The organism is Kribbella sp. CWNU-51 (genome assembly GCF_054073265.1).
Genome location: NZ_JBSXMZ010000007.1, coordinates 400,430 through 622,802, shown reverse-complemented (window position 1 = coordinate 622,802; position 222,373 = coordinate 400,430). Strand labels below are relative to the sequence as shown.

At 68.6% G+C, this 222,373-nt stretch carries 220 protein-coding genes, 6 tRNA genes and 2 pseudogenes (2 of these 228 cut by a window edge); 136 read left to right on the top strand and 92 right to left on the bottom strand.

The window, feature by feature from the left end:
* Window positions 1-173, bottom strand: the 5' portion of a protein-coding gene (locus ACXC9Q_RS11385; RefSeq protein WP_457056433.1) for a TIGR03118 family protein. Its footprint begins 931 nt before the window's first position; the window shows 173 of its 1,104 coding nt (coding positions 1-173); the start codon lies at window positions 171-173; its stop codon lies beyond the left edge, outside the window.
* A 112-nt stretch (window positions 174-285) separates the two neighbouring features.
* On the opposite strand from ACXC9Q_RS11385, the gene ACXC9Q_RS11380 reads away from it, so the two are divergent.
* A complete protein-coding gene (locus ACXC9Q_RS11380) occupies window positions 286-702 on the top strand; it encodes a RidA family protein (RefSeq protein ID WP_457056432.1) in 417 nt (138 codons plus the stop codon).
* A gap of 62 nt (window positions 703-764) precedes the next feature.
* Window positions 765-1,574, top strand: a complete 810-nt coding sequence (locus ACXC9Q_RS11375; protein WP_457056431.1) for a PhzF family phenazine biosynthesis protein — start codon at window positions 765-767, stop codon at window positions 1,572-1,574.
* On the opposite strand, the gene ACXC9Q_RS11370 is transcribed toward ACXC9Q_RS11375, so the two are convergent.
* Window positions 1,571-2,182: a hypothetical protein gene (locus ACXC9Q_RS11370; RefSeq protein ID WP_457056769.1), complete on the bottom strand. Its 612-nt coding sequence runs from the start codon at window positions 2,180-2,182 to the stop codon at window positions 1,571-1,573. The genes ACXC9Q_RS11375 and ACXC9Q_RS11370 overlap by 4 nt on opposite strands.
* Before the next feature lie 303 nt (window positions 2,183-2,485).
* On the opposite strand from ACXC9Q_RS11370, the gene kdpF reads away from it, so the two are divergent.
* The 6 genes from kdpF to ACXC9Q_RS11340 all read left to right on the top strand — a co-directional run bounded on the left by kdpF (window position 2,486) and on the right by ACXC9Q_RS11340 (window position 10,472).
* Complete coding sequence (kdpF, locus tag ACXC9Q_RS11365) at window positions 2,486-2,575, top strand: K(+)-transporting ATPase subunit F (protein ID WP_328524526.1); 90 nt, start codon at window positions 2,486-2,488, stop codon at window positions 2,573-2,575.
* Entirely contained in the window at window positions 2,575-4,236 is a 1,662-nt protein-coding gene (gene kdpA / locus ACXC9Q_RS11360; protein WP_457056430.1) for a potassium-transporting ATPase subunit KdpA, read from the top strand. Before kdpF ends, kdpA begins: the two co-directional genes overlap by 1 nt.
* A 50-nt stretch (window positions 4,237-4,286) precedes the next feature.
* Window positions 4,287-6,323 (top strand): potassium-transporting ATPase subunit KdpB, encoded by a 2,037-nt coding sequence (gene kdpB / locus ACXC9Q_RS11355; RefSeq protein WP_457056768.1) that lies wholly within the window; start codon window positions 4,287-4,289, stop codon window positions 6,321-6,323.
* Between the two features lie 13 nt (window positions 6,324-6,336).
* Window positions 6,337-6,969 carry a K(+)-transporting ATPase subunit C gene (gene kdpC / locus ACXC9Q_RS11350; protein WP_457056429.1) on the top strand — a complete coding sequence of 211 codons (633 nt, stop codon included), beginning with the start codon at window positions 6,337-6,339 and terminating at the stop codon, window positions 6,967-6,969.
* A gap of 97 nt (window positions 6,970-7,066) precedes the next feature.
* A complete protein-coding gene (locus tag ACXC9Q_RS11345; RefSeq protein WP_457056428.1) occupies window positions 7,067-9,679 on the top strand; it encodes a DUF4118 domain-containing protein in 2,613 nt (870 codons plus the stop codon).
* 115 nt (window positions 9,680-9,794) lie between these two features.
* Window positions 9,795-10,472: a response regulator gene (locus ACXC9Q_RS11340; protein WP_457056427.1), complete on the top strand. Its 678-nt coding sequence runs from the start codon at window positions 9,795-9,797 to the stop codon at window positions 10,470-10,472.
* Between the two features lie 117 nt (window positions 10,473-10,589).
* On the opposite strand, the gene ACXC9Q_RS11335 is transcribed toward ACXC9Q_RS11340, so the two are convergent.
* The gene (locus ACXC9Q_RS11335) at window positions 10,590-12,422 is read right to left on the bottom strand and encodes an APC family permease (RefSeq protein WP_457056426.1); all 1,833 of its coding nucleotides are present in this window, start codon (window positions 12,420-12,422) and stop codon (window positions 10,590-10,592) included.
* Between the two features lie 144 nt (window positions 12,423-12,566).
* On the opposite strand from ACXC9Q_RS11335, the gene ACXC9Q_RS11330 reads away from it, so the two are divergent.
* Window positions 12,567-13,409 (top strand): hypothetical protein, encoded by an 843-nt coding sequence (locus tag ACXC9Q_RS11330; RefSeq protein ID WP_457056425.1) that lies wholly within the window; start codon window positions 12,567-12,569, stop codon window positions 13,407-13,409.
* Here ACXC9Q_RS11330 and ACXC9Q_RS11325 read toward each other — a convergent pair.
* The 3 genes from ACXC9Q_RS11325 to ACXC9Q_RS11315 form a co-directional block, all read right to left on the bottom strand.
* The gene (locus tag ACXC9Q_RS11325; protein WP_457056424.1) at window positions 13,406-14,827 is read right to left on the bottom strand and encodes an aromatic amino acid ammonia-lyase; all 1,422 of its coding nucleotides are present in this window, start codon (window positions 14,825-14,827) and stop codon (window positions 13,406-13,408) included. The two genes, ACXC9Q_RS11330 and ACXC9Q_RS11325, sit on opposite strands and share 4 nt — an antisense overlap.
* Window positions 14,828-15,070: 243 nt before the next feature.
* Window positions 15,071-15,316 carry a type B 50S ribosomal protein L31 gene (locus tag ACXC9Q_RS11320; RefSeq protein ID WP_328524519.1) on the bottom strand — a complete coding sequence of 82 codons (246 nt, stop codon included), beginning with the start codon at window positions 15,314-15,316 and terminating at the stop codon, window positions 15,071-15,073.
* On the bottom strand, window positions 15,313-16,407 hold the full coding sequence (locus ACXC9Q_RS11315; protein WP_457056423.1) for a CobW family GTP-binding protein: 1,095 nt from the start codon (window positions 16,405-16,407) through the stop codon (window positions 15,313-15,315). Before ACXC9Q_RS11315 ends, ACXC9Q_RS11320 begins: the two co-directional genes overlap by 4 nt.
* A gap of 124 nt (window positions 16,408-16,531) precedes the next feature.
* Between ACXC9Q_RS11315 and rpmG the strand changes: the two genes are divergently transcribed.
* Window positions 16,532-16,699, top strand: coding sequence for a 50S ribosomal protein L33 (gene rpmG / locus ACXC9Q_RS11310; RefSeq protein WP_328524517.1), 168 nt, complete (start codon window positions 16,532-16,534; stop codon window positions 16,697-16,699).
* Window positions 16,700-16,705: 6 nt separating this feature from the next.
* Window positions 16,706-17,011 (top strand): 30S ribosomal protein S14, encoded by a 306-nt coding sequence (rpsN, locus tag ACXC9Q_RS11305; RefSeq protein ID WP_457056422.1) that lies wholly within the window; start codon window positions 16,706-16,708, stop codon window positions 17,009-17,011.
* A gap of 55 nt (window positions 17,012-17,066) precedes the next feature.
* Here rpsN and ACXC9Q_RS11300 read toward each other — a convergent pair whose 3' ends face one another.
* From ACXC9Q_RS11300 to ACXC9Q_RS11290, 3 genes are read right to left on the bottom strand one after another with little or no spacing between them, the layout of a single operon-like run.
* A complete protein-coding gene (locus ACXC9Q_RS11300) occupies window positions 17,067-17,825 on the bottom strand; it encodes an IclR family transcriptional regulator (RefSeq protein ID WP_457056421.1) in 759 nt (252 codons plus the stop codon).
* Window positions 17,826-17,849: 24 nt separating this feature from the next.
* The gene (locus tag ACXC9Q_RS11295; RefSeq protein ID WP_329482789.1) at window positions 17,850-18,041 is read right to left on the bottom strand and encodes a hypothetical protein; all 192 of its coding nucleotides are present in this window, start codon (window positions 18,039-18,041) and stop codon (window positions 17,850-17,852) included.
* Window positions 18,038-18,934 carry an N-acetyltransferase family protein gene (locus ACXC9Q_RS11290; protein ID WP_457056420.1) on the bottom strand — a complete coding sequence of 299 codons (897 nt, stop codon included), beginning with the start codon at window positions 18,932-18,934 and terminating at the stop codon, window positions 18,038-18,040. Before ACXC9Q_RS11290 ends, ACXC9Q_RS11295 begins: the two co-directional genes overlap by 4 nt.
* 104 nt (window positions 18,935-19,038) lie before the next feature.
* On the opposite strand from ACXC9Q_RS11290, the gene hutH reads away from it, so the two are divergent.
* From hutH to hutI, 9 genes are all read left to right on the top strand, one after another.
* Window positions 19,039-20,586, top strand: a complete 1,548-nt coding sequence (hutH, locus tag ACXC9Q_RS11285) for a histidine ammonia-lyase (RefSeq protein ID WP_457056419.1) — start codon at window positions 19,039-19,041, stop codon at window positions 20,584-20,586.
* 16 nt (window positions 20,587-20,602) lie between these two features.
* A complete protein-coding gene (gene hutU, locus ACXC9Q_RS11280; protein ID WP_457056418.1) occupies window positions 20,603-22,258 on the top strand; it encodes a urocanate hydratase in 1,656 nt (551 codons plus the stop codon).
* Between the two features lie 173 nt (window positions 22,259-22,431).
* Entirely contained in the window at window positions 22,432-23,433 is a 1,002-nt protein-coding gene (locus ACXC9Q_RS11275; RefSeq protein WP_457056417.1) for an ABC transporter ATP-binding protein, read from the top strand.
* Window positions 23,430-24,086: an ABC transporter permease gene (locus ACXC9Q_RS11270; RefSeq protein ID WP_457056416.1), complete on the top strand. Its 657-nt coding sequence runs from the start codon at window positions 23,430-23,432 to the stop codon at window positions 24,084-24,086. Before ACXC9Q_RS11275 ends, ACXC9Q_RS11270 begins: the two co-directional genes overlap by 4 nt.
* Window position 24,087: 1 nt before the next feature.
* Entirely contained in the window at window positions 24,088-24,738 is a 651-nt protein-coding gene (locus ACXC9Q_RS11265) for an ABC transporter permease (protein ID WP_457056415.1), read from the top strand.
* 115 nt (window positions 24,739-24,853) lie between these two features.
* A complete protein-coding gene (locus tag ACXC9Q_RS11260) occupies window positions 24,854-25,783 on the top strand; it encodes an ABC transporter substrate-binding protein (RefSeq protein WP_457056767.1) in 930 nt (309 codons plus the stop codon).
* Window positions 25,780-27,000 carry an allantoate amidohydrolase gene (locus ACXC9Q_RS11255; RefSeq protein ID WP_457056414.1) on the top strand — a complete coding sequence of 407 codons (1,221 nt, stop codon included), beginning with the start codon at window positions 25,780-25,782 and terminating at the stop codon, window positions 26,998-27,000. Before ACXC9Q_RS11260 ends, ACXC9Q_RS11255 begins: the two co-directional genes overlap by 4 nt.
* On the top strand, window positions 26,997-28,307 hold the full coding sequence (locus ACXC9Q_RS11250) for a formimidoylglutamate deiminase (RefSeq protein ID WP_457056413.1): 1,311 nt from the start codon (window positions 26,997-26,999) through the stop codon (window positions 28,305-28,307). Before ACXC9Q_RS11255 ends, ACXC9Q_RS11250 begins: the two co-directional genes overlap by 4 nt.
* Window positions 28,304-29,467 carry an imidazolonepropionase gene (gene hutI / locus ACXC9Q_RS11245; RefSeq protein WP_457056412.1) on the top strand — a complete coding sequence of 388 codons (1,164 nt, stop codon included), beginning with the start codon at window positions 28,304-28,306 and terminating at the stop codon, window positions 29,465-29,467. The genes ACXC9Q_RS11250 and hutI overlap by 4 nt, the downstream gene beginning before the upstream one ends.
* Here hutI and ACXC9Q_RS11240 read toward each other — a convergent pair.
* Both ACXC9Q_RS11240 and ACXC9Q_RS11235 read right to left on the bottom strand, forming a co-directional pair.
* Window positions 29,410-30,042, bottom strand: a complete 633-nt coding sequence (locus tag ACXC9Q_RS11240; RefSeq protein ID WP_457056411.1) for an endonuclease domain-containing protein — start codon at window positions 30,040-30,042, stop codon at window positions 29,410-29,412. The genes hutI and ACXC9Q_RS11240 overlap by 58 nt on opposite strands.
* Before the next feature lie 367 nt (window positions 30,043-30,409).
* A complete protein-coding gene (locus tag ACXC9Q_RS11235) occupies window positions 30,410-30,877 on the bottom strand; it encodes a GNAT family N-acetyltransferase (RefSeq protein ID WP_457056410.1) in 468 nt (155 codons plus the stop codon).
* A 242-nt stretch (window positions 30,878-31,119) separates the two neighbouring features.
* Between ACXC9Q_RS11235 and dnaK the strand changes: the two genes are divergently transcribed.
* The 5 genes from dnaK (at window position 31,120) to ACXC9Q_RS11210 (ending at window position 36,149) form a co-directional block, all read left to right on the top strand.
* Window positions 31,120-32,985 carry a molecular chaperone DnaK gene (gene dnaK / locus ACXC9Q_RS11230; RefSeq protein WP_457056409.1) on the top strand — a complete coding sequence of 622 codons (1,866 nt, stop codon included), beginning with the start codon at window positions 31,120-31,122 and terminating at the stop codon, window positions 32,983-32,985.
* Entirely contained in the window at window positions 32,982-33,683 is a 702-nt protein-coding gene (grpE, locus tag ACXC9Q_RS11225; RefSeq protein WP_457056408.1) for a nucleotide exchange factor GrpE, read from the top strand. Before dnaK ends, grpE begins: the two co-directional genes overlap by 4 nt.
* Before the next feature lie 27 nt (window positions 33,684-33,710).
* Complete coding sequence (dnaJ, locus tag ACXC9Q_RS11220) at window positions 33,711-34,886, top strand: molecular chaperone DnaJ (RefSeq protein WP_328524501.1); 1,176 nt, start codon at window positions 33,711-33,713, stop codon at window positions 34,884-34,886.
* On the top strand, window positions 34,886-35,341 hold the full coding sequence (locus ACXC9Q_RS11215; RefSeq protein WP_328524500.1) for a heat shock protein transcriptional repressor HspR: 456 nt from the start codon (window positions 34,886-34,888) through the stop codon (window positions 35,339-35,341). The genes dnaJ and ACXC9Q_RS11215 overlap by 1 nt, the downstream gene beginning before the upstream one ends.
* Window positions 35,342-35,612: 271 nt before the next feature.
* Window positions 35,613-36,149 carry a GNAT family N-acetyltransferase gene (locus ACXC9Q_RS11210; RefSeq protein ID WP_457056407.1) on the top strand — a complete coding sequence of 179 codons (537 nt, stop codon included), beginning with the start codon at window positions 35,613-35,615 and terminating at the stop codon, window positions 36,147-36,149.
* Between the two features lie 31 nt (window positions 36,150-36,180).
* Here ACXC9Q_RS11210 and ACXC9Q_RS11205 read toward each other — a convergent pair whose 3' ends face one another.
* Window positions 36,181-36,807 (bottom strand): TetR/AcrR family transcriptional regulator, encoded by a 627-nt coding sequence (locus ACXC9Q_RS11205; RefSeq protein WP_457056406.1) that lies wholly within the window; start codon window positions 36,805-36,807, stop codon window positions 36,181-36,183.
* Window positions 36,808-36,884: 77 nt separating this feature from the next.
* Here ACXC9Q_RS11205 and ACXC9Q_RS11200 point away from each other — a divergent pair, with 77 nt between their 5' ends.
* A complete protein-coding gene (locus tag ACXC9Q_RS11200; protein WP_457056405.1) occupies window positions 36,885-37,076 on the top strand; it encodes a hypothetical protein in 192 nt (63 codons plus the stop codon).
* 198 nt (window positions 37,077-37,274) lie between these two features.
* Here ACXC9Q_RS11200 and ACXC9Q_RS11195 read toward each other — a convergent pair whose 3' ends face one another.
* A complete protein-coding gene (locus ACXC9Q_RS11195) occupies window positions 37,275-37,502 on the bottom strand; it encodes a hypothetical protein (protein ID WP_457056404.1) in 228 nt (75 codons plus the stop codon).
* A gap of 100 nt (window positions 37,503-37,602) precedes the next feature.
* On the opposite strand from ACXC9Q_RS11195, the gene ACXC9Q_RS11190 reads away from it, so the two are divergent.
* The 5 genes from ACXC9Q_RS11190 (at window position 37,603) to ACXC9Q_RS11170 (ending at window position 42,964) form a co-directional block, all read left to right on the top strand.
* A complete protein-coding gene (locus tag ACXC9Q_RS11190; protein WP_457056403.1) occupies window positions 37,603-38,154 on the top strand; it encodes a carbonic anhydrase in 552 nt (183 codons plus the stop codon).
* Between the two features lie 160 nt (window positions 38,155-38,314).
* Entirely contained in the window at window positions 38,315-40,897 is a 2,583-nt protein-coding gene (gene clpB / locus ACXC9Q_RS11185) for an ATP-dependent chaperone ClpB (RefSeq protein ID WP_457056766.1), read from the top strand.
* A gap of 116 nt (window positions 40,898-41,013) precedes the next feature.
* Window positions 41,014-41,631, top strand: coding sequence for a hypothetical protein (locus ACXC9Q_RS11180; RefSeq protein WP_457056402.1), 618 nt, complete (start codon window positions 41,014-41,016; stop codon window positions 41,629-41,631).
* 70 nt (window positions 41,632-41,701) lie between these two features.
* Complete coding sequence (locus ACXC9Q_RS11175) at window positions 41,702-42,256, top strand: hypothetical protein (RefSeq protein ID WP_457056401.1); 555 nt, start codon at window positions 41,702-41,704, stop codon at window positions 42,254-42,256.
* 108 nt (window positions 42,257-42,364) lie between these two features.
* On the top strand, window positions 42,365-42,964 hold the full coding sequence (locus ACXC9Q_RS11170) for a hypothetical protein (RefSeq protein WP_457056400.1): 600 nt from the start codon (window positions 42,365-42,367) through the stop codon (window positions 42,962-42,964).
* 154 nt (window positions 42,965-43,118) lie between these two features.
* On the opposite strand, the gene ACXC9Q_RS11165 is transcribed toward ACXC9Q_RS11170, so the two are convergent.
* Window positions 43,119-44,270, bottom strand: a complete 1,152-nt coding sequence (locus ACXC9Q_RS11165; RefSeq protein ID WP_457056399.1) for a pyridoxal phosphate-dependent aminotransferase — start codon at window positions 44,268-44,270, stop codon at window positions 43,119-43,121.
* A 10-nt stretch (window positions 44,271-44,280) separates the two neighbouring features.
* Window positions 44,281-44,712, bottom strand: coding sequence for a MarR family winged helix-turn-helix transcriptional regulator (locus ACXC9Q_RS11160; protein WP_457056398.1), 432 nt, complete (start codon window positions 44,710-44,712; stop codon window positions 44,281-44,283).
* A 117-nt stretch (window positions 44,713-44,829) separates the two neighbouring features.
* On the opposite strand from ACXC9Q_RS11160, the gene ACXC9Q_RS11155 reads away from it, so the two are divergent.
* Window positions 44,830-46,377 (top strand): MFS transporter, encoded by a 1,548-nt coding sequence (locus tag ACXC9Q_RS11155; RefSeq protein WP_457056397.1) that lies wholly within the window; start codon window positions 44,830-44,832, stop codon window positions 46,375-46,377.
* Window positions 46,378-46,425: 48 nt separating this feature from the next.
* Here the strand turns inward: ACXC9Q_RS11155 and ACXC9Q_RS11150 are convergent, their stop codons facing one another.
* The 4 genes from ACXC9Q_RS11150 to ACXC9Q_RS11135 all read right to left on the bottom strand — a co-directional run bounded on the left by ACXC9Q_RS11150 (window position 46,426) and on the right by ACXC9Q_RS11135 (window position 50,767).
* A complete protein-coding gene (locus tag ACXC9Q_RS11150; RefSeq protein ID WP_457056396.1) occupies window positions 46,426-48,384 on the bottom strand; it encodes a glycosyl hydrolase family 28-related protein in 1,959 nt (652 codons plus the stop codon).
* 87 nt (window positions 48,385-48,471) lie between these two features.
* The gene (locus ACXC9Q_RS11145) at window positions 48,472-48,942 is read right to left on the bottom strand and encodes a GNAT family N-acetyltransferase (RefSeq protein ID WP_457056395.1); all 471 of its coding nucleotides are present in this window, start codon (window positions 48,940-48,942) and stop codon (window positions 48,472-48,474) included.
* 2 nt (window positions 48,943-48,944) lie between these two features.
* Entirely contained in the window at window positions 48,945-49,664 is a 720-nt protein-coding gene (locus ACXC9Q_RS11140) for a FadR/GntR family transcriptional regulator (RefSeq protein WP_457056394.1), read from the bottom strand.
* Window positions 49,665-49,780: 116 nt separating this feature from the next.
* Window positions 49,781-50,767, bottom strand: a complete 987-nt coding sequence (locus ACXC9Q_RS11135) for a helix-turn-helix domain-containing protein (protein ID WP_457056393.1) — start codon at window positions 50,765-50,767, stop codon at window positions 49,781-49,783.
* A 169-nt stretch (window positions 50,768-50,936) separates the two neighbouring features.
* Between ACXC9Q_RS11135 and ACXC9Q_RS11130 the strand changes: the two genes are divergently transcribed.
* Entirely contained in the window at window positions 50,937-55,133 is a 4,197-nt protein-coding gene (locus ACXC9Q_RS11130) for a S8 family serine peptidase (protein ID WP_457056392.1), read from the top strand.
* Between the two features lie 57 nt (window positions 55,134-55,190).
* On the opposite strand, the gene ACXC9Q_RS11125 is transcribed toward ACXC9Q_RS11130, so the two are convergent.
* Window positions 55,191-55,844 (bottom strand): pyrimidine 5'-nucleotidase, encoded by a 654-nt coding sequence (locus tag ACXC9Q_RS11125; RefSeq protein ID WP_457056391.1) that lies wholly within the window; start codon window positions 55,842-55,844, stop codon window positions 55,191-55,193.
* Window positions 55,845-55,895: 51 nt separating this feature from the next.
* Between ACXC9Q_RS11125 and ACXC9Q_RS11120 the strand changes: the two genes are divergently transcribed.
* Entirely contained in the window at window positions 55,896-56,663 is a 768-nt protein-coding gene (locus ACXC9Q_RS11120) for an SDR family NAD(P)-dependent oxidoreductase (protein WP_457056390.1), read from the top strand.
* 206 nt (window positions 56,664-56,869) lie between these two features.
* On the top strand, window positions 56,870-59,173 hold the full coding sequence (locus tag ACXC9Q_RS11115; protein ID WP_457056389.1) for a N,N-dimethylformamidase beta subunit family domain-containing protein: 2,304 nt from the start codon (window positions 56,870-56,872) through the stop codon (window positions 59,171-59,173).
* A 7-nt stretch (window positions 59,174-59,180) separates the two neighbouring features.
* On the opposite strand, the gene ACXC9Q_RS11110 is transcribed toward ACXC9Q_RS11115, so the two are convergent.
* Both ACXC9Q_RS11110 and ACXC9Q_RS11105 read right to left on the bottom strand, forming a co-directional pair.
* Entirely contained in the window at window positions 59,181-60,080 is a 900-nt protein-coding gene (locus tag ACXC9Q_RS11110; RefSeq protein WP_457056388.1) for a LysR family transcriptional regulator, read from the bottom strand.
* Window positions 60,037-60,315 carry a hypothetical protein gene (locus ACXC9Q_RS11105; RefSeq protein WP_457056387.1) on the bottom strand — a complete coding sequence of 93 codons (279 nt, stop codon included), beginning with the start codon at window positions 60,313-60,315 and terminating at the stop codon, window positions 60,037-60,039. Before ACXC9Q_RS11105 ends, ACXC9Q_RS11110 begins: the two co-directional genes overlap by 44 nt.
* Before the next feature lie 98 nt (window positions 60,316-60,413).
* Between ACXC9Q_RS11105 and ACXC9Q_RS11100 the strand changes: the two genes are divergently transcribed.
* Window positions 60,414-61,373 (top strand): LysR substrate-binding domain-containing protein, encoded by a 960-nt coding sequence (locus ACXC9Q_RS11100; RefSeq protein WP_457056386.1) that lies wholly within the window; start codon window positions 60,414-60,416, stop codon window positions 61,371-61,373.
* Between the two features lie 142 nt (window positions 61,374-61,515).
* On the opposite strand, the gene ACXC9Q_RS11095 is transcribed toward ACXC9Q_RS11100, so the two are convergent.
* From ACXC9Q_RS11095 to ACXC9Q_RS11085, 3 genes are all read right to left on the bottom strand, one after another.
* Window positions 61,516-62,340 (bottom strand): aldo/keto reductase, encoded by an 825-nt coding sequence (locus tag ACXC9Q_RS11095; RefSeq protein ID WP_457056385.1) that lies wholly within the window; start codon window positions 62,338-62,340, stop codon window positions 61,516-61,518.
* 62 nt (window positions 62,341-62,402) lie between these two features.
* Entirely contained in the window at window positions 62,403-63,488 is a 1,086-nt protein-coding gene (locus tag ACXC9Q_RS11090; RefSeq protein ID WP_457056384.1) for a winged helix DNA-binding domain-containing protein, read from the bottom strand.
* 137 nt (window positions 63,489-63,625) lie between these two features.
* Window positions 63,626-64,459, bottom strand: a complete 834-nt coding sequence (locus tag ACXC9Q_RS11085) for an SAM-dependent methyltransferase (protein ID WP_457056383.1) — start codon at window positions 64,457-64,459, stop codon at window positions 63,626-63,628.
* Window positions 64,460-64,669: 210 nt separating this feature from the next.
* On the opposite strand from ACXC9Q_RS11085, the gene ACXC9Q_RS11080 reads away from it, so the two are divergent.
* On the top strand, window positions 64,670-64,960 hold the full coding sequence (locus ACXC9Q_RS11080; protein WP_457056382.1) for a hypothetical protein: 291 nt from the start codon (window positions 64,670-64,672) through the stop codon (window positions 64,958-64,960).
* A 412-nt stretch (window positions 64,961-65,372) separates the two neighbouring features.
* Here ACXC9Q_RS11080 and ACXC9Q_RS11075 read toward each other — a convergent pair whose 3' ends face one another.
* Complete coding sequence (locus ACXC9Q_RS11075; protein WP_457056381.1) at window positions 65,373-65,813, bottom strand: hypothetical protein; 441 nt, start codon at window positions 65,811-65,813, stop codon at window positions 65,373-65,375.
* A gap of 602 nt (window positions 65,814-66,415) precedes the next feature.
* On the opposite strand from ACXC9Q_RS11075, the gene ACXC9Q_RS11070 reads away from it, so the two are divergent.
* The gene (locus ACXC9Q_RS11070; protein ID WP_457056380.1) at window positions 66,416-66,826 is read left to right on the top strand and encodes a hypothetical protein; all 411 of its coding nucleotides are present in this window, start codon (window positions 66,416-66,418) and stop codon (window positions 66,824-66,826) included.
* 22 nt (window positions 66,827-66,848) lie between these two features.
* Here the strand turns inward: ACXC9Q_RS11070 and ACXC9Q_RS11065 are convergent, their stop codons facing one another.
* Window positions 66,849-68,033, bottom strand: a complete 1,185-nt coding sequence (locus ACXC9Q_RS11065; RefSeq protein WP_457056379.1) for a glycine C-acetyltransferase — start codon at window positions 68,031-68,033, stop codon at window positions 66,849-66,851.
* Entirely contained in the window at window positions 68,033-69,082 is a 1,050-nt protein-coding gene (gene tdh / locus ACXC9Q_RS11060) for an L-threonine 3-dehydrogenase (RefSeq protein ID WP_457056378.1), read from the bottom strand. The genes ACXC9Q_RS11065 and tdh overlap by 1 nt, the downstream gene beginning before the upstream one ends.
* Before the next feature lie 134 nt (window positions 69,083-69,216).
* Here tdh and pyrE point away from each other — a divergent pair, with 134 nt between their 5' ends.
* From pyrE to ACXC9Q_RS11035, 5 genes are all read left to right on the top strand, one after another.
* Window positions 69,217-69,762, top strand: coding sequence for an orotate phosphoribosyltransferase (gene pyrE, locus ACXC9Q_RS11055; protein ID WP_457056377.1), 546 nt, complete (start codon window positions 69,217-69,219; stop codon window positions 69,760-69,762).
* On the top strand, window positions 69,762-70,490 hold the full coding sequence (locus ACXC9Q_RS11050) for a DUF3137 domain-containing protein (protein ID WP_457056376.1): 729 nt from the start codon (window positions 69,762-69,764) through the stop codon (window positions 70,488-70,490). The genes pyrE and ACXC9Q_RS11050 overlap by 1 nt, the downstream gene beginning before the upstream one ends.
* A 37-nt stretch (window positions 70,491-70,527) precedes the next feature.
* Entirely contained in the window at window positions 70,528-71,367 is an 840-nt protein-coding gene (locus ACXC9Q_RS11045; protein ID WP_457056375.1) for a LemA family protein, read from the top strand.
* A gap of 219 nt (window positions 71,368-71,586) precedes the next feature.
* Entirely contained in the window at window positions 71,587-74,571 is a 2,985-nt protein-coding gene (locus ACXC9Q_RS11040) for an AfsR/SARP family transcriptional regulator (RefSeq protein ID WP_457056374.1), read from the top strand.
* Window positions 74,572-74,684: 113 nt separating this feature from the next.
* Window positions 74,685-75,095, top strand: coding sequence for a hypothetical protein (locus tag ACXC9Q_RS11035; RefSeq protein WP_457056373.1), 411 nt, complete (start codon window positions 74,685-74,687; stop codon window positions 75,093-75,095).
* A 3-nt stretch (window positions 75,096-75,098) separates the two neighbouring features.
* Here the strand turns inward: ACXC9Q_RS11035 and ACXC9Q_RS11030 are convergent, their stop codons facing one another.
* Window positions 75,099-75,806 carry a DedA family protein gene (locus tag ACXC9Q_RS11030; protein WP_457056372.1) on the bottom strand — a complete coding sequence of 236 codons (708 nt, stop codon included), beginning with the start codon at window positions 75,804-75,806 and terminating at the stop codon, window positions 75,099-75,101.
* Window positions 75,807-75,830: 24 nt separating this feature from the next.
* Here ACXC9Q_RS11030 and ACXC9Q_RS11025 point away from each other — a divergent pair, with 24 nt between their 5' ends.
* From ACXC9Q_RS11025 to ACXC9Q_RS11015, 3 genes are all read left to right on the top strand, one after another.
* Entirely contained in the window at window positions 75,831-76,496 is a 666-nt protein-coding gene (locus tag ACXC9Q_RS11025; RefSeq protein WP_457056371.1) for a TrmH family RNA methyltransferase, read from the top strand.
* A 12-nt stretch (window positions 76,497-76,508) separates the two neighbouring features.
* Window positions 76,509-77,735: an alpha-amylase family glycosyl hydrolase gene (locus ACXC9Q_RS11020; protein ID WP_457056370.1), complete on the top strand. Its 1,227-nt coding sequence runs from the start codon at window positions 76,509-76,511 to the stop codon at window positions 77,733-77,735.
* Between the two features lie 134 nt (window positions 77,736-77,869).
* Window positions 77,870-78,058 (top strand): hypothetical protein, encoded by a 189-nt coding sequence (locus ACXC9Q_RS11015; protein WP_457056369.1) that lies wholly within the window; start codon window positions 77,870-77,872, stop codon window positions 78,056-78,058.
* Here the strand turns inward: ACXC9Q_RS11015 and ACXC9Q_RS11010 are convergent.
* Genes ACXC9Q_RS11010 through ACXC9Q_RS11000 form a run of 3 tightly spaced genes read right to left on the bottom strand, consistent with a single transcriptional unit; the run spans window position 78,047 to window position 81,875 of the window.
* Window positions 78,047-79,777 (bottom strand): FAD-dependent oxidoreductase, encoded by a 1,731-nt coding sequence (locus tag ACXC9Q_RS11010; RefSeq protein ID WP_457056368.1) that lies wholly within the window; start codon window positions 79,775-79,777, stop codon window positions 78,047-78,049. The genes ACXC9Q_RS11015 and ACXC9Q_RS11010 overlap by 12 nt on opposite strands.
* Window positions 79,774-80,646, bottom strand: coding sequence for an intradiol ring-cleavage dioxygenase (locus ACXC9Q_RS11005; protein ID WP_457056367.1), 873 nt, complete (start codon window positions 80,644-80,646; stop codon window positions 79,774-79,776). Before ACXC9Q_RS11005 ends, ACXC9Q_RS11010 begins: the two co-directional genes overlap by 4 nt.
* Window positions 80,647-80,657: 11 nt before the next feature.
* Complete coding sequence (locus ACXC9Q_RS11000; RefSeq protein WP_457056366.1) at window positions 80,658-81,875, bottom strand: maleylacetate reductase; 1,218 nt, start codon at window positions 81,873-81,875, stop codon at window positions 80,658-80,660.
* Between the two features lie 140 nt (window positions 81,876-82,015).
* On the opposite strand from ACXC9Q_RS11000, the gene ACXC9Q_RS10995 reads away from it, so the two are divergent.
* A complete protein-coding gene (locus ACXC9Q_RS10995) occupies window positions 82,016-82,798 on the top strand; it encodes an IclR family transcriptional regulator domain-containing protein (protein ID WP_457056365.1) in 783 nt (260 codons plus the stop codon).
* A 469-nt stretch (window positions 82,799-83,267) separates the two neighbouring features.
* On the opposite strand, the gene ACXC9Q_RS10990 is transcribed toward ACXC9Q_RS10995, so the two are convergent.
* The 3 genes from ACXC9Q_RS10990 to ACXC9Q_RS10980 form a co-directional block, all read right to left on the bottom strand.
* Window positions 83,268-83,708: a MerR family transcriptional regulator gene (locus tag ACXC9Q_RS10990; RefSeq protein WP_457056364.1), complete on the bottom strand. Its 441-nt coding sequence runs from the start codon at window positions 83,706-83,708 to the stop codon at window positions 83,268-83,270.
* Between the two features lie 51 nt (window positions 83,709-83,759).
* Window positions 83,760-84,179 (bottom strand): VOC family protein, encoded by a 420-nt coding sequence (locus ACXC9Q_RS10985; protein WP_457056363.1) that lies wholly within the window; start codon window positions 84,177-84,179, stop codon window positions 83,760-83,762.
* 100 nt (window positions 84,180-84,279) lie between these two features.
* Complete coding sequence (locus ACXC9Q_RS10980) at window positions 84,280-85,299, bottom strand: SIS domain-containing protein (RefSeq protein WP_457056362.1); 1,020 nt, start codon at window positions 85,297-85,299, stop codon at window positions 84,280-84,282.
* A gap of 139 nt (window positions 85,300-85,438) precedes the next feature.
* Between ACXC9Q_RS10980 and ACXC9Q_RS10975 the strand changes: the two genes are divergently transcribed.
* Both ACXC9Q_RS10975 and fbaA read left to right on the top strand, forming a co-directional pair.
* Window positions 85,439-86,158 carry a GntR family transcriptional regulator gene (locus ACXC9Q_RS10975; protein ID WP_131363764.1) on the top strand — a complete coding sequence of 240 codons (720 nt, stop codon included), beginning with the start codon at window positions 85,439-85,441 and terminating at the stop codon, window positions 86,156-86,158.
* Between the two features lie 246 nt (window positions 86,159-86,404).
* Window positions 86,405-87,430, top strand: coding sequence for a class II fructose-bisphosphate aldolase (gene fbaA, locus ACXC9Q_RS10970; RefSeq protein ID WP_457056361.1), 1,026 nt, complete (start codon window positions 86,405-86,407; stop codon window positions 87,428-87,430).
* Window positions 87,431-87,489: 59 nt separating this feature from the next.
* Here the strand turns inward: fbaA and ACXC9Q_RS10965 are convergent, their stop codons facing one another.
* A complete protein-coding gene (locus tag ACXC9Q_RS10965; protein WP_457056360.1) occupies window positions 87,490-88,437 on the bottom strand; it encodes a type IV toxin-antitoxin system AbiEi family antitoxin domain-containing protein in 948 nt (315 codons plus the stop codon).
* A 144-nt stretch (window positions 88,438-88,581) separates the two neighbouring features.
* A complete protein-coding gene (locus tag ACXC9Q_RS10960) occupies window positions 88,582-89,031 on the bottom strand; it encodes an HNH endonuclease (RefSeq protein WP_328524452.1) in 450 nt (149 codons plus the stop codon).
* Window positions 89,032-89,176: 145 nt separating this feature from the next.
* Here ACXC9Q_RS10960 and ACXC9Q_RS10955 point away from each other — a divergent pair, with 145 nt between their 5' ends.
* The 4 genes from ACXC9Q_RS10955 to ACXC9Q_RS10940 all read left to right on the top strand — a co-directional run bounded on the left by ACXC9Q_RS10955 (window position 89,177) and on the right by ACXC9Q_RS10940 (window position 92,531).
* Entirely contained in the window at window positions 89,177-89,584 is a 408-nt protein-coding gene (locus ACXC9Q_RS10955; RefSeq protein WP_328524451.1) for a DUF3151 domain-containing protein, read from the top strand.
* 31 nt (window positions 89,585-89,615) lie between these two features.
* Window positions 89,616-90,374 (top strand): 2-phosphosulfolactate phosphatase, encoded by a 759-nt coding sequence (locus ACXC9Q_RS10950; RefSeq protein WP_457056359.1) that lies wholly within the window; start codon window positions 89,616-89,618, stop codon window positions 90,372-90,374.
* Window positions 90,375-90,526: 152 nt separating this feature from the next.
* A complete protein-coding gene (locus ACXC9Q_RS10945) occupies window positions 90,527-91,774 on the top strand; it encodes an MFS transporter (protein ID WP_457056358.1) in 1,248 nt (415 codons plus the stop codon).
* Window positions 91,775-91,889: 115 nt separating this feature from the next.
* Entirely contained in the window at window positions 91,890-92,531 is a 642-nt protein-coding gene (locus ACXC9Q_RS10940) for a DUF433 domain-containing protein (protein WP_457056357.1), read from the top strand.
* Window positions 92,532-92,766: 235 nt separating this feature from the next.
* Here the strand turns inward: ACXC9Q_RS10940 and ACXC9Q_RS10935 are convergent, their stop codons facing one another.
* Complete coding sequence (locus ACXC9Q_RS10935; protein WP_457056356.1) at window positions 92,767-93,588, bottom strand: AraC family transcriptional regulator; 822 nt, start codon at window positions 93,586-93,588, stop codon at window positions 92,767-92,769.
* 57 nt (window positions 93,589-93,645) lie between these two features.
* Here ACXC9Q_RS10935 and ACXC9Q_RS10930 point away from each other — a divergent pair, with 57 nt between their 5' ends.
* The 4 genes from ACXC9Q_RS10930 (at window position 93,646) to ACXC9Q_RS10915 (ending at window position 96,522) form a co-directional block, all read left to right on the top strand.
* Window positions 93,646-94,131 (top strand): VOC family protein, encoded by a 486-nt coding sequence (locus ACXC9Q_RS10930; RefSeq protein WP_328524447.1) that lies wholly within the window; start codon window positions 93,646-93,648, stop codon window positions 94,129-94,131.
* A 343-nt stretch (window positions 94,132-94,474) separates the two neighbouring features.
* Window positions 94,475-95,755: an adenylosuccinate synthase gene (locus ACXC9Q_RS10925; protein WP_457056355.1), complete on the top strand. Its 1,281-nt coding sequence runs from the start codon at window positions 94,475-94,477 to the stop codon at window positions 95,753-95,755.
* Window positions 95,756-95,836: 81 nt separating this feature from the next.
* The gene (locus ACXC9Q_RS10920; RefSeq protein WP_457056354.1) at window positions 95,837-96,118 is read left to right on the top strand and encodes a hypothetical protein; all 282 of its coding nucleotides are present in this window, start codon (window positions 95,837-95,839) and stop codon (window positions 96,116-96,118) included.
* Window positions 96,115-96,522 (top strand): PIN domain-containing protein, encoded by a 408-nt coding sequence (locus tag ACXC9Q_RS10915; protein ID WP_457056353.1) that lies wholly within the window; start codon window positions 96,115-96,117, stop codon window positions 96,520-96,522. Before ACXC9Q_RS10920 ends, ACXC9Q_RS10915 begins: the two co-directional genes overlap by 4 nt.
* Window positions 96,523-96,535: 13 nt before the next feature.
* Here ACXC9Q_RS10915 and ACXC9Q_RS10910 read toward each other — a convergent pair whose 3' ends face one another.
* On the bottom strand, window positions 96,536-98,494 hold the full coding sequence (locus ACXC9Q_RS10910; RefSeq protein ID WP_457056352.1) for a serine/threonine protein kinase: 1,959 nt from the start codon (window positions 98,492-98,494) through the stop codon (window positions 96,536-96,538).
* A 111-nt stretch (window positions 98,495-98,605) separates the two neighbouring features.
* Here ACXC9Q_RS10910 and ACXC9Q_RS10905 point away from each other — a divergent pair, with 111 nt between their 5' ends.
* On the top strand, window positions 98,606-98,926 hold the full coding sequence (locus ACXC9Q_RS10905) for a DUF1330 domain-containing protein (RefSeq protein WP_457056351.1): 321 nt from the start codon (window positions 98,606-98,608) through the stop codon (window positions 98,924-98,926).
* A 12-nt stretch (window positions 98,927-98,938) separates the two neighbouring features.
* Here the strand turns inward: ACXC9Q_RS10905 and ACXC9Q_RS10900 are convergent, their stop codons facing one another.
* Window positions 98,939-99,640 carry an SDR family oxidoreductase gene (locus ACXC9Q_RS10900; RefSeq protein ID WP_457056350.1) on the bottom strand — a complete coding sequence of 234 codons (702 nt, stop codon included), beginning with the start codon at window positions 99,638-99,640 and terminating at the stop codon, window positions 98,939-98,941.
* 88 nt (window positions 99,641-99,728) lie between these two features.
* On the opposite strand from ACXC9Q_RS10900, the gene ACXC9Q_RS10895 reads away from it, so the two are divergent.
* From ACXC9Q_RS10895 to ACXC9Q_RS10885, 3 genes are all read left to right on the top strand, one after another.
* Entirely contained in the window at window positions 99,729-100,319 is a 591-nt protein-coding gene (locus ACXC9Q_RS10895) for a TetR/AcrR family transcriptional regulator (protein WP_457056349.1), read from the top strand.
* A 49-nt stretch (window positions 100,320-100,368) separates the two neighbouring features.
* On the top strand, window positions 100,369-100,767 hold the full coding sequence (locus ACXC9Q_RS10890) for a PPOX class F420-dependent oxidoreductase (RefSeq protein WP_457056348.1): 399 nt from the start codon (window positions 100,369-100,371) through the stop codon (window positions 100,765-100,767).
* A 312-nt stretch (window positions 100,768-101,079) separates the two neighbouring features.
* Window positions 101,080-102,297, top strand: coding sequence for an alginate lyase family protein (locus tag ACXC9Q_RS10885; RefSeq protein ID WP_457056347.1), 1,218 nt, complete (start codon window positions 101,080-101,082; stop codon window positions 102,295-102,297).
* A gap of 52 nt (window positions 102,298-102,349) precedes the next feature.
* On the opposite strand, the gene ACXC9Q_RS10880 is transcribed toward ACXC9Q_RS10885, so the two are convergent.
* On the bottom strand, window positions 102,350-103,171 hold the full coding sequence (locus ACXC9Q_RS10880; protein ID WP_457056346.1) for a siderophore-interacting protein: 822 nt from the start codon (window positions 103,169-103,171) through the stop codon (window positions 102,350-102,352).
* Between the two features lie 103 nt (window positions 103,172-103,274).
* On the opposite strand from ACXC9Q_RS10880, the gene ACXC9Q_RS10875 reads away from it, so the two are divergent.
* From ACXC9Q_RS10875 to ACXC9Q_RS10865, 3 genes are read left to right on the top strand one after another with little or no spacing between them, the layout of a single operon-like run.
* Window positions 103,275-104,342 (top strand): FecCD family ABC transporter permease, encoded by a 1,068-nt coding sequence (locus ACXC9Q_RS10875; RefSeq protein ID WP_457056345.1) that lies wholly within the window; start codon window positions 103,275-103,277, stop codon window positions 104,340-104,342.
* On the top strand, window positions 104,339-105,379 hold the full coding sequence (locus ACXC9Q_RS10870) for a FecCD family ABC transporter permease (protein ID WP_457056344.1): 1,041 nt from the start codon (window positions 104,339-104,341) through the stop codon (window positions 105,377-105,379). The genes ACXC9Q_RS10875 and ACXC9Q_RS10870 overlap by 4 nt, the downstream gene beginning before the upstream one ends.
* Window positions 105,380-105,382: 3 nt before the next feature.
* Entirely contained in the window at window positions 105,383-106,288 is a 906-nt protein-coding gene (locus ACXC9Q_RS10865; protein WP_457056343.1) for an ABC transporter ATP-binding protein, read from the top strand.
* Window positions 106,289-106,539: 251 nt separating this feature from the next.
* Here the strand turns inward: ACXC9Q_RS10865 and ACXC9Q_RS10860 are convergent, their stop codons facing one another.
* The 3 genes from ACXC9Q_RS10860 to ACXC9Q_RS10850 all read right to left on the bottom strand — a co-directional run bounded on the left by ACXC9Q_RS10860 (window position 106,540) and on the right by ACXC9Q_RS10850 (window position 108,352).
* Entirely contained in the window at window positions 106,540-107,235 is a 696-nt protein-coding gene (locus tag ACXC9Q_RS10860; protein ID WP_457056342.1) for an MBL fold metallo-hydrolase, read from the bottom strand.
* Between the two features lie 21 nt (window positions 107,236-107,256).
* Window positions 107,257-107,874 (bottom strand): hypothetical protein, encoded by a 618-nt coding sequence (locus ACXC9Q_RS10855; RefSeq protein WP_457056341.1) that lies wholly within the window; start codon window positions 107,872-107,874, stop codon window positions 107,257-107,259.
* 106 nt (window positions 107,875-107,980) lie between these two features.
* Window positions 107,981-108,352 carry an FKBP-type peptidyl-prolyl cis-trans isomerase gene (locus tag ACXC9Q_RS10850; RefSeq protein WP_410786399.1) on the bottom strand — a complete coding sequence of 124 codons (372 nt, stop codon included), beginning with the start codon at window positions 108,350-108,352 and terminating at the stop codon, window positions 107,981-107,983.
* 159 nt (window positions 108,353-108,511) lie between these two features.
* On the opposite strand from ACXC9Q_RS10850, the gene ACXC9Q_RS10845 reads away from it, so the two are divergent.
* Both ACXC9Q_RS10845 and ACXC9Q_RS10840 read left to right on the top strand, forming a co-directional pair.
* Entirely contained in the window at window positions 108,512-109,375 is an 864-nt protein-coding gene (locus ACXC9Q_RS10845) for an alpha/beta fold hydrolase (RefSeq protein ID WP_457056340.1), read from the top strand.
* A 26-nt stretch (window positions 109,376-109,401) separates the two neighbouring features.
* Window positions 109,402-110,133 carry a hypothetical protein gene (locus tag ACXC9Q_RS10840; protein ID WP_457056339.1) on the top strand — a complete coding sequence of 244 codons (732 nt, stop codon included), beginning with the start codon at window positions 109,402-109,404 and terminating at the stop codon, window positions 110,131-110,133.
* Between the two features lie 109 nt (window positions 110,134-110,242).
* On the opposite strand, the gene ACXC9Q_RS10835 is transcribed toward ACXC9Q_RS10840, so the two are convergent.
* Window positions 110,243-111,094 carry an SMP-30/gluconolactonase/LRE family protein gene (locus ACXC9Q_RS10835; RefSeq protein ID WP_457056338.1) on the bottom strand — a complete coding sequence of 284 codons (852 nt, stop codon included), beginning with the start codon at window positions 111,092-111,094 and terminating at the stop codon, window positions 110,243-110,245.
* An 82-nt stretch (window positions 111,095-111,176) separates the two neighbouring features.
* Here ACXC9Q_RS10835 and ACXC9Q_RS10830 point away from each other — a divergent pair, with 82 nt between their 5' ends.
* Entirely contained in the window at window positions 111,177-111,875 is a 699-nt protein-coding gene (locus ACXC9Q_RS10830) for a hypothetical protein (protein ID WP_457056337.1), read from the top strand.
* Between the two features lie 33 nt (window positions 111,876-111,908).
* On the opposite strand, the gene ACXC9Q_RS10825 is transcribed toward ACXC9Q_RS10830, so the two are convergent.
* Window positions 111,909-112,052 (bottom strand): hypothetical protein, encoded by a 144-nt coding sequence (locus tag ACXC9Q_RS10825; RefSeq protein ID WP_457056336.1) that lies wholly within the window; start codon window positions 112,050-112,052, stop codon window positions 111,909-111,911.
* Between the two features lie 160 nt (window positions 112,053-112,212).
* On the opposite strand from ACXC9Q_RS10825, the gene ACXC9Q_RS10820 reads away from it, so the two are divergent.
* The 3 genes from ACXC9Q_RS10820 to purD all read left to right on the top strand — a co-directional run bounded on the left by ACXC9Q_RS10820 (window position 112,213) and on the right by purD (window position 115,049).
* Complete coding sequence (locus ACXC9Q_RS10820) at window positions 112,213-112,692, top strand: DUF3237 family protein (RefSeq protein WP_457056335.1); 480 nt, start codon at window positions 112,213-112,215, stop codon at window positions 112,690-112,692.
* A gap of 55 nt (window positions 112,693-112,747) precedes the next feature.
* A complete protein-coding gene (locus tag ACXC9Q_RS10815) occupies window positions 112,748-113,647 on the top strand; it encodes an alpha/beta fold hydrolase (protein WP_457056334.1) in 900 nt (299 codons plus the stop codon).
* A gap of 124 nt (window positions 113,648-113,771) precedes the next feature.
* On the top strand, window positions 113,772-115,049 hold the full coding sequence (purD, locus tag ACXC9Q_RS10810) for a phosphoribosylamine--glycine ligase (protein WP_457056333.1): 1,278 nt from the start codon (window positions 113,772-113,774) through the stop codon (window positions 115,047-115,049).
* A 67-nt stretch (window positions 115,050-115,116) separates the two neighbouring features.
* Here purD and ACXC9Q_RS10805 read toward each other — a convergent pair whose 3' ends face one another.
* Window positions 115,117-115,701, bottom strand: a complete 585-nt coding sequence (locus ACXC9Q_RS10805) for a hypothetical protein (RefSeq protein WP_457056332.1) — start codon at window positions 115,699-115,701, stop codon at window positions 115,117-115,119.
* 256 nt (window positions 115,702-115,957) lie between these two features.
* Between ACXC9Q_RS10805 and ACXC9Q_RS10800 the strand changes: the two genes are divergently transcribed.
* From ACXC9Q_RS10800 to ACXC9Q_RS10755, 10 genes are all read left to right on the top strand, one after another.
* Window positions 115,958-116,530, top strand: coding sequence for an RNA polymerase sigma factor (locus tag ACXC9Q_RS10800; protein ID WP_457056331.1), 573 nt, complete (start codon window positions 115,958-115,960; stop codon window positions 116,528-116,530).
* Window positions 116,527-117,447, top strand: coding sequence for a hypothetical protein (locus ACXC9Q_RS10795; RefSeq protein ID WP_457056330.1), 921 nt, complete (start codon window positions 116,527-116,529; stop codon window positions 117,445-117,447). The genes ACXC9Q_RS10800 and ACXC9Q_RS10795 overlap by 4 nt, the downstream gene beginning before the upstream one ends.
* A gap of 81 nt (window positions 117,448-117,528) precedes the next feature.
* Entirely contained in the window at window positions 117,529-117,963 is a 435-nt protein-coding gene (locus ACXC9Q_RS10790) for a glutaredoxin domain-containing protein (protein ID WP_457056329.1), read from the top strand.
* Window positions 117,964-117,989: 26 nt separating this feature from the next.
* Complete coding sequence (gene purB / locus ACXC9Q_RS10785) at window positions 117,990-119,426, top strand: adenylosuccinate lyase (RefSeq protein ID WP_457056328.1); 1,437 nt, start codon at window positions 117,990-117,992, stop codon at window positions 119,424-119,426.
* Between the two features lie 3 nt (window positions 119,427-119,429).
* Window positions 119,430-119,786: a hypothetical protein gene (locus ACXC9Q_RS10780; RefSeq protein ID WP_457056327.1), complete on the top strand. Its 357-nt coding sequence runs from the start codon at window positions 119,430-119,432 to the stop codon at window positions 119,784-119,786.
* Window position 119,787: 1 nt separating this feature from the next.
* Window positions 119,788-120,180, top strand: a complete 393-nt coding sequence (locus tag ACXC9Q_RS10775) for a hypothetical protein (RefSeq protein WP_329482684.1) — start codon at window positions 119,788-119,790, stop codon at window positions 120,178-120,180.
* 69 nt (window positions 120,181-120,249) lie between these two features.
* Window positions 120,250-121,482 (top strand): glycosyltransferase, encoded by a 1,233-nt coding sequence (locus ACXC9Q_RS10770; RefSeq protein ID WP_457056326.1) that lies wholly within the window; start codon window positions 120,250-120,252, stop codon window positions 121,480-121,482.
* 1 nt (window position 121,483) lies between these two features.
* The gene (locus ACXC9Q_RS10765; RefSeq protein WP_457056325.1) at window positions 121,484-123,577 is read left to right on the top strand and encodes an ArnT family glycosyltransferase; all 2,094 of its coding nucleotides are present in this window, start codon (window positions 121,484-121,486) and stop codon (window positions 123,575-123,577) included.
* 16 nt (window positions 123,578-123,593) lie between these two features.
* Window positions 123,594-124,295 carry a hypothetical protein gene (locus ACXC9Q_RS10760; RefSeq protein ID WP_457056324.1) on the top strand — a complete coding sequence of 234 codons (702 nt, stop codon included), beginning with the start codon at window positions 123,594-123,596 and terminating at the stop codon, window positions 124,293-124,295.
* Window positions 124,296-124,525: 230 nt separating this feature from the next.
* On the top strand, window positions 124,526-124,948 hold the full coding sequence (locus tag ACXC9Q_RS10755; protein ID WP_457056323.1) for a hypothetical protein: 423 nt from the start codon (window positions 124,526-124,528) through the stop codon (window positions 124,946-124,948).
* Here the strand turns inward: ACXC9Q_RS10755 and ACXC9Q_RS10750 are convergent.
* A complete protein-coding gene (locus ACXC9Q_RS10750; protein ID WP_457056322.1) occupies window positions 124,932-125,534 on the bottom strand; it encodes a TetR/AcrR family transcriptional regulator in 603 nt (200 codons plus the stop codon). The two genes, ACXC9Q_RS10755 and ACXC9Q_RS10750, sit on opposite strands and share 17 nt — an antisense overlap.
* A gap of 53 nt (window positions 125,535-125,587) precedes the next feature.
* Here ACXC9Q_RS10750 and ACXC9Q_RS10745 point away from each other — a divergent pair, with 53 nt between their 5' ends.
* Complete coding sequence (locus ACXC9Q_RS10745; protein WP_457056321.1) at window positions 125,588-126,673, top strand: FAD-dependent monooxygenase; 1,086 nt, start codon at window positions 125,588-125,590, stop codon at window positions 126,671-126,673.
* Entirely contained in the window at window positions 126,670-127,545 is an 876-nt protein-coding gene (locus tag ACXC9Q_RS10740) for a phosphoribosylaminoimidazolesuccinocarboxamide synthase (RefSeq protein WP_457056320.1), read from the top strand. The genes ACXC9Q_RS10745 and ACXC9Q_RS10740 overlap by 4 nt, the downstream gene beginning before the upstream one ends.
* Before the next feature lie 11 nt (window positions 127,546-127,556).
* Here the strand turns inward: ACXC9Q_RS10740 and ACXC9Q_RS10735 are convergent, their stop codons facing one another.
* From ACXC9Q_RS10735 to ACXC9Q_RS10715, 5 genes are all read right to left on the bottom strand, one after another.
* Window positions 127,557-128,045, bottom strand: a complete 489-nt coding sequence (locus ACXC9Q_RS10735) for a hypothetical protein (protein WP_329482676.1) — start codon at window positions 128,043-128,045, stop codon at window positions 127,557-127,559.
* A 103-nt stretch (window positions 128,046-128,148) separates the two neighbouring features.
* Window positions 128,149-128,766: a CDP-alcohol phosphatidyltransferase family protein gene (locus tag ACXC9Q_RS10730; RefSeq protein ID WP_457056319.1), complete on the bottom strand. Its 618-nt coding sequence runs from the start codon at window positions 128,764-128,766 to the stop codon at window positions 128,149-128,151.
* A complete protein-coding gene (locus tag ACXC9Q_RS10725) occupies window positions 128,766-130,082 on the bottom strand; it encodes a hypothetical protein (protein ID WP_457056318.1) in 1,317 nt (438 codons plus the stop codon). Before ACXC9Q_RS10725 ends, ACXC9Q_RS10730 begins: the two co-directional genes overlap by 1 nt.
* Window positions 130,082-130,765 carry an ABC transporter ATP-binding protein gene (locus ACXC9Q_RS10720; RefSeq protein ID WP_457056317.1) on the bottom strand — a complete coding sequence of 228 codons (684 nt, stop codon included), beginning with the start codon at window positions 130,763-130,765 and terminating at the stop codon, window positions 130,082-130,084. Before ACXC9Q_RS10720 ends, ACXC9Q_RS10725 begins: the two co-directional genes overlap by 1 nt.
* Window positions 130,762-131,283: a helix-turn-helix transcriptional regulator gene (locus ACXC9Q_RS10715; protein WP_457056316.1), complete on the bottom strand. Its 522-nt coding sequence runs from the start codon at window positions 131,281-131,283 to the stop codon at window positions 130,762-130,764. The genes ACXC9Q_RS10720 and ACXC9Q_RS10715 overlap by 4 nt, the downstream gene beginning before the upstream one ends.
* Window positions 131,284-131,397: 114 nt before the next feature.
* Between ACXC9Q_RS10715 and purS the strand changes: the two genes are divergently transcribed.
* The 4 genes from purS to purL are packed head-to-tail and all read left to right on the top strand — an operon-like array spanning window position 131,398 to window position 136,661.
* Window positions 131,398-131,661 carry a phosphoribosylformylglycinamidine synthase subunit PurS gene (purS, locus tag ACXC9Q_RS10710; protein WP_329482674.1) on the top strand — a complete coding sequence of 88 codons (264 nt, stop codon included), beginning with the start codon at window positions 131,398-131,400 and terminating at the stop codon, window positions 131,659-131,661.
* The gene (gene purQ, locus ACXC9Q_RS10705; protein ID WP_329482673.1) at window positions 131,658-132,329 is read left to right on the top strand and encodes a phosphoribosylformylglycinamidine synthase subunit PurQ; all 672 of its coding nucleotides are present in this window, start codon (window positions 131,658-131,660) and stop codon (window positions 132,327-132,329) included. Before purS ends, purQ begins: the two co-directional genes overlap by 4 nt.
* Window positions 132,329-134,386, top strand: coding sequence for a hypothetical protein (locus tag ACXC9Q_RS10700; protein WP_457056315.1), 2,058 nt, complete (start codon window positions 132,329-132,331; stop codon window positions 134,384-134,386). The genes purQ and ACXC9Q_RS10700 overlap by 1 nt, the downstream gene beginning before the upstream one ends.
* A gap of 1 nt (window position 134,387) precedes the next feature.
* Window positions 134,388-136,661 (top strand): phosphoribosylformylglycinamidine synthase subunit PurL, encoded by a 2,274-nt coding sequence (purL, locus tag ACXC9Q_RS10695; protein WP_457056314.1) that lies wholly within the window; start codon window positions 134,388-134,390, stop codon window positions 136,659-136,661.
* A 49-nt stretch (window positions 136,662-136,710) separates the two neighbouring features.
* On the opposite strand, the gene ACXC9Q_RS10690 is transcribed toward purL, so the two are convergent.
* Window positions 136,711-137,337 (bottom strand): hypothetical protein, encoded by a 627-nt coding sequence (locus ACXC9Q_RS10690; RefSeq protein WP_457056313.1) that lies wholly within the window; start codon window positions 137,335-137,337, stop codon window positions 136,711-136,713.
* A 185-nt stretch (window positions 137,338-137,522) separates the two neighbouring features.
* Here ACXC9Q_RS10690 and ACXC9Q_RS10685 point away from each other — a divergent pair, with 185 nt between their 5' ends.
* Together ACXC9Q_RS10685 and ACXC9Q_RS10680 are read left to right on the top strand one after the other, a co-directional pair.
* Complete coding sequence (locus ACXC9Q_RS10685; RefSeq protein WP_457056312.1) at window positions 137,523-138,017, top strand: DUF1707 domain-containing protein; 495 nt, start codon at window positions 137,523-137,525, stop codon at window positions 138,015-138,017.
* Window positions 138,018-138,216: 199 nt separating this feature from the next.
* On the top strand, window positions 138,217-140,571 hold the full coding sequence (locus ACXC9Q_RS10680) for a beta-L-arabinofuranosidase domain-containing protein (protein ID WP_457056311.1): 2,355 nt from the start codon (window positions 138,217-138,219) through the stop codon (window positions 140,569-140,571).
* 48 nt (window positions 140,572-140,619) lie between these two features.
* Here the strand turns inward: ACXC9Q_RS10680 and ACXC9Q_RS10675 are convergent, their stop codons facing one another.
* Window positions 140,620-141,054 carry a hypothetical protein gene (locus tag ACXC9Q_RS10675; protein ID WP_457056776.1) on the bottom strand — a complete coding sequence of 145 codons (435 nt, stop codon included), beginning with the start codon at window positions 141,052-141,054 and terminating at the stop codon, window positions 140,620-140,622.
* 256 nt (window positions 141,055-141,310) lie between these two features.
* Window positions 141,311-141,550, bottom strand: a pseudogene (locus tag ACXC9Q_RS10670) (RNA polymerase sigma factor); the annotation flags it as partial.
* 133 nt (window positions 141,551-141,683) lie between these two features.
* On the opposite strand from ACXC9Q_RS10670, the gene ACXC9Q_RS10665 reads away from it, so the two are divergent.
* On the top strand, window positions 141,684-142,232 hold the full coding sequence (locus tag ACXC9Q_RS10665; RefSeq protein WP_457056310.1) for a GNAT family N-acetyltransferase: 549 nt from the start codon (window positions 141,684-141,686) through the stop codon (window positions 142,230-142,232).
* A complete protein-coding gene (locus tag ACXC9Q_RS10660) occupies window positions 142,229-142,885 on the top strand; it encodes a hypothetical protein (RefSeq protein WP_457056309.1) in 657 nt (218 codons plus the stop codon). Before ACXC9Q_RS10665 ends, ACXC9Q_RS10660 begins: the two co-directional genes overlap by 4 nt.
* Here ACXC9Q_RS10660 and ACXC9Q_RS10655 read toward each other — a convergent pair.
* The 5 genes and pseudogenes from ACXC9Q_RS10655 to ACXC9Q_RS10635 form a co-directional block, all read right to left on the bottom strand.
* Window positions 142,864-144,777: an HPr family phosphocarrier protein gene (locus ACXC9Q_RS10655; protein WP_457056765.1), complete on the bottom strand. Its 1,914-nt coding sequence runs from the start codon at window positions 144,775-144,777 to the stop codon at window positions 142,864-142,866. The two genes, ACXC9Q_RS10660 and ACXC9Q_RS10655, sit on opposite strands and share 22 nt — an antisense overlap.
* A gap of 54 nt (window positions 144,778-144,831) precedes the next feature.
* Window positions 144,832-145,242 (bottom strand): annotated as a pseudogene (dhaM, locus tag ACXC9Q_RS10650) (dihydroxyacetone kinase phosphoryl donor subunit DhaM); the annotation flags it as partial.
* The gene (dhaL, locus tag ACXC9Q_RS10645) at window positions 145,239-145,859 is read right to left on the bottom strand and encodes a dihydroxyacetone kinase subunit DhaL (protein WP_457056308.1); all 621 of its coding nucleotides are present in this window, start codon (window positions 145,857-145,859) and stop codon (window positions 145,239-145,241) included. The gene dhaL and the pseudogene dhaM, both read right to left, overlap by 4 nt.
* 2 nt (window positions 145,860-145,861) lie before the next feature.
* Complete coding sequence (gene dhaK / locus ACXC9Q_RS10640; protein ID WP_457056307.1) at window positions 145,862-146,866, bottom strand: dihydroxyacetone kinase subunit DhaK; 1,005 nt, start codon at window positions 146,864-146,866, stop codon at window positions 145,862-145,864.
* A gap of 1,011 nt (window positions 146,867-147,877) precedes the next feature.
* Window positions 147,878-148,438, bottom strand: coding sequence for an RNA polymerase sigma factor (locus ACXC9Q_RS10635; RefSeq protein WP_457056306.1), 561 nt, complete (start codon window positions 148,436-148,438; stop codon window positions 147,878-147,880).
* 52 nt (window positions 148,439-148,490) lie between these two features.
* Here ACXC9Q_RS10635 and ACXC9Q_RS10630 point away from each other — a divergent pair, with 52 nt between their 5' ends.
* A complete protein-coding gene (locus tag ACXC9Q_RS10630; protein ID WP_457056305.1) occupies window positions 148,491-150,116 on the top strand; it encodes a serine/threonine-protein kinase in 1,626 nt (541 codons plus the stop codon).
* Window positions 150,117-150,279: 163 nt separating this feature from the next.
* On the opposite strand, the gene ACXC9Q_RS10625 is transcribed toward ACXC9Q_RS10630, so the two are convergent.
* The 3 genes from ACXC9Q_RS10625 to ACXC9Q_RS10615 form a co-directional block, all read right to left on the bottom strand.
* Entirely contained in the window at window positions 150,280-150,996 is a 717-nt protein-coding gene (locus tag ACXC9Q_RS10625) for a hypothetical protein (protein WP_457056304.1), read from the bottom strand.
* A 92-nt stretch (window positions 150,997-151,088) separates the two neighbouring features.
* On the bottom strand, window positions 151,089-151,790 hold the full coding sequence (locus ACXC9Q_RS10620) for a hypothetical protein (RefSeq protein WP_457056303.1): 702 nt from the start codon (window positions 151,788-151,790) through the stop codon (window positions 151,089-151,091).
* A 173-nt stretch (window positions 151,791-151,963) separates the two neighbouring features.
* Complete coding sequence (locus ACXC9Q_RS10615; protein WP_457056302.1) at window positions 151,964-153,289, bottom strand: glycoside hydrolase family 43 protein; 1,326 nt, start codon at window positions 153,287-153,289, stop codon at window positions 151,964-151,966.
* 194 nt (window positions 153,290-153,483) lie between these two features.
* Here ACXC9Q_RS10615 and ACXC9Q_RS10610 point away from each other — a divergent pair, with 194 nt between their 5' ends.
* The 19 genes from ACXC9Q_RS10610 to ACXC9Q_RS10520 all read left to right on the top strand — a co-directional run bounded on the left by ACXC9Q_RS10610 (window position 153,484) and on the right by ACXC9Q_RS10520 (window position 171,678).
* Window positions 153,484-153,732: a hypothetical protein gene (locus ACXC9Q_RS10610; protein ID WP_457056301.1), complete on the top strand. Its 249-nt coding sequence runs from the start codon at window positions 153,484-153,486 to the stop codon at window positions 153,730-153,732.
* A 49-nt stretch (window positions 153,733-153,781) separates the two neighbouring features.
* On the top strand, window positions 153,782-154,312 hold the full coding sequence (locus tag ACXC9Q_RS10605) for a hypothetical protein (protein ID WP_457056300.1): 531 nt from the start codon (window positions 153,782-153,784) through the stop codon (window positions 154,310-154,312).
* A gap of 70 nt (window positions 154,313-154,382) precedes the next feature.
* Window positions 154,383-155,039, top strand: coding sequence for a hypothetical protein (locus ACXC9Q_RS10600; RefSeq protein WP_457056299.1), 657 nt, complete (start codon window positions 154,383-154,385; stop codon window positions 155,037-155,039).
* Between the two features lie 46 nt (window positions 155,040-155,085).
* Window positions 155,086-155,700, top strand: a complete 615-nt coding sequence (locus tag ACXC9Q_RS10595) for an excalibur calcium-binding domain-containing protein (protein WP_457056298.1) — start codon at window positions 155,086-155,088, stop codon at window positions 155,698-155,700.
* A 289-nt stretch (window positions 155,701-155,989) separates the two neighbouring features.
* Window positions 155,990-156,223, top strand: coding sequence for a hypothetical protein (locus ACXC9Q_RS10590; RefSeq protein ID WP_328524385.1), 234 nt, complete (start codon window positions 155,990-155,992; stop codon window positions 156,221-156,223).
* Window positions 156,224-157,678: 1,455 nt separating this feature from the next.
* Window positions 157,679-159,052, top strand: coding sequence for an FGGY-family carbohydrate kinase (locus ACXC9Q_RS10585; RefSeq protein ID WP_457056297.1), 1,374 nt, complete (start codon window positions 157,679-157,681; stop codon window positions 159,050-159,052).
* Window positions 159,049-159,666, top strand: a complete 618-nt coding sequence (locus ACXC9Q_RS10580; RefSeq protein WP_457056296.1) for a histidine phosphatase family protein — start codon at window positions 159,049-159,051, stop codon at window positions 159,664-159,666. The genes ACXC9Q_RS10585 and ACXC9Q_RS10580 overlap by 4 nt, the downstream gene beginning before the upstream one ends.
* Window positions 159,663-160,463, top strand: coding sequence for a DeoR/GlpR family DNA-binding transcription regulator (locus ACXC9Q_RS10575; RefSeq protein WP_328524382.1), 801 nt, complete (start codon window positions 159,663-159,665; stop codon window positions 160,461-160,463). Before ACXC9Q_RS10580 ends, ACXC9Q_RS10575 begins: the two co-directional genes overlap by 4 nt.
* A 74-nt stretch (window positions 160,464-160,537) precedes the next feature.
* Window positions 160,538-161,998, top strand: a complete 1,461-nt coding sequence (locus ACXC9Q_RS10570; protein WP_457056295.1) for an FGGY family carbohydrate kinase — start codon at window positions 160,538-160,540, stop codon at window positions 161,996-161,998.
* A 28-nt stretch (window positions 161,999-162,026) separates the two neighbouring features.
* Window positions 162,027-163,046 carry a 2-hydroxyacid dehydrogenase gene (locus ACXC9Q_RS10565; RefSeq protein WP_457056294.1) on the top strand — a complete coding sequence of 340 codons (1,020 nt, stop codon included), beginning with the start codon at window positions 162,027-162,029 and terminating at the stop codon, window positions 163,044-163,046.
* Window positions 163,047-163,067: 21 nt separating this feature from the next.
* On the top strand, window positions 163,068-163,766 hold the full coding sequence (locus ACXC9Q_RS10560) for an MgtC/SapB family protein (RefSeq protein ID WP_457056293.1): 699 nt from the start codon (window positions 163,068-163,070) through the stop codon (window positions 163,764-163,766).
* 22 nt (window positions 163,767-163,788) lie between these two features.
* On the top strand, window positions 163,789-164,220 hold the full coding sequence (locus ACXC9Q_RS10555; RefSeq protein WP_457056292.1) for a MarR family winged helix-turn-helix transcriptional regulator: 432 nt from the start codon (window positions 163,789-163,791) through the stop codon (window positions 164,218-164,220).
* Window positions 164,217-165,617: an MFS transporter gene (locus ACXC9Q_RS10550; RefSeq protein WP_457056291.1), complete on the top strand. Its 1,401-nt coding sequence runs from the start codon at window positions 164,217-164,219 to the stop codon at window positions 165,615-165,617. Before ACXC9Q_RS10555 ends, ACXC9Q_RS10550 begins: the two co-directional genes overlap by 4 nt.
* Window positions 165,618-165,657: 40 nt before the next feature.
* Entirely contained in the window at window positions 165,658-166,470 is an 813-nt protein-coding gene (locus tag ACXC9Q_RS10545; protein ID WP_457056290.1) for an inositol monophosphatase family protein, read from the top strand.
* A complete protein-coding gene (locus ACXC9Q_RS10540; RefSeq protein ID WP_457056289.1) occupies window positions 166,467-167,417 on the top strand; it encodes a carbohydrate ABC transporter permease in 951 nt (316 codons plus the stop codon). Before ACXC9Q_RS10545 ends, ACXC9Q_RS10540 begins: the two co-directional genes overlap by 4 nt.
* Window positions 167,414-168,226 carry a carbohydrate ABC transporter permease gene (locus tag ACXC9Q_RS10535; protein ID WP_457056288.1) on the top strand — a complete coding sequence of 271 codons (813 nt, stop codon included), beginning with the start codon at window positions 167,414-167,416 and terminating at the stop codon, window positions 168,224-168,226. Before ACXC9Q_RS10540 ends, ACXC9Q_RS10535 begins: the two co-directional genes overlap by 4 nt.
* Window positions 168,227-168,228: 2 nt before the next feature.
* Window positions 168,229-169,545, top strand: coding sequence for an ABC transporter substrate-binding protein (locus ACXC9Q_RS10530; protein WP_457056287.1), 1,317 nt, complete (start codon window positions 168,229-168,231; stop codon window positions 169,543-169,545).
* Window positions 169,542-170,225, top strand: a complete 684-nt coding sequence (locus ACXC9Q_RS10525; protein WP_457056286.1) for a glycerophosphodiester phosphodiesterase — start codon at window positions 169,542-169,544, stop codon at window positions 170,223-170,225. Before ACXC9Q_RS10530 ends, ACXC9Q_RS10525 begins: the two co-directional genes overlap by 4 nt.
* A 256-nt stretch (window positions 170,226-170,481) precedes the next feature.
* Window positions 170,482-171,678, top strand: coding sequence for a Gfo/Idh/MocA family protein (locus ACXC9Q_RS10520; protein ID WP_457056285.1), 1,197 nt, complete (start codon window positions 170,482-170,484; stop codon window positions 171,676-171,678).
* Here ACXC9Q_RS10520 and ACXC9Q_RS10515 read toward each other — a convergent pair.
* Complete coding sequence (locus ACXC9Q_RS10515) at window positions 171,675-172,055, bottom strand: VOC family protein (RefSeq protein WP_457056284.1); 381 nt, start codon at window positions 172,053-172,055, stop codon at window positions 171,675-171,677. The genes ACXC9Q_RS10520 and ACXC9Q_RS10515 overlap by 4 nt on opposite strands.
* A 17-nt stretch (window positions 172,056-172,072) precedes the next feature.
* On the opposite strand from ACXC9Q_RS10515, the gene ACXC9Q_RS10510 reads away from it, so the two are divergent.
* Entirely contained in the window at window positions 172,073-172,417 is a 345-nt protein-coding gene (locus tag ACXC9Q_RS10510; RefSeq protein ID WP_457056283.1) for a VOC family protein, read from the top strand.
* A gap of 463 nt (window positions 172,418-172,880) precedes the next feature.
* Here the strand turns inward: ACXC9Q_RS10510 and ACXC9Q_RS10505 are convergent, their stop codons facing one another.
* The 3 genes from ACXC9Q_RS10505 to ACXC9Q_RS10495 are packed head-to-tail and all read right to left on the bottom strand — an operon-like array spanning window position 172,881 to window position 174,745.
* On the bottom strand, window positions 172,881-173,522 hold the full coding sequence (locus ACXC9Q_RS10505) for a hypothetical protein (RefSeq protein WP_457056282.1): 642 nt from the start codon (window positions 173,520-173,522) through the stop codon (window positions 172,881-172,883).
* A 39-nt stretch (window positions 173,523-173,561) separates the two neighbouring features.
* Entirely contained in the window at window positions 173,562-173,978 is a 417-nt protein-coding gene (locus tag ACXC9Q_RS10500) for a hypothetical protein (RefSeq protein ID WP_457056281.1), read from the bottom strand.
* Window positions 173,975-174,745 carry a GntR family transcriptional regulator gene (locus ACXC9Q_RS10495; RefSeq protein ID WP_457056280.1) on the bottom strand — a complete coding sequence of 257 codons (771 nt, stop codon included), beginning with the start codon at window positions 174,743-174,745 and terminating at the stop codon, window positions 173,975-173,977. Before ACXC9Q_RS10495 ends, ACXC9Q_RS10500 begins: the two co-directional genes overlap by 4 nt.
* A 48-nt stretch (window positions 174,746-174,793) precedes the next feature.
* Here ACXC9Q_RS10495 and ACXC9Q_RS10490 point away from each other — a divergent pair, with 48 nt between their 5' ends.
* Genes ACXC9Q_RS10490 through ACXC9Q_RS10460 form a run of 7 tightly spaced genes read left to right on the top strand, consistent with a single transcriptional unit; the run spans window position 174,794 to window position 185,268 of the window.
* On the top strand, window positions 174,794-177,508 hold the full coding sequence (locus tag ACXC9Q_RS10490; RefSeq protein ID WP_457056279.1) for a UxaA family hydrolase: 2,715 nt from the start codon (window positions 174,794-174,796) through the stop codon (window positions 177,506-177,508).
* A gap of 28 nt (window positions 177,509-177,536) precedes the next feature.
* Window positions 177,537-178,427 carry a fumarylacetoacetate hydrolase family protein gene (locus ACXC9Q_RS10485; RefSeq protein ID WP_328524365.1) on the top strand — a complete coding sequence of 297 codons (891 nt, stop codon included), beginning with the start codon at window positions 177,537-177,539 and terminating at the stop codon, window positions 178,425-178,427.
* Window positions 178,424-179,875, top strand: a complete 1,452-nt coding sequence (locus ACXC9Q_RS10480) for an aldehyde dehydrogenase (NADP(+)) (protein WP_457056278.1) — start codon at window positions 178,424-178,426, stop codon at window positions 179,873-179,875. The genes ACXC9Q_RS10485 and ACXC9Q_RS10480 overlap by 4 nt, the downstream gene beginning before the upstream one ends.
* Complete coding sequence (locus ACXC9Q_RS10475; RefSeq protein ID WP_457056277.1) at window positions 179,872-181,731, top strand: IlvD/Edd family dehydratase; 1,860 nt, start codon at window positions 179,872-179,874, stop codon at window positions 181,729-181,731. The genes ACXC9Q_RS10480 and ACXC9Q_RS10475 overlap by 4 nt, the downstream gene beginning before the upstream one ends.
* Entirely contained in the window at window positions 181,731-183,035 is a 1,305-nt protein-coding gene (locus ACXC9Q_RS10470) for a nickel pincer cofactor-dependent isomerase, group 22 (RefSeq protein WP_457056276.1), read from the top strand. The genes ACXC9Q_RS10475 and ACXC9Q_RS10470 overlap by 1 nt, the downstream gene beginning before the upstream one ends.
* The gene (locus tag ACXC9Q_RS10465; protein ID WP_457056275.1) at window positions 183,032-183,898 is read left to right on the top strand and encodes a hypothetical protein; all 867 of its coding nucleotides are present in this window, start codon (window positions 183,032-183,034) and stop codon (window positions 183,896-183,898) included. The genes ACXC9Q_RS10470 and ACXC9Q_RS10465 overlap by 4 nt, the downstream gene beginning before the upstream one ends.
* The gene (locus ACXC9Q_RS10460) at window positions 183,895-185,268 is read left to right on the top strand and encodes an FAD-binding oxidoreductase (RefSeq protein WP_457056274.1); all 1,374 of its coding nucleotides are present in this window, start codon (window positions 183,895-183,897) and stop codon (window positions 185,266-185,268) included. Before ACXC9Q_RS10465 ends, ACXC9Q_RS10460 begins: the two co-directional genes overlap by 4 nt.
* Window positions 185,269-185,650: 382 nt before the next feature.
* Here the strand turns inward: ACXC9Q_RS10460 and ACXC9Q_RS10455 are convergent, their stop codons facing one another.
* The 6 genes from ACXC9Q_RS10455 to ACXC9Q_RS10430 form a co-directional block, all read right to left on the bottom strand.
* A complete protein-coding gene (locus ACXC9Q_RS10455; protein WP_457056273.1) occupies window positions 185,651-186,082 on the bottom strand; it encodes a methyltransferase family protein in 432 nt (143 codons plus the stop codon).
* A 5-nt stretch (window positions 186,083-186,087) separates the two neighbouring features.
* Window positions 186,088-186,927 carry an alpha/beta fold hydrolase gene (locus ACXC9Q_RS10450; RefSeq protein WP_457056272.1) on the bottom strand — a complete coding sequence of 280 codons (840 nt, stop codon included), beginning with the start codon at window positions 186,925-186,927 and terminating at the stop codon, window positions 186,088-186,090.
* Window positions 186,928-187,048: 121 nt separating this feature from the next.
* On the bottom strand, window positions 187,049-188,998 hold the full coding sequence (locus tag ACXC9Q_RS10445; RefSeq protein WP_457056271.1) for a heparinase II/III domain-containing protein: 1,950 nt from the start codon (window positions 188,996-188,998) through the stop codon (window positions 187,049-187,051).
* Between the two features lie 205 nt (window positions 188,999-189,203).
* Window positions 189,204-189,292: transfer RNA gene (locus tag ACXC9Q_RS10440), tRNA-Ser, on the bottom strand.
* Between the two features lie 221 nt (window positions 189,293-189,513).
* Entirely contained in the window at window positions 189,514-190,710 is a 1,197-nt protein-coding gene (locus ACXC9Q_RS10435) for an RtcB family protein (protein ID WP_457056270.1), read from the bottom strand.
* 28 nt (window positions 190,711-190,738) lie between these two features.
* Window positions 190,739-190,829 (bottom strand) — tRNA-Ser (locus ACXC9Q_RS10430).
* 269 nt (window positions 190,830-191,098) lie between these two features.
* Between ACXC9Q_RS10430 and ACXC9Q_RS10425 the strand changes: the two genes are divergently transcribed.
* Window positions 191,099-191,776, top strand: a complete 678-nt coding sequence (locus ACXC9Q_RS10425; protein ID WP_457056269.1) for an LAGLIDADG family homing endonuclease — start codon at window positions 191,099-191,101, stop codon at window positions 191,774-191,776.
* Window positions 191,777-191,903: 127 nt separating this feature from the next.
* Here the strand turns inward: ACXC9Q_RS10425 and ACXC9Q_RS10420 are convergent, their stop codons facing one another.
* The 4 genes from ACXC9Q_RS10420 to ACXC9Q_RS10405 all read right to left on the bottom strand — a co-directional run bounded on the left by ACXC9Q_RS10420 (window position 191,904) and on the right by ACXC9Q_RS10405 (window position 192,743).
* Window positions 191,904-192,350 (bottom strand): HNH endonuclease, encoded by a 447-nt coding sequence (locus ACXC9Q_RS10420; RefSeq protein ID WP_457056268.1) that lies wholly within the window; start codon window positions 192,348-192,350, stop codon window positions 191,904-191,906.
* Window positions 192,351-192,422: 72 nt separating this feature from the next.
* Window positions 192,423-192,496 (bottom strand) — tRNA-Leu (locus ACXC9Q_RS10415).
* Window positions 192,497-192,593: 97 nt separating this feature from the next.
* Window positions 192,594-192,667, bottom strand: a tRNA-His gene (locus ACXC9Q_RS10410).
* Window positions 192,668-192,669: 2 nt separating this feature from the next.
* A tRNA-Arg gene (locus ACXC9Q_RS10405) sits at window positions 192,670-192,743 on the bottom strand.
* 1,222 nt (window positions 192,744-193,965) lie between these two features.
* Between ACXC9Q_RS10405 and ACXC9Q_RS10400 the strand changes: the two genes are divergently transcribed.
* Window positions 193,966-194,041 (top strand) — tRNA-Thr (locus ACXC9Q_RS10400).
* A gap of 261 nt (window positions 194,042-194,302) precedes the next feature.
* On the opposite strand, the gene ACXC9Q_RS10395 is transcribed toward ACXC9Q_RS10400, so the two are convergent.
* On the bottom strand, window positions 194,303-198,067 hold the full coding sequence (locus ACXC9Q_RS10395) for a PKD domain-containing protein (RefSeq protein ID WP_457056267.1): 3,765 nt from the start codon (window positions 198,065-198,067) through the stop codon (window positions 194,303-194,305).
* Window positions 198,068-198,444: 377 nt separating this feature from the next.
* On the opposite strand from ACXC9Q_RS10395, the gene ACXC9Q_RS10390 reads away from it, so the two are divergent.
* Window positions 198,445-198,585 carry a hypothetical protein gene (locus tag ACXC9Q_RS10390; protein ID WP_457056266.1) on the top strand — a complete coding sequence of 47 codons (141 nt, stop codon included), beginning with the start codon at window positions 198,445-198,447 and terminating at the stop codon, window positions 198,583-198,585.
* A 425-nt stretch (window positions 198,586-199,010) separates the two neighbouring features.
* Here the strand turns inward: ACXC9Q_RS10390 and ACXC9Q_RS10385 are convergent, their stop codons facing one another.
* From ACXC9Q_RS10385 to ACXC9Q_RS10375, 3 genes are all read right to left on the bottom strand, one after another.
* On the bottom strand, window positions 199,011-199,370 hold the full coding sequence (locus ACXC9Q_RS10385; RefSeq protein ID WP_457056265.1) for a YciI family protein: 360 nt from the start codon (window positions 199,368-199,370) through the stop codon (window positions 199,011-199,013).
* Window positions 199,371-199,530: 160 nt separating this feature from the next.
* On the bottom strand, window positions 199,531-200,289 hold the full coding sequence (locus tag ACXC9Q_RS10380; protein WP_457056264.1) for an MBL fold metallo-hydrolase: 759 nt from the start codon (window positions 200,287-200,289) through the stop codon (window positions 199,531-199,533).
* A 330-nt stretch (window positions 200,290-200,619) separates the two neighbouring features.
* Window positions 200,620-201,042, bottom strand: a complete 423-nt coding sequence (locus ACXC9Q_RS10375; protein ID WP_457056263.1) for an NUDIX domain-containing protein — start codon at window positions 201,040-201,042, stop codon at window positions 200,620-200,622.
* Window positions 201,043-201,667: 625 nt separating this feature from the next.
* On the opposite strand from ACXC9Q_RS10375, the gene ACXC9Q_RS10370 reads away from it, so the two are divergent.
* On the top strand, window positions 201,668-202,399 hold the full coding sequence (locus tag ACXC9Q_RS10370; protein ID WP_457056262.1) for a VOC family protein: 732 nt from the start codon (window positions 201,668-201,670) through the stop codon (window positions 202,397-202,399).
* 152 nt (window positions 202,400-202,551) lie between these two features.
* On the top strand, window positions 202,552-202,986 hold the full coding sequence (locus tag ACXC9Q_RS10365) for a HEAT repeat domain-containing protein (protein ID WP_457056261.1): 435 nt from the start codon (window positions 202,552-202,554) through the stop codon (window positions 202,984-202,986).
* A gap of 64 nt (window positions 202,987-203,050) precedes the next feature.
* Here the strand turns inward: ACXC9Q_RS10365 and ACXC9Q_RS10360 are convergent, their stop codons facing one another.
* Window positions 203,051-203,857 (bottom strand): alpha/beta hydrolase, encoded by an 807-nt coding sequence (locus ACXC9Q_RS10360; RefSeq protein ID WP_457056260.1) that lies wholly within the window; start codon window positions 203,855-203,857, stop codon window positions 203,051-203,053.
* A gap of 180 nt (window positions 203,858-204,037) precedes the next feature.
* On the opposite strand from ACXC9Q_RS10360, the gene ACXC9Q_RS10355 reads away from it, so the two are divergent.
* A complete protein-coding gene (locus ACXC9Q_RS10355) occupies window positions 204,038-204,268 on the top strand; it encodes a hypothetical protein (protein ID WP_457056259.1) in 231 nt (76 codons plus the stop codon).
* A 71-nt stretch (window positions 204,269-204,339) separates the two neighbouring features.
* On the top strand, window positions 204,340-204,969 hold the full coding sequence (locus ACXC9Q_RS10350; RefSeq protein WP_457056258.1) for a uridine kinase: 630 nt from the start codon (window positions 204,340-204,342) through the stop codon (window positions 204,967-204,969).
* Here the strand turns inward: ACXC9Q_RS10350 and ACXC9Q_RS10345 are convergent.
* Both ACXC9Q_RS10345 and ACXC9Q_RS10340 read right to left on the bottom strand, forming a co-directional pair.
* On the bottom strand, window positions 204,947-205,780 hold the full coding sequence (locus ACXC9Q_RS10345; RefSeq protein WP_457056257.1) for a hypothetical protein: 834 nt from the start codon (window positions 205,778-205,780) through the stop codon (window positions 204,947-204,949). The genes ACXC9Q_RS10350 and ACXC9Q_RS10345 overlap by 23 nt on opposite strands.
* Before the next feature lie 20 nt (window positions 205,781-205,800).
* Window positions 205,801-206,400: a DNA-3-methyladenine glycosylase gene (locus ACXC9Q_RS10340; protein ID WP_457056256.1), complete on the bottom strand. Its 600-nt coding sequence runs from the start codon at window positions 206,398-206,400 to the stop codon at window positions 205,801-205,803.
* Between the two features lie 47 nt (window positions 206,401-206,447).
* On the opposite strand from ACXC9Q_RS10340, the gene ACXC9Q_RS10335 reads away from it, so the two are divergent.
* Together ACXC9Q_RS10335 and ACXC9Q_RS10330 are read left to right on the top strand one after the other, a co-directional pair.
* The gene (locus ACXC9Q_RS10335; protein WP_457056255.1) at window positions 206,448-206,684 is read left to right on the top strand and encodes a hypothetical protein; all 237 of its coding nucleotides are present in this window, start codon (window positions 206,448-206,450) and stop codon (window positions 206,682-206,684) included.
* Window positions 206,685-206,726: 42 nt separating this feature from the next.
* Complete coding sequence (locus tag ACXC9Q_RS10330; RefSeq protein ID WP_457056254.1) at window positions 206,727-207,305, top strand: mycothiol transferase; 579 nt, start codon at window positions 206,727-206,729, stop codon at window positions 207,303-207,305.
* Window positions 207,306-207,427: 122 nt separating this feature from the next.
* Here ACXC9Q_RS10330 and ACXC9Q_RS10325 read toward each other — a convergent pair whose 3' ends face one another.
* From ACXC9Q_RS10325 to ACXC9Q_RS10315, 3 genes are all read right to left on the bottom strand, one after another.
* Window positions 207,428-209,320 carry a heparinase II/III domain-containing protein gene (locus ACXC9Q_RS10325; RefSeq protein ID WP_457056253.1) on the bottom strand — a complete coding sequence of 631 codons (1,893 nt, stop codon included), beginning with the start codon at window positions 209,318-209,320 and terminating at the stop codon, window positions 207,428-207,430.
* Window positions 209,321-209,618: 298 nt separating this feature from the next.
* Window positions 209,619-210,395 (bottom strand): hypothetical protein, encoded by a 777-nt coding sequence (locus tag ACXC9Q_RS10320; RefSeq protein ID WP_457056252.1) that lies wholly within the window; start codon window positions 210,393-210,395, stop codon window positions 209,619-209,621.
* Window positions 210,396-210,462: 67 nt separating this feature from the next.
* The gene (locus ACXC9Q_RS10315; protein WP_457056251.1) at window positions 210,463-211,272 is read right to left on the bottom strand and encodes a hypothetical protein; all 810 of its coding nucleotides are present in this window, start codon (window positions 211,270-211,272) and stop codon (window positions 210,463-210,465) included.
* A 354-nt stretch (window positions 211,273-211,626) separates the two neighbouring features.
* Here ACXC9Q_RS10315 and ACXC9Q_RS10310 point away from each other — a divergent pair, with 354 nt between their 5' ends.
* The 3 genes from ACXC9Q_RS10310 to ACXC9Q_RS10300 are packed head-to-tail and all read left to right on the top strand — an operon-like array spanning window position 211,627 to window position 213,516.
* Window positions 211,627-212,037, top strand: a complete 411-nt coding sequence (locus ACXC9Q_RS10310; protein ID WP_457056250.1) for a VOC family protein — start codon at window positions 211,627-211,629, stop codon at window positions 212,035-212,037.
* A gap of 16 nt (window positions 212,038-212,053) precedes the next feature.
* Window positions 212,054-212,986 (top strand): alpha/beta fold hydrolase, encoded by a 933-nt coding sequence (locus tag ACXC9Q_RS10305; RefSeq protein WP_457056249.1) that lies wholly within the window; start codon window positions 212,054-212,056, stop codon window positions 212,984-212,986.
* Between the two features lie 5 nt (window positions 212,987-212,991).
* Window positions 212,992-213,516 carry a DinB family protein gene (locus ACXC9Q_RS10300; RefSeq protein ID WP_457056248.1) on the top strand — a complete coding sequence of 175 codons (525 nt, stop codon included), beginning with the start codon at window positions 212,992-212,994 and terminating at the stop codon, window positions 213,514-213,516.
* Between the two features lie 120 nt (window positions 213,517-213,636).
* Here the strand turns inward: ACXC9Q_RS10300 and ACXC9Q_RS10295 are convergent, their stop codons facing one another.
* Window positions 213,637-214,122 (bottom strand): carboxymuconolactone decarboxylase family protein, encoded by a 486-nt coding sequence (locus ACXC9Q_RS10295; RefSeq protein WP_457056247.1) that lies wholly within the window; start codon window positions 214,120-214,122, stop codon window positions 213,637-213,639.
* A 151-nt stretch (window positions 214,123-214,273) separates the two neighbouring features.
* Here ACXC9Q_RS10295 and ACXC9Q_RS10290 point away from each other — a divergent pair, with 151 nt between their 5' ends.
* Window positions 214,274-215,158, top strand: coding sequence for an RNA polymerase sigma-70 factor (locus ACXC9Q_RS10290; protein ID WP_328525687.1), 885 nt, complete (start codon window positions 214,274-214,276; stop codon window positions 215,156-215,158).
* Here the strand turns inward: ACXC9Q_RS10290 and ACXC9Q_RS10285 are convergent.
* On the bottom strand, window positions 215,142-216,119 hold the full coding sequence (locus ACXC9Q_RS10285) for a 2-hydroxyacid dehydrogenase (protein ID WP_457056246.1): 978 nt from the start codon (window positions 216,117-216,119) through the stop codon (window positions 215,142-215,144). The genes ACXC9Q_RS10290 and ACXC9Q_RS10285 overlap by 17 nt on opposite strands.
* Window positions 216,120-216,209: 90 nt before the next feature.
* Here ACXC9Q_RS10285 and ACXC9Q_RS10280 point away from each other — a divergent pair, with 90 nt between their 5' ends.
* Complete coding sequence (locus ACXC9Q_RS10280) at window positions 216,210-217,211, top strand: magnesium and cobalt transport protein CorA (protein ID WP_457056245.1); 1,002 nt, start codon at window positions 216,210-216,212, stop codon at window positions 217,209-217,211.
* A gap of 79 nt (window positions 217,212-217,290) precedes the next feature.
* Here the strand turns inward: ACXC9Q_RS10280 and ACXC9Q_RS10275 are convergent, their stop codons facing one another.
* Window positions 217,291-218,607 (bottom strand): Gfo/Idh/MocA family protein, encoded by a 1,317-nt coding sequence (locus tag ACXC9Q_RS10275; protein WP_457056244.1) that lies wholly within the window; start codon window positions 218,605-218,607, stop codon window positions 217,291-217,293.
* 77 nt (window positions 218,608-218,684) lie between these two features.
* Between ACXC9Q_RS10275 and ACXC9Q_RS10270 the strand changes: the two genes are divergently transcribed.
* Entirely contained in the window at window positions 218,685-219,653 is a 969-nt protein-coding gene (locus ACXC9Q_RS10270; protein WP_457056243.1) for a LacI family DNA-binding transcriptional regulator, read from the top strand.
* On the opposite strand, the gene ACXC9Q_RS10265 is transcribed toward ACXC9Q_RS10270, so the two are convergent.
* Window positions 219,650-220,138, bottom strand: coding sequence for an Lrp/AsnC family transcriptional regulator (locus ACXC9Q_RS10265; RefSeq protein ID WP_329482556.1), 489 nt, complete (start codon window positions 220,136-220,138; stop codon window positions 219,650-219,652). The genes ACXC9Q_RS10270 and ACXC9Q_RS10265 overlap by 4 nt on opposite strands.
* A gap of 118 nt (window positions 220,139-220,256) precedes the next feature.
* On the opposite strand from ACXC9Q_RS10265, the gene ACXC9Q_RS10260 reads away from it, so the two are divergent.
* The 3 genes in view from ACXC9Q_RS10260 to ACXC9Q_RS10250 are tightly spaced (at most 4 nt apart) and all read left to right on the top strand, a layout consistent with a single transcriptional unit that may run on beyond the window.
* Window positions 220,257-221,345 carry a thiamine pyrophosphate-dependent dehydrogenase E1 component subunit alpha gene (locus tag ACXC9Q_RS10260; RefSeq protein ID WP_457056242.1) on the top strand — a complete coding sequence of 363 codons (1,089 nt, stop codon included), beginning with the start codon at window positions 220,257-220,259 and terminating at the stop codon, window positions 221,343-221,345.
* A 4-nt stretch (window positions 221,346-221,349) separates the two neighbouring features.
* Entirely contained in the window at window positions 221,350-222,336 is a 987-nt protein-coding gene (locus ACXC9Q_RS10255) for an alpha-ketoacid dehydrogenase subunit beta (RefSeq protein WP_328525694.1), read from the top strand.
* Window positions 222,333-222,373, top strand: the 5' end (the start) of a protein-coding gene (locus ACXC9Q_RS10250) for a dihydrolipoamide acetyltransferase family protein (RefSeq protein ID WP_457056241.1). Its footprint extends 1,288 nt past the window's final position; only the first 41 of its 1,329 coding nucleotides appear in the window; its start codon is at window positions 222,333-222,335; its stop codon lies beyond the right edge, outside the window. The genes ACXC9Q_RS10255 and ACXC9Q_RS10250 overlap by 4 nt, the downstream gene beginning before the upstream one ends.

The following is a 222,373-nucleotide window of genomic DNA, read 5'->3' as shown; positions in this document are numbered from 1 at the left end:
GGGTCTTGCAGCGAGGCCTTGCCCTTCTGGTCCGAGACCAGGTTGACCTGCTGTACGGCGAGTGCGTGGTGGTGGGATTGGTGGGCGCTGGCCGTGGACGGCGCGATCAGCGCGAGACCGCCGATGAGCGCGGTCGTGATGGCGAGTGGGCGGCCCTTCGCGAGAAGCGGCATGACACTTTCCCCTCCATTGGATGTGGAACACCATGGATACGGCCCGGCGGGCTAGGCGGTTCAATCGCCGCAAGGTAAACATGGCGGAGAACTCGGGGTGGGGAATGCACTGATGAGTAGGGAGGGGGAGTACATGTCAGGACTTGCGATCGAGCCGTTGAATCCGGAGATCCTGCCGCCGGCGACCGGCAACTACGCGCACGGCGTCCAGGTGGACGGAGCCCAGCGGATGGTGTTCGTCAGCGGTCAGGTGCCGTGGGGCAACGAGCACGGCCGGGTGCCGGAGACGTTCGAGGCACAGTGCCGGATGGTCTGGCGGAACGTGCTGTCGGTGCTGGCCGAGGCCGGCATGGGGATCCGGAACCTGGTGAAGGTGACGACGTACCTGTCCGACCGGCAGTACCGGGCGCTGAACTCGAAGATCCGCGAGGAGGTGCTCGGCCAGCACGTGCCGGCCCTCACCGTCATCATCTGCGACATCTACGCGGAGAACTGGCTACTCGAGATCGACGCCGTCGCCATGGCCTGACCGGTCCACCGCGCGCCGAGTGGCTATGGAAAGCGTGCGTACGCCGTCTTAGCGTGAAGAGCATGAGAATCCGGGTAGTCGACGCGTTCGCCGATCGTCCCTTCACCGGGAACCCAGCGGGTGTCTGTGTACTGCCCGCCGGGGCCTGGCCCGAGGCCGCCTGGATGCAGTCGGTCGCGGCGGAGCTGCAGCACGCCGAGACTGCGTTCGTGAAGCCGTCGCCGGGTGGTGACGCGGAGTGGGAGCTTCGCTGGTTCACGCCGACGATCGAGGTCGACCTGTGTGGTCACGCGACCCTGGCGACGACACACGCGCTGCTGTCGGACGGGCTGGTCTGCGGCAAGGTGGGCTTCTCCACCCGGAGCGGTGTGCTGACGGCTTCGGTCGACGACGGCTGGATCACCCTCGACTTCCCGGTCAACCGAACGGTCGAGTCGGAGGCGCCCGCGGGTCTGATCGCGGCGCTCGGGGCCGAGCCGGTCAGTGTGCACAGCACGGGCGCGCTGACCGACGTGTTCGTGGTCCTGCCCGACGAGTCGGCGCTCCGCGCGCTGGCGCCGGACCTGGGTCAGGTGAAGGCGATCAATCAGCGCGAGCGGAACCGGGGGACGATCGTGACCGCCCCCGCGGACTCCGGCTTCGACTTCGTGTCGCGGTTCTTCGCTCCGGCCGCCGGGATCCCGGAGGACCCGGTCTGTGGCAGCGCGCACACCGCGTTGGCGCCGTACTGGGCCGAGCGCCTCGGACGGAACGAACTGGTCGGATTCCAGGCGTCCGCCCGAGGCGGTGTCGTCCGCGTCGCCACCGTCGGCGATCGCGTCCACCTGAGCGGCCAGGCGATCACCACACTCGACGGTCAGTTACTGGTCTAGGCCCAAGTCTCGGCGTGGGTGGCCACGCCGTTCGGGGCGATGAGTTCGGTGACGACGTCCTCGGCGTCCGCGTCCAGCGGCTCGAACGGGTGCTCCGGTACGACGTACGCGCGGGCGCCGGCCACCATCTCGATGCCGGGGAGCTCGAACCACGCCTCCCCGACCTCGCGGCTGATCTCGTAGATAGCCTGCTCGGCGGAGTCGACCGGCTCCTGCTCGACGGTCTCGTCCAGCTCGGCCGGGTGCCGTTCCTGCGCGGCCCGGCCGGCCTCGAGCAGCGCGTCCAGGTCGATCACGCGCAGGTCGAACCGCGACACGACGCTGATCACCTGGTCCTGCTCGGTGTCCTCGTCGTCCTCCTCGTCGACCGCGTCGTCCAGCAGGAGTGGCGCCGTACCGGTGTGCTCGAAGACGGCGTCGTTCCAGTCCTCGACGAGTTCCTCGAGCGCGGCGTTCTGCTCGTAGAGCGCGGCCTGCTCCTCGTCGCCGGTCATCGCGAGCAGGGCCTCGGTGTGGGCCTGGAGGCGCTCGGCGAGCTTGCGGCTCGCGTCGGCGAGCGCATCCCGGGTCTCCGTGGAGAAGAACTGCTCGGCGGGGGCGATGTCCATGTCGGTCACTAGGTGTTCTTCCCTTGTCCGTGAGCTGTGATTGCCACGCGTAAGTATGCGGACTGGTGGCGCTCTCGCGAAGTTCTGTCCGCAGTGAGCTACCTGTGAGAAGCCTGTGAGAGGTCTGTCAGCGGGTGTGAGAGGCCTGTGAGAACACTCCTGAGCAGGCAGCGAGCGGTGTGCAGTGAACTCATGAGCACTTTTGCCGTGAGGTGGTGGCGTCATGACTGACGTCATCTATCTGGTCGTCACCGTCGTCGTGTTCGCGGCCATCTGGTTCGCGCTGCGTGGAGTGGAGAAGCTGTGAGCGCCGAGAACATCGCCGGCCTGGTGGTCGCCGCGGCCCTGATCCTCTACTTGGTCGCCGCCCTGATCTTCCCCGAGAGGTTCTGATGTCCGACACCGCAGCCGGCCTCTTGCAGGTCGCCCTCTTGCTTGTGCTGCTGGCCGCCGTCTACCGGCCGCTGGGCGGGTACATGGCCCGGGTCTACACGTCCGAGAAGGACATGGCGGTCGAGCGCGTCACGTACAAGCTCTTCGGCGTCGACGCGAAGGCCGATCAGACCTGGGGCGTCTACGCCCGGTCGCTGATCGCCTTCTCCGCGGTCAGCCTGGTCCTGCTCTACCTGCTCCAGCGACTGCAGCACTGGCTGCCGTTGTCGCTCGGGCTGCCGAACGTGGAGTCGGGCCTGGCCTGGAACACCGCCGCGTCCTTCGTGACGAACACCAACTGGCAGGCGTACTCGCCCGAGGTGACGATGGGCCACCTGGTCCAGTTCGCCGGCCTCGCGGTGCAGAACTTCGTGTCCGCGGCCGTCGGTATCGTCGTCGCGATCGCCCTGATCCGCGGGTTCTCCCGGGCCAAGACCGACCGGCTCGGCAACTTCTGGGTCGACCTGACCCGGACGTCGCTGCGGATCCTGCTGCCGATCGCCATCATCGGCACGCTCGTGCTGGTCGCGATGGGCGTCGTGCAGAACTTCTCCGGTGGGCACGAGGTCACCTCGGTGGTGGGCTCGACCCAGACCATCCCCGGCGGCCCGGTGGCCAGCCAGGAGGTCATCAAGGAGCTCGGCACCAACGGTGGCGGTTTCTACAACGCCAACTCGGGCCACCCGTTCGAGAACCCGAACCCACTGTCGAACCTGTTCGAGATCTTCCTGCTGCTGCTCATCCCGGTCAGCCTGACCCGGACCTTCGGCCTGATGGTCAAGGACAAGAAGCAGGGCTACGCGATCCTCGGCGTGATGGGCGTCCTCTGGGGCGCCTTCACCTTCGCCGCCACGCTCTTCGAGAACCAGGGTGCCGGTACGGCGTCGCACGCCGCCGGGGCCGCGATGGAAGGCAAGGAAACCCGCTTCGGTGAATGGGCCTCCGCACTCTTCGGGGCGTCCACCACGGGTACGTCGACCGGCGCGGTCAACGCGGCGCACGACTCGTTCACGCCCTTGGGCGGTGGCACAGTCCTGTTCCACATGATGCTGGGAGAAGTGTCACCCGGCGGTACCGGAACCGGTCTGTACGGCATGCTCATCCTCGCCGTCCTGGCGGTGTTCGTCGCCGGCCTGATGGTCGGCCGGACGCCGGAGTACCTGAAGAAGAAGATCACCGCTCGCGAGATGAAGCTGGTCTCGCTCTACATCCTCACGACGCCGGCCGTCGTACTGGTCGGTGCGTCGCTGGCGATGGGGCTGGCCGTGGCGCGGGCCTCGATCTTCAACACCGACAGCCCGCACGGGTTCTCGGAAGTGCTGTACGCGTTCACGTCGGCCGGTAACAACAACGGCAGTGCATTCGGCGGTCTCAGTGCGAACATCCCGTTCTACAACACCGCTCTCGGGCTGGTGATGCTGTTCGGCCGGTTCGTCCCGATCGTGCTCGCGCTGGCCCTGGCCGGCTCGCTCGCCCAGCAGCAGCCGGTGCCGGTGACGCAGGGCACGCTGCCCACCCACAAGGCCCTGTTCGTGACGATGCTCGTCGGCGTCGTCCTGATCGTGACCGGCCTGACCTATTTCCCCGCTCTTACTCTCGGACCTCTTGCGGAGGGACTGTGACCACGCTCGTGAAGACCCCCTCGCCCGGTGCCAAGAAGGACCCGGGGACGGTGGCGAAGAAAGCTCCGTCGGGCCTGTTCGACCCACGGATGCTCTGGACCTCCCTGCCGGACGCGCTGCGCAAGCTCGACCCGCGGGTGATGGTGAAGAACCCGGTCATGTTCGTGGTCGAGGTGGGCGCGGTCGCATCGACGATCTTCGGCTTCACCGACTCGAGCGTGTTCGTCTGGTGGATCGTGGTCTGGCTCTGGCTGACCGTCATCTTCGCCAACCTGGCGGAGGCGGTCGCCGAGGGCCGGGGCAAGGCCCAGGCCGAGACCCTGCGCCGGGCCAAGACCGAGACCACCGCGCGGCGGCTGGTCGGCGACCGCGAGGAGCAGGTCCCCGCGGCCCAGCTCCAGCTGGGCGACCTGGTGGTCGTCGAGGCCGGCCAGGTCATCCCCGGCGACGGTGACGTCGTCGAGGGCGTGGCGAGTGTCGACGAGTCGGCCATCACCGGCGAGTCGGCCCCGGTCATCCGGGAATCCGGTGGCGACCGCAGTGCGGTCACCGGCGGCACCAAGGTGCTGTCGGACCGGATCGTCGTGAAGATCACCACCAAGCCCGGTGAGAGCTTCATCGACCGGATGATCGCCCTGGTCGAGGGCGCGTCGCGGCAGAAGACGCCGAACGAGATCGCGCTGAACATCCTGCTGGCCAGCCTGACCATCGTGTTCCTGATCGCCACGGTGACGCTGCCGACGTTCGCGAACTACGCGCACACGAACCTGAACATCGTGATCTTGGTGGCCCTGCTGGTCTGCCTGATCCCGACCACGATCGGTGCGCTGCTGTCCGCGATCGGCATCGCCGGTATGGACCGGCTGGTGCAGCGCAACGTGCTGGCGATGTCCGGCCGCGCGGTCGAGGCCGCGGGTGACGTGAACACCCTGCTGCTGGACAAGACCGGCACCATCACGCTGGGCAACCGGCAGGCGTCGGAGTTCATCCCGGTCCAGGGCGTGTCCGACACCGAGCTCGCCGACGCGGCCCAGCTGTCCAGCCTGGCCGACGAGACGCCGGAGGGCCGGTCGATCGTCGTACTGGCGAAGACCGGCTACGGACTGCGCGAGCGGCACACCGGAGAGTTGCCGCACGCAACCTTCGTGCAGTTCACCGCGCAGACCCGGATGAGCGGCGTGGACCTCGACAACCGGCAGGTCCGCAAGGGTGCGGCCGGTGCGGTGAACGCCTGGATCCAGAACCACGGCGGCACCACCGACCCGCAGCTCGGCGACATCGTCGACGGCATCTCGGCCTCCGGCGGTACGCCGCTGGTCGTTGCCGAGAGCATCGACGGGAAGGCGCGCCCGCTCGGCGTGATCCACCTCAAGGACGTCGTGAAGGAAGGCATGCGGGAGCGGTTCGACCAGATGCGCGCGATGGGCATCCGGACCGTGATGATCACCGGTGACAACCAGCTGACCGCGAAGGCGATCGCCGAGGAGGCCGGGGTCGACGACTTCCTGGCCGAGGCGACGCCCGAGGACAAGATGGCGCTGATCAAGAAGGAGCAGGAGGGCGGCCGGCTGGTCGCGATGACCGGTGACGGGACGAACGACGCCCCGGCGCTGGCGCAGGCCGACGTCGGCGTGGCGATGAACTCCGGTACGTCGGCCGCCAAGGAGGCCGGCAACATGGTCGACCTCGACTCCAACCCGACCAAGCTGATCGAGATCGTCGAGATCGGCAAGCAGTTGCTGATCACCCGCGGTTCGCTGACCACGTTCTCGATCGCCAACGACGTGGCGAAGTACTTCGCCATCCTGCCCGCCCTGTTCGCGGCGGCGTACCCGGGACTGGACAAGCTGAACATCATGGGGCTGCACTCGCCGGAGTCGGCGATCGTGTCCGCCATCGTGTTCAACGCGCTCGTCATCGTGGCCCTGGTGCCGCTGGCGCTGCGGGGTGTCCGGTACAAGCCGTCGTCGGCGTCGGCGATGCTGCGCCGCAACCTGCTGATCTACGGCGTCGGTGGCCTGATCAGCCCGTTCATCGGCATCAAGCTCCTCGACCTGGTGATCTCCCTGATCCCCGGTCTTCGGTGAAAGGTAGTTGTTCATGGCAAGCAATCTCCCCGGCTCGGTCCGCCAGTTCGGGGTGGCGATCCGGGCAGTGCTCGTGCTCACCGTCATCCTCGGCATCGCGTACCCGCTGGTGATGACCGGTGTTTCCCAAGTGCTGTTCCACGGCAACGCGAACGGCTCGATCGTCCAGGTCAACGGCAAGGACACGTCCTCCGACCTGATCGGCCAGGCGTACACCCAGGACAGCGGCAAGAAGGACTCCGACGGCAACGCGATCATGGTCGCCGACCCGAAGTGGTTCCAGACCCGGCCGTCCGCGGTCGACTACGACGCGATGGGCAGCGCGGCCTCGCAGTACGGGCCGAACAACGCCGACCTGGTCGCACTGATCGACGAGCGGCGCAAGGCTGTCGCGGCGCTCGAGGGTGTCGACCCGTCGCAGGTCCCGCCGGACGCGGTGACGGCCAGCGGCAGCGGTCTGGACCCGCACGTCAGCCCGGCGTACGCCGCTCTGCAGGTCAACCGGGTGGCGCGGGAGCGTGGCCTGGACGTGGCCAAGGTCCAGCAACTGGTGAAGGAGAACACGGAGGGTCGCACCCTGGGCTTCCTGGGTGAACCCCGCGTCAACGTGGTCAAGCTCAACAACGCTCTCGCGGCGCTGGGCTGAACTGAGAGCATGGGGGTATGAACGAGCGAAGCGAGTTCATCAGAAAGCACAGGGCAACTCGAGCCTCATCCGCGCCCGGAGCGAAGCGAGGACGTGGATGAGTAGGAGCGGCCGTGGGCATCTACGGATCTACCTCGGTGCCGCGCCCGGCGTGGGAAAGACCTACAAGATGCTGGGCGAGGGTCAGCGACGGCTGACCCGGGGCACCGATGTGGTGGTCGGATTCGTGGAGACCCACGGCCGTGAGCACACCGCCGAGATGCTCCAGGGCCTCGAGGTGATACCCCGCCGGATCCTGGACTACCGCGGCGCGAGCTTCACCGAGATGGACATCGACGCCGTGCTGGCCCGGCGGCCGGAGGTGGCGCTGGTCGACGAACTGGCGCACACCAACGTGCCGGGCAGCCGGAACGAGAAGCGCTGGCAGGACATCGAGGAGCTGCTGTCCGCCGGGATCGACGTGATCTCGGCGGTCAACATCCAGCACCTAGAGTCGATCAACGACGTGGTCGAGAAGATCACCGGCGTACCGCAGCAGGAGACCGTCCCGGACCGCGTGGTCCGGGCCGCCGACCAGATCGAGCTGGTCGACATGACCCCGGAGGCGCTGCGTCGCCGGATGGCCCATGGCAACGTCTACGCGGCGGACAAGATCGATGCTGCCCTGGGCAACTACTTCCGTGTCGGCAACCTGTCCGCCCTGCGCGAACTGGCGTTGCTCTGGCTTGCCGACCGGGTGGACGCCGGCCTGCAGCAGTACCGCGCCCAACATGACATCGACTCGACCTGGGAAGCCAGGGAACGAGTGGTGGTCGCACTCACCGGCGGCCCCGAAGGCGAGACACTGATCCGGCGTGCCGCCCGCATCGCCGCCCGCTCTTCCGGCGGGGACCTGCTCGCCGTCCACGTCGCCCGCTCCGACGGTCTGACCGGCGCCGACCCGAAACGCCTCGCCGAGCAGCGCCTGCTGGTCGAGAGCCTCGGTGGGACCTATCACCAGGTGGTAGGTGACGACATCCCGGCCGCGTTGCTGACGTTCGCCCGCGCCGAGAACGCCACCCAGTTGGTCCTCGGTGGCTCGCGAAGGTCCCGGCTGTCGTCGCTGATCACCGGCCCCGGGATCGGGTCGAGCACGATCCGCGATTCTGGTGATATCGACGTTCACATCGTCACCCACGCGCTGATGGGTCGCGGCCGTTTGCCGCGGTTGCGGGGCAGCCTGTCCAGGCGCCGCAAGGTCCAGGGGTTCATCCTGGCCGTCGTACTGCCGCCGGTGCTCGCGCTGCTCCTCGGTCTGGGCGGGGACAACCTCAACCTGACCAGCAACGTGCTCGCGTTCCTGCTGGCGGTCGTCGTGGTCGCTTTGGTCGGTGGCCTCTGGCCCGCGTTGCTGACCGCGATCGGTGGCACCGTCGTACTGAACTACTTCTTCACACCGCCGACCCGGACGTTCACCATCGCCGAGCTGAACAACGCGCTCGCGCTGGCGATCTTCGTGCTGGTCGCGGCGATGGTGAGTTCGGTCGTCGACCGGGCGGCCCGTCGGACCAGACAGGCGGCCCGTGCGGCCGCGGAATCCGAGACGCTGGCGACGCTGGCAGGCTCCGTACTGCGTGGCGAGACCGCCCTGCCCGCCCTGCTCGAACGGGTCCGCGAGGCCTTCGGGATGACCGGGGCCTGCCTGATGGAGCGGGTCGACGACGACGAGCTGACCGAGGTCTGGCGGCCGGTGGCCTCGGCCGGCACGCTGACGTGCAGCCGACCGGAGGAAGCCGACGCCGAGGTCCCGGCCCGCGACGACCTGGTCCTCGTTCTGCAAGGCCATCAGCTGGCCGCGGACGAGCGGCGGCTGGTCGGGGCGTTCGCCGCGCACGCGGCCGCGCTGGTGGACCGGGCCCGGCTGAGCGAGGCCGCCGCCGAGGCGAAGCCGCTGGCCGAAGCCGACAAGCTGCGGACGGCGCTTCTTCGCGCGGTCAGCCACGATCTCCGGTCCCCGCTGGCGTCGGCCAAGGCGTCGGTGACCAGCCTGCGCAGTGACGATGTGGAGTGGAGCGATTCCGAGCGCGAGGAGCTGCTGGAGACGGCAGACGAGTCGCTGGACCGGTTGTCGCGACTCGTGGACAACCTGCTCGACCTCAGTCGCCTGCAGGCCGGGGTCCTGCCCGTATTCACCCGGCCGATGGCTCTGGACGAGATCCTGCCCGGTGTGCTGGCAGAGCTGGGTGACGACAGTGACAAAGTCACGGTAGACATCCCGCACACGCTGCCGCTGGTCGAGGCGGACCCCGCGCTGCTGGAGCGCGTGATCGCGAACCTGCTGGCCAACGCCCTTCGCTACTCGCCGCCCGGACGGCCGCCGCTGATTACTGGCAGCGCGCTCGGCGACACCGTCGAGATCCGGGTGATCGACCGTGGACCGGGGATCCCGCGCGAGGACCGGGATCGCGTGTTCGCGCCGTTCCAGCGGCTCGGCGACACCGACAACACCGTCGGCGTCGGCCTCGGACTGGCGCTGGCTCGTGGTCTGGCCGAGGCGATGCACGGCACGCTGCTGCCCGAGGACACCCCGGGCGGCGGGTTGACCATGGTGGTGGCGATACCGACCGCAACCCTGCGACCGGCCGACGCGCCGGTGCCCGGCGCCCGCGAACGGTCCGAAGTACCCCAGCCCGAGATACCCGAAATGACCCAGTCGGAGGTGCAAGAGTGACCGTATTGATGCCACGCCTCCGGCGCGGCGGGTCGTGCGGCTTCGACTCCCGCCCTTCCCTCGTCCCTCCAGTCGCTTCGCTCCCTACGCTCCTCAGTCCAGGCCGGGAGGCCGCATGACCAGGGTCCTGGTGATCGACGACGAACCGCAGATCGTCCGGGCTTTGCAGATCAACCTGAAGGCGCGCGGCTACGAGGTGCATCTGGCCGGCACCGGTACGTCGGCCCTGAAGGTGGCGGCGCAGCACCCGCCGGAGCTGGTGATCCTCGATCTGGGGTTGCCGGACTTCGACGGTGTCGACGTGATCCGCGGCCTGCGCGGCTGGACCGAGGCGCCGATCCTGGTGCTGTCCGGGCGCACCGACAGCACCGACAAGGTCGAGGCGCTGGACGCCGGCGCGGACGACTACGTGACCAAGCCGTTCGGGATCGACGAGTTGCTGGCGCGGATGCGCGCCGTACTGCGGCGCAGCAACATCGCGCAGGACCAGCCGGTGGTGACGGTCGGCGGCGCCACCGTCGACCTGTCGGCGAAGCGGGTCACTCTCGAGACCGGCGAGGACATCCGCCTCACCCCGACCGAGTGGCACCTGCTCGAGGTCCTGATCCGCCACCCCGGCAAGCTGATGTCGCAACGCCAGCTCCTGACCGAGGTCTGGGGTCCCGGCTACGAAACCGCCAGCGGCAACCTGCGCTTCTACATGGGCCAGCTCCGCCGCAAACTCGAAGAAGACCCGGCCCGCCCCAAGCACCTCCTCACCGAACCAGGCATGGGTTACCGCTTCGAGCCCTGATCCGTACCTAACGACAGGACGTAGTGGGATCAGCGACCCCTGCGCCAGGTGCGCCCAGGCGCGCGGTGCGATCTACGGAGACGACTACGTCCTGTTCTTCGGTACGGCGCCGGCCCGTCAGCCCTGGCTGATGGTGACCAGGGTCGGGGTGGGGTCGGCCAGGGCCGGCTCGTTGGCGCGGATGCGGAAGCGGAGGCGGCAGACGATCGCGTTGGTGTCGCGGCGGAGGGCGTGGGCGAGCAGGGCGCCGCGGTGGTTCTGCAGCAGGCGCTGCCACAGGTGCTCGGGTTCGACCTCGGGGATGAGCACGAAGACGGTCTCGATCTCGGTGTGCTTGATGTACCGGACGATCGGGTCGGTCAGCCGGCGGCGGTCGTCGGCCAGCGCGACCAGCGGTACGGCGGGATTCCAGCGCTCCCAGTCCGTGAGCAGCCGGTTGAAGGCGCGCACGTCGTCCGGGTCACTCGCGTTCACCGCGTGAACGGCGACCACGTCGTGCCCGAGCCCGGACGCCACCGAGAGCGCGTCCCGGGTCAGCTTGCTCACGCCGTTCACCGGTACGACGACACGCGACCGGCGGGCCTCGGGACGATCCGGAACACGACCGAGCTCGAGCCGGTCACCGATCCGCCGGTAGTTCCGCTGCACGGCCTGCATCACCACCACCAGGACCGGTAGCGCGATGGCGATCAGCCACGCCCCGTCGGTGAACTTCGACGCCGTGACCACGATCGCGGCCACTCCGGTGAGGATCGCGCCGAAGCCGTTGAGGGCCAGCTTGAACCGCCACCCGGCCGGGCGCGCGTGCCACCAGTGCCGGACCATGCCGGCCTGCGACAACGTGAACCCGACGAACACCCCGATCGCGAACAGCGGCACCAGCGTGTTCATGTCGCCGCGCGCCCCGATCAGTAGCACCGCCGAGACAAGCGTCAGGAACCCGATCCCGTAGCGGTACACCTGCCGCTGACCTCGCAGCTTGAAGACGTGCGGTACGTAGTGGTCCTTCGCCAGCAACTGCGCGAGCACCGGGAGTCCGCCGTACGACGTGTTGGCCGCCAGGGCCAGCAGGATCACGGTCGAGAACTGCACAACGTAGTACCCGAAACCGTGCCCGAGGGACGCGTCGGCGAGCTGCGAGAGCACGGTCACCCCCTCGACCGGCTTGATCTCGAACTTCTTGATCAGCACCGCAAGCCCGATCAGCATCGTCGCCAGGAGAACGCCCAGCGCCGCTTCGGCTCGTTGGGCCCGGATCACGCGCGGCTTGCGGAAGCTCGGTACGGCGTTCGCGATCGCCTCGACCCCGGTCAGTGCCGCGCACCCGTTCGCGAAGGCCTTCAGCAGCAGGAGAATCCCGAGGGCGTGAATCTGACCGGCCTGCTCCGCGCTCGTGGTGGTGACCGCGGCTTCGCCGCGGAGCAGACCGGCCAGAATCACCGTCAGGATGGCCGCGACGAACACGGCCGTGGGCACGATGAACATCCGCGCGCTGTGCGCCACGCCCTTCAAGTTCACCGCGGTCACGAGGGCGAGCACCGCGAGGGCGATCCACACCCGGTAGCCATACAGCCCTGGTACGGCGGACGTCAGCGCGGCGACCCCGGCTGCGACCGACACGGCGACGTTGAGCACGTAGTCGATCACCAGCGACGCGCCGGCCACGAGGCTGGCGCGCCGACCGAGGTACTTCTTCGCGACGCCGTACGAACCACCGCCGTCCGGGAAGGCCGCGATCACCTGCCGATAGGAGAGCACCAGCACGAGCAGCAGGCCCGAGATCGCGAGTGTCACCGGCAGCGTCAGCCCGATCGCGCTCGCCCCGCCGAGGGCGAGGACCAGAACGATCGCCTCCGGCCCGTAGGCCACCGAGGCCATCGCGTCCAGCGACAGTGCCGCCAGGCCGCCGATCACACCGAGCCGATGCCGTTCGTCCGCGGAGACACTCACGCCCCCCACTCTCGGGTCCGGGGCCGGCTTCGACACCCGATCCTCACAGCATCCTCATGCCGCCCGCGCGAACTTCAACACGCGCCTCACGCCGGTGTCCGATTCGTTCAAGACGTGCGGTGCGATCTGCGCCAAGGTGGACCCATGGACATCTTCACCGCAGGTCGTGATTTCGTACGGCGGGACGCCCGGCTGCTCGAGAGCCGGCTGTTCGCCACACTCTTCGAGGACGCCGACCCGCAGGGCGTGGTCGACGCGCTCCGCGGCTATCAGAACGCCGACGGCGGCTTCGGTCACGGCCTGGAGCCGGACAAGCGGTGCCCGGACAGCCTCGCGCTCGACGTGGAGGTCGCGTTCGACACCTTGCTCGCGGCGGGAGCCCGAGACGACCTGATGATCCGCCGGGCCGTCGACTGGCTGGGCCTGACGGCGAATCAGGACGGCGCGGTGTCGCTGTGCGCACCGGCCGTCGAGGACTATCCCCGCGCCGAGCACATCAGCGAATGGACGTACCAGCCCGGCCTCAACCCGACCGCGGGCCTGGTCGGCCGCCTGCACAAACTCGGCTTCGAGCACCCGTGGCGCGAGAAGGCGGGCGCCTGGTGCAGCGCCGAAGTGGCCAAGGGCTTCCCCGAGGACGCCCACGGGATGCACGAGGTTCTCGAGTTCCTGGAGCACACCGACGACGTCGACCTCGATCGCGTCCGCGACTGGCTCCCCAAGCTGCAGTGGTTCCGGGCCGACGCCGCGGACCCGACGTACGGCGTCACCCCGCTGTCCTTCGCCCCCACCCCGGACAGCTTCTGGCGCCCGCTCTTCAGCGACGCCCAACTGGAAGCCCACCTGGACCGCCTGCTCGCCGACCAGCAACCCGACGGCGGCTGGGCCATCACCTGGGAGCCGCCGGGCCCCGCGTCCACCCTCGCGTACCGAGGCATCGTCACCCTCGGCGCACTCCGCACCCTCAAGGCCTACAACCGCATCTAACCGGATTCGGCGGGATGCTCGACCTGGCGGTCGCCCCACTGCGTCATCAGACCGCGGGCGATCTCCAGGTCCTCCCGCAACGAACGGTCGGCGAGATCACCCGGCAGCGAGGTGAACGCATCCGCCAGCCACGGCCCGACGGCGGACGGCGCGAGATCCTCAGGCGTCAGCCCGGCCAGCCGGATCGCCCGCACCGCTGTGACCAGCTCGCACGCCAGGACTTCACGCAGGTCGTCCAGGAGCTTGGCAGTCAGTACGGCGGCTTGTGGCGCGAAGCTGGCGTGGTGCTCGGCTCCTCGGGACAGGGTCGCCGTACCAAGGGTGGCCGGCTGCGCGGCCGATCGGACCGCGGACAGCGCGTCGTGTGCGACGTACTCAATCATCATCACGCCGGAGCTCGCCGCGGCCCCGCTGGCCAGGAACTGGCTGAGCCCTGTGTACTCCGAGTCGACCAGGTTCGCCACCCGGGACGTCGACAGGGTCGCGACGCTGTGCAGGCTGAGCCGGAGCGAGTCGAGGGCGAGCGCGATCGGCATCGCGTGCCAGTTGCCGTTGTGCAGCACGGTGTTGCCGGCCACGAGCGGGTTCTCCGCCGAGGCGTTGATGTCGATCCGGATGCTGTTGCCCAGGGCATCCACATGGTCGACGGCCGGGCCGAGCACCTGCGCGAAAGCCCTGAGTCCGAAGGGATCCTGGATCCGGGCCGGTGGCAGCTGCAGGTCGTCGAGAAGTCCGCGCATCCGGCGTGCGACCCGGACCTGCCCCGGCTGCGGACGAGCCTCGTGCACTCGGACGTCGTACACCTCGGCGTTGCCGCGGAGGGCGACGTGCGAGAGGGCGCCGACGAGCGGTACGACGTTGATCAGCGTCCAGGCTTCGACGTACGCGAGACAGCATTCGGCCAGCGTGATGGCGTTGCTGGACAGCAGTGGGAGAGCGCTGGTCCCGTCGATGACGTCGCCGAGGGCGAGCCCGAGCTCGGCCAGCGCACCGAGGTCGCCGGTCCCGATCGCGCCACCGCGGTGCAGGTCTGGCAGCTCGTCATCGTTGAGTAAGGCAACGATCGCGTCGGCGACCGCGGGCTCGAGTCCGGATCCGCCGGCCGCGAGCTGGTTCACCCGGATCAGCAGCCCGAGCCGGACCACGTCCTTCGGGTACGACGTCGTACCGGTGGTGGAATGCGATCTGAGCAACCGGGCGCCGTGCTCGGGGTCGGACGTGAGTACGTCGCGGTTGGCGCCGACCCCGGTGGTCCGCCCGTACACCGGTCGATGCCGCGCGACCTCGGCCACGGCGACGGCAGACTCATGCATCCGCTTCCGGGCGTCGTCACTCAACCGCACAGCCGTCCGCCGCTGCCCGAGCGCGACCGCTTCCAGCGGCGTCAACCCACCACCCGTGAGCTCCACCGGTTCCATGCGCACAGTGTGATCCCCGCCACGGCCCCCACCTAGCACCCCCGCCCGCCCACCGTCTCGGATCCGAGATCTTCGGCCACGGTGTGCAGGTCGACAGGACGTCATCGCCCCGCCGGCACCCAGCCACGCTCAGGCCGCCGCTCGGCAGGCGCTTTCCGAGGGACACGTCCTGTCGCGCTGCACACATCGCCCAACAGAAAGCCCGCCGCCTCGGTCGAGGCGACGGGCTGGAAAGGCCAAGGGTTACTTCTGGCCGTAGCGCTTCTTGAACTTCTCCACGCGGCCCTGGGTGTCCATCACGCGCTGCTGGCCCGTGTAGAACGGGTGGCTGGCGGACGAGATCTCGACGTCGACGACCGGGTAGGTGTTCCCGTCGTGCCACTCGATGGTCTCGTTGCTCTCGCGCGTCGACCCGGTGAGGAAGCTGAAGTTGCCGGACTTGTCCCGGAAGACGACCCGGCGGTAGTCGGGGTGAATGGCGTTCTTCATGCTGCGGTACTTCCTTCCAAGTAGGGGGCGAACGGATCGGTCAGGGGGTGGACCGGTTCATCCGCACGAAGGACACAACCATCGAGGCGCTCCCGTAATTCCCGGACATCCAGGCCGACCCCGGTGATGGACAGGTACGACGCGCGATCGCCGTACTCGGGGTGCCACTCGAGGGCCGAGCGGGCCTGATGCTGCTGCCCGACCGTGGACCAGCGGTCGGCCGGCAGATCGGCCAGCCACGGACCGAGGACGCCGAGCGCGATGTTGGTGCCGAAGCTGTCCCAGCTGAGCCGATTGCGGTGCTGGGTCGCGATCCACAGCGTCCCCCGCCCGCGCGCCGTACCCGCGACCAGATCCTCCAACGCGTCGTACAGCCGCTCGGGGTGGAACGGCCGGTCTGACTGCCAGACGAGCGTCCGCACCGGCCCGTCGTCCTGCGGAGCCGTGATCGACCCCGGCTCGGTCGCGTCCGGAGCTTGCAGGCGTACGCCGATGAGCCCGGCCGGCGTGGTCCGGACGAGCAGCTGCGGATTGATCGCCCGCGCGAGTGCGCGGACGGTGTCGTCGTCGCTGCTGAGGACTGCCGCGTTCGCGTACTCCAGTTGGCGCGCGACCACCTCGGCGATGGCCCGGCCGTCCTCGGCGGCGGTCGGAACACCGCGATCCTGGATCAACTGGTCGCCGGTCAGGTCGTCGATGACGCTGCCCGTGTCGACCGTCGCGACAACTGCATCCACCCGGAGCTCGCCGGCGCCGTCCTGGGCGATCTCCTCGGCCAGGGCCTGGGTGTCGCCGGCGGACGGCAGGTCCACGATCGCGACGTCGTACTGCTCGACGGCTGCGATGCTCAGCAGCAACTCGACCAGAGAGCCGCGCATCGCGCAGGAGGCGCACGGGTGGGCCATCCGGATCACCTCGCGGTCGATCACGCCGGTGGCGGTGCGGGCGATCCGTACGACGGAGCCCTCGGTCAGCCCGCTGACGTCGTACTCGATCAGGACGCCGGCCGGCCCGGCGGCGGCCAGAGTGTTCCCGGCGACCGCGCCACGGAACCCATCGTCGACACCCGTCAGCAAGGTCACCGGCAGCATCCGCACTCCTGTCTTATTGAAAACGATAGCCAATACAAGGTACCCTCCGAACCGGAATAGCCGCCACCCCACCGGTGTTCTCCTGAGCGAGGGTCACCCGCCAGGTGATCCAGGAAAGGACAGTATGGCCAAGCGCAACGACCTCCGCCCGATCGTGAAGCTCCGCAGCACGGCGGGCACCGGCTTCACCTATGTAACGCGCAAGAACCGGCGGAACAATCCCGACCGGCTCGTGATGCGCAAGTACGACCCGTCGGTCCGCCAGCACGTCGACTTCCGCGAAGAGCGGTAAGCCTGCGTGGCGAAGACCAGCAAGATCGCCAAGAACGACCAGCGCAAGCGGATTGTCGCTCTGTACGCCGGCCGCCGCGCGGAGCTGAAGCGGATCATCGCGGACCCGCAGTCGACCTTCGAGGCCCGCGGTGACGCGCAGCTGAAGCTGCAGAAGCTGCCGCGCGACGCCAGTCCGATCCGGATCTGCAACCGCGACGCCGCCGACGGCCGCCCCCGCGGCTACCTCCGCAAGGCCGGCATCTCCCGCATCCGGTTCCGCGCCATGGCCCACCGAGGCGAGCTCCCCGGCATCACCAAGTCTTCCTGGTAACACCCCCACAACTCCCCCGAAGCCCACCAGGCCTCGGGGGAGTCGTGCGCGCGGTTCAGCCGTGGAGGCGGCGGGTCAGGGCCGTGGCGGCTTGGCGGATGCGGTGGGCCAGGAGGTGGCGGTCGGGTGGGGGTACGGCGTCGGTGCGGAAAGTGACGCTGATGGCGGCGGCCGGGTGGCCGGCGTGGTCGAGGGCAGCGCTGGCGACGGACGCGACGCCGGGGGTGATGAAGGAGTCCTCGACCGCGAAGCCCTGGCGTTTCTCGTCCGCCAGGAGGCGGCGGAGTTGGGTGAGGGTCTGCGGTCCGTAGTCGGTGCGTCGTACGAAGCTCTCCGGGGTGGGGAAGAGCGCACGGACCTGGGCCGCTGGGAGCTCGGCCAGGAGCGCACGGCCGGACGCGGTGAGGGTGGCGGGGAGCCGTACGCCGACGTCGGTGACCAGCGTGACCGGGCGAGGCGGCTGCTCTTTCAGCAGATAGACGAGCTCACGACCATGCAGTACGCCGAGATGCGCGGTCTGCCCGACCTCCGCGACCAGCTGGACGAGCAACGGCCGCGCCAGCCGCTCGAGCGGGTCGTGCCGCAGATAGGCGGAGCCGATCTCGAACGCGGCCACCCCCAACCCGTACCGCTTCTCCTCGGGCAGGTGGACGACGAAGCCCTCGTCGATCATTGCCCGCAGCAAGTGGTACGTCGACGAGCGCGGCAGGCCGACCGCGGACGCGATGCGCTCCATCGGTACCGGTCCGGGCTGCGTGGCCAGGAACGTCAGCACCCGCAGAGTGCGGGTCGAGGCGGGAACGTTGCCGCTCACAACGGCAGGGTAACCGCCCAGGTCTCAGATTCCGGACGATTGCCGCTTCTTGGCGCGGCCCCGCTTCAACCACAGGCGCAGACACTCGCCCGCCGCGGCCAGTGCGAACAGCCCGCCCGCGACGCCCCAGTCGAAATAGTCGTCGCCGGACACCAGCGATCCGACGACCAGGGACAGGACGCCGAAGAACACCAGCGTCAGCGCGAACCGGATCACAGCGCCTTCTCCGCCGTCCAGGCGCCCGACGACACGCGGTACCCGAGCCACTCGTTCACCGCGAGCATCGGCGCGTTCCCAGCGTCGTTCCCGGTGGATGCGATGCGGAACCCGGCATCCCGGGCCCGCGCCAGCGCGTGCGACTTCACCACCTTCGCCAGCCCACGTCCACGGGCCGACGGGATCGTCCCCGTCAGGTTCGACCAGATCATGCTTCGCTCCGGGTCTGCAGTCGTCGTCACAAAGGACAACACGGTCTCGCCGTCGAGCACCGCGATACTGAGATCGCGCCGCAGGTCCGGATGGTTCCAAGAACTTTCCAGCCACTCGTCGTACGCCGGACCGCCCGACAGACCACTGGGGTCGTCGTCGCGCACGGCGGCCTCGGCCAGGTAGAGCTGCCGCGGATCCACCTGCTCGTAGTCGGCAATGCGAAGCCCGGACGGTGCCGCGACCGGCTCGCGGGCCGCGCTCAGCTCCGCCTTCGAATGGCTCATCCGGCGGCCGATGGTGAAGCCACGCCGGGTCGCGAATCCCTTCGACTCGTCGTCATCGCCGACCACGACCAGCAATCGTGCTGCGCCGGCTTCGGCGGCGCGCGCAGTGACCTGCTCGAGCAGCGCGCTCCCGATCCCGAGCCGCCGCAACGCGGGCGCCACGTGGACGGTGATCCGTACCCGCGGTGCCTGCTCCGCCGGGTCGGGCAGATAGATGTTCGCGTAGCCGACCACCTCCGGGCCGTCGACCGCGACCAGGACGACGCGGCTCTTCGCACGGCGAAGTCCGGCTTCGACACCGCGGGCCGTCATCACCAGTTGCGGCATCGTGACAGCCCAGAGCCGGGCGATTCCGGCCGCATCCTCCGGGGCCGCCGTCCGGATCTCGAACACCATTCCTGAACTCTAAGGCGGCTGAGGGTTCACAGATGTCTCAGATCCGAGACAGAAAGTGCACGGCGCTGCTGTCGGTTGCGGGTGCCGCGCGGTGCAATGTTCGAGTGGAAGAGACCAGCAAGGTAACCGTCGGCGTCGGGCCGTTGACACCGGCCGACGTGGTCGCGGTGGCACGGCACGGAGCCCGGGTGGAGATCGACGACCTGGCCCTCGAGGAGATCGCGAAGTCACGCGCCGCGATCGAGGCCCTGGCCCACGCGGACACCCCGCACTACGGTGTCTCGACCGGCTTCGGCGCGCTCGCGACCCGGCACATCGCGCCCGAGTTGCGTGCCCAGTTGCAGCGCAGCCTGGTCCGGTCGCACGCGGCCGGCTCCGGCCCCGAGGTGGAGACAGAAGTGGTACGGGCGCTCGCCCTGCTGCGACTGTCGACCCTCGCCACCGGCCGCACCGGCGTGAAGGTCGAGACGGCCCAGGCGTACGCCGGTCTGCTCAATGCGCACCTGACTCCGGTGGTCCACGAGTACGGCAGCCTCGGCTGCTCCGGTGACCTCGCACCGCTGGCCCACGTCGCGCTCGCCGTGATGGGCGAAGGTCCCGTGAGAGATGCCGAGGGCAACCTTCTCGACGCCCGCGACGCGCTGCCCACCCACGGACTGACCCCGGTCGTGCTGGCCGAGAAGGAAGGCCTCGCGCTGATCAACGGCACCGACGGCATGCTCGGCATGCTGGTGCTCGCGCTCGCCGACCTCGATCGCCTCTTCAAGACCGCCGACATCGCCGCCGCGATGAGCGTCGAAGGGCAGCTCGCCACCGACCGCGTCTTCGCCGCGGACCTGCAGGCCCTTCGTCCGCAGCCCGGCCAGGCTCGCGCCGCCAGCAACCTTCGCACGATCCTCGCCGACAGTGGGATCGTCGCCAGCCATCGCGGGCCGGACTGCAACCGCGTCCAGGACGCCTACTCCTTGCGCTGCTCACCGCAGGTGCACGGCGCCGCGCGCGACACCGCCGCCCACGCGGCCACCGTCGCGGGATATGAGTTGGCCGCCGCGATCGACAACCCGGTCGTCCTCCCCGACGGACGGGTCGAGTCCAACGGCAACTTCCACGGCGCTCCGATCGGCTACGTGCTCGACTTCCTCGCGATCGCCGTTGCGGATGTCGCCAGCATCAGCGAACGCCGTACCGACCGCTTCCTCGACGTCGCGCGCAACCACGGGCTGAACGCCTTCCTGGCCGACGATCCCGGTGTCGACAGCGGTCACATGATCGCGCAGTACACGCAGGCCGCGATCGTGTCCGAGCTGAAGCGGCTCGCCGTACCGGCCAGTGTGGACTCGATCCCGAGCAGCGCGATGCAGGAGGACCACGTCTCGATGGGCTGGTCGGCCGCCCGGAAGCTGCGCAAGTCGATCGACGGGCTCCAGCGGGTGCTCGCGATCGAGATCCTGACCGCCGCGCGGGCGCTGGACCTGCGCGCGCCACTGACCCCGGCGCCGGCCACCGCCGCCGTCCGGGCCGCCCTCCGGGAGTACGTCGAGGGGCCGGGCACCGACCGGCATCTCGCCCCCGAGCTCGAGCACTCCGTCCGGCTTGTTGCCGACGGCACCTACCTGTCCGCAGCCGAGGCCGTCACCGGCCCACTGTCCTAGAAAGGCTGGATCACCCATGTCCGGACCCCGTCCTGTCCGCGCGCCCCGCGGTACCACCCTGACCGCCCGCGGCTGGCAGCAGGAGGCCGCACTGCGGATGCTGCAGAACAACCTCGACCCCGAGGTCGCCGAGCACCCCGACGAACTGGTCGTGTACGGCGGTTCCGGCAAGGCGGCGCGAGACTGGAACTCGTTCGACGCGATGGTCCGGACGCTGACCACGCTGAAGGACGACGAGACCATGCTGGTGCAGTCCGGCAAGCCGGTCGGCGTCATGCAGACCCACGAGTGGGCGCCGCGCGTACTGATCGCGAACTCGAACCTGGTCGGCGACTGGGCCACCTGGGAGGAGTTCCGCAAGCTCGAGGCGATGGGTCTGACCATGTACGGCCAGATGACGGCCGGCTCGTGGATCTACATCGGCACGCAGGGCATCCTGCAGGGCACCTACGAGACGTTCGGCGCGGTCGCGGAGAAGAAGTTCGGCGGATCGCTGGCGGGCACCGTCACGCTGACCGCGGGCCTCGGTGGCATGGGCGGCGCGCAGCCGCTGGCCGTCACGATGAACGACGGCGTCGCGATCTGCATCGACGTCGACTCCAGCCGGATCGACCGCCGGATCGAGCACCGGTATCTCGATGTCCGCGCCAAGTCACTGGACGACGCGCTGCGGCTGGCCGACGAGGCCAAGAAGGCGCGGCGGCCGCTGTCGATCGGTGTCCTGGGCAACGCCGCGGTGGTCGTGCCGGAGCTGCTGCAGCTGGGTGCGCCGATCGATATCGTCACCGACCAGACCTCCGCGCACGACCCGCTGATGTATCTGCCGGTGGGCATCGACTTCGACGACTGGACCACCGCCCGCGAGAAGGACCCGGCCGGCTTCACCGAGCGCGCGCAGGCCTCGATGGCCAGGCACGTCGCCGCGATGGTCGGCTTCCAGGACGCGGGCGCCGAGGTGTTCGACTACGGCAACTCGATCCGCGACGAGGCCCGCAAGGCCGGGTACTCCCGTGCGTTCGAGTTCCCCGGCTTCGTGCCGGCGTACATCAGGCCCTTGTTCTGTGAGGGAAAGGGCCCGTTCCGGTGGGCCGCGCTGTCCGGCAACCCGGCTGACATCGCGAAGACCGACCAGGCGATCCTGGACCTGTTCGGAGACAACGAGCACCTGCGGCGCTGGATCACGCTGGCCGGCGAGCGGGTCGCGTTCCAGGGGCTGCCGGCAAGGATCTGCTGGCTGGGCCAGGGCGAGCGGGACAAGGCCGGGGTGCGGTTCAACGACATGGTCGCCTCCGGTGAGCTCGAGGCGCCGATCGTGATCGGCCGGGACCACCTGGACACCGGCAGCGTCGCGTCGCCGTACCGGGAGACCGAAGGCATGCTGGACGGCTCGGACGCGATCGCGGACTGGCCGTTGCTGAACGCAATGGTGAACGTGGCCAGCGGCGCGTCCTGGGTGTCGATCCACCACGGCGGCGGCGTCGGCATCGGCCGGTCCATCCACGCCGGTCAGGTATCGGTTGCCGATGGCACCGATCTGGCCCGGCGGAAGCTGGAGCGGGTCCTCACCAACGACCCGGCGATGGGTGTCATCCGGCACGTCGACGCCGGCTACGACAAGGCAGTAGAGGTCGCCGACGAACGAGGGGTCCGGATCCCGATGCGGGAGAGCTGACTCCCCTGACCGGGGCGGTGCGGCGGGGCTGGAGATAGCACAGTGCGACCGTAGCAATGCCTACCGCTATGGTGCACTTTCTCGGGGATCGAGAAACCGTGCGATCACGTGGCATCGGTCTCGCGGTCCGCTAGGGTCGATCGGGCGACCGACGACGAGCGCGAAGGGGCGCAATGATCGAGTTCGAGGACGTCACCAAGCGGTATCCGGACGGCACCGTCGCCGTCGACACCCTGTCCCTGCGGATCCCGAGCAACCAGATCACCGTGTTCGTCGGGCCGTCCGGCTGCGGCAAGACCACGTCGCTGCGGATGATCAACCGCACGATCGAACGCACCAGCGGCCGCATCTCGATCGACGGCGAGGACATCAACAGCAAAGATCCGGTGACGCTGCGACGCGGCATCGGGTACGTGATCCAGCACGCCGGCCTCTTCCCGCACAAAACCGTGGTCGACAACGTCGCGACCGTGCCGAAGCTGCTCGGCTGGGACAAGCGCCGGACCCGCAACACCGCGATGGAGTTGCTCGAGCGCGTCGGCCTGGATCCCAAGCTGGCCGAGCGGTATCCGGCCCAGCTGTCCGGTGGCCAACAGCAACGAGTCGGTGTCGCCCGTGCCCTGGCGGCCGATCCGGCCATCATGCTGATGGACGAGCCGTTCAGTGCGGTCGACCCGATCGTCCGGCACCAGTTGCAGGAAGAGCTGCTCCGGCTGCAGCGCGACATCGGCAAGACGATCGTGTTCGTCACCCACGACATCGACGAGGCGATCAAGCTCGGCGACAACGTCGCCGTACTGAAGGTCGGCGGCAAGCTGGCCCAGTTCGCCCCGCCCGCGGAGCTGCTGGCCAACCCGGTCGACGACTTCGTCCGTGGGTTCGTCGGACAGGATCGTGGTTACCGGGCTCTCACATTCGTGCATCCCGACGAGTTGCCGGTCAAGCCGTTGCCACCTGAGCTCGCGCTGAAGGACGGCGTACCGGTCGGCTGGCGTAACGGCAGCGCGGAGACGTTGCTGCCGGTCGGGGCGGTCTTCAAGCGAGGTGACTCGCTTCGCGCCGCCCTCGACTCCGTGCTGACCTCCCCGAGCGGGTTGGGCGTCTGCGTCGACGACGAAGGCCGTGCCGTCGGCGTAGTCGACCAGGGCACCGTCGCAGAGGCGCTACGGTCATGACCTGGATAGGCGACAACTCTGGGCTGATTTGGGAGCAGTTGCGCGAACACATCTACCTGTCGATCGTCCCGGTGATCCTCGGGCTGCTGATCGCGGTACCGCTCGGGTACATCGCCACGCGGTACGGGTGGCTGGCCAATCCGTTGGTGGCGTTCGGCGGCGTGTTGTACTCGCTGCCGTCGATCGCGCTGTTCATCGTGATCCCGGCGGTCCTCGGCACCAAGGTGCTGTCCACGGTCAACATCATCGTCGCGCTGACCCTCTATACGGTCTCCCTGCTGATCCGCAACGTGATCGACGGACTCCGCTCCGTACCGGCCGAGGTGCGGCAGTCGGCGATCGCGGTCGGGTACAGCCCGTTGCATCGGCTGATCGCGGTCGACCTGCCGATCGCCGTACCGGTGATCTTCGCCGGGCTGCGGGTGGTCACGGTGGCGAACATCTCGATGGTCAGCGTCGGCGCGGTGATCGGCATCGGCGGCCTGGGGGAGCTGTTCACCCTCGGCTTCCAGAAGGACTTCCTCACCCCGGTGGTGGTCGGCGTGGTGCTGTCGCTGCTACTGGCGCTGTGTGCCGACCTGATCATCGTCACGACGCAGCGGATCCTGACTCCGTGGGCGCGCGTCGCGACTCCTGTGGCGGGGGTGGCCTGAGATGTGGCAGTACCTCACCGACTCCTACAACTGGTCCGGCAACGAGGGGATCTGGGCGCGGATCATCCAGCACCTCTGGTACACGTTCGCCGCCCTCGGGCTGTCCGCTGTGATCGCGCTGCCGATCGGCCTGCGGATCGGCCACACCCGGCGCGGTGCGTTCCTGGCGATCAACCTCGGCAACGCCGCCCGCGCCCTGCCGAGCCTCGGCCTGCTGATGATCGCCGTCCTGCTGACCAACCAGATCGGCTTCCTGCCGGTGCTGATCGCGCTGGTCGCTCTCGGTATCCCGCCGATCCTGGCCTCGACGTACGCCGGTGTGTCCGGTGTCGATCCGGCCACGATCGACGCGGCCCGGGGGATGGGGATGACCGGCCGGGAGATCCTGACCAAGGTGGAGATTCCGATCGGGCTGCCGCTGATCATCTCCGGCCTGCGCAGCGCCACCCTGCAGATCGTCTCGACGGCGACGATCGCCGCACTGGTGTCGCTCGGCGGCCTCGGCCGCTATGTGGTCGACGGGCTGAAGCTCCGCGACTTCCCGCAGATGTTCACCGGCGCCCTGCTGGTGGCCCTGCTCGCCATCGGGCTCGACGCGATCTTCGCGGCGATCGCCCGGCTCACGGTGTCGGAGGGCCTGAAGGCCAGGTGACACCGGTTTTGTCCGACGTATCTGATGAACTTGACGATCTGATGAATCTGCTGAACCGCCCCATCGAAACATCCATCGGCACCGGCCGGTGGCTGACGAGACTCTGGAGGCTCTCGTGTTGAGATCCACACTCATCCGTACTGCGATCGCCGGGGTGGCGGTGCTCGGCCTGGCTGGTTGTGGGGGTGGGGGCGACCAGCTCGGCAGCGACAACGCGGGCTCCTCGCCCGCGCCGTCCAAGGTGTCGAGCATCACCGTCGGGTCCGCCGACTTCTCCGAGAGCCAGCTGCTGGCGGAGATCTACGGGCAGGCGATCGCTGCCAAGGGCATCGAGGTGAAGAAGAAGCCGAACATCGGCAACCGCGAGACCTACATGGCCGCGATCAAGGACGGCTCGGTCGACCTGGTCCCGGAGTACACCGGCGCCTCGCTGGCCTACTTCGACAAGAACTCCACCGAGACCGACCCGGAGAAGGCGTACGACGCCCTGAAGAAGGCGCTCACGCCCGGGCTCGAGGTGCTGGACAAGTCGCCGGCCGCCGACGAGGACACCATCGTGGTGACCAAGGCGACCGCGGACAAGTACAGCCTGAAGTCGCTGGCCGACCTGAAGCCGGTCGGCAAGGAGATGGTCGCGGGCGGTAGCTCGGAGTTCAAGGTCCGGTCCGCCGGCCTCAAGGGCCTGAAGGAGAAGTACGGCGTCGAGTTCAAGGAGTACAAGACGCTGGACGCCGGTGGCCCGCTGAGCATCAAGGCGCTGCTGGACAACCAGATCCAGCTGACGAACCTGTTCACCACCCAGTCGGTCATCAAGGAGCAGGGCCTGGTCCAGCTGGACGACCCGGAGCACATCCTGCCGCCGAACAACATCGTTCCGTTGATCCGGACCGACCACAAGTCGGACGACATCGCCGCGACACTGAACGCGGTCGACGCCAAGCTGACCACCGACACCCTGACCGACCTGGTCAAGCGCATCGACGTCGGCAAGGAGAGCGCGGACGCGGTCGCCAAGGACTGGCTGTCGAAGAACCCGCTGTCTTGAGTTTCGAATCCCTGTGGGAGGCCCTGTCCGCCATCGGCCGTGACCTCGACACCGGCGGTTACCACCGAGGCGGCTGGACCCCCACCGAACGCGACGCGACGCACTGGTTCCACGACCAGTGCGTCGCCCGCGGGCTGCAAGTCGAGTCAGACGGTATCGGCAACCTCGTCGCCTGGTGGGACCCGCTGGACCGGCGTGGCGAGCCGGCCCACCGGCCGGCTCCCCGCCCGGGCATCGTGACCGGGAGCCACCTGGACTCGGTGATCGATGGTGGGGCGTTTGATGGGCCGTTGGGGGTGGTGTCCGCGCTGGCCGCGGTCGATCAGTTGCGGGCGGAGGGGTTCGTGCCGTCGGTGCCGATCGGAGTCGGGGCTTTTGTCGAGGAGGAGGGGTCGCGGTTCGGGATGCCTTGCTTGGGGTCCCGGGTGGCGGCGGGAGTGTTGCCGGCCTCGAGGGCTCTTGCTTTGGAGGACCGCACGGGGGTGACGCTGGCGGCGGCACTCGAGGCGGCGGGGACGGATCCCGCCGGAGTCGGGCCGTCGCCGTTGCTCAGCCGGATGGGGACCTTTGTCGAGTTGCATGTGGAGCAGGGGCGGGGGCTGACAGCTCCGGTGGGGGTGGCCAGTTCGATCTGGCCGCATGGCAGGTATCGGTTCACGTTCGGCGGGGAGGCCAACCACGCCGGTACGACGCTGATGGAAGACCGGCACGACCCGATGCTCACCTACGCGATGACCGCGCTGGCCGCGAACAAGCAGGCCCGCCTGGCCGGTGCCCGCGCGACGTTCGGCCGGCTGTCCGTGGAGCCCAACGGCACCAACGCCGTACCGTCGCAGGTCACCGCCTGGCTGGACGCCCGCGCCGCCACCGACGACATCCTGCAGTCGTTGCTCGCAGCAATCACCAAGCAGGCCACCGAGCGCGCCGAGCGGGACGGTACGACGCTCGAGGTGGTCGCCGAATCGGTGTCGCCGATCGTCGACTTCCCGACCGGACTACGGGACAGGCTGGTCGGCGTACTGAATGGTGCGCCCGTGCTCCCGACCGGTGCCGGCCACGACGCCGGGGTGTTCTCCGCGGCCGGCATCCCGACCGCGATGCTGTTCGTCCGGAATCCGACCGGCGTGTCCCATTCACCCGCCGAGTACGCCGAGCTGGACGACTGTCTCGCCGGCGTCGACGCGCTGGCCGCCGTACTGAAGGATCTCGCCACGTGACGTCGTACTGGTGCTCGACCGCCCTGCTACCAACCGGCATCACTCAGGGCGTGCTGGTGACGGTCGCCGACGGGCGGTTCGCTTCCATCTCAGTTGGCGCAGATCCCGGCGATGCTGTCCGGCTCGACGGCCTCGTGCTCCCAGGGCTGGCCAACTGTCACAGTCACGCGTTCCACCGGGCGCTGCGCGGGCGGACGCAGACCGAGCGCGGCACCTTCTGGACCTGGCGCGAGCAGATGTACGCCGTCGCCGCGGCACTCACCCCGGACACGTACTACGACCTCGCCCGCGCCGTCTACGGCGAGATGCTCCTCGCCGGGATCACCGCGGTCGGCGAGTTCCACTACCTGCACCACGCCCCGGGTGGCCGCCACTACGACGACCCGAACGCGATGGGTACGGCGCTGATCGCGGCGGCTCGCGACGTCGGGATCCGGATCGCCTTGCTGGACACGTGTTACATCGCCGGCGGCATCGACCAACCGCTCAGCGAGGTGCAGCAACGCTTCAGCGACGGCGACGCCGCGAGCTGGGCCGCGCGGGTCTCGTCGCTGTCCGGATCCGATGGCGTCGTGATCGGCGCGGCGGCCCACTCGGTTCGCGGGGTGCCGCCGGAGCAGATCGGTGCGGTCGCTTCGGCGTTCCCCGACGTACCACTCCATGTGCACCTGTCCGAGCAGGTCGCGGAGAACGCTGCCTGCCTCGAGGCGTACGGCCGGACCCCCGCGCAGGTGCTCGACGAGGCCGGGTTCCTCAGCGGCAGGACGAGCGCCGTCCACGCGACGCATCTCACCGATGTCGACATCAGGCTGCTCGGCAGCTCGGCGACGTACTCGTGCTTCTGCCCGACCACCGAGCGGGACCTCGCCGACGGGATCGGCCCGTCGGTGGCGCTGCGCGACGCCGGCTCACCGTTGACGCTCGGGTCCGACAGCCACGCGGTGATCGATCTGTTCGAGGAGATGCGGGCGGTCGAACTGGACGAGCGGCTCGCCTCACACGAGCGCGGCCACTGGTCGGCATCGGAGCTGTTGCGAGCGGCAACGGCCGACGGACACCGGTCGATCGGGTTCGACGACGCCGGCGTGATCGCGGTAGGCGCTCGGGCCGATCTGGTCACAGTCCGGCTCGACAGCGTGCGTGCGGCGGGGACGGGCGGGACTGTGGAGACGGCAGTGTTCGCGGCATCGGCTGCTGACGTGAGCGACGTGATTGTTTCCGGCAAGCACATAGTTGCTGATGGCAAGCATACGAACCTTGATGTGGCTGCCGAGCTGGCGGCCTCGATCGCGGCGGTGACACGGTGACTTCTCTACTGTTGACGGGTATCGGTTCGCTGGTGACCAACGACCCAGCGCGTGGCGACCTACTCGGTGAGCTGCACGACGCGGCCCTGGTGATCGAGGGCAGCAAGGTCGCGTGGGTCGGCTCCCGACGCGAGGCGCCCGCAGCTGATGAAGTCTTGGAGTTGGGTGGGCGGGCGGTGATCCCCGGGTTCGTGGATTCGCACTCGCATCTGGTGTTCGCCGGCGACCGGGCCGAGGAGTTCGCGGCGCGCATGACGGGTACGCCGTACTCCGCCGGTGGGATCCGGACCACGGTGGCGGCGACCCGGCAGGCCACGGACGAGCAGCTGACCGCGAACGTCGCCCGGCTGGTGGCGGAGATGCGGCGCCAGGGGACGACGACGGTCGAGATCAAGTCCGGGTACGGGCTGACGGTCGGCGACGAGGCGCGGGCGCTGGAGATCGCGGGGCACTTCACCGACGAGACGACGTACCTCGGGGCGCACGTCGTCCCCGCCGAGTACGCCGACGACCCGGCGGGCTACGTGTCGCTGGTGACCGGGCCGATGCTCGAGGCCGCCGCGGGGCACGCCAAGTGGATCGATGTGTTCGTGGAGCGCGGCGCCTTCGACGAGGACCAGGGACGCGCGATCCTCGAGGCCGGCCTGGCGCGCGGTCTGCAGGCCCGCGTGCACGCGAACCAGCTCGGCGAGGGTCCCGGGGTCCAGCTGGCGTGCTCGGTCGGCGCCGCAGCGGCCGACCACTGTACCTATCTCACCGACGCCGACGTCGACGCCTTGGCTTCCACGGGCGTGGTCGCCGGACTTCTTCCGGCGATCGAGTTCTCCACGCGTTCGCCGTACCCAAACGCCCGACGCCTCCTCGATGCCGGCGTCACCGTAGCCCTGGCCACCGACTGCAACCCGGGCTCCGGCTACTCCTCCTCGATGCCGTTCTGCATCGCCCTGGCCGTCCGCGAGATGCACATGACCCCCGCCGAGGCCCTCTGGTCCGCCACCGCAGGCGGCGCCGCGTCCCTCCGCCGAAGTGACATTGGTCACCTAACCCCCGGCGCCCAAGCAGACCTGACCATCCTCAACGCCCCCACCCACATACACCTCTCCTACCGCCCAGGAGTCCCCCTCGTCTCCCAGGTGTTCATCGCCGGCCGTCCGATGTGAGGCGCGGACGTCCCCCACTCACCAACACCGATCCAGCTCGTGGCGGCACGCTCAGTTTCCTGGTCAGGCCGCGCGGAAAGCCTCACTGTGAGTGGCGCAAGTCCGGTCGCCTGTTCGACTGCGCTCACGACCCACTCCCCGTCGAACATCACGTCCTCCCAGCTGAACCGGAGGATCGACCAGCCCCGGATGGTCAGGTTGACCTGCCTGCGACAGTCCCTGACGAGGGCGCGGCGGGTGCTGTGATGTTCGAACCCCTCCGCCTCCAAGCCGACCCGCAGACCGGGATTCGCCAGGTCCAGTCGTGCGGAGAACCGGCTGTCCCGGACGACCACCTGGGGAACGAATCCTTCGAATCCTCGTTCGATCAACAGAGCGCGGAGCGCTGACTCCAGCACGGACTCCGAGCGGCCGTCGGCCAGCCCGGCGATCCGCAGAATGCGCCGCCGATGCGGTCCGCGGAGTTCTGCCGCGGCGTCGACGAGCTCGTCCTGATCGAGGCAGCCCGCACGCAGGGCAGTGTCGGCGACCGCGAGCGCCTCGGGCAGCGTCAAGGTGCGAATACAGTCGAGCACGGTGCGGAGTGGGGTGGTTACGCCGTCCAGGACAGGTACAGATGCCCAGTGCAAGGTGCACGGCAGCCCGGTTCGGCGTCGAACGCGGCCCGGACCCAAGGTGACGTGTGGGAGAACAGGCGGGTTGATAACTCCGAGTCCCCAGTGTTGTGCGGCGCTGAGATGGGACACCACGCCGCCGTGGCTGCGAGCGGCTGTCAGCGCGGATGGCGCCTCCGGGAGGGCGTAGACACCTTGCGGGGTGTCCGGCCAATTCGGATGCGCGCAGAGGACTCACCGACCGTCAGCTCTGCCACACCCTCCCGCTCCGGGCGCTGTTGAGCGCCCGGGCGCACTGATCAGGCGAGGCCGGGTGGGGGCGCCCGGGCTAGGTCAGGTCTTTGGTGAGGAGGGTTGTGGTGGTGCCGTTGGCCAGGCGTTGTTTGGCTACCTCGACGTAGCCGCGGTTGGTGTGGAAGGCGAGGCCGGCGAGGTCGGGTGGGTCGGTGCGGACCCGGGTGGCGGCGCGGTCGAAGGGTTTGGCGGCGCGTTCGATCGCGCCGTACACCTGCGAGGCGAGGCCCTCGCGGCGGTGCTCGGGGGCGATCACGATCCGTTCGATGAACAGGAAGCGGCTCGCGTACGTGGCCGCGAACCACTGGAACTCGAGGCCGTCGTACGCCGACCCCGGGGTGAAGGTGAGCAGGAAGCCGGCCGGACGGCCGTCGAGGTCGACCACAGCGGCGTGCGCGGCGATCAGGCGGAGCCAGTCAAGGCGGTCCGGGCCGAGTGGTTCGACCAGACCCTCCGCGGTGGCGTTGAGCGCAAGTACCGCGGCGAGGTCAGCGGCGGTCATAGGGCGGAGTCTCACGGTGACACCCTCCCACGGAAAACCTTTTCTGCGGCAGGGGTCAGTTCGGGTGCTCCCTGGGCCGACCCTGGCCGGGACCCGGAAAATCGGGAGCTGCCTTGGGAATGACCTGGGCGGTGTGCCATGTTGAGTCTAGTGAACTCAAGTTTGTTCCCTCGCGGATTTGAAACCGAGGCGGACGAACGGCAACATTGAGTCTGCATCACTCAACTCTGTGGAGGTAAAGCATGGCCCGCGCGGTCGGTATCGATCTGGGTACGACGAACTCCGTCATCGCCGTACTCGAGGGTGGCGAGCCCACCGTCATCCCCAACGCCGAGGGAGCGCGTACGACGCCCTCGGTGGTGGCCTTCGCCAAGAACGGCGAGGTCCTGGTCGGCGAGGTGGCGAAGCGCCAGGCCACCACGAACGTCGACCGCACCATCCGCTCCGTGAAGCGCCACATGGGCGAAGCGTGGAGCGTGGACATCGACGGCAAGAAGTTCACGCCGCAGCAGATCAGCGCGTTCGTGCTGCAGAAGCTGAAGCGCGACGCCGAGGCGTACCTCGGGGAGCAGGTCACTGACGCGGTCATCACCGTGCCGGCCTACTTCTCCGACGCGCAGCGCCAGGCGACCAAGGAGGCCGGCGAGATCGCGGGCCTGAAGGTGCACCGGATCGTCAACGAGCCGACCGCGGCCGCGCTCGCCTACGGCCTGGACAAGGGCACCGAGCAGACCATCCTGGTCTTCGACCTCGGTGGTGGCACGTTCGACGTGTCGCTGCTGGAGATCGGCGACGGTGTCTTCGAGGTGAAGGCGACCAGCGGTGACAACCACCTCGGTGGCGACGACTGGGACAACCGGATCGTGCAGTGGCTGGTGACCCAGTTCAAGAACAAGAACGGCACCGACCTGTCCAGCGACAAGATGGCCATGCAGCGGCTCACCGAGGCTGCCGAGAAGGCCAAGATCGAGCTGTCGGCCGCGGCCGAGACCACGATCCACCTGCCGTACCTGAGCCTGACCGAGTCCGGCCCGCTGCACCTGGAGGAGAAGCTCTCCCGGGCCGAGTTCCAGAAGATGACCAACGACCTGCTGGAGCGCGCCCGCGCCCCGTTCAAGGCCGTCATCAAGGACGCCGGCATCGACGTGGCGAAGATCGACCACGTGATCCTGGTCGGCGGCTCCACCCGGATGCCCGCGGTGGCCGAGCTGGTCAAGGAGCTGACCGGTGGCAAGGACCCGAACAAGGGCGTGAACCCGGACGAGGTCGTCGCGGTCGGCGCCTCCCTGCAGGCCGGTGTGCTGAAGGGTGAGGTCAAGGACGTCCTGCTGCTCGACGTGACCCCGCTGAGCCTGGGCATCGAGACCAAGGGTGGCGTGTTCACCAAGATCATCGAGCGCAACACCACGATCCCGACCAAGGGCTCGGAGATCTTCACCACGGCCGAGGACAACCAGCCGTCGGTGATGATCCAGGTCTACCAGGGCGAGCGGGAGATGGCGCGCGACAACAAGTCGCTCGGCAACTTCGAGCTGACCGGCCTGCCGCCGGCGCCGCGGAACGTGCCGCAGATCGAGGTCACCTTCGACATCGACGCGAACGGCATCGTGCACGTGAACGCCAAGGACCTCGCCACCGGCAAGGAGCAGCGGATGACGGTCACCGGCGGCTCAGCGCTGCCGAAGAACGACATCGACCAGATGGTCCGCGACGCCGAGCAGTACGCCGAGGAGGACCGCCAGCGCCGCGAAGCGGTGGAGTCCCGCAACCAGGCGGAGAGCTTGGTCTACCAGACCGAGAAGTTCCTGCAGGAGAACGAGGACAAGATCCCCGACGACGTCAAGACCGAGGTCAAGGACGGCGTCGCGGAGCTGAAGAAGGCGCTCGAGGGTGACGACGCCGACGCGATCAAGGCCGCGTCGGAGAAGCTCGCCCAGTCCAGCCAGAAGATGGGTGCCGCGATGTACGCGAACGCCCAGGCCGCCGGCGGTTCCGCCGACGACAGCGGCGCCGCATCCGACGAGAGCAGCTCGAGCAGCGACGACGACGTCGTCGACGCCGAGATCGTGGACGAGGACCGGCCGCAGGACAAGACGGAGGACAAGTGACGGATCGACCGACTGGCAGCGAGTTCGGCGACGGCGAGCCCGTCGTCCGGGACAAGCGCCGGATCGACCCGGACACCGGCGCGGCGCGGGAGCCTTCCGAGGCTCCCGCGGCCGGCGCCGCACCGGGCATGCCGGGCACCCCGGGCGCGCAGCCGCCGCGGGACCCGTCCGATCTGATCGGCCCGTCCGCCCAGGAGGCACTGTTGACCGAGGCGCTCGCCGAACGTACGGCGGACCTGCAGCGACTGCAGGCCGAGTACGTCAACTACAAGCGCCGGGTGGACCGGGACCGGGAGGCTTCGCGGGAGCTCGTGATCGGCTCGGTACTGACCGAGCTGCTCGGGATCCTGGACGACGTCGGCCGGGCCCGGGAGGCGGGTGAGCTCGAGGGCGCGTTCAAGGCGGTCGCCGAATCGCTGGAACGGGTCACCGAGAAGCTCGGCCTGGTGAAGTTCGGCGAGAAGGGTGACGCCTTCGACCCGCGCATCCACGAGGCCCTGCTGCACAACTACTCCGACGAGGTGGACGGTCCGACCGCGACCATGGTCATGCAGCCGGGGTACCGCCTCGGCGAGCGCGTCCTGCGGGCGGCCCGGGTGGCCGTGTCGGAGCCGACCGAGCAACTGCCGGCCGACGCCGCGAAGGCCGACGTACCGGTGGAGAGCACAGATGATGACGCGGACAGGTCCGCGGAGTAACGACCACGACGGGAGGGGAGGCGTCAAGTGAGCACGAAGGACTGGCTCGAGAAGGACTTCTACAAGGTTCTCGGCGTCTCCAAGACCGCCGAGGCCGATGAGATCAAGAAGGCCTACCGCAAGCTGGCGCGCAAGTACCACCCCGACTCCAACGCCGGTGACGCGTCCGCGGAGGCCAAGTTCAAGGAGGTCTCCGAGGCGTACGACGTCGTTGGCGACCCGAAGAAGCGCAAGGAGTACGACGAGGCCCGCCGGCTGTTCGGCAGCGGCGGCTTCCGGATGCCGAGCGGCAGCAGTCAGGGCGGCGGCGGGTTCAACTTCGACGTCGGCGACCTGTTCAACCGCGGTGGTGGTTCCGGTGGCAGCGGCGGCGGTCTCGGCGACATCCTGGGCGGCATGTTCGGCGGTGGTGGCCGGACGACGACCACCACGTCGACGGCCCGGCCGCGGCGCGGTGCGGACATCGAGACCGAGGCGACGATCGAGTTCGCCGAGGCCGTGAACGGTGTCACCGTCGGGCTGCGGATGACCAGCGACGAGCCGTGCAAGACCTGCCGGGGCACCGGCGCGAAGTACGGCACGGTGCCGAAGGTCTGCCTGAAGTGCGAGGGCACGGGTATGCAGACCTCGGTCCAGGGCGGCGTGTTCGCCATGACCGAGCCGTGCACCGAGTGCAAGGGGCGCGGCCTGGTCGTCGACGAGCCGTGCGAGACCTGCCACGGCTCCGGCCGCGGCCAGTCGAGCAAGACCATGCAGGTCCGCATCCCCGCGGGCGTGCAGGACGGTCAGCGGATCCGGCTGAAGGGCAAGGGCGCGGCCGGCGAACGGGGTGGCCCCGCGGGCGACCTCTACGTCACCGTGCACGTGAAGTCGCACCGGATCTTCGGCCGCCAGGGCGAGCACCTGACGCTGAACGTCCCGGTGAGCTTCACCGAGGCCGCGCTCGGCGCCGAGATCAAGGTCCCGACGCTGGACGGCATGCCGGTCACGGTCCGGATCCCCGCCGGTACGGCGAACGGCAGCAAGCTGCGCGTCCGTGGCAAGGGCTCGGTCCGGCGGGACGGCACCAAGGGCGACATCCTGCTCACCCTCGAGGTGCAGGTCCCGCACGAGCTGACCGACGAGCAGCGCGCCAAGCTGCAGGAGTTCAACTCGGCGTCGGACCACCCTGACCTGCGGGCCGGGTTGTTCGGGAGCTCGTGATGGGCCTCCCGTTCAGCCAGGTGCCGACCTGGGACGACCGCACTCCGATCTACGTGATCTCGGTGGCGGCCCAGCTGGCCGGCATGCACCCGCAGACCCTGCGCCAGTACGACCGGCTCGGCCTCGTGGTGCCGAGCCGGGCGTCCGGCCGCGGCCGGCGGTACTCGGCGTACGACGTGGCGAGGCTTCGCTACGTGCAGCACCTGTCCCAGGAAGAGGGCGTCAACCTGGCGGGAATTCGGCACATCCTCGCGCTACAGTCGGAGGTGGAGGACCTGCGAAGGCGGGTCAACCAGCTCCTCGCAGAAGTCCAGCGCGGTGTCGGTGTGTCCCGGCAGAGCACGAACAGCCGGGTCTTCTCAGCCGGTCCGGCCGGCGACGTGATCGCCATGGGCCGGCAGCAGACCACGACGCGCTGGATCCGGACCCAGCCACTGGAGCTGGGTCCCCGCTGACCCAGCATTCTCCGACCACCGGAGGATTCCCGAACCCACCCTTCGGATCCTCCGGTCCCGTGGAGGTCGTCGTCCCCCCGACGCCTCCACCGTCGAAGGCGCGCTATCCCCCCAGCGCCCTTCGGCCCCCGCAGGGTGGTCCGTTCCAGGACCGCCCTGCGGCTCGCTCGCAACGGAGCCCCCGGCCTGCACGGCCGGGGGCTCCTTGCGTTCATCTCCCGGTCACCGCGGGCCATGTTGTCTGCGGCGGTTCACCGCCTACCCTGGCGAAGTGACACTCAGTCTGCAGACAGACCGGCTGATCATCCGGGACTGGGAAGAAGACGACGCCGAGGCCGCGCTGGAGATCTACGGCTCGGCCGATGTGGCGCCCTGGCTGTCGCCGGCCATCGACAAGGTCCCCGACGTCGCCAGCATGCGGCTCCTCCTGCAGGCCTGGATCGAGGCCCAGCCGAACTTCGTCCTCCCCGCGGGCCGGTGGGCTGTTGCCCGCCGGGACGACGGTGAGGTCGTCGGCGCACTGGTGATCCGCCTGCTCCCGCCGTACGAGGAGGACCTGGAGATCGGCTGGCAGCTGCGGCCGAGCGCCTGGGGCCATGGGTACGCGACCGAGGCCAGCCGCGAGCTGATGCGCTGGGCGTTCAAGGAAGGTGCCGTCGACGAACTGTTCGCCGTCGCCCGCCCGAACAACAAACGCGCCATCGCCACGGCCCGCCGGCTCGAGATGCAGTGGGTCGGCGAGACCGACAAGTACTACGACCTGAATCTGCAGGTCTACCGCATCCGCGCCTCAGAATTCAGGGCCTGAAGCAACCAGCGGCTGCGACTGGGTGGCCACGTCACAGTCCGCCGGCGATGAAGCCGAGGGTGAGCTGCTCGAACTTCCGGCGGGTGGCGTCGGGGGCGTCGCGCAAGGGCCCTTGGCCGGTGAGGACAGCGAGTCCATGCACCGTGGACCAGATCGGGTACTCGATGCCGTCCCGTCGTCCGGGCGCGAGCACACCGGCGACGACGAGCTCATCGAGGACGGCTCGCAGCTGACCGAGGGGTGACCGGTCCTGCCCGGTCCCATCGACCGTAGCGGCGTACTCATGCTGCGCCGGCACTGCGAACGCCGTGGCGAACAGTCCGGGCTCCTCGCGAGCGAAATCCAGGTACGCGGCACCGATCGCGCCGAGACGGCGACCGGCAGCCGCGGCATCGCCATGCTTGCCGCGCACCCGACTGACACCGGCGGCCATCCGATCCGCCAGTTCGCGCATCGCCGCCGCACAGACCGCGGCGAGCAGTTCGTCACGGTCGGCGAAATGCCGATAAGCGGCGTTGGGCACGACGCCCACCAGTCGGGTCGCCTCGCGTAGCAGGACAGCGTCCGGGCCACCGGTCCGGGCCAGCTCCAGCCCGGCGGCGACGAGACCGTCGCGGACCGCGCCCCGCACCCTCCGCCGCGTCGGCTCTGGTGTCATGGGCAACAGACTAACTTAGTGGACACCGTCCACTTGTCGCGTTAATGTGGACAGTGTCCACTAAACGAGGAGGAGTGATGGGCAAGAGTGACGAGGCGATACTGGTGACCGCGGACCAGTGGTACGCCGGCGGGCGGCGGATCCTGTATCACCCGGATCCGGCGCGGGTCCTGCCCGAGGAGGCGGCCGCAACCCCTGGCGCCTTGCGGGTCTTCGAGCGTGTCGTCGGCGCGTGGGCGCATGGCCGGAGATCGTGGCCGTGTTCATGATGAACGGCGGCCTGTTCGCCGACTCGCACACGCACCCGTGGCAGGTCACGCCGATGCTGCGCAGCCCGCTGGGCGCGTTGGCCATGCGCCGGGCGCAACGCTCGCCGGACATGTTCGACTCGGCGATGCTCGGCGCACGGTTGTACTCCCGCAGCTACCGCCCCAGCCCGGAGGAGCTCGCCGAACTGCGGTCGGCGGTCACGCGCCGGGAGGGTGCGGCATTCCTCCATCGAGCCGCCGGGTTTCGTCCAGGAACATCGCCGCCATGCCCAGCGCTGGGATCTCGCCGCTGTCGCACGTGACCTGGCGGACACCGTGGCCGTGTACGTCGGCGGCAGCGAGGAAGACCGCTACGAACACCGCCAGGTCGCCGCCGCCCGGATCCGTGTGCCGAGTGCCGACGTACTGACCTTTCCTGGCGGTCACCTGACCACCAGCGAGCTCCGGACCTGCTCGCCGACGCCATCCGCGAGATCGCCTCGCGTCATGGTGTCGGCGTCCGTCCCGACCTTTCGAAGGAGCACCGATGACCAAGCTGTTTCCCCTGCTCGAACGCAATGCGGAGTTCGCCCGGACCTACTCCCCGGCCGCGCTCGGCCTGCCTGCCGTACCGGTGGTCGTCGTCACCTGTCTCGACCACCGCATCGACCCGGCTCTTGTCCTCGGGCTCGAGCTTGGGGACGCCCCCGTCATCCGCAACGCCGGTGGACGGGTCACGCCGGCCGTCATCGACGACGTCGCCTACCTCGCGTTCCTCGCCGAGCAGCTGCGCGGCGGCGCCGGCGCGGCCGATACGCTCTTCGAGGTCGCGGTGATCCATCACACGCAGTGTGGGACAGCCTTCCTGGCCGACCCCGAGTTCCGCCGGCGGGCGGCCGAGGCGACCGGCCTCTCCGAGGTGGCGCTGGAGGCCTCCGCCGTCGCCGACCCGCAGATCACCGTCAAGGCCGATGTCGAGCGGCTGCTCGGCTCACCGCTACTGTCACCCAAAGTGAGCGTCTCGGGACACGTCTACGACATCGCCACCGGCTACCTCACCACGACCGTCGACGCCCGTTTTCCACAGCCGGCGAACTGAGCCTCAACCAGCGGCAGTCAAACGGATACAACTTGTAGTGAGGGTGGGTGGGGACCCTGAGATTTCCCCAGGATTTCTCAGAGTTGAGTGGAATGGACTCAAGTTTGGATAAGTTGTAACCAGTGACTGTTGTAACTTGAGCTGGAAAGGCTGGAACTCGATGGACGTTCAGCGGTTGACGACGCTGGCCCGGGAAACCCTGTCGGTCGCGATCCGTCAGACCTCCGCGGCGGGCAACCCGACCGTGGAGCCCATTCACCTGCTCTCGGCGTTGCTCGCGCAGCCCGAGGGGACGACGATCGGTCTCCTCGAGGCCGCCGGTGCCGACGTGGACGCCGTACGCCGCAAGACCGCCGAGCAGCTGAGCCGGCTGCCGAAGGCGAGCGGTGGCAGCGTGCAGGCGCCGAGCCTGTCGCCGAAGACCAGCGACGTGCTGTCGCAGGCGGAGCAGCGGGCCCTCGGGCTCGGGGACGAGTACGTCTCCACCGAGCACCTGCTGATCGCGCTCGCGACCGTCGAGGGCAACGCGAAGTCGGCGCTCGGCGTGGGCGCCGACGCGTTGCTGCAGGCGTTCGACCAGATGCGTGGCAACCGCCGGATCACCTCCCCGGAGGCCGAGGGCACCACCAAGACGCTGGAGAAGTACGGCGTCGACCTGACCGAGCGGGCCAAGGACGGCAAGCTCGACCCGGTGATCGGACGTGACTCCGAGATCCGCCGCGTCGTGCAGGTCCTGTCCCGCCGGACCAAGAACAACCCGGTCCTGATCGGTGAGCCCGGCGTCGGCAAGACCGCCGTCGTCGAGGGACTGGCCCAGCGGATCGTGGCCGGCGACGTGCCCGAGTCGCTGCGTGGCCGGCGGCTGATCAGCCTCGACCTCGGTGCGATGGTCGCGGGCGCGAAGTACCGCGGTGAGTTCGAGGAGCGGCTGAAGGCCGTGCTGACCGAGATCAAGGAGTCCGACGGCCAGATCATCACGTTCATCGACGAGTTGCACACCGTCGTCGGCGCCGGTGCGACCGGTGAGGGCGCGATGGACGCGGGCAACATGCTGAAGCCGATGCTGGCCCGTGGCGAGCTGCGGATGATCGGCGCCACCACCCTGGACGAGTACCGGACCCGGATCGAGAAGGACCCGGCGCTGGAGCGCCGCTTCCAGCAGGTGTTCGTCGGTGAGCCTTCGGTTGAAGACTCGATCGCCATCCTGCGTGGTCTGAAGGAGCGGTACGAGGCGCACCACAAGGTCGCGATCTCCGACTCCGCCCTGTTCGCGGCGGCCACGCTGTCGCACCGCTACATCAGCGGCCGGCAGCTGCCGGACAAGGCGATCGACCTGGTCGACGAGGCCGCGTCCCGGCTGCGGATGGAGATCGACTCGTCCCCGGTCGAGATCGACTCGCTCCGCCGGACTGTGGACCGGCTGAAGATGGAAGAGCTTGCGCTCGCCCGGGAGGAGGACGCCTCCAGCCAGGAGCGGCTCGAGCGGCTGCGCGCTGACCTCGCCGACCGCGAGGAGGAGCTGCGTGCTCTGGAGTCGCGGTGGGAGAAGGAGAAGTCCGGCCTGAACCGGGTCGGCGAGATCAAGGAGCGGATCGACGAGCTGCGCGGCCAGGCCGAGCGGGCCCAGCGCGACGGCGACTTCGAGACCGCGTCGAAGATCCTGTACGGCGACATCCCCGAGCTGACCAAGGAGCTGGAAGAGGCCTCCGCCGAGCCCGAGGTGGCCGAAGGCCCGGAGTCGATGGTCAACGAGGAGGTCGGCCCGACCGAGATCGCCGAGGTGATCGCGATGTGGACTGGCATCCCGACCGGCCGGCTGCTCGAGGGCGAGACCGGCAAGCTGCTCCGGATGGAGGACGAGCTGGGTCACCGGCTGATCGGTCAGCGGGAGGCGGTGAAGGCTGTGAGTGACGCCGTCCGCCGGGCCCGTGCGGGCATCTCGGATCCGGACCGGCCGACCGGAAGCTTCCTGTTCCTCGGTCCGACCGGTGTCGGTAAGACCGAGCTGGCCAAGGCGCTCGCGGACTTCCTGTTCGACGACGAGCGGGCGATGGTCCGGATCGACATGTCGGAGTACGGCGAGAAGCACAGCGTCGCGCGGCTCGTCGGCGCCCCGCCCGGCTACGTCGGGTACGAAGAGGGTGGCCAGCTCACCGAGGCTGTCCGCCGCCGTCCGTACTCGGTGATCCTGCTCGACGAGGTGGAGAAGGCGCACCCCGAGGTGTTCGACATCCTGCTGCAGGTGCTGGACGACGGTCGCCTGACCGACGGCCAGGGCCGGACGGTCGACTTCCGCAACGTCATCCTGATCCTGACCAGCAACCTGGGTTCGGCCTACCTGGCCGACGTCCGGCTCGACGACAACGCCAAGCGGGACCAGGTGATGGCGGTCGTGCGGCAGTCGTTCAAGCCGGAGTTCATCAACCGGCTCGACGAGATCGTGCTGTTCGACGCGCTCGGCAGCGAGGAACTGACCCAGATCGTCGCCCTCCAGGTCGAGGCTCTGCAGCGCCGCCTGACGGATCGCCGGATCACCCTGGATGTCGACGAAGGTGCGATGGAGTGGCTCGCGATGACCGGCTACGACCCGGTCTACGGCGCCCGTCCGCTCCGCCGCCTCGTGCAGTCCGCGATCGGCGACGAACTGGCCCGAGGCATCCTCAACGGCAGTGTCCGCGACGGCGAGACCGTCAAGGTGACGCTGAACGAATCCAAGGACGCCTTGGAAGTAGCCCCCGCCTAGCAACCCCGACAGCCGGGCCGGTTGAAGAACCGGCCCGGCTGTTCTCGCATTGCTCCTTCCGTGAACTGCCTTGTAGACCGGCAGCAGACCCGAAAGGAATCGGCGAGAATGGGCGGGTGACACAACCACGCGCCGACTGGGTCAACACCACGCACGACTGGGCCGGATCGGTCGATCACGCTCATCTGCAGCGGATCCGCGACGACGCCGACAGCTATGCGCCGGGCGGCGTACTCCATCTCGTACTCGAAGTCATCGCCTACCCGGACGACGAGGCGGAGTCGGCCGGGCAGCGGGGGAGTTGTACGGTCACGCTCCACTCCGACGGCTCGATCTCGATCGCTGATGACGGGCGCGGCACCGACACTCGCGTCGACGAACACGGGAACGTCGTGAAGAAGCCGGTCATGGCCACCGAGGACCTCCGCTTCTTCCAGGACCCGGCCGCGCCACTGCTCCCCGATGGCCGGCCGCGCCGCGGTATGTCCGTGGTCGCGGCCCTCAGCGATCACCTCACCCACACCAACCGCCGCGGCAACGGTTCGTGGACCCAGCGCTACGAACACGGCATCCCGGTGACCGATCTCGAAGCCCTCGAGTCGAGCGACTCGACGGGTACGACTGTGCGCTTCCACCCCGACCCTGCGTACTTCGCGCCGACCAGGCTCGCCGCGGCCGACCTGACGCCGTACCTGACCTTCCGGCAGCTCGACATCACCGTCACGACGGGCTGATCGCAACGCCGGTTTTGCTCGATCTGCGAGGATCGTGGGCAGGGGGCAGCTGGAAGGAACACTTGACCGCATGACCGAGCAGCACGGCGACGACTCGACCGAGGACAGGCCCGGCCCGTACCGAGGCGTCTTCGGTTCCGCCGACGCTCCACAGTCTTCCGGCACGACGCCGTACGGCGACCGCCCGAGTGCGTACGGCGATAGTCCGGCAGCGTACGGCGGTATCTACGGAGCCGGCGCGGATGCGGATCAGGCGAACCCGCCGAAGCAGGTCACGATCGCCGCGGTCATCTCGCTCGGCCTCGGTGCGATGTGCCTACTGCTCGCCGCCATCGCGCTCACGTCCGCGGGCGAGCAGGTCTCCGAGGTCCTCACCGGCTCCAAGGACAACCAAGGTGTCGCGGTCGCGGCGGCGATGATCTGCGGCTTCGTGTACCTGCTGCCGGCGATCTACCTCCGCAAGCGCCGCCCATGGGCCCGCTACCTGCTCATCGGCGTCGCCGCGATGGGCATCGCCGGCGGTGTGCTGGCGATGCCCGGCAGCATCCTCGGCCTTGCCATCCACCTCACCCTACTGATCCTGATGCTCCAGCAACCCACCAAGCTCTGGTTCCACCACCGCTGACCGAAGAACCCACCCGTGGAAGAACTGGCGCCGTCCTGACCCAACATGCCCCCGACACCTGTGGACAGCGCCGGTAGGAGGGCGGCGGATTCCTGGACAATCCGTTGGATGCCGAGCTCGACCGCGCCACCGTTCAGCCTGTCCGCCTGGGTCGATGAATCCGTCGTCGTCGGACCTCCCGGTGGCTCCGGCACATACACCATGGCGGCTGTCGTTACCGACCATGGATGCTGCGACGAGCTGCGCCGTGAGTTGACGGAGTTGACCATCAAGCCGGGAGTTCGGCTGCATTGGGTGGGCGAGTCGGTGAAGCGGCGAGACCTGGTCGTCGAGGCGGTCGCGCGGATGGACATCGCCGCGATCCTCACGGTCGGTACGCCGATGGAGCGGTCCAGGCAGGAGCGCGCCCGCAGGTGCTGCCTCGAGCGGTTGCTGTCCGAGCTGGACCAGTTCGGGGTGTCGGAAGCTTGGCTGGAGTCCCGGGCTGCGGCGCAGGACAGACGTGACCTCCGGCTGGTCGACAGTGCGCGTCGCAAGCGCCTGATCTCGCCGGACCTGCAGGTGGGATTTGCCCGGCCGTCGGCCGAGCCGATGCTCTGGTTGCCCGATGCCGTCGCGGGTGCGATGTCGGCGGCTGTCCTCGGCGAGGAGAGGTGGCTGACGGCGATGGCCGCGGTGGTCACGGTCCATCAGGTCGTCATCCGCTGATCAGCGGGAACAGGCTCCGAAATGCGCGAAAGCTGGGGCCCGTCATTCCGGCGGGAATCCCAGCTTCACTTCTCACCTGGCAGCGCGAGGTGAGCTGCTCCTAGTCTCTCACAACCGACCTGCCGGTGTCTCGCACCGTGCACAACCCACCGGGTCAGAGCTTTTGGAGGCGGGTTAGGGCTTCTTGGAGGACTTCGGGTTGTTTGCAGAAGGCCCAGCGGACGAGGGGGCGGCCGAAGTCCTGGTTGTCGTAGAAGACTTGGTGGGGGATGGCTACGACGCCGGCGCGTTCGGGGAGTTGGCGGCAGAAGGTGATGCCGTCGGTGTGGCCGAGGGGGCGGATGTCGGTGGTGACGAAGTACGTGCCCTGCGGGCGGTGGACCTCGAAGCCGAGGTCGGCCAGGCCGTCGCAGAGGAGGTCGCGGCGGGACTGCAGGTCGGCGCGCAGGGCGTCGAAGTAGTCGTTGCCTAGGGCAAGCGCTTGCGCGACGGCGGGCTGGAAGGGCGCACCGGAGGTGAAGGTGAGGAACTGCTTGGCGGTCGTCACCGCCGTCACCACCGACGGCGATCCGGTGACCCAGCCGATCTTCCAGCCCGTGACCGCGAACGTCTTGCCGGCGCTGCTGATCGACACGGTCCGCTCGGCCATCCCGTCGTACGACGCCAGCGGCCGGTGCTCGAGTCCGTCGTACACGAGGTGTTCGTAGACCTCGTCGGTGATGACGACCAGGTCGTGCTGGACGGCGACCGCACTGATCCCGCGCAGTTCCTCGTCGGTGAGGACGGTGCCGGTCGGGTTGTGCGGGGAGTTGATCAGCAGGACCTTCGTGCGCGGGGTGACCGCGGCGCGCAGCTCGTCGAGATCGAGACGGTACGACGGGGCGCGCAGGGTGACCGGGACACGGCGGCCGCCGGCGAAGGCGATGCCAGCCGCGTACGAGTCGTAGTACGGCTCGAGCGCGATCACCTCGTCGCCGGGCTCGACGAACGCGAGCAGCGCGGCGGCGATCGCCTCGGTGGCGCCGGTGGTGACGAGGACCTGCGTGTCCGGGTCGTACGAGAGGTCGTAGAACCGCTTCTGGTGGTCGACGATCGCCTGCCGGAGCGCCGGGATACCGCGGGCCGGCGGGTACTGGTTGGCGCCGGCGCGGATCGCCGCGATCGCATCCTCGAGCAGCGAGTCGGGTCCGTCGCGGTCGGGGAACCCCTGACCGAGGTTGACCGAGCCGGTCGCCACCGCGAGGGCGGACATCTCGGCGAAGATCGTCGTACCGAGGCCGGTCAACCGCTCAGCGTGCGCGCGCATGCCGTCGACCCTAACCTTCGACCGACGTGACCATGTGGCCGAGCCACGTCCGGACGGTCGCGCGGTCGCCGGCGCTGAACGACGCCTCGAGTTCCGCCTCGACCTTGCGTACGGCGGGCGCCGCGTCGGCCAGCCGCTGTTCGCCGGCCGGGGTGAGGTGGACCTGCTGGGTACGACGGTCCGACGGGTTGGGGCGGCGCTCGACCAGGCCGGCTCGTTCCATGCCGGCGATCAGCTCGTTGGCGGACTGGCGCGCCGTACCGACCTCGCGGCCGACCTCGGCGACGGTGCGGCCCGGCTTCTCCCGGACCAGCAGCAGCGTGCCGTACTGCTGCACGGAGAGTCCGTGCTCGTCCAGGGCGAGGGCCAGCGCCGAGCGCATGCTCAGCCAGGCGTGCCGGACGAGGAAGGTGACGCAGCCGGTCGGGTCGCTGGGGTCCATGCATCACATTCTGCCGGGGTCCCTGGGCACGCCGGGACGAAAAAGGAGATTGACAGGTTCCTGTCAATCGAGGACGATGGAAACCTCGTCAGGGTCCTGTCAATTATAGGAGACTTCGTGTCCTCGATCGACCCCTCGCGGCAACGCCGCATTCTCGCCGTCCTGGTCGTGTCGGCCGTCCTGATCTGGATCGACTCGACCGTCCTCGGAATCGCCCTCGAACGCCTCGCCGACCCGGTCGACGGCCTCGGCGCCACCCCGGGCCAGCTGCAATGGGCCATCGGCATCTATTCGCTGCTCTTCGCCACCGCACTCTTCGCGGCCGGCGCGCTCGGTGACCGGTACGGCCACCGGACCGTGCTGATGGCCGGCCTGCTCATCTTCGGCGGCTCATCGGCCTGGGCCGCCTGGGCCGGCGGTCCGGTCGAGCTCATCCTGGCCCGCGCGACGATGGGTCTGGGCGGAGCACTGATCATGCCCACGTCGATGGCCATCATCGGCTGGACGTTCCCGCCGGAGCGCCGGGCCGGAGCGATCGCGGCCTGGTCGTCGTCGGCCGGCGTCGGTGTCGCCATCGGCCCGGTGCTGGGCGGCGTACTGATCGACCACTTCTGGTGGGGATCGGTCTTCACCATCAACCTGCCGATCGTCGCGTTCGGTCTGGTCGGCGCCGCGCTCGTCCTCCCGAACCCGAAGAGCCCGCGGCGGCGCAAGCTCGACCCGGTCGGCCTCGGCCTGTCCACCCTCGGTCTGCTCGGCGTCTCGTACGGGCTGATCGAGGGCGGTCACCAAGGCGGCTGGAACCGCTGGCAGGTCTGGTCGAGCATCGCCGTCGGCCTCGTCCTGCTGGCCGGCTTCCTGTACTCCGAATGGCGCGAGCACGAGCCGAGCTTCGACCCGCGCCTGTTCCGCAACCGCCGCTTCGCCGCGGGCAACTTCGCCCTCGCCGCGGTCTTCCTGACGATCACCGGGCAGAGCTTCTACCTGGCCTTCTATCTGCAAGGCGCGCGTGGCATGAGCGCCCTGTCGGCCGGACTGATGTCACTGCCCGGCGCGGCCGGAGTAGTGGTTGGTTCACCGCTCGGCGCGCGCCTGGCCGCTCGCTTCGGGGTGGCACGAGTGTCTGGCACGGCTGTACTCGCGCTGGCATTGTGCTTCGCGCTCAACCTCACGTACGACGTGCACACCTCGCTGATCTGGATCGGTGCCGTCGGTGCACTGGCCGGCCTGGCGATCGGTGTGACCGTCGCACCCACCACCGCGGCCGTGATGGCGACTCTGCCGATGGATCGCATCGGCGCCGGCTCGGCTGTCAGCAATGCGCTGCGTCAGGTCGGCAGCGTTCTCGGTGTCGCTGTCCTCGGCACGATCGTGTCGTCGACGTACCAGCATCGGATCGCACCGTCGCTGGCCGGCCTTCCCGACAACCTCCGGGAAGCCGCGGGGACGTCCGCCGAGGCAACCCGGCACGCCGCCGGCACCATCAGCCGGCCGGACCTGGTGCATGTCGCGAACAACACCTTCGTCCACGCGATGCACACCGCCGCAGCGGTTGCCTCCGGCATCGTCTTCGTGGGCGCAGTCGTACTCACACTGGCGTTCCGCGCGGCCCGCCGTACGCCGGAGGTCCCGGCCGAGCCCGAGCCCACCACCGTCGAGGTGTGAGCAGACCGCTGGGGACGAGTTGGGTGGCCTCTCATCCCCAGCGGCCGGTCAGCTCCAGGGTGACGGTGGCGGCGGAGGTACGACGGCGGGGCGGTCCTCGCACCACGTTGCTCCGGTCCAGCCGCCGTCGTTGCCGGCCAGCAGGCGTACGTCGAACTCCGGCGGCCCGTTGAAGTGGAACGTCCCGCAGTTGTTGACGAACGGCGCCCCGACGTTGCGCGCGTCGACATTCTCGAACGTCGCCCAGCCGCCGACCCGGGCGTTGACCACGTTGGTCCCGGTGCCGTCGACCTTGATGTTGCGCACAGCAACGTTCGTGATCGCGTAGTCGTCCTTGACCGGCCAGTCGACGACGAACATCATCGCGTTGTACGTCGAGTCGAGGAACGAGCTGTCGGTGATCTCGATCGTCCCGGACATCGTGGACTGCAACGCGTACAGCCAGATCGCGCCGAGCCCGATGTCCCAGTTCAGGTCGCGCGGACCACCGCGGACCGTGGTGTTGCGGGCGAACGTCAGCTTCCCCTCGAACGGCGTCGCGTTGAACCGCGAGCCCGCATGCAACGTGCTGCCCTCGCGGATCGGGTCGGCGACCAGGTTGTCGGTGACCGCGTTGTCGCGACCGCCGTAGATCGCGATGTCGTTCGCGAGTACCGGCGTCTGGACTGTGTTGTGGTCGTAGACGTTGTTGTGATTGACCAGGCCGTCCGGGTTGGACTCTGACCACATCGCCAGTCCGTCGTCGCCGCTGTTGCGGACGAAGTTATCTGTCGCCCGGACGTTCGAGACGCCGAGATGCAGGTTCATCCCGTCGGCGACCGCGTCCGTGACGATGTTGTTGCGGATCAGCAGCCCGTCCATCGGGCCGTCGAGCCAGATGCCGACCTTGGTGTGGTGCAGATAGAGGTTCTCGATCGTCGAGCCGCCGCCGATGGCGCCGCCGATCCCGTTGACCTGATCGGTGTCGATCCGTTCCCGTACGTCGCTCTCGATCGCGAAGTCGGCCAGGTGAACCCGGGTGCTCCCGCCGTCGGCGGCGTACTTGCCGTAGAAGCCGGGAGCGCTGTGCACGGACTTGTCCGGCGCGGGTTCGGCCAGCGGCAGGACCTTGCCCTTGATGATCGTCCACCAGTTGCCGGCGCCGCGGACCGTGACGTTGTCGACGAGGATGTGGCGGTTGACCTGGAACGTGCCCGGCGGGATGAAGACCGACCAGCCGATCCGCTTGGCGGCCGCGATGGTCCGATCGATGGCGGGTGCGGCGTCGTGCCGGCCAGTGGGATCGGCACCGAACAGCCGCACGTCGAGGGATCGCGTGGGTTGCTTCAACGGTGCGTTCACCAGTTCGAAGTCGGCGAGGTCGAGGACATACCACGCCGCGGGTGTGTTGCGAGGTACGGCGAACCGGACGCGATCGCCGGCGCGATACGTCCGATCCAGCAGGAGGCGCTGCTCGTCGTAGAAGTGGTTCGGCCGGAACGGTTTGCTGACCGGATCCGGCTCGGGCTTCCACCAGCCCGGGATCGGGTCGACGTTCGGGTCGTTGGAGAACGGATACATCCCGTAGAGCCAGGCGTACTGCGACGTCAGCGTCATCGTCCGCCTGTGCTTCCCGTTGACCGTCACGTCCAGCGGCGCCGTGATCCCACCACCGCCCGGTGCGTCCGGGATGCTGTAGCGAAGCGTCAGCGCGTTGGCCGGCCGGGTCAGCGTGAATTCGACGTACTGCGAAGGTTGCAGGCGTACGGCGGTCCGTCCGGACGCCTCGGCCGGCAATGTGTAGGCCTCCCGGCTCGGGCCGATCTTCTCGCCCGTGTAGTCAGCGTTCTCGGCCTCTTGCTCGAGGAACGCGACCTCCGCTCCGCGCCCGGAGACGAGCGCCGGATCCAGCCCGGCGCGGGTGATCCGCGGCGCCGGGCGAGTGGCGACCGCGGGAGTAGTGAGGACGGCACCCAGGAGTGCGGTGGTGAGCGCGACCGCGACGGCGCGCAGGTGTGATCGGGACATTGGCGGATCCCCTCCAGACGAACTGCCTGGAGGGTATGTAGTCGAGCACCCGTCTGCAAGATCTCGACAGAAGAAAGAAAATTCCTTTCAGGAGCGAGGGCTCGGCGGACGCATCATGAAGACGTCGACCGGGTCCTCGGACTCCATGACGAAACCGTGCCGCTCGTACAGCCGGCGGGCCGCGCTGCCCTGCAGGACGTTCAGGCCGACGGTCGCGCCCCGGGCGTCGGTTTGCTCCAGAAACGAGCGCAGGATCGCCGATCCCAGCCCTCGGCCCTGGCAGTGTGGTGCGAGGTAGAAGTGCTCGAGCCACTGCCTGTCGGCGCTGGGGCGGAGCGTGATGGAGCCCGCGAACTCGCCGTCGACCAGGATGATCGAGGTGTGCTGCTGGGAGAGCGAATCCCGCAACCGCTGCCGCACGCGGTGCTCGTCGTACCGCCCGAGGCGCTCCAGGTCCGGACGCATGACGACAGCGCGCAGGTCGGCGAGCGGCTCGATGTCGGTGGTAGCCACAGCGCGCAAGGCCCACTCCGAGGCCCGTGCCACCTGCGTGTCCATCGTCAACTCGCCGGCACCGCTTCGGCCGGCAGGTCGACCTGGGGCACGGGGCGGAGGGCCCGGAGCCAGAGTTCGGTCTGGGCGATGTGGGCGGAGGCGGCCGTCGCGGCGGCCGCCGGGTCGCGGGTGGCGATGGCGGCGAGGATGGCGCGGTGGCCGCGGTCGCTGGTCTGCTTGATGGCGTCGAAGTCCGCGCCGGGCTCGAAGATGCGGTAGTGACCACCGCGGCCCCGGATCACGCCGGTCAGGGCGGTGACGGTCGGGTTGCCGCCCGCCGTACAGATCGCGTTGTGGAACTCGGCGTCGAGGTGCTGGATCTCGGTCGCGTCGGTGGTCGACTCGAGGCGGTCGAGGATGTCACTCAGGCGCGCCTGCAGGTCCGGGTCCTGGCGGGCTGCGGCCGAGGCGGTGGCGTGCGCCTCCAGCACGCGGCGGACCTCGAGCAACTCGAGCACGCCTTCGAGTGGGATCAGCTCGACCGATAGCGAGAACCGGCTGATGATCTCGGCCGGATCCAGCGCCGAGACGTAGGTGCCCGAACCGTGCCGTGACTCGATCACGCCGAGCGCCGCCAGCGACCGGGCCGCCTCGCGCAACGAACTGCGCGACACCCCGAGGTGGTCGCACAGCTCGGGCTCCGGCGGGAACTTGGCCCCCGGTCCGAGCTCCCCGGACGCAATCATCTGGCGCAGGCCGGCCAATGCCTTGTCGGTGGCTGCCACTCGCTACCTCCCCGTCCCTGTCGATACACGTGCAGGGTAAGTCCTCAGACCAATCGCGGTCACATTGCCCTCTGTGCGAGCCGTGCCCCGCGAGGTGCCGACCGATTCATCAGATGTCAGGAGGTCAGTTCGCGGGCGACGACGAGCCCGAGCTGGAAGCGGGTGGTGACACCACGGTCGGCCATCACATGCGCGATCCACCGCCGCGTGGTCCGGAGGCTGATCCCGAGCTGGCGGGCGATCGCCTCGTCCTTCAGCCCGGCCGAGAGCAGTTGCAGGACCCGCTGCTCGGACTTGGCCGGCGGCTGGCCGCCGTTCAGGTGCTGGTCGAACGGGATGCTCCGCTCCCACATGCCGTCGAAATGCGTGACGAGCAGCGAGAGCAAGGAACTCGGATGGACCAGCACCGCGGTCTCCGCCGCGTCCGCTCCGGCGACCCCCAGCGGCAACAGCGCGAGGCGGCGGTCCACGATGACCAGCTTGGTCGGCACCACCGGCGAGAGCCGTGCTTGCTCGCCCGCATCCCGGAAGGCCGTCATCCTGGCGAGCTGGCCCGGCTCGGTCAGCGACTCGGTGGAGTAGATCGCTCGCCACCGCACGCCGCGGGCCAGGGCGTCCATCTCGTCAGGGTTGTCCCGTGCACCGACGTACGGCGGCTTGTCGAACACCACCACCTCGTGCTCGGCGCCGCTCATCAGTTGGACCGCCCGCTGACTGATGGCGGCCTGGCCGCTGATCAGCTCGACCACCTGCGAGGTGTGCTCGTAGCGCGTGCCCTGGTGGAAGTCCGCGAGCAGACTCTCCGCCGCCAGCCTGGCCCGCTCGAGCTCGTCCTGGCGGTGGGCGATCAGCGAGCCGACTGCGACGTCCGGCGGTGCCGGGAGGAATCTCGCCGGAACGCCGGGCCTCCTGCTCACCAGTCCGCATCGTTCGAGCCGCGCGATCGCCTGCCGGGCACGGGTCGCGCCGATCTCGGTTCCGGCCGTCAGCTCGGCCAATGTCGAGCCGGGAGCGGTCAGCAACCGCCGGTAGAGCTGCTCGTCCAGCGCGGCGACACCGACGGCGGAGAGCTTGCCCTCGTCACGTCGCTCCCTGGTGGACATCGTGGCGAGAGTACTCCGCGGAACCGGTCTCGGCGCAGCGAATATCTCGATGGCCGGTGAAGGACATTGGCTGCATCGTGCCGCCCGATCCCCTGGCCGCTCGCTGCGTGCCGTGAGCACACTGCATCCGCCATAGATCGATTTCCGTCCTGCCATCGGGAGTGCCCTCATGCATCCTGTACCGAGACGTGTCGTCCGGGGGGCGGTGGCGTTGGCGACGCCGCTGACCCTCGTCCTCGCGGCCACCCCAGCTTTCGCCACACCCTCGACGCCGACTTCTCCGACGCCCAGCACGCGGGTGATCGTCCAGTTCGCCGGCGCCCCGGCTCCGTCCGCTGGAACGCGGGCTCGGCAGCAGGCCGCGACCGTGCAGGCCGCACATGCGAGCTTCCGGCAGTCCGTCGCCACCGCCGGTATCCATGCCACTGTGACCCGCGAGTTCAGCCAGCTCCTCAACGCCGTGGCCGTCACCACGGACGAAGCCGGCGCCGCCCGGCTCCGCACGCTGCCCGGCGTGACCGCGGTGTACCCGGACCAGCAGCTGCACTCCACCAGTGACGCCGCACTGTCGCAGATCCAGGCGCCTCAGGTGTGGCAGACCAAGGATCGGAAGGGTACGCCGGTCACCGGCGCCGGGCAGACGATCGCGATCGTGGACACCGGGATCGACTACACCCACCCCGATCTCGGGGGCGGATTCGGCCATGGTCACAAGGTCGCCGCCGGGTACGACTTCGTCAACAACGACACCGATCCGATGGACGACAACGGTCACGGCACCCACGTCGCCGGGATCGTCGCCGGCCGCACTACTCAGGCTGACGGCCGGACCGGCGTCGCGCCGGACGCGACCCTCACCGCCTACAAGGTCCTGGGCGAGGACGGCCGCGGCTACGAGTCCGCGGTCATCGCCGGGTTCGAGGCCGCGGTGGCCGTCGACAACCCGTACCGCGCGGACGTGGTGAATCTGAGCCTGTCCGGCGACCCGGCCCCCGACGACCCGCTCGAGCAGGCCGCCGAGAACGCCGTCCACGACGGGGTCGTCGTGGTCGCTGCCGCAGGCAACGAAGGTCCCGGCGAAGGCACCGTCGGTTCGCCGGCGGAGGCGCCCGGCATCCTCGCGGTCGGCGCCAGCATCACCGGCATCGACGTACCGACCGTCACGGTCACCGCGCCGGTCCGGCGCGCACTCGACGTCCAGCGGGTGGGACTGTCGGCGAACCCGCCGGCCGGTGGTGAGGACCTGGAGGTCGTCGACGCGGTCAACGGCGCGCCGGGCGACTACGATTCCATCGACGCCGCCGGGAAGGCCGTCCTGGTCGCGTACAACAGCGAGACGCTCGGCGACATCCTCGCGACGGCCGAGCAGCACGGCGCGAAGGCGGTGCTGCTGCGAACGCCGAACTACTACAGGGGAGGCGCGGGTCACCTGCTGCTCCCGGCCTTCGCCACCGGTTCGTCGAACGATCCGGGCAAGGCTTCGATGGTCGCTGCCGTGATGAACGGGACCGATGCGTCGGATCTGGCGCAGTGGCTCACGCAAGGCCCGGTCCAGGTGCACATCGGTGGCACCGACGCGACCGACCAGATCGCCGGGTTCAGCTCCCACGGGCCTGCGTCGGGCAGCTTCGCGATCAAGCCGGATCTGGTCGCGCCCGGCGTCGAGATCCGGTCCACCTGGCCCGGCGGTCAGTACGCCGACGACAGCGGTACCAGCATGGCCGCGCCGCATGTCGCCGGTGCCGCCTCGCTGATCCGGCAGGCGCACCCCGACTGGACCGCCGAGCAGGTCGCCGCAGCCCTGACCGGGGGCGCCGACCGGCTCTCCGGGTACGACGCCGTCACCCAAGGATCGGGTCGCCTCGACGTGGCCGGTGCCGACCGGCTGGCTGTCCTGCCGAGCAAGCGGTCCCTGAGCCTGGGCGTCGCTGACCTCAGCAGCCACACACTGCGCTCCACGACCACGCTCACGCTGACCAACGTGTCGTCCACGACCAGGACGCTGCACTTCGACGCGAAGCCGGCCACTGGCACGCCGGCGAAGGTCTCTGTGACTCCGGGCTCCGCCCGACTCAGCCCGGGGACGAAGGTGACGATCCGGCTCACGGTGACCGGCCCGCGTCCGTCCGGTGGCGCGGACTGGAGCGGCTGGCTGCGTGCCTCGGTCAGTGGATCCCCGGAATTGTCCGTCCCCTGGCTGCTGGCCGTGCGTCCGCTCGACCTACACGCGAACCCCGACCCGACCGTCTCGGGTGCCTCGGTCTACATCCACTCGGAGGCCGGTCTGGCCGCGGCTCCGCGGGTGTCCGTGACTGCGCCCGGTTCCCATCACGCGATCACCGGTACGGCGACGTTCGACCACACCGGCTGGTGGCGGTACACCGTGCCTGCCGGGCCGGCCGGCGCTTACCAGGTGTCCGCGGTCGCCCGGACCCCTTCGGGCGCCTGGCTCGACGGACAGACGTCGTACGAAGAGCTGGGCACCGCGCACGGGTCCGGCCCGAACGGATGGCAGTCCGTCGGTCCGACCAGTCAGGGTGCGGACAAGATCGGCTACACCTCGAAGGCCGGGCGGATGTTCGCCCTGCCGTACCTGTCGCCGCGGCCCGGTGTGTTCCGGACCGACGACGCCGGCACCACCTGGCGTGAGCTGCGCAACGTCCCGATCGGTGGCGGCGTGAACCTGGGGATGGCGACCGACCCGACCCGGCCGGACACGGTGTACCTCGCGGTCGAGGGCGGGCCGGACCCGACGTACCAGGGGAAGATCCTGGTCAGCCACGACGCGGGCGAAACGTGGACCACACTGCCGTTCCCGGACGTCAGCCCGAGTGACCTGTCCATCGACCCGACCGGGCGGATCCTCATCGTGCCCGCGTTCGATAACAGCATCTACGTCAGCACCGACCGCGGTCAGACGTGGACGAACTACCCGAGCCCGGGCGAGCACCTGCAACACGTCAGCCTGATCGGCCACGACCTGTACTTCGGCGACGGCCTCAAGCTCTACGTCATCCGGAACGTCGACGGTACGCCGGAGCCGCGGCAGGAACTGTTCACCTCGCCCGAGGAGGACCAGTTCGTGGAGGAGGTCGTCGGTGACGCGAATCTCCTCGTGGCGCGCACCGCGCGGCGGCTCTACCTGTCCCGTGACCACGGTGCGACCTGGCAACCCGGACTGGCTGCGGCGGAGACCGACACGTTCGCCACGGTGCAGTTGGTCAACGGTGACCTGTACGCCGCGACCGATGGCCAGATCTTTGTCGACCGTGGCGAGGGGACGCAGTGGAGCACGGTGCCGGCTCCGGTCGGCAACGACATCTTCCGGATCTCCTCACCGCCGAACAGCAAGCGGCTGGTGGTTTCCGCGGTGGGCAGCGGTTTGTACGTCACCGACGATTCCGGTGCCACGTACCACCGCGTCGGCCTGACCAGCGCCGACGTTCATGCGCTGGCAGTGGGGCAGGACGCGTCCGGAAAGTCCACCCTCGTCGCCGGTACGACGTTCTCCACCTTCACGACCGGGTTGCCGGTGCAGCCTGCTCCCAGCCCGGCCGACCACGACTGGGGACTCAACGGCAGCGACATCCTGCTGGGGAACCGGATCACGGCGCTGGCCACCGACCCGTCCGATCCGCACCGGCTGTTCCGGGCCGTGTCGAAGGCGCAGGGCCGTCCGACGATCGAGGAGTCGACCGACGGCGGCAGGACCTGGACGGTCAAGATGAGTGTGCTGGCCAATGCCCGGGTCTACCAGATCGTCGTCGACCCGGCGAACCGCGACTACATCTATGCGGCGGTCAACGACGTCCTGAGCCCGGGCGTGGTGGTCAGCCGTGACGGTGGCAAGACCTGGCGGAAGAACAACCTGCCCATCCTCGTCACCGCGATCGCCGCCGATCCGCGCAACCCCGACCACCTCTGGCTCGGCGGACCGGACGGGTTGTACCGCTCGGACGATCAGGGCCAATCGGTCCAGCGGCTGTCCGCCGTACCGGTGTCGGTCCTGGCGCTCGACCCGCACAACCCCGACCACCTGGTCATCGGCGGGAGCGGCTTGTACGACAGCCGGGACGGTGGCCGGACCGTCAAGGCAGCCTCGACGTCCGGGTTCCGGCTGAACATCACCGCCCTGACGTACGGCGCCGACGGCCAGCTCTTCGCGGCCGACGGTGACGGCGCCGACGCGGGACTCCCGGTCGGCGGACGGGGTGTGCTGAACAGCCGCGACGGCGGGCGCAGCTGGCACAACATCTCCGACGGATTGCCCAACCTGGACGTGGCCAGCCTGATCACGTCACCGGACGGGCGGTGGCTGTACGCCGGGACCGCCGGCGGTGGCGTCTACCGCATCACGACCCATTGAGCACGACCTACTGAGTCGTCCGGCCGGTCCCGTGGCGCCGCGGGACCGGCCGGACATCTACGTCATATCCCTGAGGAACGCGGGCAGATCCCGGACCTGCCACTGCTTCGGCGCGATCCGCCGGTACGGTGTCCCGTCCGCCAACGGCTCGTCCGCGACCCACGCCGTCGTCATACCGCGTTCGTGGGGGAGGGTGAGGTTCACCTCGAGGTCGTCGATCATCGCCGCCCGCGCCGGGTCGATCGCGAAGCGGGTCAGGAACGCGTCGAGGCTCTCCGGGTACGGCTTCGGGATCAGGTCGCCGGCGAGGATGTCGAAGACACCGTCGAAGTGAGTCGTCAGCCCGAGTCGCCCGAGCGCCTGCTCGGCGTGGTAGACGGAGCCGTTCGTGTAGACGAAGCGCCGTCCCGGCAACGCCTCGAGCGCCGTGGCGAGGTCGGGATCCGGGGTCAGCACCGAATAGTCGATCCGGCGCTCGAAGCCGAGGAACTCGTGCGGGTCGATGTCGCGAGTGACCATGGCACCGCGCAGCGAGGTCCCGTACGGCGCAACCAGCTCGGCCTGGATCCGCCGGGCACCGGTCAGGTCGGTGCCGTAGAAGCCGGCGACGGCCGAGAGGATGCCGTGCGTGAGTTGCGCGGCCAGTGCGGAGCCGGCGGGATACAGCGTGTTGTCGAGGTCGAGGATCCAGGTGTCGACGTCAGGCCGCATCTGGCCAGGGTAGTGACACACTGGGGGCGTCACCGACGGGAGGATTTGAACGTGGCGACTGCGCTCATCACCGGGCCGGCGACCGGGATCGGCCGTGCGTTCGCGGACAAGCTGGCGCGGGAAGGCTACGACCTGGTGCTGGTGTCGCGGGACGAGGCGCGGCTGAAGGAGGTCGCGGCCGACATCGCCCGGCTCCACGGGGCCGCGTGCGAGGTGCTGGCCGCGGACCTGACCGATGCGGACGACCTGGCCCGGGTGGAGGAACGGTTCCGGACCGGACCGATCGAGGTGCTGGTGAACAACGCCGGCTTCGGGCAGAAGAAGCCCTTCTGGGCCAACCCGGTCGAGGTCGAGGAGAAGCAGCTCGACCTGCTGGTGCGCGTCGTACTGCGGCTCACGCATGCCGCCGTACTCCCGATGATCGAGCGCGGATCCGGTGCGGTGATCAACGTGTCGTCGGTGGCCGGGTTCTTTCAGCGCGGCAGCTACAGCGCGCACAAGTCGTGGGTGACGAACTTCTCCGCCGGGCTGGCGATCGAGCTGCGCTCCAAGGGTGTTGCCGTGATGGCGCTGTGCCCGGGGTTCGTCCACACCGAGTTCCACGAGCGGATGGGGATGGACAAGACGATCATCCCGTCGTTCATGTGGCTGGACGCGACCGATCTGGTCGACGCGGCCTGGAAGGACCTGATGCGCGGCAAGTCCGTCTCGATCCCCACCCGCCGCTACAAACTCATCGTGGCCGCCGGCCGCTACACCCCCCGCTCACTCATCGCCCGCTTCTCCACCGTGGGCCTCGACGGCCGCCGCCGCGCCTGACCCGCGAGGCGACCCAACGGACGACGGCCGGGTGGCGAAAAACGCCGACAGGTAAGGCCTTTGAGCCCTGGTGTGGACCCGTCATGATCTGTGATTCTTGTTTATTGGCCGCGCACTCGAGGGGCCGCTGGGGGGCGCGGCGAGTGCGGGCGAGGCCGGCAGGTCGAGGCGTGTAGTCCTCCGCTGCCGACCGGGGTGGAGGCATCATGAACATCGCCGACGCCGTGCGACGCTGGAGTCGCGGTAGGTCATCGGCGGTTCGCCGTGGCTGCACAGCAACAGTCGCGGTCGGGTTGATCGCTCCGGCGGCCTTGACGGTCGCCACCGGATCGGCAGTGGCGGTCACGGCCAACGTCGCGATCTCGGGGACCGTCGCATCGAATGGCACGACGACACTGAGCTACCGAGCCACGGCAACCCGAGCGGGAACCCTGCGGTACATCGTCGTCTCGATCCCGAAGGGTTCCGGTGGGCGGATCACGTCGGTGAACGGCTCGGTCCACACGATCTCGCCGGGCGTACTGCTGTGGCGACCGGCCAAGACTCTGGCCATTGCCGTCGGTGCCCACTTCTCGATTCCGTTCTACGGCGTGCTGCTGCCGAGTGGTGGACCGTGGACACTGAGTTTCAGGGCGACGAGTACCACGGGAAACGTGCTGTCCGCCGGCAGCGGAACATTCATCCGCCCGGCCAACGTCCGCATCACCGCGACCAGGCCGATCCCCGGTCAGAAGACAGCCCTCACCTATGCCGGCACTGTCGGCCGCGCGGGCGTCCTGTCCGCTGTCCGGATGAAGCTGCCGACCGGCGCGAGAGGAACGCTGACGAGTGTCAATGGGACGCTGGCGATCTCCAGCGGTTATGCGACCTGGAGGCCGCGCTCTCGGCTCAACCTCCGCAGCGGTGTACGACTGGCGATTCCGATCTACGGAGTCGTCCTGTCCAAGTACGGCGGCATCATGAGGCTGGGGATGACGGCCACCGCCTCGACCGGTGCCCAGTTGATGGCGGGTACGGGAAGCCTGGCGCTCATCGCACCACCTGCACCGATGCCCACGATCGCAGCCGGTTCGTTCCCCACACGACCGGCAGGCTGTCCGTCCGTCTGGCCGGCGACGACCGTGGAGAACGCGAAGGCGGGCACGGGTGCCTGGGTCATCCCGGTATCCCTGAACGGCCCCCTGGCGGCCTACCTGACCAAGGTCTCCGCGACGTGCGGCAGCACCGTCGATCTGAAGGTCACGTCCGGCCGACCGGTCAGCGTCGTGGCGTACCGGATGGGGTATTACCAGGGTCTTGGTGCGCGGGAGATCTGGCGTCGTAACGGCGTACCGACCGTTGTGCAGCCCGCACCGACCCTTGGTGGCACCGCCAACGGCCACCCGCTGCGGATGGCGTCCGCAGCCAACTGGACGAAGACGTTGACCATTCCGGTGACCGCGGCCTGGGTGCCTGGCACCTATCTCATCCGGGTCAGCGATGGCAGGTACGCGTCGTACGCGCCGCTGACGGTTCGCGACGACACGGGGAGGAAGCATGCTCTGCTCATCCAGCAGGCGACCACCACATGGGAGGCGTACAACTGGTACGGCGGCCGGAGCTTCTACAGCAGCGCCGCGACCGGCTCAGGGCGGCTGACGTTCGACCGCCCGTACGCCGAGGGCCAAGGGTCCGGCCAGTTCCTGGGGTTGGATCAGGGGCTCGTGTTCTGGGCGGAGTCGAGGGGATTCGACGTCACCTACTGGACCGACAACGACCTGGATCAGTTCGGTGGTCAACTGGCGGCACGGGCCGGGACGATCTTCCTGCCTGGGCACGACGAGTACTACTCGCTGCGGATGCGGGCTTCGCTCAGTCAGGCGATCAAGCGTGGTGTGAATGTGGGCAACTTCGGCGCCAACACGGCGTACCGCCGGATCACCTTCACGAGCAGCACTCTGCGGGCCTGGGACGTCGACCGGTACACCGCAGGCGGGAGCTCGACGCTCTGGCGTTACCTCGGTGATGCCTACGCGTCGCAGCCGCTGCTGGGTGCCGAGTACGGGTGCGGCGTCGCGGGCAACACCCTCGCCACCGGACGCAGTTGGCTGTTCCAGGGCGTCGCGGCCGGTACCGTCTTGCCGGGCTTCCTCGCGGGCGAGGTCGACTATGTCTGGCCGGGTTTGTACAAGCATCCAGGGCTGGGCATCGTCGCAAGTGGCCGCGCTACCTGCCGGGCGGACGGCAGGCCGGTGCCGATGCACGCCACGGCCTTCATCGCGCCGTCAGGTGCCCGGGTTTTCAACGGCTCGACCTTCACCTACAGCTGCTTCCTGCTCCGCCGTTGCCCGTCGAACCTGGGAATCCCCACGCCGTCGGTGGCATCGCGGCGGGCGGTGACGACCATGGTCACCAACATCACCAACTGGGTCGGCCGCGGGACGATCCGAACACCGGTAAGCACCGCGGCCGCCGCGGCGGCCGAGCTGCGGGCGGCCGTCCCCCAGCAGCAACTTGAAGTGGACCGTTGAGAGGTGGTCAGAGCTTCTCGGCGACCTCGGTCAGTACGGCGAGGGTCGCGGTGACGAGCGGGTGATCAGCACGGCCCGCGCGGACGGCGGCGTACACGCGTCGAGTGGGCGCCGGCTCGGGGAGCGGGCGGATGACCGCGAGGGCCGGAGGCGGCACGGCGAGACGCGGGACAAGCGACACTCCGCCGCCGGCTGCCACCAGCGCCGCGACTGCTTGGAAGTCGTCGGATTGATGGACGACGCGCGGCTGGAAACCGGCCTGCTCGCAGGCGAGGAGTACGACGTCCCGGATCGGATTGCCGGGTGCGGTCATCACCCAGTCGTCGTTCGCGAGCATGGACAGCTCGATCGTGTCGTGCCTGGTCGCGGGGTGTGCGGGTGGGAGTACGGCGACGAAGGGCTCGGCGTACAAGGGGATCCGGATCAGGCGCTGATCGTCGGGCCGGGGTGAGCCGCGGTGCTCGACGGCGATCGCGATGTCGGCCTCGCCGTCGAGCAGGTGGGTGATGCCCTGATGGCCTTCGGCGTCGCGGACGACGAGGTCGAGGCCGGGGGCGGTTTCGCGCAGCCGGGTGAGAGTGGGAGCGACGAGCAGGCTGATCGCGGTGGCGAATGCGGTGACGCGGACCTCGCCGGTGGTGCCGTTCGCGTGCAGGCGCATCGCCTCTTCGGCGCGTTCGACCTCGGTCAGGATCGTGTCGGTGTGGGCGAGGAGCAGGCGGCCGGCCGAGGTGATCGCGACCCGGCGGCCGCGGCGTTCGAGCAACTCCTGGCCGACCTCGGATTCCAGCGCGGCCAGTTGCTGCGAGACCGCCGAGGGCGTCAGATGCAGCACCTCGGCGGCCGCAGTCACGGTGCCGTGGTCAGCAAGCGCGCGCAACACCCGCAGGCGTCGTACCTCGATCACGGACCTCAGCTTCGCACAGCTCGTCGATGGACTCGCCCGCCACCAATGCCAGCTTGGGCAGCGTCTCGGCGACGGGTGCCGGCTCGGTGACGATCGCGGGTCGCTGCAGGAGCCGTCGTACGGCGGACAGTGGGTGACGGCGCGACTGTCTGTGCGGGACGACCGGTGCGTTCGGCATTGCGGAGTGGGTCTGCTCGTGGACCGATTTGATCACGGAGAAGGGGACGTACATCACTTTGATTCCTTTCGACCCTTCAACGGTAGAAACAACCGCTCTATACGTCCAATGGATTCTTTTCGCAGAGTTGATGCGTTTGGTGCATGATCTGACGTATGGAACTACGCCAGCTCCGGTCGTTCGTCGTCGTGGCCGAGGAGATGAACGTCGGCCGGGCTGCGGCCCGGCTGCACCTCACGCAGCCGTCGCTCAGCCGGCAGATCGCGACGCTCGAGCACGATCTCGGCGTGGAACTGTTCGCGCGGGTCCGCCGGCGCTTCGTGCTGACCGCGGCCGGCGCGACGTTCCTGGCCGAGGCACAGGATCTACTCCGGCGCTCCGACGAAGCGGTACGCGCGGCTCAGAGAACCCAGCGGGGTGAGCTCGGGACCTTGCGGCTGCGGTTCGTCCAGTCCGCGACCCACGAGGCACTGCCGCGGTTGCTGGGTGCGTTCCGCGACGCCTATCCGGAGGTGGTCCTGGATCTGGAGACCATGACGACTCTCCGCCAGACGGAGGCGCTGCGGGACGGCCGCATCGATGTCGGACTGCTCCGGCCGAACGCTCCGGCGCCCATCGAAGGAGGCAGGAAGCGCGGGTTCACAGCGGCGGGCGGCGCCGAGGACCACTCGCCGGGTGTCGGGACCGTCGTCGTAGAGCTCGGGCCGGGGTTGGCGTCGCGGGCGGTTTCGGCGGATCCGCTGGTGGCGGTGCTGCCGGCGCGGCACCGGCTGGCGGGGCGGAAGCGGATCCGGCTGGCCGAGCTCGCGGACGAGCCGTTCGTGTTCTACTCCCGGCCCAGCGGCCCCGCGGTGCACGACACGATCGTCGGGTTCTGCCGGGCGGCCGGGTTCGTGCCGCGGATCGAGCAGGAGGCGGCCGACGTACAGACGATCGTTTCGCTCGTCGCCGCCGGCCTCGGAGTCTCGCTGCTGATCAGCCCGACCCCGCTGAGTAACCCGGAAGCCGTCGTCTACCGCGAGTTGTCCGACGACCTACCGCGCTGGCAACTCTCCGTCGCCTGGTCGCCGGACAACCGCTCCCCGGTCCTCGCCCGCTTCCTCGACATCCTCTGACCGGCCCGCTTGCCCCGTGAGCTGGACGGTTGCCCCCTCAAATTCTGAGCGGGCAACCCTCCAACTGAGGGGATGCCCCCTGCGTTGGAGGGTTCGCCGCGCGGGGGTGTGCGGGTGGGGCGAGGGGTGTGGAAGGGGCGTTTCAGCCGAAGATGTCCGGGTCGCCGCCGGTGCGGACGCCTGATTCCAGGTCGGCGATGGCGGCCATGTCGTCGTTGTCGAGCTGGAAGTCGAAGACGGCGAAGTTCTCCCGGATCCGGCTCGGGGTCTTCGACTTCGGGATCACGACGTTGCCGAGCTGCAGGTGCCACCGGATCACGACCTGCGCCGGGGACTTGCCGTGCTTCTCGCCGAGTGTCTTCAGCGTCGCGTCGGCGAGCAGCTCACCCGAGGCGAGCGGGCTCCACGCCTGTGTGACGATGTCGTTCTCCGCGTTGAACGCGCGCAGCTCGTCCTGCGGCAGCGCCGGGTGCAGCTCGATCTGGTTCACCGCCGGGCGGATCGTGGTCTCCTCGAACAGCCGCCGCAACGCCGGCTCGTGGAAGTTCGACACCCCGATCGCGCGCACCCGCTTGTCGGCGTACAACTGCTCGAACGCCTTCCAGGTGTCGACGTACTTGTCCCGCTGCAGCGACTGCCAGTGGATCAGGTACAGGTCGACGTACTCGAGGCCGAGTCGCTCCAGGCTCGCGTCGAACGCCGTCAGCGTGCTGTCGTAGCCCTGGTCGCTGTTCCACACCTTGGTGGTGATGAACAGGTCGTCACGCGGCAGGTCCGACGCGGCGATCGCCCGTCCGACGCCGGCCTCGTTGCCGTAGATGGCCGCGGTGTCGACGTGCCGGTAACCGGCCTCGAAAGCGGTGGTGACGACGTCGGTGACGATCTCGTCCTCGACCTGCCAAACCCCCAGGCCCAGCTGCGGGATCTCGACGCCGTTGTCCAGAGTGATGGTGGGGACTGTGCTCATCTGCCCATTCCACCGGGCCGAACCCTTCTGGCCCAGTCATCCGACGTGTGACAACAACCTCATCAACCGTTCGTAACCACCTGATAGGTCTTCGCATCGGGCTCCAGGTACCGCAGCAACGCGGTCCCTTCCCGCTCCAGCTCGGTCAGTGTCTTCTTCAGCGTCCGGCCGAACGGCGTGAGGGTGAGAGTCGCCACACCACGCTTCTTCTCGGCCGTCCAGAGCCCGGCGACCAGGCCGTCCACGGTGTACGTCGACTTCACCCGGAGGTTCTTGGTGTAGACCGCCGGCTTGTGCTCGTCCGCGATGATCCGCTCCCGTTTCGCGTGCGAGAGCAACAGGTTGTCGAACTCCGGCAGGAACCGCACGGGCGCCGGTGTGTCCGGATCCGGCCGCGGCGCATCGGGTACGTCGTACAACGTCTTGCCGGCCTCGTCCGTGAAGGTGTCCAGCTCGAGGTCGTCGAACAGCGGCTTCGCCTTCTGTAGCCCGGACCACATCTGGAAGTCCGCGGGCGTGGCCGGTCCGAAGGCGGCCAGATACCTGGTCACCAGCTCCTTGGGCTCGGCGCGCGTGTGAAGTTTGGTGCCGAGCCAGTCCTCCGCTGGGGTGAACCGAGCGTTCGCGGACCAGCTCCACCGGGCGTCCGTCGGGTACATCACCAACGGCACCAGCATCCGTGTGCAGAACCCGAGCGCGCGCTCGTTCACCTCCGGGAACTGCTGCTGCAGGGCATCCCGCACCTCGGTGAACGTCAACGGCTCCTTCGCGAGCAACTTCTTCGCCGCCGCTACCACCTTCGCCGGCTCCAGCCCCTCGCCCCGGTCGCCCAGCACCTTCAGCCCGGCCTCCAACACGGGGCTCACCGTGGTCCGGAACCGCAAGTAGTCCGCCGCGGTCATCAGATGCAACGTCCCCCGGAACATGGTCGCCCGCACCACGTCCCGCTCTGCGACCGCCCGATCCAGCTCGGCCTCTTCGAACCGGTCGAGCCGCGACCACAACCCGACGTACGGATGCTTGGGCTCCTGCCCCTGCATCCCCACGAGTCGCCCGATCGCATCGACCCCGGACACGTCAGCCCGCTCCACCAGCATCTGCCGAGCCAACGTCGCCCGATTCACCGCCCGCGCACTCATCAGCACCATGCAGGCATCCTGCCGGACTCAGCCGACAACGTCAGGCCGCGGCGTCGATCGGCCCGAGGTCGATCGGCCCGAGGTCGATCGGCCCGAGGTCGATCGGCCCGGCGTCGACCGATCCGGGCCGGTGCTCGTGCTGACGGTCAGGGCTTGCGGGCGACGCCGACCCAGAGGCTGCACATCACGTCGTTGAACTCGTCCTTCGCGACCAATGCCTCGGTCTCGGCGTCCGGGTGCCAGCGGAACGGGGCGGCCACACCGGGCTCGACCAGCTCGAGACCGTCGAAGAACCGGGTGACCTCTTCCTTGCTGCGGACCTGGGCGTCACCGCCGTCCGCCTTGTAGACCTGGATCGCCCGCTCCCACAGGTCGGGCGCGAAGTCGGGCGTGCAGTGCGAGAAGATCAGCAGCGATCCCGGAGCGAGCGGCTCGACCAGTTGCTTGACCAGCTCGTACGGCTCGAGCGCATCGGGCAGGTAGTGGAACACTCCGACCAGGCTCAGGGCGACCGGCTTGCTCAGATCCAGCAGGTCCTTGACCTCTTCCGAGCCGAGGATCGACTGCGGGTCGGTCACGTCGGCCTCGAGATACGCGGTCCTGCCCTCCGGCCCGCTGGCCATCAGGGCCCGGGAGTGGGCGAGCACGATGGGATCGTTGTCCGCGTAGACGACACGCGCCGACGGTACGATCTCCTGCACGACCTCGTGCAGGTTGGGGCTGGTCGGGATGCCGGTGCCGACGTCGAGGAATTGGGTGATGCCCTGCTCGGCGGCGTACCGGGCGGCGCGATGCATCCACATCCGGTTCGACAACGCCGCGGTGCGGAACCCGGGGAATGCCTCCAGCAGGTGCTCCGCGGCTTGCCGGTCGACCGCGAAGTTGTCTTTGCCGTGCAGGAAGTAGTCATAGACACGGGCGGGATGTGGCCTGTCCATGTTGAGCCGCTCGGTCATGGTGGCTTCTTCGCCTTCGGCCATCGATGAACTCCCCTGTTCCGTTTGCGGTTCGGCCTGCAGGAAGAGCGTAGCGGATGTGCGACGGCACGTGACCGCGACCGCGACAGGCTTTTCCGGAATTGAAGGTACGAACCGGAGCTGGACCAGGTAGGACGAGCTCAGGCCAGGGCGGCGTGGCCTCGATGAAGGCGGGCCTTTGACAGCCGGACGCACCTCGATGATGCCGCGTGGGTGAGCTCGTCGGAGACGGTCGCGTCCTCGGCGTTTACCGCCCTCAGCACTGAGAGCCACCATGCACGCGTGCTGCCCGGCGGCACCGGGCGGGTGGTGGACGTGGACGCGTTGAGGCCGGGCGAGCTCCTGGCGGACTGGATCCTGTTCGCGACGGCGCTGGACGGCTCGTGGCATGCCGTGCAGTGCGAGCCCTTCCTGTCCAGCCGGTTGCCCTTGACGATCTCGCGTGGTTCGCACGTTCTCGCCGTACGGCCGCTGGCGGGCACGCTGCACGCCGAGGTCCGCTGATCAGCGGCGGGCGACCAGGCGCTGGTGGATATCGGGCCGTCGATCGGGGTCGCCGTCGGGAAGGGCCGAGCCGAGCCGAGCCGAGCCGAGCCTGTTGCGCCGGCGCGTCGGATGACCCGCCCGCCCCTGTGAGCTAACCCCACAACGGCCTCGGCCTTCGGCTCCCGCCGCTCCCTTTGTGGAACAAAATTGTCACTGGGCGCACATTTGTTTCCACAGATCGCCTGGCCCAGACCTGATGGACAGTCTTGGGGTCGGTTGTTGGGGTGGGGGCGTACCGAGCGACGGGTGGTAGTCCTCAAAGCTGGAGTCCGCTGGGCGGGCGGCTGGCCGGCAGGGGTGACTACTACCCGTGCTTCGATACGCCGCGGGGAGAACCACCGGGGCGGCCGTCAACCTCGTGGTGAGTCGGCTAGAGCAGGTCCCCGGTCTGGGGGGTGCTGGCCTTGGCGTCTAGGCGGAAGGGGCGTCGCCCGATCTGTTGGAAGGTGTCGGGGGCCAGGCCGTCGGCGTGGACGTCCTGGGTGACGTAGAGGGAGCGGCGGAAGCGGAGGACGTTCTGTTCGGCCTGCTTGGGGCCGATGATCGGGCGGCCCAGGGAGAGTTCACGCGGGAGCGGTTGCGCTTCGGGCTGGCCGTTTCGGGAGTTGGGCGATGCGGGTGTTCTCGACGAGGGACTCGAGTTCCTGCGGTTCCAGGGAGAAGGCCGCGTCGACGCCACGTCCGCGCGTTTCAGGGTGACGTGCTTCTCGATGACGGTCGCGCCGAGCGATCGCGGCGCCGATGCCCGGGGCACCGGCAAAGTCCGAATATCGCCCCACGCGGATGAGTCGGGCGCGGACAGAAGCTGCAATCTTCCTCGTGAGGGCAGACCACAGGAGGGGATCCCACACCATGATGCGAGCCGTTGGTCTGGCTGTGGCGGTGCTGCTCCTCGCGTCCTGCGCAGACAATGGCTCGACCGCCCGGCCGTCCGCGTCGTCAACACGCACGCCTGCCGCGCTGCCATCCCCGACGGCGACGATCCCGGAAGCCACCCGTACGCCGGAACGCGGTCAGTCGGCGGCCACGTCCGAGCCCGCCCGGTCACCCCAACGCGGGGAGAGCTCTTCGCCCACCGAGCCGGCCCCGGAAACGACCCGGTCATCGCAAGCCGTGGAGCCCCCGTCGCCGACGCAGCCGGCGCCGGAAACGACCCGGTCATCGCAAGCCGTGGAGCCCCCGTCGCCGACGCAGCCGGCGCCGGAAACGACCCGGTCATCGCAAGCTGTGGCGGTCCCGTCGCCGACGCTGCCGGAGACCGAACCAACCCGCACCGAGTCATCGGCACCCGAGGAGCCCACCTCGCCGACCGAGACGGAATCCACAGCTGCCCCCTCACCGACGAGCTCGGCGTCGGTTCAGCCCACCTCGGGCGAATCGGACGGCGCGCCCACCTGGTTGCGGTGGCTGCTGGTGGCGCTGGTGGTCGCGCTTGCCGTGGCCATTCCACTGCTGGTGAGAGCCAGCCATCGGCGGGAGTGGCGGGATGAACTCGCGTCGGCCGAGAACGAGGTGGCATGGTTCGCCCGCGGGCTCATCCCCCAACTCCGCCAGATGGGTTCGCTCGCGGAAGTCGCCGGCGGCTGGAACCTCGCCGAGAGCCGAGTTGGCGCGGTGGAGGACCGGTTGACCGCGCTGGAGCCATCGGCACCGGACGAAGTCGCTCGAGCCCGGGTGCTCGACCTGCGAGACGCCGTACGAGCAGCTCGCGGTCAGATCCAGGCCCTGCTGGAAGCCGGCCGGCAGGAGACGATGACCCAGGACCTGGACGCGGTCGCCGCCCAGCTCGAGCAGGTCCTGAGAGCAGGAACCCCGCTCGACTGACGACTGCGACCCCGCCAGTCGGCTACCCCGCGAGTGCGGCGCGGGCTTCGGTGAAGGCGGCGATGGCTCGTTCGACGTCTGAGGTGGAGTGGGCGGCGGAGAGTTGGACGCGGATGCGGGCCTTGCCGTGGGGTACGACGGGGTAGGAGAAGCCGATCACGTAGATGCCGAGGTCGAGGAGTTTGTCGGCGAGCCGGCCGGCCTCGGCGGCGTCGCCGATCATCACTGGGGAGATCGGGTGGTCGCCGGGGAGGACGTCGAAGCCGGCCTCGGTCATCTTGGTGCGGAAGAGCTTCGTGTTGGCGGCGAGCTTGTCGCGCAGATCGCTGGAGCCGCCGATGAGTTCGAGCGCCTTCAGCGAGGCGGCGGTGACCGAGGGCGCCAGGGAGTTGGAGAACAGGTACGGGCGGGAGCGCTGGCGGAGCAGTTCGACGATCTCGCGACGGCCGGAGACGTAGCCGCCGGACGCGCCGCCGAGCGCCTTGCCGAGGGTGCCGGTGACGACGTCGACGCGGTCCTTCACGCCGAACAGCGACGGCGTACCGGCGCCGTCCGCGCCGACGAAACCGACCGCGTGCGAGTCGTCGACCATGACGAGGGCGTCGTACCGCTCGGCCAGGTCGCAGATCTCGTCGAGGGGAGCGACGTACCCGTCCATCGAGAAGACGCCGTCGGTGGCGATCAGCCGGTAGCGGGCGTCGGCGGCGTCCTTGAGCTGGGCCTCGAGGTCGGCCATGTCGCGGTTCTTGTACCGGTAGCGCCGGGCCTTGGACAGCCGGACGCCGTCGATGATGCTGGCGTGGTTGAGCTCGTCGGAGATGATCGCGTCCTCGGCACCGAGCAGGGTCTCGAAGAGGCCGCCGTTCGCGTCGAAGCAGGAGCTGTAGAGGATGGTGTCCTCGGTGCCGAGGAAGTTGCTCAGGGCACCTTCAAGATCCTTGTGGATCTGCTGCGTCCCGCAGATGAAGCGCACCGACGCCATCCCGAAACCCCAGCGGTCCAAGGCGTCCCGGGCGGCCGCGATCACCTCAGGGTGGTCGGCGAGGCCGAGGTAGTTGTTCGCGCAGAAGTTCAATACTTCGTTGCCGGACGCAACGGAGATCAGAGACTGCTGCGGTGAGGTGATCACCCGCTCGGACTTGTACAGCCCGGCGTCCCGGATCTCGCCGATGGTCGCCGTCAGGTCGTCCCGCATCCGCCCGAACATCAGTGCTTCTCCTCCAGGGATTCCGTCGTCCAGTCCATGATCACCTTGCCGCACTGCCCCTGCCGGGCCACGTCGAAGGCCCGCTCGTAGTCGCCGTACCCGAAGCGGTGGGTGATCACCGGGGTCAGGTCCAGGCCGCGTTCCAGCATGACGGACATCGAGTACCAGGTCTCGAACATCTCCCGGCCGTAGATGCCCTTGATCGTCAGCATGTTGAGCACCACCGTGCTCCAGTCGATCGCGATCTCGTCCGAGGGCAGGCCGAGCATCGCGACCTTCCCGCCGTGCGTCATGTTCGCGAGCATGTCCCGCAGCGCGGCCGGCTGCCCGGACATCTCCATCCCGACGTCGAACCCTTCCCGCATCCCGAGGCCGTGCTGCGCCTCCGCGATGGTCTCGGCGCCGACGTTCACCGCGCGGGTGACGCCGATCTTGCGGGCCAGATCCAGCCGGTACTCCGACAGGTCCGTGATCACCACGTTCCGCGCGCCGGCGTGGAGCGCGACGGCCGCGGCCATCACGCCGATCGGCCCGGCGCCGGTGATCAGCACGTCCTCGCCGACCAGCGGGAACGACAGAGCAGTGTGTACGGCGTTGCCGAACGGGTCGAAGATCGCGGCGACGTCCAGGTCGACCTGGTCCCGGTGGACCCACGCGTTGCTCGCGGGCAGGGCGACGTACTCCGCGAACGCGCCGGGCACGTGGACACCGAGGCCGCGGGTCTTGATGCACAAGTGCCGGCGGCCGGCCCGGCAGTTGCGGCAGCGGCCACACACCAGGTGGCCTTCGCCGCTGACCACATCACCCACCGCGACGTCTCGGACACCGACGCCGACCTCAACCACCTCACCGCAGAACTCGTGCCCGGTCACCATCGGCACCGGCACGTTCTTCTGCGCCCAGTGGTCCCAGCTCTGGATGTGCAGATCGGTGCCACACAACCCCGTGCGGAGCACCTTGATCAGGACCTCGTCGGCCTCGATCTTCGGCTCCGGAACGTCCTGCAACCACAGACCGGGCTCGGCCATGGCCTTGACCAGCGCCTTCACGGCACACCTCCACCTTCGACGATCGTCCACATCGTCGTCCCAGGCAACCACCGGCGTCCATCGACACGTCGTGCACAGGCTTTGCAGTTCCACTGAACATCCGTGGACTCACCTGTGTTCTAAGCTCAAGGCTCATGAGCTACGACCGGGACGGACTGCTGGAGCAGGTCAAGAGCAAGGCCATCGTGCACGGGCGGGTGACGCTGGCGTCGGGCAAGGAAGCCGACTACTACGTCGACCTGCGGCGGATCACGCTGGACGCGGCCGCCGCGCCGCTGATCGGCCCGGCGATGCTCGAACTGACCAAGGATCTCGAGTACGACGCCGTCGGCGGGCTGACGCTCGGCGCCGACCCGGTCGCGATGTCGATGCTGCACGCGGCGGCCGAACAACACCGCCGGCTCGATGCGTTCGTCGTACGGAAGGCCGAGAAGGCGCACGGCCTGCAGCGACGGATCGAGGGGCCGGAGGTGAAGGGCCGCCGGGTGCTCGCGGTCGAGGACACCTCCACCACCGGTGGGTCGGTGCTCACCGCCGTCGAGGCGCTGCGCGAGGCCGGGGCCGAGGTGGTCGCGGTCGCGGTGATCGTGGACCGCTCGACCGGCGCGCGCGAGCGGGTGGAGTCGGAGGGCCTGGAGTACCGGGCCGTGTTCGGGCTCGAGGACCTGGGGCTCAGCTGATGCAGGGCGGCACCGTCCTCATCATCCTGCTGGCCGTCCTGGTCGGCGGTGGCCTCTTCTACCTCAACTACATTGCCGCGAAGAGGCGGCGTGAGTTGTTCGCCGGGTTCGCCGCGCAGCAGGGCTGGGCGTATCTGCCGTCCAGCAACACGCTGGCCGGGCAGTGGTCGGGTACGCCGTTCCAGGCCGGTGACAACCGCCAGGTCCGGAACGTGCTCTCCGGCGCGTTCAACGGCCACCAGATGGTTGCCTTCGACTACAGCTACCAGACGCACTCGACCGACTCGCAAGGCCGGCGTACGACGACCACCCACAAGTTCGGCGTGGTCGTGGTGCAACTGCCGGGCGCGCTGCCGCATCTCGAGGTGACCCACGAGGGCATCTTCGGTGGCGTGGTCGCGAATGCCTTCGGATTCCGCGACATCCAGTTCGAGAGCGAGCAGTTCAATCGGGCGTTCCGGGTGAAGGCGGACGACGAGCGGTTCGGGCATGCGGTCGTGACGCCGCGGATGATGGAGCTGCTGCTGGCCCGTGGCGAGATCGGCTGGCGGATCGAAGGAAACTCCCTGGTCGGCTGGGACAAGGGCGCCCACAACCCCACCGAGATCATGAACCGGCTCGCCCTGCTCCAGCAGATCGTCGAGCAGGTTCCGCCGTACGTCTGGCGCGACTACGCGGGCGTCGACCCCCGCCTTCGGCAACCGCCGCTCGGCCCCGGCTACCCGTAGAGTCGCAGACAGCATTACCGACACTCGGGAGCAGGGAATGACTTTCGTCATCATCGCGATCGTGGTGATCGTCGTGATTCTGGCCGTCGCGCTCATCACGTCGTACAACCGGTTCGTCAAGCAGCGGAACCTAATTCAGGAGTCCTGGCGGCAGATCGACGTCGAGTTGCACCGCCGGTACGACCTGATCCCGAACCTGGTCGAGACCGTCCGGGCCTACGCCGCGCACGAGCGGCACGTGTTCGAGGAGGTCGCCCGGCTCCGCACCCAGGCCGTCAACGTGCAGGGCGCGACCCCGGAGCAGCGGGCCGCCGCGGAGGGTGAGCTGTCCGGCGCGCTGCGTCAGATGATGATCTCGGTCGAGGCCTACCCACAGCTGCAGTCGAACCAGAACTTCCTCGGTCTGCAGCGCGAGCTGACCGACACCGAGGACCGGATCGCGGCCGGGAGGCGGTTCTACAACGCGAACGTGGGCGACTACAACACCCGGATCGAGGCGTTCCCGTCGAACCTGATCGCGGGTTCGTTCAAGTTCGAGAAGGCCGGCTACTTCGAGGTGAAGGACGAGCAGGTCCGCTCGGTCCCGCAGGTCTCGTTAGGCACCATCGGCTCGGTCGCCGGTGAGCAGGCGCCGCCGCAGATGCAGCAGGGTGGGCCGTCCTCGGGTCAGATCCACCCGCAGATGCCGGGTGACCAGGGCAACTACCAGGGTCAGCCGCAGTTCCCGGGCTACCAGGAGCAGCCGGGTCAGCCGCCGTACCAAGGGCAGCCCGGCCAGTACCCGGGTCAGGGACAGGGCCAGCCACCGGTGGGCGGCCCGCCTGCGGGTTCCCCCGCACCGCAGGACGGTCAGCCGCCATTCACCGGTGGCCAATAGGGCACCGGCTCCCCGTAGCTCAGGACCCCCGACCCCGAACTCTCTGCCAGTGCCAGACCCGGTTGTGACGGCGGTCAAGTCGCCACTTCCGGGCCTGCCTCCCCCCGGTACCTGTGTCAACAGTGCCGCAACGAGATACATCCGGCGTACATCGGTCTTCCCGCCTGGCACAGCCGGATGCCACGATAGGTCGGTTCCAGAGTGAGGAGGTCAGGGAGAGTGGACAGTCTGAGGTACGGCATCCTCGGACCCCTGCGCCTCATGCACGTCCCGGGCCAGCCGCTGAAGGCCGCGAAACCCCGCCAACTGCTGGCCACGCTGCTGCTGCACCCTAACCGGTTCGTCTCGACCGATCTGATCGCCGACGCGCTGTGGGAGACCAATCCGCCACGCTCCGCGACCGCGAACATCCGCACGTACGTCCGGGCGCTCCGCGGTGTCCTGCAGGAGGCCGGACTGCCCGCGCCGATCGACACGTCGACCGCCGGGTACAGCATCGAGGTCGGCGTCGACGAGCTCGACGCCAGCCTCTTCGAGTCGCTGCTCGCGGAGGGCGGGCACCTTCGCGACGCCGGTGACGGCCGCCAGGCGATGCAGGTGCTGTCCCGGGCCTACTCGCTCTGGCGTGGCCGGCCGCTCGAGGACCTGTCCATCCCGGCCGCCTGGGAGGGCTCGATCGCCCGCCTGGAGGCGCAGCACCGTGGGCTGGTCGACAGCCTGCTCGACCTGCGGCTCGAGTACGGCGACGCGAGCGGGGCCGCCGTACTCCTCAGCGCACGCCTCACCGAGGATCCGTACGACGAGCAACTCTGGCGTCGCCTGGTCGACGCCCTGCTCGCCGCCGGCCGGGTCGGCGAAGCCCGGGCCGCCTACACCAAGGCCGTGCAGACCCTCGCCGACGAGCTCGACATCAAGCCGGGTCCCGACCTCGAGGCCGCCGGCGCCCGCGCCGAGAACGGCCGCTCAGCCAACTGGCCGAACCCTGGCATCCCCGCGGCCCGTACGCCGGAACGCGCCCCGGACGTCGTCGTACCACCGGGCCCGATGGCGGCGCCGGAGCTGACTGATCCGCAGCGGCCACCGAGTCAGTTGCCGCTCGACCTGGCCGACTTCAGCGGCCGGCGGGAACACCTGGAACAGCTGCGTGACCTCGTCTGCGGTCGCGACCCGGTGCGTCCGCCGGTCGCGGTCATCTCCGGAGCGCCGGGGACCGGGAAGACGTCACTCGCCGTACGGCTCGGGCATCTGGTTCGGGAGTCGTTCCCGGACGGGCAGATCTATCTGGACATGCACGGTGCGACGCAGCCCCGGGATCCGGCCGCGGCACTGACGGATCTGCTGCTCAGCCTCAACCTGCCGGACTTCGCGATCCCTACCGACCCGGATCGGCGATCGGCGATGCTCCGGTCCGAGCTGGCCAGCCGCCGGGTGCTGATCATCCTCGACGACGTCGCCACCGCCGGTCAGGTCACCCCGCTGATGCCGGGTACCGGCGCGTCGGCGGTCGTCGTCACGAGTCGCAACCGGCTGATGGACCTGGCCGGCGCGGACAGCCTGCCGCTCGACACGTTCGACGACCGCGAGGCCGCCGCGCTGCTCGCGTCGGTGGCCGGCGTGGACCGGCTCGACCAGGCCTCGCCGGAAGCCGAGGAGATCCTGGCCGCCTGCGCGAACTTGCCGCTGGCGATCCGGATCGTCGGCAGCCGGCTGGCCCAGCGTCCCGACCTCAGCGCGCGGGAGCTCGCTCGGCGGTTGCGCGACGAGACGTCGCGGCTGGACGAGCTGAGCATCGGTGAGCTCGCCGTCCGAACGAGTGCGGACCTGAGCTACGGCGCGCTCAACCCGGAGGAGGCCCGGCTCTACCGCCTGATCGGCCACTTCGCGGTCGGCGTCTTCTCGGCGCGGGCCCTGGAGGCGGTCGCGTCGCCCGCCTCGGTACGACGCAGCCTCGACCGGCTGATCGAGGTGAACCTGGTCCGGATCAGCTCGGTCGACCACCGCGGGACGGCTCGCTACCGGGTTCATGACCTGCTGCGTCTGCACGCACTCGGCGTCGGTGACGAGGAGCAGAAGGCGGAGGCGGTCCGGGACGTGGAGGCCGTGCTCGACGCCATCCTGAACAAGATCCGCCGGGCCAACAACGCCTTGGCCTTCGAGTACTTCGGCGTCCTCGAGCACACCGGGCCCCTGACCGCACCGGATCCCGCGCCGTTCACGGAGACCGATGCGATCGCCTGGTTCGACAGTGAGCGCAGCACCTTCGTGCCCGCGATCCGCGCCGCCGCGCAGAACGGGCTGCACGAGTACGCCTGGCGGATCGCCGCCGCCTGGGGCCCGTACCTCGACATGCGGGCCGGCTTCGACGACTGGAACGGGTCGCACCAGCAGGGCCTGCTCAGCGCGATCGCCTGTGGCGACCGGCGCGCGGAGGCGATCATGCATCGCAACCTCGGCCAGCTCGGGCTCTACCAGGACGACTGGGACCCCGCGTGGCGGCACCTGAACGAGGCAGCGAGTGGGTTCGCCGAGGCCGGTGACCGGCTCGGCGACGGCATCACCGCCGTCGGACTCGGCACCTGGCTCCGCGAGCGTGGGCGGCCCGACGAGGCACTGGCGCAGTACGAGAAGGCCATCGAGGCGTTCGTCGAGGTCGGCAACGCGAACGGCGAGGCAGTCGCCCGGACCGCGACAGCGTCCATCTGGCTGGCCCGCGACGACACGGTCACGGCCGGACGGTATCTGGCCCAGGCCTTCCTGCTCGGCGTACGGCTCGGCGACAACCACCGCGAGGCCAAGGTACGGCGGCGGATCGCGGCGCTCCGCATCCACCAGGAGCGCTACGACCAGGCGGTCCGTCAGCTGCGGACCTCGTTGGCGATCTTCAACGGGATCGGTGACGACCACTGTGCGGCGTACACCCGGGCCGAGCTCGGCCGTGCGCTGATGGCCCGGGGCGAGGTGGCCGCGGCCCGGAAGATGCTGCTGGACGCGATCGACATCGGTCACCGGCTGGGTGATCGCAGCGTCGAGGGACAGGCCGCACAGCACCTCGGCCAGTTGTACGTGACCACGGGCAACCTCGACTCCGCCCGGCGTACCCTCGACCGCGCCGCGCGGGTCTGGCAACAGGCCGGCAACGACGTCCGCGCCGCCGAGTGCCGCCGCGAGCTGGCCGCCTTCGACCCCGGGGCCGCAGCCGGCTGATCACCTTGTGTGGTTGGCGTTTGCGAATGTACGGCGGCTGTATTCGGGTCGGACAGGATTGGCTCTGCCACGGCACACAGGCCGGGGGTTCGGGGGAAACGGGGAGGACACCTATGGCCTGGGGGGAGGTTGCTGTGGAGCGCCCGATCGTCCCGCGGGTCTCGAACCCGCGGGACACGGAGGCGGCGCTGAACTGGCAGCTGGAACGGGTGGGCTCGACGGCCTGGCAGGACTGGACGTTGAAGTTCCAGCGGATGGCTTTCGGCTATGCCCAGGACAGTGGCTGGCACGATGCGGCCGATGCGGTGCGGTGGCTCGACCATCACACCCTGCTGCACGAAGGGGTGGCGCCACGGGGGGCGCTGGTCTGGTACCAGGCGGCAGACCGGATCCGGGTGGCTTGTGCCCTCGGATCCGGTCAGGTGGTCGGTCCGTTACTCAACGGCTCGGTCGAGATCGCGGACCTGGCTGCGCTCAGCAATGACTGGGTCTGGTCTGAGCCCCATTTCCCGTTCGGGCACTGACCTTCACTCGTTGGTGTGGTTGGTGACCGGGCTCTTCGGGGCGGCGTGCTTGGGGGCATCCGCCGCCGGAGTGGCGGTGCGGTTGCGGCGCTTCGCGAGGAAGTACTCCACGAGCATCGGGATCAGCGAGATCAGCACCAGCAGGATCAGCGCCGACTCGAGATGGTTGTGAATGAACTTCACGTTGCCGAGCGCGTGGCCGAGCAGGGTGATGCCGGTCGCCCACAGGACGGCGCCGATGCCGGTCCAGAGGAAGAACTTCTTCGGTTCCATCCTGCCCGCGCCGGCCACGACCGTGATGAAGGTCCGCACGATCGGCACGAACCGGCCCAGCACCAGGGCGCGCGGGCCGTACCGCTCGAAGAACTCGTGCGTCTGCACGAGGTACTTCGGTTTCAGGAACCGGGCGTTCGGGTTGTTGAAGAGCGTCGTCCCGAGCGCTCGGCCGATGTAGTACCCGGAGACGTTGCCGAGGAACGCCGCGACCGTCAGGATCACGCAGGCGAGCCAGAGCGGCACATCGATCGTCCCGTGCGCGATGAACAGGCCGACGGCGAACAGCAGTGAGTCACCGGGCAGGATCGGGAACAGCAATCCGCACTCGATGAACACGACCGCGGCCGTCCCCCAGAGGGCCCAGTCACCCAGCCAGTTCAGCAGGTATTCCGGATCCATCCAGTTCGGCATCAGCATCGCGGCAAGAGAGAGCACGCGGACAGGGTAGCGTCCCGAACTGTGCAACAGCTGAGTGGCGATGATCTTCGCGGCGCGGACACGGTCGGTCCGAACGAGGTCGGTGTCGGCCCGTGGCAGGGCGAACGGCCGGATGATCCGCGCCTGGATCCGGAGCTGCTGGCGGCCGGTGACCGCCGGAACGTGGTGGATCGGTACCGGTACTGGACGCTCGAGGCGATCGTCGCGGACCTCGATACGCAGCGGAACCCGTTCCACGTCGCGATCGAGAACTGGCAGCACGACCTGAACATCGGCTCGGTCGTCCGGACAGCAAACGCATTCCTCGCCGCCGAGGTGCACATCGTCGGCAACCGGAAGTGGAACCGCCGCGGCGCGATGGTGACCGACCGCTACCAGCATGTGCGGCACCACCCGCGCTTGGCGGACCTGGCGTCGTACGCCGCTGAGCGTGAGCTGCCCGTGATCGGTATCGACAACCTGCCTGGCGCTGTCCCGCTGGAGACCTTCGAGCTGCCGCGCGGCTGCGTTCTCCTCTTCGGTCAGGAGGGGCCGGGTCTCACGGCGGAGGCCCACGAGTCCTGCAGTGCCGTCCTCTCCATCGCCCAGTTCGGCTCGACCCGCTCGATCAACGCCAGCGCCGCGGCCGCGATCGCCATGCACGCGTGGATCCGGCGGCACACCTTCGGTCAGTCGTCGCGAGCGTAGTCAGGAGACCTGATGTGGGCTGATCATGTGATCTGGTGGCAGGTCTATCCGCTCGGGTTCTCGGGGGCGCCCGCGCATCGTTTGCGGAAGCTGGAGGACTGGCTGGAGTACGCCGTCGAGCTTGGTTGCTCAGGGCTACTACTTGGGCCGGTGTTCGCTTCGGAGACGCACGGGTACGACACCGTGGATCATTTCCGGATCGACCCGCGGCTCGGTGACGACGAGGATTTCGACCGGCTCGTGGCCGCGGCTCACGCTCGCGGTCTGCGCGTCGCACTCGACGGAGTCTTCAACCATGTCGCCCGTTCCTTCGATGCGCCGGCCGACTGGTTCCGTCGCGGCCCGGACGGCACGGTCGACACCTTCGAAGGTCACGAGAACCTGGTCGCGCTCGACCACAGTCAGCCGGCGGTCGCGCAGTACGTGACAGACGTTCTGACGCACTGGCTCGATCGCGGTGTGGACGGTTGGCGGCTCGACGCGGCGTACGCCGTACCACCCGACTTCTGGCGGGCTGTGCTGCCGCGTGAGCGGTTCCCGGACGCGTGGTTCTTCGGTGAGGTGATCCACGGCGACTATGCCGGGTACGTCGCGAAGAGCGGCCTCGACTCGGTCACGCAGTACGAGCTGTGGAAGGCGATCTGGAGCTCGCTCAACGACGGCAACTTCTTCGAGCTCTCGTACGCCCTTGGCCGGCATGACGAGCTGCTCGACAGTTTCGTGCCGCAGACGTTCGTCGGCAACCACGACGTGACCCGGATCGCGACCCGGCTGGAGGATGAGCGGCACCTGGGTCATGCGCTGGCGATCCCGTTCGCGGTCGGCGGCGTACCGAGCATCTACTACGGCGACGAGCAGGCGTTCCAGGGGTTGAAGGAGGACCGGGCCGGCGGTGACGACGCGATCCGGCCCGCGTTCCCGGATGCGCCGGCTGGATTGGCGTCGTACGGCTGGCCGACGTACCGGTTGCACCAGCGGTTGATCGGCGTACGGCGGCGCAATGCGTGGCTGACCCGCGGTCGGACGGAGGTCGAGCACCTAACCAACCAGTTGGTTGCTTTGCGGACCGTTGGGGACTCCGGCTCCGTGCTGCTCCTGCTCAACATCTCGGACCAGGCTGAGCGCTTCCCGGTGGACGCGACCGGACTGACGGTCGGCGCGCAACCCGAGGCCGGCGTACCTGAGGGTGATCCGCTGCTCGTGCCGGCGCACAGCTGGAGATTCCTGACGAGTCCGTAACCTCCGCCCGGGGTCCCGCGTTGTCCCGGTAAGACAGAAGTGAGGCTTCTCGACCAAAGTCAGCCCCAACTCGGGCGGGGCGGCGTGCATTGTGCATGTCGTACTGGGTTTGTGACGGGGATAGGGGGTAGTTGATGAGTTCACTGTGGGACGAACTGATCCATGAGCTTGGGACCGTGCGCGCCTTGAGCGCGGCGGCTCTGGAGGCGCGCACGGAAACGTCCCGGGTCGCGCTGATCACGTTGCTGGACGCCGAGGCCGCCGAGATCTCGGCGATCCTCGACCAGATTCTCCAGGAGGCCCAGCAGACGTCAGTGGCCTAACAATGTGCTGAGGGCCCCGCGCAGGGCTTCGGTGGGCTCGTCGGGCTGCTCGAAGGCGCGGTAGGCGATGTGCTGGTCCGGCCGGACCAGCAGACAGCCGCCGTCCGGGATCTCGCGCACCCGCGACCAGTCGCCGTACAGGTCCTCGAGCTCATGGCCCGGGCCGATCACGAACGCTTCGATCGGTACGCCGAACTGCTCGGACACCGTCTGCGCGGCCTTCACCCACGCGCCCCCGCCGATCCCGGTGAGCAGCGTGAACCGGCCTTTGCCGACCACGTCCAGCGTGCTGACAGTCTCCGATCCGCGCGTCAGCCAGCAGTGCGGGATCCGGGCGCCGGGCCACGTCGTCGGGTGGTAGTACAGCTCCTCGTCCCGGTCGTACGCCGGTTCCGGCGTACCGTCGCTGATCACGGCGGCCGAGTGGTACCGCTGACCGAGTTCCACGCCGTGCGCGTTGAACTCGTAGTCCTTCAGTTCGATCGCGGTCCGCAACTCCTCGCGCTGCGCGGCGCCTTCCGGGGTGTCGTCCTTGCGCGACTCGATGGTCCGGCCGGCCGGCGCATTCGGCGTCATCCCGAGCGCGCGGAAGATCTGGCCGAACTGGGTCCGGCTCTTGTTCGCCCGTTTCACAATCTGCTGCGCGATCGGTGTCCGCTCCTCGTCGTACGTCTGGAGGAGTTCGGGCGCAGCTTGGCCCTTCAGCACCAGGGAGAGTTTCCAGGCCAGGTTGTACGCGTCCTGGATCGAGGTGTTCGAACCGAGGCCGTTGCTCGGTGGATGCCGGTGGATCGCGTCGCCCATGCAGAACACACGGCCCTTCGAGCCCTGTTCGGCATACATGTGGTTGACGCTCCAGACCGACGTACCCTTCAGCTTCACGTCGATGGTGTCGTCGCCGACCAGGTTGTGCACGATCTCGGTCGCCATCGCCTCGTCGACCACCGGCGCGGGCTGGGTGATGTCGTAGCCCCAGACGATCAGCCACTCGTTCCAGGGCCGGACCATGCGGACCAGGCCGGCGCCGATCCCGCCGATCTGGGCACCCGGCTGGAGCACCCAGTACAGGACGCTCGGGCGATGTGCGACGTACCGCGAGAGGTCGGCCTCGAAGACGATGTTCATCGAGCCTTCGATATCCATCGCGCCCGCCATCGGCAGCCCGATGTCCTCGGCGACCTTGCTGCGTCCGCCGTCCGCGCCGATCAGGTACTTCGCGCGGATCTGGTACGTCGTGTCACTCAACCGATCCCGAACCGTTGCGGTGACTCCGTCGTCGTCCTGCTCCAGGGAGAGGTACTCCATGTTGAACCGGAGCCGGGCACCACGGCTGGCCGCCGTACTGACGAGGATCGGCTCGAACAGTGTCTGCGGCAGGTCACAGGGGAGTGTCGGACTCGCCTCGGTGTAGTCGGCCAGCCGACGCGGATGCGTGCCCCAGGTGCGGATCCGGCCGATCTCCTCGCCGGCCAGACTGGTGCAGAACGCAGTCTCGCCCATCAGGTGGTGCGCAGTGCCCTTGTCGACGACCTGGTCCTCGATGCCCATGTCCCGCATCAGTTCGATCGTGCGCTGGTTGGTGATGTGCGCGCGGGGTGTGTTGGCGGTCCAGCCGTAGCGGGACAGTACGACGTTGTCGACGCCGTACGTGGACAGGAAGAGCGAGGCGGCACCGCCGGCAGGCCCGCTGCCGACGATGAGGACATCTGTGGTGATCACTGCTGCGTCTCCTCGGTGGTGGCGAGCACCAGGTCGTAGCTGACGGAGTAGTAGGGCTGGTCCGGGGTCCTTCCGTCCGGTGCCCGGCTGCCCGCCGGGTGCTCGGTGAACTCGGCGATCAACGAATCCTTGACGCCGAAGACCGCGTCGTTGCCGAGGTACTCATCACCTGCCGCGAAGACGTGCGTGATGAGCCGCGAGTACCCGGGTGCGGTGACCATGAAGTGGATGTGGGCCGGGCGCATCGGGCCGCGGCCGCCGGCCCGGAGGAGCTCGCCAACCGGGCCGTCGTCCGGGATCGGGTAGGCGACCGGCTTCACCGCCCAGAACGAATAGTTGCCATCGGCATCGGTTGTCAGATGGCCGCGGTTCTGCGGCCCGTCGACGTCCTTCTGGACGTCGTAGAAGCCTTCTTCGTCGGCCTGCCAGGTCTCGACCAGAGCTCCGGCGATCGGCTCGCCCTTGGTGTTCAGGACGCGGCCGCTCACCAGGCACGGCTGTCCGGGGGCGCCGTTCGCGATGTCGCCGCCGAGTTGCACCTCGGGCGATCCCTCGACGAAGAACGGGCCGAACACGGTCGACTGGGTGGCCTCCGGCGGCTTGCGGTTGCCGAGGCCGACGGTGAGCATCGACAGGCCGAGGACGTCGGCCAGCAGCACGAACTCCTGCCGGGTGCCGGTGGAGATCTGGCCGGTCCGGGTGAGGAAGTCGATCGCGATGAAGTACTCGTCCTCGGTCAGATCCACCTCGCGCGCGAAGGCGTGCAGGTGCCGCACGAGGGCGCTCATCACGGTTCTGGTCCGTGGGTTCGCACTGCCGCCGAAGCTGGCCACCACCGCCTCGGTCAGGTCGTCGCCTTGCAGATCCATCCGGTTGCTCCTCATACCTCTAGGCTGCCTGGCTCTCGGCTGCCTGGCCGGGTCCCGGCCCAGGCGCGGGTGAGAATCTCTTCCACGAGTTCTTCGGTCACGGGGATCGGGTTGGCCGTCGGCTGGAAGGCGCGCGCGGCCTCCTCCGCCTGCTCCCGGCTCAGCCCCAGCTCCCGCAAGCTCGTCGGGACTCCCGCCGCGGCGAATAGGTCGAACAGTCCGCCGGCCAGCTCGTCGGTCTGCAGCGCTTCCTCCAGACGTGCCTTGGCTCTCGGTACTGCGGGCGCGTTGAAGTGGGCGACCTGGGGGAGTACTGCGGCGTGGGTCTCGGCGTGCGGGAGGTTGTAGGTGCCCCCGAGTAGATGACAAAGCTTGTGATGCAGTCCGGTGCCGGCTGTCGCGAGTGCGGATCCGCCGAGGCACGCGCCGTACAGAAGGTTGCTCCGAGCATCTAAATCGGTCGGGTCCGTGAGGATCTGCTTGAGCCCTACTGTGAGCGCCCGGAGGCCTTCTACCGCGGTCGTCTCGGTGATCGGATCGGCCTTGGGAGTCCAGACCGCCTCCACACAATGCGCCATCGCATTGGCAACACTCGCCGCCGTCACCTTCTTCGGCAGGCGCTGACTCAACACGGGGTCGTAGACAACGACCCTCGGCAACACCCGCAGATCCGTCCCCGTCGTCTTACTCCCACCCGCCGTCTCACCCCACACCGGCGTCATCTCAGATCCCGCATAAGTCGTAGGCACCGCAACAATCACCACCCCACCCACCGGCCCGCCGGTCAACCCACCTACCGCCTCACCGGTCACCCCGCCCACCGCCTCACCGGTCACCCCGCCCACCGGGGCACCCGGCGGCCCGCCGGTCGCCCCGCTGGGGCCGCTGCCCGCCGGCCCGCTTGTCAGGGCCACTGCCTTGGCCAGGCCGATTGCGGACCCGCCGCCGATGGCCACGATCCCGTCGGCGCCGATCTCCCGCGCCTTGTCCCGGGCCGCCTCGGCGACCTCGGTCGGCACATGCTGAGCCACCCCATCGATCCGCCCCGCGAACCGATCGCCCAACTCCACCTCGACCACGTCAGCCGCATCCCGCGCCGACCTGGTCGCCACCACGAGTACCCGCCGGACGCCCAGCAGCTCTACTTCTCCGGCGACCTGGTCGAGCGTCCCCGCGCCGAACACCACCCGAACTGGCAGGAACGTGTGCACGAAACCCGACTCACCCATTGACGACCCCTGGACGAAGGAGTCGGCGCAGGGCGATCACCCCGAGGGCGTCAGGGAGGAGAACTGGACCTGGCATCTGCTGCTCCGCTAGGATTTCGCTGAGCGAATAGTTCTTCTTTCAACGAAAAGTAGGCTAGCCGATGGCGAGTGAGGCGTCTACAGGCACGTTTCTCCAAGGCCTGGAGCGCGGGCTCGCCGTGATCCGCGCGTTCTCCGCCGACGCGCCGTCACTGACGCTGAGCGAGGTGGCGCGCTCCGTCGGGATCACCCCTGCGACGGCCCGGCGGATCCTGCTCACGCTGGAGGAGCTCGGGTACGTCCGCAGCGACAGCCGCCGGTTCTCGCTCACTCCGCGCGTACTCACACTCGGCTGGGCCTACCTGTCCTCGCTGGACCTCGGCGAACTCGCCGGCCCGTTCATGGAGGAGCTGAGCGCCACCACTCGCGAGTCCTGCTCGATCGCGACCCTCGACCTCCCGGACATCGTGTACGTCGCCCGCGTACCGACCAGCCGCATCATGACCGTCGCCCTAGGCGTCGGCGCTCGCCTCCCCGCGTACCCGACCTCCATGGGCCGAGTTCTCCTCGCAGGCCTCGCCGACGACGAGCTCACGTCGTACCTCGCGACCCTCCAGGCCGAATCACTGACCGACCGCACGGTCACGTCTCCGGACAAACTCCGCCTCACGATCGACCGCGCCCGCACCGACGATTACGCCCTCGTAGACCAAGAGCTCGAACAAGGCCTGCGCTCGATCGCCGCCCCCATCCGCAACGCCCGCGGCCGCACCATCGCCGCCCTCAACGTCTCCGCCCACGCCTCCCGCTCCACCCCCACCTCTCTCCGCGCCGAAGTCCTCCCTCACCTCCAAGCCACCGCCGCCCAAATAACCACCGCCCTAACCCACCGCGGCCACCTATAGCCCCACTCGCCACCACCCGTCACCGAGCACCTCCACCACTCCGCCACCGAACCCCCGCCACCGAGCCCGCCGACCGAGGTGCCGCGGGTGCATCTGTCGTCCAAGCCCATAACCGACCACGCTGGCATTGCGGTGTACCGCGGTGAGCCTGGCCGGTTGTGTGAGCGGCTACGGCGGCGTGCGGCGTCGTGCCGGGCCGGGTGTGTGGCGACTCCGCGGGCACCGCAGCGTTCGGCGTCGTGGCCGGTCGAGGGTGTGAACGACCACGGCGCGCGGCGGGGCCTGGTGTCGAGTCCGGGTGGATGCGTGAGCGACTGCGTCGGCACCGCGCGGCGTTCGGTCTCGAGCCGGGACGAGTGCGTGAGCCGCTACGCGGGCGGCTGCGCTTGGTGTCGTGCGCGGCAAATGCGTGAGCGACCACGCAGGTGCCGCGGGTGATCGACTATGTCCGCACTGCAGGTGTGAGCGGCTACGCGGATACTGCGGGGGATTGGCGGGATCCGCGGTAGGCGGCGATTTTGCGGTTGATGATGTCTAGGTCGCTGTGGAGGTTGGCGATGTGGTCCAGGACCCGGTCGCGGTGGGCCTCCAGCAGCTGTATGCGCTGTGGCTCGGTGGCATCGCCAGCCTTGGCGAGCTCGGCGTAGCGGAGCATCTCGCTGATCGGCATACCGGTTGCACGCAAGCGCATCAGGACAGACAGGCGCCGTAGGTCGGTGCGCGCGTACTGCCGACGGCCGGCGTGGTCGCGGGCGACGGTCTCCAGCAGGCCGACACGCTCGTACCAGCGCAGCGTGTCGATCGACAAACCGGTCATCGTGGCGACCTGCCCCACGGTGAGCGGTTCGCCGACCTTCGGGACGAGTTCGTCGATCCCGCAGTTTTCCACGTCCGGTGATTGATCGTTCACGGCCTCCAGCCTTCCCCCTGGAGTGCACTCCAGGTCAAGCCCTTTTCGCGGTCAGCCGTTCAGGCCGGCCAGGATCTCGAGGTAGTGCGGATTGCTCATGATCCCGATCAGGTTACCGAACGGATCGACCACCGACGCGGTGCGGAATCCGGTGTTGTTGCCACGCTCAACGATCCCCTCGTTCAGTGTGGCCCCCAGCTCCAGCAGGCGCTCGAGCTCGCCCTCCAGGTCGTCGACGTGCCACGAGACGATCGCGCCCGACGGCCCGTTGCCCACCTGGTGGGGTGCGTACTTCGCGTCGATGATCCCCAGCTCACACTGGAAGTCCCCGAACCTGAACTCGACGTACGCCGGCTCCTCCGCCGACGGCACCGCGTAGTACGCCTCGATCCCCAACAGCTTCGAGTACCACTCCCGCGCGGCCTTCACGTCGGCGGCGTAAAAACTGACGGTCGCAAATCCTCGCAACATCTCGGTGGCCCTTCCTCGGTGTTCCTGGTTGATGACCACCACCCTTCCAGCCAAAGTGCTCACCGAATGAGCACTTTGATCGGAGACTTCTGCGAGAGCCTCAGTCGGTCTGGGTGACCTTGCGGAGGCCTCGGGGGGCGTCGGGGTTGAGGCCCAATTTGCGGGCGAGGGATTCGATGGCTCGTTGGGCCGGGATGATCAGGGCGAGCGGGGCGAGGGTCTCGGGGAGGTCTGGGCCTGGGAGGTTGACGTCGCAGCGGGAGGCGAAGGTGGAGTCGCCGCCGATGCCGAGAATCTTGCTGCCCTTCTCGCGAACGATGCCGGCGAGCTCGGTCATGCCAGGCAGGGCGGGACCCTCGCCGGCGGCGACCAGGATGGTGACCAGATCGGCGTCGACGACCGCGATGGGGCCGTGCTTCAGGTCGGCGTACGACAGGCCACGGACCGGCTGCAGGCAGGTCTCCTCCAGCTTGAGGGCCACCTCGAGCGTCGTGCCGAAGGTGAGTCCGCGTCCGCTCGCGAGAACGTCGTGCGCTCCGGCGAGCAGATCCGCGGCCGCCTCGACGGACCCCGACAGCATCTTCGACGCCGCGTCCGGAACGCGGGCGATGTCCGCGTCCAGCGTCCCGGGCCGCTGTGCCAGCGCGTCGACGGCGACCGCGATCGCTGCGAGTTGGGTCGTGTAGGTCTTGGTCGCCGGTACGGCGAGCTCCTGCCCGGCCTGGGTGATCAGCGCGACGTCGGCCGTCGAGGCCAGTGGGCTGTCGCCATCGTTGGTGATGCCGACGATCGCCGCGCCGTTGCGCTTGGCCCACTCCGCGGTGTCGACGATCTCCTGGGTCGCGCCCGACTGGCTGACCGCGACCACGAGAGAGTTCGACAGGTCGAGGTTCGCGCCGTACAGAGTGGCCACCGAGGGAGCGGCCAGGGACGCCTGCCGGCCGGCGTGGATCTCGGTCAGGTAGCGGCCGTAGACACCCGCGTTGTCCGACGATCCCCGGGCCACGAAGATCACGTGCCGGCGACCCGCGGCCAGTCGCGTGATGTCGTGCCGCAGCGGCAGAACGTGCTCGAACGTCGCGGCCAGCGCGGCCGGCTGCTCGGCGATCTCGCGCGCCATCTGAGTTTCCTGGGCGGGGACAGACACCACTACGATCACTGGTCCTATCTGGTCTTAACAGGTATGCTGCGCACGATAGCAGTGAGCGGCGTCCCGGGGCACCCCCGAGGGCCGCCCAGGTCTGGAGGATCGAGATTCGATGGTGGCGACCAAGCGGGCCCAGGTCCGATCGGTACTGGAACGGCTGATCGACGTCGAGTTGCACCCCGGGGACCCGATTCCTTCCGAACGCGCCCTGGTGGACAAGCTGAACGTCTCCCGGGTGACCGTCCGGCAAGCAATCAGCGACCTGGTCGAGTCCGGCGCCCTGGAACGCGTGCACGGCAAGGGCACGTTCGTCACCGGTCCACAGGTCGACTCCCAGCTGCACCTCACCTCGTTCTCCCGGGAGATGCGCGCCCGGGGCCTGGAGCCCGGCACGGTGGTGCTGTCGGCCACCGAGATCGAGGCCTCCGACGAGACCGCGAAGGGCCTGCGGGTCGCCAAGGGCACCAAGGTGATCCGGGTCGAACGGCTCCGCACCGCCGACGCCTCGCCGATGGCGTACGAGGTCGGCTACTACCCGTCCGCGCTCTTCCCCGGCCTGCTCGGCCGTGAGCTCGGCACCCTGTACGACGTCTTCGCCAGCGAGTACGACGTCGTCGTCACCTCCGGTGAGCAGACCGTCCGGGCGGACAACGCCGACGGTCATGTCGCCCGGGTGCTCGGCGTGGCCAGGCGGGCACCCCTGCTGGTCCTCGAGCGCACCACCTTCGCCGGCCGCAAGGTCGTCGAGCTGTCCTGGTCGGCCTACCGCGCCGACCGTTACCGGCTGCACATGGCCCTGACCCCGCGCGGCCCGAGAACCGGGTCCGCCTGATCGACGGCGGCCGGTCGCGGGAACGACGCCGGAACCAGGGACGACTCCCGGACCGGCTGTCACATCCGGGACATCCGGCCGCAACGAACTGGATCTGTCCTGTTCATCAACTGGTCTGCATCCCTGCCGATCGCTCCCTGGCCGCCTGGCCGGCTCGGCAGGCGGGCCGCCGGATCCGACGAAGTGCCCGGTGGCCATACTGGAGCTCAACCCACAGTTCTTTTGTTGTGAGGAGTACCGCGAGACATGCCTATTGCCACCCCTGAGGTCTACGCCGAGATGCTGGACAAGGCCAAGCAGAACCGCTTCGCCTACCCGGCCATCAACGTCAGCTCCTCGCAGACGCTGATCGCCGCGATCCGCGGTTTCGCCGAGGCGGGCTCGGACGGCATCGTCCAGGTCTCCACCGGCGGTGCGGAGTACCTGTCCGGGTCGACCGTGAAGAACATGGTCACCGGTTCGGTCGCGCTGGCGGCCTACGCGCACGAGGTCGCCAAGAACTTCCCGGTGAACATCGCGCTGCACACCGACCACTGCCCGAAGGACAAGCTGGACGGCTTCGTCCGGCCGCTCCTGGAGATCTCCGCCGAGCGCGTCGCCCGCGGCGAGAACCCGCTGTTCCAGTCGCACATGTGGGACGGCTCGGCGGTCCCCCTGACCGAGAACCTGGAGATCGCCAAGGACCTGCTGGCCAAGACGGCCGCGGCGAAGATCGTGCTGGAGATCGAGGTCGGTGTCGTCGGTGGCGAGGAGGACGGCGTCGCCAACGAGATCAACGAGAAGCTCTACACCACTGTCGAGGACGGCCTGGCCACGGTCGAGGCGCTCGGCACCGGTGAGAACGGCCGCTACATCACCGCGCTGACCTTCGGCAACGTGCACGGCGTCTACAAGCCGGGCGCGGTCAAGCTCCGGCCGGAGATCCTGAAGGAGATCCAGGACCAGGTCGGCGCGAAGCTCGGCAAGGAGCGCCCGTTCGACCTGGTGTTCCACGGCGGGTCCGGCTCGACGCTGGAGGAGATCCGGGCCGCGGTCGACAACGGCGTGATCAAGATGAACGTCGACACCGACACGCAGTACGCGTTCACCCGGCCGGCCGCGGGCCACATGTTCAGCAACTACGAAGGTGTGCTGAAGGTGGACGGGGACGTCGGCAACAAGAAGGCCTACGACCCGCGCGCCTGGGGCAAGCTGGCCGAAGAGGGCATGGCGAAGCGCGTCGGCGAGGCCTGCGAGAGCCTCCGCTCCACGGGTACGTCGCTGAACGGCTGACATCGGATCCTCCTAAGGGTCTTCGAGGGGGCTCACCGCTGCGCGGTGGGCCCCCTCACTCACATCCGGGCGCGGGCGAGGTGGAACTGCCGGACGCCGGTACGGCGGGATGCTCGGGTGAAGGTGGCGCGGACCCGGTCGATGACGGCGGGTGGGTCGTTGAGGTCGGCCCAGGAGATCCAGCAGCGCTCGACCGGTTGCGGAGCGGTCGGATCGGAGATCGGAGCGGGTGCTGGTGGCTCGTCCTCATCCGGCTCGAATTCATCGCACCAGAAGGGGAAACGCGGCTCGAAGTCCAGCACGGTGCGTTCCTCGGGGAACCATAGCGAGCCGGTGTCCGGATCGGCCGGGTCAGGCGCGTCCGGGGTCGGGCACAATGCGGGGGCCGGGAATCCGGCTTCGGCGAGGATGAAGCGGAGGCGTGATTCGGCGACAGAAGCCGAGTCCGTGCAGGCGTGGGACACCACCGCGAGGGCGCGTTCGTCCCCGTGGTCTTGGACCGCGCGTTTCAGTGAGCGTCTGGTGACGAGACCGGAGTACAGAGCCGCCTCGGTCAGGACGACGGCGGGCGTGGTGGGGGCGGTCGCGGCGACCTCGACGATCGCGCGGGCGGGGGAGACCATCCGGAGCTTGTTCCAGAGCTGGATGCCGGGGCCGACTGGATCGCGGATGTGACGGTGGACGCCGCCGACGCAGCCCGAGCGGCCGGCGGACGCGGTCACGTGCACGCGGGACAGGTCGAGGCCCCAGACCGGCAGCGCGTGCAGGGCCGCGGCGGACTGGTGGCTGGCGTAGACGTTGGGCCCGCCGGAGCGGAGCACGCGATACACCTTCCGCAGGTGGAGGACTTCGTCGGTGACGAGGATCAGGGAACGACGCTCGGCGTAGGTGCCCGGCCGGATCCGGCGCCAGCCGCCGGTGTCCAGCAGGGAGTCGATATCGGGGTCGGGGTAGCCACAGGCCCGCGCATCGGCACGGGTGAACACGCCGCCCCGGATGGAGGCCATGACGGAGAGTTGAGGGTTCATGCCCTAGAAACTGCCGTGATCGAACCCCGCCCAGAACGACGACTTCAAATCTGTGGAGAACCTGGGCACAACCTCAACCGACGCCGCCGATCCCCGCCTGGGAGAAGGCATGAAAAAAGCCCGTCATTTGTCTATGACGAGCTCCGCGCGGGTTGGTACCCAGGGTTGCCAGAGGAGCGGCATGTTGGCCTCGGCAGGTGTGCGATTGCCTTTCCGCTCGTTGCAGGAGGCATGGGCGGCCACGGCGTTCAGCCACTCGGTGCGGCCGCCCCTGGATCTGGGTTGGACATGGTCCATGGTGTCGGCGTTGTCCAGACCGCAGTACGCACACCGGAACTTGTCCCGCCGCAACACACCGTGCTTGCTGTACTTCATCCGGCCGGCCGCGTAGCGCCAGTGGGTAACGACGTACCGGACCAGGCGCAGCACGCGTGGAACCGGAAAAGGGCCGATGGTCCGCTCGCCGTGCGCCTCTTCCACCACTGCGACCTCGCGGACCAGCATCCGGATGGCGTGCTGGATCGACACGGTGTGCAGCGGCTCGTATGACGCGTTCAGGACTATGACGCTCATCCGGTGCCTCCTTCCGGCCGTAGCTGGGAACCACGGCGGCTATGACGCAGGGTCTCAAGCATCCGTGGCCGGTCGGTGAACGGTCAACGGATTTCGTCAGACGGTCACGTTCCGGTTCGGCTGCGTGATCGGCGAAGATGTGCTTATGGAATTGAACAATCTGCTCTCAGGTCCTCCCGAGACACTACTCCCCGTCGACCCGGCCGCGGCGGAACTCGCCGCCGGGGCAGCGGCAGTGGACGTCGCCGCCAAGTTCCCGACCTCGTCGCTGGCCTGGGGGGTGCTGGCCGAGGCGGCGCTGGCGGACGGACGCACGATCGAGGCGTACGCGTACGCGCGGACCGGATACCACCGCGGCCTGGACCTGCTCCGGCGCAACGGCTGGAAGGGTCACGGGCCGGTCCCCTGGGAGCACGAGCCCAACCGCGGGTTCCTGCGCTGCCTGGCCGCGCTCGGGAAGGCGGCCGCGCTCATCGACGAGAAGGACGAGGCCGAGCGCTGCGCAACCTTCCTGCGCGATTCGTCACCCACTGCGGCCGATGTCCTGAGCTGAAACCTGGTTGTCGGGCTGGTGACTCGACGGCATGATCCGTCGAGTGATCAGCCCGTATGCGCAGGACGGATTCAGAGTCGGCTTCGACTGGGGCCCGGTAGGGGCTGAGGTGGTCGCCGGCTCGCTCGTCGCAGTCGTGGACGTGCTGTCGTTCACCACGGCTGTGACGGTCGCGGTGGATCGCGGCATCGATGTGTACCCGTACCGCTGGCGCGACGAGACTGCCGCTGCCTACGCCGAGCAGTACGACGCCGTGCTCGCGGTCGAACGATCCGAGGCGGGACCGGGTGACGTGAGCTTGTCGCCGGTAACCATCCGTCAATCGACCGGAGTCCAGCGATTGGTGCTGCCGTCGCCCAACGGCTCGACCATCGCGCAGCAACTCATCGACAGCGGAGCCACAGTCATCGCGGTGTCGCTGCGCAACCGGACCGCGGCGGCCGCGTGGGTGAACGAGCGCTGCGCCGAGGACCCGGACCTCAAAGTGGTCGCCATCGCGGCAGGCGAGCGGTGGAAGGACGGCTCGCTCAGGCCGGCGGTCGAGGATCTCTGGGGTGCCGGCGGCTTCCTGAGCGCTCTGCAGCCGGCCGGGTTGTCGCCGGAGGCGCGGGCGGCGAAGGCGGCGTACGACGCTGTGGCGGATGAGCTCCCGGTCATGCTGCACGACTGCGCCGGCGGTCGCGAACTCACGCAGTACGGCTTCCCCGAGGATGTGGCGATCGCGGCCGAGGTCGACAGCAGTCGGTCAGTGCCGGTGCTGCGGGACGGTAAGATGAGCGCGTCAACCTGAACCACGAGGTTTCTGCCCGTTGACAGAGCCGGCAGGCGGCGAGCGTCCCCGCTTCCTGCCGAACATGGACGGTTGTAGGCGGACGGACAGACCGGTGAAGCAGGACGCCCACGGTCGGGTCCCCGCCCCTTCGGGCAGCGGAAGGTCTCACCGTGCCGGCACTCACCGGACGGATCAGCACGCCCACAACCACCTACGCAGCGGTACTGCGTACCCCCGGGGCGTGGAAGTTCTACTTGGCGGCGGCACCGGCTCGCATCGGTATCGCCATGACCGGCCTGGGCATCGTCTGGCTGGTTCACGGATCGACCGGCTCGTACGCCGCGGCCGGCAGCGTGACCGGTGGTTTCGCGGTCGCCGAGGCACTGGCAGGTCCACAGGTGGCTCGCCTCATCGACCGTTTCGGACAGACCCGAATGCTGCCGATCACGCTGCTCGCTCACGCCGCCGCAGTCGCCCTTTTGATCAGCCTCACTGTCTCCGATGCACCACTCTGGTCGCTCATCATCGCGGGTGTCGTGGCAGGCGGATCACTTCCGCAATTGGGTGCACAGACCGCCGCGCGCTGGTCGCACGCACTGCGTGGCACACCATTGCTCTCGTCAGCCTTCGCTCTGGAATCGCTGAGCGTCGGGGTCGCGTTCATGGTCGGGCCAGGCCTCGTCGGCACAGTCAGTGCCTTCGGCAGCCCGGTAGCAGGGTCAGTACTCGCGACGAGTCTCCTGCTGACGGGAGGCCTCTTGCTGGCGATGCAACGTCGTACGGCGCCACCGGCCGGCCCACGTGGTCAGCACGAACGCTCGAAACGCCTGCTAAACAAGCGATTTGCGGGACTGGTCGGGACGAACATCGGCATCGGCCTCTTCTTCGGCAGCATGCAGGTGTCCGTCACGGCCTTCGCAGTCGCGAGAGGCACGCCGGGTCTGGCCGGACCGCTCTACAGCATCACCAGTCTGGTCAGCCTGTTCGCCGGACTCGCCTATGGTGCAAGGCGCTGGCGTACAGCTCCGCAGACCCAACTCGTCATCGTGCTGGTGGGTCTGACGTTCAGCTGTCTGCCACTCCTCGCAGCGGCCACCCCGCTTCAAGCGGCTCTCGCATTGGCTCTGCCTGGCCTGGCCATAGCGCCATTCCAGACGGTCTCCGCCGTGTTGGCCGAGTCCTCAGTGGAGTCCGCGGTACTGACACAGGCCTTCACCTGGCTGAATTCAGGCAGCGCGGCTGGGATCGCACTGGGCGCGGCGTTCGCGGGTCGCATCGTGGACACTCATGAGCTCCACTACGGCTTCCTAGTCGCCCTACTATCCGCACTGAGCGCTACCGCGATGGCTGGGGTCGTCTGTCGAGTCAAGACGGGCAACGATTCGACCGGCAGCGTGGGCAGCGGAAGGTCGTGCTGACCTAGCGTAGTTTTGTCGGCGACACCTGCAACACTTCATTCGGCAAGCAGGTAAGAGCGACGATCGAACATCATCGATGGATACGCTCTGTCTCGATCGAGATGAGGGGGACACGATGACGGACATCTACAGGACGCCACTCCTCACAGCACGGGAGTCGGCGAGGTATTTGAAGATGCCCGAGTCGACGCTGGACGGCTGGTTGGCTGATGACTCTCGGCAACCGCTGGTGCACGCGGTACCTCCCGAGCGGCGTGGGTGGCCGCGGGTTCCATTCGTCGGCATCATCGAGGCCTATGTGCTACGGACGCTGCGTGAGCAGCTGGGCTTTTCCATGCCCGACATCCGGAGAGCTGCCGACCTCGCTCGCTCTGAGTTCGACGATCCGTATGCGTTGGCAAGCGAACGGATCGCAACCGATGGCGTCGGGCTGTTCGTTCGCGTCGCGGATGAGTCGGTCGTTCATGCACGGGACCGTCAGATTGCCATCCCTGAGGTCATCTCTGAGTACCTGACGTACATCACTTGGCACGCGACAGGTAGTCCGGAACGGCTCAGCTTGCCGCAGTATCCGGCCGAGGCCGAGGTCATCATCGACCCGCGGTTCGGATGGGGAGCCCCTGTCCTTGCCAGGAGCAAGGTGCCGGTCGAGGCGCTGGTCTCGCTGTGGAGAACCGGCGAACCCATGAGCGCCGTCGCCGAGGAGTACGATCTGCCCGCGGATGTTGTAGAAGATGTCCTCCGCCAGGCCGCCTGAGTTCTTGATCCGCTACCGTGCGAACGAGCTGGGCGCACTGGAGGTTGGGCACCTTTTCTGTCTCGCGTCCGGGAACCTAGGCCTGGATGACACGGCGCAACGGTTCGTCGAGGCGGAGCGTGCAATGGTCAACGCCAGCCAGAGACACCCCGTCGGGTTCTGGCACGTTCATGCACAAGGGCGGATCACCAAAATGTGGCCCTGACCGCGACGGGGATGGCTGCAGTGGCGCAGCTCAGCGGTAGGTGATCTGGCGTTCGGCGGCGGCTCTGGTTGCGTACTCGGCCGGAGTCAGGCCGATCTGCTGCTTGAACTCCTTGGAGAAGTGAGCCTGGTCGAAGTAGCCGAGGGAGGCGGACAGCTCCGCCAGCTCGACCACTTCGCCCTGGGCGAGCAACTCCGCGCCGTCGTGCAGGCGGTAGCGGCGGAGCACCCATTTCGGACCCACACCGACATAGCGACGGAACAGCCGCTGCAGTGTCCGGATCGGGACGCCGAACCGCTCGGTGACCTGGTCCACCCGCGCCACCGACCGATCCGTCGACATCGCCGTGACGATCTCCCGGACCAGTTCGTACGACGGATCCGGCGGCGCCAGGTGGTCCCGGAGAAACGCCTCGATCACCGCACGACGCCGTACGTCGGACTCCTCGGCGAACACCAGGTCCGCAAGCCGGTCGCCGTCGGGGAAGACCGCGGTCAGCGGCAGCACCTGGTCGCGGAACGACGCCACGTCCAGCCCGGTCACGGCACCGAATCCACCGGCCCAGAACTTCACCCCGAACGCGCGGCCACGCCCGACCAGTTCGCGCTCGAACTTCCGTGTGCAGACCCCGTTCACGAACGCGCCGCCCGGCTGTTCGAAGGTGATGTTGACGCTCGGGAACGGCAGCACCTCGGCCGTGTACGGCTCGTCCAGGTCCCACTCGACGATCCAGTACCACTCCACGAACCGGCCGACCTCGGCGCCGGCCGCGAGGCGGCTCAGCGAGCGGTGGCGGGCCTGCTCCCGCGGGTGCAGGATGCCCTTCTCGCTGTCCGGCGGTGGTGTGCTCACACTGGCTGTCGCTTTCTTACAAGACCGGTACGGCGTCCGCCGCGTTGACTGACTGTCATGACGACGAACACGGTAAACCCCATCCCCGACGGTTATCACTCGCTGACCCCGTACCTCGCCGTACCGGACGGCGCGAAGGCGATCGAGTTCTACCAGTCGGTGTTCGGGGCCGAGGTGATCAGCCGGCAGGACATGCCGGACGGGCGGGTCGGTCAGGCGGAGCTGAAGTTCGGGAACTCGATGCTGCAGCTCAGCGACCAGATGCCGCAGCTGGGGCTGCGCGCGCCGAACGGCGAGTGGGTGCACTCCTCGCTCGTGCACTACGTGCCGGACGTGGACGCGACGTACGCGAAGGCGGTCGCGGCCGGGGCGAAGCCGGTGGAAGAGGTGCAGACGTTCATGACCGGTGACCGCTTCGGCACCGTGATCGACCCGTTCGGCCATCGCTGGGCGATCCTGACGAAGGTCGAGGACGTGTCGCGCGAGGAAGCTGACCGCCGGGTCAAGGAGTGGCTGGCCTCGAACCCGGAAGGGCTGGAATAGTCCAGAAAGCCTTGCGCACAAGGCGCTTCCTCGGATGAGCACGAGGAAGCGGCCCGCCGGAACCGTCCCCTGCGGCAGTTTCGGCGGGCCGCTGACTAAGAGTGTGCACGCGATCACGGAAAATGGCAACCCACTGCTTGATCGAACAGCTGGCTGAAATGGTCGTTCGGCGTTGTGGACAGGGCCGGAACAGCGCGCCGCCCGTCCGGTAGGCTTTGGTCGCAAGAGCCTGGATGCGTTGCCGGATGAATGTCCGGTGAACGTCTCCGGGCTTCACCGTTTCCAGCGTCGGTGGCTACGCGGTGTGAGGCCGCTTGCCATGCGCGTGAAGAGGAGGGCTGAGATGCCCGCAATCGTGCTCGTCGGCGCCCAGTGGGGCGATGAGGGCAAAGGCAAGGCGACCGATCTGCTCGGCAACACGGGCGAGGTCATCGACTACGTGGTCAAGTTCAACGGCGGCAACAACGCCGGCCACACGGTCGTGATCGGATCCGAGAAGTACGCGCTGCACCTGCTCCCGAGTGGCATCCTCACGCCGGGTGTGACCCCGGTGATCGGCAACGGCGTCGTGGTGGACCTGAGCGTCCTTTTCGAGGAGCTCGACGCTTTACAGGCCCGCGGGGTCGACACGTCGAAGCTCGTCGTGAGTGCGAGCGCCCACGTCATCCCGCCGTACAACCGCACGCTGGACAAGGTGACCGAGCGGTTCCTCGGCAGCCGCAAGATCGGGACCACGGGCCGTGGCATCGGCCCGACGTACGCCGACAAGATGAACCGGGTCGGCATTCGGGTCCAGGACCTGTACGACGAGAAGATCCTCGAGCAGAAGGTCACCGGCGCGCTGGAGCAGAAGAACCAGCTGCTGGTGAAGGTGTACAACCGGCGCGCGGTCGAGATCCGCGAGGTGCTGGACGAGCTGCTCGGGTACGCCGACCGCCTCAAGCCGATGGTGGCCGACACGAGCCTGCTGCTGAGCAGGGCGCTGGACGACGGCAAGACGGTCCTGATGGAGGCCGGCCAGGCGACGCTCCTGGACGTCGACCACGGCACGTATCCGTTCGTCACGTCGTCCAACGCGATCTCCGCGGGCGCATGTACCGGGACCGGCATCCCGCCGACCCGGATCGACCGCGTCATGGCCGTGGTGAAGGCGTACACGACCCGCGTCGGCGAGGGCCCGTTCCCGACCGAGCTGCTGGACGCCGACGGCGAGTGGCTGCGGCAGCAGGGCTTCGAGTTCGGTACGACGACCGGCCGGCCGCGCCGGTGTGGTTGGTACGACTCGGTCATCGCCCGGTACGCCGCCCGCGTGAACGGCGTCTCCGATTTCGTCCTCACCAAGCTGGACACGCTGACCGGCCGGGACAAGATCCCGGTCTGCGTCGCGTACGACGTGTACGGCGTCCGCCACGACGAGATGCCGATGACCCAGACCGACTTCCACCACGCGACGCCGGTCTACGAGGAGTTCGACGGCTGGTCCGACGACATCACCGGCTGCCGCAGCTTCGACGACCTCCCGAAGGAAGCCCAGACCTACGTCCGCGCCGTCGAATCCCTCAGCGGCGCCCGCATCTCCGCCATCGGCGTAGGCCCCGAACGCTCCCAGATCGTCCAGCTGTAGTTCCCCCGACGCCGAACTCGGTCGGGTCCTGCTGCCCCGACCGAGTTGGCGGTGGTCATACCGCGGTCATACCATGGTCGTATGGCAGTCAAGAAGAAGACGTTGTCCTTCGATGAGGACTTGTGGGCAGCCGTCGAGCGGCGGGCCCGGGAGGCTGAGACGACGCCATCGGCCTACGTCAACGAGCTGGTGGCCAAGAGCGAGCGGTTGTACCGAGGGCTGCAGTCGATCTCGGAGTGGGAGTCTGAGCACGGGGCCTTGACCGCAGATCAGCTCGACTGGGCCGATCGGGCGTTGGTCGAGGCGCAGCGCGAGTCGGCTGACGACGGCCCGGCGGGCGACGGTGGGGGTTCGAAGGCGTGACACAGCTGGTCTACGACGCGGGCGCGCTGATCGCAGCCGAGCGGAACGACCCGCGGCTGTGGGCTATCCACCTGCGAGCGTTGATGCGTGGCGTCGAGCCGAGTGTTCCCTCCGCGGCGCTGGCTCAGGTCTGGCGCGGCCACAAGCAACCCGATCTCCGGCGGCTGATCGACGGGTGTGATGTTGTTCCGCTCACTCAGGATCTTGCCACGAGGGTCGGCGAGTTGCTGGCCGTGGCCGATCGGGCTGACGTTGTCGACGCGCAGGTCGTGGCATGTTGCTTCGAGTCGGCGGCGACCTGTGTGACATCCGATCGAGGGGACATCGCGCACCTGGCGGAGGCTGCGCGTACCGGAGCATGGCGTGGCAACACCCGGTGGAAGGTGCCGATCATCTCGCTCTGAAACGCGCCCGGCTTCAGTTGCCGATGAAGGGAAGGTCGCGGATCAGGGGGGCGTTGCGGAGGTCGCCGATGGTGGGGCGGTCGATGGTGGGGGCCTCGATGGGAGTGCGGGCCCAGGCGGCGCCTTGGCCCTGAGTGGCCTGGTAGAAGGTGAAGCCGCCGACGGCCAGGAGTACGGCGGCCAGGAGCACGGAGACCCAGTGGGGGCGGAAGGTGTTGCGGGCCGCGATGTGGGCGCCGCGACGGAGTGAACTGCCGCCGGGGCCCCACCAGGCGGTGAAGAGTGCGGTGATGGCCGCGCTGCCGAAGCCGACGGCCGACAGGGGCTGCCAGTCGAGTCCGTAGGTGGTGGCGGCGACGGCGGTGACGATGCCCCCGACGACAACGCCCATCACCAGCGGCAGGATCAGGCAGGGCAGAGTGATCAGGGCTGCGGTAACCAGCTGCAGCGGACTGGACGCCGCGGCCACCACACCGTCCGAGCGTCCGGACCGGCCGCGGAGCTGACGACGGCGCATCAGCGCGGTGCTGGTGCGGTCGACGGTCCTCGCGATCACGAGCAGGATGATCGCGAGCGCGGCACCAAGGCCGGGGTTGAGAGCGGTCAGGCCGGTCAGCGCGACCATCAGGCCGACTACCATCGCAGTCCGTCGGCCGGTCGGCGGAGCCTTCTCGGGCTTCACCGGCTGACCAGGCTGCTGGTACGGCGTCGGAGAGGGGCCCTGCTGGTACGGCGCAGGAGCCGAGCCCTGCTGGTACGGCGCGGGCGCAGGACTCTGGTACGGCGCCGGATTCTGGTACGGCGAAACCGGACCACCCTGATACGGCAAGGGCATCGCCGCAGGTGCGGCCGCGTTCGGAGCCGGACTGTACGTCGCGGGGTGCATCGGAGCCACCGGCACGGGCTCAGCGGCCTTCTTCGCCGCAGCCGCCTCCCGAAGCTTGTCCCGGATCGGAGCGAAGGCCGACATCGGCGGAAGGACTGGTGGCACCAACTGTGCGACATCCGTCGGCGATGGCCCGTCCGACGGCATCTCACGCGTCATCAGCGCAGTCTGCGGGTGCAGCTGAATAGTCGGTGGTACGGCGGTGATCGTCGGCGTCTCGCGGGGCGGCAGTGCGTCACGGCCCTCGGCGTACCGGTTGAGGCCGGTCATGATCTCGTCCCGCGTCGGCCGGTCGCCCTTGGCCGGCGACAGCGCCGCAGCGAGCAGTGGCTTCAGCCGCGGGTCCAAACCGTCCAGGTCAGCCTGACCGGTGTGCACCCGGTGCAGCACCGCCTCGAACGGGCCCTTGCCGAAAGGCCGGCGTCCGGTGGCGGCGAACGTCACAGTGGCCGCCCAGCCCCACCAGTCGGCCGACTCCGACACCATCTCGCCCTCGATGAGCTCCGGCGCCAGATAGCCCGGCGTACCGATCACCAGACCGGTCTGGGTGAGACGCAGGTCGTCAGCGGCCTGGGCGATGCCGAAGTCGATCATCACCGGCTTGCCGTTGAACATCATCACGTTGCCCGGCTTGAGGTCGCGGTGGATCACTCCGGCCAGGTGGATGGCCTGCAGCGACTCCGCCAGACAGCCAGCCAGTGGCAGCCACTTCCGCGGGGTCAGTGGCCCGCGCTCGTCCACCTGCTCGTCCAGCGGCCGCCCCGGCACGAATCGGGTGACCAGATAGGGCTGGTCGCCCTCCAGGTCGTGGTCGAGGATGCCTGCCACGCCAGGGTGGCTCACCTTCTGCAGTGTGGTCGCTTCGCGCTGCAACCGGGCCCGTGCGATCGGGTCGTGTGCCACGTGCGGGCGCAGCACCTTGAGCGCGACCTCCTGGTGCTCCGGTCCCTCGGCCAGGTAGACGACACCCATCCCGCCCTGCCCGAGCCGCCGGATCAACCGGTACGGCCCGACCCGCTCCTCCACCTCCTCGACAGGTGTGACCCCCTCGACGGGAGTAGGAGGCGGCCCCCCTGAGACTGACATGGCATCTACGGTACGTCGGCAGCGGACCAAGCAACCGTGATGACCTCTGAGGTAATCGTCTGAATTCTCCTCGTGCCGGAAGCTGAACGCACCAACCATCGAGGAGGAGACATGAAGGCCTACGCGATCGCCTACCTGCGCAACGTCCGGAAGGGCGCGGACATCGTCGAGTACCTGGAGCGCATCGACGACACGCTGGCCCCGTACGACGGCCACTTCATCGTGCACGGGGCCCGCCCGGAATCCGTAGAGGGTGAGTGGGAGGGTGCGCCGATCGTGATCGAGTTCCCGGACTACGACCACCTGCGCGGCTGGTACGAGTCGCCGGCGTACCGGGAGATCCTCCCGCTGCGCACCCGGAACTCCGACGGCGTGGTGATCTTCGTCGAGGGCGTCGACCGCACCCACAAGGCCACCGACGTACTGGCCTGATTTCCCTCCCGGTTAGTTGACCAGCTCGGGGTAGAGCACGATCAGGTCCTGGGAGACGGCGGCCTTCGCGCCGCGCGCCGTGTCATCGGCGAGGACCTCGTGGGCGCCGGACTCGATGCCGTCGAGGGCCTGCCTGGCGATGTCCTCGGGGCGGGACTTCGGGGCGGTGACCGCGGTGGTCATGTCGGTGTCGACGTACCCCATATGCAGGCCGGTGACGCCGATGCCGCGGTTGCGCAGTTCGAGCCGGATCGCGTTGGTCTGCAACCAGAACGCGGCCTTGGTCGCGGAGTACGCGCCGTGCCGCGCGACCCAGGACAGGGCCGAGTGGGCGTTCAGGATGTGGCCGCCGCCGTTCCGCTCGATGATCGGAACGAAGGTCCGGGTCAGCTCGAGCGGGCCGAAGAAGTTCGCGTCGAAGACTGCCCGGATCTCTGCGGCCGGTGCGTCCAGGTAGGTGTCCGGCGAGCCGGCGCCGGCGTTGTTGATCAGGACGGTGACGTCGGGAGCGGCCGCGGCCAGCGCCTCGATCGATGCCGCGTCGGTGATCTCCAGCGGCAGCGGGACCACGCGCGGGTCGGAGCTGTCCTGCGGGTTGCGCGCGGTCGCGTAGACCTTGGCGACTCCACGGTCGAGCAGATCGTCGACGATCGCCTTGCCGATGCCGCGCTGGCCGCCGGTGACCAGGACGACGGCGCCTGCGAGTGAGGTCATCTGAAACTCCTTAGCTAGAAACTGATCTGTTTCCATGACTGTAAACCGATCGGTTTCTAATCGCAAATCCAGCCGGTACCCTCGTTCCATGACCACCTCGGCGACCCCCCGCGAGCGGCTCCTGGACGCCGCGGGCGAACTCTTCTACCGCGACGGCGTCAACATCGGAGTGGACGCGCTCTGCAAGGCGGCCGGGGTGTCGAAGAAGTCCATGTACCAGCTGTTCCGGTCCAAGGACGAGCTGATCGCGGAGAGCCTGGCCAACCGCGGGGCGGCGTACCAGACCCTTCTGCATCCCGGCGCGGAGGATGACCGGCCGGCCCGGGACCGGATCCTGGATGTGTTCGAGCGGCAGGACGCCGTGGTTGCTGCTGGCAACTTCTTGGGCTGCCCCTACGTGAGTACGGCGGTGGAGCTGAAGAATCCCGAGCACCCGGGGTCGGTGGTCGCGCGCCACTTCAAGCAGCAGCTGACCGACTTCTTCCACCGCGAGTTGGTGAAGGCCGGCGCGGAGGATCCGGGCACGCTGGCGATCCAGCTGACGATCATCTTCGACGGCGCGAGCGCGCGATCGGTCGTGCGGGCGCAGCCGCTGGGTGGCATCGGCGTCACTACCGCGGCCGCGCTGCTGGATGCGGCCGGTGTTCGCTCCGGCGACCTGGCGACGCAGCTGAGTTGATCCCGCCGGCACGTACGCTCGGTGCCTTGTCCTTACGGAGGAGGCGCGAGTGGAGATCCCGGCGGCGTTTCACGACCTGTTGTCCTCGACTGCGGTCGCGATGGTCGGCACGATCGGCAAGCGTGGCGAGCCGCAGGTCACGCCACTGTGGTTCCTCTGGGACGACGAACGGGTGCGCATCAGCCTGGTCGACGGCCGGCAGAAGCTGCGTAACCTCCAGCGCAACCCGCTGATCACGGTCGTGATCGTCGACCCGGCCCGCCCGACGCACTACGTCGAGCTCCGCGGCCGGATCGACGATCTGGTCCCTGATCCTGAGTTCGCGCTCGAGCAGGCGATCGCCCGGAAGTACGCCGGCGAGTGGACGGATGTGGAGCCCCCGGGCACCACGCGATACGCCACGAGCGTCATCGTCGAACGCATCACGAGTCAGCTGGGACATCCCTGAGAGGCCGCCGGCCGCTCCGAATCACGGCGAGTTGACGTCCGTGGTCGCGGTGGTGACGGAGGGTAGTTCCGAACCGGCAATGACTGCGATTCCGGCGGTCGAGAAGTGGCGGCGTTTCGTGGGACAAGTTCTCACTTTGTTCCACTGAGCTGGGAAAAGCCGTGCAGTTGTTCCGTTGTGACGCTGATTTCCGCTGGGATATTGACGTGCTCACCGTCCGTCGTCAAACTTTCGCAAAGACCCTGCGCTAGTGCCTCCGGGCACGCGGGGGAGCGCAGTGTCCTACCGCCCCCGAAGACAGGACATCCGCCCATGCGAACCAAACCCCTGCTCCTTGCCACAGCGTGTGCAGCGCTGGTGGCCGGAGCCCTCAGCAGCCCAGCGGTCGCCGCGTCCAGCGCCGACTCACCGCATTCCGCCGTACCAGCAGCTGTCGACGCGCCTGCGACGTTCACCCATCCTGGTGTCGGGGTGAGCCGGGCTCAGCTGGACTTCGTCCGGGCCAAGGTGCAGGCCGGTGCACAGCCGTGGACGAACGCGTTCAACCAGGCCAAGAGCAGCTCCTACGCATCCCTCTCGCGTACGCCGACCCCACGCGCGGTCGTGGAGTGCGGCCCGTACTCGAATCCGAACCTGGGTTGCACCAACGAGCGTGAGGACGCCATCGCGGCGTACACCGATGCCCTGCTCTGGTACCTCACCGGTGACGATCGCTATGCGCAGAAGGCGATCCAGCTGATGGACGCGTGGTCGACGACCATCCAGGACCACACGAACAGCAATGCGCCGCTGCAGACCGCGTGGGCGGCGTCGTCCTGGCCGAAGGCCGCGGAGATCATCAAGTACGTGTACGGGAACTGGCCGAACTCCGGCCGGTTCGCGACCATGCTGCGCAACGTGTACCTGCCCGAGATCATCAACGGCTCGAACTCCAACGGGAACTGGGAGTTGAGCATGACCGAGGCGATCCAGGGCATCGGCGTGTTCCTCGAGGACAAGACCGTGTACGACAAGGCGATCGCGCTGTACCGGGTCCGGGTGCCGGCGTACGTGTACCTGGAGTCGGACGGCGCGCTGCCGAAGACGAAGCCGAGCCAGAACCTCGACACCCGCGACAAGATCGTCGCGTACTGGCAGGGCCAGGGGACCTTCGTGACCGGTCTGACTCAGGAGACCTGTCGCGACTTCACCCACACTGGCTACGGCATCTCGTCGATCTCGCACGTACTGGAGACGTCCCGGATCCAGGGGATCGACCTCTACCCGGAGTTCGGTGAGCGGCTGCGGCAGGCGCTCGGATTCCAGTCCCGGTGGGAGCGCAACCTCGAACCGGTTCCGTCCTGGCTGTGCAACGGCACTGTGAACCGGGGCCTCGGCCCGATCACCGAGGTCGGCTACAACGCCCTGCATACCCGACTCGGCATCGCGATGACGAACACCCAGGCCCTGACCGAGTCGCGCCGCCCGGCCGGGTCGAACAACCTGTTCGTCGCGTGGGAGACCCTGACCCACGCCGAGAACCCTTCATAGCAAGGCTTCCGGGAGAGCTGGAACTCTGCCCTTTCAGCTCTCCCGGAGCACGTCAGATCTGGGCCTCGCCGCGCTTCCAGTAGCCCTGGAAGGAGATGGTCGCCTTCGGCATTCCGACCGTGTTGACCAGGTGGCGGCGGACCGACTTGATCATTGACGATTCGCCGGCCACCCAGGCGTAGTCGGCGTCGTACGGCAGGTCGGCGGATTTGAGGGCTTCGAGCAACGACATGTCACCGGTGGGCGTGATCCAGGTGATGTCGGCGGAGCCTGGGGTCGCCAGCGGCCGGATGTCGCGGGCGTCGGGGACCTCGACGAAGACGGTCGCGTGGACAGCGGCCGGCAGCTGCTCGAGGATCCCGGCAAGAGCCGGCAGCGCGGTCTCGTCGGCGACCAGGACGCGGCGCACGCTGGTCGCCGGTGGGACGTAGTCGACCCCGGAGTGCAGCAGACCCTTGGTGCTGGCGGTGTCGACCGCGAACGGCAGGATCAGGCCGACCTGGTCGCCCGGCCGAGCCTCGCTGACCCAGGCCGAGGCCGGGCCGTTCACGCCGTGCAGGACGAACTCGACGTCGAGCTCGGCGACCTCGGGACGCAAGGCACGGACGGTGTATGTCCGCATGATGAAACGCTCCTCGACCGGTTGCGCACACCATTCCGGGTACCACTCGGGGCCGGACGGGAGCTTGATGTCGCTGCCGTCGGGGGGTGCGAGCAGCACCTTGATTCGCTGGTCCGGTCCGGCGGTGACCGCTTCCGCGATCCGCGGTGCGACGAACGTCACGCGGCGCAGGTGCGGGCTCAGGTCGTCGACGGCCGCCACGGTGGCGAGGACGGAGTCGAACACGATCGGCCGCTCGAGCACAGTCGTCATGCTTTGGTTTCTCCATAAACTACGGCAGATGCGGACTCGTGGACGGCCGGGTTATTCTGTGGCGTCTAGAGGTTAGCCTTACCTAAGAGGATCCCAAAGTCCAATGCCCCCGCCCACTGCTGTGGTCTCGGCCGACCCCGTTGTCGCCGTCTCGTCGCGCCCGCGGCGCACTAGGCGAGCGACACTCGTCGTCGGCCTGATCGGCTGTATCGCGTTGCTCGTGCTGGTGACCTTGCTCAGCATCGCGGTCGGGTCGAAGCAGATCCCGTTGCCGACGGTGATCGATGCCTTGCGGCACTACAACGAGGCGGACACCGATCATGTGATCGTCCACTCACTGCGCGTCCCGCGGACTGTGATCGGTCTGCTCGTCGGCGCCGCCCTGGGGTTGTCCGGGGCGCTGATGCAGGGCGTCACCCGGAACCCGCTGGCCGATCCCGGCATCCTCGGGGTCAACGGTGGAGCCGCGCTCTTCGTTGTCGGCGGCATCTACTGGTTCGGGTTGTCGAGTCTGACGGCGTACGTCTGGCTCGCGTTCGTGGGTGCGGCGGCCGCGTCCGTCGTCGTTTACCTGCTGGGGTCGCTCGGCCGCGAGGGGGTGACGCCGGTGAAGTTGGCGCTTGCCGGGGCGGCGATGACCGCGATGCTCGGGTCGCTCACCACCGCGGTACTGATCGGTGACGTCGACACCTTCGACCAGTTCCGGTTCTGGTCGGTCGGGTCGTTGGCCGGCCGCGGTTCGGACATCGCGGCGCAGGTCGCGCCGTTCATCCTGATCGGGATCGTGCTGGCGCTGGTCTCGGGGCGGTTGCTGAACGCGTTGTCGCTCGGTGACGAGGTGGCGAAGTCGCTCGGTCAACGGGTCGGCCTGGCCCGGTTGTTCGTCGCGGTGGTCGTCGTACTGCTGTGTGGAGCGGCCACGGCGGCGGCGGGACCGATCGGTTTCATCGGGTTGACGATCCCGCACGTCGCGCGATTGGTGACCGGGCCGGACTACCGCTGGATCTTGCCGTACTCGATGCTGCTGGCGCCGATCCTGCTGCTCGGTGCCGACGTCCTCGGCCGGATCGTCGCGCAGCCCGGTGAGCTGCAGGTCGGCATCGTCACCGCGGTGATCGGCGCGCCGTTCTTCATCGCACTGGTACGCCGAAGGAAGTTGGCCGACCTATGACGACGGCTGAGGCGGTTCAGGTCATCACCCGAGCCCGGGCGGCTCGGCAGGCACGATCGCTGCTGGTGATCGTCGTACTCGCGGTCGTCGTCTTCGCGACGTTCTGCGTCTCGCTGTCGCTGGGTGACTTCAAGATCCCGGTTCTCGATGTGGTGAAGACGCTGTTCGGCGGTGGGGACACAGCGACCGAGTTCATCGTCAACCAGCTTCGGTTGCCGAGGGCACTCACCGGCCTGTTGGTCGGGGCCGCGCTCGGCATGTCCGGCGCGATCTTCCAGAGCATCGCCCGCAACCCGCTGGCCAGCCCGGACATCATCGGCGTCACGTACGGCGCCAGCGCGTTCGCCGTGTTCGCCATCGTCACGCTGGGGCTGACCGGGGTCGCGGTGTCGGGCCTCGCGATCGTCGGCGCGGTGCTGACCGCGTTCATCATGTACGTGCTGGCCTGGCGACAAGGGGTGTCGAGTTACCGGTTGATCCTGATCGGGATCGGGATCGGCGCGATCGCCACCAGCATCACGTCGTACCTGTTGACCAAGGCAAGGGTCGAGATCGCGCAGCAAGCGCTGATCTGGCTGACCGGGAGCCTGAACGGGCGGGACTGGTCGAACGTGCGGTCCCTTGCGATCACGCTTGTGGCGCTGGCGCCGCTGACGGCGTTCCTGGTGCACCGGCTGCGCATTCTGCAGCTCGGCGACGAGACGGCGTACGGGCTGGGGCTGCGGGTGGAGAGCTCGCGGCTCGGGCTGATCGTCATCGCGGTCCTGATGGCCGCGGTGGCGACGGCGGCGGCCGGGCCGATCGGGTTCGTCGCGTTCGTCGCGGCGCCGATCGCGCGGCGGCTGACGCGATCACCGGGGCCGGCGATGATCGCGTCCGCGCTGCTCGGCGCGCTGGTGGTGGCGCTGTCGGACCTGATCGCGCAGCACGCGTTCGGGGACACGCAGTTGCCGGTCGGCGTGGTGACCGGCGTGGTGGGTGCGCCGTACCTGATGTTCCTGCTGGCTCGGGCCAACCGGGTCGGGAGTGGTGGCTGAGAGATGGAGAACTCTGTGGAACACAGCTTGGCTGCCGACGGGCTCGCGGTCGGCTATGACCAGCGCGAGATCATCCACGACCTGTCGGTGCGGATCCCGACCGGGAAGATCACCGTCATCGTGGGCGCCAACGCCTGCGGCAAGTCCACGCTGCTGAAGACGCTGGCCCGGCTGCTGAAGCCGTCGCGCGGGACCGTGCTGCTGGACGGCAAGAGCATCCAGTCGATCCCGACCCGGGAGGTGGCGACCAAGCTCGGATTGTTGCCGCAGTCACCGACCGCACCGGAGGGGATCACGGTCGCCGATCTGGTCGGGCGCGGGCGGTACCCGCGGACCCGGTGGATCCGGCAGTGGACCAGGGCCGACGACGAAGCGGTCGCGGCCGCGATGACGTCGACCGACGTACTCTCGCTCGCGGATCGGCCGATCGACGAGTTGTCCGGTGGTCAGCGGCAGCGGGTGTGGATCGCGATGGCGCTCGCGCAGGAGACGGACATCCTGCTGCTGGACGAGCCGACGACGTTCCTTGACCTGACCCACCAGTTCGAGGTGCTCGATCTGCTGGTCGACCTGAACAGGTCCGAGGAGCGGACGATCGTCCTGGTCCTGCATGACCTCAACCAGGCCTGCCGGTTCGGCGACCACCTGATCGCGATGAAGGACGGCGCCATCGTTGCCGAGGGCAACCCGCGCGAGGTCGTCACCGAAGCGGTCGTCGAGGACGTCTTCGACCTGGCCGTCAAGATCGTCCCCGACCCCGTCGCCGGCAGCCCGATGGTCGTCCCGATCGGCCGCCACACGAGCCGCGCCAACGCCGTCAACGAAGCTAAGCCGACAGCATCTCCCATTGCGGCCGCCCTGGCCGCATCCGCCGCCGCCAACGGCATCTGCCGCCCCATCGACCGCTGAGCCCCACGGCCATACCCCGATCCGGACACCCCGGATCCGGCTGACCGGGCCTCGGGTCGTGGATCGCGGTTCCGTGCCTCGCCGTACGTCCACCGGAAGTCACGACTCGGCGCCATCGCGGGTCGGCAAGTGGTGGGGGCGGACCTGCGCCACTCGGCAACCATCCCCGAGTCACCCCGCTCACGCTCGGCAACTCGCGGAGGCCGGTCATCTGCGGGGGTTGGTGAGTGGCAGCGGTCCGCTCGAGTTGACTAGAGCGGGATGTGGAGGGCGTCGGATGCGACGGTCCACTGAGCGAGGTATGCAGCCAGTGCTGTGGGGGACAGGTGGGTGAGGACCAGTTTGCGGGAGGTGACGCGGTCGCGGTGCTGTGCCAGGGTCTCGAGGTCGAGGTGCCAGCGGATCGGAGTGGGGCTGTAGCCCTCGCAGAGGAATAGATCGACACCTTCGGCGGCTTGCAGGAATGCGTCCGTCCACTCGGTGTCACCTGAGTACGCCAGCGATCCACCAGTCGTCTTCAGTCGTACGGCGTACGCCGGAGCGCCGGACGCATGACGTACTTCGAAGGGCGTGACCTGCACCTCGCCGAACTGCTGTGGACGACGGTCAGTGTGCTCGAGGACGTGGACCTCGAAGCGGCGCTGGACCTTGGACGAACCGGGGTACAGCGTTTCCAACGCCGTGGCCAGCCGGTCGCGGGTGCCTGGTGGGTCGACCACGGTCAGATCCTGGGCGCGGCGACGGAACTGCCCGTCGAGGATCAGGAACGGCAGTCCACCGAAGTGATCACCGTGCAGGTGAGTGATGACGATCGTGTGGATCTCGTTCGGATCGAAGCCGGCCTGCCGCAGCGCGGTGATACTCGTTGCCCCGCAGTCGACCAGAACCTGCGAGTCCAACGCGATGCAGGTCTGGACGCGCCCGACCCGACCCGAATGCGTCCCCACTGCCAACGATCGTGACGTCCGTCATCGCGCCATTCTGGCGCGCATCTGGTACAGGATCAGGCCGGCCAGGAGGGCGCCCAGGGTGCCGAGAGCGAGGTCGCCGAGGGTGTCGGTGTACGCCGTCTGGAGCTCAGTCGAGTTGCGGACGAAGGCGAAGTACTCACCGATCTCCCACACCACAGCCGCGGTAGCGCCGAAGCCGAGGGCTACGAACGCCGTCAGACCGCGGGAGAGGTTGCGGGGCGCGAAGGCGAGCAGGACGCCGGCGGTGAGGAAGCCCCAGAGGATGAAGTGCATGGCGTCGTCCCACCAGTTCACCGTGTCGAACAGGTTGAGCCGGTTGCCGATGAGATCGATCAGCCACGGGAGCGTCATCAGCAGGTCGGCGGGCCACGGGTAGCGGTCGTGCAGCTTGCTCTTCGCCCGCCCGTAGGCCCACCACCACAGCGGCAGCGCCATCGCGCCGATCGGATAGACGATGAGCCGTGCGGTCGACGCCTTGCCCTTGATCCCGCTCAGGTCTGGCCAGATCAGTGCCGAGAGCAACAAAGCGAAGAGCAGCACCTTCGCGGCCACAGCGGCGTACCGGATGATGTTCACCCGCACCGTCGGAGTGGTCGTGGCAACCATCGTCGTCATGCCTCTCAGTCAAACCGACCGCTGGGCGAGGCGGATGAGTACAACTACGCGAAAGACCCCCGCGATGCCGCCATTGTGGCGGATCGCGGGGGCCTCGGACAGAGGGTCAGCTGACGCTGATCAGGTCGACCACGAAGATCAGGGTCTCGCCGGGCTTGATCGCGCCGCCCGCGCCGCGGTCGCCGTACCCGAGTTGCGGCGGGATGACCAGCTTGCGCCGGCCGCCGACCTTCATCCCCTGGACGCCGGTGTCCCAGCCCTGGATGACCTGGCCGACGCCGAGCTGGAAGGCCAGCGGGGCGCCGCGGTTGTACGACGCGTCGAACTCCTCGCCGGTCGAGTGGGCCACGCCCACGTAGTGCACATTGACCCGGGAACCGGCCTTGGCCTCGTCGCCGTCGCCCACGGTGATGTCGGTGATCTCGAGATCCGCCGGCGGCGGCCCGTCCGGAAAGTCGATCTCTGGCTTCTCAGTCATGTCACAAGCTAAGCAGATCGGTTCGTTCGGCCCCAAGGCGGTGCGCGGAGAGTTCCGGGTAAATGCCGTTTGAGGACCTGTTCGGTGCGACGCGCGGCGGTCTAGGCTCACGGTCACGAGCCCAACCTAGGGGGATGGGCCCGACCAGAGGAGCTTGTGATGCCGGATCCCGTCACCCACACGATCGGTGTGCCCGGAGCCACCCTGACATACGACGTCCGTGGTGATCTCGCCGATCGGCCGGTGCTGCTGATGATCGGTTCGCCGATGGGGGCGAGCGGTTTCCCCACGCTGGCGTCACAGTTCCCCGACCGGACGGTCGTGACCTACGATCCGCGCGGGGTGGAGCGGAGTGTTCGCAGCGGCGACCTGGGTGAGCTGACGCCGGACGACCACGCCGACGACCTGGTCGCGCTGATCGAGGCGCTCGACGCCGGCCCGGTCGACCTCTTCGCCAGCAGCGGCGGCGCAGTGAACGCGCTGGCCCTGACCGCGAAGCGGCCCGACCTGATCAACACCCTGGTCGCGCATGAGCCGCCGCTCGCCGCGGTCGTGCCGGACAGCGAAGCCGCGCTGGCCGCGGTGGCGGACACCTACGACACGTACCAGCGCGATGGCATGGGCGCGGGGATGGCCAAGTTCATCGCCATGGTCGGCTACGAGGGCGAGTTCACCGCCGACTACACGCGGCAGCCGGCACCGGACCCGGCCATGTTCGGCCTGCCCACCGAGGACGACGGTTCCCGCGACGACGCCCTGCTCGGGCAGAACATTCGCGGCTGTACGTCGTACCAGCCCGACTTCGACGCTCTCGGCGAGGCCAAGGACCGGATCGTGATCGCTGTCGGTGAGGAGTCCGGCAACCAGATGGCGGCCCGCGGTGGCAAGGCGGCGGCTGCGCGCCTCGACCTCGAGCCGGTCGTCTTCCCCAGTGGGCACGGTGGCTTCCTCGGCAACGAGTACGGCCAGCCGGGGAAGCCGGAGGAGTTCGCGGCCAAGCTACGGGAGGTGCTCGCCCGCTGACCCCTTGAGGGCTAACGTCACACTCTGTGCTGAAGAAACTCGCTGCTGTATTCGGTGCGGTTGCTGTGGTGGCTGCTGCCGTGGCCGTCGTCTCCCCGCGTACGGCGGACGCGAATACGACTGATGAGAACTATGGCCAGTACTCACTCATGTTCGAGAAGTCGGCCGGACAGTACTGGGCGGGTCAGACCGCTGCCGGGCAGTGGGCGTGGACGCCGTTGAGTGCGACCGAGTCCGACATCTCGTGGGGTGATCCGAAGACGTGGCCGCCGAAGTCGGCGGAGCACTTCATCCACGACGGCGAGTGGGTCCTCCTGGACGGCTACAACGACGGCGCTGGTCGCCTGCTGACGCAGATCCAGCGGGTCACGTCCGAGAACCTTGGCGATGCCGACTGCGCCAACCTGCAGCCGATCCCGTCAGTCGGCGGCCGCCAGCACTACGTGAAGTGGAACATCCCCAGCACCGGCTACTGCCTGGACGCCGTCGGCACCATCAAGCCCCCGAACGGCTCCACCACCGTCACCTTCCGCCACCTCCAGAAATGGCTCCCACCGCACCCCTGCTCGAACCCGTACTACACAGGCCAGACCTGCATCACCGAGTTCGAACAGTGGTGGGACGACAACCAGCACCCGTACTCACTCCAGCTCTCCCGCACCGTAGAAATCGCCCGAGGCCTAGGCATGGCCTTCACCAACCACACCACAGTCCCCCTCCCCTGGAACGCCAACGCCCGCTACTACTGGCACTACTAGCGCACGGGTACCGGCGACGTCCTGCTGTGATTGCTGGCGGCAATCATCGGCACGCGGTTCCTGCGGTCCGCGATCGTGAGTCATCTGGATCTGCCGATATCGAAGGGCTTTACGGCCAGCCGGCGGGTGGGGTCGGGGCCGGGTGGGTGAGGAGGCGGCCGGTGGGGGTGGTGAGCAGGCGGTCGAGGTTGGACTCGAAGGACTCCTGCATGTGCCAGTCGGCGGTGAGGATGTAGAGGGTTCGGCCGTCCGGGCCGCCGAGGGTGCAGGCGAAGCCGGCGTGTTCGAGCGGGACGGTTTCGAGGATCTTGCCGCCTTCGGCGATGCGGAGGCAGGCGGGGGCGTCGTCGGCCCAGCCGGGTGTCCAGATGGCGCCATCGGCGTCCATCACCATGCCGTCGCCGGTGTGCGGAGCCCAGACGCGGCGGTTCGACAGCGAGCCGTCCGCGGAGATGTCGTACGCCGTCAGCACGCGGGCAAAGGATTCGGCGATGACGAGGGTCTCGTTGTCGGGCGCGATCACCATGCCGTTGGGGAATGCGAGCTCGTCGGCCACGCGACGTATCGAACCGTCGGGCGTGATCAGCAGGATGAAGCCGGGGCGTTCCCCTGCATCGGGGTGGAAGTCGCAGCCGCCGTTCACATAGACGTTGCCGCGGCCGTCGACGACGAGCTCGTTCAGACTGCCGTACGACGAGACGTCCGCGTGGACCACCAACTCGCCGGAGGGTTCCTGGCGCAGGAGCAGCCCTTCCTGACCGGAGGTCACCAGCAGCCGGCCGTCCGGCAGCCAGTCGATGGAGAACGGGAGAGTAGTCGGCACCCGAGCCATTACCTCCCGACGCCCGGTCGCGTCGACTGCCAGGACCTCCTGCGTCCCCCAGTTCGAGCACCACGAGCGCCCGTCATGCCACCGCGCCGACTCGCCAATCACAAGCCCTGTCAACAAGACCTCGGTCATCACACAACTCCTTCCGTCTTTACCCCTACACGAACGAGAAATGCCGAGATCGACAAGGACCCGGCTGGCTATGCTCGGCGCCATGACGTCGGAGGAGGGTGACCCTCACCGTGAGACGCTCGCTCAACTGGAAGCGCAAGCCGATCACCGGGACGCGGAGCAGACGCTTCTCGCGGCGGGGTGGACCCGATGCGGGGCAGGGGATTGGGCGATCGCGCTGCGCTCACCGGAAGGCACGGCCGTGGCGCGGATCAGCCCGTTCGATCCGGCCAGCTTGTATTCCGTGGCACTGTATCGAGAGGCCGCGCACACTCGGCAGGTCCCGCAACTGTTCGCGCACCGTCGGCTGGCAGGTGGCGGCGACCTCCAGATCATGGAATGGCTCCAACCCGTCCCCGAGCCCGAGGCCGTCGCGTTCCACCGGGCGATCGCCGAGCGGGAGCCGGAGGTTGCTGAGCTGGCTGATGTCGTACGCCGGATCCATGAGCAGGCCCGGGCAGAGCTGCCCTGGTTCAGATCTGAGTTGGACGACAATCCCGAAAACGTCATGCGCGCAGCGGATGGGCGACTTGTGGCCATAGACCTGTTCGGCGCCGACGGCCCGACCCTCTACGCGACCGTGGCCAACGACCCCGATCTCGTTGTCGCACGGATCCCCGAGGCCGACCGGCGATTCATGACCGAGATCCCGCTGACCGCCACCGGCCCCTGGGAGCCCGAGGTGCGGGACGCCATGCGCGCCGGACTAGCCGCAGCCGACGCCCGCAAGACCGGCCCGTAGCTCGGCCCGCCCATCGATCAACGCTGAGCCCAGTCAACTGCCGTGGTCACAGCAGGACCGCTGTCGCCGTACGACGTCATGTGCCTGTCCCGCCGAAGCGTTCGGTCCGGATCCGCGCCGGATCGTGGCCAGGTCCTCGGCGACTGCGAGGAAGTAGCGAAACTGACGCAGCTCCAAGACCGCCATTCTATGGGAGGTAAAGCTCGGCAGATATGAGTTTTGAGCTCCCAGCTGGTAGGCAAAAGGTCCTTCGAATCTGCCGTCCAGAACGAGATCCTTGGTCAAGAGATCGTCTACGGTCCGACACGATCTTCTCGTTTAGTAAGAGGTTCACATCATGACCACCGCACCACTGCCACCCCCGAAGCTTCGGCTGGTCTTCCAGATCGAGGCGGTCATCGGCACGCCCCTCGATCTCGGACGGGCCCCCGACGGCCGGCGGCATCGAATCGTGCCTCACGTCGGCGGCACCTTCACCGGCCCGGAACTGACCGGGAGCGTTGTGCCCGGCGTCAGCGGCGACTGGCAGACGATCAACCCGGACGGATCCAGCGTCGGTGACATCCGCATGGGCCTGCACGCCGCATCCGGAGCCAACCTCTACCTGCAGATGCGTGCGGTGCGCCACGGACCGCCCGAGGTGCTCGCCCGGTTGGCTGCCGGCGCGGACGTCGACCCCTCGGAGTACGTCTTCCGCGCCAGCGCACAGATCGAAACCACTCAACCGGAGCTGAACTGGCTCAACCTCGGTGTGTTCACCGTCGTCGCCGGCCGCCAGCCCGACGGAGTCTCCTTCGCCGTGTACATCGTCGAATAACCGACTCGATGCCCCGCCGTCGGAACCATGTTCCCTTCAAACCCGGAGTACAGCGATGAACGACAACAGACACCAGGATGGCATCTACCCCTTCCCGGCCGGCATGCAGACGCGTGAGATCGAAACCAACGGCGCCAGGATCCACGTACGCGTCGGCGGGCATGGTCCAGCGGTCGTCATGCTGCACGGCTTCGGCACAACGGGCGACATGTGGGGTCATCTGGCGAGCGCACTCATCGAAGACCGCACGATTGTCGCGCCCGACCTGCGGGGGTTGGGCCTCTCGTCGAAGCCTGAGGGCGGCTACGACAAGAAGAATCAGGCGGCGGACATCTGGGGCGTCCTGGACGCCCTGGGTGTGCAGACGATCGAACTGATGACGCACGACATCGGCATCATGGTCGGCTACGCAGTCGCCGCCACCCACCCCGAGCGGGTGAGCCGATGGGTGGCGATCGATGCGCCGCTGCCTGGCATCGGGCCCTGGGATCAGATCACCCAGGATCCGGCGATGTGGCACTTCGGCTTCGGTGGTCACGACATGGAGCGCCTGGTCGCCGGACGCGAGCGCATCTATCTCGACCGCTTCTGGAACGAACTCTCCGTGGACCCGACGCGGTTCGACGAAGCGAAGCGCGAGCACTATGCGGCGCTCTATGCGCAGCCCGGCGCGATGCGAGCGAGTTTTGCCCAGTTCCTGGCGTTCGGCCAAGATGCGGACGACAACGAGAAGCTCCTTGCCCAGGGCAAGCTTCAGATGCCGGTCCTGGCCTTTGGTGGCGAAGCCACCTTCGGCCCTGGCATCGGTGCAGTACTGCGGTGTGTCGCCGATGACGTCGAAGACGCGGTCATCCCGGACTGCGGCCACTGGATCACGGAAGAGCAGCCGCAGGCGACGACCGACCTGGTCGTCGACTTCCTGGGCCGGGCCCGCTCGGAGCGCACCGCGAAGTAGCGGTCGTGGGGCGGGCGCCGGCGCGCGGGTGCGGTGCTTGTAGTCAAGCGCTTACCCTCTAGTGAAAGCGCAGTCTGACACCGCCCGGGGTCCCTCCAGCCGGAGCACGCTAGGCTGATGGCCCGTGAAGGTCTTGGTGATCGGCTCCGGCGGCCGCGAGCATGCACTGGTCTGGGCGCTGGCCCAGGACCCCGATGTCGAGCAGGTCGTGGCGGCCCCGGGTAACCCTGGCATCGCCGTGTTGCGCCCGGCGTACGACGGGCAAACGATCGTTTGCCGTTCAGTGGACATTTCCGACCACGATGCGGTAGTCGCACTGGCGAAGGAGCTCGGCGCCGACCTGGTCGTGGTCGGACCGGAGGCGCCGCTGGTGGCCGGGCTGGCCGATCCGCTGCGGGATGCCGGGATCGCGGTCTTCGGCCCGTCCAGGGACGCCGCCCAGATCGAGGGCTCGAAGGCGTTCGCCAAGGACGTGATGGCCGCGGCGAGCGTGCCGACCGGCCGGGCCTATGTGTGTACGACGCCTGAGCAGGCGGCGGAGGCGATCGACGCGTTCGGGCCGCCGTACGTCGTGAAGGACGACGGCCTGGCCGCGGGCAAGGGGGTCGTGGTCACCTCCGACCGGGACGAGGCGCTGGCGCATGCCGCCGAGTGCGAGCAGGTCCTGATCGAGGAGTACCTGGACGGCCCCGAGGTGTCGCTGTTCGCGATCACCGACGGCACCACCGTGCTGCCGATGCAGCCGGCCCAGGACTTCAAGCGCCTCGGCGACAACGACGAGGGCCCGAACACCGGCGGCATGGGCGCCTACACACCGTTGCCCTGGGCACCGGACGACCTGGTCGCCGAGATCACCGAGAACGTGCTGCAGCCGACGATCGACGAGCTGCGCCGCCGCGGTACGCCGTTCAGCGGCCTGCTGTACGCCGGTCTCGCGTTGACCTCGCGGGGTGTCCGGGTGATCGAGTTCAACTGCCGCTTCGGCGACCCGGAGACGCAGGCCCTGCTCCCGTTACTGAAGACCCCGCTCGCCGGCCTCCTGTACGCCGCCGCGACCGGGAAGCTGGCCGATCACGGACCACTGAGCTGGCAGAGCGCTGCATCAGTGGCGGTCGTGGTCGCCGCGAAGAAGTACCCGTCCAGCCCGCGCAGCGGTGATGTGATCAGCGGTGTCGACCAGGCCGAGGCCGACGCGGTCCGCGTCTTCCACGCGGGTACGGCGCTCGACGGCGACGAACTCGTGACGTCGGGCGGCCGGGTCCTCGCGGTCAGCGCCACCGGCAAGGACCTCGACGAGGCCCGGCAGCGCGCCTACGCCGCGGTCGGCCAGATCCGCATCAAGGGCTCCCAGCACCGCACCGACATCGCCCTCAAGGCCGCGCGCGGCGAGGTCACCGTCTGAGCCTCCGTGGGCGGACATGAAGAAACCGCCGGCCCCGGGACGGGTCGGCGGTTCCGTTCTGCCTGGGTCAGGCGATGCGCGGTTCCGCGCCGCTCAGCTTCGGCATCAGCTCGGCCTGGGCGGGGACCCGCCGCAGGTGGGCGACGCCCAGCGCCGACAGGATCAGCAGGAGCCCGGCTGCCGCGAAGGCGGCGATGGCGCCGATGAGGGCGATCTCGCCCATCTTCCCGAAGGCGTAGGCGTTGAGCAGCATGCCACGCAGCGTCTCACCGCGGAAGACGGTCTGCACCTGGCCGGCCAGCTTGGCGTCGGTCGGGTTGGCGAGCGACTCCTGGGACAGCTGCGAGTAGGTCTTGCCGCCGGCCATCTCGTTGATGTGGACCGCGATGAAGTGGTTGGCGTAGGCCTCGGCCTGCGCACCGGTCACCAGCTGCTGGCCGGCGTACTGGGACAGGTAGGGCTTGACGGCCGGGTCGTTGAGAGATTCGCTGCCCGCCTTGGGGAAGAAGATCTTCTGTGCGGCGAGCTGGCTGTGGACCTGGTCGTCGACGAAGTTGTGTGCCCACAGCATGAGACCGCCCGCTGCGACCAGGACGATCGCGAGGACGAGCCCGGCAGAGGTGAGCAGCGCGTCGAACGTCTTGCGGCGCATGATCGGTTCCTTTCAAGCCGCGGGGTGCGGCTGCTGAGTGTTGAGGGGGTGCTACTTCGAGTGTTCAGCCGGCGGCCCGTCGCGGCTATGCACCGAACGGCCCTGATCCGTAGGCCGATGGACCCGAAGCAGTCGGGAACCCTTCCGCCGTTCCCGACACAAGAGGAGTGCAAGGCAGTCGTGTCGGGAAGGGAGCGCGGATGCGCAGCGGTGTGGAGTCGTGAGCGGCCTGCTGGTCGTCGAGGATGGAGTGAGAGTGTCCGGTAGTTCGGACCGGCGTCTGTGGGACCGGACCGCGGAGGGCGACGCCGAGGCGTTCGCGCAGCTGTACGACCGGCATGCCCGGGCGATCTACAACTTCCTGTATCGGCGTACCGCTTCCTGGAGCGACGCCGAGGACCTGACCTCGGCGGTGTTCCTGCAGGCCTGGCGGCGGCGGTCCGAGGTGGTGCTCGACCGTGAGTCGGCCCTGCCCTGGCTACTGCGAACGGCCGACTACACGGTCCGCAACGACTGGCGCTCCAAACTCCGGTACCGCCGGGCACTGGCCGCGGCGGAACGGCTGCCCGCCGAGATCGGCGACCACGCTGACGACGTGGTGGGCCGGATCCACGATGACGAGCGGATCCGGGCCGCCCGCGCATCGCTGAAGCACCTGCCCCGCCAGGAGCGGGAGATCATCGAGCTCTGCGTCTGGGCCGGCCTGGATCAGACCGCCGCAGCCGTCGCACTCGACGTCCCGATCGGCACCGTGAAGTCCCGCCTCTCCCGCGCTCGCAAGCGCCTGCGCGAACTCAATCTTCCGTCTGTTGTGGAGAACCAGTCATGAACACGCTGCCGCCGGAGCGGGATCTGTCCGCCGCTACCCGAACCCGTCAACGTCACGAGCTGATGGCCATCGTCGACCACGAATCCGCCGCACCCCGTCGGCGCCGCCGCTTCGTCCCCCTGGCTGCGGCCGCCGCGGTCGTCCTCGTCGTCGGCGCCGCGATCGCCGTACCGTCGCTGCGCAGCGACAAGTCGGCCGGCCCGGCCGGACAAGCGAGCCGGCCGACGCCTCCGCCGATGGGCATCCGCACGGATTTCGCCCCGGTCCCCGCCGCGGAACAGGCCGACCTGCTCCGAGAGTGCACGAACAACCAGACCTACAGTCCTCCGGCGAAACCCTTGGACGGACTCCGCGTCGTGCAGCCGCAGGCGAACGCCGTCGCGACCACATTCGCCCGGTACCAGGCGCTCCGCGGCTGGAACATCTGTGGATACAACGCGAAGGGCAAGCGGATGACCGGTATGCGGAGGGCGTCGGGTGACCCGATGGTCGAGCCGGTCACGATGGCCGGCGCGGGGCTCGGGGCGTACGTCGAGGGAATCGCTCGCATCACCATCACCCCACACGGCGGCCGTGCGTACGAGGCGGAGCTCGAGCACGGGTTCTTCTACGCGTCGGTGCCCTACGTGCCGTTCGCGGCGAAGCGCACGGACAACACACCGCAGGAGTACGTGATCCGCGCGTACGACGCGAGCGGCGCGTTGATCTACACCGGTCCGAAGACCGTCGGGGAGAGGCGGGTCCGTGACAGCCGGTGCTCGGTGGATCCCACCGGCAAGTATTTCATGGGCTGGAGCGGCGGCCCGAATGCCCTGAAGGACATCGAACACCTGAATCTCTCCACCGAGCACCCCGCCCCCGGCATGCCGGACCCGAAGACCTGCGTCCGCGCCACCGCCTGGAATTACCTGCCCTGACGAAGCTCCCGTGCGGCCCCGGTTCGTTGCACCTCGCGAACCGGGGCGGCAGCCGGTGGTCTTGGCTGCGAGGATGGTGGGGTGCTGCGCAGCTGGAAGTTCGCCCTGCTTGCCCTGGTGATCGGCGTCACGCTGGCAGGGTGGTCTGCGTACGGCGGGTCCGGTAAGTCCGCCGTCGTGCAGCTGGCGGTGTTCGTCGTGCTCGCGTTCCTGTTCTCGCCGCTGGTGTTCCCGCGATCGGTGAGCGCGGCCGAGGCGGCTGTCGGGGGCAAACCCATCGTCTACTGGCGACCTGGGTGCCAGTACTGCCTGCGGCTGCGGTTGGTGCTGATCGGTGCGGCCGGTCGAGCGTCCTGGGTCAACATCTGGGCCGATTCCGAGGCCGCCGCGGCGGTGCGGGCGGTCGCAGACGGCAACGAGACGGTTCCGACCGTGGTGGTCGACGGAGTGAGCCGGGTGAATCCCGGGCCCCGATGGGTGCGGGAGCGACTGCGGGCTGGACCGGTGGTGGAGTAGGTGGCGAGACCGGGGAGAATGGAGGGGTGTCGAAGCCCAGCAAGCCCCGGATCCCCAATGTTCTCGCCTCCCGGTACGCCAGTCTGTCGATGGCGCAGCTGTGGTCGCCCGAGCACAAGATCGTGCTCGAGCGGAAGCTGTGGGTGGCGGTGCTCAAGGCCCAGAAGGAGCTCGGGGTCGACGTGCCGGACGGTGTCGTCGAGGACTACGAGCGGGTGATCGACCAGGTCGACCTGGAGTCGATCGCGGCCCGCGAGCGGGTCACCCGGCACGACGTGAAGGCGCGGATCGAAGAGTTCAGCGCGCTCGCCGGGCACGAGCACATCCACAAGGGCATGACGAGCCGGGACCTGACCGAGAACGTCGAACAGCTGCAGATCCGGGCGAGTCTCGAGCTCGTCCGCGATCGCGCCGTGGCGACCGCCGTACGGCTCGGGCAGAAGGCGGCCGACCACGCGGCGCTGGTGCTGACCGGCCGGTCGCACAACGTCGCCGCGCAGGCGACCACGCTGGGCAAGCGGTTCGCCTCCGCGGCCGACGAGCTCCTGGTCGCGATCGCGCGGATCGAGGAACTGCTCGAGCGCTATCCGCTGCGTGGCATCAAGGGCCCGGTCGGTACGTCGCAGGACATGCTGGACCTGTTCGGCGGCGACCCGGCGAAGCTGGACAAGCTGGAGAGCGACATCGCCTCCCACCTCGGGTTCAGCCGGACGCTGACCAGCGTCGGGCAGGTGTACCCGCGGTCCCTCGACTACGAGGTCGTCTCGGCGCTGGTGCAGCTCGCCGCGGCGCCGTCGAGTCTGGCGACCACGATCCGGCTGATGGCCGGGCACGAGCTGGTCACCGAAGGTTTCAAGGAGGGCCAGGTCGGGTCCTCGGCGATGCCGCACAAGATGAACACCAGATCCTGCGAGCGGGTCAACGGTCTCGCGGTGATCCTGCGCGGGTACGCCTCGATGGCGGGCGAGCTGGCCGGCAACCAGTGGAACGAGGGTGACGTCTTCTGCTCCGTCGTACGGCGGGTTGCGTTGCCGGACGCGTTCTTCGCGCTGGATGGGTTGTTCGAGACGTTCCTGACCGTGCTGGACGAGTTCGGGGTGTATCCGGCCGTGGTCAGCCGGGAGCTGGAGCGGTACCTGCCATTCCTGACCACGACCAAGGTGCTGATGGCGGCGGTCAAGAATGGCGTCGGCCGGGAGACCGCGCACGAGGTGATCAAGGAGCACGCGGTCGCTACCGCGCTGGACCTGCGCAAGGGCCTGGCGGAGAACGACCTGTTCCACCGGCTCGGCGCGGACGGCCGCCTCGGCCTTACCGAGGAGCAGATCATCGGCATCGTCGGCGAGCCCCTGTCCTTCACCGGCGCGGCGGTCGCCCAGGTGAACACCGTCGTCGCCCAGATCGACGAACTCGCGAAACGCCACCCCGAGGCCGCCGCCTACACGCCGGGTGACATTCTCTAGCTCGTGTTCGAACCGCTCACGTGGGCGCTGGTGGCGCTCTCCCTTGCCGCGATGGTGTACGCCGTTGTGCTAGCAGCGCGCGACAAGCGGATCGATTGGCCGCTGCTGGGCGTCCTCGGGGTGGTCGAGGTCGGCCTCCTGGCCCAGCTGGTCATCGGCATCGTGCAGCTGGCGCAGACCTCCCGGGATGTCTCGGGACCGTTCTTCATCGGGTACCTGGTCGGCTCGCTGCTCATCTTGCCCATCGGCGCGCTCTGGGCGCTGGCCGAGAGCAGCCGGTGGGGCGCCGGTGCACTCGCGGTCGCCTGCCTGGTGATCCCGGTCATCGAACTCCGCCTGCACGAGATCTGGACGGCGTGAGATGACGGACCCCGAGGCGACCAGGCATGGGCCCGGCCGGATCTTGATCGCGGTGTACGGCGTCTTCGCGCTAGCCGCCACCGCTCGGGCCGGAGTGCAGATCGCGACCAAGTTCAGTGACGCGCCGATCGCGTACATCCTGTCGGCCGTTGCCGCGGTCATCTACTGCGCGGCGACCTTTGCGCTGGCCAAGGCAACCAAGGTCTCGCGCCGGGTCGCGACGGTCGCGATCTGTGTCGAGCTGGTCGGCGTCCTCGCCATCGGAGCCTTCAGCTACGCCGTGCCGGACGACTTTCCGGACGCCACCGTCTGGTCGCATTTCGGCCAGGGTTATGGGTTCGTGCCGGTGGTGTTGCCGGTGCTGGGCCTGCTCTGGTTGCGCCGTACCAGCTGATTCACACTGCCAGGAAACTGCCAGCCCTGCGCAGGGGCTGACTCAGGTTGACCGGACAGCATCGGTGGCATGCAGATACCAGGTCATCCTCGGGTCGAGATCGTCGTACCCGTCAAGAACGAGGAACACGACCTCGGTCCGAACATCAGGCGGCTGCGAGCGTTCCTGGACACCGCCTTCCCGTTTCCGGCCGAGGTCTGCATCGCGGACAACGGAAGCACGGACGCGACATTTGAGATCGGCATGCTGCTCGCCACCGAGCTGTCCGGAGTCCGGATCGTCCGGCTCGAGCAGTCCGGGCGCGGCCGAGCGCTGAAGCAGGTCTGGTCCGAGAGCACGGCCGACGTGCTCGCCTACATGGACGTCGACCTGTCCACCAACCTGAACGCGCTGCTGCCGCTGGTCGCACCGCTGTTCGCGGGGCACAGCGATGTCGCCATCGGGACCCGGTTGTCGAACGGCTCCCGCGTGGTCCGGCGGCCGAAGCGGGAGTTCATCTCCCGCTCGTATAACCTGTTGCTGCGGGCAACCTTGAGTGCACACTTCTCCGACGCCCAGTGCGGGTTCAAGGCGATCCGCGCCGACGTCGCGCGGGAACTGCTGCCGCTGATCCAGGACACCAACTGGTTCTTCGACACCGAACTGCTGGTCCTCGCGGAGAAGGCCGGGCTGCGGATCCACGAGGTACCGGTCGACTGGGTCGACGATCTGGACTCGCGAGTCGCGATCGCGAAGACGGTCGGCGAGGATCTGCGGGGGATCTCGCGGCTGATGCGCGGTCTCGGCCGCGGCCGGATCGATCTCGAGCCGATCCGCGAGAAGTACGGTCGCCCGCGGATCCTCGATCCTCGGACGGCGATGGCCGCGCGCGTACTCCGGTTCGGTGCGATCGGCGTGCTGAGCACCGCGGCGTACGCACTGCTCTATCTCGTGCTGCGGCAGGGCATGCCGGCTCAGGTCGCGAACGTCCTGGCGCTGATGATCACCGCCGTCGGCAACACCGCTCTCAACCGGCGGATCACCTTCGGGGTCCGTGGTCTGGAGAACCGATGGCGCCATCAGCTGCGCGGTCTCGTTGCCTTCGGCATCGGTTGGAGTCTGACCGCGTGCTCACTGTGGCTGCTGCACACGGCGATCGCCGTACCGCAGCAGGCGGTGGAGATCACCGTCCTCACCATCGCGAACCTGGCCGCGACTCTGGTCCGGTTCAGCCTCTTCCAGGCGTGGGTCTTCGACGACGACGCGCCCACCCTGCCCGCCTTCGAACCCTCGGCGGTTCTCGACCAGACCCGGAGCAACTGACATGGCAATCCTGACCGACCCCGTCCAGGCGACACCACGCCGTGCTCGGACGATCAGTACCCACTACACGATCGGCCGCGACAAGGTCCTGTACGGCGGGCTGCTGGTGCTGACCGCGATCGCGTACCTGTGGGGACTGTCCAAGAACGGATACGCCAACGAGTACTACGCGGCCGCGGTGCAAGCCGGGTCGACGAGCTGGAAGGCCTGGTTCTTCGGGTCGTTCGACGCGTCGAGCTTCATCACCGTGGACAAGACGCCGGCGGCGCTCTGGGTGATGGGGCTGTCTGGGCGGATCTTCGGGTTCAACACCTGGAGCATGCTGGTGCCGGAGGCGCTGATGGGCGTCGCGAGTGTCGGGTTCGTGTACGTGTCGGTGCGGCGGTGGTTCTCCGCGAACGCCGGCTTGCTGGCCGGTGCGATCCTCGCGCTGACGCCGGTCGCCGTCCTGATGTTCCGGTTCAACAACCCAGACGCGCTGCTGATCCTGCTGCTGTGCGCCGGTGCCTGGGCGGTGACGCGGGCGATCGACTCGTCGCAGCATGCGGCTCGGTGGATGATGCTGGCCGGGGCGCTGGCCGGGTTCGGGTTCCTGACGAAGATGCTGCAGGCGTTCCTGATCTTGCCGGCCTTCGGTCTGGCTTACCTGATCGCCGGGAAGCCGAAGCTGGGCAAGCGGCTGGTCCACAGTGCCCTGGCGCTGGTCTCACTGATCGTCAGCGCCGGCTGGTGGGTCGCGATCGTCGAGTTGCTGCCGGCGTCGGCACGGCCGTACATCGGTGGGTCGTCGACGAACAGCATTCTCGAGCTGACGCTCGGGTACAACGGTCTCGGGCGGTTGAGCGGCAACGAGACCGGCTCCGTCGGCGGCGGACAGGGCAACCCCGGGTGGGGTGGCGCGGCCGGTGTGCAGCGGTTGTTCGGCGGTGAGTTCGGGTCGCAGATCGCGTGGCTGCTGCCGGCTGCTCTGCTCGCGACGATCGTCCTGGTCGTTGCTGCGGGCAAGGCTCCGCGGACGAACCGGACGCGGGCGTTCGCCGTACTGTGGGGTGGCTGGCTGGTCGGGACCGGGCTGGTCTTCAGCTACATGCAGGGGATCATCCACAGCTACTACATGATCGCGCTGGCGCCGGCGATCGGGGCGCTGATCGGCGCGGCGATGTCTGTGCTCTGGCGGCGCCGGGACCAGTGGTTGCCGCGGGCAACGCTGGCCGGTGGGATCCTGCTGACGGCCGGCTGGAGCTTCGCGCTGCTGAACCAGACGCCGACGTGGCAGCCGTGGTTGCGGTGGATAGTTCTGCTGACCGGTGTGATGGCGGCCGGTGCGCTGGTGTTGCTGCCGGAGCTGAAGCTGCATCGGACGGCGGCTCGGCGGGCCGGGCTGTTCGCGGGCGCGCTGCTCACGGTGAGCGCGCTGGCCGGGCCGACGGCGTACTCGCTGTCGACGATCAGCACGGCGCATACAGGTGCACTGCCGTCCGCTGGGCCGGCTGGGGCCGGCGGGATGCGGGGTGGGCCTGGTGGTGGCTTTGGTGGCCGGATGGGTACGCCGCCTGGGCAGACCGGGAACGGTACGACGGGCAACGGTACGACGGGCAACGGGACGACGGGTGGGCCGGCGACTGGGAACGGGGTGACCGGCAACGGGACGACTGGTGTGCCGGGGACTACCGGCACCGGGACGACTGGGCCTGGTGCGCGCGGCGGTGGAGTCGGTGGATTCCTTGGCGGCGGCGGGATCAGCGGAGTGTCGACTGACTTGGTGACGCTGCTGCAGCAGGGTGCGAAGGGCTACACCTGGGCGGCCGCGGCGGTCACGGCGAACGGCGCCGCGCCGCTGCAGATCGCGTCCGGCGAACCGATCATGGCGATCGGCGGCTTCAACGGCACCGACCCGGCGCCCTCACTGACCGAGTTCAAGCAACTGGTTGCCCAGGGCAAGATCCACTACTTCATCGGCAGCGGCGGAGGCGGCTTCGGCGGCGCCCGCGGCGGCACCTCCAGCGAGATCTCCACCTGGGTATCCGAGAACTTCCAGTCCCAAACCGTAGGCAACACCACCGTCTACGACCTCACCACCAACACCACAAGCTAAGAACCGGAGCACACCTATGACGCAAAACCCCACCTCCAATCCAGGCGGCACTCCGGAGGCCCAGTGGCAAGCGGCGCGCGCGGTCGGCCCCCGCCCGCAGCAAGCCGCAGGCGCCGCACCGCAGTCCGCCGCCAACCCCGCCCCGCAGTACGGCGCGGGCGCCGCACCGCAGTCCGGCGGAGGCGCTGCTTCACCCCCACCCCTCGCCGGCCCTGGCCCGCAGTACACCCCGGGCGCCTTGCCCGACCCGACCGACGGGCCCGGTCCGCAGTACGGCCCGGGGGCCGCGGCTTCTGCGGGTGCGGCTGGCGCGGCGCCGGCGGCTGAGGGGGCCGGGAAGGGCGGCGGGCGGCCGAGCAATGTGGTGTTGGCTGGAGCAGGTTCGTTGCTTGCGGTGCTGGCGTTCCTTGGTGGCATGGCGGTTGGCCACTCGTGGGACGGGACTTCGACGCAGCAGAACCAGTTCGGCGGTCCAGGCGGTGGCGGCTTCGGCCGCTTCCCGGGACAGGGCAACGGTCAGGGCACGACCGGTCAAGGCAACACCGGCCAAGGCAACACCGGCCAGGGCCAGGGCAGCACCGGCCAGGGCACGTTCCCCGGCCAGGGCCAGGGGAGCACGGGCCAGGGGAGCACGGGGCAGGGCACGGTTCCTGGGCAGCAGGGGCAGGGCACTCAGCCCGGCACCGGCACGCAGAACGGTCAAGCCCAGACCAGTTGACCCTCGCAAAAGCAGCCCGGCGGGCCCCGAGCGGACACTCGGCCCGCCGGGCACCGCGCGGCGCCCAACCCCACCTTGTGCACGGGGCAACCATCTAGAGGGCCCGCAGGTGGTTGATGGGTGCACAAGGGGGCTGGGAGTGTCCACCAAGTGGAACGGACTGTCGCGACGGAGGATTACGACACGCGAAGACGGTTCGCCAGGTAGTGGGGTGGGGTAGGGATGAGGGCGTGGAATGGTCGAACGTCACCTGGTTCCTGACCGCCCTCGGTGCGGTCGTCGTACTGCTGACGCGCGTTCGCCTCGGCGGCACCGTTGTCGACGGCACCGGTCACGGCGCCGGCCGGCACGGGTACTCAGCCGCCCTGCTGCGCATGCACACTGTCGTCGGTGTCTTCACCTTGCTTGGTTGGGTCGTTGCCCTGGTCACCGGTCACCGCGGGATCGCCCTGGTCGTACTGGCCGGATGGTGGCTGCTGACAGTCATCGGATTGTTGCTCCTGGCCCGTTGGCTTCCCAGCGGCGGCAAACACTCCGAGGACAAGCAGAGCGACGCGTGGGGCTCCGGCGCAGGCCTGTCCGTCCTGGGCCACGTCGGCATGCTCCTCGGCGTTTGCTACTTCACCTTCGTCATCATCACCGACCGGTTCTGAGCCCTTCGATCAGCGCGGTGACAGAACGCCGTACGCCGGCTTCGAACGCTTCTGGTGAGAGCGTTGCCCCCGCCCCGGCGACCCGGTCGTACAGGAGTCCGTCCATCATCGCGGCGACCGGCCAAGCCGCTTCCGACGGATCTGGTACGCCGACCCCGTCGAGCAACTGTGCGAGCAGAGCACGTAGTTGCCGTCCGCCCGCATCGATGGCGGCCCGCAACTCCGGCCGACGACTCGCCTCCAGCGACAACTCGTACCGCGCGACCAGATCGTCCGGCCGATCCCGCGCCAGCCCGACCGTCATCCCCACCAACAACTCCACCGGCTGCACGCCCACACCACTTGACGCCTGTGCGTCGGCGGGTGCGGCGGCGCTGACGTCTCGGGCGAGCATGCGGTTCACGCAGGCGGTGAGGAGGGCGTTGCGGGTGCGGAGGTAGTAGGACGTCGAGCCCGGCGGGAGGCCGGCCTCCGCGTCGACCGCGCGGTGGGTGAGGCCGCGCAGGCCTCGGGTCGCGACCAGGTGGATCGCGGCGTCGGCGATGGCGTCCCGGCGATCCGCGCCCAGCGGAACCTGCTTCGTCACGCCGGTCAGTCTCGCACTTCCCAACGGGACTCTACAGATGTAGAGTTCCAGCCATGAGTACGGCGATCGTGGTGGGAGCGGGCATCGGCGGGGTCACGGCGGCCGTCGCGCTGCAACGGTGCGGGTGGCAGGTCACAGTCCTGGAGCGTGCTCCGGAGCTGGGTGAGGTAGGAGCCGGGATCTCGGTCTGGCCATCGGCGGTCGCCGTTCTCGAGGAGCTCGGGGTGAAGGGTGTCGAGAAGGCGTCCGCGGTCTCCAAGCCGGCCGGGATGCGCAAGCCCGACGGCCGATGGGTTGTCGCGGCGGCCGATCTCGGCGTCGAGATCCCGGTGATGATCCACCGGGCGCAGTTGCACGAGCTGATCACGGCCGAGTTCGGTCCGCCCGTCACGGTCCGCACCGGGTACGACGTCACCACCATCACCCAGGACGACACCGGCGTGACGATCAACGACGACCTCCGGGCCGACCTGGTCATCGCCGCGGACGGGATCCGCAGCGCGATCCGGACAACGCTGTATCCGGCGTACGAAGGGCCGCGGTACTCCGGGTACACGGCGTACCGCGGGATTGCGGACGTGGACATCGACGACGGTGGCGGGGAGACCTGGGGCCGGGGGCAACTGTTCGGGTTCGTGCCGCTGATCGACGGTCGCTACTACTGGTACGCGACGGCGAACCAGCCCGCCGGTGCTCGGAGTGAGCCGACGGCGTTCCGGACGTGGCACGACCCGATCCCGAAGCTGCTGGCCGGCTCGGACAAGGTGCTGCAGAACGACATCTACGACCTGACGTTGCCGCTCGTGCCGTTCGTGCAGGGGCGGGTCGTGCTGCTCGGGGACGCGGCGCACGCGATGACGCCGAACCTCGGGCGCGGTGCATGCTCGGCGATCGAGGACGCCGGCGCCCTCGCCCGGCACCTCGGCGAGAGCACTGATCTGATCACTGCTCTCGCTCGGTACGACGCCGAGCGCCGCCCCGCGACGACCAAGCTGGTCAAGCGGTCCCGGGGTCTTGGCCGGGTCGCCCAGGTGGAGAACCCGGTGGTGTGCGCGATCCGCAACGGACTGTTCGCCCTCGGCGGCAAGCTGGTGTCCCTGCGGAAGCCGAAGAGCAAGGTGAAACAATCGCGTTCGTGACCACACTTCCGCAGGCGCCCGAGATCCCCGGTGCGAAGCATGTCCACTCCGGCAAGGTCCGGGACCTGTACGAGCTGGAGTCCGGCGATCTGCTGATGGTCGCGAGCGATCGGATGAGTGCCTTCGACTGGATCCTGGAGCCGCCGATCCCGGACAAGGGCAAGGTGCTCACAGCGATGAGCCTGTGGTGGTTCGAGCAACTGGACATGCCGAACCACATCCTGTCGACCGACGTACCGGCCGAAGTCGCGGGTCGCGCAGTGGTGTGTGAGCGGCTTGCGATGTTCCCGGTCGAGTGCGTCGCTCGCGGGTACCTGAGCGGCTCCGGTCTGCTCGACTACAACGCCACCGGCGCGGTCTGCGGCATCCCGCTGCCGCCCGGGCTGGTCGAGGGCTCCCGGCTGGACGAGCCGATCTTCACCCCGGCGACCAAGGCCGACCTCGGTGAGCACGACGAGAACGTCTCGTACGACGCTGTCGTGGCGACCGTCGGCGCGGAGACTGCCGCTGCGCTGCGGGACCTGACGCTGGCCCTTTACATCCGGGCGCGGGCGATGGCGGAGGAGCGCGGGATCATCCTGGCCGACACGAAGTTCGAGTTCGGTGCGCGGGCGGACGGGACGATCGTGCTGGCCGACGAGGTGCTGACGCCGGACTCGAGCCGGTTCTGGCCGGCTGACCAGTGGGCGCCGGGGAAGCAGCAGCCGTCGTACGACAAGCAGATCGTCCGTGACTGGCTCCGGTTCGACTCCGGCTGGGACCGTCACTCCGGTGAAGCTCCGCCGCCCCTGTCCGACGAGGTGGTCGAACGCACCAGAAGTGCCTACATCGATGCGTACGAGCAGCTGACCGGCCGCAAGTTCAACGGCTGAAGGCAACGGAGCTAGAAGAGGCCGACGCCCAGGGCCAGGAGGACGAAGCGGCCGGCTCGGCCGGCCAGGACGGACAGGCTGAAGGTGAGGACGCCCATCCGGGAGGCGCCGCCGATCAGGGCGACGCCGTACAGGGGTGGGATGCCGACGAAGGCGCTCAGCAGCGTGACCGGGATACCCCAGCGGCGATCGCTCATCGCGTCGAGCAGCCGCTTGCTGACCTCGCGGTTCCACTGCACGAACCGGCCCCAGCGCGTCCCGAGGTTGACCGGCTTCGGCTCCTTCGTCTTCCGGGCGGCGTACCCCGGCCGGTAGCGCACCGCGAGGAACATCGCGACCTTGCCGATGGTCTGCCCGATCGAGATCCCGATCGCGGCCACCACCGGGTCCAGCGCGCCGGAGACGCCGACGCCGAGGACGTACGCCTCCGCGTTCAGCACCGGTACGACGGCGGACCCGATCCCGAAGCCCACCGCCAGCACGAGCTGCCAGACCCACATGCCCCCGAGGCTATGCGCCGCGGCCAACGTTGCCACGCAACTCAGCCCCACACCCGGGGTGAACCAGGGTCCCACCCGAGCCGGCCCGTCGCCCCCTTGACAGTCACGGCTGGCTGGGTACGGCGAGCCGCCGTCCACGCAGGATCGCGGTCAGCCGGTACGACGAGACCACCTTGACCACGCACGCCGCGATCGCGATCGAGTACGGCAGCCACTGCGCGCCGGTCTGGTGCGCGACGATCAGCGAGAGCACCACTGCCGCGGTGTTGATCGCCTTCGCCGGCTTGGACCAGTTCCAGATCCAGATCGGCCGGTCCACCTTGTAGAAGTAGTTCGGGCTGAGCGTGCCGGGCCAGAGCAGGAACGCCAGCGACAGCATCGTGTCCAGTACGCCGAACTGCACCAGGAAGATCGCCAGCGGCCCGATGGTCGCGGGGAACGTGGACATGAACGCGGCCGCCAACAGGAACGAGCACGCCCGGTCGCAGACGATGTCGAACACCGCACCGGCGACGGACTCCTCGTTCCGGTAGCGCGCCACCGCGCCGTCGGCCATGTCGCCCAGCCAGTACGCGGCGTACCCGATCACCAGCCAGCTGAGCATGCCGGTGCGGAACGCGATCGCGGCGATCACCATCGCAACGACGGTGCGGACCAGGGTGATCCGGTTCGGAACGCCCAACAGGAGCGCCGGCCGGACCACGAGCGGCATTGAACTCATTAGGCGGCCCTCAGGTTTTCGGGGTCGAGTGCGTCGCGGAGTTGGTTGCGAAGCAGGAAGCCGGCGGCCACGGCGCCGAGGTGGCTGAGCAGCCAGCCCGCGGCAGTCAGTCCGGCGGCGGTCAGCAACGTGCGCGGGTCGAGCGGACCGACCGCGCCGCCGGACATCCGGCCGACGCCGATGATCGTGCCCAGCAGGAGGCCGCCGGCGAGTGCGGGTGCGGCGACCGCGGTCAACTGGCGGCGGATGACGCGGCGGAGGAACCGCTCGTCCACCCCGAGTGCGGTGAGAGAGGCGAGTTGGCGGCGCTGGTCCACCAGTTGGTCGGCGACGCCGACGACGAGGGCGGCCATCGCGGTCACCGCGAGCAGGAGCACGCTGGCGATGCCCAGCCCGAACCCGGTGGCGAGGAAGCTCCCGGTCGCCGCGTTCGGCTCGGTCAGCGCGCTCACCAGCGCGATGGCCAGGGTGCCGACCAGGAATCCGCAGCAGCCCAGCAGAGCGCTCATCCGCGACGACGGCCGGGAGTCTGCGATCAGACGGACGCCGGTCAGCAGATTGGCCGGGTCACCGGATCGCTGGAGCCGCCGGCCGATGGCCCTGATCCACACTGCGGAGGCGCTCAGGAACAGCAAGGCCAGTCCGGCGATCAGGACCGTCGAGGCGACGTACCCGAGGTAGCGGGAGGTGAGCAGCCCGAGGACGACCATCACCGGTCCGGCGATGATTCCCGTACGGCGTTGGTCGGCCGGCGGCTCCTCGTGGGGTTGATCGCGTTGCAGCAGACTGCCGATGACCGCACCAGCTGCCGTCATCATCGCCACCACCGGAATCCAGCTCAGCGCGTCCAGCACCTCCACACCCGGCAGGATCTGGGCGATCCGCGGCAGCGCTCCGAGCAGCAAGCTGAGCACCAGATAGATCGGCCCCGCGAGGAGTCCGCCGGCCAACCCCGCCATGGCTCCGTCAGTCACGGACAGCTGTCGCACCTGCTTCCGCGAGGCCCCGGCCAGTCGCAGTGCCGCCAGTCGTCGTTCGCGTGCCGCCGTACCGAGCCTCAACGCCTGGACGGCGAGTCCTGCGGTGAGCACGGCGAGGATGAGCAGGATCGCGAGCAATCCGGACCGCAGTCCGGTCTCGGCGATGTAGTTGCTGTAGACGGTTTCCGGCAGCTCGCCCTTGCCCAGCCGGGCGATCCGGAAGTCCCCGAGCAGGGATGCTCCACTCAGCCCGAACGCCATCGTGGCCAGCTGTATCCGGCCGCGGTCGGCGGGCGTCCGCGAGCGGGCCAGTCGCACCAGCGTCTCAAGGGTCATCAGAGCGTCACCTCGTGCTGGATCAGGCCGTCGCGCAGTCTGATTTCCCGGTCCGCCGAGGCCGCGACGAGGTTGTCGTGCGTGACCATCAGCAGCGCGGCTCCGCGGTACCGCGCAGCCTGCAGCAGCACCTCCAGCAGTTCCTGCCCGGCGCGGCTGTCCAGGCTGCCGGTCGGCTCGTCCGCCAGAACGACGGACGGTCCGGTGATGAGAGCGCGCGCCACAGCGGCCCGCTGCGCCTGACCACCGGACAGCTCAGCCGGAACCGCATCCGCCTCGTCAGCGATCCCTACCTGCTTCAGCCAGTCCAGCGCACTCAGATGCGCCTCGCCGCGCTCATGACCGTCCAGGAGCAGCGGGAGCGCGACGTTGTCGATCATCGGCAGGTCAGGAACCAGTTGGCCGAACTGCAGCACGATGCCAACCTTCGTACGGCGCAACCGAGAGCGCTGCTCTTCCGGAAGAGCAGCCAGATCCTGACCGTCCACTCGGACCGTCCCCGCATCCGGACTGAGGATGCCGGCTGCGCAGTGCAACAGGGTCGACTTGCCGCACCCACTGGCGCCGGTCACGGCGACCACTTCACCGGGCCTGAGCTGTAGAGACACGCCTTTGAGCGCTGTGTTGCGCCGGTAGGAGTACTCGACGCCGTCCAGCTCCAGCACCGGCTGCGACGTACTCATGGACGAGCTCCTTTCTGCTCGGAGATGCGTTCGAGGGCGCTGTCGAGCCAGCGCAGGTCGGCGTCGAGGTGGGCCACGATGTACTCGCGGACCAGCGGCGAGGTCGGGTCGTCCTCGGCCGGCGTCTCTCGTAATTCACGGATCCGGCGCAGGTGGCTTGCGCGCTGCCGGGCCAGGAACGCCGCCACATCGCCACCGGTCCGGATCGCCGCGACGAGCTTGCGCAGTACCTCGTCCGCGCTGCCCCAGGCCGGTGGCACCGGGTCGCTGAGCCAGTCCGTGAGGTGGTCGCGGCCCTTGGTCGTCAGCGCGTAGACAGTCCGGTCCGGGCCGCCGCCGGAGGTCTTGTCGACCACCTCGACGAGTCCGTCCCGCTCCAGCCGGCCGAGTGTCGTGTACACCTGCCCGAACGCCAACGGCCGGCTGTCCGGGAACCACGTGTCATGGCCGCGCTTCACGTCGTACCCGTGTGCCGGGCCGGTGGAAAGCAGCCCCAGGACGAGCTCGGCGGTTGCCATGGCAGCGACTATACACTGCGTGTATGTACTGAGTGAATAGTCCGCGATGCGGAGTTCTGGGGCTGGATCGGTAGGATTCAGGCGTCACCCCGGAACGAGACCTGGAGTAAGTCAGTGGCTCGCGTTGTCGTCGACGTCATGCTCAAGCCCGAGATCCTCGACCCGCAGGGCAAGGCGGTGCACGGCGCGTTCGGCCGGCTCGGCTTCGACGGCGTGGCCGACGTCCGGCAGGGAAAGCGGTTCGAGATCACCCTGGACGGCGAGGCGACCGAGGAACGGGTCGCCGAGATCCGCAAGGCCGCGGACACGCTGCTGGCCAACCCGGTGATCGAGGACTACACCCTCCACGTCGAGGACGCCCAAGAGGACGCGCAGTGAAGATCGGGGTCGTCACCTTCCCCGGCTCGCTCGACGATGTCGACGCCCGCCGCGCGGCCGCGGTGGCCGGTGCCGAGGCGGTCGCGCTCTGGCACGGCGACGCCGACCTGCACGGTGTGGACGCGGTCGTCCTGCCGGGCGGCTTCTCGTACGGCGACTACCTCCGGGCCGGTGCCATCTCCCGGTTCGCGCCGGTGATGGACACCATCATCAAGAGGGCCGGCGAGGGCCTGCCGGTGCTGGGGATCTGCAACGGCTTCCAGGTGCTGTGTGAGTCGCACCTGCTGCCGGGCGCTCTGATCAAGAACCACCACCGCAAGTTCATCTGCAAGGACCAGCCGCTGCGGATCGAGAACAACCGCACCGCCTGGACCAGCGACTACGACGCCAACCACGAGATCACCATCGTGCTCAAGAACCAGGACGGTTCGTACGTCGCCGACGAGGCGACCCTGGACCGGCTGGAGGGCGAGGGCCGGGTCGTCGCCCGCTACCTGGACGAGAACCCGAACGGCTCGTACCGCGACATCGCCGGGATCACCAACGAGCGCGGCAACGTGGTCGGCCTGATGCCGCACCCGGAGCACTGCGTCGAAACACTGACCGGCCCCAGTACGGACGGCCTGGGCTTCTTCACCTCGGTGCTGAAGGCCGTCGTCTCCAGCTGATGAAGTCGTCAAGGTTGCGGCGCCTCCTGGCCCGCAGCCTCTTTCTGACCGCGGCGGCCGTGCTCGCCGCCACCGGTACGGCGAGCGCCCAGCCGGCGAGCCTGATGGCGAAGGTCGTGGTGATCGGCGTCTCCGGTCTGACCTGGAGTGACGTGAAGGCATCGCCGGAGCTGACCGCGCTGGTCAACCAGTCGAACGTCGGCTCCATCACCGTGAAGACCGCCGGCCCGCACACCTGTCCGATCGACGGCTGGCTGACGATCAGCGCCGGCACCCGGGCCTGGGGGAGTGTGGCCGACCTGCCCTGCGGTGACCTGCCGGCTGTCACCAACGGCAAGGTGGCCGACTGGCAGACGTATGTCGACCGCCAGGCCGAACACCACACCGGCGCACCCATCGGCCGTCTCGGTCAGGCCGGCTACCCGATGTGCGGCTTCGGACCCGGTGCGGCGATCGCGCTGGCTCACACCGACGGCTCGGTGACCAACTGGCAACCCGACTTTGACGCGACCAGACTGGCGAGCAACGACTGCGGTGACGCGGTCATCGACGCCGGCGCGCTACCTCTGAGGGAAGGGCGGGCGGAGGCACGCAAGCGGGTCGCGGATCTGGTCGCCCAGGCCCGGGCGTCCGGCGGTTGGGTTCTGCTGGTCGGTGTCAGCCAGGAGCTCGCCAACGCACACCAGGAGCCGCTCGTTGCGATGCAGCTTCCTCCGGACAACGGCCCGCGCTGGCTGACGAGTGACAGCACCCGCCGACCGGGTCTGATCCAGCTGACCGATATCACGGCAACCGTTCTCAAGGGGCGCACAGCCGCAGAAGTCGATCCGGCTGGAGTGGCGAAGGCTGGGCCGCTGGATGGGAACGAGATCCACTCCACCGGTGACGTGCACACCGATGCGGCCGCGGTGATCGAGAACCGGCTGGACACCAACCAACGGTTCGAGCAGCCACGGCCGATGCTGGTCGCGGTCTCGATGACGATCCTGGCCGCGGAACTGCTCGCGATCGCCTGGTTCTGGATCACGCGGAGCCCACGGTCCCGTCGTACGGTCGTGTTCACGCTGTTGACGCAGGGTGGATTCTTCATCGCGGTTTTCCTGTCCACCGCGACCGTGTGGTGGCGGTGGCCCGCGCCCGCTTTCTCCTTGTACTGCGTGGTTCTCGGGATCAGCGTGGTCCTGGCAGGTGTGGCTCAGGTCGTGCTGAAGCGTTATGCGTTCCTGGGGATCGCGTTGACGGCGTACGTGATCTTGCTGGTGGACGGCGTGCTTGGGACGCCGCTGCAGTTCGGGAGCATGTTCACCGACGGGCCGGTGATCGGTGGACGGTTCTATGGCTTCGGCAACTCCACTTTCGCGACGCTTGCGGTCGCAGCCCTCGTCACGGCCGGCTGGGCCGCGCAGAAGCTGATCGACAAGAGCAGAGTGCAGGCCGCACTCGCTGTGCTTGCGATCGGCGGCGCTGCGATCGTCGTGGACGGCAGGCCGGGCTGGGGGACCGACTTCGGCGGCATCATCGCGCTGACCCCGGCTGTACTGCTCATGGCCTGGCTGACCTGGCGCGGCAGCATCTCACTGCGTGCATTGATCGGTGTGGGTCTGACCGGCGTACTGGCGGTGTCCGCTGTCGCCTACCTCGACTATCTGCGGCCGCCGGACCAGCGGAGCCACTTCGGCACGTTCGTGGCCCGGCTGCTCGACGGGGACGTGAGCGACATACTGATCCGCAAGCTGGACATGGCGGTGCAGTTCTTCACCGGTCCGTCCGGCTGGGTCATGCTCGTGGCAGTGGTGCTGTGCATGCTCGCCACTGTGCTGCCCGAGAAGGTGCCCTCAGAGTCCTACCGCCGCTTCTACACCAGTCTGCCGATGATCCGGCCGACTCTCCTCGCTCTGTCGACCTGCGGTCTGGTCGGCATGCTGCTGAACGACGCCGGCGTCGCCCTACCCGCGATCATGGCCGGCTTCGCAGTACCACTGCTAGCGGCTCACCTTGTGGCCGCTGGGCAGCCCGCTACCGTTTCACCTGAGTCCCACCTAGTGCAGGAGTCCTAACGTGTCCCCGGAATCACACGCAGACACCGTCAGCAACGCCAGTAGCACCCCTGAGGTCGAGCAGCCGTGGGCGGAGCTCGGCTTGAAGCCGGATGAGTACCAGCGGATCCGGGACATCCTGGACCGGCGGCCGACCAGCTGCGAGCTGGCGATGTACTCGGTGATGTGGAGCGAGCACTGCTCGTACAAGTCGTCCAAGGTGCACCTGCGCAAGTTCGGCGAGATCCCGCAGGAGACACCGGCCGGGAAGATGCTGGCCGGCATCGGTGAGAACGCCGGCGTCATCGACATCGGCGAGGGGTACGCCGTCACGTTCAAGGTCGAGTCGCACAACCACCCGTCGTACGTCGAGCCCTACCAGGGCGCGGCGACCGGGGTCGGCGGCATCGTCCGCGACATCCTCGCGATGGGCGCCCGCCCGGTCGCGGTGATGGACCCGCTGCGGTTCGGCCCGCTGGACGCGCTGGACACCAAGCGCGTGCTGCCCGGGATCGTCTCCGGCGTCGGTGGCTACGGCAACAGCCTCGGCCTGCCCAACGTCGGTGGTGAGGTCGTCTTCGACCCGACGTACCTGGGCAACCCGCTGGTCAACGCGCTCTGCGTCGGCGTGATGCGGCACGAGGACCTGCACCTGGCCAACGCGACCGGCGTCGGCAACCAGATCATCCTGTACGGCGCCAAGACCGGTGGCGACGGGATCGGCGGAGTGTCGGTGCTGGCGTCGGAGACCTTCGCCGAAGGCGGTCCGACCAAGCGGCCGGCGGTCCAGGTCGGCGACCCGTTCATGGAGAAGCTGCTGATCGAGTGCACGCTCGAGCTGTTCGCCGCGCGCGTGGTGGAAGGCATCCAGGACCTCGGTGGCGCGGGCCTGTCGTGTGCGACGTCTGAGCTGGCGAGTGCGGGCGAGGGCGGCATGTACGTGTCGCTCGACAAGGTGCCGCTGCGGGACGCGTCGCTCGCGCCGGAAGAGATCCTGATGAGCGAGTCGCAGGAACGCATGATGGCGGTCGTCACGCCGGACAACGTCGAGGCGTTCCTGAAGATCTGCGCCAAGTGGGATGTGCAGGCGGACGTGATCGGCGAGGTCACCGACACCGGCCGGCTGCAGATTGACTGGCACGGCGAGCGGGTTGTCGATGTACCGCCGCGAACCGTCGCGCACGAGGGGCCGGTCTACGAGCGGCCGTACGCGCGGCCGGACTGGCAGGACGAGCTGCAGGCCGACGGCGCGGAGAAGTTGCCGCGGGCAACCACGCCCGCGGAGCTGCGGGACACCCTGCTGAAGCTGGTCGCCTCGCCGAACCTGTGCGACAAGTCCTGGGTGACGGACCAGTACGACCGCTACGTGCTGGGCAACTCGGTGCTCGCGCAGCCCGAGGACAGCGGGATGATCCGGGTCGACGAGACCAGCGGGCTCGGGGTCGCGGTGTCGACCGACTGCAACGGGCGGTTCGCCAAGCTCGACCCGTACACCGGCGCGAAGCTCGCGCTGGCCGAGTCGTACCGCAACGTCGCGACGACCGGCGCGCGGCCGGCGGCGGTGACCGACTGCCTGAACTTCGGCTCGCCCGAGGACCCGGCGGTGATGTGGCAGTTCGCCGAGGCGATCCGCGGCCTGGTCGACGGCTGCAAGGAGCTCGGTATCCCGGTCACCGGCGGCAACGTGTCGTTCTACAACCAGACCGGTGACACTCCGATCCTGCCGACCCCGGTGGTCGGCGTACTGGGCGTCATCGACGACGTCACCCGTCGTACGCCGATCGGCTTCACGCCCGAGATGGAGGGTCACCAGCTGTACCTGCTCGGTGAGACCGAGGAGGAACTGTCCGGGTCGGAGTGGGCGCACGTCATCCACGGCCACCTCGGTGGACGGCCGCCGGCGATCGACCTGGCGGCTGAGCAGCAGCTGGCCGACATCCTGATCAACGCGTCCCGCGACGGCCTCATCGACGCGGCGCACGACGTCAGCGACGGCGGCGTGGCGCAGACGCTGGTCGAGTCGGCTCTCCGCGGCGGTGTGGGTGCGCGGGTGTGGGCGCCGGACGGGCTCGACCCGTTCCTGTTCCTGTTCGCCGAATCGGCCGGCCGGGCGGTCGTCGCCGTACCGCGCACCGAAGAGGTCCGGTTCACCGACATGTGCACGGCCCGCCGCTTCCCGCACGCGAAGATCGGCGTCATCACCGGCGACACCCTCGACATCCAGGACCAGTTCGAGGTGCCGCTGACCGAGCTGCGGACGGCCTGGACGCAGACGCTCCCGGCTGCCCTCAACTGACCAGACGCGCGAAGACCCGGGCCGTATGGGTGCCCGGGTCCGCGCCGCGTCAGCCGACGAGTGCCACCCGCTGAGTCGCCTCGGCCAGGACGCGGTTCAGGCCGGCCTGGTCCTGCGGACGACCGGCGACCGTGACCTCGATGTAGGCACGCTTGCCGTGCTCCAGGGTGTCGATGAAGCGCGTGGTGACCCAGCGCTGGCCACGGGCCCCGTCGCGGTACGTGTAGGTGATCGACGTGTAGGCGACCGGCGGCGCGGTCCACGGCACCTTCGACTTCACCGTGCCGTGGGCGCGGGCGACGATCTTCAGGCCGGGCACGCCGTGCAGGGCCTTGACCCGCTGCTGGGAGGCGGTGTTCACGCTCACCTTGCCGTTGAGGCCGCCGTCGACCCGGAGCATCCAGGTGTTCGAGCTGTCGGTGAACTTGGCCTGGTACATGCCGAGCCTGGTGAACTTCCAGCCGGTCGGCGCGTACACCGAGACGTTGCAGTTGCCGACGTGACCCCAGCACTTGTACTTGTAGCTGAGGCTTGCCGGGTTGAGCGCGGGCTTGGCGTGGGCCGCGACGCTCGTGCGGGCCGGCGCGGCGGCGTCACTCGGCGCGACACCCAGTACGAGCACCACGGCACCGATGATCGCGGTGCCGACCAGTACCCGAAGCGTGGTCTTCTTCATGTTTCCGTCCTTCATGGCCAGGGGCTCCGTTCGGCCCTTCGCGACTTGAGATGACTTGGTGCCCGCCCGCGGTTGAGCGCCGATCTTGTGAGCAACGTCTCCGCCGGCCCCGGCAACCAAATGGCGTTCGGCGGTCGGGCCACCGAGCGTCTGGCACACTCGAAGGGGACGAGTGAGGTGAGCGGATGGCGGAGCGGCGGCCGGTCACGCCGAGTGAGCTGATGGGGCTCGCGGCGGCGGCCGGGCAGGAGGCTCGGGTTGCGGCTGCGCGGCGCCGGATGGCTGGTTTGCGGTTGAGCGACGAAGAGCGGCGGATCTGTACCGACGAGCTGGCCGAGCAGTTCGCGGTCGGTCGGCTGGACGAGGTCGAGCTGCATCGGCGGGTGGATCGGCTGAACGACGCGGTGACGCATGCCGACCTGCAGCCGATCTTCGCCGGCCTCCCGGCTCCATCGCTCTACAAGCCAGAGCCGAAGAAGGCTGGCAGGTGGCGGTGGGCCGCGTTCGCGGGCGCTGTGTGGATGGCCCTGCCGTTCGCGCTGACCGGACTGGTGCTGATGGTCTTCGGCCGTGAGATCGCGGCCGCGATCTTCGGGTTGCCCGCGCTGGCCTGGGTGTTCTTCACCTACCGCTGGGCCTCTCGCCCGCAGCGCGAGGAGCGCCGTCGGTCAGGAAGCTAGCGTCCTGAGTCGGAAGTTCGACGGCGCTTTCGGCGCCCAGGCACGCGCCTCGCGGCACTTGACCAGCGCCCATGATGCTCCGCATCGAGGCCACTGCTCAAGCACCCCGATGCACGCACCTGACCACCGAAATCTCTCGCCGAACTTCCGACTCAGGACGCTAGCGTCGACCTCCGCCCGTCACCCGAAAGGCGCCGCCATGCCCGAATCCGCCCACGCCGTCGCTGTTGACCGAGCTGGCGGGCCGCCGGCTACTCGCGGCGGGCATTACGTCCCGCAGCGGGCGCCGCTGAAGCCGGTCCCGTTCCAGAAGCTGCCACCCGGCGCGATCGAACCCCGCGGCTGGCTCGCGCAGCAGCTCGAGCTGCAGGTCAACGGCCTCTGCGGCCGGTACGACGAGATCTCGGACTTCCTGGTCTACGACACCAACGGCTGGGTCGATCCGGCCCAGGGCGCCTGGGAGGAGTTGCCGTACTGGCTCCGCGGCTTCGGCGATCTCGGCTACGCGACCGGCGACAGCGGCGTACTGACCAGGACGCAGCGCTGGATCGACGGCATCCTCGCGACCCAGGCTCCGGACGGCTGGTTCGGTCCGGACCGACTGCGGACCTCACTGGAGGACGGTCCGGACTTCTGGCCCGGAATGCCGTTGCTGGCCGCGTTCCGGTCTTGGTACGAGTATTCCGGCGACGAGCGGGTCATCCCGTTCATGACGAAGTACCTGCAGTTCCAGAACACGCAGCCGGCCGAGGTGTTCAACCGCTCGTGGGGTGCGTTCCGGTGCGGCGACAACATCGACACGGCGTACTGGCTGTTCAACCGCACCGGCGACGAGTGGCTGCTCGACCTGGTGACGAAGATGCACGCCGGCTCAGCCGACTACATCACTGGCATTCCTACCTGGCACAACGTCAACCTGGCGCAGGGGTTCCGCGAACCATTGCAGTACTGGCTTCTGAGTGGCGACGTGCAGCACCGGGAGGCGACGTACCGGAACTATGCGACGGTGATGGGGCGCTACGGTCAGTTTCCGGGCGGTGGGTTTGCGGGGGACGAGGACTCGCGGCCTGGGTTCGATGACCCGCGGCAGGGGTTCGAGACGTGCGGGATCGTCGAACTGATGCACAGCTGCGAACTGCTGACCCGCTTCACGGGTGACACGGTCTGGCCGGACCGGTGTGAGGAACTGGCGTTCAACTCGCTGCCGGCGTCGTACGATCCGCAGCAGCGAGTCATGCACTACATCACCTGTGCCAACAGCGTGCAGCTCGACGACCGGCCGAAGCACGGGCAGTTCGAGAATCCCTTCGCCATGCAGGCCTACAAGTACGGCGTGCATCAGTATCGGTGCTGCCCGCACAACTACGGCATGGGCTGGCCGTACTACGCGCAGGAGCTGTGGCTGGCGACGACGGACCACGGACTGGCGGCGTCGATGTACGCCGCCAGCAAGGTCACCGCTCGCGTCGGTGCAGGAGACATGGTGAGCATCGTGCAGGACACGGAGTACCCGTTCTCCGACAAGATCACCTTCACGGTGCAGACTGCGCGTGCTGTCCGATTCCCCTTCTATCTAAGGCGTCCTGGCTGGTCGCATGACGTCTCGGTAGAGGTGAACGGCCAGCCGGTCCGGACTGCCGGCGAGTGGATGAAGGTGGATCGCACCTGGCACTCGGGCGACCGCGTCGAGCTGGTGCTGCCGATGCGGACCGCCACCCGGGTGTGGAACGACAACCACGACTCCCTCTCCGTCGACCGTGGTCCGCTGACCTACTCGCTGAAGATCGACGAACGCTACGAGCGCATCGGCGGCACCGAGGACTGGCCGGAGCTGGCTGTCTATCCGGAGTCTCCGTGGAACTACGGTCTGATGCCGGATGCGCAGTTCGACGTCGTACGGCGGGACGCCGGCGAGAACCCGTTCACCACCGAGGGCGTGCCGCTCGCCTTGACCACGCAGGCTCGGCGGATCCCGCAGTGGGAGACCGACACCGAGGATGTGGTCGGACTGCTGCAGCGTGGTCCGGCCCGCTCATCGGAGCCGGTCGAAACGGTGACTTTCATCCCGATGGGCGCCGCGCGGCTCCGGATCACATCCTTCCCTCAGGTGTCGTCGGATGGAGAGGAGTGGATCCGCCGTACCCGGATCACCGCCTCACACGTCAACGACGGCGACTCACTCGAGGCGGCGGACGACGGCCGGCTGCCCGCGTCGTCCGGGGACACGTCAATTCCACGCTTCACCTGGTGGGACCGGCGTGGGACGACGGAGTGGCTCCAGTACGACCTGCGCGACGTCCGCGAGCTGTCCCAGGCGTCGGTCTACTGGTTCGACGACACGGGGTCCGGGGAGTGCCGGGTGCCGGACTCGTGGCGGGTCTTGTGGCTCGACGGGGAGGCCTGGCGTCCGGTCGAGAACAGTACGCCGTACGAGGTGGTCACGGATCGTCTGAACACGACGGCGTTCACACCGGTCCGGTCGCAGTACGTCCGGGTCGAGGCCGCACTGCGTCCGACATACTCCGGTGGCCTACTGCACTTGGCGTTCAGCTAACACAGCCGTGCTGGTCCCGTTTGGTGGCGGGACCAGCACGGCGGAGTTCTACTTCTGCGGAGCGGGGCCGGCGTACAGGGAGACCTGTCCAGGCCGGTAGGTAATCGCGCCGTGGACGTACCAGTTGCCGGGGACCGAGTCGCGAGAATCGAAGCTCGGACCGTCGCCGGTGAGGTAGTCGACCTTGACCCCGCGCCCCTCGACCTGCGGCAGCACCTGGGCGACGGTCTTGTTCTCGATGGCCAGCCCGGCCAGCACCTCGCCCTTGTCGGTGGCCGACGAGGACGTGTGCATGTACATCTCACCTGTCTTCGCGGCGCGGCCGAAGTCGATCACGGTCTTGCCGTCGTAGTTCTTCGGCAGCTCGAGGCCGTCCTGGCAACCGGGGTCGGAGGCGTTCAGGGTGCCGTTGCACTTCTCGCCGGGTTCGAGCCGGTGGAGTTGTTCCATCTGCTTCCCGTTCTGAGCCGAGAAGTCGACCATGGACCCGACGAACGGCGGGCTGACCGGCACGGCTCTGCGCGATGTCGAGTTCCTCCCACGCCACCAGCGACAGGAGCTCCCGGTCCTGCTCGGGAAGAGCCGGGAAGGCACGAGCCGCCGGAGTGTCGTCCGGCGACGACCGGTCTGTCGCGTCGAGCTCGGTGAGCTCGTCGCGCAGCTTGGTCGCCAGTGCGTGCCGACGGCCCTCACCTCTGCGGTGATTCGCGAGCACTCGGCGAGCCACGCCGTAGAGCCATGGCCGGGTCTGCGGGTCGAGAGGTACGTCGTCCAGCCGTCGCCACGCCACCAGGAACGTGTCGGCCAGCAGGTCGGCGGCGTCGTGGCCGCTGTCGGTCCGGCGGCGCAGGTACCCGAGCACGGCCTCGCGATGCGCACCGAACAGTTCTTCGAACCGCTCCTGGCGTACGTCGGGTGGGTCGTGCACGACTCCCTCTCTCACCGACCCGGTCCGGGCCTCGATCGGTATCAGCGTCATACCCGGTAGATGTCCAGCACTCTGCCCGCCCATTTCACCCCGCCCACATTGCAGCTTCCGGCAGCTTTCCGTGTGGATTCCGTGACCGCCCTGGACCAGAAGGCGTCGGCCGGAGTGAACTAACCTGTGCTGCGTGGAGGCTAGGTTGCGGCTGGCGGTGGGGGCAGACGGGCCGGCGATCGCGGAGTTGGCGCGGGCTTCGGTGCGCGAGGTGTTCCCGGCGTACCACGACGAGGTGCAGACCGCGAGCGCGGCGGAACACATCACCACTCTGGACACCGCGCTGATCGATGACGGCACGTACTACGTGTACGAGGCCGCCGGCGAGATCGTCGCGTGTGGTGGATGGAGCCGGCGGAACAAGCTGTTCAACGCGAGTACGGCGGGCGCCGACGAGCGACTGCTGGACCCGGCCACCGAACCGGCCCGGATCCGGGCGATGTTCGTCCGCGGGGACTGGACCCGGCGCGGACTCGGGCGGGGGATCCTGACCGCCTGTGTCGACGCGGCCCGGGCGGAGGGGTTCACCCGGCTCGCGTTGATGGCGACGCTGCCCGGGGCACCGCTGTACACGGCCTTCGGATTCACCGAGGTGGAGCCCGTCGACCTCCCGATGCCCGACGGCGTCGTCCTCGAGGGAGTCGCCATGGAACGACCGATCGACCTGGAGGAGTACGCATGACCGCAGGCACCAAGGTTCTCGTCCCCGACGGCACCGAGGTGGTCCTCGGCGAGATCGGGACCCGAGTGCTGCTGAAGAACTCCCGCGTCCGCGTCTGGGAGGTGTCACTGCAACCCGGCGAGGCACAGGGCTGGCACCTGCACCACAACCCGTACGTCGTCCTGTGCCTGTCGACGTCCCCCTGTCACATGGACTGGCTCGACGGCAGCCCGGCACGGCAGCTGAGCGAGACAGTCGGCGGCTCGGTGTATCGCCCGGTGTCGCCGGTGCACATGCTCACCAACGACGGTACGGCGCTCTACCTCAACCGGTTGATCGAGATCCTCGACCTGGGCGAGGAGGCGTCCGGCGACCCGTACTTCGTGGTCGCGGGTGTACCCGCCGACGCCGCGTTCGAGGAGATCGGTGAGATCCCGGCCAAGGTGGTCGTCGACGAGGACGACGTACGCGTCCAGCACGTCACTCCGGACGCGGGCGAGTCCTACACCTGGCACACCGGCGCCTACCCAGCCCTTGTAGTCGACCTGGACCTCGACAACCCAGAGGTCACCTACCTGGAGCCCGGCGAGGCCTTCACCCTCCCCGCGAAGGCCAACCGCACCGCTGGCTTCAGCCTGGTCGAGCTGTTGTACTACAGCAAGCCGCGCACCTGAGCAGCGTCCCGTGCCGCCAGCACTGCGGCCGTGTCGACCTCACTGAGAACTGCCTGCCGTAGGCGTGCCTTCACCAGCGGGACCTGCGGACCGACCGCGCTGAGCTCCTCCACCCCGAGAGCAGCGAGCAGTACGGCGGACTGCGGATCGCTGGCGAGGTCACCGCAGACTGCGACGCGAACGCCCGCGTTGCGAACGACGCGGTCGATCAGCTGCAGTACTGCGGGGTCGAGGCCGTCGGCAAGTGGGGCGACGGCGGTGTTGGTGCGGTCCGCGGCGGTTGTGTACTGGGTGAGGTCGTTGGTGCCGATGCTGACGAAATCCAGCCCGGTGGCGAGGGTGGCGATGCGGAGTGCGGCGGCCGGGACCTCGACCATGATGCCGATCTCCAGGCCGTCGGGCCGTGGGCCGAGATCGTCGAGCTCGTGGAGTCCCCAGGCGACCTCGTCCGCGGTCGTCACCATCGGGAACATCACGTGCACCGGAGTCTCGGCCGCGACCCGACGGACGGCTTCGAGTTGATCGCGCAGCAGTCCGGGACGCCGCCGGAACACGCGGATCCCGCGCTCGCCGAGGAACGGGTTCGCCTCCCGGTCCTGCGGCAGGAACGGCAGCGGCTTGTCGCCACCGATGTCCCAGGTCCGGATCGTGATCGGCTTGCCGTCCAACGCTCGCGCGATCGCCCGGAACTGCTCGACCTGCTCGTCCACGGTCGGCGCCGTACGCCGATCACCGAACAACACCTCGGTCCGCACCAGGCCGGACCCGTCCGCACCCCGCGCCTCCACCGCATCCTGGACGGCGCCGACGTTGACGAGCACGCCGATCGTCCGCCCGTCCACAGTTGTCGCCGGCTCATCGGCTCGCGTCAACGCCTGCTCCCGCTCACCGCGCCGCTCAGCGATCGTCGCTCGTACGGCGTCTTCGTCCGGCGCAACCTCGAACGACCCCACGCGCGCATCAAACGCAACCACCACGCCCGCCGGCACCTCGACGTCCCCGATCCCGGTGATCAACGGAATCCCGCGAGAGCGAGCCACAATCACCCCATGCCCGGTCGTCCCCGCGGCCCGTACAGCAACTCCGGCAACCCGCCCGGCGTCAAGCGTGGCAGCCGTCGCCGCATCCAACTCAGCCACGACGAGGATGCTCCCCTCGGCAGCGCTGTCCGGGGTAGCTCCGGCCGGGCTGGGTTCGTCGGTGGCGCTCCTGGTGAGAGCGCGCAGTACGCGGTCGCGGACGGCTCGCACGTCTTGCGCCCGCTCCCGCTGGTAGGCGTCGTCCAGTCCCTCGAAGGCGGCCGCCAGTTCGTCGTAGGTCTGCTTCCAGGCGACGGCGGCCGGCGTACCCGCGGTGATCGCCGCCCGGATCTCCTCCAACGGCTTGCGATCGTTCAGCAGCGCGAGGTGCGCGGCGAAGATCTCCCCATGGTCCGGGCTGCCGTCCCGCAATCCGCGAAGCTCGTCCCCAACTGTCGCCACCGCCTGGTCGAGCCGACCCAACTCGTCGTCCCCGGCAACGTAGCCGCTCAGATCCACCGCCGCTCCGGCCAGGACCGCAGGCCCGATCGCCACATCCAGCCCTGACCCACCAGTCCCCGCGGATCCACCCGTGCCTGGCTTCGGTGCACCTCCTCCGGCAGTGTCGCCGAAGTTCTCCCCGGCCAGCTTGGTGATCGCCGCCAAGACCTCGGCAGCCTGCACACCGCTAGCGCCCACCCGCAGCCGGTGACCGTGCTGAGCGTTCAGCGTCGCGACCATGCTCAAGCTCCCGGCGTCAACCGGCCCACGCCCGGTGTCGAGATCGGTGAGCGTGACAGTGGCATCGAAACCATTGACCAGGCCAACGAGTCGCGCAGCCGGCCGCGCGTGCAGCCCGTGCTCGTTGCTCACCGCAACTTCCACCGTCTGGTCGGCCTCAACCGCTGCAGTCGACTCGGCAGCACCGCCGACTCCGAGGTGGTCCTGCTTCCCGAGCAACCCGCGCTCGGCCTCGGCCGCCACCGCGTCGAGAGAGGCGCCGGTGGACGCGGTCACCACTGCGGCGACCAGGCCCTCGACCAGTGGCGCGCTGGACAACCGGACCCGCCCGGCGAGCTCGGGATCGACGAACTCCAAGGCCAGTTCGGCGCTCAACACGGCACTGCCGAGGTCGAGGAGGATCAGTACGCCGTCCGGGCTGTCGGCGGTCGTGATCGCTTCGGAGACCGCCGCCGCGTCCGTGCCGAACGTCGTCTCGTCCAGCCCCGCCGCGACCGCGATCACCGGACGGTTGTCCTCAGCAACCATCTCCGACGCCAGCCCCACCGCCGCCGCAGCCAGCGCCCGGCTGTGCGACACCACCACGATCCCGATCATGGGAGGGTGCGAGCAGCCGACTCCAACAGCAACGTAGTACTGGTTGCACCCGGGTCCTGGTGGCCGGCGCTGCGCTCGCCGAGGTAGCTCGCGCGGCCCTTCCGCGCCACCAGCGGCACCGTCGCGTCCCGCCCCTTGGCGGCCGCCTCCGCCGCCGCGGTCAGCGCACCGGCGAGATCCGATCCGCCCGCAACGGCAGCGTCGTACGCGTCGAGGGCCGGCGCCCAGGCGTCGTACATGGTCTTGTCGCCCAGCTCCGCCTTGCCGCGCTGGAGGATCCCACCGACCCCGGCCCTGAACGCCTCCCCGATCGTCGCCGGGGTCAGTTCGGCGCCGGCCAGCGCGGTCCCGAAGCGCAGGAAGAACGTGCCGTACAGCGGCCCGCTCGCCCCGCCGACCTTGCTGACCAGCGTCATCCCCGCCTTCTTCATCAGCTCGTCGACCGACCCGAAGCTGGTCTCGTCCAGCACCGCGACGATCGCCTGGAACCCACGGTCCATGTTGGCCCCGTGATCCGCGTCCCCGATCGCCGAATCCAGCTCGGTCAAGTACGCCGCATTCTCATGCAACGTACTCGCGGCATCCCGCAACCAATCAACGAAACTGTCGACTCCCATGCTCAAGCGCCCCAGCGGAGGCCGGGGGTGTTGACCGGGGCGTCCCAGAGACGGACCAGTTCGTCGTCCACCTTCAGGAGGGTGACCGAGCAGCCGGCCATCTCCAGGGAGGTGATGTAGTTGCCGACCAGGGAGCGGGCGACGGTGATGCCGGCGCGGTCGAGCAGTTTGGCGACCTCGTTGTACATCAGGTACAGCTCGAGCAGCGGCGTACCGCCCATGCCGTTGACGAAGGCAATGACCGAGTCGCCTTGCTGATAAGGAAGGTCGCTCACCACCGGGTCGACCAGCATCGCGGCGATGTCGCGAGCCGGTGCGAGTGGCAACCGTTGCCGGCCGGGCTCGCCGTGGATGCCGATGCCGACCTCCATCTCGTTCTCGGCCAGGTCGAACGTCGGCTTGCCGGCCGCCGGGACCGTGCAGGACGTGAGCGCCATGCCCATGCTGCGGCCGTTGTCGTTGACCTTCTTCGCCAGGTCCGCGATCTCCTGCAGCGGGCGCCCCTCCTCGGCGGCCGCGCCGACGATCTTCTCCAGCAGCACGGTCACGCCGACGCCGCGGCGGCCGGCGGTGTAGAGGCTGTCCTGTACGGCGACGTCGTCGTTCGTCACCACCGACAACACTTCGGTGCCGGCGTCGGCGGCGGCCAGTTCGGCGGCCATCTCGAAGTTCATCACGTCGCCGGTGTAGTTCTTCACGATGTGCAGGACGCCCGCACCCGCGTCGACCGCCTTGGTCGCGGCCATCATCTGGTCCGGCACCGGCGAGGTGAACACCTCACCGGCACAGGCCGCGTCGAGCATCCCGGGCCCGACGAACCCGCCGTGCATCGGCTCGTGTCCCGACCCACCGCCGGAGATCAGTCCCACCTTGCCCGGCCTCGGGGCGTCCTTGCGGTACACGATCCGGTTTTCCAGATCCACCCGCAACCGATCCGGATGCGCTGCCGCCATCCCCTGCAGCGCCTCACTCACAACATCACCAGGTTCGTTGATGAGCTTCTTCATGCTCCCCATCTGAGCACACGCCCGCCCGGAACGGGAGTCCCTCGCTCAGGCCGCCACCGCCGACAGCAACGAGATCGACCGGATCGGTCGGCTCACCGTGAGCAGAAGAGCCGCGACGGTGATCAGAGCGCCCATGACACAGACCACTCTGCGGTACCCGAAAACCCGCCGCCGAGGTCCGTGTCTGAACGGGTTGCGGGCATCCGGCCCCGCCCACCGGCCCATTTGATGCGCCAACCCCTCGAATAGCTCCTTCTCCCCTCGAATTCCGAGGGGAAACCGCCAGCGCCGGGGCGAACCGGCCAGCGCCGGGGCGAACCGGCGCTCCGGTCGGCTCCGTCGGTGGTGCCCGCGCGGTCGAACGGATCGCCAGGCCATCACAACGAGGCGAGGACGAAGGCCTCCCGCGGACGATCGCGGCGTCTCGGCGATCGTGATGGCCTGCAAGTCCGCCACACCCCGGGCCGGTGGCGGTGGCGGGTGTGGCGGGGGTGGCTGGTTTGGCCATGCTGGGCCGCGGACCGGACCTGCAGCACTCACCAAGCAGTGCGATGCCAGCGCTGCCCCGCTCGGCCGCGACCATTCGGCAGCTGACCGACCGGGTTAGTGAGTGCCCCACGTCCGCCCAGGCCGAGACCCGGGCCGGCCTCGTCTCAGTAGTCGCGCTCGCGGATGTCCGCGGTCGGGACCGAGCACCAGGACTCTGCACGGCTGGCCGGGCCGGGGCGGGGAGGATCTTCCACCCGATCCGGGACGAGATCCTCCCCACCCCGGCGGCAACCAACAGAACACGCCCGACTGCCCGGGACGCGCAGGAGGCGAACGAACCACGCTCGGATACGTCAGAAGAGCCGGATAGCCCCCTCGGCTTGGGCGATCTCCCGTCGTCCACCCGCGGTGCAAAAGGTGGGCGGAGCCGGCGACCCACGGAACCGACCGAAGAGCCGGCTATCCATCAAGGGCGCGCATCATCTGGTCGCGCGACAGGAGGCGGTGGGGTGCGGCGGTGGGTCAGTCCTTGGGGCGGAGGAGGGGGCGGACGACCTCGCGGGCGTCGTGGATGCGGGACTTGACGGTGCCGAGCGGGGCGCCGACGAGAGCGGCGATCTCCTCGTACGAGAGGCCGTAGACGTCGCGGAGGACCAATGGGGTGACCATCTGCGGGCGGTCCCGTTCGAGGGTTTCGAGGGCCTCGAGCAGGTCGAGGCGGGTGCCGGCGATGACGCTGGTGGTGCGCGGGTCCGGCTTGTCCATCGTCTCCGGGTTGTGCGCGGCCTGTGCCGTACGCTTCAGCTTGCGGTACGTCGAACGCGCCGAGTTCGCCGCGACCGAGTGGACCCAGGTGGAGAAGCTGCTGCGGCCGGAGTACGTGCCGATCTTGGTGGCGATGTTCAGTAGCGCCTCCTGGGCCGCGTCCTCAGCGTCCGCGGAGTACGGCAGCACGCTGCGGCAGATCCGCAGTACACGCGGGTAGACCTGCCGCAGCAGGTCGTCCATCGCGTGTTTGTCGCCCGCCTGGGCCCGCTCGGCCAGGGTCCCGAGGTCGTCGGTCGGGCTGGTGCTCTCGCTCATCTGCGCCTTCGCTGTCGATCGGCCCCCGGCCTGGGACTCTTGGTACTCCATAATGCCCTGTATGGGGGTCCCAACCAGGCTAGGCCGCTACGTCGTGCGACGACGTCTGGGCTCGGGCGGTTTCGCTACGGTATGGCTTGCTCACGATGAGCAACTGGATGCCGAAGTGGCGATCAAGGTGCTCGCCGACAACTGGGGGCACGACGACTCGGTCCGGCAGCGGTTCCTCGAGGAGGGCCGGTTCCTGCGCCGGGTGGAGTCCGAGCACGTCGTCCAGGTCCACGACGTCGGCGAACTCGAGGACGGCCGGCCCTTTCTCGTGCTCACGTACGCCGACCGCGGCACGCTGGCCGATCGACTGAAGAAGCAGCCGCTGCCGGTGGCCGAGGCCGTCGACGTCGTCGTCCAGGTCGGCCGCGGCCTGCAGGCCCTGCACCGGCGCGGCCTGCTGCACCGGGACGTGAAACCGGCGAACGTTCTGTTCCGCAGCACGGACGACGGCGAGCGCGCCGTCCTGTCCGACCTCGGCCTGGGCAAGTCCCTCGACGAGGTGTCGCGAATCACAATGCCCGGCGGCACCCCGTCGTACGTCGCTCCCGAGCAGGCGATGGGTGAGCGGCTGGACCAGCGCGCCGACCAGTACTCGCTGGGCGCGGTCGCGTACGCCGCTCTGACCGGGCGGTCACCGCATCAGGTCGACGGGCTGGGCGCGGCGAGCCGGGTCGAGGCCGCGCCGCCACCGAGCTCGCTCGGGTTCGACCTGCCGGATCTGGTCGACGCGGCCATCGTCCGCGCACTCGACCCGGACCGGGAGAAGCGCTGGCCGGACGTCCAGTCGTTCACCCGCGAGCTCGTCGGCGCGTTGGACGAGACGACCCACGATTTCCCGCTCTCGATCCGCGAGTCGGTAACGGTCGCCGTACCCGCGGCCCCGGGGGAGGACGGCGAGCAGACCGCCCTCAGCGACGCGAACATGCCGACCATCGTCAAGACGTCGTCCACTCCGGACGCCGACCCGAGTGTCGGGGCGCTGGCGGCGGCCGTCGAGTCCGCGGCCGCAGAGCTTGCGGCCGAAGGTGCGGCGGAGTCGTCGACCGGGACCGGGACGGCCGGGGCGCAGCCGGAGACCCCTGCCCCCCCGCGGAAGCCGCGGCGCGGCCGATGGGTGATCGCGGCCGTACTCGCGCTGATCGTGGGCGGCGGCGCGGGCTTCGAGGGGCAGCGTTATCTGGCGGCGCGCGAGCTGATCGGCGTCAACTACAGCGGGTTCTCGCTGACCCTCCCGCGCGGCTGGGCCAAGTCGGTGGCCGACTCGGAGTGGCAGCCGCCGGGCAGCTCCAAGTCGTATCCGGCGCTCCGGCTCAGTCGGGACGGCGATTGGTCGACGCGCACCCCGGGCGTCTTCGTCGGTGTCACCGATGCGCGCGACGTCAAGCTCGCCCTGGTCGCCAGTCCGCAGTTGAACTGCAACACGCTCGGGGATCCGACGCCGTCGACCGGCGACGGGCGGACGGTGACGGATCAGGTTTCCAGCGGCTGTGGGGACGGCGGCGCTATGCTCTTCCAGCGAGTCGTGGACACGGGGACCACCGGCTCGATGCTCATCCAGGTCCTGCTGCCGAAGAACCAGCCCGACCGCGCCCGCGAGATCGCCGAATCGGTCCAGTACACCGGCTGATGAGCACCGGCCCTGTTGTCCCAGCACGCTTGAGGAATCCCTGGTGCGAATCCCGACGGAACGGCTCCGGCCGTCCCCTGCGCTGATCCAGTCGGCCCGGCGGCGCTTCTACCGCCTCCGCTCCACGATCTTCCGCACCATCTGGCCGATCGACTGAGCGATCCTAGATCGGCGAGTCGTCGCGAGTGGCCGAGTCGTCGGCGTGCTGCAGGACGTCTTCCAGCGCGGCCTGGTCCTGGGGGAGTCCGGTGACCGCGATCTCGAAGGTGCAGAGACCGTCGCCGTTGGCAACCCAGCGGACGACTACGTAGCGGACCGAGTTGTCCGGCATGTAGGTGTAGACGAGGGTCGCGTCGTGGGTGTCGGGATCGACGGTCTGGGACTTGATCGAGAGCATCTGGTTGGCGGGGACCGTCCCAAGATCCACGAGCTTTGCGGCCATCGAGTCGGCGGGGGACCGGCGGATCGTGAACCCTGCCTCGATCCGCAGCCAGCGCTTGCCGGTCGGGTCGGTGTAGCGGCCGATCTTCGGGGGATCCGGCTGGGTGAAGTTCCAGTTCCCCGGCACCCGGAGGCTGACCTTCGAGCGCACCACGCTGGTCGCGGTGAACTGGCGGGTCTTGTAGTAGAGATCGTCCGCGTTCAGCGGTTCGCTGTTGTCCGGCACGATCTTCTTCGACGGCGGGGTCGGCGTCGAACCAACCGTTGGTGATGGTGTCGACGGCTGGAGGCTTCCGAGCGGCCCGGCCGCGCCGGTTGCCGCCTCAAACCGGTCGGCGGTCGTCAACAGCCCGACGCCGTACCCGCCGGCGCCGCCGATGGCGATGACCGCCACCAGCCCCGACGCCAGCAGAGCGACAACACTCCCCCGTCCAGCCACGCCGCCCCACCTCCCTAAACCAAGGACCCGCAAACCCCACGCCAGGTTGCATCCCTCAGATAACAATTCCGTGAAACACCCACCCCGACGAGTCAGTCCTCCGGGGTGACCGACTGGGCGGCTTCGTCGGCGACCAGATCGAGGGCCTTGGCGTCCTGGGGGAGGCCGGTGATCGACATCTCGACGTTGGCCAGGCCGTCGCCGGCGGTGCCTACCCAGCGGACCATCACGTACCGGACCGTCTGGGTCGGAATATAGGTGTAGATCAGCGTCGAGATCGGCCGCGACTGGCCATCGTCGCCAGTGACGGTGTCGTCGGTCTGCGAGACGATCTGGAAGTCGTCCTCGTACGGCAGGCTCGACTTCAGTTGGGCGATCAGCCGGTCCCGCTGCTGAGCAGGGGTCAGCTCGACCCGGAAGCCGGACTCCACCCGCACCCCACGTTCGCGCAGGGAATCCAGGAACTTCACCTCACCCGGCGCCTTCTTGTTCACCGACTTCACCCAGCCCGCCGGCACCCGCACCGACAACCGCACCGGCGGCAACGACTCCTGATGCACCGTGAACGTCTGCTTCCGGAAGTCCAGGTCGTCCACCGTCAGCGCGGGCAAGTTGTTCGGCACGGGGGTCTTGACCGGCAGGGACGGCTCGCTCGGGGAGACGTCGCCGATGGGGACAGCGTTGCCGGAGGCGGTGGCGAGCGGGGTGTCGAGGTAGTCACCGGTGAAGTAGCCGCCGGTGGCGCCGAGGGCTACGGCCAGGAGGAGCAGGCCGGTGAGGAGTAGTCGTCTCACCCGGGCACCGGTCCTGGACTCACGGACGCGGTGTGCGGGGAGGGCAGGGCAGGACCGCCGGGCGGCAGTACGGCGTACGCCGTACGGGCCGGGTCGGGGGAGGCGGTCGTGAGCACGGTGACATCTTCTCAGGCGAGACGGGCCGTGGCCCAAAACCAGCGGCAGACGGCTTGTCACACCGATCTGACCTGAATCCTTTCAATGAGGTCTTGACTGTGCCGGTGCGCGGTCCGGCGTACCTGAGTCAGTACACCTCGATGCGGTCCAGGCTGATCACGGTGTTGCTCGCGGCCGGGTTCTTGTCGCCGGTGACGCGGACCGTCAAGGTGTGGGCGCCGTTCGCGAGGATAGGGCTGATGTACATCAGTTGTTCGCCGACGCGGATGGAGCTGTAGTAGTCGATGCGTTGTTCGGGGCCGCCGTCGATCGAGATGGCGGCGATCCCGTTTCCGGCATCGGCAACGCTGAGAAGCGCAGCCTTGGTGCCGGTGAAGTGGATGGTGGCGGTGGCGTCGACCACGTTGCTCCAGTGGTCGTTGCCCCAGAAGCATTGGTTGCCGCAGCCCGAACCCGAGCTCCAGTTGCCGGTGTAGGCGACCGTGGCGTCGGTGTCGTTGATCCAGTAGTTGGACGAGCCGGGGGTCGCCGGACGGCAGGGTCTGGGTGGCGCCGGCGGCCAGCGGGCGACCGAGGTTCGGGGTGCCGTCGGCGTTCCAGGTGATCTTCTGGACCCGGGTGGTGCGGAAGTCGTACGTGTACGTACTCGTGTTCTTACCGTGGTACGCGATCCAGTCCTCGGTGCCGTCAGGGGACTTGAAGAACGAGTGATGCCCGGGACCCCAGACGCCGGTCTCGTCGTTGCGAGAGAAGATCGCGCCGGGGTTCTGGACCCAGTTCGACGCGACCATCGGGTCGGCGCCGTTCGCGATACTCGTCATCCACAGCTGGTAGTCCGGCTTGCCGGTGTCACAGGTGGAGTAGGTGAGGAACGTACGCGCGGCGCCGTACAACGGGGTCGGGCCTTCGCGCACCTCGGTGCAGCCGCCGTCCGCCGGGATCGCCACTCGCGCACCGGTGGACGTCCACGGATCGCTCATCCGGACGATGTACAGCTGCGCCGGTCCGCCCTGACCACGGCCCGGGCCGGTCCAGACGAAGTACTGCTGGCCGTTGACCGTGATCGGCTCGCCGTCGATCGCGTACTCGCCGAAGTCCGCGATCTTCGCCTTGAACGTGTACGGACCGAGCGGGTCGTCGCCGGCGGACTCGAGCACGTACATCCGGTGGTTGGCGTCGACGCCGTCGGAGGCCGTGTAGTAGATGTACCAACGGCTGCCGACGTGCCGGAACGCCGGCGCCCACATCTGGGTGTTCCGGCTCGGGTCGGTGTCGCGCCACACCACCTGCTCGGGCTGCACCAGCAGGGTCGCGAGGCTCGGCGAGGACCAGACCCCGATCCGGTCGCCGCGGGTGGTCGCGCCGTAGTACGGCTGGAGCACTGGCGGCCGGTACGGCGGTCGCGAACACGGCGAGCACTGCGCAGAGGATGGGGCGGGCGAACCTCATGGCGGACCTCCGGACCTGGGGCGGGTCGGTCCAGCCGTTGTATGGCACGTTTGCCATCGTTGTAAACCCTTCACACCAGGATCGAAGCCCCTGGAACCGGGACTCCTCGGCGGGCGTCGTACCGCACATGAAGCTCAAGGTCCGGGTCGTGCACTACCGATGTCAGGGGCGCGACTGCTGGTACGCCGACATCGATGACGCGGACGATCGCCAGCCCGACGATCCCTACTGGTACGCCGACGGCTGCCGCACGCAGGCCGAAGCGATCACCGCCGCGTGCACCCAGCTCGCGGCGCTGGACCAGGCGATTGCCGCGGGCACTCTTCCCCGCCGGATCAGCGAGATTCCCGCCCGCGGTAGAACCGCGGCCGCCTAACATACGGCGAGCTGCTCGCGTTCGCGCGGACCAAGCTGGCGCGCCCTGGGTGGGCAGCGCGATCATCATCGTTGCCGCGGTCATCGTGTTGCTGCGCTGGACCGGCGGCTACGCGACCGACCGTTCCTATCAGGAGGACTGGAACGTCGCGTTGATCCTGGCCGCGATCGCGCTGGCGATCAAGGTGCTCACCGACGCGAACCGGACATCGCTGCACTCCTTCTACCGGGAGCGGCTGTCCTGCGCGTTCCTGGTGACGCGCAAGGACAACGGCGCCGCGGTCGCACTCGACTACCACCTGCGGCTGCGGTACTCCGAATGGGCGAAGCCGGTCAACGGCGGGCCGCAACTCGTCATCGCCGGCGTCGCGAACGTCGACGACCCGGACTTCGTGCCGACCGAGCGGGACTGCGTCCCGTTCATCTTCGATGCCGAGCAGATCGGGATCGTGGGGGACCGGTCGCTGCCCGACGGTGGGCGCCGGACGACGGACGATTACGAGCGTGAGGCCGACGTACTGAAGCGCGAGGTGACCGTGCGGCGGCGATGGCGATCAGCGGCGCGGCGCTCAGCCCGCTGACCGGCCGGGTCAATGGCCGGACCAGGCCGGTCCGGCTGCTGCTCGCCGTACTGAATGCCCGCCTGGGTGTGTGGCTGCCGAACCCTACTGGAACAACCGCGCGGAGCCCGCCTTCCCCGAGCAGCACGGCTTCGTGCCGAAGGCCCGGCGCTACATCGGCAGCGTGATCGACAAGCCCGGCCCGTACCGGCTGCTGCACGAGGCGGTCGGGTCGCCGTCGATGTACGAACGGCGGATCTATGTGACCGACGGTGGTCACTACGACGACCTCGGGCTGGTCGAGGCGCTCCGCCGCAAGCCGGCCCAGGTGATCGTGATCGACGCGTCGAACGACGCCGAGGACCGGTTCACCGCGCTGGCCGAGGCGATCGCGACAGCGCGGATGGACCACGGCATCCGGATCGACATCGACCCGGCGCCGATGATCCGCGGGTCGAAGCCGCGGGCCGACCGGGCCTGGACGTACGGCATCGCGACGCATCCGCTGAAGGACGGCGAGGAGAAGCAGTACAGGACCGAGATCTTCTTCGTGGAGGCGGTGCTGGCCGGCCAGCTCGAGTGGGATCTCGAGCAGTACGCCGTCGAGCACTCGGACTTCCCGCGCCGGACCACGGGCGACCAGTTCTACGACGAGTGGGACTTCGAGGCCTATCGAGCCCTCGGCTACGCGCTGACCCAGTCCCTCACCGATCACCACCGCGTCGCCGCCCGGCTGGCCGACTTGTAACACTCCGTCACGGTGACTGGATGTAATCCCCGAGGGGGAACTCACCATGGCGACATTCAACTCACCACCGGGCTGGCCCGCGCCGCCGACGCCCGCCTGGCAACCACCAGCGGGCTGGCAGCCCGACCCGTCCTGGCCGCCGGCGCCTCCCGGCTGGTCCTTCTGGCTGAACGCGCGCGGTCTCCGCTCCCGCGGCCCGAGTGGCCGGTACGGCACTGAGCCGCCGCTGAAACTGGTCGCGGGCTGGGTGGCGGGCGGGACTGCCTTCCTCGTGATCCTGGCCGCGATCGGTGGCGGCAGCGAGGCGTCGACTGCCGCCTCGTCGGTCTCTGGGCCTGCCGTGACGGTCCCCGGGCCGACCACGACCGTCACGGTGCGGCAGACGATTCCCGGGCCGACGGCAACTATCACGCAGCCGCCACTGCCGGCCCGGACCGTGACGATCAAGGCGCCGCAGGCAACTACCACGATGACGGAGCCTCTGCCGCTGGTGCAATTGCCCCAGGCCGTCAAGCCGAAGAAGACGACGGCACCCCCGGCAGCGGCGTACTACGCGAACTGCTCGGCGGTGCGGGCGGCCGGCAAAGCGCCTTTGTACGCAGGGGATCCGGGCTACGACTCACACCTGGATCGCGACCATGACGGCGTGGCGTGCGAGTGATGCCTTGACGACACTCTGTAATCACAGCTGAATCTGTGGATAGCTCGCGCTTCGGCTGTGGACAAGGCAACGGAATCTGTGGACAAGGCAACGACTGCGGATGCCGATGCACGTGCAGTCCGCCTGGTGAGCGGGTGGTTGCCGTCGACCTGCGCCGGTGGTCTGATGGGTGACCGTGCACCGGGCGAAACTTTACGAAGATTTAGCCGTGACGTTCGGCGCGCCAGGTCGTTGATCTGTCAGACAGTTCGCGATCAGCGGATCGCTGGGGAATCCGGAGGGACCGCTCGTGTACCGATTCAATCCGCCGCCCGACTGGCCGGAGCCGCCGAGTGACACCTGGCGCCCACCTGCGGGTTGGGAGCCCGACCCCGAGTGGCCGGACGCGCCGGCCGGTTGGGGCTTCTGGGTCAACCGCAACGGCCGTCGGTCCAGCGGCCCGATCGGCGCCTACGGAGCCATCGACGCCGGCCGCCTGGACCTCGCCACCGCCGACCCCGCCCTGGTCCTGATGCACTCCTAACACCCATCGAGCCGCAGCCCGGTCCTTTTGAGTCTGGCTCTCATCACCTCTCGTGCCGGCTAGGCGCAGCCGCCAGGAGTGCCCGGCTCCCGCACCCTTCCAACTGCGGGAGCCGCGTCGCATCCGCCGACCCGCCGTCCACTGAGCCGCGAAGCCGCTGAGCCACCGTCCCCGAGCCGCAAGCCACCGTCCACCGGGCCGCCGGTCCGTCGGGCCAGCGTCCGTCGGGCCAGCGTCCGTCGGGCCAGCGTCCGTCGGGCCAGCGTCCGTCGGGCCAGCGTCCGCGGAGCTGCGGAGCCACCGAGCCACGGAGCCCCGGGCCGCCGAGCCCCGAGCCGTCAGCGGAGCCCTTGTGCGCCGAGCCGCTGTGCGCCGAGCCGCTGTGCGCCGAGCCGCCGTCCGTCGGGCCGCCGTACGTCGAGTTGCCGGGCCGCTGGCTAGGTCGGGCGTGGGGGGTGGGTGGGTTCCGGGGGCGTGAACAGGCAATACCGGCTCTTCTGCTGGGTGTGTGGGCGAGGTCGGCTGGGTGTGCTAGCTCGACAGGTGGTGTCGGTCCAGGGGTGCTGGTCGGAGGAGGCATTCACGCCTGGCTTCGGCCGGCCAGGCCGGGGCCGGGGCGGACACCTCCTGTCGCGCTGGCACGCCCAGCCTCCGGCCGCACCCTCGTCAGCCTCCGTCCGCAGCCGGACCGGCCGCACACGCGCGGGCAGGTGCAGTGGCGGACGGGTTCGTCGTGGCAGCGGGTGGGACCGGCGGCGGGTGGGACCGGTGGCGATCCGCGCGGCCTGGGACACCATCTGGAGGCCTCGGACAGGCTGTGCGGTGTCCGAGGTCCCCGGTACCTGTCCGAGGTCGCGGCAATCGCGCCGATCAACACCCCCGGCGGCCCAAGCATGCCGGAACCCCGGCGGCCCAAGCATGCCGGGACCTCGGCGTCTGAGCGGTCTGGAGGCTGCCGACCGGATACCGGATACCGGATACCGGGAACCGGGAGCCGCGACCGGACCAGGGCCGTCTCAGGTCACCGGTTCTGGGTCCGTCCGTTGACCACGACACGGCAGGTGGGCCACCACCCACACATCGAGCAGAAGAGCCGAAATAACCTGTGGTGGGCCCCGGTTGCTGTCCGAGCCCCCGGCTTCGGCGGGCTCTGGGGCGGACTCAGTGCGAGAGTGGAGCCCGGGCTCCGGTGTCAGGGTGGAGCCGGGCTCTGGCGTGAGAGTGGAGCCGGGCTCTGGCTTGAGGTTGGAGCTGGGCTTCCGCTGAGGGCGGAGCCGGGCTCGGGCGTGAGGGTGGAGGCTGGCTTCGGTGTGGGAGTGGGGCGGGGGTTCGGGGTGGGGTGGTGGATTGTGGATCGGGGTTGTGGTGGGGTCACCGAGTTCGGACGTGGGGTGGCGCGTTCCTATCGTCTTCTGGTGTTATGTTATCAATGCAGATAACACCCGACCTGGAGGCGTGATCGTGGCAGGACCCGGCTGGATTGGCGTCGACCTTGGTACGCAAAGCGTGCGTGCCGTGGTGGCCGACGCCGACGGCACTGTCCTGGCGCGCGCGGGCCGCCCGCTGACCAGCCACCGCGACGGCGTACGGCACGAGCAGGACCCGCAGGCCTGGCTCGACGCGGTCGACGGAGTGCTGGCCGAGGTGACCCAGGGCCGAATCGAAGGCATCTCCATCTGCTCCACCTCCGGCACGTTCCTCCTCACCGACCCGAGCGGCCGCCCGGTCACCCCCGCCCTCATGTACGACGACGCCCGCGCGACCGACCGTCGTGACCACATCGTGGACGCCGATCCGGAGCGCTGGTCGACCGCCATGCAGCCCACCTGGGCTCTCCCTAAGATCCTTGCGCTCGTAGCAGATGGTTACGACCTCGCCAACCACCGCGTCGTCCACAGCGCCGACTTCGTTGCGGCCCACCTGGTCGGTCACCCGGTCGCCACCGACACCAGTCACGCCCTCAAGACCGGCTACGACCTGATCGCCGACACCTGGCCGACCGCCGCCTTCGAGAAGCTCGGTCTGCCGATCAGCGCCTTTCCTGACGTCGTCCTTCCTGGCACCGAGCTCGGCCGCACCTCGGCCGGCGTCCCCGTCTACGCCGGCATGACCGACGGCTGCGCCGCCCAGATCGCCGCCGGCGCCCTCGCCCCCGGCGCGTGGAACTCGGTCCTCGGTACGACGCTCGTCCTCAAGGGCGTCAGCAAAGACCTCCTCGACGACCCGACCGGTGCCGTCTACAGCCACCGTCACCCCGACGGCGGCTGGCTCCCCGGCGGAGCGTCCAGCACCGGCGCCGGCGTACTCACGGAGCTCCTGCCCGGCGCAGACCTCGACGCGCTGGACCAGGCCGCTCGCGCACTGGGCCCGATCGACGCCGTCACCTACCCACTCACCAAGACCGGTGAGCGCTTCCCCTTCGTCGCGTCGCGGGCCGAGCGCTTCACCCTCGGCGCGACCCCGGACGACCTGCACACGTACGCCGCCGTCCTGCAAGGAGTCGCCTTCATCGAGCGCCTCGCCTTCGAGCACCTCGAGACGCTCGGCGCCGACCCGGTCCACTCCGTGTCGTTGACGGGCGGAGCGACCCGCAGCGGCTACTGGAATCAGCTCCGCTCCGACGTCCTCGGCGTACCGGTGGAGCTCCCAGCCGTCCCGGACCCGGCGTACGGCATGGCCGTCCTCGCTGCCTCGGCCGGGACCGAGGTCACCGCGACCGCGCGCAGGATGGTCCGCGTGGACCACATCCTCGAGCCGCGCAAACAATCGCTCGACGACCTGTACGGCGAGTTCGTCGCCGAACTGGACCGCCGGGGGTACCGCGGATGAGGACCACGATCGTCCTGGCTCGCCATGGCCGGACCGCATGGCATCACGGCAACCGGTACACCGGTTCGACGGACCTCCCGATCGACGAAGTCGGCCTTCGACAGGCGCAGCAACTCAAGGAGTGGGCCACCGACTACGCGCCCGACGCGCTCTGGTGCTCCCCGATGCTGCGGGCCCGGCAGAGCATCGCGCCGGCGGCCGAGGCGCTGAAGCTCGAGCCGACGCTGGATGCGCGGCTGCGCGAGGTCGACTTCGGCTCGGCCGAGGGCAAGGTGCTCGGCGAACTCCCGCCGGCCGTGGCCAAAGCGTTCCAGCTGGACCCGGTGCGCGACCACTTCCCGGGCGGTGAGCATCCCGCCGAGGCCGCCGATCGCGTGCACGAGGTCTTCCGGGAGATCGCACGGCGGCATGACGGTCAGAAGGTGCTCGTCGTCGCGCACAACACCCTCCTGCGGTTACTCGTGTGCAGGGCGCTCGGACTGCGGCTGAACGACTACCGCAGACTGCTACCTGCACTCGGCCCCGCGGCGTTGGTGCGTTTCCGGTGGGAGGACGGCACAGTGGGTCTCGAGGCGTACAACCTTCCCGCAGTGCGAATGGAGACCCTGGCATGACATCGGATGTCGACGGTGACACCACCGAACTGAGCCGTCCCGCGCGCCGGCAGGCCGAGATCGCGGCCTACGTCGTCAAGCACGGCTCGGTCTCGGCCAACGATCTGGTCGAGGCGTTCGGGGTGAGCGTGATGACGGTGCACCGCGACCTCGACGAGCTCGAGCGCCAGGGCGTGGTGCGCAAGTACCGCGGTGGCGTCAGCGCGCAGCCGACCAGCGTCTTCGAGAGCAACGTGGCCTATCGGCTGAACACCGCGACAGCCGAGAAGGCCGCGCTGGCCCGGCATGCCCGCGCGATGATCGAGCCCGGCATGTCGGTGATGCTCGACGACTCCACCAGCGCGCTCGCCCTGGTCGACCTGTTCGAGGACATCACTCCATTGACTGTGGCAACGAACTTCCTGCCGGCGATCAGCAAGCTGACCCAGCTCCGGGACATCACGCTCGTCGCCCTCGGTGGGATCTACTCCGCGACGCACGACTCGTTCGGCGGGATGCCGTGCGCGGAGGCGGTCGAGGCGCTGCACACCGATCTGCTGTTCTGCTCGGTGTCCGCGGTGTCGCCGACGCACGCGTTCCACCAGGAGGAGGAGATCGTCCTGGTGAAGCGGGCGATGCTGCGGTCGGCGCGGACCAAGGTGCTGCTGGTCGACCACGCCAAGCTGCAGCGCACCGCCCTGCACCGGCTCGCGCCACTGACCGACTTCGACATCGTCGTCGTCGACGAGAAGACCCCGGAAGACCTGATCACCCCGCTGCGCGACCACGGCGCCACCGTGGAGGTAGCCAAACTATGAATCCTTCCAGCTCAGTTTTCCTTCCTTCAATTGACCAAAGGACACCTGAGCTGGAGTGGTAAGGAGGGGTACGCATGGACGTCGGAGTAGACGTCGGCACGACCGTTACCAAGGCCGTCGCGTTCGACGACGACGGGCGGCCGGTGGCCGAGGCGTCCCGGCCGACCAGGCTGGTGCGGCCGGGGATCGGGCGGTTCGAGCACGAGACCGCGGAGATCGTTGCCTCGGTCAACGAGGTGGTCGGTCAGCTGGCTGGAAGCGTGGGGGACCGGCCCGGCGTCCTGGCGATCACCGCGCAGGGTGACGGCCTGTGGCTGGTCGATCCGGCCGGTACGGCGGTCCGCCCGGCGATCTCCTGGTTGGACGCGCGGAGCAGTGCGATCCTCGATCGCTGGACCACCGACGGTGTCGCCGAGCGGGTGTTCCGGCGATCCGGCAACCGGTTGTTCCCCGGCGCCTCCGGTCCGCTGCTGGCCGCCGTACTCGCGGAAGAGCCTGACGTCATCGCTCGCGCCGGGACAGCGGCGTACTGCAAGGACGTCGTGATGCAGCAGCTCACCGGCGTTCGCGCGACGGACGTGTCGGATGCATCCGCGCCGTTCCTCGACCCACGCACGAATCAGTACGACGACGAGGCGCTGAAGGCGACCGGTCTCTCGGAGCTGAAGCACCTGCTCGCACCGGTGGAGCCGGCCGGACCAGTCGGCGAGCTGCGCGACGACTCGACCGGAATGGCCCGCGGGACCAGGGTCTCCGCCGGTCCGTACGACCTCCCGGCCGCGGCCGCCGGCGCCGGTGTCTCCCGGCCCGGCGATGCTCTCCTGACCGTCGGTACGACGCTTGCCTGCCAAGTTGTGACCCGTGAGCTTCCCGTGGACGGCGAGCCCGCAGGGTTGTTCCTCGGCACCTGGACACCCGGAGTCTGGCTCCGGGCGATGCCCGCGATGGTCGGCACGGCGGCACTCGATCGGGTGCTCGCCCTCGTCGGTGCCGGCACGGACCGCTTACCCGAACTGCTCGCGGAGAGCCCGGTCGGCGCGCAAGGCGTGACGGTTCTTCCCTACCTTTCCGAAGCCGGCGAGCGCGCCCCGTTCGTGGACACCCGGGCCCGCGGCACGATCGACGGAATCTCGCTGTCCGCGACGGCGGCCGACGTGGTCCGTGCGACCTGCGAAGGGATCGCGTACGCCGCTCGGCACTGTCTGGAGGCGGCCGGGTGGACCGGCCGGGTGACCGTCTGCGGTGGCGGTGCCCGCAGTCGGGAATGGACCCAGATCCTGGCGGACGTGCTGAATGCGCCGCTGCACACGGCCGAGGCCGAGCAGGTCGCCGCCCGCGGCGCGGTGATCTGCGCGCGCCGCGCGATCGATCCGGACAGCGCCGGACCGGAGTGGATCGCGGAGACCCGCCAGGTCGATCCGGACCCGGCCCGCGCGGCGTTCTATGCCGAGGGTTACACCCACTACCTACGCCGGATCGAGGCGGCCCGCCCGCGCTGGTCCGACCCCGCACCGACCTTCGACCAGCAGCGCTGACACGCACCGCCTTCACTTCAGGAGTTCGATGAGAACCGTCAAGACATTGCTCGCCGGCGACCACTTCGTCCGCAACGACCTGCTCGCCTCGGCACTGTCCACCATCCGCGGAGTCACCTTCGACTCCCGCGAGATCACGCTGCCCTGGCCACTGACGCCGTACGGGCGGGTGGCCGAGGTGGACGAGGCGAGCGACGCCGAGGACCAGCTCATCGATGCATTGGCCGGGGTCGAGCTGGCGATCACTCAGATGGGCCCATTCACCGAGCGCGTCCTGGACTCCGCACCGGACCTGCGCTTCCTGGTCGTGTGCCGCGGCGGTCCCGTGAACGTGAACGTGCCCGCGGCAACCAAACGCGGGATCATGGTCGCCTCCACCCCCGGCCGCAACGCGGTCGCGGCCGCCGAGCATGCGGTCGCCCTGACGATGGGTGCCCTGCGCAACCTGCCACGATTGCAACGAACGCTCGAGCAGGGCGAGTGGCGCAGCGATCTCTACGCGTACGACGAATGCGGCCGGGAACTGGACGGATCGACGGTCGGACTGATCGGGTACGGCGCGATCGGGCAACGAGTCGCCCGGGTGATGCTTGCCTTCGGCGCGCAGGTTCTGGTCGCCGATCCCTACATCGACGAGGCCCCCGAAGGCATCGAACTGGTCGAGCTCGACGACCTGCTGCGACGGTCCGACGTGGTCAGCCTGCACGCCCGGCTGACCGACCAGACCCGCGGCCTGATCGGCGCCGACCAGATCGCGTTGATGCCGCGAGGCGCCGTACTCGTGAACACCGCGCGCGGCGGGCTGCTCGACTACGACGCGACCGTGGACGCGTTGGAGTCCGGGCAGCTGGGTGCGGCGGCTTTCGACGTGTTCGCGGCAGAGCCGGTCCCGGCAGGATCGCGGCTGCTGACTGCTCCCAATGTGGTGATGACGCCGCATCTGGCCGGCGCGACCCGGCAGACCGCTCACCGCGCCGGCTCGATCGCCGCCGAGGCGGTCGCCGCGTATCTCACCGGGAAGGACCCGGTGGGACTGGTCTCGGCGTAGTCAGGACACCCCCGACCCATCATGAAACTCGCGACATCCACCACCTGGACCGAGCTGCTGCTCCTCCTGGTCGCCTTCGTGCTGTCGATGATCATCGGTATCGAGCGGCAGCTGCAGCAGAAGAGCGCGGGTATGCGGACGCACACGCTGGTCGGCACCGGGGCTGCTCTCTTCACGCTCGTTTCGGGGTTCGGATTCACTGCCGTGCTCGGCACCGAGGTCAACCTCGACCCGTCGAGGATCGCGGCGCAGATCGTCTCCGGCGTCGGCTTCCTCGGCGCCGGGGTGATCTTCATGCGGCGCGACGTGGTCCGTGGCCTGACCACGGCGGCCACCATCTGGATGACCGCCGCGATCGGGATGGCGTGCGGCGCCGGGATGCCGGTGCTGGCGGTCGCGGCGACCGTCTTGCACCTGGTCGCGGTCGGTCCGTTCGCCCGGCTCGGCCGGTTTCTGCCGTCACCGGACCGGCGCCGTCTCCTGACCGTGCGATACGACGACGGGTCCGGCGTACTGCGCTCGATCCTGTCGACCGCGACGGCGATGGGCTTCGAGGCGTCGGTCCTCGGCACGGAGGTGCACCGCGACGGCGACCGGCCACAGGTCCGGGCCTCGATGCGGTTCAGCGGCCGGCCGCCCTTGCAGCACCTGGTGCTCGCGCTCGACGACCTGGACGGCGTCACCGGAGTGCGGCTGCGGAACGATGACGACGACGATTGATATCATCAGCTAAGCTGATGGTATGAGCTCGTCTGATGCCGCTGCCCACGAGATCCGCACCAGTCTGTTCCGGCTGGTCCGCCGGCTGCGTCAGGAGCGACCCGAGGGGGAGCTGAGCTATTCCCAGCTGAACGTGCTGGGATGGCTCGAGCGCGAAGGCCCGATGACGAACGCCGACCTGGCTGCCGCCGAGCGCGTCACCCCACAGACGATGATGCGCGCGACCGCCGACCTGGTCGCCACCGAACTCATCAGCCGTGCTGATAATCCGACTGATCGACGCCAGGTGCTGCTGAAGATCACCTCGGCCGGCACAACCCTCGTCCGCGAGGACCGCCGCCGCCGCGACACCTTCCTCGCGCAGGCGATGGCGAGCACCCTGACCCCCACCGAGCGAGAGCTCCTCCGCCTGGCCGCCGGCTTGATGGACAAACTCTCCGAGGTCCACGAATGACGAAGGCTGTCGAAGAGCCGCGCGCTGCCGAGGAGGTTCAGGCGCAGCCTGGGCTGCCGGCGAAGTATGCGGCCTCGGTGGGGTTGGGCACGCTCCTGCAGCCGCTCAACTCGTCGATGATCGCGGTTGCCCTAGTGGCGATCGGGACCGACTTTCACGCCGGCACCGAGACTCAGTGGCTGGTGTCCGGGCTCTATCTCGCGACCGCGATCTCCGCGCCGACTGCTGGGCGGTTGGCCGACCTTCTCGGTGCGCGGCGCGTGTTCCTGGCCGGGCTCGGACTGGTGGCTCTGGTCTCCGCGCTGGCTCCGCTCGCGCCGAGTCTCGGCTGGCTGATCGCGGCGCGGGTGCTGCTCGGCATCGGGACCGGCGCGCAGTTCCCCTCCGGCGTCGCGATGATCCGCCGGATCGCCGACCGGCGGAAAGCCTCCGCCGTCGGCGCGCTCGGGCTGATCTCGGTCTTCGCCCAGACATCCGCCGCGCTCGGTCCGAGCGTCGGCGGCTTCCTGGTCGGCAGCTTCGACTGGCAGGCGATCTTCCTGGTCAACCTGCCTGTGTCCGCGATCGCCGGCTTCTTCGTCCTGCGCCTCGTGCCCGCCGACCCACCGCGACCGGCCGACGACGGCCGCAAGCTGTGGCGTGAGATCGACCTGGCCGGCCTGTTCTTGTTCACCCTGGCGATGACCGCGGTGATGCTGGTCCTGCTTTCGCTCACCGGCCGGCCGACGTGGTGGTTGCTGGCGGTGGCAGTTCCGGTCGCTGTGCTGTTCGTCCTGTGGGAACGGCGGGCCGCCACCCCGTTCGTCGACGTCCGGCTTCTCGCCCGCAGCGCCCCACTCTCCCTCGGCTACCTCCGTACGATGCTCACCTATGTCGCGTTCTACGCGATCTTCTACGGCCTCCCCGGCTGGCTCGAGCAAGGCCGCGGGCTCGATCCGACACAGGTCGGCCTGGTGGTTCTCCCCATCGCGGCCCTCGGGGCGATCACCGTCATCGGCGCCACCAGACTCGCCCGCAACCACGGTCCACGGCTCCTGCTGGTGATCGGCTCGGCCGGCCTTCTGGTCGGCGGTGCCGCCCTCGCCTTCGGTGTCCACGCCGGTACGCCGATCGTCGTACTCGTCCTGATCAGCGCGATTCTCGGCGTACCCAACGGGTTCAACGGACTCGGCAACCAGCTGGCCGTCTACAGCGCCGCGCCGCCCGAGGCCGCCGGTGCCGCGGCCGGTCTGTTCCGGACCTCGCAGTACGTCGGTGCCAACCTGGCGTCGGCCGCGATCGCGCTGGTCTTCGCCGGCCCGGCCAGCGACGCCGGCCTGCACCGGCTCGGCCTCCTGGTCGGTGGGATCGCCGTAGTCCTGCTGGCTGATGTGATTTTCGTGAGAAATTCACACTGATCATCTATACGACACCATTGAACGGTGATAATTTCGCCGCGTGCTGAACATCCCGCCCCTCGCCGACCTCTGCGCGCTGGCCGCGACGCTGGCGACCGCGGCCGGTGAAGAGCTGCTGGCCCGCCAGCAGAGCCTCTCGATCGACGCGCCCGATGTCGAGACCAAGACCTCCGCCAGCGACCCGGTCAGCGCGGCCGACCGCGCGTCCGAGAAGCTGATCACCGATGGTCTCACTGCGGCCCGGCCCGGCGACGGCCTGCTCGGCGAGGAGGGCGCCACCCGCCCTTCCGACACCGGCCTGACCTGGGTGATCGACCCGCTCGACGGCACGGTGAACTACCTCTACGGCCGCCTGGACTGGTGTGTCTCCATCGCGGTGCAGGACGAAGCCGGTGCCTTGGCCGGCGTCGTCCACCAGCCTCGGACCGGCATGACCTGGTCCGCGATCCGTGGCGGCGGTGCGCGCCGCGACGGCGTCGTACTCGGACCACCACGAGAGGTCGGCCTCGCAGCCGCTCTGGTGAGCACCGGGTTCTCATACCTCGCGGAGCGTCGGGCCGAACAGGCTGACCACCTCCGCCGCGTGCTGCCCGCCGTACGAGATGTACGGCGTGGCGGCTCGGCAGCGCTCGACTTATGCTCGGTCGCCGACGGTACGGCGGACGCGTACTACGAGCACGTGATCCAGCCCTGGGACATCGCCGCCGGAGCGCTGATCGCGCGCGAGGCCGGCGCCGACACCATCGGCGGACCCGGTTCCGCACTCCCGAACGGCATCTTGGCGGCCGCGCCCGCGCTGGCCGTCGCTCTTGTCGAACTACTCGCCCCATCAACCCTGAGGAGGTCGGTGTGACCACACTGGACCTGCCGGTCCGGACTCATCCGGACGAACGCCGGCTGGCCGCCGGTGTCGACCACAGACGGCGCCGGCGTCGCCGCGAGTACGGGCTGTTCGCCCTGCTGGTGGCGCCGAACCTGCTGGTGATCGCGGTCTTCGCGTACTGGCCGATCATCTACAACGCCTTCCTCAGCCTGACCGACTGGAACATGATCGCGGCCCGGCCGACCTTCGTCGGGCTGGCGAACTACGGCCGCACGCTGACCGATCCGGCGTTCCACAAGACGCTGTGGATCACCATCGTGTTCACCGGCCTGATCGTGGTCGGCAGCCTGGTGATCGGACTGGCACTCGCCTTCCTGTTCAATCTGCCGCTGAAGGGCCGCGGCGCGGTTCGGACGCTCGCGTTCGCGCCGCACGTTCTGTCCGGCGCCGCGGTCGCGACCATCTGGGCCTTCATCTTCGACCCCGGCTACGGCCTGATGCGGGCGCTGATCGAGCCGTTCGGCGCCGAGCCGCCGGACTGGATGAACAGCTCCGACTGGGCGTTGCCGGGCCTCGTCATCGTCTACCTGTGGAAGAACATCGGCTTCGCCGCGCTGATCTACCTGGCCGGTTTGCAAGGACTGCCGAAGGATCTCGACGAGGCGGCCGCGATCGACGGTGCCTCGACGTGGACCCGGTTCCGCGCGATCAAGCTCCCGTTGCTTGCCCCGATCACCTTCTTCCTGCTGATCACCACGGTGATCGGCACCTTCCAGGCCTTCGACGTGATCGCAGTGATGACCGGTGGTGGCCCTGGTGATGCCACCACCACGCTGAGCTGGTCGATCTACAACGAGGGCTTCCAGGCGTTCAACGCGGGCCGTGCGGCCACGCTGTCGATCATCATGTTCGTCATTCTGCTGGTCGTCACCGCGGTGCAGGCCAGGGTGATGGAGAGGCGGGTGCACTACCGATGAAGATCCGCGCGATCCAGTACGTCGTACTGATCGGTGTGGCGGCCGTGTTCCTCGGCCCGCTGTACTGGCTGTTGTCGACGGCGTTCAAGCAACCGTCCGAGATCTATCAATGGCCGCCGGCGTGGTGGCCGCATTTCACCTGGGAGAACTTCAGCCTGGCCTGGAAGGCCGCGCCGTTCGACCGGTTCTTCCTCAACTCCACGATCATCACGGTGCTCGGCACGCTGTTGAAGGTGACGAACGCGGTGCTGACGGCGTACGCGTTCGCCTATCTGCGGTTCCCGTTCAAGAAGGTGCTGTTCTTCCTGGTGCTCGGCGCGATGATGGTGCCCGGTCATGTCACGCTGCTGCCGAATTACTTGACCGTGGCAACACTCGGCTGGATCAACACGTATGCGGGGCTGATCATCCCGGGCATCGGGTCGGCGTTCGCGACGTTCCTGATGCGGCAGCACTTCCTCACCCTGCCGACGGAGGTGACGGACGCGGCCGCGGTCGACGGTGCCGGGCACCTGCGCACGTTGTGGCGGGTGGTCCTGCCGATGTCGCAGCCGATGCTGATCACGGTTGTCGTGATCACCGCGGTCGAGGAGTGGAACAACTTCGTCTGGCCGCTGATCGTGACCAACTCCGCATCGATGCGGACACTGCCGGTCGGCCTGCTGATCCTGAAGGACGAAGAGGGCCTGGCGGCCTGGGGAACGATCATGGCCGGCACCCTGCTGGTGCTCGCGCCGATGCTGCTGATCCTCCTGATCGCCCAGCGCTACATCGTCGGCGGGATCACCCAGGGAGCTCTGAAGGGATGAGAATGCACCGCAGGATGTTCCTCGGGCTCGCAGCCGGCGCGACGCTGGCGGGCTGTGGCTACCGCTCGGTCGACGCGATCTACTCGCAGCCGGCCGGATCCGTGCCGAAGCAGTACGCGAACCGCGTGCGGGTCGTCTTCTGGACGTCGTACGGCGGGGCGAACGGCAAGGCGGTCGACAAGCTCGTTGCCAAGTTCAACGATTCGCAAGCCGACGTGTACGTCGAGGTGCAGTTCCAGGGCAGCTACGACGACGTGGCCCAGAAGGTCGCCGCGGCGCTGGTCGCCAAGCAGGCGCCGGATCTGGCCATCCTCTCCGACGTCACGTGGGAACGCTTCTTCCTGAACGAGGCGCTCGAGCCGCTGAACGGCTACTTCACCGACGGCTTCGGCCCGGCCGTCTATCAGCAGAAGCTGTTCGGCGAGTACGTCGTGAAGGGGCAGAGCTGGGCGGTTCCGTTCGCCCGGAGTACCCCGATCCTCTATTACAACCGGGACGCGTTCGCGAAGGCCGGGCTGCCGGATCGCGCGCCGCGGACCTGGAGTGAACTGCGGTCCTGGGCGCCGGAGCTCGCCAAGGTGCAGTCCGGCGGACGTTCGCTGCGGACGATCGCGTTCGCGAAGATCGACGGCGACTGGCAGTTCCAGGGCAACGTGTGGCAGTTCGGCGGCGCGTACTCGAAGGGCCTCGACGTCACCATCGACCAGGACGGCGCGGTCGCCGCGGGCGAGTGGCAGCGGCAGATGGTCCACGACCTGGGCGCTGCCTACATGGCCAGCAGCCCGAGCACGGACTTCGCCAACGGGCTGGTCGGCGTCATCCAGGAATCGACCGGTGGCATGAAGACCATCTCGAGCAAGGCGAAGTTCAAGGTCGGCGCCGGGTTCATCCCGTCCGAGGTGGCGTCCGGGCTCGCCACCGGTGGTGGCGGGATCGGGATGCTGCGGAATATCTCCGACGAACGCAAGCAGGCCGCAGCCACGTTCCTGGCCTTCCTCGCCCGGCCGGAGAACTCGGCCTTCTGGACGACGCAGACCGGCTACCTGCCGGTGGTGAACGCGGCCCGCGAAGACCCCGAGCTCAAGAAACTGATCGCCGAGAAGCCGAACTACGGGGTCGCGATCGCCCAGCTCGCGAACGCCCGCCAGCAGGACGCGATCCGCCTCTACGGCCGCAACGCGAACGTCGTCATCTACACCGCCCTGCAGCAGATCTACGCCGACAACGCCGCCCCCAAGAAGGTGTTCGCCTCGGTCGCCGGCCGGCTCGACGCGATCGGCGCCGAAGTCAAACGTCTCTACGAGGAGAAGGTGCTGTGATCATCACCGGCCATCGCGGTGCGCTGGGGACCGAGCCGGAGAACACGTTGCGGTCGTTTCGGCGTGCGGTTGCCGACGGGTGTGACGAGATCGAGCTCGATCTTCGCGTTACCGCCGACGGCGAGCTGGTGATCCTCCACGACGCGACTGTCGACCGGACGACATCCGGATCGGGGGAGGCCGCGGCGATGTCGTACGACGACCTGCGGTCGCTCGACGCGGGACTTGGCGAGGTGGTGCCGACGTGGGCGGAGACGGTGGCCGAGATCGGCGTTCGCTTCCAGGCCGAGGTGAAGGCGGCGGACGCCGTACCGCTGCTGGCGCAGACGTTGAAGGCGGATCCGTCGCTGGCCGATCGGACGCTGGTGACGTCGTTCCACCCGGAGATCCTGCTGGCCGTCCGCCGCGCCTTCCCGGCCGCGGCGACCGGCCGGATCTTCGGCCGTACGCCGCCTGTCGCCGAGGTGATCGCGCTCGCCCGGGAGGCCGAGGCCGGTACGGCGCTCTGCGGCATCGCCGGCCTGACCCCGGAGGCCGTCGCCGCCCTCCAGTCCGCCGGCCTGGACGTCACCGCCTGGCCCGTCCCCGACCAGCAAACGCTGACCCACGCAATCACCCTCGGCGTCAACGGCATAACCACCGACAACCCCCACCTCCTAACCCCACCCCACCACCCCTAACCCAACCCCCGCCCCGCGCGCCCAGCCCTCGCCCTCTTAACGCACCCCGCCGCGCCTCGCCGCCCGCGCGCCGCCCGCCCGGCCCCTTGGTCGGGCCTGGCCGACTTTGTGCACCAGATCCGCACCGCGGGGGTGCCGCGCGCACGGATCTGGTGCACGGAGTGGGTGGGCGGGCGGGGGGCGTGGTGACTGACACACGTTCCAACGTGTGAATTTGTTCTTCCGTAGAAGATAAATGTGTGATTGCCTTGCTCGCATGGGAATCAGCATCGGTGTGGTCGGAGCCGGCCAGTTCGCGCCCTCATTTCTGCGGCTGTGGTCCGCGCACCCGGACGTGTCCGACGTGCGGCTGACCGACGTACTGCCGGAACGGACCGCCGAGATGGCGGCCGAGCAGGGCATCTCGATCACCTATCAATCGTTCGACGAGATGCTCGCGTCCGACGTGGACGCGGTGGCGATCTTCACCCAGCGCTGGCTGCACGGCGAGATGGCGATCCAGGCGCTCGAGGCCGGCAAGCACGTGTACTCGACCGTCCCGATGGCGATCGAGGCGGACCAGATCGCCCGCATCATCGAGCTGGTCAAGGAGACCGGTCTGACGTACATGATGGGCGAGACCAGCTACTACTACCCGTCGTCGGTGTACTGCCGGCAGAAGCTCGAGGCCGGTGAGTTCGGCCGGGTCTTCTACTCCGAGGGCGACTACGTCCACGACATGGACCTCGGCTTCTACGCCGCGTATCAGTACAGCGGTGGCGAGGAGTGGAAGAAGACCGCTTCATTCCCGCCGATGCTCTACCCGACGCATGCCGTGGGCAACGTTCTCTCGGTGACCGGGCAGCATGCCACGCATGTGTCCTGCATCGGGGTGAAGGACGACCGTGGCGACGGTGTGTTCGACAAGGACGTCAGCCAGTTCGACAACGACTTCAGCAACGCGACCGCGCTCTTCAAGCTCGCGGACGGCGGCGTGATGCGGACGAACGAGATGCGCCGCGTCGGCTACCCGTCGCACATCCGTGAGTCCCGGCTGCGCGTGTTCGGGACCGAAGGCAGCTTCGAGCAGCTCGCGACGACCACGCTTTGGCAGACCAAGGAGGGCGTGGAGGACGTCAGCCAGTTGATGGAGACCAAGCCCAGTAGCTCGCTCGACGACGCCGACCTGGCGAACGTCAACCCGGCGCTGCGGGACGCGTTCCGGTCCGGGCTGTCGCCGGTGCACGACCGCAGCCGCCTCCCGGCCGAGTTCGCCGGCATGCACAACGGCCATGAGGGTTCGCACCACTTCCTCGCCGACGACTTCGTCCGCGCGGTCGCCGACAAGGCCCTTCCCCCGGTCAACGCCTGGGTCGCCGCCCGCTACACCCTCCCCGGCATCTACGCCCACCAGTCCGCTCTGCAGGGCGGCGTACAACTCGAGATCCCCGATCACGGGGACGCACCCGCCTAGAGGTAGTTGCTGAGCTCGATGAGATTTCCGTCGGGGTCACGTAGGTAGACGCTGAGGATCGGCCCGGTCGCGCCAGTACGCTCGACCGGGCCTTCCTCGATCTCGACGCCGTGCGCGATCAGCTCGGCCCGCACCTGCTCGATTGGGTCGTCGACGACGAAGCACAGGTCCGCGGTCCCCGGCCCCGGACGCACCGCCTTCGGCTCGAACTCGTGCCCGACCTGATGCAGGTTGATCTTGCTCGTCCCGAACGCGAGCGCCCGCCGGCCACCCTTGACTGTGACCGCCTCCATCCCCAGAACCCGGTGGTAGAAGCCGGTCGTCGCCTCGAGATCCGCGACGGTGAGCACCAGATGGTCGAGTCGATTCACCTTCATGCTTTGTAGGATCTCGTATGGCTCTGGATCTGTTCGCCGGGATCTCGGTGAGTGACTACGCGGCCGCGGTCGCCTGGTACGAAAAGTTGCTCGGAGCGCCGCCGAGCTTCCTGCCGAACGACATCGAGGCGGTCTGGGAGGTCGGCGAGCACCAGTTCCTCTACATCGAGGTGGTGCCTGAGCATGCCGGTCATGCTCAGCACACCTTGTTCGTCGAGGACTTCGAGGGTGTGATCCGGGCGATCGTCGAGCGCGGGATCGAGCCGGCGGTGCGGGAGACGTACGAGAACGGCGTACGGCACGTCACCTACTACGACCCGGACGGCAACGAGGTCTCGTACGGCGGCGCCCCGGTGGAGTGACACGTGTCGCGCGGTCGGCGTCTCGGTGATTGTGATGGCCTGGAAGTCCGCCACACCCCGCCCCGACGGGGGGCGGGTGTGGCGATGCCGGGCCGCGGACCGGACGTGCAACACTCACCAAGCGGCGCGATACCAGACAGGCCCCGCTCGGCCGCGAGCACTCGGCGGTTGACGGACCGGGTTAGTGAGTGCCCCACGTCCGCCAAGGCCGAGACCCCGTAGGCGGGGAGCCCGGCCCAGGCTGGGGAGGAGCTTCGATCCGATCCAGACCCGATCCGGGACGACATCCTCCCCACCCCCGGCGGCAACCAACAGAACACGGCCGACTGCCGGGGACGCGAAGGAGGCGATCGAGCCGCCCACGGATGCGGCAGAAGAGCCGAAATAACGTGTATCGGCCCACCGGTTTCCTGGCCGGGGCTCCAGCTCCTTGCATCCCCGGCCGGCTACCTCACTGCCGAGTTCAGGGTTCGTGGTCGGCGCGGTAGCGGAAGAGGTCCGGGAGGAAGTTCTCGAGGTTGCCGATCTCCTCGACGTGGTGGCGGGTCCAGGCGGCGAGCTTCGGCACGGGGAACGCGCGGTCGTGGGCGATCCGGTTGAGGAACAAGGTCGCGAGCGGAGTGGTGTCGCCGACGGTCAGCCGGGTCGTGTAGCGGGAGCCACCGCTGGCGGGCGCGAACTCGTTCTCCAGCCGGACCATCGAGCTGCCGAGCACCCGCTTGGTCATGATCGCCGCTTGGCTGTCGACCGTCTCAACGGTGACGTGAAGGTCCATCACCTTGCCGGGATCACGCCCGAACGCCTCGGTGAGACGCAGCCGCGACCCCGGGCCGACGACGGCGCCAGGGCTCATCAGCTCGTACGAGATGTGGTCGAGCGGGTGCCAGACGAGATACCGCGGCCAGGTCTGACCGGCGTACTGCATCGTCCCGGGGATGTGCCCGTACCACCAGGCCAGCATCTCCGGCGTGACTTGCTCGAGGGGTGCATGGGTGATCGTGACGATGGTCCGGTTGTTGTCCGAGGACATCGACACCGCCGCCGACTCGAGCGGCCGCAGCGGCCAGAGAACCGGACGCGGGGCAGGCAGTTCCGGCGCCTTCATCCCGAAGCAGTGCCCGAACCCCACACCCCCAAACCCGCCTCACCCCCGAGCCGCGATCACGTCCAGCTCCTCCCACGCCAGAATCCGGACCGCGACCACCACCCGCCCTTCCAACTCCGCCCGCAACAGCCGATGGACCCCGTCCAGAACCGTGAGCCGCCCATCAGTTCGCCGTACGACGTCCAGCGGGTGGTCGAGGTCCGCGGCCATCGTCCGCTCGTACTGCTCGTGATACCGCACCGGATCCGCCGCGACCTGATGCGGCGTGACCTGGAACGGGCGGCCGTCGTACTGCCAGAACGGCAGGTCGAGGTGCGGCGCCAGCTCGGCAAGTGGAACCTGCGTCCTGGGGAGGTCCAGGCGATGGAGTACGGCGATATCCCAGTGGAAATCGAGGAGGTACGGGCGTAGGTCCGGGGGGACCAGGTGGGCCAGGGGGAAGGGCTGGCGGGTCACTCGTAGATTCGGCGGAGGCGGTGGGACATGGAGTTCTCGATGTGTTGCGTCATCGCGGACTCGGCGGCTGCTGGGTCGCCGGAGGTGATCGCCTCGACCAGGGTGTGGTGTTCGGTCAGGACCTCGGGGCCGATGTCGCGGTCGTAGTGCAGGCGGAAGATGTGCAGGTGGCAGTGGGTGCGCTCGAAGGCCAGCCGGACCTGCTCGCTGCCCGACAGCGCCGCGATCAGCAGATGGAACCGGTTGTCGTGCGCGGTCAGTGACTTGTAGCCGGCGTAGTCCACCGACGTCGGCTCGACCGCGTTCGCCAGCTCCGCCTTCAACTGCGCGCGCCCGTCGTCGTCGATCAGCTCGGCCGCCCGGCGCGCCGCCCACGGCTCCAGCAACTGCCGGAACCGGTACAGGTCGTCGAACTCCGCGAGCGAGAGCAGCGGCGTCGCGCGGTACCCCTTCAGCGGCTCCTTGACCGCCAATCCCTCCGACTCCAGCCGCGCGAGCGCCTCCCGCACCGGCGTCGACGACACCTGGAACTCGCGCGCCAGCCCGTCGATCGAGATCCGCGCGCCGGGCCGGATGACGTGGTCCATCAGCATCGTCTTGATCGCCTCGTACACGTCGTCGGCCAGCATCTGCCGTCGGAGCAACCGCCGGTCCGGCGGCTGCGGAGTCCCAACGAGGTGCGTGGGTTCCGTCATCGGCTCTCTCCGGATCCTGGTCGCGGCCTTGACCCAGCCGGTCGGGTTCGGCAGGGTGACACTGGTAATCATGCATCATGCACGATTTGGCCCCGGCATAGCTACGGGAAGGCAGAAACGATGGTGAGGTTCGACGAGGTCGGCGTACGGCCGGAGCCGGGGGACAACGTCGCGATCGCCTCCCGCCGGCTCGAGGCCGGCACCGAGATCGAGCTCGGGGGTACGACGGTCACGCTGCCACACACCGTGCTCGAAGGACACCGCTTCGTGATCGACCCGGTGGGTCCTGGTGAGGCGCTCACGTCCTGGAACACGCCGTTCGCGCGCGCCTCCCGCGATCTCCGCCCCGGCGACTACGTGTGTACGCCGACCAGCCTGGCCGCGGTCACCGCCCGCGGAGTCGAGGGCCTTCCGGCCGAGCCGTCCGCCACCAACGAGCCGCTCGACCCGTACGAGCTCGACGAGTCCGCGCTGAACTTCGGCCAGCAGGTGACCAGCGTCGAGCAACCCGGCACCTTCCTCGGCTACCCCCGCGAGCAAGGCGCGGCCGGCACCCGCAATCACGTCGTCCTGATGGCGACCAGCTCCCGCAGCAGCGGCTTCGTGACCGAGCTCGCCAGGCGCTTCGACGGCGCGGCCGCGGGCGACGGCGTCGTACCGGTTGCGCACACCGAGGGCGGCGAGGACGAGGTCCCGAACAACCTGCATTTCCTGCTCGCCACCCTGGCCGGCTTCACCCTGAACCCGAACGTCGGTGCCGTCCTGATCGTCGACACCGAGGACGACGTGGTCTCCGGCCAGGCGATCAAGGACTTCATGGCCGAGCACGACTACCCGGCGATCAGGGTGCCGCACGCGTTCTTCACCCGCCGGGCCGGCTTCGAGCACGACCTCACCGAAGCCGGTGCGCTGGTCGAGCCGTGGCTGCCGATTGTCGACAATCAGACGCGCACCGAGGTCCCGCTCGCGGATCTGAAGATCGCCTTGCAGTGCGGTGGATCCGACGCGTTCTCGGGCATCTCTGCCAACCCGCTCGCCGGTCTGGTCGGTGCGGAGGTGATCAAGCACGGCGGCGCCGCCGTCCTCGCGGAGACCGACGAGCTGATCGGCGCGGAGCCGTACGTACTGAAGAACGTCCGCGACCTCGCCACCGCGCGGCGGTTCCTCGCCACGATCCGCTCGTTCAAGGAACGGGTGGGCTGGCACGGCCACACCGCCGAGGGCAACCCGTCCGGCGGCAACGTCTATCGCGGTCTCTACAACATCGTGCTCAAGTCGATCGGCGCCGCCCGCAAGCTGCCGCGCGAGGTGCGGCTGGACCACGTGATCGACTACGGCGAACCGCTGCCCGGCAACGGCTACATCTTCATGGACAGCCCCGGCAACGACCTCGAGTCCGTGGCCGGGCAGATCGGCAGCGGCTGCAACCTGATCTTCTTCACCACCGGGAACGGCTCGATCACCAACTTCCCGTTCGTCCCGACCCTCAAGTTCGTCACGACCAGCGCCCGGTACGAGCGCCTGCACGCCGAGATGGACGTGGACGCGGGCCGCTACCTGGCCGGTACGCCGATGGCCGACCTGACCGCGGAGACATTCGACCTGACCGTCCGGGTCGCGTCCGGCGAACCGAGCGCGGGGGAGCGGGCCGGCCACAGCCAGGTGTCGATCTGGCGGAACTGGAAGCAGAGCGGCCCGCGCGAAGGCATCTCGATCAGCACGGACGGCCGGATGAGCCGCCAGTTGGCCGACCTCCCGGCCGAGGATCGTGACGCGCCCCTCGATGGCCTCTCCTTGGCCGGGCTCAGCTCCGATGCACGCACGGCGGCACGCCTGTTGCAGGTCGACGACCGTCTCGTGCCCGAGGCCGTCGGGCTGATCCTGCCGACCAGCCTGTGCTCCGGCCAGATCGCCCTGCGGCTCGCAGCCCAAGCGGAGGTGGAGAAGTGGGCAGGTGACGCGGTGACGCGGATGGTCGCGCTCCCGCACACCGAGGGGTGTGGCAGCAGCGGCGGCGCGTCCGAGGAGACGTTCGCCCGCATCATGGTCGGCTACCTCCTGCACCCGAACACGCGGATGGCTCTCCTCCTGGAGCACGGCTGCGAGAAGACCCACAACGACTACTTCCGCTCGCGTCTGGTCGAGGCCGGCAAGGACCCGTCCCGCTTCGGCTGGGCCAGCATCCAGGCCGACGGCGGTCTCGATGCCGTCGGCAACAAGGTGAAGGACTGGTTCAACAGCTTCGACCTGGACAAGCCGGTCGAGCAGCGCGGCAACCTCGGCGCACTCACCGTCGGCCTGGAAGCGCGCGGCCCGTTGACGGATACGACCGCGGAGGCGCTGGCCCTGATCGGCCGCGAGATCGTGGGCTCTGGCGGTTCCGTCGTACTGTCGTCGCGCGGTGCCTTGCTCGGGCACGCCGGCTTCCGCGCGGCTGCGTTCGGCTCGGCGGATGAAGTGGGTCCGACGATTGCACACGGGCAGCGGCTCGCGCAGCCGGGCTGGCACGTGATGCGGATGCCCGGCACCGACTGGATGGAGACCGCGACCGGCTTCGGCGCGAGTGGTGTCCAGCAGATCCTCGCGCACGTTGCCGGCGGCACCTTGTCCGCGCAGCGGTTCGTGCCGGTCGTCGAGATCAGCAACGATCCGGAGACGGTGGCGACGTACGGCGACGACCTCGACGCGGTCGCCACCGGTGACGCGGCCGACCAGGCCCGGATCGGCCTGGACACGATCGCGATGGTGGCGAGCCGGCAGCTCGTTCCCAAGGCAGTTGCCTCCGGCAACGTCGGCTTCCAGATCACCCGTGGCTTGCTCGGCACCTCGATGTAACTGTGCACTCTGAATGAAGGGTCTCTCCATGCATTTGGTCCGTTACCAGTCCCCGGCCGGCCGGCCGGTGGTCGGCGTACGCACCGGCGACACCGTGGCTCCGCTCGAAGGCGTCAACAGCGTCGCGGAGCTGCTGCGACTCCGGTTGGACGAGTTGCAGACGGCGGTCGCCAAGGTCGGGGAGGCGGTCCCGGTCGACGGCGTGAAGTTCCTGCCGCCGCTGGACGGACGGGGCGAGGTGTGGTGCTCCGGCGTCACGTACGAGCGCTCGCGTGGCGCTCGGATGGAGGAGAGCACCGAGCAGTCCGTGTACGACAAGGTCTACACCGCCGACCGGCCTGAGCTGTTCCAGAAGGCGCCGGCCTGGCGGGTGGTGACCGACGGCGAGCCGGTCGGGATCCGGGTCGACTCGGGTCACGACGTACCCGAGCCGGAGCTCGCGGTCGTCGCGAACAGCCACGGTGAGATCGTCGGGTTCACGGTCTGCAACGACATGAGCTCGCGGTCGATCGAGGGCGTGAACCCGCTGTACGTGCCGCAGGCCAAGCTGTTCGCGGGTGGATGCGCGCTGGCGACCGGGATCCGCCCGGCGTGGGAGGTCGCGAACCCGAAAGACCTCGAGATCGGCGTGGTGATCGAGCGCGCGGGCGACGAGGTGTTCGCGGAGACGACGTCGACCGCGAAGCTGGTGCGTGAGCTGCAGGACCTGATCGACGTGCTGTTCCTGCCGAACGACTTCCCGGACGGCGTGATCCTGGCGACCGGCACCGGGATCGTGCCCGAGCTGGACTTCGCGCTGGCCGAGGGCGACGTCATCACGATCACGATCGCCGAGGTCGGCACGCTGACGAATACGGTGGCCGTCGGCCGGGAACCGTTTACGTTCCTGGCGACCGACAACTTAGAGGAGAAGCGATGACCCAGGACACCACCCCTGCCGAGCTGGAGCAGGCGCTGGTCGCCGCGACAGCGGCTGCGCCGGCGCTGGGTGCGGCCGAGCCCGCGGTCCGGGCCGGGTGGATCCGCGCTGTCGCCGCCGCGCTCGACGCGGCCGCGGACGAGCTGGTGCCGATCGCGATGCGGGAGTCCTCGCTGCCCGAGGCGCGGCTGCGGGGCGAGGTCGCGCGCAGCACCGGTCAGCTGCGGATGTTCGCCGACGTCCTCGAAGAGGGTTCGCTGCTCGAGGTCATCATCGACACCGCGGACGCCCAGGCGAAGCCGGTGCCGCGTCCGGACCTGCGGCGGGTGCTCGTGCCGCTCGGCCCGGTGCTGGTGTTTGCCGCCAGCAACTTCCCGTTCGCGTTCAGCGTCTGCGGCGGGGACACCGCATCCGCACTGGCTGCTGGGTGCCCGGTGATCGTCAAGGCACACCCAGGTCATCCCGAGCTGTCCGCGCGTACCGCCGAGGTGATGATCTCGGCGTTGCGGGCCGCCGGTGCGCCGGAGGGTTCGCTCGGGCTGATCCAAGGCTTCGACGTCGGCGTCACCGCGCTGAAGGACCCGCGGATCACCGCGGCCGGGTTCACCGGTTCGGTGCCGGCCGGGAAGGCGCTGCACGAGATCGCGGTCACCCGGCCGGAGCCGATCCCGTTCTACGGCGAGCTCGGCAGCCTGAACCCGGTGTTCGTCACCCAGACGGCGATCGATGCCCGAGGCAAGGACATTGCGACCGGGTACGTCGGTTCCTTCACGCTCGGCGTCGGTCAGTTCTGCACGAAGCCCGGTCTGCTCTTCCTGCCGTCCGGTCACGGGCTCCAGGAGCAGCTGACCGAGGCGACCGGTGGGGTAGCCGAGGCGCCGATGCTGAACGACCGGATCCACGACGGATTCAGCTCCGGGCTCGACCGCCTGCAGAAGGTCGACGGCATCCGCGTCTGGGCCTCAGGTGGTGCGACTCTGCTGCAAACCACGGTCGCGGAGCTGCTGGCTCGCCGGGACGAGATCCTGGAAGAGTGCTTCGGCCCCGTCTCGATCGTCGTGGAGTACGACGGGGTGGAGGAGTTGAAGGCGGCTGTCGAGGCCTTCGAGGGGAACCTCACCGCGACACTCCATGCTGAAGACGCGGACGCCGAGTTGGCGCGTGAGCTGCTGCCGTTGCTGACGGCCCGCGCCGGCCGCGTGCTCTGGAACGGCTGGCCGACCGGGGTCGCGGTGTCGTGGGCGCAGCACCACGGCGGTCCGTTCCCGTCGACCGTCGGCTCGATCCACACCAGCGTCGGGGTGACCGCGGCCCGCCGGTTCCAGCGGCCGGTCGCGTACCAAGACGCTCCCGATGTGGTGCTGCCCGACGTACTGAAGGACTCGAACCCGGCCGGCATCACCCGCCGGCTGAACGGGACCGTAACCACAGCTGAGGTGACTCGATGAGCGATCTTCCCCCGACCAACGACCCGGGTGACGGCGAGCTTCCGGCCGACGTCGCCGGAGAGCCGACCTCTGAGAAGACCGGGACGACCGGTGAACCGGGGCGGCCGGATGCGCCGATCGGACGGCGGAGTTTCGATCACTGGTTCGGTGAGAAGGACCGCAACGGGTTCATCCACCGGTCCTGGATGCGGGCGCAGGGCTTCTCCGAGGAGGTGTTCGACGGCCGCCCGGTGATCGGTATCTGCAACACCTGGTCCGAGCTCACGCCGTGCAACGCGCACCTGCGCCGGCTCGCGGACTCGGTGAAGCGCGGCGTCTGGCAGGCTGGCGGATTCCCGCTGGAGTTCCCGGTGATGTCGCTCGGCGAGACGATGCTCCGGCCGACCGCGATGCTGTTCCGCAACCTGCTCAGCATGGATGTCGAGGAGTCGCTGCGCGGCAACCCGATCGACGGCGCCATCCTGCTGACCGGCTGCGACAAGACCACCCCGGGCTCGATCATGGGCGCCGCCAGCGTCGACCTCCCCACCCTGGTGGTCACCGGCGGTCCGATGTTGAACGGCAAATTCCGCGGCTGCGACATCGGTTCCGGTACGGCGGTCTGGCGGTTCACGCAGGACCGCAACGCCGGCCGGATGTCGGAGGCGGACTACGCGGCGGCCGAGTCCGGCATGTCCCGCAGCAACGGCCACTGCATGACGATGGGCACGGCGTCGACGATGGCCTGCATGGCCGAGGCGCTCGGGCTCCAACTGACCGGGTCCGCGGCGATCCCGGCCGTCGACTCGCGGCGGTACTCGATCGCCCAGCAGGCCGGTCAGCGGATCGTGAAGATGGTCGAGGAGGACCTCAAGCCCAGCGACATCCTGACGCGCGACGCGTTCGCGAACGCGGTCCGGGCGAACGCGGCGATCGGCGGCTCGACGAACGCCGTCATCCACCTGCTCGCGATCGCCGGCCGGGTCGGCGTCGACCTGACGCTGGACGACATGGACGAGTGGGCCCGCGGGGTGCCGTGGCTGGTCGACCTGCAGCCGTCGGGCAAGTACCTGATGGAGGACTTCTACTACGCCGGCGGCCTGCCCGCGGTGATGAAGGAGATCCTGCCGCTGCTCAAGGCCGACGCGATCACCGTGACGGGCAAGACCATGGGCGAGAACGTCGCCACCGCGGAGCGGACCGACTGGAGTGGTCAGGAGGGTCAGCCGGCGACCGCCGTCATCCGGCCGGTCGGCAACCCACTGGGCAGTGGTGCGGGGACCGCCGTACTGAAGGGGAATCTGGCGCCGGATGGTGCCGTGATCAAGCAGTCGGCGGCGTCCGAGCGGCTGCTGCAGCACCGCGGCAAGGCACTGGTGTTCAGCAGCATCGAGGAGTACGACAAGGCGGTCGACGATCCGGACCTCGACGTCGACGAGGACACTGTGCTCGTGCTGCAGAACTCCGGTCCGCGCGGCTACCCGGGCATGCCGGAGGTCGGGAACATGACGATCCCGCGCAAGCTCGCCGAGATCGGCGTCGACGACATGGTGCGGATCTCGGACGCGCGGATGAGCGGCACGGCGTACGGCACCGTCGTACTGCATGTCACGCCGGAAGCGGCTGTCGGCGGGCCGTTGGCGCTGGTGCGGACAGGTGACTGGATCGAGCTCGACGTACCGGCTCGGCGGTTGCATCTGGATGTGTCCGAGGAGGAGTTGGAGAAGCGGCGCGCCGACTGGCAGCGGCCAGTGCCACCGACGGATCGCGGCTGGGCCCGCCTGTACGTCGACCACGTCACGCAGGCGAACCAGGGCTGCGACCTCGACTTCCTGATCGGCCGCACCGGTTCGGCCGTGGCACGGCAGAGTCACTGATGACCTGGGGACCGTTCGAAGCCATCCGCGGTCTGCGGCCGGCGGGGGTGCTTCCGCCGGTGACGCCGATCCGGCGGCTGATCTCGGATCTGCCGACCTCGCCGGACCCGTATGCCGCCGCGCAGGAGGCGCTGGACCCGCTGCGGGATCGGATCCTGCCCGGCGCGCGGATCGCGGTGACCGCGGGCAGCCGGGGGATCCACGATCTCGTGCCGGTGGTGAAGGCGGCGGTGGACTGGCTGACCGCGGTCGGCGCCACGCCGTTCGTCGTACCGGCCATGGGCTCGCACGGCGGTGCGACCGGGGACGGTCAGCTCGAGATGCTCGCCGGCCTCGGGATCACCCCGGAGTCGGTCGGTTGCCCGATCGAGGCGACGATGGAGACCGTTGTCGTCGGTACCCTTCCCGACGGCACGCCGGTGCACCACGACGCGCTGGCCGCGAAGGCGGACGGCGTCCTCCTGGTCAACCGCGTCAAACCGCACACCGACTTCCGCGGTCCGATCGAGAGTGGCGTGGCGAAGGTCCTCGCCATCGGGCTCGGCAACCACAAAGGCGCTGCCGCCCTGCATGCCGGCGGAATCCCGTCGCTGGGCGGCGCGATCGAGGCCGCGGCACGGATGGTCGTTGCGCAGGGCAAGATCCTGGGTGGGCTCGCGATCCTGGAGAACGCCCTGGAACGGACCGCCGCGGTGGAGTTCGTCGAGCCCGACGGCATTGCCGGCCCGGCCGAGAACGCCTTGCTGCAAAGGGCCGGCAGCCTGCTCGGGCGATTGCCGTTCGACGAGCTGGACGTGCTGGTCGTGGACGAGATGGGCAAGGACAAGTCCGGCGCCGGGATGGACACGAATGTGATCGGCCGGTGCTGGGTGCACGGGATCCCGGAGTTCGACTCGCCGTCGATCGCGGCGATCAGCGTCCACTCGCTGTCGCCGGCGTCGCACGGGAACGCGTCCGGTCTCGGTCTGGCCGACGTCATCCCGGCCAAAATGCTGGAGCAGATCGACCTGCAGGTGAGTTACGTGAACGCGCTGACCTCCGGTGCCGGCGGAGCGCGCCGGTCCCGGTTGCCGATGGTGATGGAGGACGACGAGGCCGCCGTGCTCGCCGCGGTGACGATGTGCGGCCGGCGGGACTGGTCGGAGCTCCGGCTGGCCCGGATCAAGGACACCCTTTCCCCGAACGAGTTGATGGTGACGCCGGCCCTGCTGACCGAGTCGGCCGAGCGTTTCGACCTGGAGATCACCGGTACGGCGCGGGACCTGACGTCGGCCGGGCGGCTTGGACCCTGGAGTGACAGATGAACCTTCGCGAAGCGCGCGCCCTGCTGGCCGATCGTGGTTTCCGCCCGGGGGAGGCGTCCACGCGGACGTTCCCGGACGGATCGCCGTACAAGGTGGAGATCCCGTCCTGTGAAGGGCCGCGGGTGATGACCGCGGTGCTGGAGGAGGCCAAGACTCGCGGGATCACGATCGACCGGGTGTCGCAGGGCAGTGGCGTGATGATGCTGACCGACGCCGAGATCGAGGAGATGCTGTCGCTCGGCGCGTCGGCCGGGGTCGAGGTCTGCCTGTTCCTCGGGCCACGTGGTGCGTGGGACATCGGTGGGCAGGCCAAGGTGTCGGCCGCGGTCGGTGGTGTTGCGCGCGGCAACGAGATGGTTGCCGCGTCCCTGTGTGACGCCTACCGCGCGGTGGAGCTCGGCGTCCGGAGTCTGCTGGTGGGAGACATCGGCGTCCTGGAGATCCTGGGCGCGTTGAAGGTGGAAGGTGAGCTGCCGGCCGATCTGGTGCTGAAGACCTCGGTGCTGATGCCGTTGCCGAACGCACCGACTGCGCGGCTGTACGAGCGGTTGGGCGCGACAAGCCTCAACGTGTCGACGGACCTGCCGGTTCCGGTGCTGGCGGAGATCCGGTCCGTGACGACCGTGCCGATCGACATGTACATCGAGGTGCCGGACGACCAGGGCGGGCATGTCCGGTTCTACGACGTACCGGAGATCGTCCGGGTCGCGGCGCCGGTGTATCTGAAGATGGGTCTGCGCAACGCGCCGAACATCTACCCGGTCGGTGCGCACCTTTCCGGTACGGCGGAAGCCCTCGGGCGCGAGCGGGTCCGCCGGGCGGAGTTGATCCTGCGGCTGCTGGCCGAACAGGATGAGGGATGAATGATCCGCTGGTAGCTCGGCTCCGCTCGGCGCTCGGTGACGCCGCGGTCGTCGACGATCCCGACGTACTGGACAGTCATCGCAACGATCACGCGACCTTCTGCACTGCTGGGGTGCCGCGCGTGCTGGCCCGTCCCTCGTCGACCGCTGAGGTGGTCGAGGTTCTGCGGGCCGCTGGGTCGTTCGGCGTTCCGGTGGTGACCCAGGGAGCCCGGACCGGGCTGTCCGGGGCGGCGAACGCGATCGACGGATGTTTGTTGCTGTCCACTGCGCGAATGAACCGCATCCTGGAGATCTCGGTCGAGGATCAAGTGGCGGTCGTCCAGCCAGGTGTTGTGAACGCCGATCTGTCCCGGGCCGTCCTGGCGCAGGACCTGTTCTACCCGCCGGATCCGTCGTCGTGGGAAATGTCCACGGTGGGTGGCAACATCGCGACCAACGCAGGCGGGCTGTGTTGTGTGAAGTACGGCGTGACGGCGGATTTCGTGCGTGGGTTGGAGGTGGTGCTGGCGTCGGGCGAGGTCGTTCGGACCGGCCGGCGGTCGGCTAAGGGCGTCGCGGGCTACGACCTGACGCGGTTGATCGTCGGATCCGAGGGCACGTTGGGCGTGGTCACCGAGGCGACACTCGCGCTGCGTCCTGCGCCGGAGGCTGCGCTGACCGCGGCTGCCACCTTCCTGTCCATCGAGGACGGGATCGCCGCCGCGGCTGCCGTCATGGCGTCCGGCCTGCGTCCCTCCCTGCTCGAGTTCATCGATGGTCCGACCGCGCGTGCCATTCAGGACTACCGCGACATGGGACTGCCGGCGGACGTCGGATCGTTGCTGATCGCGCAGTCGGACCGTGGCCCTCGTGCGGCCGAGGACGTTGCCCGGATCGCGGCGATCTGTTCTGCGCATGGCGCGGTCGACGTCGCCGAGGCATCCGACGCCGAGGAGTCGCGGATGCTGCTCGAGGCGCGCCGGCTGGTGAACTCCGCGCTCGAGCCGCTCGGGGTGACGTTGATCGACGACGTCGCCGTACCGCGGTCGAAGCTGGTCGCGTTGCTGCGCGGGATCGCGGAGATCGGCACGAAGTACGACGTACTGATTTGTTGCCCTGGGCATGTGGGTGACGGCAACATGCACCCGACCGTCGTCTTCGACCGCCACGATCCGGCGGCTGAGGCTCGCGCGCTGGAGGCCTTCGGCGCGGTGATGGAGCTCGGGCTGGCGCTGGGCGGGACGATCACCGGCGAGCACGGCATCGGCACGTTGAAGGCACGCTGGCTGGAGACCGAGCTCGGTCCGGTGAGTCTCGAACTGCACCGCCGGATCAAGCAGGCCTTCGATCCGGACAACCTACTCAATCCCGGCAAGGTCCTCGTGTGATGCGGACGCAGGTCGCGGTCCCCCTGCCTGGAGTCGAACCAGGGACCCGGCCTTCGGAGGGCCGGGCGAGCATCCGTCACCAGAGGGTCAGGTACGCCGCCACCTGATGCGGCGTACCTTTCGCGGTGTTACTCCTCGACTGAGACGACGCGGGTCCAGTCGGAGCAGTCGGCTTCACACCAGACGTGATCGCCCGCGCGGGCGATCCGATCACGCTGCACATGCCCACAGGCAAGCCGCACCCGGCGCAACGCGTGACCCTGCTTCACTGGAGCACCGGTCCTACCGCCGGGCACTCGCTTTCGATTCCTGAGGTCGGCCATAGCCGGTCCTCCTCTCTTGTCACATTGTTTGGTGCAGGAGGCCACGGTGGCGGTCCTGCTCATCGCTTCGGGAGGTAGCGACCTACGGTCGCGCAGTACTGCTGGTACTCATCCCCGAACATCTCGGTGAGCCGTCGTTCCTCACGCAGAACGTCGCGATGCACGGCGGCGGCGACCAACGGCAATGTCGCCAGAGTCCACCCGGACCTGGCGGCCACCCCGATCCCGAATTGGAGCGAGGCCCAACCGACGTACATGGGATTGCGTGTCGTGGCGTACGGACCGCTGGTCACGAGTCTCTGCGGCCGGCTCAGCTCTGTGCTCCTCGCTGCATTCAACGATCGCGCGATGAGCAGGCTTCCCGCGACGACGATCGGCCAGCCGACAGAACGCCGTACCGCGTGAAACCGCCACGGTCGTACCTGTTCCAGCGCGAGTCCGACCGCGATCCCGGCAAGGCTGGCCTCGGGGATCGGGAAGTTCCGCAGCACGGCGGTCAGCTCTGTGTTCGTGTGGCTTCCTCGAGCGCGTGGACGAAGGCGTCCGGCTGTTCGATGTGCGGGACGTGTCCTGCGTCGTCGATCACCCTTAGAGGCCAGCCGAATCGTTTGCTTGCCGTTGCGGCCAGGTCCAGCGGTACGAACCGATCCTGCGCACCCCAGAGCAGTGTCGTCGGCACGTCGATGCGCTCGCGGACCTGTTTGGTGCCGGTGGCCACCAGTTGGCGCATCGTGCGCTTGACGTGCGGCACGAGTGCGCGGCTCCGCGTGTAGGCGGTGAATGCGTCGAGCCAGTCCGGGTCCAGGCGTCGTACCCGATCGAGGTCGGCGAACGCCCAGCGCTCGAAGCGCACCATGTTCGGCTCGGACGGATGCAAGGCGAATCTGATCGCCACGGCGCGGAGCCCGATCGGCATCCGGTACGGCCCGACACCGGGCGCCGCATAGATCACCAGTCGTCGCAGCCGCTCACCATGGCTCGCCGCGAACCGTGCAGCCAAGGTGCCGAGCAACGAATGCGCGACCAGGGTCGGAGGTTCCTCGCACGTGAGCCGGAGCAGGGCGGTCATCCAGTTGGTGAAGCCCTCGAGGTCCAGCCGGCCGGGCTCAGACTCTCCAAGGCCCGGCGCGTCGGGGACGATGAGCCGGTGGTCCTGCGCGAGGCGGGAGATCACTGGCGCCCAGTAGATTCCCCCGCACTCGATTCCTCCGTGCAGCAAGAGCAACGGCGGACCGTCCCCGCTCTCGAGCACCGTCGTACCGATGCCGTTGACCTCGATCCGCCGCTCCTCGACGGCGAGGCCCCGCAGCAGCCGCGCCCGCGCATTGTGCTCCATGGCTCACCTCACCCCGACCCTAGGCACCAGCCGCGGTCCTTCGCTTCCGAAGAACCTCGCAACCCGAGGACACCTCGGGCTGCGAGAAACCACGTATCCAGCGGGTGACCGGGCCGACGGTTCAGGCCAGGCGGACCAGGGAACCGCCGGCGGTGATGCCGATCGAGGTCTGTACGCCGGCGACGGTCAGGTCGACGACGTACGTCGTACCGGACCAGCGGGTGCGATACGTGACCGAACCGGTCGCCGGCACCGGGGCGATGAACGACAGGATCGACGCCGTCGTCCCGGACCGCGCGAACATCAGAGTGGGCGCTGCCAGCCGCGTGGTGATGTTCGGATAGGTCCAGCCCTGGATCGGGTTCGTCTGCGCCTGCTTGAGCAGGATCGCCCCGGGCGGCAGCGGCTGCCGGTACGGCACCTGGAACAGGATCGTCCGGGTGTTGTCGCCCGGCCGCATCGCCAGTGCGGTCGTCCGCGAGTACACCGACGCCTTCTGATCCGACGGCAGATGCCACAGTGTCTGGAACTGTTGCGCCTTCTTGGCCGACGCGCGGTCGAGCGTGACGACCAGATCCGGACTCCTGAGCACCAGCGTGGCCCGGACGCGACTGATCCCGGTCCCGGGGACGTCTGAGAGCTCGTAGAAGTCCGACGTCGGGTTCAGCGCGTACCGCGTCAGCTTGGTGGCCGGGAGCAGGTCAGCCGACAGCGGCGTCGTCATCGAGCTCTGCGCGAACGGACTCTTCGCCCACGTCCGCCAGACGTCGTTCTGGTAGCCGGCGTGTCCGCCGTCGATCACGATGTCGCGGCCGCGAGCGGTGTACGTGAGCGACGTGTGGTCGCTGTGCCCGTGCAGCTGTCGCGCCGGCCCGTACCTGATGCTGTACGACGACTGGTCGGCGAACGTAGCGTTCGTACCCCAACCGGAGCGGCCGAAGACGTAGCCCGCGGAGTACACCCCGACTCGCTGGGTGGGTGCGATCCCGGATGCGCCCTGGGACCCGGCATACTCGAGTGGAGTCCCGGCGATGGGCGTCGTACGCACGACCTCGGAGTCGCCAATCTGGTGGAGATTGCCCAATGAGTTCGTCGCCAGGGCAAGCCAGTCCGCCATCAGGGCGCGCCGCGTGGTGATCGTCGTACCGGGGTCGGCGCCGCACGCCCGCAGTACGTCGACCGCACGGCCCCAGAGGGAGTAGTTGAACTGTGCGTACGCGGTCGACTGCTCGTTGGTCGAACCTTGCGCGTCGATCGAGGTGGTGATGGCGGCAGCGAGACGGTTCTGGGCGAGCGTCTTGTAGTCCGCGCGACCGAGTGTGCAGCCGACGCCGAAGAGAGCGATGCTCTCGTCGGTGCCGTGATTCCACGCACCGCTCCAGTTGTTGACCAGGAACGTGGCGTGGTCGAGCAGGGCGCTGTCGAGCCAGGAATACTGCGCCGGGAGCGTCGTGACGTTCAAGCCGGCCAGGACCGCTTGCCGGGTGCAGATGAGCACGTTGGTGCGGTGCATCGTCGACTCCCAGGCGCCGACGTCCGCCTTCCAGGAGTACGGATTGTCGAGCACCCAGTCGTGCACGATCGTCGTCACATGCGCCAGGGCGTTCGTGTCACCCTGGGCGGCCGCGGTGATTCCCTGCCCCAGCCAGCGAAGTGAGTGGAACCACATGTACCAGCTGGGATTGTTGTAGGGGTTGAGTTTCCAGTTGATGTTGCCGCTGCCGTTGCCGACCTTGTACGGCTTGAACCCGCCCCAGATATAGACGTCCTGCAGGACGGACGACAACGGTGTCGCATCGTCGACGGTGCTGAACCCGGGACACGTGTACGTGCCGGCAGCTGCCGCCCCCGCCGTCGTCTTGGCGTCGCGCCGCGTCGTGATGTCCTTCGCCGGCGCGGCAGTCGCCGCGATCACATTTGTTGCCCCCGGCACGAACTGCGCCCCCGGCGGCTCCGGCAGATCCGCCGCGACCGCGATCCCCGGCCCCGCCGCCGGTCCCGCGGCGGCTGTCCCGCCGGTACCAGCCGCGCCCGCGACCAGCAGCCCAAGCACCAGAATCCATCGAACCATGTACGTTCCCCACCACTAATCCGCGGCCCCCAGGCGGCGGTGACAACCCCGTCACCCGCCACGATGGTCAGTCGGCAGGAAAAGTTGCGGGCAGCCCCGACAACCTCGGAGCGTGCCCACGCCCTACCTCTCGGTATCGGCGGTGACAGCTCCGGTATCAGCGGTGAGGGCTCTCGGTATCAGCTGGGAGAGCTCTCGGTGTCAGCGGTGAGAGCGAGATTCGAACTCGCGGGCCGGGTGACCCCGGCCGACGGTTTAGCAAACCGCTGCCCCTGCCTACAGGCGGACCTCACCAACCGCCGCCCGCCGTCTCCCCTGACGACGGCGGGCGGCGCTCACTGAGCTGCCCCTGCCTACAGGCGGACCTCACCAACCGCCGCCCGCCGTCTCCCCTGACGACGGCGGGCGGCGCTCACTGTGGATAACTTCCAGGCCAGTAGTCCTCGCACTTGTACGCTTAGTGCATAGGAAGAGGCGCACGACGGGCAGGCGCACGCCGGACACTCACAGCCCGTTCAGCCCTTGACGCAGATGAGCTGCTTGAGGTGGGCGACGACCTCGACCAGGTCGGACTGGGCTGCGATGACCGACTCGATGTCCTTGTAGGCCGCGGGAATCTCGTCGATCACCCCGGCGTCCTTGCGGGACTCGACGCCCGCGGTCTGCGCAACCAGGTCGTCGACCGTGTACCGGCGCTTCGCCTCGTTGCGGCTCATCCGCCGGCCTGCCCCGTGTGAGGCCGAGTAGAAGGACCGCTGCGAGCCCAGCCCGCGGACGACGTACGACCCGGTGCCCATCGACCCCGGGATCAGCCCGAGGTCCCCGAACCCGGCTCGGATCGCGCCCTTGCGGGTGACGAGCAGGTCGAGTCCGTCGATGTGCTCCTCGGCCACGTAGTTGTGGTGGCATGAGATCGGCTGCTCGAACCGCACCTCCTGCGGGAACGACTCCCGCACCGCCTGCATCACCAGCGCCAGCATCACCGCGCGATTCCGCGACGCGTACTCCTGCGCCCACGTGAGATCCCGCCGGTACGCGTCCATCTGCGGCGTACCGGACAGGAATACCGCGAGATCACGGTCGGGCAGATCCGCGTTGTGCGGCAGGTCCCGGGCGATGCGCATGTGCCGCTCGGCGAGTTCCTTGCCGATGTTGCGGCTGCCCGAGTGCAGCATCAGCCAGACCCGGTCCTCGTCGTCGAGGCAGACCTCGATGAAGTGGTTGCCACCACCAAGCGAACCCATCTGCTGCTTGGCCTTCCGCTCCCGGTCCTGCACCCCGTCGTGCAAGCTGGTGAACCCACCCCACAGCCGATCCCACGGCCGCGGGTCGAGCCCGACCCGGCGGACCCCGACCGGGTCCACGTGTGCCCGGAAACCGACCGATACGGCGGCCTCGATCCGCGACCGGATCGCGGCCAGGTCGTCCGGCAGGTCCGTGGCCGTCAGCGACGTCAGGACGCCTTCCATCCCGCACCCGATGTCGACCCCGACCGCGGCCGGCGACACCGCCTGCTTCATGGCGATCACGGATCCCACGGTCGCACCCTTGCCGAGGTGCACGTCCGGCATCACCCGGACCCCGTGCACCCACGGCAGCGCCGCGATGTTCCGCAGCTGCTGCAGCGCCTGAGCCCCGACCTCGTGCTCGACCGCCCACATGAGCGTAGAGCTCTTGGCCCCACTCAGCTCCACCGGAAACTCCACGTTCATCTCCCCACTCTCCTCGATGGTTGACATGCGGCGGAAGCAGGTCTCGAACCTGCACGCCCGCTGAGGGCTGACCGTTTTCGAAACGGCTGCCGTTAGGCCGAAGCTCGGCTTATTCCGCCTTGTTTTGCAGAGGTCTGGGCTCATGGGAACTGTCGGTTGCGCAGGGTAGAAGTCGACCATGAGTCCTCGACTGTCCGCCCCGGAACCGCGTATCTGCCGGTTGTGCCAAACCGTGTTCGTGACGAGCTGGTCTGGCCGGGTCTGTCCTCGATGCCATGAGCTGGTCCTCAACCTCCCACCATGTCCCGACTGCGGCGGTCGGAAGTCCCGCGGCGCGACCCGCTGCCGCTCCTGCGCCAACGGTGGCCCGCAGCCGCCTCTCCGACAGATGTCTGCATCCGCCCTCGCGTGGCTCGCGGGAGTGGTCGAGGGCGAAGGCACCTTCACCAACTCGGGCTCCTCGTCCACGCTTCGCGTCGTGATGACCGACCTCGACGTACTCGAGAGAATCGAGCGGATCACCGGCGTTGGATCCGTCCGCGCGGTTTCCAGCAGACAACCGCATCACAAGCAGGCCTATGGGTGGCAGGTCAAACGGCGAGAACACCTCGAGCCACTCGCCCTGTTGTTGTGGCCGCTGATGGGTCTCCGTCGGAGAGAGCAGATGGCGTGTTGCAAGACACTCAAGCAGGTGTCCTGGGCGGCGGTTGCTCCACCTCCGACGGACCTGGCGGGTCCCGCCGCAGCCTGGGTCGCGGGTGTGCTCGAAGGCGAGGGCTGCTTCAGCTTGACGAGGCGGCACGGTGGCCGGATCAACCTCGAGTCCACGGACGCGGACATCGTCGAGCGTGTCCACGACTTGACTGGCGGCGATCTGTACCGCCAGGCGGCCCGGAAGTGGAACTGGAAGCCTACGACGATCCTGGCGGTTCGTGGTCGCGACAACCTCCGGCGTGTCCTGCCGCAGATCCTGCCTTGGTTGCTGCAGCGTCGCGCCAGGCGGGGCCTGGGCCATCTACGAGTGGTCCAAGACCACCCACTCACCCACGCCCGATGGCCCGCTTGAACGATGAGTACGGCGTACAGCTGCCAGGGCAGGGGTCGAACCTGCGGGGCCTCGGGTCAGAACCGAGGGTGGGTCACCGTCGCCCACCTGGCATCGCACTCCGCCGCGACGCCGGATGGGTGTCGCGTCAGAGCGCCAACTCGGCACGGGAAGGGATCCATGGCTGCCACAACAGCGGCATCCCGGCCTTTTCCGGCGTACGCGAGCCCTTCTTCTCGTTGCACGCTGCGTGGGCGGCGACGGCGTTCAGCCACTCGCCGCGTCCGCCACGTGAGCGCGGGACCACGTGGTCCATGGTGGTCGCGCCCGGCTTGCCGCAGTACGCGCAGATGTACTTGTCCCGCTTCAGTACGCCGACTCGCGTGTACTGCAGCCGTCCCGACGCGTACCGCCACTTCGTCACCACGTACCGGACCAGGCGCAGCACTCGAGGAAGAGGGAACGGTCCGATGCTGGCGCCGTCGTGCGCTTCCTCGACGACGGCGACCTCCCGGACGAGCATGCGGATGGCGTGCGGGATCGACACGACATGGAGCTGCTCGTACGAGGCGTTCAGCACGATCACACCGCTCATGTGGTTCCTCCTCCCCTCCAGTGTGCCCGACCGCGCGCCTTCAGGTCGGTGATCTCGGTGTCGGTCAGTCGGTGCGGCCCCAGGGATTCGAACCCTGAACCTCCTGGTCCTAAGCCAGGCGCCTCTCCCAGTTGGGCCAGAGCCGCAGGTACTGCGTTTGTGACGTACGGCGCCCGCCCGGGCCGGCCGTCGTACGGAGCGGGTACGACGCACTCCGTCGTACGGAGCGATCGTCGTGGTGGGGGTGTCCGGCGGGGCTCGAACCCGCTTCCTCCGGGGTCACGTCCCGGCGCATCGCCCGCTTCCGCTTCGGACACAGCACGCCCGGCAGGACTCGAACCTGCACCCTCCTGCTTCGTATGCAGGCGCTCTCTCCGATTGAGCCACGGGCGTCCAGTGCCCTGCGCCGGATGTCGTGCGGAGTTCCGTCGCAGGGCACGTCTGTGGCGCCCGCTCGGCCGGTAGCAAGCATCCTGCGGGCGCCTGGTCCAGCTGGAGGGACTCGAACCCCCGACGTCCTCATCCCAAATGAGGTGGCCCAAGGCTGTGTCGTCTGGCCCCCTGCGTGCTGCGCGGCACTCAGCACGGCACCTCGCCGCACTGGCGCAAAGGCCACGATGCTCCGCATCGAGACCTTCGCTCCAGCACGCCGATGCACCGCACCGAGCACCTGCTCGCGACTGCAGGGGGCCAGACGACACAGCCTGCCGCTGGCTGACAGCTGGTGACGTCCCCAGGGCGTTGCGGCCCCGGGGACGGTTGCCCGGGTCGCGCCCGGGCGTCTTCCCCGGCGCACGGGCGGCGCCGCAGGGAAGGTCTCCTGGACCGGTCCGCGGCCCGGGAGAAAATGCGATGAATGTCCAGTTGTCAATTGTTCGGGCCGGTATTCGTGAATACCGAAAAGCATCGGTGGAAGGAATCGAACCCTCGTGACACGGGTTTGGAATCCGGTCCGCAACCATTGCGCACCGACGTGGGGTGAAACGGGCAAAGAAAAAGGAGCCGCCTGCTGCCGGACACCCGGCTCAGACGGCTCCTGGGAGAATCTCCCGCTCGGAGATCACCCAGGTGGGCCGCCCGCAAGCGGGCTCAGCTCGCTGTCGAGCTGGTGGTAGAAGGCGTCTTCGCACACAGATCGCAGGCATGCCGACAAAACCATGGGGCCAGGCCGCCATGCCTTTCTCGGGTTCCGCGTGCCGTACACGATGTCTCCTCGATGTCGTAGTCCCTGCGGGAATTAGTCTCACCCATCCCACACATCCAAGTCAACGCATTTCCCGCTTCAATTGTTCCCGAACCTATTAACTGCCCTCTCCGACGTACGCCGCCCCTCAGGCTCCCACACACCCCGAACGCCCGGGCCGTCAATTCCGCGCCCACTCCGACCTGCCGGCCCCTCAGGCTCTGCGCCTCACCCGGCTCCCGGGCACCCTCAAGCTCTGCGCCCCACTCCGCCCCCCACCGCTCCGATTCCGCCCGCCACCCCGGCTCCCACGCCCCTCCACGGACCGCCACCACTCAGCTACGATCCCGACAGATCCGGCCGGGCGGGGTATCCGATTCGGAATCACCCCCACCCTCCCGCTACACTCTTGCCTCGGCGTCCGCGCCACCCGCCGCCTTAGCTCAGTCGGCAGAGCGTCTCACTCGTAATGAGAAGGTCGTCGGTTCGATTCCGACAGGCGGCTCCACAGCGAGCACCAAGAAACCCCAGGTCAGACAACACATGACCTGGGGTTCCGTATGTCTCGGCTGCCTCGTGGTGCGTCTCATGCGGCCGGTTTGCTAACACCTTTGCTAACTGGGCACCAGGGGCGACGCCGCCGGCCCCTCGTCATCGTCACCCTCCTCGTTCTCAGCCTCCTCGGTGTTAGCAGGCTCCGACCTGGCAGCCGCAGCGGCGAAGATGCCGGCCACCCCGGCGGCATGGGAGACGGATCCCTGGTCGTGCGTCAGTTGGGCTGGGTGCCCGTCACCGTGACCTCGGCCAGGCTGATCACACCGGCGCTGGTGGCCGGCGACTGCACCTTGACGTAGCGGGCCACGGTGTTGGTCGGCAGACTGGTGACCGCCCCCGGCGTCGCCCCGAGGTTCAGCTTGGTCACCGTGGAGTCGGCCATCAGCTGGGCGTAGGTCCGGCCCGACATGCTGGCGGTGGAGAGGAACACCACCGCGTTGTTCAGCTTGTTGGCCGAGGCGTCGGTCCGGTTGTGCACCGTGACGTTGCCGACCCGGGAATTGGTCAGCAGGTCGACCTGCCACCACGGCTGCGAGCTGGACGCCGTCCGGCTCACCGACCCGGCGGCGAAGACGCCGTTGGTGTTCCCGTCCACGGCCCGGGCGGCGGTGCCGACGTCGGTCGACGACTGCGTGGCCGGCCGGTTGGTGGACAGGTTCACGGCGCCGGTGGTGCCGCCGACCTGCACCTCGGCCAGGTTCAGGGTGGTGAAGATGCTCGACAGCTGCACCCGCACGTACCGGCCGGTGGCGTTGCCCGCGTTCAGGGTCAGGCTGTTGGTGGTGGACGAGAACGCCGAGAACGACATCTCCTTCACCGAGTCGTCGGCCTGCAGCGAGGACATCGACCGGCCGGTCATGTCGGTCGAGGAGATGAACACCGAGCCGCTGCCCATCCGGTTCGAGTCGGTCCGGCTCCACACCGTGACCGTCGAGACGGCCGCCGCGGAACCGAGGTCGACCTGCCACCACGGCTGGGTGGAGGTGTTGGTCTGGGTCACCGAGCCGCTCGCGAAGACGCCGTTGGTGTTGCCGTCCACCGCCCGGGCCGCCACCGCGGTACCGCTGGTGCTCGACTGGGTGGCGGTCTTGCCCCGGGCCAGGTTCGGAGCGGTGACGGTCACCGTGGTGGTCGCCGCCGCGCTGTCCACCTTGCCGTCCCGCACGACCAGGCTGAAGGTCAGCGTGGCCGGTGTGGCCGGGGCGGTGAAGGTCGGCTTCTGCACCGTCCGGCTGGACAGCGTCACCGCCGGCCCACCGGTCTGGGTCCAGGTGTAGGTGAGCGGGTCGTTGTCGGCGTCGCGGCTGCCGGAGCCGTCCAGCGTCACCGTGGTACCCGTGTTGACCGTCTGCGCCGTACCGGCGTTCGCCACCGGCACCTGGTTGACCGGGGTGGTGGTCACCGTGGTGGTCGCCGCCGCGCTGTCCGCCTTGCCGTCGCGCACGACCAGGCTGAAGGTCAGCGTGGCCGGTGTGGCCGGGGCGGTGAAGGTCGGCTTCGCCGCCGTCGTACTGGACAGCGTCACCGCCGGTCCACCGGTCTGGGTCCAGGTGTAGGTGAGCGGGTCGTTGTCGGCGTCGCGGCTGCCGGAGCCGTCCAGCGTCACCGTGGTACCCGTGTTGACTGTCTGCGCCGTACCGGCGTTCGCCACCGGCACCTGGTTGACCGGGGTGGTGGTCACCGTGGTGGTCGACACCGCGCTGTCCGCCTTGCCGTCCCGCACGACCAGGCTGAAGGTCAGCGTGGACGCCGAGGACGGGGCGGTGAAGGTCGGCTTCGCCGCCGTCGTACTGGACAGCGTCACCGCCGGTCCACCGGTCTGGGTCCACGCGTAGGTGAGGTCGTCGCCGTCGGCGTCGGTGCCGGACCCGTCCAGGGTCACGGTCGTACCAGCCACGACCGACTGCGGCGCACCGGCGTTCGCCACCGGGAGGCGGTTGTTCGACTCCGAGAGCGGCCGCGGGGTGCAGTTGCTCACCGAGAGCGTGAAGGGCTGGACGTCGTTGTCCGTCTCGATCATGGCGCCGTCCTCGGAGCCGCTGAGCGAGATGGTGTACGCCTGGCCGGCGTTCACGCGGGTCTCCCGCCACTCGTCCGTACCGCGCTCCCACTCGATGATCAGGACCCGGCCGGTGACCACGCGGACGGTGCACCCGTCGGCCCAGGCACCCATGTACGGGTAGAGCGGAACGCCCGAATCCGAGTAGACGGTGCGCGCGTTGTCGCCGGAGCGGCCGTTGTCGTGGTAGGCCGTGCCGACCGGCCAGGTGATCACGCCGCCGTACCAGTCACCGGGGTTCTCGCCGGTGCCGGCGTAGCGCCAGCGGGCGTTGACCCAGGAGACCGGGTCGCAGGTGGTGGGGTCGGTACAGGCGAGCGGCGTCGGCGGGACCGGCGGGCCGGGCACGAAGGCGTACTCGAACGGCGAACCGCTCTGCACGCTGACGATGCTGCTGCCGCTCAGAGTGGTCGGCACGGTGTAGCTCTGGCCGGCCGACAGGTTGGCCAGCGACGCGTGCGAGTCCCCGACCGGGCCGGAGAACACGGTAGCGCTGCCCGAGGTGACGGTGATCTTCCAGTTCGCCACCTGCGGGGCCGGCGCGTAGACGTCGTGCGAGGCGGTGTAGCCGTAGCGGGCCCGGCTGGGGTTGGTCTCGGCCGGCCAGACGGCGGCGTACCCGCTGTCCGATGGACCCCACGGGCACGGGCTGCTGGTGCAGGTCCAGGTCACCCGGGCCGACTCGCCGTCGCCGGCCGGCGGGGGCGTGACCGGCCCACCCGGGGTGAACGTGTACTCGAACGCGGAGCCGCCCTGCACGCTGACGATGCTGCTGCTGCTCAGGGTGCTCGACACGGTGTAGCTCTCGCCGGCCGACAGCGCGGCCAGCGACGAGTGCGAGTCCCCGACCGGGCCCGCGTACACGGCGGCGCTGCCGGAGGTGACGGTGATCTTCCAGCCGGCCACCTTCGCCGCCGGGGCGTACACGTCGTGGGAGACCGTGTAGCCGTAGCGGGCCCGGGTGGGCTCGGCCGCCGCGGGCCAGACCGCCGCGTCGCTGGTGTAGCTCGTACCCGATGGGCAGGGCGTGCCGGTGCAGTTCCAGGTGGCCAGCACCGAACCGTAGCCGGACGCCGGCGGCGTGGTCGGATCGCCCGGCGTGAAGGTGACCCGGAACGCGCCATCGTTCTGCACGCTCACGATGCTGCTGTTGCTGAGCGTGCTGGACACGGTGTAGCTCTCGCCGGCCGACAGCGTGGCCAGCGCCGAGTGCGAGTCGTTGGCCGGGCCCGCGTACACCGTGGCGCTGCCGGAGACGACGGTGATCTTCCAGCCGGCCACCTTGGACACCGGCGCGTAGACGTCGGCGGAGACGGTGTAGCCGTAACGTGCCCGGACCGGCTCGGCCGCGGCCGGCCAGACGCCCGCGTTGCTGGTGTAGCTCTGGCCCGACGGGCAGGGGCTGCTGGTGCAGTTCCAGGTGGCCAGCACCGAGCCGTCACCGGCAGCCGGCGGCGGGTCGGTCGGGGCGCCGGGGGTGATCGTGTACTCGAACGACCCACCGTCCTGCACGCTCACGATGCTGCTGGCGCTCAGCGTGCTGGGCACGGTGTAGCTGTCGCCGGTCGACAGCGCGGCCAGCGACGAGTGCGAGTCATCGGCCGGACCCGCGTAAACAGTCGCGCTGCCGGACGTGACGGTGATCTTCCAGCCCGCCACCTTGGGCGCCGGGGCGTACACGTCGTGGGAGACGGTATAGCCGTAGCGGGCCCGGACCGGCTCGGCCGCGGCCGGCCAGACCGCCGTGTTGCTGGTGTCCGACGGGCCCCACGGGCACGGGCTGCTGGTGCAGGACCACGTCGCCACAACGGAGGACGCAGGATCACCCTCGGCTGCCCGCGCGGGCGAGGCGGTGAGGCCTAGCACCATCACGACCGCAGTGGTGAGAACGAAAAATGCGGTCGCGAAACGTTTCGGCATGCCGGCCCCCCGGATTGTGACTCTCTGCTTGCGGCAAACCGTAGCCCAAGTCGCTCTCTGTCAACCGAAAAAGAAGCGAAAAGATGCAACCACGTACCATTTGTTATGGACTTCATCACGCTACGGAAAAACCCCGTTACTCATTGATAAAACCCCATTACTCATTGATGAGAAATGGGGAGATCGCGGGACTCGGTGCCGGTTTCGCTGAACGGCGCCGGGCGCGCTCGAGCATCCGCAGGAGCTCGAGCAGCCGCCTGCAGATGTCGATCCTGGATGTGAGTGTCCAATTCCCATCTGGAGCCACCTACCGCGATCGCGATCGCTCTCTTCAAGAAGGGCTCCCTTGGACCTTGCAGCCAGGGGAGGCGAAGCACGTGACTCTCCCAGCGCCTGCATTGTTCAAGGCCTGGAACTACGGGGAGCCCGGCCGGGCCGCGGCCAGCATCCACGGTGTCGCTCAACTCGGGAACGGCAAGTCCGCCACGAGTAACAGCCTGGTGATGCTCCCGCCGTAAGGCAGCGATTTGGAGCAGCTGCTAACAGCCCCGCTAACAAGGGCGTGGACGAAGATGGACGGAGAAGGACGATCTATGCTCCGTTGCCGCTCTGCACCTTCGACCTTGACGCTCTGTGGACGGTCATCGCGGCACTCGTAATGAGAAGGTCGTCGGTTCGATTCCGACAGGCGGCTCCACTCGGAGCACCACGAAACCCCAGGTCAGAGGCACATGACCTGGGGATCTTTCATCTCTCGATCCCATCAGAGGGCCTGTGTTGCTAGGGGTCGTGCTAAACGCGGTCCCAGCGCGGACGGGATCCGGGCGAGGCATTGGCTGCCGATCGAACCGTCCAGGTGCGATCGAGTTCTGGGTATTCCGCGATCTCATCGTGGACCGGCAGTCGGTCCACGATGAGGGCGCGGTCGAGTACGGCGATGGAGTCAGTTGGCCCGGCGTTGCGGCTTGAAGCGGCGAACTTCGTGTGGCCAACCGCATGCCTCCGCGACCTTGGCCGCCCACATCTTGGCGGTCTCGTCATCGGCCACGCTCACCAGAGCGAACCCACCCAGAAACTCCTTGGTCTCGACGTATGGTCCGTCGGTGAGCAACACCTCGCCACTGGTGGGGTCGGCGCTGTAGATCGGGCCGTCCTCCTCCTCCAGCCCCCCGGCGAAGACGTAAACGCCGGCAGCCTTCATCTCGTCCACGACCGCCCTGGCGAGTGGACCGCGCCCGCCGAACCACTCCTCGGTGTGGTCACCCACCCACTGTTGGTTGAAGTAGATGAGGTACTCGGGCATGTCTGCTCCTTCGACTCGAGCGGACCCGCTGTCCGCCTCCACCTACGCTACGAACGGCGTCCGGTGGATACGACAGGCTTTCGGCAACAGTTTTCACGGGATCTCCGCCGTACGGCCTCCGCGTAGGCGCCATGTATCCCGTGTTCGATGACGCCGAAGTTCATCCGGATGCGTGTCGGGCCTGCTCCAGGTTCGACTGGTGGGGGCCGGAGAGCCAGTCTTGATCCAGACGCGCGTCGACCGGTTCCTCTCCTCGCCGCAGCGCGTCGATGTAGGCACGATCGGCGGCCAGGCGGGCGGCCACCTCGGGACCCTCGGCAACGGTGCCGTGGCCGGGCACCACGACATCGACGTACCTGGCAGCCTCATCCAGCCGGTCGAGTGCTGTCTCGTAGGCGCTCACCTGATTGGGGCGGCGAGCGTCGAGGAGCGGGATCAAGACGTCGGAGAGCATGTCGCCACCAATTAGGACGCCACGGTCCGCGAGGAGGATCGCGGCGTGACCGATGGCGTGCGCCTGATGCTCGACGATCTCGCCAGGCACGGCTCCGCCGTCCGCGGGCAGCGGGATGAGGAGCCCGATCAGCTCGAGAGGGATGCCTGACGCGCTCTCCGCTGCCATCTTCTGTGCCCGCTCTCGGGCTTCACTGGCAACCTGGGCGCCGCCGGGAGTGGCGTAGCGCGGCACGTCACCGAACCGGGGATGCCAGAGCAGGTGGTCCCAGTGGGGATGGGTGGAGAACCCGGCGACCACCGGAATGCCGAGCCGGTCCACGTCATCGGCGAGCTCGTTCAGATCGGAACCGTCGATGCCTGGATCGACCAGGATCAACCCACCCTCCCCGCGCACCACGATGGCATTGCTCCAGACCCACTCGCTTTGACGGACCCAGACGCCGTCAGCCACCTGATTCAGCATCCACTGACTCTGTCAGTACCACCACCCCGGCACAATCACGCTGAGCAGGAGAGTGCGCCGGGTCTGCGCATCTGCCGGACCAACCTCTTATGGATCGGCCGGCACCCGAGCGGCACGATGTGGACAGGAGCCGAACGTGGGCGGAGTAACCAGCTCGGCCGCACCAGAATAGAGCTGACCTTCACCGGCGTCGTCACCACCGACCACGCATGCGCAGGGGAACTGCCGAGGTAGAGACTGCGATTCTGACCACCCTCAGGGCCGAGGCCAGCTACACCATCGATGACAACCGTCTGACCATGATGACCCCCACCGGGCCCGGCCTCGACCTCACCGCCGTAGCGGCTGATCGGTTGCGACCTGGACGGCGCTCAGGATGCTCGACAGGCTCTCCGGGTGGGCCATCTTCAAGTCTGCGAGATCGCCGGGCCGGAACCAACGAAGATCGTCGTGCTCCTCGGGTGCAGCGTTGACAGGTTCCCCCTCCCAGCGCGTGACGAGGAACCCGTGCATGTCAAGGGCGGGGTCGCTGATCGTCATAGGAATGGGCAGGGGGTTGTAAACGTGGACACCGAGTTCTTCGAGGCATTCCCGACGTACGGCCTGGTGAGGCAACTCGCCCGACTCGACATGTCCGCCGGCGGAGAAGCCCCAGCAGTCGGGATACCACCGACGCGATGGATGGCGATGCACCAGGAGCACCAGACCGTCGCGCACAAGTACGGCGACTGAGATCGGAATCTGGGCGACCATGGCGACACACTAGACGCGAACGCACTCTCATGCCGTCGATCGAGCGCAGCGCCGGAGGTAGAGCGCATATGCCGTGTCAGGGGGGCGACCCGCCCAATGGGACCACGTACTGTTCGAACGTGACCCCCGAAGAGGTTGGCGTACTCGCGGAGTCTCTGCCGCAGGTGAAGCGTAAGGGCACTGTGGCGCATCCAGCGTGGTACGTCCACGACCGCCTCGTCGCTCGTCTTCTCGACCCAACCACACTGCTCATTCGGGTACCGCTGAGCAAACGAGACTCCCTACTCGCCACCTACCCGAGTAGCTTCGGTGTGCCACCTCGATTCGAGGCTCATCACAAAGTCGAGGCGTATCTCGACCGAGCCGAGCCGACTGCCATACGGACCGCCATCGAGCTTGCCTGGGAGATGCAGCGACGGTAGCGCCAGGCGATACGGACCAGCCCTGGATTTGATCCGAAACGGTCGCTCATACCGCTCATCGTGCGGTCATGCCGCAGTCCGGCTCAGCCGATGAGCCCGTCCTCCTACGCTTCCACAGCAGTGTTGATCTGTGGATGATCACCATGGGATGCCGAGATCAGTACGGCTGATCTTGATGTGCTGCTGCCACTAGCATCGTCGGCATGGCAACGCGGCTTGTTCAAATCAACATGAAGGCTCAGGACGATTCCGTGCTGGGCGGTTTCTGGGCGAAGGCGCTCGGCTGGGGAATCTCGAGCGAGGGACCCGGCGTGACCAACCTCGAACCCGAGGGCTTCGTCTACCCCGACCCCGTCGCCGTCTGCCTCGACCTCATCGCCTCCCCGGAACCCAAGACGGTGAAGAACCGCGTGCATGTCGACCTCGCTACTACCTCGGCGGCCCATCAGGCGGAGGTGGTCACGCGCCTGGAGGATCTCGGCGCAACACCCGCCGACGTAGGCCAGGGCGACGTCCCATGGACGGTCATGGCCGACCCAGAGGGCAACGAGTTCTGCGTGCTGGACTCGCTGTACCGAGACACCGGACCGATCGCCACGGTAGTGGTCGACTGCGCGGATCCGCGAGCCATGGCCCGCTTCTGGGGCAAGGCCACGGACTGGACCCTGCACAAGGTGACCGACCACAACGCGGTACTGCGCTCCGCCACGGGCGTCGGCCCATATCTGCAGTTCCTCCGCACACCCGACGTGAAGACCGTGTGGAACCGAGTCCATCTCGACCTCCGCCCGTACCCAGGTGACGACCTGGAGGCAGAGGCGGCCAGACTGCGGACTCTCGGCGCCACCGCCATCGACCTAGGCCAGAGCGATGTCCCGTGGACGGTCCTCGCCGACCCGGAAGGCAACGAGTTCTGCCTCCTCGCCCCAGGCTGACCCAAACCCTCTTCATCTGCTCACTACGGCCACGAGCCCGGACTTGCGACGCGCCCTAGCCGTCATTGCCTACAAGTAATTCGGCAAGTAGCCGCGGTCCACTCGCACTGATGTGCCGTGCCGGGTCAGTCACTTCGCCGTAGATTGGTGAGGTGGGTAGGTCGTCTCATTGGGCCAAGACGCCGCAGCAGAGTGTCCAAGAGGAATGCAGTCGGCGCGGCGTGGCGTCGGTCGTCGCCGGTTGCGTCGACCTGCTGAACGGAAAGCCGGCAGACGACGACCTGGTCCTGGCACTCGGCGGACCCCCCGCGGACTGGGTCCGTACCGGCGAACCGTCCGGCCCGCCGTACTGGCTGCGTGTGTGGGCCGCTCGGGGACTGTTGTACGCCTGGGACGACTCGGCCTGCCCAGCGGTTTTGAAGGCGCTTCACGATGACGCGTGGCGGGTGCGGGAGATGGCTCTGAAGGTGGTTGCCCGCCATGGTCTGCAGGCAGCGTCCGAGGAAGTCGATGAGCTCTGGAGTGACCCGTCTGCCCGAGTGCGCACCGCAGCCTCTCGCACAAGCCGAGCCCTCGGCGGCGATTGATCCGTACAGAGACGTCGGGTCTTCGACGCACTGACGGCGCGGGGTGTGTGTTGTGCGGCGGCCTTCAGGTTTGGGTTGGCCAGCCGGCGCGGTCTGCGGCCCAGGCCAGGGCGTCGTCGGCGACCTGCTCCCAGCCCTTCTGGGCGGGTAGCAGGTGGGGCATGCCTTCGTATTCCTTGATCTCGGTGATGGTCTTCGGGGACTTGTAGTGCTTGGCGTTGGAGCGCTGCACGCTGGGCGGCATGAGGTGGTCCTCGCTGCCCGAGACGAACAGCAGTGGGGGCCGGTTGTCGTTGTGGTAGTCGACGTGGACGTCCTGCGGGCCGGGCTCGAAGTTCGCCAGCACGCTGTTCCAGAAGATCCGTCCGGATGCCGGGACGTGGTACCGGTGGTAGAGCTCGAGGGACTCTTCCTCGGTGAAGGTGTTGGCGAACGTGTACTTCCACTGCTCGGGCGTCAGGCCGACGGCCTTGTGCCGGTTCGCCGGGTTCTTCAGTACCGGGAACGTCGCCTTGAGCTGGGACAGCGGGATGACGCGCACGCCCTCGGTCGGGGCGGAGTTGATCGCCACGCCCGCGACACCGAATCCGTGGTCCAGCAGGACCTGCGTGAACGCACCGCCCGCGGAGTGGCCGATGATGATCGGCGGCTCGTCGAGGGCGCCGACCACCGACTCCAGGTGCGAGATGATCGCCGGGGCCGTCAACGCCTCGATCGGCGTCGGGTCGGCGTTGAGTGCCTCGACCTCCACCTCGAACCCCGGGTAGGCGGGCGCGATGACGTGGTAGCCGGCCTGTTGGTAGCGGTCGATCCAGTGTTCCCAGCTGCGCGGGGTCACCCAGAAGCCGTGGACGAGAACGATGGTCTTCATGAGGGGCCGCCCTTCCGGCGGTAGTCGGTCTGGTGAGCTTCACCTCTACGACCGAACAGCTCGGCGAGATGTGACAAGAACTGTCCTCGCGCTGTTGACGTTCACGTGCGGATGCGGGCTAACTAAGGCAATGCGGTACGCCGGGGTGGCTCTGGTCGCCGTTCGACGCCAGGAGGAGTCATGGCCAACGATGCGACTGGCTTTGAGGCGGACATCAAGCCCTTGTTCCGCGAAATCGACCGCCAATCGATGCTGAGGCACTTCGACCTCTGGTCGTACGACGACGTCAGCCGGTATGCCGACGCGATCCTCGCGCGTCTCCGAGATGGCACCATGCCCTGCGACGGCGCGTGGCCCCAAGAGCAGGTCGACCTCTTCCAACGGTGGGCCCAAAACTCCAAGCCGCAATGACCGCTGACTCCGCGGAAGCGGAGGGATGCAGGGAGAGCCTTCTCGCGCGGATCGTCGCGATGGTGCTCGGGATGAGGGTGGGGCATCCGATCCGGTTAGGGATTGATGGGTCGGATGCGGCCGGGAAGACCACGCTTGCCGATGAGTTGGCGGATCGGCTGCAGGGGCATCGGCCGGTGATCAGAGCTGGGATCGATGGGTTTCGGCGGCCGCGGGATGCCAGGCCGCGGCCGGGGGAGACGTTCCCGGGTGGGTACTTCGATGACTGGTTCGACAACGAGGCCATCGTGGAAGGTTTGCTGTTACCTCTCGGGCCGGTCGGGGATCGTCAGTACACCACTATGACGTTCGATGATCGTGCGGACCTGCGGGTGGTTGCGCCGGCTCAGGTCGCGGCGTCTGATGCTGTGCTGGTGTTCGACGGGGTCTTCGTGCTTCAGCCCGCGCTGGTGGCGTGTTGGGAGGTGGGGATCTACCTCCACGCCGACGAGGGCGAGATCCTGCGGCGCGGGGTTGCCAGGGACAGTGAGTGGTTCGGGGGTGAGGAGGCCGCCTTGCGTGCACTGACGACGAACTTCCTCCCTGGGTATCGGCGTTATCAGCAGCTGCACGACCCGGCGGCCGTCGCGCACGTCGTTGTCGACAACACCGACCCGCAGCACCCCGTCGTACAGAAGTTCACTCCGCCTGCCAGTGGGTGAGGACGTCGTCGGCGATGTCGGCGATGGTGCGGGCGGCTGTGTTGATCGCGAAGTCGCTGACATCGTCGACGGTCAGTAGAGCGGACAGTTCGGCGGCGCGGGCAACGAGTTTGGTCAGACTGGCGCCGCTCTCGCGGGCGCGACCGTGGATGCGCTGTGCGAGGTCGGCGTCCGGCGCGTCGAGACGGCAGATCACCACCGGCCCGCCCGTCGCGGTCTCGAGTTGCCGGCGGTCGTTCAGGTTCTCGACGACGCCTGCGACGATGAGGCGGCGGCTGCCGGTCTGGCGGGAGTTCGACCACACTGCCGCTAGGTTGGCCGCCTTCAACCGCGACTGATGCGGGTCGTCGTCCGGAGCCGGCCAGGCAGCTCCGAGAAAGTCGAGGTCCGCGAACGCGGGCGCCAGTCCGAGGTCGGTGCAGCGATCGAACACCCGCCAGCCGACGGACGTCTTGCCGACCCCCGGAGGGCCGGAGAGCACGAGAGCAGGTGGCGCTTGCACCCGACCGATGATGTCGCCCGGTACCTGCGCGTGCAAAACGATTTTCTGCCGATCAGACCGAGCGAGGGGGAGAGCCGTTCTCCAGGTACGTCGCCGCCCGTCGGGACGTGAGAGCGGCCGCGACGCGTGCGAACTGTTGGCGTCCAGTAGTGGCGACTCGTCCCGCTCGACCATCCCGCCGGGAAGATCCCAGGTCGGCTTGTACGGCGGCTCGAGCACCAGCAGCCGGCCGGCTCGGTCCGTGAACAAGCAGTCGGCCGCCATCCGTTTGGTGGGGAGCCTGGCGGTGAAGTGAGCATCGTCGGGCACGCTGCCACCCAACCACTGGGTCACGTCCCAGGCACGTAGTACCTCAGTGGTGTGTCGTGACCGTCATGCCGTGCGTCGATGCCGACTCGTCGGCTGGTCTGAATTTGGGTTGGATCGACGGAGACACCCCAGTCCTCCAGGAACAGGTCGTCGCCGGTGAGGTCCGCGCCGTACAGGTCCTTGGTGATCTGGAAGGATCGGCAGAGCTTCCCGGGCGAGTTGGCGAGCTGATCGGCGCCGCGTGGCTTGTCCCACCCGGCGGTCATGGCTTCGACGCCCTCGACCGGTGTCGCGCCGCGGATGAAGATCAAGTCGGGTACGTCGGCCTGGTTCACGACGGCGGCGAACTGATGCCACTGGCCGTAGATCAGGTACACGTACGCGACACCGCCGGCCTCCCACATCACGGAGGTCCGTGGCGTCTTCTTGTTCCCGTGGTGGACCGCGTCGGTGAAGGCCGGGTAGGCCTCGACGTCGCGGATCACACCGGCGACGCGGCCGGCGCAGGTCTGGCGGACGAGGACCTTGCCCAGGAAGTCGGTCGCGCAGTCCGCCGCCGGACGCAGATAGAAGTCGCGCGCTACCTTCTTGGCGGACAACGGGCGAACGGCCGACCTCATAGACCCATCATCGCGCCTACGATCGCTCACCTGGCGAGGAGGTGGATGTGTCGGCTGATGAGCGGGCGGCTCGGGCGGAGGGGCGGCTGCGGGCGGCGTACGGGATTGTTCGGGAGCTGGAGCTGCTGGAGCGGTGGGGGAAGTACGGCGAGGTGGTGATTGTCGGGTCGGTTGGGATCGGGGTCGTGGTGCTGCAACAGCCGTACGGCGTCCGCACGCGAGGACCACTGCGCATCCATCACCGACCCATCGGGGTGGTCGGGCAGGTTTGGGTGCCTTCCTAGTTCCGGAAGGGGAGTGTCCGGAATGGGGTTTACGGTGCCGGTATGACTGAGACATGGTGGGAACCTCCGCTGGCTGGTACCGAGGCTGAGCACCTGGTGGGGGCGCTTGATCGGTTGCGTACGACGTTCCGCTGGAAGGTCGATGAGCTTGATGCGGCCGGGATGCAGGTGCGGATCGGGGCGTCGACGATCACGATCGGCGGTCTGCTGAAGCATCTGGCGGCGAACGAGGACTACATGTTCACCGTGAAGTTCCGCGGCGAACCGATGGATCCGCACTGGGACGACAACGGGTGGCGAGACGACAACGACTGGGAGTTCAACTCCGCGGTCGACAACAGCCCTGAAGAGCTCTACGCGCTGTGGGACGGCGCGGTCGCCCGCTCCCGCGAGCGCCTGAGCGCGGCCATCGCCGACGGCGGACTCGACCAGCCCGCGCACATCTCCTGGCCGGACGGGCGGCACGCGAGCCTGCGCCGGCTCGTTTTCGACCTGGTCGAGGAGTACGGGCGCCACACCGGCCACGCCGACCTCCTCCGCGAAGCCGTCGACGGCCGCGTCGGCGAGGACCCGCCCCCCGGCTGGCACCCCGTAGGCGCCCGCACTCCCCAAACTGCCTGACCCGTACGACGGCCCGCCGGGATCAAACCGCGTGACCCAGTACGGCGGTCCGCCGCATCAAACCTCCTGACCTCGTACGGCGGCCCGGTGCCGACCACCCGCCGGGCCGCCGTACGAAGGACTCACTTGACCCGTGCGAGCGTGCCGTCAGCCGCTACGGAAATGGTGGTGCTCACGCCGTCGACCTTCAGGGTGATGAGTACGCCAGACCCCTGCTGGGACGTGGTGTAGCTGACAGCCCCCTTGCTGCGGGTCGGGACGACGACGGACAGGATCGACGCGGTGCGGCCGGAGCGGGTGAACTTCACGACCGGGGCTGGGTGGCGCTTGTCGATGGTGGTGTAGTGCCAGCCCTGGATCGGGTCGGTGTTGCCGGTTGCGACCTGGATCGGCGTGGTCTGCTGCTGGAACGGGATCTGCAGCAACGTCGTCTTGACCCGATCACCCGGCCGCGCGGCCACGGCAGAGTTGCCGTTGACAACCACCATCTGGTCCTCCGGCAGATGCCACAACGTCTGGTAGTCCTGGGACGACGGTGACGTCCCGCGGTCCAGCACGACCATCAAGTCCGGATCCTTCAGTACCAGCACGCCCCGGGTCCGGTCGATCCCCTTGCCCAGCAAGTCATGCAGCTCGTAGAACTCCGACGTCGGCGCGATCGACGACCGCGTCAGCTTGGTGTCCGGGTGCTCCGCGGCGGTGGACAGCACCGTCATCTCGTTGTGCGAGAACTGGCTCTTCGCCCAGCTCCGCCAGTCGTCCATCTTGTAGCCGGCATGCCCGCCGTCGATCAGGATGTCCCGGCCGTGCGAGGTGTAGGTGATCGACGTGTGGTCCTCGTGCCCGTGCAGCTTGCGCGCCGGCCCGAACCTGATGCTGTACGTCGATTCCTGGGTGAACGGCCGCGTCTCACCCCACCCGGTCCGGCCGAAGATGTACCCGGCGTCGAAGATCCCGATCCGCTGGGTCGGCCGGATCCCTTGCGCGCCGAGGGTCCCGGCGTACTCGAGAACCGTCCCGGGGACGGACGCTGTGCGGACCACCTCGGAGTCGCCGATCTGGTGCAGGTTGCCGAGCGAGTTGGTGGCGAGCGCGAGCCACTTCGCGAGTTCGCGCCGGCGTGCCTTGATCGTCGTACCGGGGTCGACGCCGCACTTCTCCAGTACGTCGATCGCCCGGCCCCAGAGCGAGTAGTTGAACTGGGCGTACGCCGTCGACTGCTCGTTGGTCGAGCCCTGGGTGTCGATCGACGTCTTGATCGCGCTGGTCAACCGATCCGCGGCGACCTTCTTCAGATCGCTCCGCCCGAGCGTGCAGCCAACTCCGAAGAGGGCAAGGCTCTCGTCGGTGCCGTGGTTCCAGTCACCGCTCCAGTTCTTCTGCAGGAACCACGCGTGGTCCAGCAGCGCCTTGTCCAGCCACGCGTACTCCAGCGGCAGCCGCGACACGTGCAGCCCGGACAACGTTGCCTGACGCAAACAAATCAGGACATTGGTCCGGTGCATCGTCGACTCGTACGCGCCGACGTCCGACTTCCACGAGTACGGGTTGTCCATCACCCAGTCACGCGCGATCGCGCTGACCCGCTGCAGCGCACGCCGATCGCCATTGCCGGCCGCAACGATTCCCTGGCCCAGCCAGCGGAGCGAGTGCAGCCACATGTACCAGCTGGGGTTCTTGTCCGGGTTCACCCGCCAGTTGATGTTTCCCTTGCCGTCGCCCACCTGGTACGGCGCCGTCGTACCCCACGTGAACGTGTCGCGATAGAGGTTGGCCAACGGGTTCGCGTGGTCGATCCCGCTGTACGCCGGGCACGTGTAGGTGGTGCGCTTCGCCGGCGTCGGCGGGGCGGTCGGAGGTTCGTGCGTTCGGACAACGGTCGGGTCCGGGGCGGCCTCCGGCTTCGAGCCGCCCCACGGGATCATCAGCGCGGTCGCCAGGACGGCGACGCTCGCCGCCAGTGCGATGGCGAGCCGGACCGTCGTTCCAGCTCTGCGGGGATGTCTCGCGGGCATTGCTCGTCCTCACCGCATGCCCCGGGCATGCCTGTTCTGGCCTAGACCTGAATCCGAGCCGAGCGGGTCCCTGGATTCCGGTCAGGTGGTTTGCGTGACACGCCTCGATTCCGCGGCGTGGGCGGGTGTTACTCGGTAGACGTCAAGCGGTCCGGAGAAGGTTGCATCCGGCATCGATCATGGTGCCGTCACTCCACATCCACGTACGTCGCCATTGGTCCCCCGAGGTCAGACTGTTTCCTCTGTCTGTCTAGATGCCGTGACTCTGGGAAAGGTTGTGCGGATCGCCGACTCCGGTTCAGGGGTGCTGGATCGCCTGCAGAATCAAGGCGTTGCGGGCCGACTGCCCGGCCGGGACTGTCGTGTGCCGGCCGTCCCGCAGGTCGGTCCGCATCCGCTCGGGACGTGCCGCGAGGAACTCGGCCCAATGCACGATCCGCAGGTTCCGGTAGCGCTCCTGGGCCTGGATCAACTGGAGATCGACCCACTCACTGTTGCGCTGATCGGCGACTTGCACAGAGGCTGGCTCGTCGGTCCGCGACACCTGGACGTTCACCCAGTACACGGTCCGGCTCGGCCCCGCGATCCGCAGCGCCCGATCGACCTGCGCGGCGAACGCCGGCGGGTCGAAGATGTCGTTCGAGCCGACCGCCATCACGATCCGATGCGGCAGCCCGTACGCGCGGGCCCACGCAGCCATGGCGTCGACGGCTGCCGAGGTCGGCTGACCGGCCCAGCTGTACTCGGCGAACGACGCACCTGTCCGCTGAGCCAGGAGTCGCCCGAGCGCCTCCCCATCCTGTACGGCGATGCTGTCGCCGAACAGCAGGACCCCGTCGGTCGCGACGACGTGGCGGACGTGCGCACCACTGGAGATCACCTTGGCGTTGGACCGCCAGGAACCGATCGTGCCCGACCCGTAGCCACCAGTGCTCGTGGCCGGCGCGGCGGCTTTCGCGTGGGCAGTGGGGGATTCGAGATGGATGAGCACAAGCAGCGTTGCGGTCAGGACCGCGACGATGACCGCGGACGTCGCCCCGCCCCGAGCGGTGGCGAGCGCATGATGCCGGAGCATGCGTGGACCTCCCTGTGACGCCGTACCCATCCTGATAACGCGGAAGGCCCCGCAGGGGTTGCCATCCTCAGGGACTGCCTTGCAGCGCGTCGGCGATCAGCTCGTTGCGCGCGGCCCGGCCGACCGGCTCACTGGTGTGGACACCGTCGCGCAGATACTTCCCCAGTCCGGCCGGCTGCGAGTTGAGGAACTCGGACCAGTGGATGATCTTCAGGTTGGGGTGGCGCGCCGCGGCTTCCTCCAGTTGCTGGTTGATCCACGCGCTGTTGCCCCGGTCGGCGGCCTGGACGTCGGCGCTCTGGCGGAACCGGCTCACCTCGACGTTCACCCAGTACACGGTCCGCTTCGGACCTGCGATCGCCATCGCCCGCTCCACCTGCGCCCCGAAGGCCGGCGGGTCGAAGATGTCGTTGGTGCCGAGCGCCATCACGATCCGGCTGGGCAGGCCGTAGTCGCGCGCCCAGTCCGCCAGCGCGTCGACCGCCGCGGACGTCGGCTGACCGGACCAGTCGTGGACGGCGATCGAGTCGCCGGTCCGCGTCGCGAGCAGTTGTTCCAGTGCCGGGCTGTCCTGGACGGCGATGCTGTCGCCGAACATGAAGACCCCGTTGAACGTCAGGACGTCCCGGATCTGGTCGTCGGGTGTGATCCGCCGGAGCAGGTTCTGCCACGGGCCGAGCGTGCCCGAACCGTAGCGGCCCGGTGGCACCGTGGTGGGGCCGGGGGGTGCCGCAATGAGGCCGGTGTCCGGGCCCGCGGCGCTCGGCGAGCGGGGCTCGAGCAGCACCAGCAGGCCACCGATCGCGGTGAACACGGCCAGCGTCACGACGATCGCCATGGCCGGAGCGATCACGGACTCATGGAGTCTGCTCCGCATACCCTCCACTCCCCCCAGTTTCGACATTCATCCTCATAACTTCTTAACGCGCTGAACCGTGGTATCCGTTGCAAACCTTCTCCATATATCAGATGCGGACAGGCCCGGAATGGTTGTCACACCCTGACCGACCGCGGACCGTACCCGCATCCCGCCGGACAGTAGCCGCCGCGCATCCCTCACTTAGTCATTGTCCGGAAACCCCGGATAGGTTCCACCCATGCCAGAAATCGACCAGCCCTCGAGCCCGGCCTGAGGATCGGCTGGGGGTCGCGAACTGTCGGCGGGCGGGTTTACTGTGCGGGCAAGAGGCCCCACCACCGGGTGCGGCCGGTTGGGGGAAGTGAGTTTCTGATGGCGGCTCGGCTCAATCCGTACATCCAGTTCGAAAGCAGCGCGCGAGCGGCGATGGAGTTCTACCAGAGCGTCTTCGGCGGTGAAGTGGCCTCGAACACCTTCAAGGAGTTCGGTGCGAGCCACGGCCCGGAGGACGACGACAAGCTGATGCACAGTCAGCTCGAGACGCCGAGCGGCTTCACGCTGATGGCGGCCGACACGCCGCAGGGCATGCCGTACAACCCGGGTGAGAACATCGCGATCAGCCTCAGCGGCGACGGCGACGAGCTCCGCGGGTACTACGAGAAGCTGTCCGACGGCGGCAAGGTCACCGTCCCGCTGGAGAAGCAGATGTGGGGCGACGAGTTCGGCATGGTCACCGACAAGTTCGGCATCAACTGGATGGTCAACATCGCCGCGGCCGGCTGACGCGCACCCGGCGCCGGTGCGCTCGCCTGCGGTCGGTGGGGTGATGCGGCCGGCGGACGGGCGGCGGATGCAGTGGTGGGAGGGCGGGGCGCCCGACGGCGTCCCGATCTTCTTCCTGCACGGCTGCCCGGACACACGACATGCCGCGTACGCCGGTGGCGCGGCGGCCCGGCGTAGCGGCGTGCGACTGATCGCGGTGAACCGCCCTGGCTACGGGACGTCGGATGCCTATGCCTCGACGCAGCTGTCCGTGGCCGACGACGTCGTGGCCGTCGCGGATCAGCTCGGGATCGACAGCTTCGCCGTGCTCGGGATGTCGATCGGCGGCCCGTACGCCTTGGCTTGCGCAGCGCGTCATCCGGACCGCGTGACGGCCGCGGGAGTGGCGGCGAGTCCGGGCAGTGTCCCCGAGTTGGACCCGCCGATCCACCGGGATGATCTCGGCCCCGAGGAGCTGGCGTTCTTCGCCCGGCTCGCCACGCTGCCACCGGACGACGCGGTCGAGGCGATGCGCTCCGGCTTCCAGACGTACGTCGACCAGCTCGATCCCGCCGACACGGACGACACAGCCTTGGCCGGACGCTTTCTCACAGAGCTGGACGCGCGCGACGCCGAGGTGATCAGCCGGCCCGGACCGGTCGTCGACGGCCGCGCGCTCGGCTCCGACGCCGCGGTCGCGGCCGCGGTCCGCGAAGCGCTGACGAACCCGGCCGGCTATCTCCGCGATGCCGCGATCTCCTTCAGATCCTGGCCTTTCCGCCCCGAGCGGATCACGTGCCCGGTCCTCCTCTGGTACGGCGACTCGGACGCGAACGCCTCGCCACGCAACGGGCACTGGCTCGCCGAGCGGATCCCGCGGGCGACTCTGGTGATCCGCGAGCAGACCACGCATCTCGCCGTACTGCACGAATATTGGGACGAGATCCTCGAGGCTTTGCGGCTAGCGTGAATCGCATGGGACTCAACGACCTGCTGTACGACCCGATCCGGCACAACAACTGGGCGACGAAGAGCCTGATCCAGTTCTGTCGAGCGCAGGACCTCACGCCCGAGCAGCTCGAGGTCACCGGCGTCGGCACGTTCGGTGGGATCCTGGCGACGCTCGATCACATCGTCCGCTGCGACGCCAGCTACGTACGGCGGATCGCCGACAGCCGGCTCGACTTCGTCGACGGCGAGCACGCGCAGGACTTCGACACGCTCGAGCGGTGGAACGACGAGGCCGGCGCGGTGTGGGAGGAGTTCCTGGCGAAGCCGATCGACGTCGAGCGGGTGATGATCGTCGACAACGACACCCGCGGGACGCGGGTCGGCATCTTCATCGCACAGGCGATCAACCACGCCAACCACCACCGCGAACAGGTCTGCGCGATCCTCACCGGCTTCGGCATCGAGCCCCCCGACATCCAGGCCTGGGAGTACGCCTGGCAGACCAACCGCATCTGGGACCTCCCCGCCGCCGAACAGCCCACCAGCTGACCCGCCGGCACCTGTCTCCCCGTTTGAGGGGCCGACCCCTCGAATTGCGGGTTGGCCCGCCGAAACTTGGCGGCCGAACCCGCCGATTTCGGGGTTGACCCCTCAAACGGGGACGCCGGGTCAGTCGAGGGTCTTGGCGATGAGACCGGCTTCGTAGGAGCCGCCGAGCTGGTTGAGGGTGACGGCCAGCCGGTTGGTGGCGTTGATCATCGCGATCACGGTGACGAGCGCGATGAGTTGGTCCTCCTCGTAGTGCTTGCTCGCCCACGCCCAGGTGTCGTCGGAGACGCCGTGGGTGTCGGCCAGGCGGGTGGCTTCCTCGGTGAGAGCCAGGGCCGCCTGCTCGGCCTCGGTGAAGACCGTCGAGTGGTGCCAGGCGGCGACCAGGCTGAGGCGGGTCGCGGTCTCGCCGGCTGCCGCGGCCTCCTTGACGTGCAGGTCGATGCAGTGACCGCAGCCGTTGATCTGGCTGGCGCGCAGCATCACCAGCGCCTGGGTGGTCTCCGGCAGGCCTGACTCCTGGACGGCCTGGTGAACGCCGAACATCCGCTTGCCGAGCCTGGCGCCGAGCTCGTTGCTCATCAGGTCGATACGGGGTTCCGTCATGATGTCCTCACTTGTGAGATCTACTGGACGAACACGAGATGCCGCCGGCCCGGCTGCTGTGACGTGACGAGCGCCATACCGATCGAGCTGTCACAGAATCCCGGCGGCCGGCATCTGGTGGGTGACAGCCGACGGCGCGAAGGAGCCAGCCATGACCGGTACGGACCGGGCCACCGAGGCGTTCGTTGCGCATCGCAACCTGCTGTTCACGGTCGCCTACGAGCTGCTCGGCTCGGCCGCCGACGCGGAGGACGTCCTGCAGGAGACGTGGCTGCGCTGGGTCGGCGTCGACCTCGACACCATCCAGGATCAGCGCGCGTACCTGGTCCGGATCGCGAGCCGCCAGGCGCTGATGCGGCTACGGACGCTCGGCCGCCGCAAGGAGTCGTACGTCGGTCCGTGGCTGCCCGAACCCCTGCTCACCGCGCCGGACGTCGCCGAGGACGTCGAGCTCGCCGACAGCGTCTCGATGGCGATGCTGCTCGTCCTGGAGACCCTCAAGCCGACCGAGCGGGCCGTGTTCGTGCTCCGGGAGGTGTTCGACCTGGAGTACGACGAGATCGCGGAAGCCGTCGACAAGAAGCCGGACGCGGTCCGGCAGATCGCCCACCGCGCCCGCGCCCACGTCGCGGCCCGCCGGCCGCGCGGGATCGTCTCCGCCGACGAGACCCGGGACGCGCTCGAGGCGTTCCAGCGCGCCATCAACACCGGCGACCTGCAAGGCCTGGTCGACATCCTCGCGCCGGACGTCGTCTTCCTCGGCGACGGCGGTGGCGTCGTCCAGGCCCTGCCCAAGCCGATTGTCGGCGCTGACAAGGTCGCCGGCCTGCTGGCGCTCGGGCTGCGCCGGCTGGGTCAGGCGTCGGTGGAGCTGACCCAGATCAACGGGCAGCCGGCCCTGATCCTCCGCTTCGACGGGGAGATCGACACCGTGACGGCCATCCGGCTCGAGGACGGCCTGATCACCGGCCTCTACGCCGTACGCAACCCTGAGAAGCTCTCCCGCCTGGAGCGGGAGATCACTCTGAGCCGCTGAGCCGCCGGACCAGCTCCGCCGACTCCGGGACCGGGGTCAGCGGAGTGCCGTGGGCCAGCCAGTTGCGGAGATTGTCGACGACCAGGTTGCCCATCGCGGTGCGGGTGGGCATGGTGGCCGAGCCGACGTGCGGGAGCAGGACGGCGTTCGGGAGGGTCAGGAGGTCGGGGTGGACCTTCGGCTCGTGCTCGAAGACGTCCAGGCCGGCGGACAGGATCGTGTTGGTGCGTAGGGCGTCGACCAGCGCCTGCTCGTCGACGACCGAGCCGCGGGAGACGTTGATCAGGATGCCGTCCGGGCCGAGCGCCCGCAGGATCTCGGCGTCGACGAGGTGCCGGGTGCCGTCGCCGCCGGGGATGACGATCATCAGGATGTCGACGTCACGGGCCATCTCGACCAGCGACGGGTAGTACCGGTAGCCGACGTCCTTGCGGCGGCGGTTGTGGTAGGCAACGGAGATGCCGAACGGCGTGACCCGGTCCGCGATCGCCTGGCCGATCCGGCCGAGGCCGAGGATGCCCATCCGGCGCCCGTGCATGGTTGCCCGGGTCAACGGATAGGGGCCGTCCTGCCACTTGCCCTCCCGCAGGTACCGCTCGGCCTGGGGCAGCTCACGGACGGCCATCAGCAGCAGCCCGAGGGCGGTGTCGGCGACCTCGTCGTCGAGCACGCCCGGGGTGTTGGTCACCACGACGCCGCGCTCGGCCGCGGCGTTCGCGTCGATCCGGTCGTAGCCGACGCCGAAGCTCGCCACGATCCGCACCGCGGGCAGCCGGTCGAGGAACGGGCCGTCGATCCGGCCGCCGCCGGTGGCGACGGCAACGATCTCGTCCCGGCGGGCCGCGAGAACGGCGTCCGGGTCGCTCTCCTCCCAGAGCCTGATCAACTCACAGTGGCCCTCCAGACCCTGCGCGACCGCCGGATACATCGGTCCTGGCATCAGCACCACTGGTAGTCCCACGGGGTTCTCCTCACCGATGTTCACCGCCACTTCCCGCTCAACCCTATTTCCTGTCGCCGGTCGGTACGACGATCGGGGGAGGAGGTCACCATGATCATCGACTGCGCTTACTACCGGGACGGTCGCCGACAGCACGTCGAGGCGATGTCGGTCGAGGACGCCGCCGCCAGCTGCAAGGCCGGCGGATTCGTCTGGCTCGGCATGTTCGAACCGACGGACGACGAGCTGACCCAGGTCAGAGAGAGCTTCGGCCTGCACGAGCTGGCCGTCGAGGATGCGCAGACGTTCCATCTCCGGCCCAAGGTCGAGCCGTACGAGGGCGACATCAGCCTGGCCATCCTGCGCACCGCCCGGTACGACGACGAGCGCGAGGAAGTCGACTTCGGCGAGGTGAGCGTGTTCGTCGGACCGGCGTTCGTGATCACCGTCCGCCAGGGCGTGGCCAGTGATCTGCACGGCGCCCGGATCCGGCTCGAGCAGCGCCCCGAGCTTCTGGAGGCCGGGACGAGCGCGGTGCTCTGGGCGATCCTCGACCAGGTGGTCGACGGTTACGGCCCGGTCGTCGCCGAGCTGGAACGCGACATCGAGCAGGTCGAGCAGACCGTGTTCGCCGGCTCGGTCGCGCCGACCGAGCGGATCTACTTCCTCCGCCGCGAGGTGACCGACTTCTACCGGGCCGTCCACCCGCTGCTCGCCGTACTCGCGACCATCGAACGCGGCGCGCGGGACACCGCACTGCTGCCGTACTTCCGCGACGTGCACGACCACCTGGTGCTGGTGAACGAGGAGGTCGCCGCGCAACGCGACCTGCTCGCCACCGTGCTGGAGGCGAACATGGCGGTGATCGGCGTCGAGCAGACCAAGGTCAGCGTCCGGCAGAACGCGACGATCGAGCAGCTGACCATCCTGGCCACGGTGTTCCTGCCGCTGACCTTCGTCACCGGGTTCTTCGGCCAGAACTTCGGCTGGCTGAACGAGCACATCGGCGCCGAGTGGGACTTCCTCGTGCTCGGCGTCGGCGGCCTGCTGGTGCCGTGCCTGGCCCTGGCCATCTGGTTCCGCCGCCAGCGAACCGCCCGCCAGTCAACCTGACCCCGGCTCGCTCACCGACACCGGTCTCTTGCGTCCGAAGATCTGAGGGCTATGACCCTCAGATCTTCGGACGCAGCGTCTACTCGGCCCAGCCGCCCAGGTTCAGGTCGGCGATGACGATGGGCTGGCCAGTGGCTAGCGACTGGTTGGCGGCGATGCCGACCGCGACCGCACGGACGCCGTCGTGGACGTCGGCGGCGCGACCGAGCGGGTCGTTGCCAGGACCCTGGAACAGGTCGGCGTAGATCAGGCGGTCACCGCCGCCGTGACCGCCGACGCCTCGGGGGATCTCGACCTCGACCGCGGGGGCCCAGTGCTTCTGCAGGACCAGCCGCTCGCCGTCGGACCGTACGTCGCCGGCGACCACGCGCTCGGATGGGTAGCTCGGGTCGATCTGGTCGTCGATCACCGCGGCCCGCTCGACGACCTCCAGCTCCGCGCGTCCCTCGGTGCCGTTGACCGAGACGCGGTACCCCTCCCAGGGGGAGTGGGCGTTGAGCGAGTAGCTCAGCCGGGCGCCGTTCGCGTACTCCGCGATCACGGACATGTTGTCCTCGATCGTGATCCCCGGACCGAACACGTCCTGGTCGCGACGGTAGCCGTCGTACTTCTCGCTCTCCCAGTACAGCTGCCGGTTGACCTCGTCGGTCCGCAGATCCAGCAACCACGGATCGTTGCCCGAGTCATCGATCGTGCCGCGCTCTGGTCGTTGCCCAAGACCACGGGTGGCCGCATTGCCGTCGCCGTAGAAGAACAGGCCGCCGGACGCGAACACCCGGGCCGGCGTCGAGGCGATCCACCAGTTCACCAGGTCGAAGTGGTGGGACGCCTTGTGCACCATCAGACCACCGGAGTTCTTCTTCTCGCGGTGCCAGCGGCGGAAGTAGTCCGCACCGTGCCGGGTGTCGAGCACCCACTGGAACTCGACGCTGGTGACGGTGCCGATCTCGCCGTCCGCGATCAGTTGCCGCAGCGCGCTGTTCCGCGGCGAGTAGCGGTAGTTGAAGGTCACCACCACGGACTTGCCGGACTCGGTCATCGCGTCGACGATCTGCCGGGTGCCGTCGGCATCGATCGTCAGCGGCTTCTCCACGATCACGTCCGCGCCGGCGCGCAGCAGCCGGGAGACGACCGCGGCGTGCGTGTAGTCGGGGCTCGTCACGACCACGCGGTCGACGGACTGCTCCTTGACCATCCGCTCCAGGTCGTCGGCGCCGTACTGCGGGAGCTCCGGACCGCCGAGTTCCTGGACGTACCGGTCGTGATACGCCAGGCGGCCCGGGTTCGGGTCGAGGAGAGCGACCAGCTGGGCCTCCTGCGGGTGATCCTCGAGGATCGCGCGGACGTAGGCCCGCGCTCGTGAACCGGTCCCGGCGACTGCATAGCGTCTGGGCACGACGACTCCTTCTACTCGTGTAGAACACGCACGCTAGCAATCGCTTTCCAGGCGGTCAAGGGTCGTACTATCGGCACATGCCGAAGGCCACCCCAGTCACCCGGAACGACGTGGCGCAGTACGCCGGGGTCAGCACGGCGGTGGTCAGCTACGTGGTGAACGAAGGCCCGCGGCCGGTCGCGCCGGAGACCCGGGACCGGGTGCTGGAGGCGATCCGCGTGCTCGGCTACCGGCCGAACGCGACCGCCCGTGCGCTCCGGATGGGCACCACCCGGACCTTCGGGCTGATCACTCCCGACGGCGGGAACCCGCTGTTCGCCGAGCTTGCCAAGGCGATCGACAAGGAGGCCGCGGCCCGCGGGTACGTCGTCCTTCAGACCGGAGCCGACGGCGACCCGGCCACCGAACAGTCGAAGATCGCCGAACTCCTGGTCCGCCGAGTCAGCGGCCTCCTCCTGGTCGCGCCCACCGAGGACTCCGACCTGAGCGAAACGGACGTCCCGGTGATCGCGATCAACCGCGTGCTGCCCACGGTGAGCTCAGTCCGACCGCAGTACCGCGAGGGAGCCCGTCGCGGCGTGGAGCACCTACTGGAGCACGGCCACCGGCGCATCGGTCTGGTGATCGGTGGTGGCCGATCGGGGGAACGCGAGTTGGGCTGGCGGGATGCGCTGCGGGCGGCCGGGCTCGAGGACGGACCGATCGCTCGCACCACCTTCAGCCGGCGGGGCGGGTATGACGCCGGCCGTGAGTTGCTCGCGGCAACTAATCGGCCGACGGCCGTCTTCGCCAGCTCCGACCTTCAGGCCGTCGGCGTCCTCCGCGCGATCCACGAGGCCGGCCTGCGCATCCCCGACGACGTCGCGGTCCTCGCCTTCGACGGCACAGCCGAAACGGAATACAGCTGGCCGCCGCTCAGCGTCGTACGGCAACCGCTGGAGCAGATGGCCCGCGAAGCCGTCAGTCGCCTGATCGACGGCCAGGACGCAGTAGAAGCGGTGACCTACCCCACCGACCTCATCCTGCGAAGATCCTGCGGCTGCTAGAGCGTGCCGAGGTCTTCGAAGATGAGGGCGGTGCGGGTGGCGAGGACCTCGGGGATCGCTTGGAGTTTCTCGAGGACTACGCGGCGGAGGCCTTCGTTGTCGGTGGCGCGGACCAGCAGGATCGCGTCGAAGTCGCCGCCGACCAGTGCCATGTGCTTGATCTCGGGGATTGCCTGGAGTTGTTCCCGAAGAGATCGCCAGGAGCTCTGGCGGAGGCTGAGTGTGACGTACGCCGACGTCGCGAGGCCCAGCTTGAGCGGGTCGACCGTGACGGTGAAACCGGTGATCACCCCGGTCGTGGTGAGCCGCTCGACGCGGGCGTACGCGTTGGCGCGGGAGATGTGCACCTGGTCTGCCAGGGCCCTGATCGAGAGCCGTCCGTCCCGCCCGAGCGCCTCGACGATCTGCCGGTCGACCTCGTCCAGCGCGGGGGCGACGACCATCTGTCCAGGACCGGCCCGGTGGACCATCACCTCGTCGGACATCGTGCCCCCTCATCAGGAGTGGATCGAGCCAAACGTCTCGTGATTCTTCCAGGTCTGGATCCGATTGGCCAGAGGGACGACGATGAGGGCACCGTCCGTCTCCTGCGCAGGAGGGTCCATGACCACCGTCGAGGAGCGATTGCTCCCGTCTGCGGAACCCGTCCGGTTGATCGACCAGGACGGCGTGCCGCACGCCAATCCGTCGTACCCGCTCCCCACCAAGGACGCGCTGGTCGACGGTTACGTTCAGTTGATCAAGGGGCGCCGGATCAACGACCAGGCCAGTGCGCTGGTCCGGCAGGGCCGGCTCGCCGTCTACCCGTCGTCGCACGGTCAGGAGGCCTGCCAGGTCGCGGCCACGATGGTGCTGCGCGACGGCGACTGGCTGTTCCCGACGTACCGCGACACCGTCTCGATCGTGAGCCGCGGCGTCGACCCGATCGAGACGCTGACGCTGCTCCGCGGCGACTGGCACTCCGGGTACGACCCGTACGCGCGCAACGTCGCGCCGCAGTCCACTCCGCTCGCGACTCAGCTCACCCACGCGGTCGGTGTCGCGCACGCGGCGCGGCTGAAGGGTGAGGACACCGTGGTGATGGCGCTCTGCGGCGACGGCGGGACCAGCGAGGGCGACTTCCACGAGGCGCTGAACTTCGCTGCCGTCTTCCACGCGCCGGTCGTCTTCTTCATCCAGAACAACGAGTACGCGATCTCGGTGCCGCTCGCCAAGCAGAGCGTCGCGCCGTCGCTGGCTCACAAGGGCATCGGGTACGGCGTCCCCGGCGAACGGGCCGATGGCAACGATTTGGCCGGGCTGCTCGCCGTACTCGGAGAGGCCGTGGCGAAGGCGCGGGCGGGGGAAGGCCCACAGCTCGTGGAGGCACACACCTACCGCGTGCAGGCGCATACGAACGCCGACGACGCGACCCGCTACCGCGAGGACGCCGAGGTCACGCCGTGGCTGGACCGCGATCCGATCAAGCGGCTCGAGACTTACCTCGCGGCGCAAGGGCTGCTCGACGATGCAGTCCGGGAGCGGGCGGAAGGTGCGGCGGCTGAGGTCGCGGATCAGCTTCGCGACGGGCTGATGCCGGAGCCTGAGGTGGACCCGGCGGACCTGTTCGCGCATCTCTACACGGAGCAGACGCAGCAGCTGCGGGAGCAGGCCGCGTTCCTGCGCGACGAGCTGGCGCGAGAGGAGGCCTGAGGTCATGACGCACATGAAGATCTCGATGGCCCAGGCGCTCAACCAGGCGCTGCGGGACGCGATGAAGGCCGACGACACCGTGCTGATGTTCGGTGAGGACGTCGGCGCGCTCGGCGGTGTCTTCCGGATCACCGACGGGCTGACCGCGGAGTTCGGCGAGGATCGTTGCTTCGACACCCCGTTGGCCGAGTCCGGGATCGTCGGGATGGCGGTCGGACTGGCGATGAACGGGATGCGGCCGGTGGTCGAGATGCAGTTCGACGCGTTCGGGTACCCGGCGTTCGAGCAGATCGTGTCGCACGTCGCCAAGATGCGGAACCGGACCCGCGGCCGGATCACGCTGCCGATGGTGATCCGGATGCCGTACGCCGGCGGGATCGGCGGCGTCGAGCACCACTGCGACTCGTCCGAGAGCTACTACGCGCACACGCCCGGTCTGACCGTGGTCGCCCCGGCTACAGTCGCGGACGCGTACACGTTGTTGCGCAAGGCAATCGAGTTCCCCGACCCGGTCGTGTTCATGGAGCCGAAGAAGCTCTACTGGGCCAAGGAAGAGGTCGACCTGACCGAGGACCAGCCGGGCATCGGGACCGCCGTCGTACGGCGGGAGGGCGCCGACGCGACGTTGATCGCGTACGGTCCGACGGTGCCGGTCGCGCTGGAGGCGGCCGAGGTCGCGGCGGCCGAGGGACGGCAGCTGAGCGTGGTGGATCTGCGGTCGATCGTCCCGTTCGACGACGAGACGGTCTGCGCGGCAGTACGCCGTACCGGCCGGGCGGTCGTGGTCGCGGAGGCGAGCGGGTTCGCGAGCGTGTCGTCGGAGATCGTTGCCCGGGTCACCGAACGGTGCTTCCACTCGCTGGCCGCGCCGATCCGGCGGGTGACCGGGTTCGACATCCCGTATCCGCCGCCGAAGCTGGAGAAGTACCAGTTGCCCGGCGTGGACCGGATCCTCGACGCGGTCGACGACCTGCAGTGGGAGGATTCGTGAACACGTTCCTCCTCCCGGACCTCGGCGAAGGTCTCAC

What these genes read in the sequence shown, in the direction of transcription:
- ACXC9Q_RS10595 (WP_457056298.1), top strand. Translation starts at nt 155,086, where the DNA reads ATGGCGACATTCAACTCACCACCGGGCTGGCCCGCGCCGCCGACGCCC.
- ACXC9Q_RS11145 (WP_457056395.1), bottom strand. Translation starts at nt 48,942, where the DNA reads ATGGACACGCAGGTGGCACGGGCCTCGGAGTGGGCCTTGCGCGCTGTG.
- ACXC9Q_RS11090 (WP_457056384.1), bottom strand. Translation starts at nt 63,488, where the DNA reads ATGGTGCTGATGAGTGCGCGGGCGGTGAATCGGGCGACGTTGGCTCGG.
- ACXC9Q_RS11340 (WP_457056427.1), top strand. Translation starts at nt 9,795, where the DNA reads ATGACCAGGGTCCTGGTGATCGACGACGAACCGCAGATCGTCCGGGCT.
- ACXC9Q_RS10760 (WP_457056324.1), top strand. Translation starts at nt 123,594, where the DNA reads ATGACGCAAAACCCCACCTCCAATCCAGGCGGCACTCCGGAGGCCCAG.
- ACXC9Q_RS10270 (WP_457056243.1), top strand. Translation starts at nt 218,685, where the DNA reads ATGCCGAAGGCCACCCCAGTCACCCGGAACGACGTGGCGCAGTACGCC.
- ACXC9Q_RS10565 (WP_457056294.1), top strand. Translation starts at nt 162,027, where the DNA reads ATGAGAACCGTCAAGACATTGCTCGCCGGCGACCACTTCGTCCGCAAC.
- ACXC9Q_RS10515 (WP_457056284.1), bottom strand. Translation starts at nt 172,055, where the DNA reads ATGAAGGTGAATCGACTCGACCATCTGGTGCTCACCGTCGCGGATCTC.
- ACXC9Q_RS10470 (WP_457056276.1), top strand. Translation starts at nt 181,731, where the DNA reads ATGACCTGGGGACCGTTCGAAGCCATCCGCGGTCTGCGGCCGGCGGGG.
- ACXC9Q_RS11125 (WP_457056391.1), bottom strand. Translation starts at nt 55,844, where the DNA reads ATGCGGCCTGACGTCGACACCTGGATCCTCGACCTCGACAACACGCTG.
- ACXC9Q_RS10725 (WP_457056318.1), bottom strand. Translation starts at nt 130,082, where the DNA reads ATGACCCTTGAGACGCTGGTGCGACTGGCCCGCTCGCGGACGCCCGCC.
- ACXC9Q_RS11175 (WP_457056401.1), top strand. Translation starts at nt 41,702, where the DNA reads ATGACCGAGCAGCACGGCGACGACTCGACCGAGGACAGGCCCGGCCCG.
- ACXC9Q_RS10420 (WP_457056268.1), bottom strand. Translation starts at nt 192,350, where the DNA reads ATGAGCGGTGTGATCGTGCTGAACGCCTCGTACGAGCAGCTCCATGTC.
- ACXC9Q_RS10895 (WP_457056349.1), top strand. Translation starts at nt 99,729, where the DNA reads ATGACCACCTCGGCGACCCCCCGCGAGCGGCTCCTGGACGCCGCGGGC.
- ACXC9Q_RS10775 (WP_329482684.1), top strand. Translation starts at nt 119,788, where the DNA reads ATGACGGACCCCGAGGCGACCAGGCATGGGCCCGGCCGGATCTTGATC.
- ACXC9Q_RS11170 (WP_457056400.1), top strand. Translation starts at nt 42,365, where the DNA reads ATGCCGAGCTCGACCGCGCCACCGTTCAGCCTGTCCGCCTGGGTCGAT.
- ACXC9Q_RS11290 (WP_457056420.1), bottom strand. Translation starts at nt 18,934, where the DNA reads ATGGTGTTCGAGATCCGGACGGCGGCCCCGGAGGATGCGGCCGGAATC.
- ACXC9Q_RS10340 (WP_457056256.1), bottom strand. Translation starts at nt 206,400, where the DNA reads ATGAGGTCGGCCGTTCGCCCGTTGTCCGCCAAGAAGGTAGCGCGCGAC.
- ACXC9Q_RS10555 (WP_457056292.1), top strand. Translation starts at nt 163,789, where the DNA reads ATGAGCTCGTCTGATGCCGCTGCCCACGAGATCCGCACCAGTCTGTTC.
- rpmG (WP_328524517.1), top strand. Translation starts at nt 16,532, where the DNA reads ATGGCCAAGCGCAACGACCTCCGCCCGATCGTGAAGCTCCGCAGCACG.
- ACXC9Q_RS10260 (WP_457056242.1), top strand. Translation starts at nt 220,257, where the DNA reads ATGACCACCGTCGAGGAGCGATTGCTCCCGTCTGCGGAACCCGTCCGG.
- ACXC9Q_RS11085 (WP_457056383.1), bottom strand. Translation starts at nt 64,459, where the DNA reads ATGGCCGAAGGCGAAGAAGCCACCATGACCGAGCGGCTCAACATGGAC.
- ACXC9Q_RS10995 (WP_457056365.1), top strand. Translation starts at nt 82,016, where the DNA reads ATGGCGAGTGAGGCGTCTACAGGCACGTTTCTCCAAGGCCTGGAGCGC.
- ACXC9Q_RS11165 (WP_457056399.1), bottom strand. Translation starts at nt 44,270, where the DNA reads ATGCGCGCGCACGCTGAGCGGTTGACCGGCCTCGGTACGACGATCTTC.
- ACXC9Q_RS10370 (WP_457056262.1), top strand. Translation starts at nt 201,668, where the DNA reads ATGGCAACGCGGCTTGTTCAAATCAACATGAAGGCTCAGGACGATTCC.
- ACXC9Q_RS10715 (WP_457056316.1), bottom strand. Translation starts at nt 131,283, where the DNA reads ATGGCAACCGCCGAGCTCGTCCTGGGGCTGCTTTCCACCGGCCCGGCA.
- ACXC9Q_RS11135 (WP_457056393.1), bottom strand. Translation starts at nt 50,767, where the DNA reads ATGTCCACCAGGGAGCGACGTGACGAGGGCAAGCTCTCCGCCGTCGGT.
- fbaA (WP_457056361.1), top strand. Translation starts at nt 86,405, where the DNA reads ATGCCTATTGCCACCCCTGAGGTCTACGCCGAGATGCTGGACAAGGCC.
- ACXC9Q_RS11265 (WP_457056415.1), top strand. Translation starts at nt 24,088, where the DNA reads ATGTGGCAGTACCTCACCGACTCCTACAACTGGTCCGGCAACGAGGGG.
- ACXC9Q_RS10480 (WP_457056278.1), top strand. Translation starts at nt 178,424, where the DNA reads ATGACCCAGGACACCACCCCTGCCGAGCTGGAGCAGGCGCTGGTCGCC.
- ACXC9Q_RS10835 (WP_457056338.1), bottom strand. Translation starts at nt 111,094, where the DNA reads ATGACCGAGGTCTTGTTGACAGGGCTTGTGATTGGCGAGTCGGCGCGG.
- ACXC9Q_RS10485 (WP_328524365.1), top strand. Translation starts at nt 177,537, where the DNA reads ATGCATTTGGTCCGTTACCAGTCCCCGGCCGGCCGGCCGGTGGTCGGC.
- ACXC9Q_RS10885 (WP_457056347.1), top strand. Translation starts at nt 101,080, where the DNA reads ATGCGAACCAAACCCCTGCTCCTTGCCACAGCGTGTGCAGCGCTGGTG.
- ACXC9Q_RS10635 (WP_457056306.1), bottom strand. Translation starts at nt 148,438, where the DNA reads ATGAGCGAGAGCACCAGCCCGACCGACGACCTCGGGACCCTGGCCGAG.
- ACXC9Q_RS10630 (WP_457056305.1), top strand. Translation starts at nt 148,491, where the DNA reads ATGCCCTGTATGGGGGTCCCAACCAGGCTAGGCCGCTACGTCGTGCGA.
- ACXC9Q_RS10580 (WP_457056296.1), top strand. Translation starts at nt 159,049, where the DNA reads ATGAGGACCACGATCGTCCTGGCTCGCCATGGCCGGACCGCATGGCAT.
- ACXC9Q_RS11235 (WP_457056410.1), bottom strand. Translation starts at nt 30,877, where the DNA reads ATGACCGCCGCTGACCTCGCCGCGGTACTTGCGCTCAACGCCACCGCG.
- ACXC9Q_RS10450 (WP_457056272.1), bottom strand. Translation starts at nt 186,927, where the DNA reads ATGGAGCACAATGCGCGGGCGCGGCTGCTGCGGGGCCTCGCCGTCGAG.
- ACXC9Q_RS10820 (WP_457056335.1), top strand. Translation starts at nt 112,213, where the DNA reads ATGACCACCGCACCACTGCCACCCCCGAAGCTTCGGCTGGTCTTCCAG.
- ACXC9Q_RS11115 (WP_457056389.1), top strand. Translation starts at nt 56,870, where the DNA reads ATGAACATCGCCGACGCCGTGCGACGCTGGAGTCGCGGTAGGTCATCG.
- ACXC9Q_RS10765 (WP_457056325.1), top strand. Translation starts at nt 121,484, where the DNA reads ATGGCAATCCTGACCGACCCCGTCCAGGCGACACCACGCCGTGCTCGG.
- ACXC9Q_RS10830 (WP_457056337.1), top strand. Translation starts at nt 111,177, where the DNA reads ATGACGTCGGAGGAGGGTGACCCTCACCGTGAGACGCTCGCTCAACTG.
- ACXC9Q_RS10375 (WP_457056263.1), bottom strand. Translation starts at nt 201,042, where the DNA reads ATGGTCGCCCAGATTCCGATCTCAGTCGCCGTACTTGTGCGCGACGGT.
- ACXC9Q_RS10295 (WP_457056247.1), bottom strand. Translation starts at nt 214,122, where the DNA reads ATGACGGAACCCCGTATCGACCTGATGAGCAACGAGCTCGGCGCCAGG.
- ACXC9Q_RS10940 (WP_457056357.1), top strand. Translation starts at nt 91,890, where the DNA reads ATGACGGACATCTACAGGACGCCACTCCTCACAGCACGGGAGTCGGCG.
- ACXC9Q_RS11160 (WP_457056398.1), bottom strand. Translation starts at nt 44,712, where the DNA reads ATGGACCCCAGCGACCCGACCGGCTGCGTCACCTTCCTCGTCCGGCAC.
- ACXC9Q_RS11065 (WP_457056379.1), bottom strand. Translation starts at nt 68,033, where the DNA reads ATGTTCGGGCGGATGCGGGACGACCTGACGGCGACCATCGGCGAGATC.
- ACXC9Q_RS10975 (WP_131363764.1), top strand. Translation starts at nt 85,439, where the DNA reads ATGGTGGCGACCAAGCGGGCCCAGGTCCGATCGGTACTGGAACGGCTG.
- pyrE (WP_457056377.1), top strand. Translation starts at nt 69,217, where the DNA reads ATGAGCTACGACCGGGACGGACTGCTGGAGCAGGTCAAGAGCAAGGCC.
- ACXC9Q_RS10445 (WP_457056271.1), bottom strand. Translation starts at nt 188,998, where the DNA reads ATGGTTCGATGGATTCTGGTGCTTGGGCTGCTGGTCGCGGGCGCGGCT.
- ACXC9Q_RS10845 (WP_457056340.1), top strand. Translation starts at nt 108,512, where the DNA reads ATGCCGGATCCCGTCACCCACACGATCGGTGTGCCCGGAGCCACCCTG.
- ACXC9Q_RS10460 (WP_457056274.1), top strand. Translation starts at nt 183,895, where the DNA reads ATGAATGATCCGCTGGTAGCTCGGCTCCGCTCGGCGCTCGGTGACGCC.
- ACXC9Q_RS11325 (WP_457056424.1), bottom strand. Translation starts at nt 14,827, where the DNA reads ATGGAACCGGTGGAGCTCACGGGTGGTGGGTTGACGCCGCTGGAAGCG.
- ACXC9Q_RS10360 (WP_457056260.1), bottom strand. Translation starts at nt 203,857, where the DNA reads ATGAAGACCATCGTTCTCGTCCACGGCTTCTGGGTGACCCCGCGCAGC.
- ACXC9Q_RS10350 (WP_457056258.1), top strand. Translation starts at nt 204,340, where the DNA reads ATGAGGGTGGGGCATCCGATCCGGTTAGGGATTGATGGGTCGGATGCG.
- ACXC9Q_RS10610 (WP_457056301.1), top strand. Translation starts at nt 153,484, where the DNA reads ATGAAGCTCAAGGTCCGGGTCGTGCACTACCGATGTCAGGGGCGCGAC.
- ACXC9Q_RS10805 (WP_457056332.1), bottom strand. Translation starts at nt 115,701, where the DNA reads ATGCGCCGCAAGACGTTCGACGCGCTGCTCACCTCTGCCGGGCTCGTC.
- ACXC9Q_RS11150 (WP_457056396.1), bottom strand. Translation starts at nt 48,384, where the DNA reads ATGTCCCGATCACACCTGCGCGCCGTCGCGGTCGCGCTCACCACCGCA.
- ACXC9Q_RS10660 (WP_457056309.1), top strand. Translation starts at nt 142,229, where the DNA reads ATGACCGCAGGCACCAAGGTTCTCGTCCCCGACGGCACCGAGGTGGTC.
- dhaL (WP_457056308.1), bottom strand. Translation starts at nt 145,859, where the DNA reads ATGGGAGTCGACAGTTTCGTTGATTGGTTGCGGGATGCCGCGAGTACG.
- kdpA (WP_457056430.1), top strand. Translation starts at nt 2,575, where the DNA reads ATGTCCGACACCGCAGCCGGCCTCTTGCAGGTCGCCCTCTTGCTTGTG.
- ACXC9Q_RS10960 (WP_328524452.1), bottom strand. Translation starts at nt 89,031, where the DNA reads ATGAGCGTCATAGTCCTGAACGCGTCATACGAGCCGCTGCACACCGTG.
- ACXC9Q_RS10465 (WP_457056275.1), top strand. Translation starts at nt 183,032, where the DNA reads ATGAACCTTCGCGAAGCGCGCGCCCTGCTGGCCGATCGTGGTTTCCGC.
- ACXC9Q_RS10980 (WP_457056362.1), bottom strand. Translation starts at nt 85,299, where the DNA reads ATGGCGCGCGAGATCGCCGAGCAGCCGGCCGCGCTGGCCGCGACGTTC.
- ACXC9Q_RS10900 (WP_457056350.1), bottom strand. Translation starts at nt 99,640, where the DNA reads ATGACCTCACTCGCAGGCGCCGTCGTCCTGGTCACCGGCGGCCAGCGC.
- ACXC9Q_RS11315 (WP_457056423.1), bottom strand. Translation starts at nt 16,407, where the DNA reads ATGCTGCCGGTGACCTTGCTGACGGGTGTCGACGATGGGTTCCGTGGC.
- ACXC9Q_RS10395 (WP_457056267.1), bottom strand. Translation starts at nt 198,067, where the DNA reads ATGCCGAAACGTTTCGCGACCGCATTTTTCGTTCTCACCACTGCGGTC.
- ACXC9Q_RS10255 (WP_328525694.1), top strand. Translation starts at nt 221,350, where the DNA reads ATGACGCACATGAAGATCTCGATGGCCCAGGCGCTCAACCAGGCGCTG.
- clpB (WP_457056766.1), top strand. Translation starts at nt 38,315, where the DNA reads ATGGACGTTCAGCGGTTGACGACGCTGGCCCGGGAAACCCTGTCGGTC.
- ACXC9Q_RS10795 (WP_457056330.1), top strand. Translation starts at nt 116,527, where the DNA reads ATGAACACGCTGCCGCCGGAGCGGGATCTGTCCGCCGCTACCCGAACC.
- ACXC9Q_RS10530 (WP_457056287.1), top strand. Translation starts at nt 168,229, where the DNA reads ATGCACCGCAGGATGTTCCTCGGGCTCGCAGCCGGCGCGACGCTGGCG.
- ACXC9Q_RS10920 (WP_457056354.1), top strand. Translation starts at nt 95,837, where the DNA reads ATGGCAGTCAAGAAGAAGACGTTGTCCTTCGATGAGGACTTGTGGGCA.
- ACXC9Q_RS11100 (WP_457056386.1), top strand. Translation starts at nt 60,414, where the DNA reads ATGGAACTACGCCAGCTCCGGTCGTTCGTCGTCGTGGCCGAGGAGATG.
- ACXC9Q_RS11045 (WP_457056375.1), top strand. Translation starts at nt 70,528, where the DNA reads ATGACTTTCGTCATCATCGCGATCGTGGTGATCGTCGTGATTCTGGCC.
- ACXC9Q_RS10265 (WP_329482556.1), bottom strand. Translation starts at nt 220,138, where the DNA reads ATGTCCGACGAGGTGATGGTCCACCGGGCCGGTCCTGGACAGATGGTC.
- ACXC9Q_RS10435 (WP_457056270.1), bottom strand. Translation starts at nt 190,710, where the DNA reads ATGAACGTGGAGTTTCCGGTGGAGCTGAGTGGGGCCAAGAGCTCTACG.
- ACXC9Q_RS11000 (WP_457056366.1), bottom strand. Translation starts at nt 81,875, where the DNA reads ATGGGTGAGTCGGGTTTCGTGCACACGTTCCTGCCAGTTCGGGTGGTG.
- ACXC9Q_RS10380 (WP_457056264.1), bottom strand. Translation starts at nt 200,289, where the DNA reads ATGCTGAATCAGGTGGCTGACGGCGTCTGGGTCCGTCAAAGCGAGTGG.
- ACXC9Q_RS10700 (WP_457056315.1), top strand. Translation starts at nt 132,329, where the DNA reads ATGAAGTCGTCAAGGTTGCGGCGCCTCCTGGCCCGCAGCCTCTTTCTG.
- ACXC9Q_RS10855 (WP_457056341.1), bottom strand. Translation starts at nt 107,874, where the DNA reads ATGACGACGATGGTTGCCACGACCACTCCGACGGTGCGGGTGAACATC.
- ACXC9Q_RS10505 (WP_457056282.1), bottom strand. Translation starts at nt 173,522, where the DNA reads ATGAAGGCGCCGGAACTGCCTGCCCCGCGTCCGGTTCTCTGGCCGCTG.
- ACXC9Q_RS11330 (WP_457056425.1), top strand. Translation starts at nt 12,567, where the DNA reads ATGGACATCTTCACCGCAGGTCGTGATTTCGTACGGCGGGACGCCCGG.
- ACXC9Q_RS10815 (WP_457056334.1), top strand. Translation starts at nt 112,748, where the DNA reads ATGAACGACAACAGACACCAGGATGGCATCTACCCCTTCCCGGCCGGC.
- ACXC9Q_RS11200 (WP_457056405.1), top strand. Translation starts at nt 36,885, where the DNA reads ATGGGCAAGAGTGACGAGGCGATACTGGTGACCGCGGACCAGTGGTAC.
- ACXC9Q_RS10950 (WP_457056359.1), top strand. Translation starts at nt 89,616, where the DNA reads ATGATCCGTCGAGTGATCAGCCCGTATGCGCAGGACGGATTCAGAGTC.
- ACXC9Q_RS11190 (WP_457056403.1), top strand. Translation starts at nt 37,603, where the DNA reads ATGACCAAGCTGTTTCCCCTGCTCGAACGCAATGCGGAGTTCGCCCGG.
- ACXC9Q_RS10325 (WP_457056253.1), bottom strand. Translation starts at nt 209,320, where the DNA reads ATGCCCGCGAGACATCCCCGCAGAGCTGGAACGACGGTCCGGCTCGCC.
- ACXC9Q_RS11020 (WP_457056370.1), top strand. Translation starts at nt 76,509, where the DNA reads ATGTGGGCTGATCATGTGATCTGGTGGCAGGTCTATCCGCTCGGGTTC.
- ACXC9Q_RS10955 (WP_328524451.1), top strand. Translation starts at nt 89,177, where the DNA reads ATGGAATTGAACAATCTGCTCTCAGGTCCTCCCGAGACACTACTCCCC.
- ACXC9Q_RS10280 (WP_457056245.1), top strand. Translation starts at nt 216,210, where the DNA reads ATGATCATCGACTGCGCTTACTACCGGGACGGTCGCCGACAGCACGTC.
- ACXC9Q_RS11005 (WP_457056367.1), bottom strand. Translation starts at nt 80,646, where the DNA reads ATGGATCTGCAAGGCGACGACCTGACCGAGGCGGTGGTGGCCAGCTTC.
- ACXC9Q_RS10425 (WP_457056269.1), top strand. Translation starts at nt 191,099, where the DNA reads ATGTCTGCATCCGCCCTCGCGTGGCTCGCGGGAGTGGTCGAGGGCGAA.
- ACXC9Q_RS10875 (WP_457056345.1), top strand. Translation starts at nt 103,275, where the DNA reads ATGCCCCCGCCCACTGCTGTGGTCTCGGCCGACCCCGTTGTCGCCGTC.
- ACXC9Q_RS10575 (WP_328524382.1), top strand. Translation starts at nt 159,663, where the DNA reads ATGACATCGGATGTCGACGGTGACACCACCGAACTGAGCCGTCCCGCG.
- ACXC9Q_RS10745 (WP_457056321.1), top strand. Translation starts at nt 125,588, where the DNA reads ATGAGTACGGCGATCGTGGTGGGAGCGGGCATCGGCGGGGTCACGGCG.
- ACXC9Q_RS10535 (WP_457056288.1), top strand. Translation starts at nt 167,414, where the DNA reads ATGAAGATCCGCGCGATCCAGTACGTCGTACTGATCGGTGTGGCGGCC.
- ACXC9Q_RS10735 (WP_329482676.1), bottom strand. Translation starts at nt 128,045, where the DNA reads ATGTGGGTCTGGCAGCTCGTGCTGGCGGTGGGCTTCGGGATCGGGTCC.
- ACXC9Q_RS11205 (WP_457056406.1), bottom strand. Translation starts at nt 36,807, where the DNA reads ATGACACCAGAGCCGACGCGGCGGAGGGTGCGGGGCGCGGTCCGCGAC.
- ACXC9Q_RS10965 (WP_457056360.1), bottom strand. Translation starts at nt 88,437, where the DNA reads ATGGCCTCCATCCGGGGCGGCGTGTTCACCCGTGCCGATGCGCGGGCC.
- ACXC9Q_RS10315 (WP_457056251.1), bottom strand. Translation starts at nt 211,272, where the DNA reads ATGCGGAGCAGACTCCATGAGTCCGTGATCGCTCCGGCCATGGCGATC.
- ACXC9Q_RS10910 (WP_457056352.1), bottom strand. Translation starts at nt 98,494, where the DNA reads ATGTCAGTCTCAGGGGGGCCGCCTCCTACTCCCGTCGAGGGGGTCACA.
- ACXC9Q_RS10865 (WP_457056343.1), top strand. Translation starts at nt 105,383, where the DNA reads ATGGAGAACTCTGTGGAACACAGCTTGGCTGCCGACGGGCTCGCGGTC.
- ACXC9Q_RS11035 (WP_457056373.1), top strand. Translation starts at nt 74,685, where the DNA reads ATGGCCTGGGGGGAGGTTGCTGTGGAGCGCCCGATCGTCCCGCGGGTC.
- ACXC9Q_RS10560 (WP_457056293.1), top strand. Translation starts at nt 163,068, where the DNA reads ATGAAACTCGCGACATCCACCACCTGGACCGAGCTGCTGCTCCTCCTG.
- ACXC9Q_RS11015 (WP_457056369.1), top strand. Translation starts at nt 77,870, where the DNA reads ATGAGTTCACTGTGGGACGAACTGATCCATGAGCTTGGGACCGTGCGC.
- ACXC9Q_RS10985 (WP_457056363.1), bottom strand. Translation starts at nt 84,179, where the DNA reads ATGTTGCGAGGATTTGCGACCGTCAGTTTTTACGCCGCCGACGTGAAG.
- hutU (WP_457056418.1), top strand. Translation starts at nt 20,603, where the DNA reads ATGTCCGGACCCCGTCCTGTCCGCGCGCCCCGCGGTACCACCCTGACC.
- ACXC9Q_RS11270 (WP_457056416.1), top strand. Translation starts at nt 23,430, where the DNA reads ATGACCTGGATAGGCGACAACTCTGGGCTGATTTGGGAGCAGTTGCGC.
- ACXC9Q_RS10495 (WP_457056280.1), bottom strand. Translation starts at nt 174,745, where the DNA reads ATGATTACCAGTGTCACCCTGCCGAACCCGACCGGCTGGGTCAAGGCC.
- ACXC9Q_RS11095 (WP_457056385.1), bottom strand. Translation starts at nt 62,340, where the DNA reads ATGAGCACAGTCCCCACCATCACTCTGGACAACGGCGTCGAGATCCCG.
- ACXC9Q_RS10690 (WP_457056313.1), bottom strand. Translation starts at nt 137,337, where the DNA reads ATGAAGAAGACCACGCTTCGGGTACTGGTCGGCACCGCGATCATCGGT.
- ACXC9Q_RS11050 (WP_457056376.1), top strand. Translation starts at nt 69,762, where the DNA reads ATGCAGGGCGGCACCGTCCTCATCATCCTGCTGGCCGTCCTGGTCGGC.
- ACXC9Q_RS10570 (WP_457056295.1), top strand. Translation starts at nt 160,538, where the DNA reads ATGGACGTCGGAGTAGACGTCGGCACGACCGTTACCAAGGCCGTCGCG.
- ACXC9Q_RS10355 (WP_457056259.1), top strand. Translation starts at nt 204,038, where the DNA reads ATGGCCAACGATGCGACTGGCTTTGAGGCGGACATCAAGCCCTTGTTC.
- ACXC9Q_RS11380 (WP_457056432.1), top strand. Translation starts at nt 286, where the DNA reads ATGAGTAGGGAGGGGGAGTACATGTCAGGACTTGCGATCGAGCCGTTG.
- ACXC9Q_RS11215 (WP_328524500.1), top strand. Translation starts at nt 34,886, where the DNA reads ATGGGCCTCCCGTTCAGCCAGGTGCCGACCTGGGACGACCGCACTCCG.
- ACXC9Q_RS11375 (WP_457056431.1), top strand. Translation starts at nt 765, where the DNA reads ATGAGAATCCGGGTAGTCGACGCGTTCGCCGATCGTCCCTTCACCGGG.
- ACXC9Q_RS10510 (WP_457056283.1), top strand. Translation starts at nt 172,073, where the DNA reads ATGGCTCTGGATCTGTTCGCCGGGATCTCGGTGAGTGACTACGCGGCC.
- dhaK (WP_457056307.1), bottom strand. Translation starts at nt 146,866, where the DNA reads ATGAAGAAGCTCATCAACGAACCTGGTGATGTTGTGAGTGAGGCGCTG.
- ACXC9Q_RS10475 (WP_457056277.1), top strand. Translation starts at nt 179,872, where the DNA reads ATGAGCGATCTTCCCCCGACCAACGACCCGGGTGACGGCGAGCTTCCG.
- ACXC9Q_RS10930 (WP_328524447.1), top strand. Translation starts at nt 93,646, where the DNA reads ATGACGACGAACACGGTAAACCCCATCCCCGACGGTTATCACTCGCTG.
- ACXC9Q_RS10300 (WP_457056248.1), top strand. Translation starts at nt 212,992, where the DNA reads ATGGGACTCAACGACCTGCTGTACGACCCGATCCGGCACAACAACTGG.
- ACXC9Q_RS10385 (WP_457056265.1), bottom strand. Translation starts at nt 199,370, where the DNA reads ATGCCCGAGTACCTCATCTACTTCAACCAACAGTGGGTGGGTGACCAC.
- ACXC9Q_RS10320 (WP_457056252.1), bottom strand. Translation starts at nt 210,395, where the DNA reads ATGCTCCGGCATCATGCGCTCGCCACCGCTCGGGGCGGGGCGACGTCC.
- ACXC9Q_RS11320 (WP_328524519.1), bottom strand. Translation starts at nt 15,316, where the DNA reads ATGAAGAACGCCATTCACCCCGACTACCGCCGGGTCGTCTTCCGGGAC.
- ACXC9Q_RS10550 (WP_457056291.1), top strand. Translation starts at nt 164,217, where the DNA reads ATGACGAAGGCTGTCGAAGAGCCGCGCGCTGCCGAGGAGGTTCAGGCG.
- ACXC9Q_RS11345 (WP_457056428.1), top strand. Translation starts at nt 7,067, where the DNA reads ATGAGTAGGAGCGGCCGTGGGCATCTACGGATCTACCTCGGTGCCGCG.
- ACXC9Q_RS10330 (WP_457056254.1), top strand. Translation starts at nt 206,727, where the DNA reads ATGACTGAGACATGGTGGGAACCTCCGCTGGCTGGTACCGAGGCTGAG.
- ACXC9Q_RS10675 (WP_457056776.1), bottom strand. Translation starts at nt 141,054, where the DNA reads ATGGTCGACTTCTCGGCTCAGAACGGGAAGCAGATGGAACAACTCCAC.
- ACXC9Q_RS10720 (WP_457056317.1), bottom strand. Translation starts at nt 130,765, where the DNA reads ATGAGTACGTCGCAGCCGGTGCTGGAGCTGGACGGCGTCGAGTACTCC.
- ACXC9Q_RS10680 (WP_457056311.1), top strand. Translation starts at nt 138,217, where the DNA reads ATGCCCGAATCCGCCCACGCCGTCGCTGTTGACCGAGCTGGCGGGCCG.
- ACXC9Q_RS11275 (WP_457056417.1), top strand. Translation starts at nt 22,432, where the DNA reads ATGATCGAGTTCGAGGACGTCACCAAGCGGTATCCGGACGGCACCGTC.
- ACXC9Q_RS10880 (WP_457056346.1), bottom strand. Translation starts at nt 103,171, where the DNA reads ATGACGACTGTGCTCGAGCGGCCGATCGTGTTCGACTCCGTCCTCGCC.
- ACXC9Q_RS10520 (WP_457056285.1), top strand. Translation starts at nt 170,482, where the DNA reads ATGGGAATCAGCATCGGTGTGGTCGGAGCCGGCCAGTTCGCGCCCTCA.
- ACXC9Q_RS10925 (WP_457056355.1), top strand. Translation starts at nt 94,475, where the DNA reads ATGCCCGCAATCGTGCTCGTCGGCGCCCAGTGGGGCGATGAGGGCAAA.
- ACXC9Q_RS10870 (WP_457056344.1), top strand. Translation starts at nt 104,339, where the DNA reads ATGACGACGGCTGAGGCGGTTCAGGTCATCACCCGAGCCCGGGCGGCT.
- ACXC9Q_RS11370 (WP_457056769.1), bottom strand. Translation starts at nt 2,182, where the DNA reads ATGGACATCGCCCCCGCCGAGCAGTTCTTCTCCACGGAGACCCGGGAT.
- ACXC9Q_RS10490 (WP_457056279.1), top strand. Translation starts at nt 174,794, where the DNA reads ATGGTGAGGTTCGACGAGGTCGGCGTACGGCCGGAGCCGGGGGACAAC.
- ACXC9Q_RS10905 (WP_457056351.1), top strand. Translation starts at nt 98,606, where the DNA reads ATGAAGGCCTACGCGATCGCCTACCTGCGCAACGTCCGGAAGGGCGCG.
- ACXC9Q_RS10730 (WP_457056319.1), bottom strand. Translation starts at nt 128,766, where the DNA reads ATGAGTTCAATGCCGCTCGTGGTCCGGCCGGCGCTCCTGTTGGGCGTT.
- ACXC9Q_RS11130 (WP_457056392.1), top strand. Translation starts at nt 50,937, where the DNA reads ATGCATCCTGTACCGAGACGTGTCGTCCGGGGGGCGGTGGCGTTGGCG.
- ACXC9Q_RS10290 (WP_328525687.1), top strand. Translation starts at nt 214,274, where the DNA reads ATGACCGGTACGGACCGGGCCACCGAGGCGTTCGTTGCGCATCGCAAC.
- dnaK (WP_457056409.1), top strand. Translation starts at nt 31,120, where the DNA reads ATGGCCCGCGCGGTCGGTATCGATCTGGGTACGACGAACTCCGTCATC.
- ACXC9Q_RS10685 (WP_457056312.1), top strand. Translation starts at nt 137,523, where the DNA reads ATGGCGGAGCGGCGGCCGGTCACGCCGAGTGAGCTGATGGGGCTCGCG.
- kdpC (WP_457056429.1), top strand. Translation starts at nt 6,337, where the DNA reads ATGGCAAGCAATCTCCCCGGCTCGGTCCGCCAGTTCGGGGTGGCGATC.
- ACXC9Q_RS10310 (WP_457056250.1), top strand. Translation starts at nt 211,627, where the DNA reads ATGGCGGCTCGGCTCAATCCGTACATCCAGTTCGAAAGCAGCGCGCGA.
- ACXC9Q_RS10850 (WP_410786399.1), bottom strand. Translation starts at nt 108,352, where the DNA reads ATGACTGAGAAGCCAGAGATCGACTTTCCGGACGGGCCGCCGCCGGCG.
- ACXC9Q_RS10770 (WP_457056326.1), top strand. Translation starts at nt 120,250, where the DNA reads ATGCAGATACCAGGTCATCCTCGGGTCGAGATCGTCGTACCCGTCAAG.